Annotated in this window: 206 protein-coding genes, 1 tRNA gene, 2 other RNA genes and 1 pseudogene (1 of these 210 cut by a window edge); 101 read left to right on the plus strand and 109 right to left on the minus strand. The window is 62.3% G+C overall.

The genetic code is table 11. The features are described 5' to 3' along the window. Together E2A64_RS16065 and E2A64_RS16070 are read left to right on the plus strand one after the other, a co-directional pair. Positions 1–1,579, plus strand: a 1,579-nt coding sequence (locus tag E2A64_RS16065) for an autotransporter family protein (protein WP_133285542.1), incomplete at its 5' end; no start/stop codon positions are given. 389 nt (positions 1,580–1,968) lie between these two features. Beyond that, complete coding sequence (locus E2A64_RS16070; protein WP_133285543.1) at positions 1,969–2,778, plus strand: PIG-L family deacetylase; 810 nt, start codon at positions 1,969–1,971, stop codon at positions 2,776–2,778. Positions 2,779–2,904: 126 nt separating this feature from the next. Here E2A64_RS16070 and E2A64_RS16075 read toward each other — a convergent pair whose 3' ends face one another. After that, positions 2,905–5,331, minus strand: coding sequence for an EAL domain-containing protein (locus E2A64_RS16075; protein WP_133285544.1), 2,427 nt, complete (start codon positions 5,329–5,331; stop codon positions 2,905–2,907). Between the two features lie 204 nt (positions 5,332–5,535). Here E2A64_RS16075 and E2A64_RS16080 point away from each other — a divergent pair, with 204 nt between their 5' ends. Next, complete coding sequence (locus E2A64_RS16080) at positions 5,536–6,090, plus strand: dihydrofolate reductase family protein (protein WP_133285545.1); 555 nt, start codon at positions 5,536–5,538, stop codon at positions 6,088–6,090. A 447-nt stretch (positions 6,091–6,537) separates the two neighbouring features. After that, complete coding sequence (locus E2A64_RS16085) at positions 6,538–10,212, plus strand: DUF7933 domain-containing protein (protein ID WP_158285777.1); 3,675 nt, start codon at positions 6,538–6,540, stop codon at positions 10,210–10,212. A 191-nt stretch (positions 10,213–10,403) separates the two neighbouring features. On the opposite strand, the gene E2A64_RS16090 is transcribed toward E2A64_RS16085, so the two are convergent. From E2A64_RS16090 to E2A64_RS16100, 3 genes are all read right to left on the minus strand, one after another. Further along, on the minus strand, positions 10,404–10,883 hold the full coding sequence (locus tag E2A64_RS16090) for an SRPBCC domain-containing protein (protein WP_133285835.1): 480 nt from the start codon (positions 10,881–10,883) through the stop codon (positions 10,404–10,406). Next, positions 10,867–11,217, minus strand: a complete 351-nt coding sequence (locus tag E2A64_RS16095; protein ID WP_133285547.1) for an ArsR/SmtB family transcription factor — start codon at positions 11,215–11,217, stop codon at positions 10,867–10,869. The genes E2A64_RS16090 and E2A64_RS16095 overlap by 17 nt, the downstream gene beginning before the upstream one ends. Positions 11,218–11,435: 218 nt before the next feature. Then, a complete protein-coding gene (locus E2A64_RS16100) occupies positions 11,436–14,075 on the minus strand; it encodes an HYR domain-containing protein (RefSeq protein WP_158285778.1) in 2,640 nt (879 codons plus the stop codon). Positions 14,076–14,473: 398 nt separating this feature from the next. Between E2A64_RS16100 and E2A64_RS16105 the strand changes: the two genes are divergently transcribed. Further along, on the plus strand, positions 14,474–15,319 hold the full coding sequence (locus E2A64_RS16105; RefSeq protein WP_133285549.1) for an aldo/keto reductase: 846 nt from the start codon (positions 14,474–14,476) through the stop codon (positions 15,317–15,319). Positions 15,320–15,359: 40 nt separating this feature from the next. Here E2A64_RS16105 and ilvN read toward each other — a convergent pair whose 3' ends face one another. Then, the gene (gene ilvN, locus E2A64_RS16110) at positions 15,360–15,932 is read right to left on the minus strand and encodes an acetolactate synthase small subunit (protein WP_133285550.1); all 573 of its coding nucleotides are present in this window, start codon (positions 15,930–15,932) and stop codon (positions 15,360–15,362) included. Between the two features lie 25 nt (positions 15,933–15,957). After that, entirely contained in the window at positions 15,958–17,718 is a 1,761-nt protein-coding gene (locus E2A64_RS16115) for an acetolactate synthase 3 large subunit (RefSeq protein ID WP_428977504.1), read from the minus strand. 364 nt (positions 17,719–18,082) lie between these two features. Between E2A64_RS16115 and E2A64_RS16125 the strand changes: the two genes are divergently transcribed. Continuing rightward, positions 18,083–20,086 carry an ATP-binding protein gene (locus tag E2A64_RS16125; RefSeq protein WP_133285552.1) on the plus strand — a complete coding sequence of 668 codons (2,004 nt, stop codon included), beginning with the start codon at positions 18,083–18,085 and terminating at the stop codon, positions 20,084–20,086. Between the two features lie 46 nt (positions 20,087–20,132). Here E2A64_RS16125 and E2A64_RS16130 read toward each other — a convergent pair whose 3' ends face one another. Together E2A64_RS16130 and miaA are read right to left on the minus strand one after the other, a co-directional pair. Beyond that, on the minus strand, positions 20,133–20,912 hold the full coding sequence (locus E2A64_RS16130) for a GGDEF domain-containing protein (RefSeq protein ID WP_133285553.1): 780 nt from the start codon (positions 20,910–20,912) through the stop codon (positions 20,133–20,135). A gap of 103 nt (positions 20,913–21,015) precedes the next feature. Then, positions 21,016–21,912 (minus strand): tRNA (adenosine(37)-N6)-dimethylallyltransferase MiaA, encoded by an 897-nt coding sequence (gene miaA / locus E2A64_RS16135; RefSeq protein ID WP_133285554.1) that lies wholly within the window; start codon positions 21,910–21,912, stop codon positions 21,016–21,018. Here miaA and serB point away from each other — a divergent pair. Next, positions 21,911–22,801 carry a phosphoserine phosphatase SerB gene (gene serB, locus E2A64_RS16140; protein ID WP_133285555.1) on the plus strand — a complete coding sequence of 297 codons (891 nt, stop codon included), beginning with the start codon at positions 21,911–21,913 and terminating at the stop codon, positions 22,799–22,801. The two genes, miaA and serB, sit on opposite strands and share 2 nt — an antisense overlap. 40 nt (positions 22,802–22,841) lie before the next feature. Here serB and E2A64_RS16145 read toward each other — a convergent pair whose 3' ends face one another. The 7 genes from E2A64_RS16145 to E2A64_RS16175 all read right to left on the minus strand — a co-directional run bounded on the left by E2A64_RS16145 (position 22,842) and on the right by E2A64_RS16175 (position 28,658). Beyond that, positions 22,842–24,248 carry a Do family serine endopeptidase gene (locus E2A64_RS16145; protein ID WP_133285836.1) on the minus strand — a complete coding sequence of 469 codons (1,407 nt, stop codon included), beginning with the start codon at positions 24,246–24,248 and terminating at the stop codon, positions 22,842–22,844. A gap of 195 nt (positions 24,249–24,443) precedes the next feature. Next, positions 24,444–24,635, minus strand: a complete 192-nt coding sequence (locus tag E2A64_RS16150) for a DUF2065 domain-containing protein (protein WP_244598335.1) — start codon at positions 24,633–24,635, stop codon at positions 24,444–24,446. Positions 24,636–24,647: 12 nt separating this feature from the next. Further along, on the minus strand, positions 24,648–25,604 hold the full coding sequence (gene hflC, locus E2A64_RS16155) for a protease modulator HflC (RefSeq protein WP_133285556.1): 957 nt from the start codon (positions 25,602–25,604) through the stop codon (positions 24,648–24,650). Next, positions 25,604–26,716: an FtsH protease activity modulator HflK gene (gene hflK / locus E2A64_RS16160; RefSeq protein ID WP_133285557.1), complete on the minus strand. Its 1,113-nt coding sequence runs from the start codon at positions 26,714–26,716 to the stop codon at positions 25,604–25,606. The genes hflC and hflK overlap by 1 nt, the downstream gene beginning before the upstream one ends. Before the next feature lie 148 nt (positions 26,717–26,864). After that, positions 26,865–27,353: a dihydrofolate reductase gene (locus E2A64_RS16165; protein WP_280177548.1), complete on the minus strand. Its 489-nt coding sequence runs from the start codon at positions 27,351–27,353 to the stop codon at positions 26,865–26,867. A gap of 55 nt (positions 27,354–27,408) precedes the next feature. Beyond that, positions 27,409–28,203 (minus strand): thymidylate synthase, encoded by a 795-nt coding sequence (locus tag E2A64_RS16170; protein WP_133285559.1) that lies wholly within the window; start codon positions 28,201–28,203, stop codon positions 27,409–27,411. Positions 28,204–28,349: 146 nt separating this feature from the next. Continuing rightward, the gene (locus tag E2A64_RS16175) at positions 28,350–28,658 is read right to left on the minus strand and encodes a DUF2853 family protein (RefSeq protein ID WP_133285560.1); all 309 of its coding nucleotides are present in this window, start codon (positions 28,656–28,658) and stop codon (positions 28,350–28,352) included. 122 nt (positions 28,659–28,780) lie between these two features. On the opposite strand from E2A64_RS16175, the gene ssrA reads away from it, so the two are divergent. From ssrA to E2A64_RS16195, 4 genes are all read left to right on the plus strand, one after another. Continuing rightward, positions 28,781–29,162, plus strand: a transfer-messenger RNA (tmRNA) gene (ssrA, locus tag E2A64_RS16180). 204 nt (positions 29,163–29,366) lie between these two features. Next, positions 29,367–29,900 carry an SspB family protein gene (locus E2A64_RS16185; protein WP_133285561.1) on the plus strand — a complete coding sequence of 178 codons (534 nt, stop codon included), beginning with the start codon at positions 29,367–29,369 and terminating at the stop codon, positions 29,898–29,900. 8 nt (positions 29,901–29,908) lie between these two features. Next, on the plus strand, positions 29,909–30,109 hold the full coding sequence (locus tag E2A64_RS16190) for a DUF4169 family protein (protein WP_133285562.1): 201 nt from the start codon (positions 29,909–29,911) through the stop codon (positions 30,107–30,109). 12 nt (positions 30,110–30,121) lie between these two features. Next, on the plus strand, positions 30,122–30,382 hold the full coding sequence (locus E2A64_RS16195) for a ribbon-helix-helix domain-containing protein (RefSeq protein ID WP_133285563.1): 261 nt from the start codon (positions 30,122–30,124) through the stop codon (positions 30,380–30,382). On the opposite strand, the gene E2A64_RS16200 is transcribed toward E2A64_RS16195, so the two are convergent. Both E2A64_RS16200 and E2A64_RS16205 read right to left on the minus strand, forming a co-directional pair. Beyond that, entirely contained in the window at positions 30,357–34,235 is a 3,879-nt protein-coding gene (locus E2A64_RS16200) for an AsmA family protein (protein WP_133285564.1), read from the minus strand. The two genes, E2A64_RS16195 and E2A64_RS16200, sit on opposite strands and share 26 nt — an antisense overlap. Positions 34,236–34,301: 66 nt before the next feature. Further along, a complete protein-coding gene (locus tag E2A64_RS16205; protein WP_133285565.1) occupies positions 34,302–35,717 on the minus strand; it encodes an FAD-binding oxidoreductase in 1,416 nt (471 codons plus the stop codon). A gap of 124 nt (positions 35,718–35,841) precedes the next feature. Here E2A64_RS16205 and E2A64_RS16210 point away from each other — a divergent pair, with 124 nt between their 5' ends. Then, on the plus strand, positions 35,842–36,318 hold the full coding sequence (locus E2A64_RS16210) for a thioesterase family protein (protein WP_133285566.1): 477 nt from the start codon (positions 35,842–35,844) through the stop codon (positions 36,316–36,318). 3 nt (positions 36,319–36,321) lie between these two features. Here the strand turns inward: E2A64_RS16210 and E2A64_RS16215 are convergent, their stop codons facing one another. Next, complete coding sequence (locus E2A64_RS16215) at positions 36,322–38,136, minus strand: chloride channel protein (protein ID WP_133285567.1); 1,815 nt, start codon at positions 38,134–38,136, stop codon at positions 36,322–36,324. Positions 38,137–38,408: 272 nt separating this feature from the next. Here E2A64_RS16215 and E2A64_RS16220 point away from each other — a divergent pair. Further along, positions 38,409–38,801 (plus strand): annotated as a pseudogene (locus E2A64_RS16220) (carboxymuconolactone decarboxylase family protein); the annotation flags it as partial. Positions 38,802–38,829: 28 nt separating this feature from the next. Next, positions 38,830–39,804: a magnesium transporter CorA family protein gene (locus E2A64_RS18075; protein ID WP_158285780.1), complete on the plus strand. Its 975-nt coding sequence runs from the start codon at positions 38,830–38,832 to the stop codon at positions 39,802–39,804. 13 nt (positions 39,805–39,817) lie between these two features. Here the strand turns inward: E2A64_RS18075 and E2A64_RS16230 are convergent, their stop codons facing one another. Further along, a complete protein-coding gene (locus E2A64_RS16230; protein WP_158285781.1) occupies positions 39,818–40,594 on the minus strand; it encodes a GGDEF domain-containing protein in 777 nt (258 codons plus the stop codon). Positions 40,595–40,923: 329 nt separating this feature from the next. Between E2A64_RS16230 and E2A64_RS16235 the strand changes: the two genes are divergently transcribed. The 4 genes from E2A64_RS16235 (at position 40,924) to E2A64_RS17845 (ending at position 45,831) form a co-directional block, all read left to right on the plus strand. Further along, a complete protein-coding gene (locus tag E2A64_RS16235) occupies positions 40,924–43,383 on the plus strand; it encodes an ATP-dependent helicase (RefSeq protein ID WP_133285570.1) in 2,460 nt (819 codons plus the stop codon). A gap of 136 nt (positions 43,384–43,519) precedes the next feature. Continuing rightward, positions 43,520–44,734, plus strand: coding sequence for a GGDEF domain-containing protein (locus E2A64_RS16240; RefSeq protein ID WP_158285782.1), 1,215 nt, complete (start codon positions 43,520–43,522; stop codon positions 44,732–44,734). A gap of 119 nt (positions 44,735–44,853) precedes the next feature. Beyond that, positions 44,854–45,276, plus strand: a complete 423-nt coding sequence (locus tag E2A64_RS16245) for a Kazal-type serine protease inhibitor family protein (protein WP_133285572.1) — start codon at positions 44,854–44,856, stop codon at positions 45,274–45,276. A gap of 87 nt (positions 45,277–45,363) precedes the next feature. Further along, a complete protein-coding gene (locus E2A64_RS17845) occupies positions 45,364–45,831 on the plus strand; it encodes a Kazal-type serine protease inhibitor family protein (RefSeq protein WP_158285783.1) in 468 nt (155 codons plus the stop codon). 76 nt (positions 45,832–45,907) lie between these two features. Here E2A64_RS17845 and E2A64_RS16255 read toward each other — a convergent pair whose 3' ends face one another. Continuing rightward, on the minus strand, positions 45,908–46,510 hold the full coding sequence (locus tag E2A64_RS16255) for a DUF922 domain-containing Zn-dependent protease (protein ID WP_133285573.1): 603 nt from the start codon (positions 46,508–46,510) through the stop codon (positions 45,908–45,910). 147 nt (positions 46,511–46,657) lie between these two features. Further along, entirely contained in the window at positions 46,658–47,122 is a 465-nt protein-coding gene (locus tag E2A64_RS16260; RefSeq protein ID WP_133285574.1) for a hypothetical protein, read from the minus strand. A gap of 146 nt (positions 47,123–47,268) precedes the next feature. Between E2A64_RS16260 and E2A64_RS16265 the strand changes: the two genes are divergently transcribed. Continuing rightward, positions 47,269–48,174 carry an oxygenase MpaB family protein gene (locus tag E2A64_RS16265; protein ID WP_133285575.1) on the plus strand — a complete coding sequence of 302 codons (906 nt, stop codon included), beginning with the start codon at positions 47,269–47,271 and terminating at the stop codon, positions 48,172–48,174. A gap of 305 nt (positions 48,175–48,479) precedes the next feature. On the opposite strand, the gene E2A64_RS16270 is transcribed toward E2A64_RS16265, so the two are convergent. After that, positions 48,480–48,809, minus strand: coding sequence for a flagellar basal body rod protein FlgC (locus E2A64_RS16270; protein WP_133285576.1), 330 nt, complete (start codon positions 48,807–48,809; stop codon positions 48,480–48,482). 359 nt (positions 48,810–49,168) lie between these two features. Here E2A64_RS16270 and E2A64_RS16275 point away from each other — a divergent pair, with 359 nt between their 5' ends. Further along, positions 49,169–50,644 (plus strand): TIR domain-containing anti-phage reverse transcriptase, encoded by a 1,476-nt coding sequence (locus tag E2A64_RS16275; protein ID WP_158285784.1) that lies wholly within the window; start codon positions 49,169–49,171, stop codon positions 50,642–50,644. Between the two features lie 211 nt (positions 50,645–50,855). Here E2A64_RS16275 and uvrB read toward each other — a convergent pair whose 3' ends face one another. Further along, positions 50,856–53,846 carry an excinuclease ABC subunit UvrB gene (gene uvrB / locus E2A64_RS16280; protein ID WP_133285578.1) on the minus strand — a complete coding sequence of 997 codons (2,991 nt, stop codon included), beginning with the start codon at positions 53,844–53,846 and terminating at the stop codon, positions 50,856–50,858. Positions 53,847–54,155: 309 nt separating this feature from the next. On the opposite strand from uvrB, the gene E2A64_RS16285 reads away from it, so the two are divergent. Continuing rightward, positions 54,156–54,509 (plus strand): DMT family protein, encoded by a 354-nt coding sequence (locus tag E2A64_RS16285; RefSeq protein ID WP_133285579.1) that lies wholly within the window; start codon positions 54,156–54,158, stop codon positions 54,507–54,509. A 41-nt stretch (positions 54,510–54,550) separates the two neighbouring features. Here the strand turns inward: E2A64_RS16285 and E2A64_RS16290 are convergent, their stop codons facing one another. Continuing rightward, positions 54,551–55,072: a CreA family protein gene (locus E2A64_RS16290; protein ID WP_174235812.1), complete on the minus strand. Its 522-nt coding sequence runs from the start codon at positions 55,070–55,072 to the stop codon at positions 54,551–54,553. Between the two features lie 132 nt (positions 55,073–55,204). On the opposite strand from E2A64_RS16290, the gene E2A64_RS17935 reads away from it, so the two are divergent. The 4 genes from E2A64_RS17935 to E2A64_RS16305 are packed head-to-tail and all read left to right on the plus strand — an operon-like array spanning position 55,205 to position 58,870. Further along, positions 55,205–55,378, plus strand: coding sequence for a hypothetical protein (locus tag E2A64_RS17935; RefSeq protein ID WP_174235813.1), 174 nt, complete (start codon positions 55,205–55,207; stop codon positions 55,376–55,378). A 54-nt stretch (positions 55,379–55,432) separates the two neighbouring features. Further along, positions 55,433–56,029: an SCO family protein gene (locus E2A64_RS16295; protein ID WP_133285580.1), complete on the plus strand. Its 597-nt coding sequence runs from the start codon at positions 55,433–55,435 to the stop codon at positions 56,027–56,029. 39 nt (positions 56,030–56,068) lie between these two features. Then, positions 56,069–57,976, plus strand: coding sequence for a cation:proton antiporter (locus E2A64_RS16300; protein ID WP_133285581.1), 1,908 nt, complete (start codon positions 56,069–56,071; stop codon positions 57,974–57,976). 6 nt (positions 57,977–57,982) lie between these two features. Next, a complete protein-coding gene (locus tag E2A64_RS16305) occupies positions 57,983–58,870 on the plus strand; it encodes a 50S ribosomal protein L11 methyltransferase (protein ID WP_133285582.1) in 888 nt (295 codons plus the stop codon). 110 nt (positions 58,871–58,980) lie between these two features. Here the strand turns inward: E2A64_RS16305 and E2A64_RS17940 are convergent, their stop codons facing one another. Further along, positions 58,981–59,154, minus strand: a complete 174-nt coding sequence (locus E2A64_RS17940; protein WP_174235814.1) for a hypothetical protein — start codon at positions 59,152–59,154, stop codon at positions 58,981–58,983. A 348-nt stretch (positions 59,155–59,502) separates the two neighbouring features. On the opposite strand from E2A64_RS17940, the gene E2A64_RS16310 reads away from it, so the two are divergent. After that, a complete protein-coding gene (locus E2A64_RS16310) occupies positions 59,503–61,335 on the plus strand; it encodes an aminopeptidase P family protein (RefSeq protein ID WP_133285583.1) in 1,833 nt (610 codons plus the stop codon). 7 nt (positions 61,336–61,342) lie between these two features. On the opposite strand, the gene E2A64_RS16315 is transcribed toward E2A64_RS16310, so the two are convergent. Both E2A64_RS16315 and E2A64_RS16320 read right to left on the minus strand, forming a co-directional pair. Continuing rightward, on the minus strand, positions 61,343–61,660 hold the full coding sequence (locus E2A64_RS16315) for an AzlD family protein (protein ID WP_244598336.1): 318 nt from the start codon (positions 61,658–61,660) through the stop codon (positions 61,343–61,345). Then, the gene (locus E2A64_RS16320; protein ID WP_133285584.1) at positions 61,657–62,391 is read right to left on the minus strand and encodes an AzlC family ABC transporter permease; all 735 of its coding nucleotides are present in this window, start codon (positions 62,389–62,391) and stop codon (positions 61,657–61,659) included. Before E2A64_RS16320 ends, E2A64_RS16315 begins: the two co-directional genes overlap by 4 nt. Before the next feature lie 387 nt (positions 62,392–62,778). On the opposite strand from E2A64_RS16320, the gene E2A64_RS16325 reads away from it, so the two are divergent. Beyond that, a complete protein-coding gene (locus tag E2A64_RS16325) occupies positions 62,779–64,290 on the plus strand; it encodes an inorganic phosphate transporter (RefSeq protein WP_133285585.1) in 1,512 nt (503 codons plus the stop codon). Positions 64,291–64,312: 22 nt separating this feature from the next. On the opposite strand, the gene E2A64_RS16330 is transcribed toward E2A64_RS16325, so the two are convergent. The 3 genes from E2A64_RS16330 to E2A64_RS16340 form a co-directional block, all read right to left on the minus strand. Beyond that, positions 64,313–64,924 (minus strand): Crp/Fnr family transcriptional regulator, encoded by a 612-nt coding sequence (locus E2A64_RS16330; protein ID WP_158285785.1) that lies wholly within the window; start codon positions 64,922–64,924, stop codon positions 64,313–64,315. Positions 64,925–65,161: 237 nt separating this feature from the next. Continuing rightward, on the minus strand, positions 65,162–67,327 hold the full coding sequence (ligA, locus tag E2A64_RS16335) for an NAD-dependent DNA ligase LigA (protein WP_133285587.1): 2,166 nt from the start codon (positions 67,325–67,327) through the stop codon (positions 65,162–65,164). 122 nt (positions 67,328–67,449) lie between these two features. Further along, on the minus strand, positions 67,450–68,061 hold the full coding sequence (locus tag E2A64_RS16340; RefSeq protein WP_133285588.1) for an FMN-dependent NADH-azoreductase: 612 nt from the start codon (positions 68,059–68,061) through the stop codon (positions 67,450–67,452). A 110-nt stretch (positions 68,062–68,171) separates the two neighbouring features. Between E2A64_RS16340 and E2A64_RS16345 the strand changes: the two genes are divergently transcribed. Continuing rightward, a complete protein-coding gene (locus E2A64_RS16345; protein ID WP_133285589.1) occupies positions 68,172–69,089 on the plus strand; it encodes a LysR family transcriptional regulator in 918 nt (305 codons plus the stop codon). Between the two features lie 62 nt (positions 69,090–69,151). Then, the gene (locus tag E2A64_RS16350) at positions 69,152–69,733 is read left to right on the plus strand and encodes a hypothetical protein (protein ID WP_133285590.1); all 582 of its coding nucleotides are present in this window, start codon (positions 69,152–69,154) and stop codon (positions 69,731–69,733) included. Between the two features lie 56 nt (positions 69,734–69,789). On the opposite strand, the gene E2A64_RS16355 is transcribed toward E2A64_RS16350, so the two are convergent. The 9 genes from E2A64_RS16355 to E2A64_RS16400 all read right to left on the minus strand — a co-directional run bounded on the left by E2A64_RS16355 (position 69,790) and on the right by E2A64_RS16400 (position 80,478). Continuing rightward, the gene (locus tag E2A64_RS16355; RefSeq protein WP_133285591.1) at positions 69,790–70,383 is read right to left on the minus strand and encodes a YdeI/OmpD-associated family protein; all 594 of its coding nucleotides are present in this window, start codon (positions 70,381–70,383) and stop codon (positions 69,790–69,792) included. A 28-nt stretch (positions 70,384–70,411) separates the two neighbouring features. Further along, on the minus strand, positions 70,412–72,088 hold the full coding sequence (gene recN, locus E2A64_RS16360; RefSeq protein ID WP_133285592.1) for a DNA repair protein RecN: 1,677 nt from the start codon (positions 72,086–72,088) through the stop codon (positions 70,412–70,414). A 37-nt stretch (positions 72,089–72,125) separates the two neighbouring features. Beyond that, positions 72,126–72,992 carry an outer membrane protein assembly factor BamD gene (locus tag E2A64_RS16365; protein WP_133285593.1) on the minus strand — a complete coding sequence of 289 codons (867 nt, stop codon included), beginning with the start codon at positions 72,990–72,992 and terminating at the stop codon, positions 72,126–72,128. Between the two features lie 181 nt (positions 72,993–73,173). Next, complete coding sequence (lpxC, locus tag E2A64_RS16370) at positions 73,174–74,127, minus strand: UDP-3-O-acyl-N-acetylglucosamine deacetylase (RefSeq protein ID WP_133285594.1); 954 nt, start codon at positions 74,125–74,127, stop codon at positions 73,174–73,176. A 324-nt stretch (positions 74,128–74,451) separates the two neighbouring features. Next, positions 74,452–76,170: a cell division protein FtsZ gene (ftsZ, locus tag E2A64_RS16380; protein ID WP_133285596.1), complete on the minus strand. Its 1,719-nt coding sequence runs from the start codon at positions 76,168–76,170 to the stop codon at positions 74,452–74,454. A gap of 58 nt (positions 76,171–76,228) precedes the next feature. Further along, the gene (ftsA, locus tag E2A64_RS16385; RefSeq protein ID WP_133285597.1) at positions 76,229–77,554 is read right to left on the minus strand and encodes a cell division protein FtsA; all 1,326 of its coding nucleotides are present in this window, start codon (positions 77,552–77,554) and stop codon (positions 76,229–76,231) included. Further along, positions 77,551–78,375 carry a cell division protein FtsQ/DivIB gene (locus E2A64_RS16390; protein ID WP_133285598.1) on the minus strand — a complete coding sequence of 275 codons (825 nt, stop codon included), beginning with the start codon at positions 78,373–78,375 and terminating at the stop codon, positions 77,551–77,553. The genes ftsA and E2A64_RS16390 overlap by 4 nt, the downstream gene beginning before the upstream one ends. Before the next feature lie 89 nt (positions 78,376–78,464). Continuing rightward, complete coding sequence (locus E2A64_RS16395) at positions 78,465–79,391, minus strand: D-alanine--D-alanine ligase (protein ID WP_133285599.1); 927 nt, start codon at positions 79,389–79,391, stop codon at positions 78,465–78,467. 214 nt (positions 79,392–79,605) lie between these two features. Continuing rightward, positions 79,606–80,478, minus strand: a complete 873-nt coding sequence (locus tag E2A64_RS16400) for a GGDEF domain-containing protein (RefSeq protein WP_158285786.1) — start codon at positions 80,476–80,478, stop codon at positions 79,606–79,608. 575 nt (positions 80,479–81,053) lie between these two features. Here E2A64_RS16400 and rpsU point away from each other — a divergent pair. Continuing rightward, positions 81,054–81,281 (plus strand): 30S ribosomal protein S21, encoded by a 228-nt coding sequence (rpsU, locus tag E2A64_RS16405; protein WP_133285601.1) that lies wholly within the window; start codon positions 81,054–81,056, stop codon positions 81,279–81,281. 96 nt (positions 81,282–81,377) lie between these two features. Next, positions 81,378–81,650: a hypothetical protein gene (locus E2A64_RS16410; protein WP_133285602.1), complete on the plus strand. Its 273-nt coding sequence runs from the start codon at positions 81,378–81,380 to the stop codon at positions 81,648–81,650. Positions 81,651–81,734: 84 nt separating this feature from the next. Here E2A64_RS16410 and E2A64_RS18080 read toward each other — a convergent pair whose 3' ends face one another. From E2A64_RS18080 to mraZ, 12 genes are read right to left on the minus strand one after another with little or no spacing between them, the layout of a single operon-like run. Further along, positions 81,735–82,073 carry an SGNH hydrolase domain-containing protein gene (locus tag E2A64_RS18080; protein ID WP_244598337.1) on the minus strand — a complete coding sequence of 113 codons (339 nt, stop codon included), beginning with the start codon at positions 82,071–82,073 and terminating at the stop codon, positions 81,735–81,737. Then, positions 82,039–83,016 carry a UDP-N-acetylmuramate dehydrogenase gene (murB, locus tag E2A64_RS16415; protein WP_133285603.1) on the minus strand — a complete coding sequence of 326 codons (978 nt, stop codon included), beginning with the start codon at positions 83,014–83,016 and terminating at the stop codon, positions 82,039–82,041. The genes E2A64_RS18080 and murB overlap by 35 nt, the downstream gene beginning before the upstream one ends. Then, entirely contained in the window at positions 83,016–84,422 is a 1,407-nt protein-coding gene (murC, locus tag E2A64_RS16420; RefSeq protein WP_133285604.1) for a UDP-N-acetylmuramate--L-alanine ligase, read from the minus strand. The genes murB and murC overlap by 1 nt, the downstream gene beginning before the upstream one ends. Before the next feature lie 15 nt (positions 84,423–84,437). Continuing rightward, positions 84,438–85,535 carry an undecaprenyldiphospho-muramoylpentapeptide beta-N-acetylglucosaminyltransferase gene (gene murG, locus E2A64_RS16425; RefSeq protein ID WP_133285605.1) on the minus strand — a complete coding sequence of 366 codons (1,098 nt, stop codon included), beginning with the start codon at positions 85,533–85,535 and terminating at the stop codon, positions 84,438–84,440. Further along, positions 85,535–86,695: a putative lipid II flippase FtsW gene (ftsW, locus tag E2A64_RS16430; RefSeq protein WP_133285606.1), complete on the minus strand. Its 1,161-nt coding sequence runs from the start codon at positions 86,693–86,695 to the stop codon at positions 85,535–85,537. The genes murG and ftsW overlap by 1 nt, the downstream gene beginning before the upstream one ends. A 1-nt stretch (position 86,696) precedes the next feature. Then, positions 86,697–88,121, minus strand: coding sequence for a UDP-N-acetylmuramoyl-L-alanine--D-glutamate ligase (gene murD / locus E2A64_RS16435; protein ID WP_133285607.1), 1,425 nt, complete (start codon positions 88,119–88,121; stop codon positions 86,697–86,699). After that, the gene (locus tag E2A64_RS16440; protein WP_133285608.1) at positions 88,118–89,662 is read right to left on the minus strand and encodes a UDP-N-acetylmuramoylalanyl-D-glutamyl-2,6-diaminopimelate--D-alanyl-D-alanine ligase; all 1,545 of its coding nucleotides are present in this window, start codon (positions 89,660–89,662) and stop codon (positions 88,118–88,120) included. The genes murD and E2A64_RS16440 overlap by 4 nt, the downstream gene beginning before the upstream one ends. Next, on the minus strand, positions 89,659–91,128 hold the full coding sequence (locus E2A64_RS16445; protein ID WP_133285609.1) for a UDP-N-acetylmuramoyl-L-alanyl-D-glutamate--2,6-diaminopimelate ligase: 1,470 nt from the start codon (positions 91,126–91,128) through the stop codon (positions 89,659–89,661). Before E2A64_RS16445 ends, E2A64_RS16440 begins: the two co-directional genes overlap by 4 nt. 57 nt (positions 91,129–91,185) lie before the next feature. After that, a complete protein-coding gene (locus tag E2A64_RS16450; RefSeq protein WP_133285610.1) occupies positions 91,186–92,922 on the minus strand; it encodes a peptidoglycan D,D-transpeptidase FtsI family protein in 1,737 nt (578 codons plus the stop codon). Beyond that, positions 92,919–93,281: a cell division protein FtsL gene (gene ftsL, locus E2A64_RS16455; protein WP_133285611.1), complete on the minus strand. Its 363-nt coding sequence runs from the start codon at positions 93,279–93,281 to the stop codon at positions 92,919–92,921. The genes E2A64_RS16450 and ftsL overlap by 4 nt, the downstream gene beginning before the upstream one ends. Positions 93,282–93,286: 5 nt before the next feature. Then, a complete protein-coding gene (rsmH, locus tag E2A64_RS16460) occupies positions 93,287–94,309 on the minus strand; it encodes a 16S rRNA (cytosine(1402)-N(4))-methyltransferase RsmH (RefSeq protein WP_244598338.1) in 1,023 nt (340 codons plus the stop codon). A 14-nt stretch (positions 94,310–94,323) separates the two neighbouring features. After that, complete coding sequence (mraZ, locus tag E2A64_RS18085) at positions 94,324–94,764, minus strand: division/cell wall cluster transcriptional repressor MraZ (protein ID WP_244598339.1); 441 nt, start codon at positions 94,762–94,764, stop codon at positions 94,324–94,326. 520 nt (positions 94,765–95,284) lie between these two features. Here mraZ and E2A64_RS16465 point away from each other — a divergent pair. Then, complete coding sequence (locus E2A64_RS16465; protein ID WP_133285613.1) at positions 95,285–95,536, plus strand: LysR substrate-binding domain-containing protein; 252 nt, start codon at positions 95,285–95,287, stop codon at positions 95,534–95,536. Position 95,537: 1 nt separating this feature from the next. Here the strand turns inward: E2A64_RS16465 and rnpB are convergent. After that, positions 95,538–95,957: RNase P RNA component class A (rnpB, locus tag E2A64_RS16470), an RNA gene on the minus strand. A 191-nt stretch (positions 95,958–96,148) separates the two neighbouring features. Here rnpB and E2A64_RS16475 point away from each other — a divergent pair. Continuing rightward, the gene (locus E2A64_RS16475; protein WP_158285788.1) at positions 96,149–98,740 is read left to right on the plus strand and encodes a membrane-bound PQQ-dependent dehydrogenase, glucose/quinate/shikimate family; all 2,592 of its coding nucleotides are present in this window, start codon (positions 96,149–96,151) and stop codon (positions 98,738–98,740) included. Positions 98,741–98,845: 105 nt separating this feature from the next. Here the strand turns inward: E2A64_RS16475 and E2A64_RS16480 are convergent, their stop codons facing one another. The 3 genes from E2A64_RS16480 to E2A64_RS16490 all read right to left on the minus strand — a co-directional run bounded on the left by E2A64_RS16480 (position 98,846) and on the right by E2A64_RS16490 (position 101,115). After that, complete coding sequence (locus E2A64_RS16480; RefSeq protein WP_133285615.1) at positions 98,846–99,358, minus strand: lytic transglycosylase domain-containing protein; 513 nt, start codon at positions 99,356–99,358, stop codon at positions 98,846–98,848. A 273-nt stretch (positions 99,359–99,631) separates the two neighbouring features. Then, on the minus strand, positions 99,632–100,405 hold the full coding sequence (locus E2A64_RS16485; protein WP_133285616.1) for a peptidoglycan recognition protein family protein: 774 nt from the start codon (positions 100,403–100,405) through the stop codon (positions 99,632–99,634). Next, complete coding sequence (locus E2A64_RS16490; RefSeq protein ID WP_133285617.1) at positions 100,402–101,115, minus strand: J domain-containing protein; 714 nt, start codon at positions 101,113–101,115, stop codon at positions 100,402–100,404. Before E2A64_RS16490 ends, E2A64_RS16485 begins: the two co-directional genes overlap by 4 nt. A 127-nt stretch (positions 101,116–101,242) precedes the next feature. Here E2A64_RS16490 and E2A64_RS16495 point away from each other — a divergent pair, with 127 nt between their 5' ends. Further along, complete coding sequence (locus tag E2A64_RS16495) at positions 101,243–102,133, plus strand: DMT family transporter (protein WP_133285618.1); 891 nt, start codon at positions 101,243–101,245, stop codon at positions 102,131–102,133. Positions 102,134–102,137: 4 nt separating this feature from the next. Here the strand turns inward: E2A64_RS16495 and E2A64_RS16500 are convergent, their stop codons facing one another. From E2A64_RS16500 to E2A64_RS16515, 4 genes are all read right to left on the minus strand, one after another. Then, positions 102,138–102,665, minus strand: coding sequence for a winged helix DNA-binding protein (locus E2A64_RS16500; RefSeq protein ID WP_133285619.1), 528 nt, complete (start codon positions 102,663–102,665; stop codon positions 102,138–102,140). A gap of 2 nt (positions 102,666–102,667) precedes the next feature. Further along, positions 102,668–103,972: a TRAP transporter large permease gene (locus E2A64_RS16505; protein ID WP_133285620.1), complete on the minus strand. Its 1,305-nt coding sequence runs from the start codon at positions 103,970–103,972 to the stop codon at positions 102,668–102,670. After that, the gene (locus E2A64_RS16510; RefSeq protein ID WP_133285621.1) at positions 103,972–104,526 is read right to left on the minus strand and encodes a TRAP transporter small permease; all 555 of its coding nucleotides are present in this window, start codon (positions 104,524–104,526) and stop codon (positions 103,972–103,974) included. Before E2A64_RS16510 ends, E2A64_RS16505 begins: the two co-directional genes overlap by 1 nt. A gap of 96 nt (positions 104,527–104,622) precedes the next feature. Beyond that, positions 104,623–105,612: a TRAP transporter substrate-binding protein gene (locus E2A64_RS16515; protein ID WP_133285622.1), complete on the minus strand. Its 990-nt coding sequence runs from the start codon at positions 105,610–105,612 to the stop codon at positions 104,623–104,625. A 158-nt stretch (positions 105,613–105,770) separates the two neighbouring features. Here E2A64_RS16515 and E2A64_RS16520 point away from each other — a divergent pair, with 158 nt between their 5' ends. After that, positions 105,771–109,403, plus strand: a complete 3,633-nt coding sequence (locus E2A64_RS16520; protein WP_133285623.1) for a hydantoinase B/oxoprolinase family protein — start codon at positions 105,771–105,773, stop codon at positions 109,401–109,403. Here E2A64_RS16520 and E2A64_RS16525 read toward each other — a convergent pair. Then, positions 109,400–110,965 (minus strand): GGDEF domain-containing protein, encoded by a 1,566-nt coding sequence (locus E2A64_RS16525; protein WP_133285624.1) that lies wholly within the window; start codon positions 110,963–110,965, stop codon positions 109,400–109,402. The two genes, E2A64_RS16520 and E2A64_RS16525, sit on opposite strands and share 4 nt — an antisense overlap. 251 nt (positions 110,966–111,216) lie before the next feature. On the opposite strand from E2A64_RS16525, the gene E2A64_RS16530 reads away from it, so the two are divergent. Both E2A64_RS16530 and E2A64_RS16535 read left to right on the plus strand, forming a co-directional pair. Beyond that, on the plus strand, positions 111,217–111,990 hold the full coding sequence (locus tag E2A64_RS16530; RefSeq protein WP_133285841.1) for a glycoside hydrolase family 25 protein: 774 nt from the start codon (positions 111,217–111,219) through the stop codon (positions 111,988–111,990). A 105-nt stretch (positions 111,991–112,095) separates the two neighbouring features. Further along, positions 112,096–113,244 carry a lytic murein transglycosylase gene (locus tag E2A64_RS16535; RefSeq protein WP_244598364.1) on the plus strand — a complete coding sequence of 383 codons (1,149 nt, stop codon included), beginning with the start codon at positions 112,096–112,098 and terminating at the stop codon, positions 113,242–113,244. Positions 113,245–113,251: 7 nt separating this feature from the next. Here E2A64_RS16535 and E2A64_RS16540 read toward each other — a convergent pair whose 3' ends face one another. After that, positions 113,252–114,805: a cation:proton antiporter gene (locus E2A64_RS16540; RefSeq protein ID WP_133285626.1), complete on the minus strand. Its 1,554-nt coding sequence runs from the start codon at positions 114,803–114,805 to the stop codon at positions 113,252–113,254. A gap of 275 nt (positions 114,806–115,080) precedes the next feature. On the opposite strand from E2A64_RS16540, the gene E2A64_RS16545 reads away from it, so the two are divergent. The 3 genes from E2A64_RS16545 to E2A64_RS16555 all read left to right on the plus strand — a co-directional run bounded on the left by E2A64_RS16545 (position 115,081) and on the right by E2A64_RS16555 (position 117,993). After that, on the plus strand, positions 115,081–116,061 hold the full coding sequence (locus tag E2A64_RS16545; protein WP_133285627.1) for a sialic acid TRAP transporter substrate-binding protein SiaP: 981 nt from the start codon (positions 115,081–115,083) through the stop codon (positions 116,059–116,061). Between the two features lie 71 nt (positions 116,062–116,132). Further along, the gene (locus tag E2A64_RS16550) at positions 116,133–116,699 is read left to right on the plus strand and encodes a TRAP transporter small permease (RefSeq protein WP_133285628.1); all 567 of its coding nucleotides are present in this window, start codon (positions 116,133–116,135) and stop codon (positions 116,697–116,699) included. 13 nt (positions 116,700–116,712) lie between these two features. Continuing rightward, positions 116,713–117,993, plus strand: coding sequence for a TRAP transporter large permease (locus tag E2A64_RS16555; RefSeq protein WP_133285629.1), 1,281 nt, complete (start codon positions 116,713–116,715; stop codon positions 117,991–117,993). Between the two features lie 19 nt (positions 117,994–118,012). On the opposite strand, the gene E2A64_RS16560 is transcribed toward E2A64_RS16555, so the two are convergent. After that, positions 118,013–118,258, minus strand: coding sequence for a hypothetical protein (locus E2A64_RS16560; RefSeq protein WP_133285630.1), 246 nt, complete (start codon positions 118,256–118,258; stop codon positions 118,013–118,015). 97 nt (positions 118,259–118,355) lie between these two features. Further along, positions 118,356–119,576: an alanine racemase gene (locus E2A64_RS16565; protein WP_133285631.1), complete on the minus strand. Its 1,221-nt coding sequence runs from the start codon at positions 119,574–119,576 to the stop codon at positions 118,356–118,358. A 203-nt stretch (positions 119,577–119,779) separates the two neighbouring features. Between E2A64_RS16565 and E2A64_RS16570 the strand changes: the two genes are divergently transcribed. The 3 genes from E2A64_RS16570 to E2A64_RS16580 all read left to right on the plus strand — a co-directional run bounded on the left by E2A64_RS16570 (position 119,780) and on the right by E2A64_RS16580 (position 122,738). Beyond that, a complete protein-coding gene (locus tag E2A64_RS16570) occupies positions 119,780–120,406 on the plus strand; it encodes a glutathione S-transferase family protein (RefSeq protein ID WP_206662467.1) in 627 nt (208 codons plus the stop codon). 88 nt (positions 120,407–120,494) lie between these two features. Continuing rightward, positions 120,495–121,439, plus strand: coding sequence for a DMT family transporter (locus E2A64_RS16575; protein ID WP_244598341.1), 945 nt, complete (start codon positions 120,495–120,497; stop codon positions 121,437–121,439). Between the two features lie 57 nt (positions 121,440–121,496). After that, positions 121,497–122,738 (plus strand): amidase, encoded by a 1,242-nt coding sequence (locus tag E2A64_RS16580; protein ID WP_158285789.1) that lies wholly within the window; start codon positions 121,497–121,499, stop codon positions 122,736–122,738. Positions 122,739–123,153: 415 nt separating this feature from the next. Here the strand turns inward: E2A64_RS16580 and metF are convergent, their stop codons facing one another. The 5 genes from metF to ettA form a co-directional block, all read right to left on the minus strand. Further along, positions 123,154–124,071 carry a methylenetetrahydrofolate reductase [NAD(P)H] gene (metF, locus tag E2A64_RS16585; protein ID WP_133285633.1) on the minus strand — a complete coding sequence of 306 codons (918 nt, stop codon included), beginning with the start codon at positions 124,069–124,071 and terminating at the stop codon, positions 123,154–123,156. A 1-nt stretch (position 124,072) separates the two neighbouring features. Next, on the minus strand, positions 124,073–125,083 hold the full coding sequence (locus E2A64_RS16590; protein WP_133285634.1) for an ArsR/SmtB family transcription factor: 1,011 nt from the start codon (positions 125,081–125,083) through the stop codon (positions 124,073–124,075). A 153-nt stretch (positions 125,084–125,236) separates the two neighbouring features. After that, positions 125,237–125,875, minus strand: coding sequence for an MOSC domain-containing protein (locus E2A64_RS16595; protein ID WP_133285635.1), 639 nt, complete (start codon positions 125,873–125,875; stop codon positions 125,237–125,239). A gap of 146 nt (positions 125,876–126,021) precedes the next feature. Then, a complete protein-coding gene (locus E2A64_RS16600; protein ID WP_133285636.1) occupies positions 126,022–126,696 on the minus strand; it encodes an SDR family oxidoreductase in 675 nt (224 codons plus the stop codon). A gap of 105 nt (positions 126,697–126,801) precedes the next feature. Then, positions 126,802–128,451: an energy-dependent translational throttle protein EttA gene (gene ettA, locus E2A64_RS16605; RefSeq protein ID WP_133285637.1), complete on the minus strand. Its 1,650-nt coding sequence runs from the start codon at positions 128,449–128,451 to the stop codon at positions 126,802–126,804. Positions 128,452–128,764: 313 nt separating this feature from the next. Here ettA and E2A64_RS16610 point away from each other — a divergent pair, with 313 nt between their 5' ends. From E2A64_RS16610 to yghU, 5 genes are all read left to right on the plus strand, one after another. Continuing rightward, positions 128,765–129,643, plus strand: a complete 879-nt coding sequence (locus E2A64_RS16610; RefSeq protein WP_244598342.1) for an alpha/beta fold hydrolase — start codon at positions 128,765–128,767, stop codon at positions 129,641–129,643. Between the two features lie 219 nt (positions 129,644–129,862). Beyond that, on the plus strand, positions 129,863–130,072 hold the full coding sequence (locus E2A64_RS16615) for a cold-shock protein (RefSeq protein ID WP_133285639.1): 210 nt from the start codon (positions 129,863–129,865) through the stop codon (positions 130,070–130,072). A 228-nt stretch (positions 130,073–130,300) separates the two neighbouring features. Beyond that, positions 130,301–131,119 (plus strand): TerC family protein, encoded by an 819-nt coding sequence (locus E2A64_RS16620; protein ID WP_133285640.1) that lies wholly within the window; start codon positions 130,301–130,303, stop codon positions 131,117–131,119. Continuing rightward, a complete protein-coding gene (locus tag E2A64_RS16625; RefSeq protein ID WP_133285641.1) occupies positions 131,112–132,290 on the plus strand; it encodes a CaiB/BaiF CoA transferase family protein in 1,179 nt (392 codons plus the stop codon). The genes E2A64_RS16620 and E2A64_RS16625 overlap by 8 nt, the downstream gene beginning before the upstream one ends. Positions 132,291–132,427: 137 nt before the next feature. Further along, positions 132,428–133,276 (plus strand): glutathione-dependent disulfide-bond oxidoreductase, encoded by an 849-nt coding sequence (yghU, locus tag E2A64_RS16630; protein ID WP_133285642.1) that lies wholly within the window; start codon positions 132,428–132,430, stop codon positions 133,274–133,276. Between the two features lie 76 nt (positions 133,277–133,352). On the opposite strand, the gene E2A64_RS16635 is transcribed toward yghU, so the two are convergent. Then, positions 133,353–133,697 carry a protein tyrosine phosphatase family protein gene (locus tag E2A64_RS16635; protein WP_133285643.1) on the minus strand — a complete coding sequence of 115 codons (345 nt, stop codon included), beginning with the start codon at positions 133,695–133,697 and terminating at the stop codon, positions 133,353–133,355. 198 nt (positions 133,698–133,895) lie between these two features. Between E2A64_RS16635 and E2A64_RS16640 the strand changes: the two genes are divergently transcribed. Further along, entirely contained in the window at positions 133,896–135,566 is a 1,671-nt protein-coding gene (locus E2A64_RS16640; RefSeq protein WP_133285644.1) for an ABC transporter permease, read from the plus strand. 112 nt (positions 135,567–135,678) lie between these two features. On the opposite strand, the gene E2A64_RS16645 is transcribed toward E2A64_RS16640, so the two are convergent. Together E2A64_RS16645 and E2A64_RS16650 are read right to left on the minus strand one after the other, a co-directional pair. Continuing rightward, on the minus strand, positions 135,679–136,707 hold the full coding sequence (locus E2A64_RS16645; RefSeq protein WP_133285645.1) for a Fe(3+) ABC transporter substrate-binding protein: 1,029 nt from the start codon (positions 136,705–136,707) through the stop codon (positions 135,679–135,681). Between the two features lie 157 nt (positions 136,708–136,864). Further along, positions 136,865–137,812 carry a 1-phosphofructokinase family hexose kinase gene (locus tag E2A64_RS16650; RefSeq protein WP_133285646.1) on the minus strand — a complete coding sequence of 316 codons (948 nt, stop codon included), beginning with the start codon at positions 137,810–137,812 and terminating at the stop codon, positions 136,865–136,867. Positions 137,813–138,109: 297 nt separating this feature from the next. On the opposite strand from E2A64_RS16650, the gene E2A64_RS16655 reads away from it, so the two are divergent. The 3 genes from E2A64_RS16655 to E2A64_RS16665 all read left to right on the plus strand — a co-directional run bounded on the left by E2A64_RS16655 (position 138,110) and on the right by E2A64_RS16665 (position 141,103). Continuing rightward, entirely contained in the window at positions 138,110–138,628 is a 519-nt protein-coding gene (locus tag E2A64_RS16655; RefSeq protein WP_244598343.1) for a DsbA family protein, read from the plus strand. Between the two features lie 160 nt (positions 138,629–138,788). Continuing rightward, a complete protein-coding gene (locus E2A64_RS16660; protein WP_133285647.1) occupies positions 138,789–139,649 on the plus strand; it encodes a mechanosensitive ion channel family protein in 861 nt (286 codons plus the stop codon). Between the two features lie 182 nt (positions 139,650–139,831). Then, positions 139,832–141,103, plus strand: coding sequence for an OpgC family protein (locus E2A64_RS16665; protein WP_133285648.1), 1,272 nt, complete (start codon positions 139,832–139,834; stop codon positions 141,101–141,103). A 4-nt stretch (positions 141,104–141,107) separates the two neighbouring features. Here E2A64_RS16665 and E2A64_RS16670 read toward each other — a convergent pair whose 3' ends face one another. Together E2A64_RS16670 and E2A64_RS16675 are read right to left on the minus strand one after the other, a co-directional pair. Then, positions 141,108–141,668 (minus strand): thermonuclease family protein, encoded by a 561-nt coding sequence (locus tag E2A64_RS16670; RefSeq protein WP_133285649.1) that lies wholly within the window; start codon positions 141,666–141,668, stop codon positions 141,108–141,110. 87 nt (positions 141,669–141,755) lie between these two features. Next, complete coding sequence (locus tag E2A64_RS16675; RefSeq protein ID WP_133285650.1) at positions 141,756–142,646, minus strand: AraC family transcriptional regulator; 891 nt, start codon at positions 142,644–142,646, stop codon at positions 141,756–141,758. Between the two features lie 167 nt (positions 142,647–142,813). Here E2A64_RS16675 and E2A64_RS16680 point away from each other — a divergent pair, with 167 nt between their 5' ends. Further along, positions 142,814–143,557, plus strand: a complete 744-nt coding sequence (locus tag E2A64_RS16680; protein WP_133285651.1) for an SDR family oxidoreductase — start codon at positions 142,814–142,816, stop codon at positions 143,555–143,557. 48 nt (positions 143,558–143,605) lie between these two features. Here E2A64_RS16680 and E2A64_RS16685 read toward each other — a convergent pair whose 3' ends face one another. Next, positions 143,606–143,959 (minus strand): DUF423 domain-containing protein, encoded by a 354-nt coding sequence (locus E2A64_RS16685; protein ID WP_133285652.1) that lies wholly within the window; start codon positions 143,957–143,959, stop codon positions 143,606–143,608. Between the two features lie 198 nt (positions 143,960–144,157). Here E2A64_RS16685 and recQ point away from each other — a divergent pair, with 198 nt between their 5' ends. The 3 genes from recQ to E2A64_RS16700 all read left to right on the plus strand — a co-directional run bounded on the left by recQ (position 144,158) and on the right by E2A64_RS16700 (position 148,168). Beyond that, positions 144,158–145,954 carry a DNA helicase RecQ gene (recQ, locus tag E2A64_RS16690; RefSeq protein WP_133285653.1) on the plus strand — a complete coding sequence of 599 codons (1,797 nt, stop codon included), beginning with the start codon at positions 144,158–144,160 and terminating at the stop codon, positions 145,952–145,954. A 193-nt stretch (positions 145,955–146,147) separates the two neighbouring features. Next, positions 146,148–147,266 carry an ATP-grasp domain-containing protein gene (locus tag E2A64_RS16695; RefSeq protein WP_133285654.1) on the plus strand — a complete coding sequence of 373 codons (1,119 nt, stop codon included), beginning with the start codon at positions 146,148–146,150 and terminating at the stop codon, positions 147,264–147,266. After that, positions 147,263–148,168, plus strand: coding sequence for an amidohydrolase family protein (locus E2A64_RS16700; RefSeq protein ID WP_133285655.1), 906 nt, complete (start codon positions 147,263–147,265; stop codon positions 148,166–148,168). The genes E2A64_RS16695 and E2A64_RS16700 overlap by 4 nt, the downstream gene beginning before the upstream one ends. A 41-nt stretch (positions 148,169–148,209) precedes the next feature. Here the strand turns inward: E2A64_RS16700 and E2A64_RS16705 are convergent, their stop codons facing one another. Beyond that, positions 148,210–149,199 carry a hypothetical protein gene (locus E2A64_RS16705; protein WP_133285656.1) on the minus strand — a complete coding sequence of 330 codons (990 nt, stop codon included), beginning with the start codon at positions 149,197–149,199 and terminating at the stop codon, positions 148,210–148,212. Positions 149,200–149,226: 27 nt separating this feature from the next. Here E2A64_RS16705 and E2A64_RS16710 point away from each other — a divergent pair, with 27 nt between their 5' ends. Then, positions 149,227–150,279 (plus strand): DegT/DnrJ/EryC1/StrS family aminotransferase, encoded by a 1,053-nt coding sequence (locus E2A64_RS16710; RefSeq protein WP_133285657.1) that lies wholly within the window; start codon positions 149,227–149,229, stop codon positions 150,277–150,279. Between the two features lie 98 nt (positions 150,280–150,377). Next, positions 150,378–151,610: a GGDEF domain-containing protein gene (locus E2A64_RS16715; RefSeq protein ID WP_133285658.1), complete on the plus strand. Its 1,233-nt coding sequence runs from the start codon at positions 150,378–150,380 to the stop codon at positions 151,608–151,610. A gap of 24 nt (positions 151,611–151,634) precedes the next feature. Here E2A64_RS16715 and E2A64_RS16720 read toward each other — a convergent pair. Further along, a tRNA-Ile gene (locus E2A64_RS16720) sits at positions 151,635–151,711 on the minus strand. A gap of 226 nt (positions 151,712–151,937) precedes the next feature. On the opposite strand from E2A64_RS16720, the gene E2A64_RS16725 reads away from it, so the two are divergent. Continuing rightward, on the plus strand, positions 151,938–152,705 hold the full coding sequence (locus E2A64_RS16725; protein ID WP_206662468.1) for an SIMPL domain-containing protein: 768 nt from the start codon (positions 151,938–151,940) through the stop codon (positions 152,703–152,705). 78 nt (positions 152,706–152,783) lie between these two features. On the opposite strand, the gene E2A64_RS16730 is transcribed toward E2A64_RS16725, so the two are convergent. After that, positions 152,784–153,113 (minus strand): hypothetical protein, encoded by a 330-nt coding sequence (locus tag E2A64_RS16730; RefSeq protein WP_133285659.1) that lies wholly within the window; start codon positions 153,111–153,113, stop codon positions 152,784–152,786. A gap of 302 nt (positions 153,114–153,415) precedes the next feature. On the opposite strand from E2A64_RS16730, the gene E2A64_RS16735 reads away from it, so the two are divergent. After that, on the plus strand, positions 153,416–154,027 hold the full coding sequence (locus tag E2A64_RS16735) for a hypothetical protein (RefSeq protein WP_133285660.1): 612 nt from the start codon (positions 153,416–153,418) through the stop codon (positions 154,025–154,027). Between the two features lie 269 nt (positions 154,028–154,296). Here the strand turns inward: E2A64_RS16735 and E2A64_RS16740 are convergent, their stop codons facing one another. The 3 genes from E2A64_RS16740 to dnaG form a co-directional block, all read right to left on the minus strand. Continuing rightward, positions 154,297–155,517 carry a DUF930 domain-containing protein gene (locus E2A64_RS16740; protein ID WP_133285661.1) on the minus strand — a complete coding sequence of 407 codons (1,221 nt, stop codon included), beginning with the start codon at positions 155,515–155,517 and terminating at the stop codon, positions 154,297–154,299. Between the two features lie 101 nt (positions 155,518–155,618). Then, positions 155,619–157,664, minus strand: coding sequence for an RNA polymerase sigma factor RpoD (gene rpoD, locus E2A64_RS16745; protein WP_133285662.1), 2,046 nt, complete (start codon positions 157,662–157,664; stop codon positions 155,619–155,621). Positions 157,665–158,110: 446 nt separating this feature from the next. Next, positions 158,111–160,072: a DNA primase gene (gene dnaG / locus E2A64_RS16750; protein ID WP_133285663.1), complete on the minus strand. Its 1,962-nt coding sequence runs from the start codon at positions 160,070–160,072 to the stop codon at positions 158,111–158,113. Between the two features lie 322 nt (positions 160,073–160,394). Between dnaG and E2A64_RS16755 the strand changes: the two genes are divergently transcribed. Beyond that, positions 160,395–162,233, plus strand: a complete 1,839-nt coding sequence (locus E2A64_RS16755; RefSeq protein WP_133285664.1) for a putative bifunctional diguanylate cyclase/phosphodiesterase — start codon at positions 160,395–160,397, stop codon at positions 162,231–162,233. A gap of 76 nt (positions 162,234–162,309) precedes the next feature. Here E2A64_RS16755 and E2A64_RS16760 read toward each other — a convergent pair whose 3' ends face one another. Then, positions 162,310–162,759, minus strand: coding sequence for a GatB/YqeY domain-containing protein (locus tag E2A64_RS16760; RefSeq protein WP_244598365.1), 450 nt, complete (start codon positions 162,757–162,759; stop codon positions 162,310–162,312). 340 nt (positions 162,760–163,099) lie between these two features. Between E2A64_RS16760 and carA the strand changes: the two genes are divergently transcribed. The 3 genes from carA (at position 163,100) to E2A64_RS16775 (ending at position 166,530) form a co-directional block, all read left to right on the plus strand. Continuing rightward, positions 163,100–164,293 (plus strand): glutamine-hydrolyzing carbamoyl-phosphate synthase small subunit, encoded by a 1,194-nt coding sequence (gene carA / locus E2A64_RS16765; protein ID WP_133285666.1) that lies wholly within the window; start codon positions 163,100–163,102, stop codon positions 164,291–164,293. An 85-nt stretch (positions 164,294–164,378) separates the two neighbouring features. Beyond that, a complete protein-coding gene (locus E2A64_RS16770; protein WP_133285667.1) occupies positions 164,379–165,107 on the plus strand; it encodes an SPOR domain-containing protein in 729 nt (242 codons plus the stop codon). 82 nt (positions 165,108–165,189) lie between these two features. Continuing rightward, on the plus strand, positions 165,190–166,530 hold the full coding sequence (locus tag E2A64_RS16775) for a mechanosensitive ion channel family protein (RefSeq protein WP_133285668.1): 1,341 nt from the start codon (positions 165,190–165,192) through the stop codon (positions 166,528–166,530). On the opposite strand, the gene E2A64_RS16780 is transcribed toward E2A64_RS16775, so the two are convergent. Next, a complete protein-coding gene (locus E2A64_RS16780; RefSeq protein ID WP_428977498.1) occupies positions 166,523–167,929 on the minus strand; it encodes an MATE family efflux transporter in 1,407 nt (468 codons plus the stop codon). The two genes, E2A64_RS16775 and E2A64_RS16780, sit on opposite strands and share 8 nt — an antisense overlap. Before the next feature lie 228 nt (positions 167,930–168,157). Here E2A64_RS16780 and E2A64_RS16785 point away from each other — a divergent pair, with 228 nt between their 5' ends. Together E2A64_RS16785 and E2A64_RS16790 are read left to right on the plus strand one after the other, a co-directional pair. Next, the gene (locus tag E2A64_RS16785) at positions 168,158–168,829 is read left to right on the plus strand and encodes an outer membrane protein (protein ID WP_133285669.1); all 672 of its coding nucleotides are present in this window, start codon (positions 168,158–168,160) and stop codon (positions 168,827–168,829) included. Between the two features lie 78 nt (positions 168,830–168,907). Next, positions 168,908–169,588, plus strand: coding sequence for an outer membrane protein (locus E2A64_RS16790; protein ID WP_133285670.1), 681 nt, complete (start codon positions 168,908–168,910; stop codon positions 169,586–169,588). A 15-nt stretch (positions 169,589–169,603) separates the two neighbouring features. Here E2A64_RS16790 and E2A64_RS16795 read toward each other — a convergent pair whose 3' ends face one another. From E2A64_RS16795 to E2A64_RS16805, 3 genes are all read right to left on the minus strand, one after another. Then, positions 169,604–170,281 carry a DUF2161 domain-containing phosphodiesterase gene (locus tag E2A64_RS16795; protein ID WP_244598345.1) on the minus strand — a complete coding sequence of 226 codons (678 nt, stop codon included), beginning with the start codon at positions 170,279–170,281 and terminating at the stop codon, positions 169,604–169,606. Positions 170,282–170,297: 16 nt separating this feature from the next. Beyond that, positions 170,298–171,197, minus strand: coding sequence for a KPN_02809 family neutral zinc metallopeptidase (gene ypfJ / locus E2A64_RS16800; RefSeq protein WP_133285672.1), 900 nt, complete (start codon positions 171,195–171,197; stop codon positions 170,298–170,300). A gap of 93 nt (positions 171,198–171,290) precedes the next feature. Continuing rightward, positions 171,291–172,469: an MFS transporter gene (locus E2A64_RS16805; protein ID WP_133285673.1), complete on the minus strand. Its 1,179-nt coding sequence runs from the start codon at positions 172,467–172,469 to the stop codon at positions 171,291–171,293. Positions 172,470–172,640: 171 nt separating this feature from the next. Between E2A64_RS16805 and E2A64_RS16810 the strand changes: the two genes are divergently transcribed. Continuing rightward, on the plus strand, positions 172,641–173,024 hold the full coding sequence (locus E2A64_RS16810) for an ArsR/SmtB family transcription factor (RefSeq protein WP_428977499.1): 384 nt from the start codon (positions 172,641–172,643) through the stop codon (positions 173,022–173,024). A gap of 176 nt (positions 173,025–173,200) precedes the next feature. Then, positions 173,201–176,683 (plus strand): carbamoyl-phosphate synthase large subunit, encoded by a 3,483-nt coding sequence (gene carB, locus E2A64_RS16815; protein ID WP_133285674.1) that lies wholly within the window; start codon positions 173,201–173,203, stop codon positions 176,681–176,683. A 10-nt stretch (positions 176,684–176,693) separates the two neighbouring features. On the opposite strand, the gene E2A64_RS16820 is transcribed toward carB, so the two are convergent. Next, positions 176,694–178,148, minus strand: coding sequence for a UdgX family uracil-DNA binding protein (locus tag E2A64_RS16820; RefSeq protein ID WP_133285675.1), 1,455 nt, complete (start codon positions 178,146–178,148; stop codon positions 176,694–176,696). After that, positions 178,148–179,392, minus strand: coding sequence for a putative DNA modification/repair radical SAM protein (locus E2A64_RS16825; protein ID WP_133285676.1), 1,245 nt, complete (start codon positions 179,390–179,392; stop codon positions 178,148–178,150). The genes E2A64_RS16820 and E2A64_RS16825 overlap by 1 nt, the downstream gene beginning before the upstream one ends. A gap of 93 nt (positions 179,393–179,485) precedes the next feature. Here E2A64_RS16825 and E2A64_RS16830 point away from each other — a divergent pair, with 93 nt between their 5' ends. The 3 genes from E2A64_RS16830 to E2A64_RS16840 all read left to right on the plus strand — a co-directional run bounded on the left by E2A64_RS16830 (position 179,486) and on the right by E2A64_RS16840 (position 181,915). Continuing rightward, entirely contained in the window at positions 179,486–179,944 is a 459-nt protein-coding gene (locus tag E2A64_RS16830; RefSeq protein ID WP_133285677.1) for an SRPBCC domain-containing protein, read from the plus strand. Between the two features lie 210 nt (positions 179,945–180,154). Next, positions 180,155–181,033 (plus strand): glycosyltransferase family 17 protein, encoded by an 879-nt coding sequence (locus tag E2A64_RS16835; protein ID WP_158285790.1) that lies wholly within the window; start codon positions 180,155–180,157, stop codon positions 181,031–181,033. Positions 181,034–181,267: 234 nt separating this feature from the next. Further along, complete coding sequence (locus E2A64_RS16840) at positions 181,268–181,915, plus strand: DUF1236 domain-containing protein (RefSeq protein WP_133285679.1); 648 nt, start codon at positions 181,268–181,270, stop codon at positions 181,913–181,915. A 75-nt stretch (positions 181,916–181,990) separates the two neighbouring features. On the opposite strand, the gene E2A64_RS16845 is transcribed toward E2A64_RS16840, so the two are convergent. Then, a complete protein-coding gene (locus E2A64_RS16845; protein ID WP_133285680.1) occupies positions 181,991–182,536 on the minus strand; it encodes an NADPH-dependent FMN reductase in 546 nt (181 codons plus the stop codon). Positions 182,537–182,878: 342 nt separating this feature from the next. Here E2A64_RS16845 and greA point away from each other — a divergent pair, with 342 nt between their 5' ends. The 4 genes from greA (at position 182,879) to E2A64_RS16865 (ending at position 186,487) form a co-directional block, all read left to right on the plus strand. Beyond that, positions 182,879–183,355, plus strand: a complete 477-nt coding sequence (gene greA, locus E2A64_RS16850) for a transcription elongation factor GreA (RefSeq protein WP_133285681.1) — start codon at positions 182,879–182,881, stop codon at positions 183,353–183,355. Between the two features lie 72 nt (positions 183,356–183,427). After that, positions 183,428–184,489 carry a glycosyltransferase family 4 protein gene (locus E2A64_RS16855; RefSeq protein WP_244598346.1) on the plus strand — a complete coding sequence of 354 codons (1,062 nt, stop codon included), beginning with the start codon at positions 183,428–183,430 and terminating at the stop codon, positions 184,487–184,489. Next, a complete protein-coding gene (locus E2A64_RS16860) occupies positions 184,474–185,430 on the plus strand; it encodes a glycosyltransferase (RefSeq protein ID WP_133285682.1) in 957 nt (318 codons plus the stop codon). The genes E2A64_RS16855 and E2A64_RS16860 overlap by 16 nt, the downstream gene beginning before the upstream one ends. Before the next feature lies 1 nt (position 185,431). Further along, on the plus strand, positions 185,432–186,487 hold the full coding sequence (locus tag E2A64_RS16865) for a glycosyltransferase family 4 protein (RefSeq protein WP_158285791.1): 1,056 nt from the start codon (positions 185,432–185,434) through the stop codon (positions 186,485–186,487). Positions 186,488–186,500: 13 nt separating this feature from the next. On the opposite strand, the gene E2A64_RS16870 is transcribed toward E2A64_RS16865, so the two are convergent. Beyond that, a complete protein-coding gene (locus E2A64_RS16870; RefSeq protein WP_158285792.1) occupies positions 186,501–187,292 on the minus strand; it encodes a glycosyltransferase family 2 protein in 792 nt (263 codons plus the stop codon). Next, on the minus strand, positions 187,289–188,104 hold the full coding sequence (locus E2A64_RS16875) for a glycosyltransferase family 2 protein (protein WP_158285793.1): 816 nt from the start codon (positions 188,102–188,104) through the stop codon (positions 187,289–187,291). Before E2A64_RS16875 ends, E2A64_RS16870 begins: the two co-directional genes overlap by 4 nt. Positions 188,105–188,220: 116 nt before the next feature. Here E2A64_RS16875 and E2A64_RS17855 point away from each other — a divergent pair, with 116 nt between their 5' ends. Then, positions 188,221–188,376: a hypothetical protein gene (locus E2A64_RS17855; RefSeq protein WP_158285794.1), complete on the plus strand. Its 156-nt coding sequence runs from the start codon at positions 188,221–188,223 to the stop codon at positions 188,374–188,376. Between the two features lie 160 nt (positions 188,377–188,536). Here E2A64_RS17855 and E2A64_RS16880 read toward each other — a convergent pair whose 3' ends face one another. Continuing rightward, positions 188,537–189,007, minus strand: a complete 471-nt coding sequence (locus tag E2A64_RS16880; RefSeq protein WP_133285686.1) for an Lrp/AsnC family transcriptional regulator — start codon at positions 189,005–189,007, stop codon at positions 188,537–188,539. Positions 189,008–189,266: 259 nt separating this feature from the next. Here E2A64_RS16880 and trxB point away from each other — a divergent pair, with 259 nt between their 5' ends. Both trxB and E2A64_RS16890 read left to right on the plus strand, forming a co-directional pair. Then, entirely contained in the window at positions 189,267–190,241 is a 975-nt protein-coding gene (trxB, locus tag E2A64_RS16885; protein WP_133285687.1) for a thioredoxin-disulfide reductase, read from the plus strand. Positions 190,242–190,300: 59 nt separating this feature from the next. Next, a complete protein-coding gene (locus tag E2A64_RS16890) occupies positions 190,301–191,197 on the plus strand; it encodes a LysR family transcriptional regulator (RefSeq protein WP_133285688.1) in 897 nt (298 codons plus the stop codon). A 412-nt stretch (positions 191,198–191,609) separates the two neighbouring features. On the opposite strand, the gene E2A64_RS16895 is transcribed toward E2A64_RS16890, so the two are convergent. Continuing rightward, positions 191,610–192,812, minus strand: coding sequence for a pyridoxal phosphate-dependent aminotransferase (locus tag E2A64_RS16895; protein ID WP_133285689.1), 1,203 nt, complete (start codon positions 192,810–192,812; stop codon positions 191,610–191,612). Positions 192,813–193,022: 210 nt separating this feature from the next. On the opposite strand from E2A64_RS16895, the gene E2A64_RS16900 reads away from it, so the two are divergent. The 7 genes from E2A64_RS16900 (at position 193,023) to E2A64_RS16930 (ending at position 200,646) form a co-directional block, all read left to right on the plus strand. Then, positions 193,023–193,976, plus strand: a complete 954-nt coding sequence (locus E2A64_RS16900; protein ID WP_133285690.1) for an EAL domain-containing protein — start codon at positions 193,023–193,025, stop codon at positions 193,974–193,976. Between the two features lie 132 nt (positions 193,977–194,108). Continuing rightward, on the plus strand, positions 194,109–196,472 hold the full coding sequence (locus E2A64_RS16905) for a marine proteobacterial sortase target protein (protein ID WP_133285691.1): 2,364 nt from the start codon (positions 194,109–194,111) through the stop codon (positions 196,470–196,472). Beyond that, positions 196,472–197,140, plus strand: a complete 669-nt coding sequence (locus tag E2A64_RS16910) for a class GN sortase (RefSeq protein ID WP_133285692.1) — start codon at positions 196,472–196,474, stop codon at positions 197,138–197,140. The genes E2A64_RS16905 and E2A64_RS16910 overlap by 1 nt, the downstream gene beginning before the upstream one ends. A gap of 83 nt (positions 197,141–197,223) precedes the next feature. Beyond that, on the plus strand, positions 197,224–198,390 hold the full coding sequence (locus tag E2A64_RS16915; protein WP_133285693.1) for a PQQ-dependent sugar dehydrogenase: 1,167 nt from the start codon (positions 197,224–197,226) through the stop codon (positions 198,388–198,390). A gap of 101 nt (positions 198,391–198,491) precedes the next feature. Continuing rightward, positions 198,492–199,394 (plus strand): DMT family transporter, encoded by a 903-nt coding sequence (locus tag E2A64_RS16920; RefSeq protein ID WP_133285694.1) that lies wholly within the window; start codon positions 198,492–198,494, stop codon positions 199,392–199,394. 317 nt (positions 199,395–199,711) lie between these two features. Further along, positions 199,712–199,927: a cold-shock protein gene (locus E2A64_RS16925; protein WP_133285695.1), complete on the plus strand. Its 216-nt coding sequence runs from the start codon at positions 199,712–199,714 to the stop codon at positions 199,925–199,927. A gap of 281 nt (positions 199,928–200,208) precedes the next feature. Then, complete coding sequence (locus E2A64_RS16930) at positions 200,209–200,646, plus strand: BA14K family protein (protein WP_133285696.1); 438 nt, start codon at positions 200,209–200,211, stop codon at positions 200,644–200,646. Positions 200,647–200,704: 58 nt separating this feature from the next. Here E2A64_RS16930 and E2A64_RS16935 read toward each other — a convergent pair whose 3' ends face one another. Beyond that, on the minus strand, positions 200,705–201,355 hold the full coding sequence (locus E2A64_RS16935; RefSeq protein ID WP_133285697.1) for an MBL fold metallo-hydrolase: 651 nt from the start codon (positions 201,353–201,355) through the stop codon (positions 200,705–200,707). Positions 201,356–201,484: 129 nt separating this feature from the next. Further along, complete coding sequence (locus tag E2A64_RS16940; RefSeq protein ID WP_133285698.1) at positions 201,485–202,375, minus strand: branched-chain amino acid aminotransferase; 891 nt, start codon at positions 202,373–202,375, stop codon at positions 201,485–201,487. Positions 202,376–202,602: 227 nt separating this feature from the next. Here E2A64_RS16940 and E2A64_RS16945 point away from each other — a divergent pair, with 227 nt between their 5' ends. The 4 genes from E2A64_RS16945 (at position 202,603) to E2A64_RS16960 (ending at position 207,408) form a co-directional block, all read left to right on the plus strand. Next, entirely contained in the window at positions 202,603–203,142 is a 540-nt protein-coding gene (locus E2A64_RS16945; protein ID WP_133285699.1) for a MarR family winged helix-turn-helix transcriptional regulator, read from the plus strand. A 30-nt stretch (positions 203,143–203,172) separates the two neighbouring features. Further along, entirely contained in the window at positions 203,173–203,895 is a 723-nt protein-coding gene (locus E2A64_RS16950; RefSeq protein WP_133285700.1) for a response regulator, read from the plus strand. A 114-nt stretch (positions 203,896–204,009) separates the two neighbouring features. Continuing rightward, the gene (locus E2A64_RS16955; protein WP_133285701.1) at positions 204,010–205,866 is read left to right on the plus strand and encodes a methyl-accepting chemotaxis protein; all 1,857 of its coding nucleotides are present in this window, start codon (positions 204,010–204,012) and stop codon (positions 205,864–205,866) included. Between the two features lie 156 nt (positions 205,867–206,022). Further along, on the plus strand, positions 206,023–207,408 hold the full coding sequence (locus tag E2A64_RS16960) for an ATP-binding protein (RefSeq protein WP_133285702.1): 1,386 nt from the start codon (positions 206,023–206,025) through the stop codon (positions 207,406–207,408). Between the two features lie 16 nt (positions 207,409–207,424). Here E2A64_RS16960 and E2A64_RS16965 read toward each other — a convergent pair whose 3' ends face one another. The 4 genes from E2A64_RS16965 to E2A64_RS16980 all read right to left on the minus strand — a co-directional run bounded on the left by E2A64_RS16965 (position 207,425) and on the right by E2A64_RS16980 (position 209,707). Next, positions 207,425–207,766 carry a tRNA-binding protein gene (locus E2A64_RS16965; protein ID WP_133285703.1) on the minus strand — a complete coding sequence of 114 codons (342 nt, stop codon included), beginning with the start codon at positions 207,764–207,766 and terminating at the stop codon, positions 207,425–207,427. 15 nt (positions 207,767–207,781) lie between these two features. After that, positions 207,782–208,594, minus strand: a complete 813-nt coding sequence (gene proC, locus E2A64_RS16970) for a pyrroline-5-carboxylate reductase (RefSeq protein ID WP_133285704.1) — start codon at positions 208,592–208,594, stop codon at positions 207,782–207,784. 1 nt (position 208,595) lies between these two features. Next, on the minus strand, positions 208,596–209,096 hold the full coding sequence (locus E2A64_RS16975) for a type III secretion system chaperone family protein (protein ID WP_133285705.1): 501 nt from the start codon (positions 209,094–209,096) through the stop codon (positions 208,596–208,598). Positions 209,097–209,446: 350 nt separating this feature from the next. Continuing rightward, on the minus strand, positions 209,447–209,707 hold the full coding sequence (locus tag E2A64_RS16980; RefSeq protein WP_133285706.1) for an accessory factor UbiK family protein: 261 nt from the start codon (positions 209,705–209,707) through the stop codon (positions 209,447–209,449). Between the two features lie 231 nt (positions 209,708–209,938). Between E2A64_RS16980 and lgt the strand changes: the two genes are divergently transcribed. The 6 genes from lgt (at position 209,939) to E2A64_RS17010 (ending at position 215,816) form a co-directional block, all read left to right on the plus strand. Continuing rightward, the gene (gene lgt / locus E2A64_RS16985) at positions 209,939–210,817 is read left to right on the plus strand and encodes a prolipoprotein diacylglyceryl transferase (RefSeq protein ID WP_244598347.1); all 879 of its coding nucleotides are present in this window, start codon (positions 209,939–209,941) and stop codon (positions 210,815–210,817) included. A gap of 13 nt (positions 210,818–210,830) precedes the next feature. Next, positions 210,831–211,934 carry a class I SAM-dependent methyltransferase gene (locus E2A64_RS16990; protein ID WP_133285708.1) on the plus strand — a complete coding sequence of 368 codons (1,104 nt, stop codon included), beginning with the start codon at positions 210,831–210,833 and terminating at the stop codon, positions 211,932–211,934. A gap of 179 nt (positions 211,935–212,113) precedes the next feature. Beyond that, complete coding sequence (pgeF, locus tag E2A64_RS16995; protein WP_133285709.1) at positions 212,114–212,911, plus strand: peptidoglycan editing factor PgeF; 798 nt, start codon at positions 212,114–212,116, stop codon at positions 212,909–212,911. A gap of 59 nt (positions 212,912–212,970) precedes the next feature. Continuing rightward, positions 212,971–214,125, plus strand: a complete 1,155-nt coding sequence (locus E2A64_RS17000) for a M24 family metallopeptidase (protein WP_133285710.1) — start codon at positions 212,971–212,973, stop codon at positions 214,123–214,125. 86 nt (positions 214,126–214,211) lie between these two features. After that, entirely contained in the window at positions 214,212–214,721 is a 510-nt protein-coding gene (locus tag E2A64_RS17005) for a hypothetical protein (protein WP_133285711.1), read from the plus strand. Positions 214,722–214,883: 162 nt separating this feature from the next. Continuing rightward, on the plus strand, positions 214,884–215,816 hold the full coding sequence (locus tag E2A64_RS17010; protein WP_133285712.1) for a ribose-phosphate pyrophosphokinase: 933 nt from the start codon (positions 214,884–214,886) through the stop codon (positions 215,814–215,816). Between the two features lie 9 nt (positions 215,817–215,825). Here E2A64_RS17010 and chrA read toward each other — a convergent pair whose 3' ends face one another. Then, positions 215,826–217,109, minus strand: coding sequence for a chromate efflux transporter (gene chrA / locus E2A64_RS17015; protein ID WP_133285713.1), 1,284 nt, complete (start codon positions 217,107–217,109; stop codon positions 215,826–215,828). 61 nt (positions 217,110–217,170) lie between these two features. Then, positions 217,171–218,064 carry a LysR substrate-binding domain-containing protein gene (locus E2A64_RS17020; protein ID WP_133285714.1) on the minus strand — a complete coding sequence of 298 codons (894 nt, stop codon included), beginning with the start codon at positions 218,062–218,064 and terminating at the stop codon, positions 217,171–217,173. Positions 218,065–218,575: 511 nt separating this feature from the next. Between E2A64_RS17020 and E2A64_RS17025 the strand changes: the two genes are divergently transcribed. Continuing rightward, positions 218,576–219,232, plus strand: coding sequence for a 50S ribosomal protein L25/general stress protein Ctc (locus E2A64_RS17025; protein WP_133285715.1), 657 nt, complete (start codon positions 218,576–218,578; stop codon positions 219,230–219,232). Positions 219,233–219,262: 30 nt separating this feature from the next. After that, positions 219,263–219,991, plus strand: coding sequence for an aminoacyl-tRNA hydrolase (gene pth, locus E2A64_RS17030; RefSeq protein WP_133285716.1), 729 nt, complete (start codon positions 219,263–219,265; stop codon positions 219,989–219,991). Between the two features lie 17 nt (positions 219,992–220,008). On the opposite strand, the gene clpS is transcribed toward pth, so the two are convergent. Both clpS and E2A64_RS17040 read right to left on the minus strand, forming a co-directional pair. Continuing rightward, the gene (gene clpS / locus E2A64_RS17035; RefSeq protein ID WP_133285717.1) at positions 220,009–220,320 is read right to left on the minus strand and encodes an ATP-dependent Clp protease adapter ClpS; all 312 of its coding nucleotides are present in this window, start codon (positions 220,318–220,320) and stop codon (positions 220,009–220,011) included. 66 nt (positions 220,321–220,386) lie between these two features. Beyond that, entirely contained in the window at positions 220,387–220,779 is a 393-nt protein-coding gene (locus E2A64_RS17040; protein ID WP_133285718.1) for a hypothetical protein, read from the minus strand. A 142-nt stretch (positions 220,780–220,921) separates the two neighbouring features. On the opposite strand from E2A64_RS17040, the gene ychF reads away from it, so the two are divergent. After that, positions 220,922–222,025 (plus strand): redox-regulated ATPase YchF, encoded by a 1,104-nt coding sequence (ychF, locus tag E2A64_RS17045; RefSeq protein ID WP_133285719.1) that lies wholly within the window; start codon positions 220,922–220,924, stop codon positions 222,023–222,025. A 33-nt stretch (positions 222,026–222,058) separates the two neighbouring features. Further along, positions 222,059–222,394 (plus strand): SMR family transporter, encoded by a 336-nt coding sequence (locus tag E2A64_RS17050; RefSeq protein ID WP_428977505.1) that lies wholly within the window; start codon positions 222,059–222,061, stop codon positions 222,392–222,394. 9 nt (positions 222,395–222,403) lie between these two features. Here E2A64_RS17050 and E2A64_RS17055 read toward each other — a convergent pair whose 3' ends face one another. Further along, positions 222,404–222,610 (minus strand): YgaP family membrane protein, encoded by a 207-nt coding sequence (locus E2A64_RS17055; RefSeq protein ID WP_133285721.1) that lies wholly within the window; start codon positions 222,608–222,610, stop codon positions 222,404–222,406. A 129-nt stretch (positions 222,611–222,739) separates the two neighbouring features. Between E2A64_RS17055 and E2A64_RS17060 the strand changes: the two genes are divergently transcribed. Together E2A64_RS17060 and E2A64_RS17065 are read left to right on the plus strand one after the other, a co-directional pair. Next, entirely contained in the window at positions 222,740–223,204 is a 465-nt protein-coding gene (locus tag E2A64_RS17060) for a MaoC family dehydratase (protein WP_133285722.1), read from the plus strand. Further along, a complete protein-coding gene (locus tag E2A64_RS17065; RefSeq protein WP_133285723.1) occupies positions 223,201–223,692 on the plus strand; it encodes a MaoC family dehydratase in 492 nt (163 codons plus the stop codon). Before E2A64_RS17060 ends, E2A64_RS17065 begins: the two co-directional genes overlap by 4 nt. A gap of 51 nt (positions 223,693–223,743) precedes the next feature. Here the strand turns inward: E2A64_RS17065 and E2A64_RS17070 are convergent, their stop codons facing one another. The 6 genes from E2A64_RS17070 to E2A64_RS17095 form a co-directional block, all read right to left on the minus strand. Continuing rightward, positions 223,744–224,286 (minus strand): adenine phosphoribosyltransferase, encoded by a 543-nt coding sequence (locus E2A64_RS17070; protein WP_133285724.1) that lies wholly within the window; start codon positions 224,284–224,286, stop codon positions 223,744–223,746. Between the two features lie 120 nt (positions 224,287–224,406). After that, the gene (locus E2A64_RS17075; protein WP_133285725.1) at positions 224,407–225,288 is read right to left on the minus strand and encodes a cytochrome c1; all 882 of its coding nucleotides are present in this window, start codon (positions 225,286–225,288) and stop codon (positions 224,407–224,409) included. Between the two features lie 24 nt (positions 225,289–225,312). Next, positions 225,313–226,569, minus strand: coding sequence for a cytochrome b (locus tag E2A64_RS17080; protein WP_133285726.1), 1,257 nt, complete (start codon positions 226,567–226,569; stop codon positions 225,313–225,315). Between the two features lie 15 nt (positions 226,570–226,584). Beyond that, on the minus strand, positions 226,585–227,142 hold the full coding sequence (petA, locus tag E2A64_RS17085) for a ubiquinol-cytochrome c reductase iron-sulfur subunit (protein ID WP_206662471.1): 558 nt from the start codon (positions 227,140–227,142) through the stop codon (positions 226,585–226,587). Between the two features lie 215 nt (positions 227,143–227,357). After that, positions 227,358–229,862 carry an MBOAT family O-acyltransferase gene (locus E2A64_RS17090; protein WP_133285728.1) on the minus strand — a complete coding sequence of 835 codons (2,505 nt, stop codon included), beginning with the start codon at positions 229,860–229,862 and terminating at the stop codon, positions 227,358–227,360. Between the two features lie 76 nt (positions 229,863–229,938). Continuing rightward, positions 229,939–230,686 carry the 3' portion of an ABC transporter ATP-binding protein gene (locus tag E2A64_RS17095; protein ID WP_133285729.1) on the minus strand. Its footprint extends 1,121 nt past the window's final position, so only the last 748 of its 1,869 coding nucleotides appear in the window; the start codon falls outside the window, past its right edge; its stop codon occupies positions 229,939–229,941.

Here is a 230,686-nt window from a genome sequence, read left to right on the forward strand (position 1 = left end):
CGGGATGCTCTCCATCGACACGGATTTCCGCGGCTCGCTCTCCGTGCTTTCCGGCGGCACGCTGGCGGGCGAAGGAACCATCGACGGCGATGCCGATTTCGACGCGGGCTCCACCTTGCTGGTCGATCTCGACGCCGACGCCGCTCTCGACGTCTCCGGGACCTTCACGATCGACGAGGACGCCCGTCTTGTCCTCGTTGGCGGTCTTCCTGTCGACTTGAGACCGGGTAACAGCACCACCATCGTCTCCGCCGGAGAGATCGACGGCCAATTCGGCACCGTCGAGTCAGAGAACATTTTCAACAGTTCGCTCTTCCTCGACATCGCGCTCGCCTATACGCCCACGACCATCGATCTGACCCTGGAGCGCAACGGCCTCGCCTTTTCCGACGTCACCGATACCAGGACCCAGGCCGCCATTGCCGACGCCGTCGAAAGCCTCGACTGGGGCAATCCCCTCTATGACGAGTTCCTCTTCATGAACAACAGGGACCAGGTGATCGAGGGGACTATCTGGCTGTCCGGCGAGGCCCATGCCTCGATCCAGACATCGGCCATCCAGAGCGCCGGAATGGTCCGCGACATCATCACCTGGCGCCTGCGCTCCTCCCTCGCCGTCGACGGCGCGGATGTCGTCTCCACGGACTCCATGACCGGCAATCTCGCGCAGCTCGCCTATGCCGGGGACGAAGGCACGCCGGCAGGCGTCGACGGCACGACCACCGGGTCGATCGGGACCGCCAGCGGCCACGCCGTCTGGAGCAAGGCCTATGGCGCGATGGGAAAGACGCTCGGGAGCGGCGAAAGCCACACCACCGAGCGCTCCACCGGCGGCCTGCTGACCGGCGTCGAGATCGGCTACGGCAGCGACTGGCGCCTCGGCGGCTTCCTCGGCTACAGCCACACCCAGACCAATGTGGGCGAGCTTGAGTCCAAGTCGGGCATGGACAGCTTTACCGCCGGCCTCTACGCCGCCCGCCGCTATGAGGCGCTTCGCCTGATGTACGGGGCAGCGGTAAGCGTCAACGAAATCGGCACCGAGCGGAATGTGCGCTTCTCCAGCATCGACGAGACGCTGACGAGCTATTATCGCTCCGCAACCGTCCAGGCCTTCGGCGAGGTCGGCTATGCGTTGACGAACCAGAACGGCTTCCTGATCGAGCCCTTCGCCGGTGCGGCGCTGGTCTACCAGTATACCAGCGGCTTTACCGAAACCGGCGGCGCCTCGGCCCTGACCGGCGCCTGGGCTTCCCGCATGCTTCCGGTGACCACCCTCGGCGTGCGCAGCGCCTTCGATCTCGGCCGGCTTTACGGCGGCACAGGCGTATCGCTGGAGAGTTCCATTGCCTGGAACCACACCTTCGGCGACATCACGCCGGCAACGACCATGACCTTCGGCTCGACGAATACGTCGTTCACCGTTCCCGGCAATGCCGCGGCACGCGATGTCGGCATCGTCGGCGTCGGCCTCAACTTCGCCGTCACGCCCGACATGCCGTTCACCATCGACTATACCGGCGCCTTCGCCCAGAACCAGGAAGACCACGCGCTGTCGGCTGGTCTGGCCGCGAGGTTCTGAGCCCGGAGCAGGAGGGCCGGCCTGTCGGGCCGGTCCGAGTTCTTTCCAGGGCAAGTATCCGCGGTTTCAGGTTGCGCCCTGGCCGCGATCCGAAGAACCGGACTGGAGATGCGCCCCTCCCCCGCCAATCCGCCTGTCCCCTGACTGCTTCGCGGAAAATGATAGTTCTACAATAATTTACCCTAGCTCGAATTTTCGCGGCGCGATTAACCCGAAGTCCATTCGAAATCGCTAATGATGCCTTATGTCGACCGCACCAGATTCAAGCCTCGAAAATTGACCTTACGATACAGAGCGACAGCCCGCTTCAACTGGCTGTCGACCCCGCCTCTGAGCAGAAGGCGCTGCGTATTCGCGGCTTTACCAAAACTCCCGGAAAGTACTGAAGCATGACTGCTCGCCCCGAATTTCTGAACAATTCGCTGATCATCGGCGCCCATCCGGACGATGAACTGCTCTGGTTCAACGCCATCCTCCATCTCGTCGATGAAGTCGCTATCGTCTACCGCTCGTTCTGGGCACAGCCGGACCTCGCCGAAAAGCGCGCGAAAGCCATTGCGGCCTTTCCACGTGACGGGGTCTTCTGTCTGGATATCGAGGAATCCGGTGCTTATGGCTGCGCCAACTGGGCCAGTCCGGAGGAAAACGACGTCGGTCTCGCCTTCACCCTCGAATGGCGGAAGCGGGAGGTGAAACGGGCCGCGAAACGGGCGCTCGGCAGCGTCGGCCTGCCGAACCTTCTGGTGGCGCGCCGCAGTGTCCTTGATGCCTATCGGGAGAATTTCGAACTGATCCGCACCCGGCTGCGACCGCGGCTTCGTGCGGACATGAACGTCTTCACCCATAATCCGTGGGGCGAATACGGACACGAAGAACATGTTCAGGTCTTCCGGGCGCTGCAAAGCCTGCAGCGTGAAATCGGCTTCAAGCTGTGGATGTCGAACTATTGCAGCGAACGGACTTTGCCACTGGCGATGCGCTACTTCCAGACGTCGCCCGGAGGCTATATCCGGCTGCCGACGAACAAGCAGTTCGCCGAACAGGTGGCGCAGGTCTACAAGGACCATCAGTGCTGGACATGGTCCGACGACTGGGCCTGGTTCGACGAGGAGTGCTATATCCTCGCACCTGATCAGGGCAAGGAGCCCGAACCCCAGCAGCACCTGCTTCCGCTCAACATGTTCACCATAGCCCCCTGACATCCCCGCGCATCGCACGGATGACCGGCCGGGACCGCACCCCCCTGACGTCACCGTTGTCGATGCCGGCCGGTCGATGACGTCGCGCGCAGTACAGGCCGGTTTCGTCGGGGAGAGAAGGCTCTCTCAGGCGCGGTTCTGCCTGACCTCTCCGGAGAATGCCGGCCAGAGCGAAACGGGATCGCCATCGTTCCTCTCCTCCAGCCTTGCTCTCAGCAGGGCGCTGGCCTTCTCCGCGCTCAAGGGCTTGCTGAAAAGGAAGCCTTGCGCCGTTTCGCATCCGACCGCGATGAGGCCGTCAAGCTGGTCTTCGTTCTCGACCCCCTCGCCGGTCGTTGCGATCGAGAGATCGCGGGCAAGCCCGGTCACCGCGCGCACCACCGCCGCGGCGCTGACATCCTCACGCGAGACGTCGATGAAGCTGCGGTCGATCTTGATGCGATCAAGCTCGAACGTGCGCAGATGGGCGAGTGAGGAATAACCGGTCCCGAAGTCATCCATGGCAATGCGCACACCGAAAGCGCGCAGCCCGGACAGGACCGAGGCGATCTGATCGCTGTTCTCGACCATGGCGGTTTCGGTGAGTTCGACTTCAATGCGCCGCGGCAATATGTTGTGCCGCTCGATGGCGCCGCAAATCTGATTGAGGATACTTGCGGAGCGAAGCTGGACCGGAGAGACGTTCACCGACATGTAGATGTCCTCCGGCCACCCGGCGAGTTGCCGGCATGCTTCGTCGAACACCCATTCGCCGATCGGCAGGATGGCGCCGGTCTGTTCGGCGACCGGGATGAAGTCAGCCGGAGAGACCATGCCCAGTTCCGGGTGCCGCCAGCGTATCAGTGCTTCGAAACCCGCAAGCTCCCTGCCGGGCAACACGTAAAGCGGCTGGAAGTGCAGTTCGAACTGCTGCTCCAACAGCGCCACTTCGATCTCGCGCTCGAAGGTCCGCTTCCGGGCCGCCTCCTCCAGCATGCCGGTCTCGTAGAGTTCGACGCGGCCACGCCCATTCTCCTTGGCCTTGTACAGGGCGAAATCCGCCATCTGCTGCACCAGGGCCGTATCGTCTTCGCCATCGGATGCGGCAATGCCGATGCTGCAGCCGACGCAGAGCGTCTCGCCGTCGATGTCGTAGGGCCTCGAGAGTGCGGAGACGATTTCGGCGGCAAGCAGCCGGGCGTTTTCGGTATCGCGCGACGACAGAATTGCGATTTCGTCGCCCCCGAGCCGGAAGATCTTCTCGCTGGGCTCGCACCTGTCCTGCAGGCGTTGGGTCACCATGACGAGCAACCTGTCGCCGGTGGCATGACCGAACGTGTCGTTGACCTGCTTGAACCGATCGAGGTCGAGCATCAGCATGACCCAGTTCCGCTCTGTCGCGAGCACTTCGAGATCGTTCCTGAAGCTTCGGCGATTGGGCAGCCCTGTCAGCGCATCGTGGAAAGCCATATGGGCAACCTCGGCCTGGCTCGAGCGCGCTTCGGTGACATCGTCATAGGTTATGATCGCGCTGCCGCCGCCCACCGGCTGGCAACAGACGTGAATGACCCGTCCGCTGTCGAAATGATGGTCCACCCTCACCGTCTCGGCGGCCGAGAACCAGGCATGATGATTGTCGATCACGCGGCTGAGGCGCTCGGCGTCCCAGCCGGCCATGTGCCCGACATTGGCCAGGAAATCATCGATCGGCATGCCGGCGGTTATGCCGCCCGGCTCAAGGTTCAGGAGTTCGGCCACGCGATGGTTGAACAGCCGTATCGTGCGGTCCGGAGCAACCATCAGCAGACCGTTCGACATGTTCTTCAGCGCATCGGATGCATCCGCCCGTGCCTTGGTATCGATGTAGGTGCTGGCAAACCCGGCGCCGAGAATGACGGCCGCCACGCCGGCCACGGCAAACGCCATGGCGCGCAGGGCCGCGGAATCGCCGTTGACCACCGGGTCGATCAGCATCGGCTCGACCTGGAAGGCCGTCATTCCGGTGAAGTGCAGAATGACGATGCCGATCGTCAGCAGGCCAGCGGCGTAAAACCGCCTGGCGGCTCCATCGCGGTCACAGGCGACATGAAGCGCGGCTCCGCCCAGCGCCATCGACAGCACGATCGAGGCGCCGATATAGGTCCGGTCCCAGGAGACGATGCCCTGGACGCGGTAGGCCTGCATTCCCGTGTAGTGCATGAGAGCGATCGCCAGCCCGATGATCACGCCTCCCGTGATCGAGAAAACCGGACCGGAGCCCACCGCCGCGACGCGAAAGCCGGCCGCAACGCCGACGATCGCCAGCAGGAAGGAGACGATTGTCAGGACCGGATCGAAACTGATGGGCAGATCCGCCCTGTAGCCGAGCATGGCGATGAAATGGGTGCACCATATGCCCGCGCCGGCAACCACCGAGGTGAGGATGAGCCAGGCTTCCCGCTCGAACCTTGTCGACAGGCGCGCGCGGGCGAAGAGCTGAAACGTGGCCCAGGAACCCGCGGCACAGATGACGGCTGCGATGCCGACCAGCCACAGATCATGATCCCGGATGATGCAGCCAGCCACTGCGAACATTCATGCACTCCCGCATTTTTGTTCCGAATTGACACGGCGCCGGTTACCCCGAAATTAACAAATCGAACTTTATATCTATTTTTCATGATTTACCGACAGCAAACAGAATTCCCTCCCCGGGAAGCTCCATTTCGTCCCGCCGGGGAACCTCCTTTCGCATCGAACCGTTGAGTTGAGACCGGACATCGATGCGAAAAGACAGCCATGAGCGTGACTGCCCAGCTCAACGTGACACCCGACGGTTTCTGCAATCACGACGATGTCGTCATCGACGACGACTTCATGAGATTTGCGGTTGATTGCGTGGAGGCGTGCCAGACGCTCGTCCTCGGCCGGAAGACCTATGAACTGTTCGTCGCCCACTGGCCCGATGCCGCGAACGACACGTCGCTTCCCGAATGGGAACAGAGACTTGGACGCGCCATCGACGGCACTCCGAGAACGGTCGTTTCGAACAGCCTGAGCGGCAGCGACTGGAAAGGAACATCGATCCTCCGGGATCTCAATCCCGCAAGCGCGGAGCACGTGCGCCGCAGCGGCGCCGTTCTCGTCCTCGGCAGTCCTTCCATCATCGCCCAGTTCGCCGGTTGGGGCCTGTTGGATAATGTGTTGCTGAGCGTCCACCCGGTCATGGGCCGGACAGGAACGAGGCCGTTCGCGAAATTCGCCCCCGAGGAAATGCATTTCGCACGATCATATCCCACAGGCCCAAAGGTGATGACGTTCGAATTCACGCGCGAGACCTCGCTGCGGCGATGAGCGAGGCAATGCTCCCACAGGGCAAGATCGACGTCACGAAAAGGATCGTTTTCCTGAGAGGCGAGCGCCCCCGGACCGAGCAAGGAGAGGCGCCTTAAATCCCAGGTAGCAAGTACACAGTTACGATAGCCCTTCGATCAATTCAGGCTTGATTTCGCCCGCCAAGTGTCAGCAGGGTTTCTTCATGAAGTATTGATTCGACTGAGTAGGCGCTCTGGTTCGAATAGAAAAAAATACTGCGCGAATTCAGGAAATGCAGACTGAAACGAGCTTTAAAGCATTTACTTAATTTCGCTGATTGGACTTGGGGGCGAGTCGATGCGGTCGGTCATCTTGTTTGCGAGCTTCGTGCTCGCCTTGGTAAGCAGTTGCTTTCTCTTATCTTCGAATAGTCATGCCGCGCCTTTTCCGTGCGAGGGGAACACCATATCCTCCGGCAATGAAATTGTGGTCCAGCTGGATGGCGCGATCACCTGCGGCACGGCCTACAACAGCACCGACGAGATAGAGATCCTCAACAACGGTATCGTGTCCGGCTCGACCATCCAGGTGCTTATCGCGTTCTACAATGGCGCAACCGGGTCCGTCACGGGCGGCACGACTTCGGATGACTCCGGGACTTTTTTGTCGCCCGAATGTAATGTGACCGTCGGATGTACACTGTCCGTCACGGGAACGTATTCCGGTACGCCCTTCGCATTCAGCGTGGTCTTCCCCGGTGCAAACAGCACGACTGCGACCCTCTCCAACACCAATTATGGCGCGGCCACTGCTCCCGAAATTTCGGTATCCGAAACCGGCCAGAACCAGGGCGCAGTTGCCGACGAAGGCACGCTCGCACAGGGAACTCAGGCGGCAGGCAGCCCGGTCAACCTGACCTTCACAGTCACCAATTCCGGCACGGGTGATTTGACCATCGCGACGGCAACGTCCAGCTTGCTGTCCAACGTGACCGTCAATTCGATCTCGGCGCCGACGAACACCACCGTCGCCTCCGGCGGCGGGACCGAGACCTTTACGGTTCAATACACGCCGACTTCGGCGGGCAACTTCTCGTTCAATCTGAGCTTTGCGAATGATGATGCGAACGAGGGCCCCTATAATTTCATCGTGAGCGGCACCGCCTCCGGCGCGCCGGAAATCTCTGTCGCCGAAACCGGCCAGAGCCAGGGCGCAGTTGCCGACGAAGGCACGCTCGCACAGGGAACCCAGGCGGCAGGCAGCCCGGTCAACCTGACCTTCACTGTCACCAATTCCGGCACGGGTGATTTGACCATCGCGACGGCAACGTCCAGCTTGCTGTCCAACGTGACCGTCAATTCGATCTCGGCGCCGACGAACAGCACCGTCGCCTCCGGCGGCGGGACCGAGACCTTTACGGTTCAATACACGCCGACTTCGGCGGGCAATTTCTCGTTCAATCTGAGCTTTGTAAATGATGATGCGAATGAGAGCCCGTACAACTTCACGATCAGCGGCACGGGGACGGCGGCGCCGACGTTCAGCCAGTCATTTTCCCCGACCACGATCGAGATCGGCGGCGCCTCGACGATTACCTTCACGATCGACAACTCGACAAACGCGCTCGACGCGACGTCTCTCGATTTCACCGACAATCTGCCGGCCGGAATGAACGTGAGTTCGCCGTCGAATGCCGCGACCACATGTACCGGGGGAACTCTTACTGCTTCGAGCGGCGCCGGCACGGTTTCCTATTCCGGCGGAACTGTGGGCGCGGGCGCCAGCTGTACGGTCAGCGTCGATGTCGGCGCAACGAGCGACGGTTCGTTCGTCAACACCACCGGCAACCTGACCTCCAGCCTGGGCAACTCGGGACCATCCTCGGCCTCGCTCACCGTGTCCTCGCCGGACATCGACGTTCAGCGCCCGGTTTCGACCTCGATCGCCGACGACGACATCGACAGCCAGGGCGTCGTGACCCTTGGCGTCCAGCAGACCCTGACCTTCACGATAGAAAACAAGGGCACCGCCACCTTGTCTCTCAGTGGAACTCCGACCAGCGACTCGCCAATAAACGTCAGCGTCGACAGCATTTCCGCACCCGGATCGAACACTCTTGCCGGTGGTGCGACCACCACCTTCACCGTCCAGTACACGCCGATCGCAATCGGGCCCTTCTCGTTCCAGGTCGACATCGTCAGCAACGATGCAGACGAAGCCAATTACGATATCCTGGTCAGCGGTACAGCTTCCGGGGCGGCGGAGATCGAAGTATCCTCTTCCGCAAGCGGCCCGATCTCGGACGGCGGAACGGACACGATTTCAGGGACCGTCACCGCGGGCTCGTCGGCGACGATAACCTACACGATCACCAATAGCGGCACCGCACCCCTCAGCCTGACACAGCCAACGGTCGGCGGCAACGTGACCAGCACGACCAATGTGACGGTCGACAGCTTTACCTTGAGTTCCCTCTCCGTGGTCAGTGGCGGAGGAACCGCGACATTGCAGGTGTCCTATACTCCCACCTCCTCCGGGTCGTTCGATTTCGATTTCAACTTCGCCAATAATGATGCGGACGAGAACCCGTTCAACATATCCGTCAGCGGCACCGGCGGGGGAATTCCTGCCGGCCTCTCGGCCACATCCGGCTCGGGACAAAGCACGGAGGCCGGCACGCAGTTCGGCAGCGTGCTGGTGGCAACCGTCACGGATTCATCCAATGCCGGGGTTGCCGGTGTCAGTGTCACATTCACGGCCCCCTCGAGCGGCGCCTCGCTGACTTTCGCCGGCAGCGGCTCCAACACCGAAACCGTGATCACGGCTTCTGACGGCACGGCTACGAGTTCGGCCATGACCGCCAATGCCATCGCTTCCGGCTACAGCGGCGGCTCACTCCAGTCCTATGCTGTAACGGCAAGCGCGGCGGGCCTGACGAGCGTCGACTTCTTTCTGACCAACAGCCGGGATTCCGCTGCAGATATCCAGAGAACCGAGGACGTCATCGCATCCTTCGTGACGAGCCGCGCCAATGTGATCGTGGCAGGCCAGCCGGATCTCGTCTCACGCCTGACGAACGGCCCGTTCGGGCGACAGTCGGGACTTAACGGCTTCAACTTCAATGCCTCCCGCTTTTCGCAGACCGGCAGCTTCCAGTTCTCGCTGAGGGCCTTTTCCGACGCTGTCCGCAACGGCGTTTCGGGCAGCCCCGTTCACCAGCCGGTCACCGCAGCGGGCCATGCGGCAGGCTTTGACAGCTTCACTTCGGAAACCACATCAGGCTATGCGAGTGCCGCACCGCAGGCTGCCGAAGCCGAAACGCTCGCGATCCTCGGGATCGCCGCAGGCCAAGCCCCGGCTGCCGGCGAGGAGAGCGCCGAGGTGCAATCCGGCTGGGATTTCTGGGCGGAAGGCACCTATGCGAGGACGCAGGACAAGGCCAGCGACAGTGTGTCGGGCCTGTTCTTCGCGGGCCTCGACTACCGTTTCGCGGACCGGGCAGTGGTAGGCGTCCTGGGCCAGCTCGACATCACTGACGAGCATAATGGCAGCGCCAATACCTCGGCCGACGGCATCGGCTGGATGGTCGGCCCCTATGCGGTTCTGAAGGTACATCAGAACTTCTATATCGACGGCGCTGTGACCTACGGCCAGTCCAATAACAGCGTCAATGCATTGGGCCTGTTCGAGGACGACTTCCGCACCCAGCGTTTCCTGATGCAGGGCGGACTGACCGGCGACTTCGAGATCGACGAACACGCCCGGATCAGTCCATTTGTCCGTCTCACCTACTATTACGAGGAACAGGAAAGCTACACGGACTCGCTCGGCAATCAGATACCGTCGCAGGATTTCGACCTGGGCCGGGTCGAGTTCGGCCCGAAAATCTCCTGGGAGCTGATACTCGACGACAGCCTGCTGTTCTCGCCTTTCGTGTCGCTGTCGGGGATCTACGATTTCAACAAGCTGCACGAGACAGTGCCGACCGACCCGCGTCTGGCCTCATCCGACGAGGATCTGCGGGCGCGGTTGGAGATGGGCGCCGGGATCGTGATCCCGAACCGGAAAATCCGCATCTCCGGCAAAGGCTTTTACGACGGCATAGGAGCGGCAGACTTCTCCTCCTACGGCGGCACACTCAACTTCACCGTCCCCTTCTGAGGCGGCGGTTCCGGCTGCGGTCTTTTTGCGAAAGAATGCAGCCGGCCGCCCGAGATCGGGGGAATGCCTGGCCGAATGGCGCTGCCGCTGCACGATTTCCACCTGGCCGGAAGCGCGCCGGACGGCTCGCCACACATTGCCGAACGGGTTTCGCGACGAATGCCCCGAACAGCGTCGCGTGACGGGGAGCTTCAGGCGTCCAGCCAGGCCGCCAATCCGTCCAGCGTCTGCAGCCCATACTCCACTGCGCCGAAGCCGATGACGGTCTGGCGACGTTCGCGGCTCGGGTGAAGCTGGCGCAAGGTCAAGACGGTCTTTCCGTCGCTCTGCTCATCGAACGTGATCGTCATGTGGAAACGCTCGGGATCGTCCGGCTCGGGAGTGCCGTAGTCCACCACGATCAGCTCGTTCGGCACGATCTTCAGAAAGCGCATCTGGTTGGCGAAACGCTGCGTTTTCCCTTCGAACACCCCCACCATGTCGAAGCACCATTCGCCGCCTTCGCGGATATCGACCTTTCGGTTCTCGATGGAGAGGCCTGCGGGACCATACCACTGCGCGAGTGCCTCCCCATCCATCCAGGCGGCAAAGACCTTGTGACGTGGGTGCTTGAGCACTTTCACGAGCACGATCTCACGGTCGAGCGACCAGGTATCAAACAGCTTGTCCATCATCGTCCTCTCTTGTGTTGTCCAGATAGGCTTCCAGCCGGTCGAGCCGTTCGCCCCAGCATCTGCGCTCCGCTTCCATCCAGCTTGCCGCCTCCTCGAACCGCGCTCGTTCAAGACGGCACCAGCGGCTGCGCCCGCGCTTCTCGCTGGCGATCAACCCACAATCCTCCAGCACTTTGAGGTGCTGGGTGAACGAGGGAAGCGCCATGTCGAAAGGTTCAGCCAGCACGCTGACGGGCATCTCCCCCTCGGCCAGACGCGATATCACCGCCCGGCGTGTCGGGTCGCTGAGAGCATGGAATGCGAGGTCAAGCGGATTTGAATGAAAAGGCATGAAGCCGTGTAGACCGACCGCTCAAGCCAGTCAACAACAAAAAGGTAGTTGCCTTAGTATTGAACCATCATTCCAGAGACAGTTGCCTGCCCCGACGAACGCGATACCCGAAGGGTTTCGGGCCGCGTTCGATCCCGGCGTGATGCTGACCGGCACGGCGGAAACCTGTGCTGCGGGCGGCAAAGGCCTTGTCGGGAAGCCATGACTGGCCGGACAGGTCAGAAGGCGATGCCGAGCGTCGCCCGCGCGCCGAATGCATCATATCCGTCATCGCCCAGGCCGTCATAGGTGATGCTTCCGCCGATGCGTCCGCCATTCGCCATCTCGTAGCGAAAGCCGAATTCGGTCTGTGCAGCCGTGCTTTCGACCTTTTCGAAACCGTTGTCGGAGGACGATGCCGTGATGCCGACCCCCCCGATGAGCTCCAGGTAACCGGTGCCGACATCCACCGGCACCACAAAATTCAGGCCGACGGTGGCGTCCGTGGTCGTGACGGTCAGCGAGCGTACCGGCAAACCGTTTCCTCCGACATAGGCCTCATTCCGTTCGGATGCATGGGCGAGATCGAACAGCGGGATGATCGTCAGCCGCGGCAGTTCGATCTCCCCGGCAATGCCGAACGTTGCCAGGACCCTGTCGGCGCCGTAGCTGTCCTCGTATGTCCCGAGCGGCGAGATCCTGTTCTCGGATTGCCCCCTGAGATACGACGCCGAGAAAACGAGAGGCTGGTTGGGCAGGCGGGCGACGGCATAGGGGCCGACAAGCCAGCCCCGGCTCTTGACCCGCGAGGAGATCTCCTCGGAAACCGACTTGTCGAATATGCCCATCACACCCAGGAGCAGGTTCTCGCTGGGGGCATAGTGCCAGCCCGTGGCCACGTTGCCATAGGAGGTTTCGAGACCATCCAGATTGCTCCAGTTCCCCTGGACACTGATCCAGAACGGGCGATCGGATGAGGTTGCAAAGCGCAGATTGCCCGTGCCTTGATCGATGCTGCCCGTGAAAAAATCGGACTGGCCTCCAAGCAGGAAGCGCGAGATTTTCGGACGGCTGCGGATGAGTGCCCTGTTCCGCGCCAGCGCGGCGTCGGCGATCAGCTGCTCCGTTTCCGTCAGCGTGGCGTTGTAGATAACGAGGACGTTGGAGGCGACGTTGGGATTTGCGGCGCTGTCCTGTGCACCGCCTGCAGCCACGCTCACGACCAAATCCTGTGTCAGGTCCGGCCTGATCTGAACCATGTAGACCGGGTTGGCATCGCTGAACTGGACGATCGTGCCGCCGGCCACCGACACATCCGACTGATCGAAACCGCTTACCGTCTCCGAAAAGGTGATGGTGACGAGAATAGGATCAGTCGTCTCAACAACGGCGGGTCCGGTGATCGTGACCGTAGGCCCATCATAGTCGGGGAAGAGATCGACTGTCGCGGGCGCGGATGTGTAACCGCGGTCGTCGGTGGCCGTCACCCGGACAGTTCCTCCCTGCATGTCGGCAGCCGAGGTGACCGAGAACGCACCGCCCGCGGCGTTCACCTCCACGAAAGAATTGTCGGGAAACGTCACGCGGACGATCGAATCGATCTCCGCCGTTCCCCTGATCGTCATCGAACGGTTCGGATTGATTTCGGCCGTCGTGATGATCGGGCTCACAGGTGTCGCGCCGGGCGTGATGGTAAGGACGAAGATCACCTCGTCCGCCGCGTTCCCCGCTGAATCGACCGCGTTGATCGTTACATTGTTGACACCGATGGGAAAGTCGTAGGTGGTGGGGATGGTCGTCCCGTTCAGAGCGAATACGGGCTGGAGCCCCGTGTCGACATTGTCATCCACCAGGGTTGAGATGCCCACCCGGCGGGTTCCGGATGGATCGGCCTCCAGCGTCAAGGGCGCAATCGGCTGGATGACCGGCTTCTCCTTGTCCTCGACGGTGACGGTGAAACTGGCGCTGCCGACATTGCCCGCGGCGTCCTCGGCCTCGTAGGTCACAGTGGTCTCACCCACGGGAAACGCTGCCCCCGAGGCCAGCCCCGCCGTCAATGTGGGTCCGGAAACAACTCCCACATCGTCGGTCGCGGTGGGGTTGGCATAGGTCACGACAGCGGTCGCCTGGCCCGGATCGGTTTCGACGGCGATGTTGGAAGGAACGACCACCACCGGATCCTCGCTGTCGGTGCCGGCCGTCAAAGACAGCGTGTTGGAGGCCAATGTCGGGTTGCCCACGCCATCGGCCGCGGCACCCGCGGGCAGCGTCGCGGTTATCGCGCCGGGTCCATCCGGGGTCAGATGGAATGTCAGGGTGCTGCCAACGAAGCTGGTGGTCCCCGTGCGAGTGGCATTTGTCAGCTGCAGCGCACCGAGAATGGCTGACGACCCCGGATTGACCGAATTGGGGGCCGGCGAGGCTCCGTTCGCCGTAAAGGTCATCGTGACCTGAAACTCGCTCGAGACAATTCCGGACGGCCCGGAAAGTGACACCGAATCGCTGGCATTGTCGAGGATGTAGGTGCTTTGATTGGTCGTAGGCGCGCCACCGGAAAATGCGTTGTCGGCCAAGTCCGCAATATCCTGCCCGGCGGAAAATCCTATCGCGACCGCACCGGTGAGGCTGGCGAGATCACCGCCGCTGAGGGTCAGGTCGTAGACCGCACCGCTCCCCACAACGCCGAGCGCGGCCGTCGTCCCGCTGAACGAGAAATCGGAGGCATCGACATTCTTGACGTCCTCGTCAAATGTGAGCCGCCAGATCAGTGCGTCCGCATTTGTGATCGTGGTCGAGGGACTTAGCCTGACCAGCGCAAGCGCTTCCGGCGCGGTGGTGTCGCCCGCACTCTGCGCGTGGCCCGGACAGACGAGTGCCATCCAAATTCCCAGCGCCGCCCAAAGAAAGAGTGAATACTTGCGCCGCATGCGTTTCCCCCCAAACGAATCCGAACCCCAGGACAGTCAGGGCAGAAATAAAAGCGACATCAGGCGGTATTCCATGATGTATTGATATACAATCGGATAAATTACCAATATTCAAGAGAGCTTAGCTCGAAAACTGCGATACTGATGCTGTTTTATATGAGCGTCGGATTATGGCTTTGCCCGTGGCGACGCTACTTCATCTGGCATGAACGGGCCCGGTTCCGGGCGGTTGCAGATGGTCGGTCCGGTTGATCTACCGCCCGTTGGACCGGTCGCTTCCCCGCCCCACCTTCCCCCCTCCCCGCATCCTCTGTTAGCTTCAGGCCTCCAACTCATCCCGGAGCCGTCTCATGCCCAAAAACCTGCCCATTGCCACCTTTCCCGACGGACGCCGTGTTCCCGCGCTCGGCATCGGCACCTGGCACATGGGCGAGGATGCAGCGCGCGCGACTGACGAGATCCGGTCCCTGCGGGCAGGCATCGATCTCGGCATGACGCTGATCGACACCGCCGAGATGTACGGTTCGGGCGGGGCGGAGCGGATCGTCGGCGAGGCGATCTCGGGTCGGCGCGACGAGGTGTTTCTCGTCTCCAAGGTGCTGCCCTCGAACGCCTCCCGCGAGGGAACCGTCGCGGCCTGCGAGCGCAGCCTTCAGCGCATGGGTACCGACCGGATGGATCTCTATCTCCTGCACTGGCCCGGCCATCATGCGCTGGAGGATACGTTTGCCGCCTTTGAAAAACTCAAGGCCGACGGCAAGATTCTCGGCTGGGGCGTGTCGAATTTCGATACCGAAGGCATGCAGGTCGTCGCGAACACACCGGGCGGCGGGAACTGCGCGACCAACCAGGTGCTCTACAATCTCGACGATCGCGGCGTCGAATATGATCTCATGCCCTCCATGGCCCGGCGCGCCATGCCGCTGATGGCCTATTGCCCGCTCGGTGAGGGGCGGCTCCTCAACGATCCCGTGCTCAACAGGATCGCCGCCGGTCTCGATGCGACCGCCGCGCAGGTGGCGCTGGCCTTTCTTCTCGACCGCGAGAATGTCATAGCGATTCCGAAAACCGCCTCCCCTGCCCGCATTGCCGAAAACCGCGCCGCCGCCGATCTCGTCCTGCCCGAGGATGTGCGCGCCGAACTCGACCGCGCCTTCCCTGCCCCGGATACGAAAACGCCGCTCAGCATCGTGTGATGCCAGGCGGCGTCTTCAAGCCCGGAGCGTCGGCTTCGGATTACATTCCCTGGGGACCGCGGTTCATGGCGGCCACGCCGGTACGGCAGATTTCCACCAGGCCGAGCGGGCGCATGATGGCGATGAACTGCTCGATCTTGGAGACGCGCCCGGTGATCTCGAAAATGAAATGCTCGGTATTCGCGTCGATCACCTGGGCCCGGAACGCGTCCGCCAGGCGCAGCGCCTCGACACGGTCGTCGCCGGTGCCTGCGACCTTGACGATCGCCAGTTCCCGCTCGATCGGCTTGTCCTGACCGAGATCGCGGGCGCGGACCGTCAGGTCCACCACGCTTCTCACCGGCACGATGCGCTCGAGCTGCGCCTTGATCTGCTGAAGCACCTGTGGCGTGCCCTTGGTCACGATGGTGATGCGGGAGAGATGCTTTTCATGCTCGGTCTCGGAGACCGTCAGGCTTTCAATGTTGTAGCCGCGGCCCGAAAACAGGCCGATCACGCGGGCAAGCACGCCGGGCTCGTTGTTGACGAGCACAGATAGCGTGTGAAGTTCCGGCACTTGCGTGTTCTGGGCGATGAAATAGGCCGATCCGGTCGGCTGATGCTGGGCGTTCATATCCTCAGTCCTTCCTGATGGGCGCTCAGACGAGCGCCCGGCCTTTCGCGTCGATGGCATTGGCGACCGCTTCGTCGGTCGCCTCGTCCGGCAACAGCATCTCGTTATGCGCCTTGCCCGACGGGATCATCGGGAAGCAGTTGGCAAGCGTGGCGACACGACAGTCGAAGATCACCGGGCCCTTGGTGTCGATCATGGTCCGGATCGCCTCGTCGAGGTCCGCGGGCTTGTCGCAGCGGATCCCGGTGGCGCCGTAGGCTTCCGCCAGCTTGACGAAATCGGGCATGGATTCCGTATAGGAATGCGACAGCCGGTTGCCGTGCAGAAGCTGCTGCCACTGGCGCACCATGCCCATATACTGGTTGTTCATGATGAAGATCTTCACCGGCAGCTCGTACTGAACCGCGCAGGAGAGCTCCTGGATGCACATCTGGATCGAGGCGTCGCCGGCAATGTCGATGACCAGGCTGTCGCGATGGGCGACCTGCACTCCGATTGCCGCCGGGAAGCCGTATCCCATGGTTCCCAGACCACCCGACGTCATCCACCGGTTGGGCTTTTCGAAGCCGTAGAACTGGGCCGCCCACATCTGGTGCTGGCCCACTTCCGTGGTGATGTAGGTGTCGCGGTCCTTGGTCAGCTCATAGAGACGTTCGAGCGCATATTGCGGCATGATCACGTCGGCGTTCTTGGCATAGGCGAGCGAATTGCGCGCGCGCCACTTCTCGATCTGCGCCCACCAGTCCTTGAGCTTCGACCTGTCGGTCTTGGCCGAGGCGCGCCAGAGGCGAACCATGTCCTCCAGAACGTGACCGACATCGCCGATGATCGGGATATCGACGGGCACGTTCTTGTTGATCGAGGACGGATCGATGTCGATGTGGATCTTTTTCGAGTTCGGCGAGAAGGCATCGAGGCGGCCGGTGATGCGGTCGTCGAAACGCGCGCCGATGCAGACCATGACGTCGCAGTCATGCATCGTCATGTTGGCCTCATAGGTGCCGTGCATGCCCAGCATGCCGAGCCAGGCCTCTCCCGATGCCGGATAGGCGCCGAGGCCCATCAGGGTCGAGGTGATGGGAAAGCCGCTCAGTTCCACCAGTTCGCGCAGGAGCTGGCTCGCCTCGGGACCGGAATTGATGACCCCGCCGCCCGAATAGATGACCGGTTTCTTCGCAGCGGCCATCAGTTCGATCGCGGCACGGATCTGCTCCATGTCGCCCTGCACTTTCGGCTGATAGGCGGCAGTTGCGGCGCCCGAGCTCGGCGGCGGCGGAGTATAGGTGCCGGTGGCGAACTGGATGTCCTTCGGAATGTCGACGACCACCGGACCGGGACGCCCGGAGGTTGCGATCTTGAAGGCCTGGTGGATGATCGAGGAGAGCTCGTTGACGTCCTTGACCAGCCAGTTGTGCTTGGTGCAGGGCCGCGTGATCCCGACGGTATCGCATTCCTGGAATGCGTCCGACCCGATCAGCGAGGTCGGCACCTGGCCGGAGATGCAGACGAGCGGGATGGAATCCATCAGCGCATCCTGCAGCGTGGTCACCGCGTTGGTGGCGCCGGGACCCGACGTCACCAGCATCACGCCGCACTTTCCTGTCGACCGCGCATAGCCTTCGGCCATGTGGCCCGCGCCCTGTTCGTGGCGAACCAGAATGTGCTCGATAGCCTCCTGCTGGTGCAGCTCGTCATAGATCGGCAGCACCGCTCCTCCCGGATAGCCGAAGATGTGCTCGACCCCGTTATCCTCCAACGCGCGCAGGACCATCTCCGCACCCGTCATCTCCAAGTTCTTACCGGCCATTTTTCCGTTTCCGTCTGTTTCCTCCAGCCTCCCGGCTGGTCTAGTGCCATTCGAGCCATAAAAAAAGGCCCCTTACGGAGCCTGTTTTCGCGCATGGGAGCTTTCGCCGGGTGGCTACACCACCCCGCCCATGCGCGGTCCTACTACGAGAATGCTTGCAATTTTCATCATGCATCCTTCCTACCGCCTCCCCGCCATCCGGTCAATCGGCTTTTTGCGCAGCGCGAAGCAGCCGGCCCGATGATCCGCGCAAGCCAAAATCTTCGATCCCCGGTTTGGTGGCAAAGAAACTGTTAACTCGGCCAAGAGTAGAGTAACCGACTGAAACAGCAGAGGTCGGAGAATGACTTCCGATAATATTCAGAACGACGACACCGGGGCCGACACCGGGGGTGAAGACCGTCGCGACACACTCAAACCCGGCAATCGCTTTCTCGGACGCGTCGTCGCCTGCTCCGGGGCACGCGCCACCGTGAGCGCCATCGCCGAAAGCGGTTCGACCGAACTCTCGGAACTCTGGTCCGTGGGCCGGCTGATCTCGATCAGCGTCGGCGACAACCGCGTCGTGGCCCTCGTCTGCTCGATGAACACCAATGTTCAAGGCTGGCGCGAGGGTGAAGACAACATCATGCATATCGAGGTGGAGCTGGTCGGCGAAATCCGCACCGGCGAGAACGGCAAGTCGGAATTTTCCGCCGGCATCAGCCAGTATCCCTATCTCGGCGCCATCGTCCACCGCATGCGCTCTTCCGATCTCGAACGCATCTACGATATCGGCTCGACCGATACCGCGAAGATCGGCGTGCTGACCCAGGACCGCTCGCTGGCCGCGCAGATACATGTCCCCTCCCTGCTGTCGCGCCACTTCGCAGTGGTGGGAACGACCGGTGTCGGCAAGACCACCGCGGTCACCCTGCTGCTTCACAAGGCGCTCCAGGCCGATCCGGCGCTGCGCGTTCTCATTCTCGACCCGCACAACGAATTTGCAGCAGCCTTCCCGCACCACGCCGTCGTCATCGATACGGATAATCTGGATCTGCCGTTCTGGCTCTTCCGGCTCGAGGAATTCGCCGAGGTGCTGTTCCGCGGACGGCCGCCGATCGCCGAGGAAGTCGACACGCTTCGCGATCTCATCCCGGAAGCCAAGCGTGCCTTCCGCGGATCCGCCGATACCGCGGTTTTGCGCCGGGCGAATGAGAAGTCGTCGCTGACGGCGGACACGCCGGTGCCCTATCGCATCGCCGACCTACTGGCGCTCGTCGACGAACGCATCGGCCGCCTAGAAGGCCGAGCCGAGAAGCCGCATCTGAGATCGCTCAAGGTGCGCATCCAGGCCGCGATCAACGATCCGCGCTACGAGTTCATGTTCTCCTCGAACACGATTCACGACACCATCGCGCAGACCATCAGCCGGATTTTCCGCATTCCGGGCGAAGGCCGCCCGGTGACGACATTTCAGCTTTCCGGCATCCCCTCGGAAGTGGTCAACTCGGTCGCCTCGATCCTTTGCCGCATGGCCTTCGAAATCGCGCTCTGGAGTTCCGGCGCCATCCGCCTGCTCGTCGTTTGCGAGGAAGCGCACCGCTACGTGCCGGCCGATCCCACGCTCGGCTTCTTCCCGACGCGTCAGGCCATTTCGCGCATCGCCAAGGAAGGGCGAAAATATGGTGTCAGCCTCGGCGTGATAACCCAGCGTCCCGGCGAACTTGACCCGACGATCCTGTCGCAGTGCTCGACCGTCTTTGCCATGCGGCTCGGCAACGACCACGACCAGGAAATCATTCGCTCCGCAATTCCGGATTCCTCGTCGTCGACGATTTCCTTCCTGTCGTCGATCGGCAATGGAGAGGCAATCGCCTTCGGTGAAGCCGTTGCCGTGCCGATGCGCATGGTGTTCGAACGCGTCCGCCAGGAAGTGCTGCCGCGGGCGAATTCGGGCCTCGAGCCCACAATCACCGGCGACGCCACCGGCGTCGACCTGAAGGCGATCGTGCAGCGCATGCGCCACATAAATCCCGACGAGGTCCAGTCATCGTCCCCGCCCTCGGATATCGAAAGCTACGAGGACGAGGAGGGGCTGGAGCCTTATCATTCGGAGTTCGCCGCGCAGCATAACAGTGCCCCTCACTACGGCGAACGGCCGATTGTCGACAGAAGCCCCGTACCTCCCGAGCTTCCATCGGAGAACAACTGGACAGCCGAGCCTGCCGGCGTTTCGCGCGCAGACCTTCCCGTTCGCCCGCCTTCCCCGCGCTTCGGCAGCTTTGCGGATGACAAGCGTCGAGAGGCCTCGTCCATCCGCTCGAGCCTGCTCAAGCGGCCGCTGAGTTCACTCATCGACAAATAGCCGGGACGCAACCCGCTCTGTCCTTTCGTGTTGCGACACAGGCGCCTCATGCCGCGGTACACACTTGATTGCGGCCGTTGCGTTTGGCGGCGTAGAGCTGCTTGTCTGCACGGCTGTAGAGCTCTTCGCCCGTCTCCTTGCCGTCCCATATGGCAATTCCAGCGCTGACCGTGACGTTGATCGAAACGGCGCCGGCTTCGACGGCGATCTGCGCGATCGCCCGCCGGATGCGTTCGGCCAGCTCGAAAATCTGGCGCTCGGTGATATTGGGAGACAGCACGGCGAATTCTTCACCGCCGAGCCGCGCCACCACATCGTGGTAACGGGTGAAGTCCTGCATGCAGAGCGCAACCTCGCGCAGGACCTCGTCACCGATGTTATGTCCATATGTATCGTTGACCGACTTGAAGTGATCGAGATCGAGAAGGATCATCCCGACAGGCGTCTCGATGAGGGCGAAGGCCTCGAGATACTCCCGTAGCGCATCATCGAAATAGCGTCGGTTGTGCAGCCCGGTCAGCGCATCTGTGACGGCTGCCTGCTCAAGCGTTTCGGACCGAATGGACAGCGAGGCCGTCATGTCGCGCAGGCGGCTGCGTTCCGCGACACCGACCTTGATCGTCGGATAGATGAGAAGAACGCTGCAGGCGATGCTCAGGCCTGTCAGCACCATGGACATATAATTATATTTCAATACTGGAATAATATTATCGTCGACGGTCTGGAGCTCGGAAGCAGTCGACCACGCCATGAACGACGAGATCCCCGCAAATCCGATCAGGAACAGCAGGACAAAGAAAAATATCTCAGCCTTGTGTAATCCCATTTTCCTCGACCGAAGTTCTTCTTGACGCTCGAATTTACGTGGCTGCAGGTTATGTTAGGATTAACGCGAGGCACATTTCGTGATATTAAGATATTCATGAATTTCAATTATTTCGGATCCAGCTGTTGTCCAGCTGGTTGCGCATCCACGTCATCTGGCGCTTCGCATATTGCCGGCTGGCGGTCTGAGCCAGGTGCACCGCGGTCTGCATATCCGACCGGCCGGCAAGGAAGTCCGTCAGTTCACCGACACCGATAGCCTTCATCACGGGAGTGGCCGGTGGCAATTCGAGCGCCAGCAACCGCTCGACCTCTTCCAGAGCGCCCTTCTCCATCATCAGCTCGAAACGGGCATTGATCCGCGCGTACAGGGCCGCACGCTCCGGCATCAGAACCAGCTTCACTGCATTTTCCGGCTTCAGCACCACCTTGTCCGGCGGCGTCTGGAAATCGGCGATGGACCGCCCGTGCGCATCGACGACCTCGACCGCCCGCAAGACACGCTGCCGGTCGCCGGTATCGAGTTTTGCCGCGACGGACGGATCGCGCCTGGCAAGCTCCGCATGGATGGCTTCGACACCATCCGCATCCAGCTTCTCGCGCCAATACCGGCGGATCCCGTCCGGCACCGGGGGGATGTCGGACAGCCCGCCCGTCAGCGCCCGGAAATACAGGCCGGTTCCACCCACGACGATCGCAATCTTGCCCCGTTCGCGGATGTCGGCGATCGCCCGCTCGGCATCGGCCAGCCAGCGCCCGGTCGAATAGACGTCGGCGGACGGAACATGGCCGTAGAGGTGGTGCGGAATTCCCTCCATCTCCTCTTCCGAGGGACGCGCGGTCAACAGCCGCAGCCCGTCATAGACCTGCATCGAATCCGCGTTCACCACCTCGCCGTCGAAGCGGCGGGCGAGATCGAGCGCCAGGCCGGACTTGCCGCTGGCGGTCGGCCCGGCTATCAGGATGGCCTCTTTGCCCTCAAGGGAGATATTCGTATCCATGGCTCTCGTTGCCACGCTGATCGCCAATCCGTCAAACCCCGTACTCACGCCATCCCTCGGAGAAGCCGCTTCCGACGCGGTCAATGCCGCCGGTCTCTATTGGCTTGCCGATGGTATCGCCTGCGACATCGCGCTGCGCGACGGGACCGATCCGGAAGCCGCGCACAGGACCCTCAGGGATATCGTCGGCGATGCTGCCGTGGATATTGCGGTTCAGACGGCGGAGAACCGCCGCAAGAAATTGCTGCTGGCCGATATGGATTCGACCATGATCGGGCAGGAATGCATCGATGAACTGGCCGCCGAAGTTGGACTGAAGCCCAAGGTCGCCGCCATTACCGCCCGCGCCATGAACGGCGAGATAGAATTCGAGCCGGCGCTCCGCGAACGCGTCGCGCTGCTCAAGGGGCTACCGCTTTCCGTCATCGGCGACGTGATCGAGAAACGCATCACCCTTGCCGCCGGCGGACCCGAGCTTGTTGCCACGATGCGGGCGAATGGTGCCTATACCGCGCTCGTTTCCGGCGGTTTCACCCTGTTCACCGGACCTGTCGCCGAAATGATCGGCTTCGACGAACATCGTTCCAATATTCTCGAGACCGATGGCGACGTGCTCTCGGGCACCGTCAGCGAACCCATTCTCGGAAAGCAGGCCAAGGTCGATGCGCTCGTCGAGATCAGCGAGCGGCTCGCCATTTCCACCGACGAGGCGATCGCAGTCGGCGACGGCGCCAATGATCTCGGCATGCTGGAACTGGCTGGCTCGGGTGTCGCCGTTCACGCCAAGCCATCGGTCGCCGCGCAGGCCCGCTTCCGCATCGACCATGGCGACCTGACCGCGCTTCTCTACCTCCAGGGCTATCGCAAGGCGGACTTCATAACGCGATGAAGCCGCGTCTCGCTGAACCCCCGATCGCCGGTCGTTTCCGCTAGTCCATCCGGATCGTCACGAAGCGCAGCTCTCCATCGGGACTGGCGATCATCAGAAGCGCATTGCGGCGTCCATCGTCCTTCAGTTCCTCGAGACGGGCGATGACATCGTCGGGCGTATCGACGGCGCTCTGGGCGATCTCGACGATCACGTTTCCTGCAACGATACCTTTCTCGGCCGCCATCGAGCCTTCCTCGACGTCCGAGATCAGAACGCCCTCGACATCGTCGGCAATGGAAAATTCCGCCCGGGCATCCTCGGTCAGTTCCCCATAGGTCATGCCGAGCGCATTCTGCTCCGGCGCCTCATCGGTCTGGTCGGCGTCATCGACCTGCGCCTGGGCCAGCTGCTCGCCATCCTCGAGACGGCCGAGCGTGACCTTGACGGTGATCTCCTTGCCATCGCGCACCACCTTCACGTCGACGGCCTTTCCGACAGGGCTCTCGGCGACGATACGCGGCAGGTCGCGCATTTCGGCGACCACGTGACCGTCGAACTCGGTTATCACGTCACCGGCCTTGATCGATCCGTCATCGACAGGGCCGTCCTTGATCACGCCGGCCACGAGCGCCCCGATCGACGTCGTCATGCCGAGGCTTTCGGCGATCTCGTCAGTCACGGGCTGGATACGAACCCCGAGCCAGCCGCGGCGGGTTTCGCCGAATTCGCGAAGCTGCTCGATGACGCTCACGGCCATTTCGGTCGGGACCGAAAAGCCGATGCCGATCGAGCCGCCCGACGGCGAAATGATGGCCGTGTTGATGCCGATGACCTCGCCCTTCATGTTGAAGAGCGGGCCGCCGGAATTGCCGCGGTTGATGGCCGCATCCGTCTGGATGAAATTGTCATAGGGGCCGGACTGGATATCACGGCCGCGCGCCGAAATGATGCCGATGCTCACCGAACCGCCGAGGCCGAACGGATTGCCGATCGCCATCACCCAGTCACCGATACGCATGGCTTCGGAATCGCCGAACGGCACGGCTTTCAGCGGCTTGGGCGGATTGACCTTGAGGACAGCGAGGTCGGTCTTGGTATCCGCGCCCACCAGCTCGGCCTTGAGCTTCGAGCCGTCGGCGAAAATCACCTCGATATCGTCGGCTCCCTCGATGACGTGATTATTGGTCACCACCGTGCCGTCGGGATCGATGACGAAGCCGGAACCGAGCGAGGACACCCGCCGCGCGCGCGGTGCCTGCTTGTCGCCGTCGAAGAACTCGTCGAAGAAGTCCTGGAAGGGCGAGCCTTCCGGCGCCTTCATGCGCGGGCCCTTGCTGTCGTCGTCGACATTCTGCCGGGTGGAAATGTTGACCACGGCATCGAGCAGGCCTTCGGCGATATCGGCCACCGAGGACGGCCCCGGCTCGATCATCTGCGCGGAAGCGGGCAGCGGCGCCGCCACCATGCCGATGAGCGCAAGGCCCAGCGTCGCGCTCTTCAATCCGTTGCAGGCTTGTTCGAAAATGGCTTGCGGCTTCAACCCTTGTCTCCCCGGTCTCTCGAATTCGATGTCCGATTGAAGCCAAGAGATAAGGCGAAATCAGGTCCGGTCCAATCATCTTTTTGCGAGAACGGCGAGGAATGTCCGGGCCGATCGCTTTTATCCGAGATGTTTGGAGAGAAAGACGAGACCGGTGCCGGCTGCGAGCACGACAACACCGATGATGCGCAACGTCTGGTCGTCAATCTTGGGGAGCTCCTCCGCCATCCGGCGAAGCAGGCGGGGCATGAGAGCCCAGATCAGGCCCTCGACCACGCAAACGAGGCCGAGGGCGAGAAGTATCGTGGTCACCGGGAGCCCGCCTTAATTGGCGGGCTCGGTCACAGCCGGTTCCTGCGTGCCGCTTCCGGCATTCGCCGCGCTGCTGCTGGAGCCCGAATTCGCAGGCAGTGCCGACTGGCCTGCATTGCCGAAGAACTGGAAGAACTCCGAATCCGGCGAGAGCACCATCGTCGTGCCGGTATCGGCAAACGACTTCGCGTAAGCTGCCATCGAGCGGTAGAACTCGAAGAACCCTTCATCCTTGCCGAAGGCTTCGGCGAAGATCCGGTTACGCTCGGCGTCGCCTTCACCGCGGATGATTTCCGAATCCCGGCGTGCTTCGGATTCGATCTCGACGACCTGACGGTCGGCGATGGCGCGGATGCGCTGACCGGCCTCGTTACCGCGGGCGCGGATGAGTTCGGCTTCCGCCAGACGTTCGGCCTTCATGCGTTCGAAGGTCTGCTGGGAGACTTCCTGCGTCAGATCCGTACGGCGGATGCGGACGTCATCGATCTGGATGCCGAGATTCTCCGCTTCCGGACGCAGCTGGTCGCGAACCTCGTTCATCATCGAGGTGCGCTCGTCGGAGAGAGCGGCCTCGAAACCGCGCAGACCGTAAACGGTACGAAGAGCGGAGTTGAGACGGGTTCTCAGGCGCGATTCCGCGGCCACCAGGTCGGCGGAGACCGTCTGACGGAATTTCAGCGGATCGGTGATGTTGTAGAGGACGAAAGCATCGACCTCGTAGAACTTGCCGCCCGAAACCTGAACGCGGATGTCCTCGAGGTCGAAGCGCAGCGCGCGCTTCTCGATGAACTGCACGGTATCGATGAACGGAACCTTGAAGTACAGGCCCGGGGTTTCGCGCACGTCCTGGATCTCACCGAAGCGGATGGTGAGCGCCTGTTCGCGTGCGTTGACCACGTAGGCAGACTGGTAGACGACGAAAAGGATGATGGCGGCAATGATTGCGCCGATTGCGAACCGGTTACCCATTACTGGTTACCTCCGGCGTTCTTGCGGACTTCAGGAAGCGGCAGGTAGGGCACGACGCCGGTTCCCCCGTCCTGGCCCATGATCACCTTGTCGGATCCCCTGAGCACGTTTTCCATTGTTTCGAGATAGAGCCTCTTGCGGGTCACTTCCGGGGCCTTGGCGTATTCGTCGTAGATCGACTCGAAGCGCTGGGCCTCACCGGTCGCCTCGTTGACGACGCGATCCTTGTAGGCGGCTGCCTCTTCGCGGATCTGCGCGGCCTGACCTCGGGCCTGACCGAGTTTCTGGTTGGAATACTGGTTGGCTTCCTCGACGAAGCGGTCCTCGTCCTGCTCGGCACGCTGCACTTCATCGAAGGCGTCGGCCACTTCGCGCGGCGGGGCTGCATCCTCGATCGACACGGCAGTCACGAGAACGCCGGCCGGGAAGGAATCCATCACCCGCTGGATGATGTCGCGAACTTCCTGCGAGATGGCTTCACGATTGTCGCGGAAGATGTCCTGTGCGGGACGACGGCCGACGACTTCGCGCATGGCGCTTTCGGACACCATCCGCAGCGTGTCTTCCGGACGCGCCACGTTGAAGAGGAAATTCTTCGGCTCGTTGACGGTGTAGAGAACCTTGAACTCCACATCTACGATGTTCTGGTCGCCCGAAAGCATCAGGCCGCTGGTGCTGCCCGAGCGCGAATTGCCGCCGGAATCCAGCTGGCGCTCGACGATGGATACGGTCTCCACGGTCTCGAACGGCCAGAAGATGACGTGCAGGCCCGGCATCGAGACTTCGCTCTTCGGCTGACCGAAGCGCAGTTCCACGCCCCGCTGATCCGGCTGGACCGTGTAGATGGCCTGGGTTGCCCAGATCGCGATCAGGCCGAGAACGACGACGATGGCAATCAGCTTGCCGGAACCGCCGGGACCGCCGGCACCACCGGGCATGACCCGGCGCAGGCTGTCCTGACCACGGCGAATAAGGTCTTCGAGATCGGGCGGAGTATTCCCGCCGCCACCTCCGCGGGGTCCTTGCGGGCCCTTGCCCCAGGGACCCTGGTTATTTCCTCCGCCGCCGCCGCCCCATGGGCCGCCGCCGCCATTCTGATTGCTCCAGGGCATCAAAACCTCTTTGTTAGCGTTCAGGGCAGGCGGATGCCTCCCCTCAATCCGTTTGAAACGTTATAGGTACCGCGAGGAGCGCTTTCAACGCAAACAGGTTGAAAATCAGGCAATTCCGCCCTTATCGACCGCCAATTCGGCGATTGTGTCAGGCGGTGCGGCGATAGACCGCAAATCGCATGTCGTGGCTGTCGCGTTCGCCCGCACAAACGCGCTCCTCGGATTCGAGGGTCCAGACATCCGGATCGATGGCCGGGAAAACCGTATCGCCATCCACCCTGCCCTCGACATGGGTGATCTCCAGCCGGTCGGCACGCTCCAGCGCCTGGCGATAGATCTCGCCGCCGCCAATCACGCAGATCTCGGTAGTGTCGCCTTCGATAAGCGAGGCGGCCTTCTCGAGCGCGGCGTCCAGCCCAGGCGTCACGATCGCGCCGTCGATCGCCGCCGCAGAGCGCGAGATCACGATGTTAGGCCGGCCCGGAAGCGGCTTGCCGATGGAATCGAAGGTCTTGCGGCCCATCACCACCGGCTTGCCCATGGTGATCGCCTTGAAACGCCGGAGATCACTCGACAGCTGCCACGGCATGTCACCATCGCGCCCGATCACGCCGTTGTCCGCAACGGCAGCCACGATGACGATTTCCGGCGTTTTTGGCGACAACGTTTTCAGATCCGGTTCGGTCACGCGATCAAACCGCGATCGGCGCGGCGATATGCGGATGGGATTCATAGCCCTCCAGCCGGAAATCATCGAAGGTGAACGCAAACAGATCGGTCACCCCCTTGTTGATATGCATGACCGGCAAAGGCAGCGGCTCGCGAGAAATCTGGATACGCGCCTGTTCGAAATGGTTCATGTAGAGATGTGCGTCGCCGAAGGTGTGGATGAACTCGCCGGGCTTGAGCCCGGTCACCTGCGCCACCATCATCGTCAGCAAGGCATAGGAGGCGATGTTGAACGGCACGCCGAGGAAGATGTCGGCGGAACGCTGGTAGAGCTGGCACGACAGCTTGCCGTCCGAAACATAGAACTGGAACAGGCAGTGGCATGGCGGCAGCGCCATCTCGTCGACTTCCGCCGGGTTCCAGGCGCTCACGATATGGCGGCGCGAGGACGGGTTCTTGCGGATCTGCTCGACGACGTTTGCAATCTGGTCGATATGGCGGCCGTCGTGTGCGGGCCAGGAGCGCCATTGCGCGCCATAGACGGGACCAAGGTCGCCGTTCTCGTCGGCCCAGTCGTCCCAGATCTTCACGCCGTTGGTCTTGAGATAGGCGATGTTCGTGTCGCCCTTCAGGAACCACAGCAGCTCATGAATGATCGACTTGAGATGCAGCTTCTTGGTCGTGGTGACGGGAAAGCCTTCCGACAGGTCGAAGCGCATCTGGTGACCGAATACCGAACGCGTGCCCGTGCCGGTTCTGTCGCCCCTGTCTGAACCGGTTTCGAGCACCCGTTCCAGAAGATCCAGGTATTGCCTCATCAGGCTCTCCCATGTGTCGTTTCGCGCCGCATGATTCTCCGCTGCCCGACATTACACGTGCCTGACGTAAAAATCGCCCGGACGAGCCGGGCGATTCACAGCTTGTCGTTTGCTTTCTGAAAAGCGCTTCAGCGGCGGCCGGGCAGTCAGATGGCGCCGAGCTTGCCGAGTTCCTTGGCGCACAGATAGTAGAAGGTGACGCGCGACTTGGAATTGTCGCCCTTCATCGTCGCGCAGACGCTTTCAACAGCCTTCTCGCCTTCCGTTTCCGAGACGCCGAGCTTGTTGACGCACCATTTTTCGACAACACGCGCCGTTTCGGAAGCGTCCGAACAGGACACCAGCGAGGAATCGCGGTTTCGCAGCGCAATTCCGAGGTATTTGACAATCTTGTTGATGATCTCGTCCGATGCGCCTGCATCGTATTTCTTCACGTCCGCAGCGTAGTCTGCCATGTTACTCCCCTGTTCATGAACCCTCCCTCCAAAAACCTTTGGCGGGACACGCGACGGATCGATTGTCCGTCGCCGGTTGTCCTCAAGTCAATAGGCCAATTGACCACCGACCGAGACACGGGGTCCTTTTCAAGCGCGCCTCAGCTCCCTATATTGGGGGTGCCGCTTCGCGCGGCTATGGCAATAAACGGCGTTGTAATAAGCCATTCGGACCCGGGGGCGGTACCCGGCGCCTCCACCAAGATCCGGCGAAGCCGGGCCACACCCGCTCAGGGCGCGGCCGGATGTTGATGGGGGCGAAACAGGATCGACGAGGGTGTAAAGAACGACTTTTTGCTCGGCATGATACCACCGTTATCGGGTCACAAGTGTAGTTGCAAACGACAACAACGCTAAGGGTTACGCTGTCGCTGCCTAATGGCGGTGCCAGAAACCCGAATTAAGTCCTTGCGGGTAGCACTGTAAGGCGGGGTTCGGAGGCACCTGGCAACAGAAGCCTCCACTTTCCTCCCCTTCTGTCATCTTTCCGAAACCGCCCGGCGCCGCTGTGCAGGCTCAAAGCCGCGGCGATTAGCTGTGCACTTTTCAACGCATATTGAGCCGCATCTTTTCGCTTGGCGGCAATGGTATATATATAGCTTGAATGACGACTCGGCTCGCGCCGGCCCGATGACGAGGTCAGGCGCTCCAACGGAGAAAGTAGAACGCATGCCGCAAGACCATATCCGCTACGACATTCTCGCCCAGGATGCGTTGCGCGGCGTCATCCGCAAGGTTCTCACCGAGGTTGCCGCGACGGGGTATCTGCCGGGCGATCACCACTTCTTCATCACCTTCATGACCGAAGCGCCGGGCGTTCGCATCTCGACCGCGCTCAAGGACCGCTATCCGGAGCAGATGACCATCGTCGTCCAGCACCAGTTCTGGGACCTCAAGGTGACCGAGAGCCTGTTCGAGATCGGCCTGTCCTTCTCCGACAAGCCCGAAAAGCTGGTCGTGCCCTTCGCTGCGATCCGCGGTTTCTACGATCCTTCCGTCAATTTCGAACTGGAGTTCGACACGGTGATGGAAGAAGCCGCCAACGACATGGACGACGATATCACCTCCGACGAGGAAATCGCCCAGGTCGTGGAAGAGCTGATCGACAAGGGAAATTCCAGATCGGAAGAGGATGAGGGCAAGGAAGACAACGGCAAGAGCGCCGAGGTCGTCTCGCTCGATTCCTTCCGCAAGAAGAACTGAATGCGGCCATGGCCGGCGACGTCGTCAACCTTCGCATGGCGCGCAAGCGCAAGGATCGCAAGGACCGCGAGACGAAGGCCGAGCAGAACCGTATTTCCTTCGGCCGCACCAAGGCCGAGCGCCAGCATACGAGCGCCGAGAACGAGCGCATCGCCCGGCTTCACGATGCCGGCAGGCGCGAAGCGGATGACAGCCCCGCCGGCGACTAGGCGGATGTTCCCATGACAGCCAACCGCAAACGCTCGGTGACCATTCGCGGTCACCGCACGTCGTTCTCGGTGGAAGATGCCTTCTGGACCTGTCTCAGGCAGATGGCGCGCCAGCGCGGTATCTCACTCTCGGCGCTGATCGCGGATATCGACAAGGATCGCGACGAAAGCGACAACCTCTCCTCACGGCTGAGACTGGCGGTGCTCGACTGGGCGCTCGCCGGCAGGAACGGCGAGACCGACCCTTTCAATTCCCCAGATCGAACGGCCTGACCCCGGGCAGTTCCTCGAAGTCCAGCGACTGTCCAGGCAGCACGGGATCCGGCACGACCGGGTTCGTGATCGCCGGCTGAGCGGCTCGGCTCGGCGCGGCCAGCGGCGCGCGCTCGATTGCACGGTCCTCGTTCCCAATCTCGTTCCGTGGCTCGCTCTGTGTCTCATTCGGTGGCTCAGGCGCGCTTTGCTCGAGGAGCTGTCGCGCCTCCTCCTCGGCAGCCTGACGGGCGGCGTCTTCTTCTGCCGCGCGCCGTGCGGCTTCGGCGGCCTGCCGCTCGCGCTCTGCCCTCGCCTCTTCCGCGCGGCGTTGCCGTTCTTCGGCTTCGCGGCGCAGGCGTTCCTCTTCCGCCGCCTCGGCGGCTGCACGGTCCACATCGTTCTGCTCGACCAGCGCGAGGATGCGGCGCAGTCTGAGCTTTTCCAGAACGCCCGCCTGCAGCAGCTCCACCCGTCGCCGCTCGATCTCGTAGGCGCGGACGGACAGGAAATTGGCAAGCTGGGTCACGTCCAGCGAGCGCTCGGGAGCGTCGAGCGGGCCTTCCACCCGGATACCGATACGCGGCTCGGCGCCGGCCTGGGCCTCCTCGCCGGGATCGAAGGCGAGCGAGAATTCGGTATCGAGCGTAGCCGCTGCGAGATTGAGCCGGCCTTCGCCGGAGAGCGTGGCCGCACCGCTCGTGACGGCAGGCAGTGAGAAACGCGCCACGCCGCTGGTGATCGAGAATGGCAGGGATACCTGTTCCGCCGTCAGTTCACCGTTGGAAATCGACAGTCTCGCCAGTTCCTCGACCTGCGCCGTTCCCGTCTCGAACCCGTCGCGGTCGGCACCATTGACGATGCGCTCGAAGGCATGCGGATCGAGCCCTGAAAGCGTGAAGCCGGAAATCGAAAGCTCGCCGCCGCCGGTGATAGCCCTGACGAGCGACCGGCTATCCGCGCCCGTCCCTTCGACGCGAGCGCGAAAATCACCCCGACCGGTCACCGGTGCGCTGCCGGATATGGCGTTCTCGATCGTGGCGACGTCGACGCCCTTGGCTTCGATGGTCGCGGACAGAAAGGCCGTACCATCCGGATTGTCGAGATTGAAGCTACCGCTCATCGTGCCGCCGCGCCAACTTGCCGTGCCGTCGGTCAGCTGCAACCGCCCGTCCCGATAGGCGACCGCGCCGGAGAAATCCCGCGCCTCCCCCGCCGGTCCGAGACCGAAGCTTTCCGCCTGCAGAAGAATGTCGAATTGCGGCGCACCCTCGATCGGCGGCGTATAGGCGCTGTCGCTCCACTGCCCACCGTCAAGCGCGTCGAGCCGGGGGCCGAGCACAAGCTCGGTCAGCCAGTCGAGATCGGCGCTGCCGAGCGCAAGATCACCGGAAACGGAAATTTCGGGGGCAGTCCGGTCGAATGTCAGCGCGCCGTTGACGGCATTCCCGGCAATGCTGCCGGCCAGATTGGAAAGCACGATGGCTTCGGGCAAAAACTCGCCCCTGGCCTCGAGTTCCACCGGCAGTCCCATGCCGGTCTGGGGAAGCGCCTGACCGAAGAGGATGAGTACCGGATCCGCATCCGGCGAGGACAGCGCCACGTCGAACGTGCCGGTCAGCGGGCCGTCGGCTGGCAGCGCGCCCTTTCCTTCAAGGGACAGCGACGTATCGCCGGCAGACGCCAGAAGCGTGATGTCCCCACCCGCCGTGCCTTCACCTTCCAGTGAAACTTCAAGATGCGCAGCCCCCGTATCGGAAAGCGGCAAGACCGCGAACCCGGCCTGCCCGGCAAGCACGGCTGCTTCATCGTTGTCGGCCGTGACGCGTATCGAACGCGCGCCCTCTCCGGTTCCGGCCAGCCCGGCGCCGGAGGCCGACAGGGCGAACTCGGTGCCGTTGACCGTGCCGGAAGCAGACAGCGCGGGACCGTTTCCGGGCGACAATTCGAGTGAGAAGCTTGCATCGAGATCGTCGTAGGCGCCTGGGATGGAGCGGATGCGCGAAAGCGTACTGTTGGCCCCGGCCAGCCGGTTGGCGAGTGCCAGGAGATTATCGCCGGTCCCGGCACGGATCGTGCCGGTCAGCGATCCTTCGGGAGCGGCGACGGACCCCGCGAAACTGCCGCTCAGGCGTCCCTCCGCTCCGGCGAGATTGCCGAAGGAGAAATTGCCGATCGTCAGTTCACCGTCCCGATAGACAAGCGTTGCATCGGCCTCCCCGATGTCGAGATCACCGACCGTCAGCACCTCGGCGGCGACATGAGCCGAGAGATTGCTGACGCCGATCTGGTCGATATCCCCGCTTCTCGGCTCTATGCCTGCCAGGGTCGAGAGCGCGCGGACGGCATCGATGTCGAAACGGTCACCGGAAAGATCCATCGACAGCGAAGGCGCACGGCCTTCCAGTTCCTGACGCTCCAGCGCCCCCTTGAGCACCGCCGGACCGATGGCGACCTCAAGCCCCTCGAAGCGCTGCAGCTGCTCGGTCAGCGAGACCTTGGCCGAGAAACCCGCCTGTTCGATCCGCCGCATCACCGGATCGACCTGGCCGGTCAGCCAGTTGGCAAGGCCCGACGGCTGACTGGAGGCGACGACCAGATCGCCGGCAAAGGACGCCCGCTCGCCGACATTGAGAACACCGCTCGCCTCCACCTTGGTGCGGCCGGGGAGGCTTGCGGCGAAGCTGTCCACCTGCCAGCTCCCACCTTCAGGCCGGGCGGCTATGCGGACATCGCGAATGGTGGTGTCGCTTGCGATGATGGCCGGAAGCGACATTTCCACGCGGCCCGGCAGCGGCGGCGGCGGAAGGCGCGACAGGAAACTGTTGAGCGCGGAAAGGCGATCGCGTGCCGAGATTGGCGCGGCACTCTCATCCGCGTCTTCTCCCTCCGCCGTGACGTCGACCTGCTGACCATCGGCAATCAGGAGAAATTCCGGGTCGGGGCCTGTATCGACCGTCGCCTCGCCGGTTACGATGTACGGATCCACGGAACCGCCGAGTTCCATCCGGTATTCGCCGATGCGCAGCCGCTCGTTATCAACCTCGAAATCGCCTCGGGTGACCATCGCGGCAGCAGCCGGCTCACTCGCCTCGGCGGAGTTCATGTATTGCAGCGTGAAAGTGCCGTCATAATGGGGCTTGGCGTCGGCGATCTCGGCCGTGCCCTCGGTTTCGAGCAGCACCGGCGCGTCATCGGGCAGGATGCGGGTCCGCAACCGCACCGAGCCGTTCTCGGCGGCTCCGGTGGAAATGTCGAAGGATCCATGCCGCCCCCTGAGCTCCCCGGTACCTTCGACCCGCCATGGACCGCTCAGCGAACGCGCGGAAAGGGTGGCATCTATATCGCTTGCGACATGCTCACGGCGGTTTTGCGTATCGACGATGCGGATCGTCGCGCCGGTGACCGCGACCTTCTCGAGCACCACCGTCTCCCCCGAAGCCGAAGGACGCGCGCTGAGCGCCCATTCGAGCTCGCCATCCGGCAGAAGCCGCATGGTGACCGTCGGGTTCTCGAGCCGCATGTCGAAAATGCGCACTTCGCCGGAAAGAAACGGGGCGAGTTCGACATCCATCGAGAAGTTCTCGACGGTCATCATCGAATCGCCGTTGATATCGTTGCCGATCGCGACGTCGGAAAATGTGACGGAGGGGAACGGCAACAGCCGGGCGTCGGCAGCACCACGCACCTCGACCGGCTGGCCCAGCACGCGGGAGGCCTCTTTCTCGAAGGCCGTCCGGTAGCTGGTCCAGTCGATGAAGTAGGGGCCGATAAGCGCGGCGAAGAGCGCCACAACCAACAGACCGCCAAAAATGACAAACAGCCGGGCCAGCTGATTACCTCCATAGTCAACGGTCTTATGCTGCACCGTCACATCGGCACAAACAAGGCCGTTTCAATGGTTTCCCGGACTTACGTCATTGAACGCGCGAACAGCCGCTCAGCCGATGAACGGAAACAGCTTGCCCGGGTTCATGATGTTGTTCGGGTCGAGCGCCCGTTTGATCTGCTGCATCATCTCGACGCTGCCGCCGAGTTCGGCCGGCAGATAGGACGCCTTGCCCTGCCCGATGCCGTGCTCTCCGGTGCAGGTACCGTCATAGCGCAGCGCCCTCTCGTTGAGACGCGCGACGAATTCCTCGGCGCCCGCGATTTCCTTGGGATCCGTCTCGTCGAGCAGCACGAGAACATGGAAATTGCCGTCGCCCGCATGGCCGACGATCGGCGCGAAGAGCTTGTGCTGGGCAATGTCCTCCTGGGTCTCCGTGACGCACTCCGCCAGTCGCGAGATCGGCACGCAGACATCGGTCGAGATGCCCTTGGCGCCCGGCCGCAGCTGGAGCGCGGCCCAGTAGGCGCTGTGACGCGCCTTCCACAGCTGCGTGCGCTTTTCCGGATTGGTGGTCCAGAGAAACTCGCCGCCGCCGCACTCGGCGGCAATCTCGGCAAAGGTTTCGGCCTGCTCGGCAACACCGGCCTCGGTGCCGTGGAATTCCAGGAACAGGGCCGGGCTTTCCGGATAGTCGAGCTTGGAATAGGCGTTGCAGGCCTTCATCTGCAGCGCGTCGAGAAGCTCGATACGCGCAACCGGGATGCCCATCTGGATCGTCATGATCACCGCGTTGCAGGCAGCTTCCACGCTCGGGAACGGGCAGACACCGCCCGAAACCGCCTGCGGGATGCCCTGCAGCTGCAGCGTCACAGAAGTCAGAACGCCGAGCGTGCCTTCCGAACCGACGAAAAGCCGGGTCAGGTCGTAGCCCGCGGACGACTTGCGCGCCCGCCTTGCGGTCCGGATCTCCTCGCCACGCGCGGTCACCGCGGTGACAGCCAGGACGTTCTCGCGCATGGTGCCGTAGCGCACAGCATTGGTGCCCGAAGCGCGCGTTGCGGTCATGCCGCCGATCGAGGCGTTGGCGCCCGGATCGATCGGGAAGAACAGCCCGGTGTCACGCAGCGCGGTATTCAGCTCCTCGCGGGTAATGCCCGGTTCGACTGTGCAGTCGAGGTCTTCCGCGTTGATCTCGATCACCCTGTTCATCTTCATCACGTCGATCGAGATGCCGCCGAACGGGGCGTTGACGTGGCCTTCCAGCGACGATCCCGCGCCGAAGGGAATGACCGGCACCTTGTGCTCGGCGCAGATCTGGACGACCGTCTTGACCTCCTCGGCACTTTCAGGGAACACCACCGCATCCGGCAATTGCGACGGGATATAGGTGGTCGTGTGCGAATGCTGCTCGCGAATGGAATTGTTGGTCGATACCCTGTCACCGAAGCGTTGCGTCAGAATGTCGACGACGGTCTTGATGCCCTGTTCGTTACGGGCTCCGGTGATGAATTGTTCAAGTCCCATGGCGTATCCTCTCTTTGTCCCGTTCTCTGCGGCCTTGGCGCCGCTTGCGGGCTGTCCGAGGTTATGAGCAAATGCTGACGAGCTTGTCCAGTGGCGAGAGGAAGGTTCAAGAGGACAACACAACATGACGCATCCCCATCCCACACCGTTTCAAGAGCTCGAGCCAGGCTGGTTCGACTATAACGGCCATCTCAACATGGCCTATTACAACGTTCTCTTTGATCGCGCTGTCGATTACTTCTTTGACGATATGGGTTGCGGCCGGACCTATCGGGAAAGCGAGAACCACAGCTTTTTCACTGCCGAGGCCCATGTCTGTTACGTGCGGGAACTCAAGGCAGGCTCCACGGTACAGGCGACCATCCGCCTGGTTGACGTGGATGCCAAGCGGATCCACGTCTTCGAGGAGCTGTTTCACAGGGACGGCTGGCTGGCCGCGACCTCGGAAACCCTGCTTCTTCACATCGACATGGCCGGTCCGAAGGTTGCCGCCATGCCGGAGGCGTTGCGCGAACGGTTCGAAATCCTCGCCCGCCGGCACGCCGCCCTCCCCCTCGACGAACGGATCGGCCGGTCGATCCGCATCCACCGCAAGGGCTGACGCCTAGGAATAATGGTTGCGCACGATCGCCTGGGCCAGTTCCTCGCGGTCAATGACGCCGACCACATCCTCGGCGCGCGGCACACCGGATTCATTTGCCACGACGATGGCATAGGAGCGGTCGCGCCGGCTCATGCGGGTGATCACCGAGTTCAGGTTACCCTTGGGCACCGCGACCACGAAATCGGTCTTCATGATTTCGCCCAGCGACTGCCGCGTGAAACGGTCCGCCTGATAGGGAATGGCCGAGAAGCGGACATAGCCTACGATCCTGGTTCCGTCGGTCACGACCACGCGATTTGTTTCCACATCCACCCGCGAGAGCGCTTCGGTGACCGACATTTCCATCGGCAGCACGATGAAATCCGTGCTCATCACCTCGCGTGCCGGCTGGACCAGGAACATGTTGGTCGTCCGGTCGGTGGGAATGGCGCGACCGCGCTTGCGCAGCTTGATCGTGTAGATGTCGTTGACGACCAGCGCACGCCGGATACCCAGGGCAATCGCAACCGCGAGCACCAGCGGCAGGATGATGTTGTAATCGCGTGTCATCTCGAAGATCATGACGATCGCCGTCATGGCGGCACTGGTGCCGGCCCCGACCATCGCGCCCATGCCGATCATTGCGAAGACGGCGACCGAAAGCCCTGAATTCGGGAAGAGCCAGACACCGGCGGTGCCGATGGCGGCTCCCAGCGCCGCGCCCATGAAGAGCGACGGCGAGAAGATGCCGCCAGAAGCCCCTGCACCCAGGCTGACGGTGGTTGCCAGAAGCTTCATCACGAAGAGGACGAGCAGCAGGATGACCGTCATGTCGTTGCCGATGAGGATATCCTGGATCGTCGCATAGCCCACGCTCAGCACGTGGTAGTGGCCTACGGTGAGCATGAAGACGTAGCCGGTGAGGCCGACGAAGAGCATGCCGATGACGTTCTTGACGTAATCGTTGAGCTTCATGTCGTCGAACCAGTCTTCCATGAACTCGAGAACCAGCACGAAGGCCCATGCGGCAAGCCCCATCGCCACGCCGGTAAAGGCGGCCAGGCCGATTTCGACGAAGTTGACCGCTTCATGGGTGGGGAGCGTGGTCCAGACCGGAATCTGGAATGTGGCTTCCGCGCCGATGACCTGACGATAGGCATAGGTGGACGTCGCGGTGGCCGCGACCACCGGCAGGAAGCTGCGCGGGGAGATTTCGGGCAACAACACTTCCACGGCAAACAGCACGCCGCCGAGGGGCGTATTGAAGGTTGCCGCGATGCCCGCGCCCGCGCCCGCCGCAAGCAGGATGATCTTCTGCGACCGGATGAGCCCGAGCCAGCGCCCGAGGGTCGAACCGAAGGACGAGCCGATCTGGATGATCGGTCCTTCGCGACCGACCGATGCGCCCGTTCCGATGGAGATGGCCGAGGCCAGGGATTTGACCACCGCGACAATGCCGCGAATGTTGCCGCCCCGGTGGTAGATCGCAAACATCACCTCGGGCACGCCGTGTCCCTTGGCTTCAGGCGCCCATGTCTTGACCAGGAAAACGACGATCAGGCCGCCGATGACGGGGACCAGGACGATGAACGGTCCCCATACGCTCGGTTCGCCGTAGACATTGGGGTCGAGGACGAAGGAGAACTGTCCGTAGAAGGCGAGATTGTAGATGCCCGCGATCAGGAACTTGAAGACGATCGCGCCGGCCGCCGCGACGAGACCGACGATGAATGCGAAGAACACCAGAACCGGAAGTGAGAGCTCCCTGTCCGGACGCTTCACCTCCTCGTCTTTCGGTGCAGACGGCTGGGCGGCAGTGGAATCAGGAAGTGTCATGACATTTTCAGCGTGTTTGGCGGCTCGCGGAAAGTCGCTGTTGCGGGGAATTGGGCCCGCTCTAACGCCTTTACCTCCGGGATATCAAGGGCGAATTCCGTTGCGTCACCGGTATTTCTGACGGTTTCTTCCCGCATGGTGGCGCGATGCGTGACCTCGATGCAGCAGAATTTCGGTCGCCGCGCCGTCAGGAAACGCGTTTGCGCTTTCTTCGGGAGCGGTGCAAAGCTTGGGGCAGTAGCCGCGTGCATGACCGGACCGGAGGAGTGACCATGTCGACCATCGTACCGCCCGCAAATCCCGAGGACGATCCCCGCGTCAAAGCGGTATTCGACGATATCCGCGCCACGCGGAAATCCGATTTCATCAACAATATGTGGTTGTGGCTCGCCGTCGACCCGGCCCTGCTGGAGCGCACCTGGGGCGAAGTCAAGGCTGTCATGGCGACACCTTCCGGACTGGATCCGATGACGAAGGAATTGATCTACATCGCCGTTTCGATCGCCAATAATTGCGCCTATTGCATCCATTCGCATACCGCTGCCGCGCGTGCGAAGGGCATGACCGACAGCCAGTATGCCGAGCTTGTCACAATCGTCGCACTGGCGGCCAGGACCAATCATCTCGCCACCGCGTTGCAGGTGCCGACGGACAATGCCTTCGACCCGATGCGGGCGACAGAGGATAACCAGCATGCTCTTCATCTACGACAAGACCGGTGCCGCGATCGACCTGCCGGGCGACGGCCAGCTTCACCGGATTGCCGACATCGGCTGGTACGACCTGTTCAATCCGACCGACGAGGAAAGCGCCGCCGTGGAGGCCGCAACCGGCATTGATCTGCCGAGCCGCGACGAACTGAGCGATATCGAGCCTTCGAGCCGCCTCTATATCGAAAACGACGCGCTGTTTCTGACCGCGAGCCTCGTCTACCGCGTCGACAGCCAGATTGCTGGACTGGCGGATACCGGTTTCATTCTCTCCAGGGACAGCCTCATCACCGTGCGCCATGCAGAGCCCCGCGCCTTCAAGATCTTCACCACCAATATGCGCCGCACATGCGACTTCAAGGGTGGCGGAGACATTCTCGCAAGCCTTCTGGAAACGATCGTCGACCGTACGGCCGAAGTCCTCGAGAACGCTTCCCGTGCCGTCGACGACATGACCACCAGCGTCTTTCTTGTCGAGACGCAGAACCGTCCGGACCGTGCCACCCGCGACCTCGAGGCCCAGCTGGTCGAGATCGCCGCGTTGCAGCGGCTTGTGGCGAAGGCCCGCGAAAGCCTCAATTCGCTCTCACGCGTGACCGCCTACATGGCCAGTCAGCCGCAATTCGCCTCGGTGCGGGCGAACAAGGAAAAGTGCAAGTCCGTCAATCGCGACATCAAGTCACTCTCTGAACATGCGGGCTTCATCGCGGGCAACATCACGTTCCTGCTCGATGCCTGCCTCGGCCTGATTTCGGTGCAGCAGAACAATGTGATGAAGATCTTTTCCGTGATGGCAGTGCTGATCATGCCGGCGACATTGATCGGGTCGATCTACGGCATGAATTTCGCCCGCATCCCGGAACTGCACTGGGCCTACGGCTATCCGATGGCGCTCGGTGCGATGCTGCTCTCCGGCATCGTCCCTTACCTCTGGTTCCGCCGCAAGGGCTGGTGGTAGCACCCGGCCGCGTTCAGCCCGCTTTCGACTGCGGCAGCCGCGCCGGCACGTCCTGAGCGGATCCAGAGAGAATGAAGCGATCCCTGCCGGCGTTCTTGGCCTGATAAAGGGCCACGTCGGCACGTTTCATCGTCTGCTCCAGGCGGTCGCCCGCCGCGTGGACGGCGACACCGATGCTTACTGTGACGGCGCTTTCGCAGCCCGGAATTTTCTGTGCCTTGAGGCGGATGGCCGACCCAACTGCGGCGGCGAAAAGAGCGGCCTGTTCTTCGTTCGCCTTCTCCAGGAAGACCCCGAACTCCTCACCGCCCAGCCGGCCGATCAATGCGCGCCCCGGCGCGTGATCCATGCTCAGCGACATGATCTCGGCGATACGTCTGAGAACCGCGTCGCCGACATCATGGCCGTCGGTATCATTGATCGACTTGAAGTGATCCGCATCGATCATCAGAAAGGCGCCGCCATTGGCGAGATGCTCGCGAACCTGCTCGAGAAAGAAGGCGCGGGTGGAAACGCCCGTCAGAGGATCGCGGCGAACGACGGCATCCACCTTTTCGATCGTTTCGGAGATCATGCGAAGCAGCGACAAGGCTATCAACGCGATCGGCGGCGCAATCAGAAGCGGTATTGCGGCGGATATTCCGATGATCAGCCAATAGGCCGCGCTCTCCATGTTGAAGAAGGAAAGAACCACCATGAAGACGCTCACGGGGGATGCGACCGAGATGAGGGTGATCAGCAAAGTGCCAGTCAAAACCTGACGTTGAGACGTCAGTTTCATGCGCTTCATCAAAAAATCCATATCGCGGCCCGCACTCGGAATTGTCCGTGGAACGATCAGGTGTCGGCAATCGGAAAGCGCCGACCGGTAACGCTCAATCTGGCATTCGGGCCGCCACCATACGGTTAATTTTCAAGGGATAGATTTTGCCATCCACGGGACAGCCGCGGCGAGCCGGGCCGATTGCGGGACATCGACCCGATCCGACGTTCCCTAAGGTCGATGTCACGCACAAAGCGCCGAACTGTTGCAGGGGAGAACGAACCTGCGAGGGTTTAATATCGCCGACATTTCATGCCAATGGTGGTTTTTCCCTCCCGAATCACTAGATTCACGCGATGACCGGCTTTGATGACGACATTCCCTTCTTCGGCGACGAGCCGGCGCCCCCGCGGCCTGCCGGCGGCATTGCCGCGCGTGCAATGGCAGCCAGGCGCCAGCCGGAGACGCCGGACTATGTGAGCGGGCTGAACCCCGAGCAATCACTGGCCGTGCAATCGGTCGACGGCCCGGTGCTGGTACTTGCGGGCGCGGGCACCGGCAAGACACGCGTCCTGACCACCCGCATCGCCCATATTCTCAATCTCGGCCTTGCCTATCCCTCGCAGATCTTCGCGGTGACCTTCACCAACAAGGCCGCGCGCGAGATGAAGGAACGTATCGGCCTTCTGGTCGGCGGTGCGGTCGAGGGCATGCCCTGGCTCGGCACCTTTCACTCGATCGGCGTGAAGATCATCCGCCGCCATGCCGAACTGGCGGGGCTGAAATCCGATTTCACCATTCTCGACACCGACGATGTGATCAGGCTGCTCAAGCAGCTGATCCAGGCCGAAGGCATCGACGACAAGCGCTGGCCCGCGCGCCAGTTCGCCCAGCTCATCGACGGCTGGAAGAACAAGGGGCTTGCGCCTGCGGAGATCCCGGAAGGCGATTCCCGCGCGTTTGCCAACGGCAAGGGCCGTGCGCTCTACACCGCCTACCAGAACCGGCTGCAGACGCTGAACGCCTGCGATTTCGGCGATCTCCTGTGCCACCCCATCCGCATTTTCCGCAACAACTCGGATATTTTGCGGACCTACCAGGAAAAGTTCCGCTACATCCTCGTCGACGAGTATCAGGACACCAATACCGCGCAGTACATGCTTCTCAGGCTGCTGGCGCAACGGCCGGACAAATCGACACCGAACATCTGCTGCGTGGGCGACGACGACCAGTCCATTTATGGCTGGCGTGGCGCCGAAGTGGAAAACATTCTCCGCTTCGAAAAGGATTTTCCCGGCGCGCTCGTGGTGCGGCTGGAGCGGAACTACCGCTCGACACAGCATATTCTGGGCACCGCAGCACATCTGATCACGTTCAACGAGGGACGGCTGGGCAAGACCCTTTTTACCGAAAGCGCCGACCCTGACGCCGAAAAGGTTCAGGTTCACGCAGCCTGGGATTCGGAAGAGGAAGCCCGCGCCATCGGCGAGGAGATCGAGCAGCTCCAGCACAAGGGCGCCAATCTCAACGATATCGCCATTCTGGTGCGCGCCTCCTTCCAGATGCGCGAGTTCGAAGAGCGCTTCGTGACCCTCGGCCTCAACTACCGTGTCATCGGCGGCCCGCGCTTCTACGAGCGGCAGGAAATCCGTGACGCGATGGCCTTCTTCCGCGTCGTTTGCCAGCCAGCCGACGACCTGGCTTTCGAACGCATCGTCAACGTGCCCAAGCGCGGCCTCGGCGAAGCCAGCGTGCGGCTGGTTCACGACTATGCCCGCGCCCGTGATATCCCGATGCTCTCGGCCGCCGGCGACCTCGTGCAGACCGACGAGCTGAAGCCCAAGGCGCGGAAATCGCTGACCGACGTGGTGGAAATGTTCGCCCGCTGGCAGAACCTGCTCGAAACCATGCCCGGCCACGAACTGGCAGAGGTCATTCTCGAGGAATCCGGCTACACCGAGATGTGGCAGAACGACCGTTCCGCCGACGCTCCGTCACGGCTCGAAAACCTCAAGGAACTGGTCGAGACCATTTCCGGCTTCGAATCCATTCGGGCGTTTCTCGAACACGTCTCGCTGGTGATGGACACCGACAACAATGCGGATCTCGACGCCGTCTCGCTGATGACGCTGCACTCCGCCAAGGGCCTCGAATTCGAAAACGTCTTCCTGCCCGGCTGGGAGGAAGGCCTGTTCCCGCACCAGCGCGCGCTTGACGAAGGCGGCCGCTCGGCGCTCGAGGAAGAACGGCGCCTCGCCTATGTCGGCGTCACCCGGGCCAAGAAACGCTGCCATATCTGGTTCGTCTCCAATCGCAGGATTCACGGCCTCTGGCAGTCGACAATCCCTTCGCGGTTCCTGGACGAGCTGCCGGAAGAACACGTGGAAGTTTCCGAATCCGACAGCTCCTATGGCGGCTACAACCAGTACGGTCGCGGTCAGTCCGGCGGCCCCTACGGCGCCTCGCGTTTCGACAAGGCCGAACCGTTTGGCGGCAACTACAATTCGCCGGGCTGGCGCCGCGCACAGGCCAACCAGACGTCGGCCACCCGCGACAACTGGGGCAACCGTTCAGGTCATGCGGTCGAACGCATCGCCTATGGCGAATCCGGCCCTCGCGGCAAGACCATCGAGGGTGAACTGGTCGCCAAGTCGGCAACCGACACGCCGTCGGCCTTCCGGGTCGGCGACCGGGTGTTCCACATGAAGTTCGGGAACGGCAACATCGCCGCCGTCGACGGGAACAAGCTGACCATCGATTTCGACAAGGCCGGCCAGAAACGCGTGCTCGACGGCTTCATCCAGCGCGTCGGATGATTCTGGATCTAACACCACAAATACCTGGAAATCCGGGCATTTAAGCATCAGATTAGGTGTCTGTTCAGACATCGCTGCTAGTCAGGTCATCCCCGGCGTATGCGCGCGCAGTTTCATGGCATTGTGGGATGCAGACTTGCTCGATGTAGCAACCATATTCTTTTGCACATTCGTATGCCTGCTCGTCGCCGGCATGGTGATGACGGTGGTCTGGTGGAACAACAAGCATGAACCAGGCGCCGGCCTGTGGGCGCTTTCCTCCTACATCGGTGCACTTGCCGGACTGGCCACCGCCCTGCGTTCGGTCATTCCCGGCCATTTCGAATTTCAGGTGGCCGTCTGCAATCTTCTCGAGCTGGCAGCCTACGGTATCGTCTGGGCGGGAATTCGTTCGTTCAATCGGCAGAAGATACACTGGCACTATCCCGGCGCGGTCCTCGTGGCCTGGACTGCCGGCTTCATCCTCTGGGAGCCGTTCCGCACCGACATCAACATCGTCGTCATCATCCAGACCGCCCTTACGGTGAGCTTTGCCTTTCTCCTGGCCTGGGAAATCCACAACGGCCCGGGCAACCGGCAGCTGCCCATGGTCCCTATCGTCATCTGCCTTCTGATCACCCACGCTCTGGCGCGGGCGACGATCATTCCATGCGCGATCCTGTGGCCGGCCACCTTGGTCAACGGCCAGGCCGATGCCTTCTGGTTCGGCCCCTACATGATCGAATTGCTGGTTCATACCGTGGCGACCGCCATTTCCTTCGTGGTCCTGATCAAGGACAGGTCCGAGCAGCGCCATCGCATCGCCGCTGAAACCGACGTGCTGACCGGAATCCAGAACCGGCGCGCCTTCATAGAGGTCACGCAGCTGGCGCTGGCCAACAAGATGCATGACTGGTCGCTTGCCATTCTCGACCTCGACAATTTCAAGGCCATCAACGATCGGCACGGGCATCAGACCGGCGACCGCATGCTGGTGCGCTTCAGCGATGTCGTGAAGACGACGATCCCCGAAAATGCCAGATTTGCCCGCATTGGGGGCGAGGAATTCGCAATCCTGATGAAGACCGGCGACGAGCGCCTGGTCCGCAGCCTTCTGGAAAGCGTGCGCAGGGCGGTCGAGGCGCTGCCGGTCAATCATCACGGCCGGCGCGTTCCCTTGACAACCAGCATCGGCGTGGCCGCGACACCGGTCGTCGGACGCAACTTCGACACACTGATGGGTGCCGCCGACGAAGCCGTCTACCGGGCCAAGAATGCGGGCCGCAACCGCGTCGAATTCTTCGAGCCTCCGGAAGCCGCCAACGAGATGGCCGGCACGGAGAAGCACCGCCTCCGGGCCAGGGCCGGCTGACGAAGTTTCAGCGAAACTGTGGAACTTCCCGCCTTTTTGCTCCGTTATTGGCATAAGTGGGTGTGCAGCGTCGGCAGAACGATGTCTGATATCCCGACAGAAACCGGATTCTTATCGACGTGTCATACGAGCGAAAACCTCTTTCCTTCTGCCCTGTCCTGCCGCTGTTGATCGCAGGCGCCGCCGTGGTGACGCTGACATTTGCCGTCTCCGCCATGGCGCAGGGCGGATTGCCCTCCAACAGCTACACGACCCCCGGACTGCCGGCCTATCGCCTGCCCTCCAACACGCCACAGCCGGATTTCCGGCCATCGGACCTGCAGACCGAGAAATATACGCCGCACCTCCAGCCGAGCGCGCCGTCCGGCGTCAGGGTGCCGAAACGCCCCGCGCTTCCCGAATTCGGCGCCGCTGGCTGCCCGAAAATCTTCACCCCCGTCTGCGGTCGCATCGGCAATTCCGCGCGCACCTTCACCAACTCCTGCACCCTGCAGGCTTCCGGCGCCGTTCCGGTTCCGGCTTCGCAGTGCCGGGGTGGCTGAGCGACCCGAAGAGCCGTTTTCACAACCCGTTTGACCGCCCGCACCTGCCGTGGTCTTCTGTGTGTCCAGTTCTAGGAGGAGAGCCCGATGGTCCGATTAATATCCGGAAATGGCCTGCGAGTGGCGGGGATCGCGATTGCCGGTCTCTTCCTGGCTGCCTGCGAACCGACGGCTCCCGGCTATGGCGGCCCTGGATATGGAGGGCCTGGTTACGGGCCTCCACCGGCTCCTCCGGGCGGCGGGCGCATCTGCACCCGCATCTACGACCCCGTCTGCGCCACCCGCGGCCGTCAATCGCAGACCTTCCCCAATGCCTGCGAAGCGCAGTCCGCGGGCTGGGATATCCGCCATGGCGGCCAGTGCCGGAGTTCTGGCCGTCCGGGTCACGGCGGCCCCGGCCCGGGCTCGCGTCCGCAAAGGCCGGAATTCTGCACCTCCATCTACCAGCCCGTCTGCGGCTCGAACGGGGGGCGCGCGCGCACCTACGAGAACGAGTGCATGATGCGGCAGGACGGCGCGCGGGAAGTGCCGAACCGCTACTGCCGCCGCGGCTGAGATCTCGCGCGACACGAACCCTCCCCGCCTTGCGGCGGGGTGGATCTGCCAGCTCCCCCTGCGGCGGTGTCGGAGCCTACGGTCCCTTTATCAGCGCCAGGATCAGTCGCTGGATATTGCCGCCCTGCCCCATTTCCTCGCGATCGAAGGCGCGGCCGCGTGCCCGCTGCTCGTCCGAGAGTTCCTTGAGATGACCCTGCAGCCTGGCCCGTACCTTCTGGCAGCCGGGATCGGCTTCCGCTTTCAGCCCCACCGACATGGCCTCGATCATCCGGACCATCTCGACGATATGCGTGCCGTGCACCTTCTCGTGGGTCAGCAGGCCGTCGCGGAACGTCTGCCAGCTCGCCTTCAGCGCCGGCGAGCGCAAGCCCTTCGCCTCGGGCAGCGTATAGGTGATGACGAGGCGCGGGACGGCGGAGGCGAGCACGCAGGACCCGTCGTCGCGCGGCTGGTAGCCGCGCCGCCAGGTGAGCTTGAACGTGGTGTGGGCGACAGTGCGCCGTCCGTCGCCGATCACCGGCCCCTTGCGGCCGATCTCGTCATAGAGTTCGGCGCCGGAACTGCCGCTGACGGCATAGGTGGCGATCGTCTCCTGCGGCTCCCAGGCATGGGCGGCGCCCGAAAGGGCGAAAAGGGCGGCGGGGAGGACGGATATGAGGCGGGTGGGGACGGACATCATCGGCTCCTGGATCGAGCCGGACGGTAATGGGCGCCGTTGCCCGCGACAAGGTCTTGCGGAACTTTGGTCCGTCGGAACAGCGTTCTAGCGCGTCCGGCCGCCTGCGGCGGGTCGCAAGTTCGGCTTTCCGCCTGCGCCGAGGCTCTAGGGATCGCGGCGCGGATGGCCCTGATCGGCGGCGACCTCCAGCATGTCCCAGAATTCGGCGCCGGTATCGAACTCGGCGACGCTGGCCCGGAACGCTTCCTGGGTCTCCATCAGGTCGAGAACCACGGGCGGCAGCTGGATGATCATCGGATTGGGCCAGGAGGCCTTGATCGGCAATTCGGTCTTGGGAAGCTCGTCGCCTGCTTCATCGGGCTCGGGCAGATCGGGCTTCTGCGGGGTACGCAGCTTCTGCCCGGCCGCGACCGCGGAGGCTGCGGCTTCCGGTGGCGGCAACTGCTGCGTGCTGGCGGTGATGGTGCCGCCGGCGCGGCTGAACGAGACCACATCCTTGGAGGTGGTGTCGGGTCTTGTATAATTGGCCACCGTGTCTGCCTGCGCGGCGGCGCGATCCTGCTGTGCCTTCATTCCCGAGAGCGCAGTACTCATGACAGCGGAAATCATGACGCATACTCCTTTCCAGGGAGCTATTTAGCGCTCGCCGATTTACCCACCGATGAAGGCGGGCGTGTGCATTTGATTCAAAGGCCGCAGAAAGTCCGCCTGCAAGGCGGGCGGAACCGCCGCCATGGCGCGGGCGTTCTTCTTCCATGACAGCCATCGCCCTGCCCAGCTTCCTGCAGCGGCGGATCGAGAGCGAGGCGCGCAGCCTCATCCGCCCGCCCGGAAACATTAAACTCGACTTCCGCCACCCGGCGGGGGCGCCGGCACTTGCCGGGCCGGATTCGGTATCCTGGCGCGTCTTCAAGAACCCGGTGACGCTGTTCGTCGGCGGCGTGGCGGCGGTGCTGATGGAATTCGCCGAACCGCGCGTGCGCGCCGGCGTCTGGCGGCATTCGAGCTTCCGCACCGATCCCGTCGCCCGGCTGCGCCGCACCGGTTTTGCCGCCATGGTGACCGTCTATGCTCCCTCTGAATCGGCCGAGAAGATGATCGCCGGCGTGACGGCGGCCCATGCCCGCGTGAGCGGCGTGACCGAAACCGGACAGCTCTATTCCGCGCTCGATACCGACCTTCTGAACTGGGTGCAGGTGACGGCGGCCTACGGTTTCCTCGAGGCCTATCACCGCCATGCCGCCCCTCTCACACCGGTCGAACGCGACACATTCTTCGCCGAGGGCGAACCGGCGGCCCGCCTCTACGGGGCGACCGGCGCGCCCACTTCGGAAGCCGGCTGGCAGTCGCTTCTGGAGGAGATGGACCCGCGGTTCGGCCCCTCGCGGATCATCGACGAGTTCCTGGCGCTCATCCGCGAGGCACCCGTCCTTCCGGCCGCCGCCCGCCCCCTGCAGACCGTGATGGTGAAGGCGGCGATCGACCTGCTGCCCGACCGCCTGCGCGACCGGCTGGAAATCTCCGCCCGGCTGCGGCCGCTGGAACGGCTGATGCTGCGCACCGCCGCCCGCACCGCTGACCGGCTGCCGCTGCACTCCGCCCCGCCTGCCCAGGCGAGCCTGCGCATGGGCCGGCCGGCGGATTTCCTGTACCGCGGGTGAGGTCGGCTTCGATCAGAAGCGGCTTTGGCCCCGCGCGGGATTCCGCTGGGGATTGAGGGGTGGCTTCGGAGGGAGCGAATAGGCAATAGCGAGTAGCGAATAGGGCAAATGGAAAATAGTGAATGGTGAGCCGGCGGCACACCCGCCTCTCCCCCCTTGCGGCGGGGTCCGAAGGACGGGCGAGACCCAAAGCCACCAGAGGTGACAGAGAGGGGTGAGCGCCTGGGTTCAAACTCGCGGAGGGTTACCCCGCTCTGTCGGCTGACGCCGACATCTCCCCCACAAGGGGGGAGAGGGGTGAAAGCCTACCGCCAGCGCTCGTCGCGGTCCTCGGGGGCGAGCGCGCTCATCAGCGCGTCCCACATGTCCATGCCGGTTTCCATCACCGCGACATTGGCCTCATAGGCCATTTTCGTTTCGATCATGTCGACGATCTCGGTGGCGAGATCCACGCCCTGCCCTGCCGGCCCCTCGCTGACCACCGCGCGCACGCCGGACCCGGTCGAGACCATGTCCACCTCCTTGCGGCGGTAATCGGGCGTATCGACATTGGCAACATTGGACGCAATCGCCTCCATCCGCTTCTGCTGCGCCGACAGCCCGGAGGCCGCCGTGGAAAAGACACTCGACAACATGACGCAATACTCCTGTCGAGTGGCAGGGTAGCGTCAGGGTGTGAGCAAGGGGTTATTAAGAAGGGTTAAGGAAGGGTTGAGGGGGGATGAGGGATTAGAGGGGGCGGAAAGAGCATTGACTGACTTACAACGGGCTCCTTATCGCAAGGCCCAAATGCGATTGTCCACTATTGATCTAAGCGATAGCCCGTACAGCCCTTGACTTTCTATGTAGGTAGAACTTCATTTACGACGCTTGCTCCTCTACTTGGTGCCGTTGAATCCACGGCATATGGCTGAACGTTCAGTACACAACCGCGCGCGCCGGCGTTATGGCCAACCGGGGTGCTCGAATCGAGGTAAAGAACGAGGAGCAAGCTTTGCTACTTCCCTCAGAAGAAGAAAAAGCACTATTTTCACTTCAGTATGCACATTCAATTCAAGATGTGGCGTTTGCACTCGGATTAGATCCAGCAAAGTTTTTCTACGTTGTTAAAAACTGCGATTCTGGGGAGTATTACAAATCCTTCACCATACCCAAAAAGAATGGCGGAGAGAGAAAAATCTCTAAGCCGCTACGCGGACTCGCTCTTGCTCAAGTCCGTCTTCTTATTATTTTAAAACATGTATACAAGCCAAAAGGATACGTAAAATCTTATGTAGAAGGAGAATCATTCTTAACAAACGCGAATTATCATTCAAACCAAAAATGGGTTTTGAACTTTGATATCGAAGATTTCTTCGGCACCATAACCTTCCCTAGAGTTAGGGGCTTGTTCATGTCGAAATTCTTCGGCTTCAACCCCAGAGTTTCAACAATCTTAGCTCGCATATGCACTCATGAGGGATCACTCCCACAAGGAGCGCCGACATCCCCAATTCTCTCAAACATAATCGGCAATGCACTAGACAAGAATCTAGTCGCTCTCGCCCGCGAATATAAGTTAAAATACACACGATACGCTGACGACATTACCTTTTCCTCCAGCCAAAAACTCCCACCTGGGGCCGTGATAAGTCTCTGGGAGCCAAAATTCGGCAAGAGAGAAATAACCTTGGGAAAAGATATTCGGGAAGCAGTAAAAAACGCGGGCTTCCGGATCAATCCGGAAAAAACAAGAATACAATTTCCTTACGAACGCCAAGTTGTTACAGGATTAGTTGTAAACAAAAAAGCCAACATTCGACGCGCAGACATTGCCAGATTGCGTATGAAAATTCATTCGGCACAGCGATTTGGCGCAGAAAGCGCAGCGAAAGTTTGGCTCGGGCCAAATGCAACCGCGAGCTCTCTTCAATCCCATATCGAAGGACACCTCTCTTACGTGAGACAAGTTCGCGGTAAGGACGACGTTGTACTCGCCAAATTATGCAAGTCTGCCATTATCGCCGGCTTAGCTAACGCAACATGGATGAAGGCACAGGCAGATATGGTACGCGAATTCGATGTATTCTTATCACATGCAAGTGAAGATAAGGAGAAGTACGGGAAACTAAATAAGGCGCTAAAAGCCGTTGGCGTGAAAACATTTTTCGATGTTGACGTCATCCAGTGGGGAGACAGTATACCTGAGAAGGTAAACTTTGGATTGCTTAAATCTGATTATTTTATCCCCTTTCTGTCTAATAACTTCACCCGAAAAGGCTGGACAAACAAGGAATTAAATTCAGCAATCTCTATAAATATAAACAGAAAAGGCAGAATACTTCCAATAATTGACAGCGATTTTAGTGTAGATGATAACTACCCAATACTTGCAGAAAATCTTTACAAAAAATGGCCAGAAAAAGAATCCGAAGAGGATGATTTTATAGAAGAAATATGCGCTGAAATCACAAAGCGAATCGTAAGATAAACTAAGACAAGCAGAATAATTCACTGATTTAGATGCTTTAATGTTACAAGATATGTGACTGCTGCGGACGTGAAAGATGATAAGGTCACCATCCAAGTTCGAGCTTTAACATCACTACATGGATGCCCGGATCAAGTCCGGGCATGACGAAGGTTGGGGGATCACTATTTTCAAACGACGGATCGCGCGCCGTTTGTGAGAGAAAGCCCCCCTACCGCCCCGGCCGGCCCGTCTTGCTCGGACGCTTCTTGCGCCGCTCTTCGCCCTCGCCCTCGTAGCTGCCCGCGCCGACCTTGTTGCGGCGGATGGGGCCGTCCACGTCTGAATTGTTTTGGCTCACGGCCGAGCGGGCTTCGCCCTGGCCTCCGCCGGGGCCTCGCATAGGCTCGGACGCGCGGTCGCGCTTGCCGCCTGCGGCGGTACTCGCCTTCGGAGCCAGCGGTTTTTCCGTCCGCCCGACGGTCATTTCGTCGAGCGTGTTCTTGCGGAAATAGGAGGCGGGCTTGCCCGTCGCCGCAGCTTTGCGGGACGCCTTGGTGTTCTCGATGCCGGCGTCGCGGGACATCGGGTCGTCCATCAGTTCCAGTTCGACGGATTTCAGGCGCTTGACCTCGTCGCGCAGGCGGGCGGCGGTCTCGAAGTCGAGATCGGCGGCGGCGTCGCGCATCTGTTTTTCCAGCGCTTCCAGATGGGCGGCGAGATTGCCACCGACCATGGCTTCCTCGCCCTTGCCGGTCTTGCCGCCGGGGCCGGGAATGGCGGCGCGGACATGGTCGCGCTCGTAGACCGAGTCGAGAATGTCGTTGATGCGCGCCTTGACCGATTGCGGGGTGATGCCCTGCTCCTCGTTCCAGGCGAGCTGTTTTTCGCGGCGGCGGCTGGTTTCCTCCATGGCGCGCTCCATCGAGCCGGTGATCTTGTCGGCATAGAGGATGACGCGGCCATCGACGTTGCGCGCGGCGCGGCCGATGGTCTGGATGAGCGAGGTTTCCGAGCGCAGAAACCCTTCCTTGTCGGCGTCGAGAATGGCGACGAGGCCGCATTCGGGGATGTCGAGGCCCTCGCGCAACAGGTTGATGCCGACGAGCACGTCGAAAGCGCCGAGGCGGAGATCGCGGATGATCTCGATGCGCTCGAGCGTGTCGATGTCGGAGTGCATGTAGCGCACCCGCACGCCCTGCTCGTGGAGATATTCGGTGAGATCCTCGGCCATGCGCTTGGTCAGAACCGTGCAGAGCGTGCGGTAGCCGGCGTCCGCCGTGGCGCGGATTTCGCCCAGCACGTCGTCGACCTGGGTCTTGGCGCCGCGCACCTCGACCGGGGGATCGATGAGGCCGGTGGGGCGGATGACCTGTTCGGCAAACACGCCGCCCGACTGGTCCATCTCCCACTGGCCGGGCGTGGCGGAGACGGCCACGGTGCCGGGGCGCATGGCGTCCCATTCCTCGAAGCGGAGCGGCCGGTTGTCCATGCAGGAGGGCAGGCGGAAGCCGTATTCGGCCAGCGTCGCCTTGCGCCGGAAGTCGCCGCGATACATGCCGCCGATCTGCGGGATGGTGACATGGCTCTCGTCGATGAAGAGAAGCGCGTTGTCGGGCACGTATTCGAACAGGGTGGGTGGCGGCTCACCCGGCGCGCGGCCGGTAAGATAGCGCGAATAGTTCTCGATGCCCTGGCAGACGCCGGTGGCTTCGAGCATCTCCAGATCGAACCGCGTGCGCTGCTCGAGCCGCTGGGCCTCGAGCAGGCGGCCCGCCTGTTCGAGCTCGATCAGCCGGTGCTTGAGCTCTTCCTTGATCGACTTGATCGCCTGGTTGAGCGTCGGGCGCGGGGTGACGTAGTGCGAGTTGGCGTAGATCTTGACGCTCTTGAGGTCGCCCGTCTTCTTGCCGGTGAGCGGATCGAATTCGGTGATCGCGTCGATCTCATCGCCGAACATGGAGATGCGCCAGGCGGCATCCTCCAAGTGGGCAGGGAAGATCTCGATCGTATCGCCCCGCACCCGGAACGAGCCGCGCTGGAAATCCATGTCGCGGCGCTTGTACTGCTGGGCCACGAGGTCGGCGAGCAGCTGGCGCTGGTCGATGCGGTCGCCGACCTCCATCTGGAAGGTCATGGCGGTGTAGGTTTCCACCGAGCCGATACCGTAGATGCAGGAGACGGAGGCCACGATGATGACGTCGTCGCGCTCCATCAGGGCGCGGGTGGCGGCGTGGCGCATCCGGTCGATCTGCTCGTTGATCGTCGACTCCTTCTCGATAAAGGTGTCGGTGCGCGGCACATAGGCCTCGGGCTGGTAGTAGTCGTAATAGGAGACGAAATACTCGACCGCGTTTTCCGGGAAGAACCCCTTGAACTCGGAATAGAGCTGCGCGGCGAGCGTCTTGTTGGGCGCCAGGATGAGCGCGGGGCGCTGGGTCTCCTCGATCACCTTGGCCATGGTGAAGGTCTTGCCCGAACCGGTGACGCCGAGCAGCACCTGGCTGCGCTCATGCGCGTTCGCCCCCTCCACGAGATCGGCGATCGCCTGCGGCTGGTCGCCGGCGGGGGTGAGGTCGGTCGCCATCCTGATCTGGATGCCGCCCTCGGATTTCTCCGGGCGGGCGGGCCGGTGCGGCGTCCACAATTTGCCGTTCTTGTGCAGCGGATTTCCGCTCTCGATGAGGTCGGACAGCGCCTGAACCGTCTTGGTGTTAGCGGTGCCGGCGAGCGACTTTTCCGCTTCCTCCATCGACATGTCGAGACCGGCCACGGCATTGAGCCCGGCAGCCGCGCGGGCGCGCGGATCGGTGGTGCCGCCGATGGACGTGCCGCGGGATGTTTTCGTGTTCTTGTCGCTCACGGCCGCGCGATCGCGCTTGCCGGCCTTCCTTGCTTGCGCGCCTTCGGCGTCGCGGTCGGCGGTGTCGTCATTGTCCAGCGCAGCCGCCTTCTTGCGGTGCTTGCCCGCGGCGGAGCGGATGGCGCGGTTTTCTTCCTTGCGGCGCGCGCGAACGGCGTCCTCTTCCGCCTGCTTGGCGATGTCGGACGCCCAGTCGGCGATGGAGCCGGACGTCGGCGCGGATTGCTTGCCCGCCGGGACTCGCTGATCCCCCTCGCTTCGCTCGAAGGGTGTCCCGGTGTCGAACGACGCTTGCGGCGCCTCGCCGAAACCGGTGTTTTCGTCGTCGCGGGAGGAGGATTTTCGGGGTGATCTGGCCATGGCCGGAATATGGGACGGAGACGGGACGAAAGGAAGCCCCCACCCCCGACAAAGCTGTGCCGGCGCAAGCTCGCATGCGGATTGCTGACGGAAAGTGTCAGTAGCGCGCGATTGCTGAGGGACATGGGCCCCGAGCGCGTCTTCGCCCCTTCAATTTGACAGCGGGAAATTTCAACGGGCGAAGGGCTTAACGACCTGATGGGACATCATTTCGGCGACGTGCGCGGCGCCGCTCGAAATTCCCGTTGCCGTGCGCGGTGGAACGGATATGTATCCGGCATTGACAGCATTGCCTGAAAGTTGCCGCCCATGACCATGTCCCCGACGCTCGCCAAATGGCTGCCCGTGGTACTGCTTTCCCTCTCCAACATCTTCATGACATTCGCCTGGTACGGGCATCTGCGTTTCAAGTCGGCGTCGCTGATCCTGGTGATCGTGATATCCTGGGGTATCGCCTTCTTCGAGTACTGCCTTGCGGTGCCCGCCAACCGGATCGGCAGCGACTACTGGACGGCCGCCGAACTCAAGACGATGCAGGAGGTGATCACGCTGGTGGTCTTTGCCGGCTTCGCGGTCACCTATCTCAAGGAACCGCTGGGCTGGAACCACGCCATCGGCTTCGCCCTGATCGCCATCGGCGCATCGTTCGTCTTCAGGGGGTGAGAAGGACTTTTCAGGCGATTGAGAAGGACCAGGCGGCAGCCTTACGGCTTGCCGCTCTCCCATTCCACCTCCTGGCCGTAGAGCGGCACGGTGGAGATCGCCATCTTGGCCGAGCCGTCCTGCACCTGGCGTGAATTGACGAGATAGATCAGCGTGTCGTTGGCCTTGTCGTAGATGCGGTTGACGACCAGCTTCTTGAAGACCAGCGAGCGGGATTCCTTGAAGATTTCCTCGCCACCTTCGCCGAGTTCGATATCGCCGATCTTCACCGGTCCGGTCTGCCGGCAGGCAATCGAAGCATTTGACGGGTCTTCAAACCAGTTGCCGTTCTTGAGCCGGTCCAGCACGCCACGGTCGAAATAGGCGACATGGCATGTCACCCCGGACACTTTCGGATCGGCGACGGCGTCGATGACGATGTCGTTGCCGATCCAGTCCACACCGACCTCCCCCACCTGCTCGGCCTGCGCCGGCATGGCAAATGCTGCGGGTAAGGCAACGGCAAGCGCCGTCGCGAGCTTGCGAATATGCGGGTGGCGGCCAAAGGCCGTTTCTGTCGGCATTCCAATCTCCTCGTCTGGCGGCAGGCTGCGTCGCCATGCCGCTGGGGTTCACGCCTGATATGGGGCTGGCAGGGCGCTGATGGAAGCCTGACCGCCTTGGCATATGAGGACTTGCGGAGTAGATAGGGCCTGATGACGAAGGCGCAACGACACCCACTGTCCGCGGATTATCGACGGCTGACGATTGCCGGGCTGGCGTTTGCCTTGATGGCGATCCTGACCGGCCTCGCCTTTGGCGGCTGGATGGAAAACGGCGCGCGCATTCTCGCCGTCATGGCGGAAAGCGGTTTGTCCTGGTGCCTCTAGCACGGCTGCTCCGATCATCCGTCGCAGTCTGAATTTCATGGAGACCTTCGAGCAATGAATACCGTCCGCACCCTGCTTTGGGTTTTCATCGCGATCTTCGCCGGCCTTCTCGGCTGGCTGTCCTATGAATGGTACCGTTCAGCCGGCGGTCCGGGCGAAGCCGCCTATGGCGTTCCGTTCGAACTCACCGACCAGAACGGCGAGCCGATCACCGAACAGGCTTTTCGCGACAAGCCTACGGCGCTCTTCTTCGGCTTTACCCATTGCCCCGAAGTCTGTCCCACCACGCTGTTCGAACTCGATGGCTGGCTCAAGCAGGTGGACCCCGACGGGAACCAGATCGACGCCTATTTCATTACTGTCGACCCCGAGCGTGACACGCCCGAGGTATTGAAGAATTACATTTCCGCCGTCTCCGACCGCATCACCGGCATTGCGGGGGATCCTGACAAGATTGCCGAGGTCATCAAGGGTTTTCATATTTACGCCAAGAAGGTGCCGCTCGAATCCGGCGACCCTGATGATTACACGATGGACCACACGGCAAACGTCTTTCTTCTCGATGACAAGGGCCGTTTCAAGAGCACCATCGCCTGGGGCGAAAATCCCGACATCGCGGTCAAAAAGCTGGAAAACCTTCTCAAAGGCTGACAATAGGATTGTTGCCCGAAGAAAAGGAATGTTTCCCGCTTGGACGACATAGCGCTAAAGATCGCCTTTATCGGCGCCGCCGGCATGACCGCGCAATGGCTTGCATGGCGTCTTCATCTGCCCGCCATCGTATTGCTGCTCGCAGCCGGCTTTCTGGCCGGCCCGGTCACCGGTTTTCTCGATCCCGCTGAAGATTTCGGCGATATCTACCGCCCCATCATCTCGATCGCGGTGGCAGTCATCCTGTTTGAAGGCGGCCTGACGCTCAATCTGCGCGAGATCCGCGAAACCTCGCGCGCCGTGCAGCGCATCATCATGATCGCCGGACCGCTGACATGGCTCGGCACCGCGCTCTCGGCGCATTACATCGGCGGGCTGAGCTGGCCGACAGCGGTGGTTCTCGGCGCGATCCTGATCGTCACCGGGCCGACCGTGATCATGCCGCTTCTGAGACAGTCCCAGCTCGGTGCCCGCCCCGCATCGCTTCTCAGATGGGAGGCCATCGTCAACGATCCGATCGGGGCGCTCTGCGCGGTGATCGCCTTCGAAACGGTACTCGTCGTCATCGGCGACCACGACGCGGGCAGAGTTGCCCTCGAACTCGTTCTCGGCGGCGGCGGTTCCATCGTTCTCGGCTTCATCGGCGCAAGATTGATCGAATGGACCTTCATCCGCGGACATGTGCCGGAATATCTCAAGGCTCCGGTCCTGTTCGCCGTCGTGATCGGCGTGTATGCGCTTGCCGATCTGGCGCTCGAGGAAGCGGGCCTCCTGGCGGTCACCATCATGGGGATCTTCATCGCCAACACCCGTATTGCGTCGCTGACCGACATGCGCCGTTTCAAGGAAACGATCACCACGCTCCTTGTTTCGGGCCTCTTCATCCTGCTCACCGCGTCACTGACATACGATGACATTCTCGGCCTGAACCTCCAGGCGCTCCTGTTCGTTCTGTCGCTGCTCTTCGTCATCCGTCCGATTGCGGTCATGGTCGCGACCATCGGTTCCGGCGCCACCATCCAGGAACGCATCCTGACATCATGGATCGCCCCGCGCGGTGTGGTCGCCGTCGCGGTGTCCGGCCTCTTCGGCGCGCTGCTGATCGATACCGGCATCGAAGACGCCAACAGGATGATCGCCTTCAGCTTTGCCGTCGTGGTCACGACAATCGTGCTGCACGGCTTCACGCTCGGCCCGCTTGCCAAGCTTCTCAACCTCACCAAGATGAGCAGGCCCGGCCTGCTGATCGTCGGCGGCTCACGCTGGTCGACTGCGCTGGCCGCCAAGCTGCAGGAGCACGAGGTGCCGGTGACGCTCGCGGACCCGAACTGGAACCACCTGTCGCATGCGCGGCTTTCGGACATTCCGGTCTATTTCGGCGAGGTGCTGAGCGAGAACGCCCACCACACGATCGAGCCCAAACGCTACGCGAACCTCATCGCCACCACGGATAACGACGCCTACAACGCGCTCGTCTGCACCGACTTCGGCCCGGAACTCGGGCGCAGCCATGTCTTCCAGATCGGTCGCGACGAGGAGGCCAATCATCGCGCCCTGTCATTCACGCTCGGCGGGCGTCCGCTCACCAAGCCGGGCATGAGTTTCCATATGTTCCGGGAGCGCTTCCGCGACGGCTGGACTTTCCACGTGACGGGTCTGACCGAGGAATATACCTGGGACGCCTACACCGCTGACCGGCCCGAGGACAATGTGGTTCTTCTCTGGATCAAGCCGTCCGGCTCGATGGTTTTCTCCTCGATCGCCAGCAACAATCCCGCGCCCGGCGACAAGGTGCTATCCTTCGGAATCCCGAATGGCGGCCCACCCAAGGCGGCCAACGAGATCGAGCAGCGGAAGCTTCAGGAAAAGGAAGCGCAGGCCGAGGCCGAGGGGGAACCCGAGTCGGAGCCCGACGTCATTACGACCGACACCAAACTGGACGACTGAAACCGAATGCCCACCCATCGCCTTTTCATCACCACCGACGAGGCCGGTGCCTCGACCGCACTGGATATCCTCGGCACGGCCTTCGAGGACGAGGGCCACGCGGTGGCCACGACCGAAATCGACGAGGATGCAGGCATCTGGCAGGCATCTGTCTATGTCGAGGATGAAAGCCCGGACGAGATGAAGGCGGCAATCGCCGGATATCTGGCGGACGCCTTGCCCGGATGCGAGATCGAGACCGAGGAACTGCCCGAAATCGACTGGGTCACCCATTCGCTGGAAGGCCTCAAACCGGTCCGCGCGGGCCGTTTCCTCGTTCATGGCTCGCACGACAAGGATGCCGCCCGCATCGGCGATATCGGCATCCTGATCGATGCCGCCCAGGCCTTCGGCACCGGCCACCACGGCACCACCGCCGGCTGCCTCGAAATGCTCGACAGCGTGATCCGCGGCTGGCCGGCGGCAAAGGGATACCCCTCCCCGGTCCTCGATCTCGGGACCGGTTCGGGCGTGCTCGCGATCGCTGCCGCCAGGCTTACGCCGACTTCCGTCCTCGCCACCGACATCGACCCCGTCGCAACGCGGGTCGCGCTCGAAAACATGAAGATCAACAAGGTGGGCAATCAGGTTCGGGCGATCACGGCTGCCGGATTTCATTCCCCCGAAATTGCCAATGCGGCGCCCTTCGAGCTCATCGTTGCCAACATCCTTGCCCGCCCGCTGATGAAGATGGCGCCCGAAATCAGGAATGCGCTCGCGCCCGGCGGGTCTGTGATCCTGTCAGGCATTCTCGCCGAACAGCGCTGGAAGGTGCTCGCCGCCTTCAACGCGCAGGGCATGGCGCATGTGCGCACGATCTGGCGCAATGGCTGGGTAACGATCCATCTGCGCTGACGGCAGCATCGACGCCTGAAGGCCGGATACGAAAACGGCCTGCCGCGGGACGACAGGCCGTTTCGTTTGGGAGGATATCCGCGATCCGCAGGGACCGCGCAAGTCAGAGATCAGAAGAAGTAGGTCTGGTAGCCTTCACGGTTGATCTCTTCTCGGGTGCGACCGAGAATCTTCAGCGATTCGTCATCGAGCTGCAGGAGCGCGCCGTTGACGTAGCGGCGGACCTGGCGTTCCCGTGCGGTCACCATGCGGTCGTAGGCGGTGTGGAGGAAGTTCCGAGCCATGGTTTGTTTCCTTGGGTTGACGGCAGGCTTCAAAGCTTGCGGCCGTTGTTTGTACTGCAATGCAACATAAGAAGATTCACGGCGCTGTTGAAGATTCTATGTTGCAGTGCAGCTATGCGTGAATTGCATGCCGCATTAATAAGAATTGCAAATTTGTTAATCGTTCATCGAAGCGCAATCGACCCTTCTGCCCAATAATCATGCAGCCCGGCCAAAATGGGCCGGGCAGACGTCTGCGCTCGCACCCTTTGCCCCCGGTTGCCCCCGGTTGCCCCCGGTTGGCTATGTGGATAAGGATTCCGCCACGCAGGTCATCGCGTGAAATCAATGCCGTACAGAGGCCGACCCATGTTCCAGAAATTCGACGTTCTCTCCACGCCCGACCTCGCAGCGGCACGCATCGCACGGCTGCGCGAGCAGTTCGACAGGCTGGGCGTGGACGCGGTCGTGGTGCCACGTGCCGATGAATATCTCGGCGAATACGTGCCCGAATGCGCGGAGCGGCTCGCCTGGCTCACCGGTTTTACCGGATCCGCAGGTCAGGCGATGATCTTCCGCGATTCCGCCCACCTCTTCGTCGACGGTCGCTATACCGCCCAGGCAAGGAGCCAGACGGACCCGCAGGTTTTCGACGTGGAAGACCTTGTCGAAAACCCGCCGCACACATTCATCCGCAAGGCAGGCCGCGAGAATTTCCGCCTCGGCATCGATCCGTGGACTTTCACCTCGTCCGAGACCCGCAGGCTGGAAGCGGCGATGGAGGCTGTCGGCGGCGAACTCGTGACGCTCGAGGACAATCCCGTCGACATGGTCTGGGACGACCGCCCCGCCGAGCCGCTGGAACCGGTCGCGATCCAGCCGCTCGACTATGCGGGCCGCAAGGTCGACGACAAGCTCGAAGAAATGCGCAAAGCGATTGCCGGGAAGAAGGCCGGCGCAGCGGTGCTCAGCGATCCGTCCTCCGTTGCCTGGACGTTCAATATTCGCGGTTCCGACCTTCCTTCCACGCCGCACCCCCTGTCGCGCGCGATCCTGCCGGTCGCCGGCCGTCCGACGCTTTACATCGACGAACGCAAGCTCGGCATCGAGGCGCGGGCCTACCTCACGCAACTTGCCGACATCATGCCGCCGGAAAGCTTCGATGAGGCGCTGGCCAATCTGGGGCGCGACAAGGCCGCAGTCATGATCGATCCCGCGGTCGCCCCCCATGCGATCGCCCTCCGCGTGGTCAGGGCCGGCGGATCGATCGTCGAAGCCCCCGATCCCGCGCGCCTGCCGCGGGCGATCAAGAACGACGCTGAAATCAATGCGAGCGCCTCCGTTCACAAGCAGGACGGCGCTGCCATGGTGCGCTTTTTATGCTGGTTCGACAGCGAGGCTCCCAAGGGCGGCCTCGACGAAATAACGGCGACATCAAAACTCGAAGACTTCCGCGCAACCACCGGCGCGGAAATGCAGATGCCGCTCAAGGCACTGTCCTTCGACACGATCGCCGGAGCCGGCCCCAACGCCGCGATCATCCATTACCGCGTCAACACCCGGACCAATCGCCCCATCAAGCCCGGCGAGATGTTTCTGGTGGATTCAGGCGGCCAGTACGTCTCCGGCACGACCGACATTACCCGCACCATCGCCGTGGGCGAGGTGCCCGGCGAGCAGAAGCGCTTCTTCACGCTGGTGCTCAAGGGCATGATCGCAGTCAGCCGCCTGCGTTTCCCCAAGGGGACCCGTGGCCTGGAAATCGACCCCTTTGCCCGCCATGCGCTGTGGCAGGCCGGCGCAGATTACGGCCACGGCACCGGTCATGGCGTCGGCAGCTTCCTGGCCGTCCACGAAGGCCCGCAATCCATCTCGCGGCGGGGCGAGCAGGCGCTTTTCCCCGGCATGATCGTCTCCAACGAGCCCGGTTATTACCGCGACGGCGGCTTCGGCATCCGTATCGAGAACCTCATCTATGTCACGCAACAGGAAGAGATCGAGGGCGGCGACCGCCCGATGCTCGGTTTCGAGACCTTGACCCTCTGCCCGATAGACCGGCGACTGATCGTGCGGGATCTGATGGCGGAGGACGAGATCGCTTGGCTCGACGCTTACCACGCCCGTGTCCGCGACGAGATCTCGCCCCTGCTGATGCATCAGGACGACAGGGCGTGGCTGGAAACGGCGACCGCGCCGCTGTGACGGGCTATCAGAGCCCCGCCGCCCTCAAAGCGACCACCAGGCCCCAGCCGATCAGGAACATCACCATCATCGGCAGGCGGAAACCAAGGACAATGGCGGCAAGCAAGGTGAGAATCTCGGCCAGACCGTTCTGAACGAAGCCCGGCGCCACGAGCGTCGTGATCACGGCGGCGGGAACGGCATTGAGCGCGACATTTACCTTGGGCGGAATGCGCTTCATGCGTGAGATCACGAGATGTCCGCCGAAGCGGGTGGCGTAGGTCACGAGTGCGCCGGCGAGAATGATCCAGACATTGGCCGGAATGGTCATCAAACCGTCGGTCATCCCATGTCCTCCGGACCATCGCTTTGCGGAACAGGATCCATCGGCACCTCGTGGTCGAGCGGCATGAGGACCGCGACGAGGATGCCTGCCATCGACCCCAGACCGACGTGCCACGGCGAACCGACCGTCAGATAGGCGATGATCGAGCCCACGCCGCTGGCGAGCACCACCGGCAACCAGTTCTGCCGCTTGCGGAAACCGAGCAGCAGACCGAGGAAGTAGATCGGCAGAAGGAAGTCGATGCCGAGCGCTTCGGGATTGCTGATAAGCCGTCCGAATTCGTAGCCGACGACTGTCCCTGCCACCCAGACGACATACATGAACAGGCCGTAGGCCGCATACCACGCAAAGGTGAGCGGCATCTTCCGTTCGACCCGCAATTCGCTCGCCGCATAAAGCGGATCGACCAGCAGAAAAAAGGACAGCGCCTTCTGCAGGAACGAGAATTCGGAAAAATGCCGCCCGACCGATGCGGAGTAGAGGATGTGGCGGAAATTGACGGCAAAGATGGAGAACACGATCAGCCATGCCGCCACGCCGCCCTTGAAGAGCTCGATCCCCACCATCTGGCTTGCTCCGCCGAATATTGTGGCGCTCATCAGGACCGCCTCGAACAGCGTCATTCCCTTGTCGTATGCCAGCGTTCCGAACAGAAGGCCGAAGGGCGTCGCCGACAAGACGGGGACGAGAGCGTCACGGACACCCGCAATTGGTGATGTGGTGGAAGGCATGTTGGAAGAACTCCTGAGCGAAGAGCGTTAGGTCAGCATTCCTGACCTGTCAATTGAATGTGCTTGATGCTTCACTCAACAAAGTTGAGGCTTCCGCTGCGCCTGTGCGTCCATCCTGCCTCAAGTCCAGGCTGGACGCCGGGCAATTTCGCGCCGTAGGATCCGGCCTCAGAACCCCAGCTTCCTGAAGCAGGAACGTCGCCCCCTCCCCGATTCCGCAATCTCCGGCCGGTCCGAGCGTGGAAAAACGCGACCATCGGGGGAAAACCATGCCGCCTGTCACAAAACTGTCATACACCGGTTACTGCAAGGGCGTTTCTGCCATATACCGCATCCGCATGACGGAGCGGCAGAGCCGACTGTACAATTTTCGAAGAGGACAACGGGATGCCGGAATCTCTGCGCAAGCCAACGCTCGACAAGGACCTGGACAAGCTCACGACGATGGAGATGGCGGCCGAGAGCGTCAGCCAGCGCGTCGTCGCTCCGGGTCTTGCCATCCTCTTCGTCGTTATCTGCGCAATCGTTTCAGGCGCCCTGGTGACCGGTCATCAAGGCGCGGTGGTCATCGTGGCCGCCGCAGTGGTGGGTGCCTATATGGCGCTCAACATCGGCGCCAACGACGTCGCCAACAATGTCGGCCCCGCGGTCGGCGCACGCGCCATGAAGCTCGGCACAGCGCTTGTGATCGCGGCAATCTTCGAGAGCGCCGGCGCCCTGATTGCCGGTGGCGACGTGATCGGCACCATTTCGAAGGGCATCATCTCGCCCGAAGCGGTCAACACGCCGGAAGTCTTCATTTCCGCCATGCTCGCGGCTCTCGTTTCGTCAGCGCTCTGGATCCACCTCGCCACCTGGCTGAAGGCGCCGGTTTCGACAACGCACTCCATCGTCGGCGGCGTCATGGGATCGGGCATCGCCGCAGCCGGCATCAGCGCGGTCCAGTGGACGACGATGGGTTCGATTGCCCTGAGCTGGGTCATTTCCCCGCTTCTGGGTGGCGTCATCGCCGCAGCCTTCCTCGCCTTCATCAAGACCGCGATCATCTATCGCGAAGACAAGATCTCGGCCGCGGTGCGCTGGGTCCCGGTTCTCATTGCCGTCATGACCGGCGCCTTTTCGGCCTATCTCGCCATCAAGGGCCTCAAGAGCCTCGTCGAGATCACGCTCACGCTGGCCCTCGTCATCGGTCTCGGCACGGGGGTCCTTGCCTGGATCATCTCGCGTCCGCTCATCCGCAGACAGGCCAGAGGGCTCGAGAACCGCAACCAGTCGCTGCGCAAACTCTTCGCGCTGCCGCTCGTCTTTTCGGCGGCCCTTCTCTCCTTTGCCCACGGGGCCAATGACGTGGCGAATGCCGTGGGCCCTCTGGCAGCCATCGTCCATACCGCAGAACTCGGAGAAGTCGCCTCCAAGGTGTCGATCCCGCTCTGGGTGATGGCCGTGGGCGCGTTCGGCATCTCGCTCGGCCTGGTGCTCTTCGGCCCGCGCCTGATCAAGCTCGTGGGCAACGAAATCACCAAGCTGAACCCGATGCGCGCCTATTGCGTGGCTCTCTCAGCCGCGTTGACGGTGATCGCGGCCTCGGCACTCGGATTGCCGGTGAGCTCGACCCACATCGCAGTGGGAGCCGTCTTCGGTGTCGGCTTCTTCCGCGAATGGTACACGGCTCGCTCGCAACGCCGCGCCGATTACGTCGCCATGCGCAGCGAAACCAACGGCAATGGCAGCACGCCCAAGACGACCTCCAAACGGGCATCCGCGGATGACCAGCGCCGCCGTTTCCTGGTGCGCCGGGCGCACTTCCTGACCATCGTGGCTGCCTGGCTGATCACCGTACCCGCTGCGGCCATTCTCTCCGGCGTGCTGTTCGCAGTCTTCCGGGCTGTTTTTTCCTGATCGGGAGAATTGTCCGGGTGGCTTAGTTGCCCCTGACGATGACTTCGAAACTATTGCCGGTAATCTTGAGCACGCCCTCGGCCTGAAGGCGGCTGATGCGTTCGTTCAAATAGGGACGGCTGACATTGACGAGTTCGGCAAGCAACTGCTGGCTGAGCGCCCAATCGACGCAAAAGGAGCCCGTCGGACGGCTACCGGTCTGCAGGAAGGCCATGACGCGGAGAAACTCCATCAACCTCAGATCCGCGTTGCGGATTCCGCGCACCGACGAGAATTCGGAAAGGAACATGATGTTGCGGCTCATGATCCACATGCACCAGCGCAGGAATTGCGGATCCTTGCATTGCTCCAGGAATTCTTCGCTGTAGAGCTCATAGATGATGCATTTGGTCGTCGCGCGGAAAATGTGCGTGTTCACCCCGCTGATCATCTCCGAAATGTTCACGGTCATCCCCTTGAAGACCGCACCCATCAGGACTTCGCCGCCTCCCGGCGTGGGCAGCAGCACCGAGGCGGTCCCGCTGGACATGTAGCGCAGGGCGAGTGTCCCCGAACCCGGTCCGCAGATTGTGTCGCCCCGTTCATACTCGACGACCTTGGCACGCCGCATGACGCGTTCGCGCATGGTGTCCATGCCATCGAACAACTCGCGCCTGCCGTCTGCAGCCGACCCCACAATTGCGGAACAGGGACTCAGTCCGTCAGAATTATCTACTCGCGCCATTTGAATAATCCTACTAATTACGCAAAGTCATAGCACCTTTGGTGGCAATGCGCGCCCCAAAGCTAAAAAGTCGTCTTGAAATGATCAAAGCTTCGCCGTGAAAGGCCGGCGAAGTCAAATGTAAAATGACAGCAGAACGGAAAGTTCTCAGGCGCCTTCGCCGATCAGCTCAAACCACTGATCCTCTGTTATCACCTCAACGCCGAGTTCTTCGGCCTTGGTGAGCTTGGAACCCGCGCCGGGTCCGGCCACCAGCAGATCCGTCTTCTTCGACACCGAGCCCGAGGTCTTGGCGCCGAGGCGGTCGGCCATCGCCTTCGCCTCGTCACGGGTCATGCGTTCGAGCGAACCGGTGAACACGATCGTCTTGCCGCTGACGGGGCTGGACGCCGAGACGGAGGGTATTTCTGCATCCTCCGGCGTGACTTCAACCAGAAGCTTCTCGATAACCCCGATATTGCGGGGCTCGTTGAAGAATTCGACAATGGCACGCGCCATCACCTCGCCGATGCCGTCGATATTGTTGAGATCGGCCCAGGCCTCGCCCGTATGTCCATCCGCGGCCTTCATCGCTTCGGAGAAGGCTTCGTAGGTGCCGTAGGAACGCGCCAGCAGCTTGGCGGTGGTTTCGCCGACATGGCGGATCCCGAGCGCATAGATGAAGCGGTTGAGCGCAATCGTCCGCCGCGCATCGATGGCTTCGAACAGCTTGCGCACACTCACCCGCCCGAAACCGTCGATATTCTCGAGCTTCGTCATCGATTTTTCCTGCCGCTTCTGCAGCGTGAAAATGTCGGGCGCCGTGCGGATCTGCATGGACGGGTCTTCGGTGCGGAAGAAGAAATCGACCTGTTTGGAACCGAAGCCCTCGATGTCATAGGCGTTGCGCGAAACGAAATGCTTGAGATGCTCGATAGCCTGCGCCTCGCAGACGAAACCGCCGGTGCAGCGTGTCACACTGTCGAGCTTGCCGGTCTTCTCGTTTTTCTCGCGCACGGCATGACTGCCGCACACCGGGCACTTTTCCGGAAACGCATAGGGCCTGGCGTCTGCGGGACGCTTGTCGAGCACCACGTCGAGCACCTGAGGGATGACGTCACCGGCGCGCTGCACGATCACCGTGTCGCCGATGCGCAAATCGTGGCCCTCTTCCCGGATCGGTTCGCCGTTATTGCCGAGCCCGACGATGTAATCGGCATTGTGCAGGGTGGCGTTGGTCACCACCACACCGCCTACCGTCACCGGCGTCAGACGCGCCACCGGCGTCAGCGCTCCGGTGCGGCCGACCTGGATGTCGATATTCTCGATGGTGGTGAAAGCCTGCTCGGCGGGAAACTTGTGGGCTGTCGCCCAGCGCGGACTGCGCGAGCGGAAGCCCAGGCGTGCCTGCAGGTCCAGCCGGTCGACCTTGTAGACGACGCCGTCGATATCGTATTCGAGTTCGCCCCGTTCGAGACCGATTGCATTGTAATGGGCGATGAGATCCTCGACGCTCGTCAGCCTCCGGGTCAGCGGATTGGTCGGGAACCCCCAACGCGCGAATGCTTCGATCATGCCCGACTGCGTCTCCGCGGGCATCTCCGACATCTCGCCCCAGGCATAGGCGAAGAATTTCAGCTTGCGCTTCTCGGTCACCCGCGGATCGAGCTGACGCAGCGAACCGGCAGCGGTGTTGCGCGGGTTGACGTAGGTCGGCTTGCCCTCCTCCTCCATGCGCGCGTTGAGCGCCAGGAAGTCGGGCTTCGCCATGTAGATCTCGCCACGGATCTCTACGATCTCGGGTGCATCCTTCGGCAATTCGTTGGGGATCTCGGAAATGGTGCGTACATTGGCCGTCACATTCTCGCCCGTGGTACCGTCGCCGCGGGTGGCGGCATTGACGAGCATCCCGTTCTCATAACGCAGCGAGATCGACAGGCCGTCGATCTTGGGCTCGGCGGTAAAGGCGATGGAGCCATCGGGCATCTGGCCGAGAAAACGGTAGACCGATCCGACGAACCCTTGCACTTCCTCATCCGAAAAGACGTTGTCGAGCGACAGCATCGGCCGCGCATGGGTGATCTGCGCGAAGGTCGGCAACGGCGTCGCGCCGACTTTCTTCGACGGGCTGTCGTCGCGGACGAGTTCGGGGAAGCGGGCTTCGATGGCGAGATTGCGCTGCTTGAGCGCATCATAGGCCGCGTCGGAAATCTCCGGTGCGTCCTTGCCGTGATAGAGATCGTCGTTGCGCGCAATCTCTGCGGCGAGCCGTTCGAGTTCAGCCCTGGCTTCGGCTTTGGTGAGGGACTCGATCGGCTTGGTGTCGTCTGACATGAAATTCTACTCCGGCGGGACCGGATCTTTCTAGCCGACGCTCACCGGATTCGAAAGCGGCAGACGGCGCCCTGATGCCGCCAATCGACAGCATTCGGGGCGCCGCTTTTCTCGGACTGCCCTCAGGCGGCAGCAACCTTGCTTGCCACGGCGTGGACCTCGGTCTGGGCATTGGCGATCGAGGCTTCACGGTCTTCCGGGCTGAAGGCGAGCTTTTCTGCACGCACATAGGTCACGTCGGTGATGCCGACGAAGCCGAGAAGCGCGTTAAGATGCGGTTCCTGTGCGTCGAGCACCTGCAGCGGGCCTTCCGAATAAAGGCCGCCACGCGACAGCACGACAATGGCGCGCTTGCCCTTGAGCAGGCCTTCCGGACCGGCTTCGGTATAGCGGAACGTCACGCCGGCGCGCAGCAGGTGGTCGAACCAGGCCTTGAGCGTGGAAGGGATACCGAAATTGTACATCGGCGCGCCGATGACGATGATGTCGGCATCCTGAACTTCGCCGATCACATCGTCGGAAAGCTTGCGGGCAGCCTTCTGGCCCTCGGTTTCCGGCTCCGGAACGACATTGTCGGCGGTCATGTGCGGGATCGGGCTGGCGCCGACGTCGCGGACCACGATCTTCGCGTCCGGGCTGGAGACCTTCAGTTTTTCTACGGTGCTGTCGACGAGCGCCTTGGAGACAGAATGCGGGCCGAGAGCGCTGGAATTGACGACGAGAATGTTTGTCATTGGAATATATCCCTTAATTAGAATGCGATCTTGCCTCTAAAATGATGTTGCAATAGGCGGATCGGAATACCTATTTTCAGAACAGATCTGTTGCATAGATAGGAACAGGCATGGATGAGATCGAAGACATGACCACCTTCGTGGAGGTGGTGCGCGGGCTGTCCTTCAGCCGTGCGGCCCAGTCTCTCAATATCTCGAAATCGATGGTCAGCCGGCGGTTGGCGCGGCTCGAGGAAGGTTTTGGGGCGCGACTTCTCGACCGGACCACACGTGGCGTGCGGCCGACGGATGCCGGTATCGAACTGCTCGAACGCGCCGAGAAGATCCTCGACGAGATGCGCCAGGCCCGCGAGGCGGTCGCCGCCCATTCGGGCAAGGTTCTCGGTACGCTGCGGGTAACGGTGCCGCAATCGCTTGGTGCGCGCCGGATGGGACGCATGTTCGCCGACTTCGCCCGGCTCTACCCGGAGATCGTTCTCGACGTCGATTTCGACGACCGGGTGAAGGACCTGATCGAAAGCAAGTACGATGCCGCCATCCGGATCGGCCACATGCCCGATTCCAGTTTCATCATCCGCCAGCTCCAACCCGTCCGCGCGGTCTGCGCGGCCAGTCCGGACTATCTGGAACGGCATGGCACGCCCGACGAGCCGCGCGACCTCTACGGCCACGAATGCCTGCGCTATCTCAATGCCCGGACGGGTGAATGGGAGTTCCAGTCCGGCGGCAGGCAGGTCCGCATTCGCCCCCATGGCCGCATGGCTTCCGGCAATGGCGAGGCACTTCTGCAATGGGCAATTCTGGGATTCGGCGTCCTCTACGCCCCGAGTTTCATCATCGAGGACGCGCTCAAGGACGGTCGTCTGGTGCGCATCCTCGCCGACTATCCCTCCCCCGAATTGTCGATGTGCGTGATGCGGCCGCCAGGCGGGCTCGTGCCGGCCAAGGTTCGCGCGCTGACCGACTTCCTGGTGACACGGATGGGTGTCTATTGCAGCGAGGAGTCTCGGCGCGAAAGCACTGATTAACGCATAGCGACTAGCATCGGCAGCCAGATCGCCGCCAACCGCCCGCGAGTGTCCCGACCGCCATGCAGGTTTCCGCCCCGTCCTTTGCAGCAACGCTCAAGATCGTCGAGCGCGAGGCTGCGCGCCGGGAAGCCACGGACGAACCCGCGATCTCGGCGCAGGATTTTCTCCGCTCGGCTGCGGAAAGCCGCAAGGAATTCTCCCGCGAAAGACTGAAAGCGCTCCGCCAACAGGTGACCACGCTGTCGCTGTTCGCGATGAAGCCTTCGGCCATGGCGCAATTCTCCTCGCAAATGGCGAAGGAACTCGAGGGAGCAGCCAGCGACTTCGCCCGCTCAGTGCGCACGCTCGGCGAAGACCGCCGGAGTTTCATGCCGGAGACGCCCGCGGAGGCCTATCAGGAGATTGCCGATACCGGCAGCGCGCTCGAACGCCATGTGCTGACCGACGAGGACCGCGAGACGGCCGCCAGCTTCTCGGCCGCCGCCCGCCAGATCGAATTGCTGACCGACAATGCCCTCGAACGCAGCAGCGAGCCCGGCGTGACAGACAAGGCGAAGAGGGCGCGGTCGGATGCGCTTGGCGTGGTCGAATTGATGAACCGGCTCGACGGCAAGGGCCTGCTCGAACCGGTCGTGCGCTAGGCCTGACCACCGAACCGCGCTCCGTATTCACACAGATGCGAGATCCGTCCGACGATTCATGGACGGTCGTGGAGGCCCTTGCCTTCAAGGATGCGGGACGCGTGCTTTTCGATCCGCGCAGTCCTGGTTTCCGGTTTCCTGGCCTGGAGGAAGGTGAGCAGATAGCCCCTCCGGCGCCCGGGCGTGAGGGCCTCGAAGGCGCGTTGCAACTTCGGGTCGGCCTCGAACGCGGCTGTGAGTTCGGCCGGATAGTCCAGTTCGCCGTCACCAAGATCGACCTTCAGGCCGGCCTTCTCGTTTTCCATCGCTTCCAGAATGAACGATCGCAGCGCATCCTCCCGCTCGACGACCTCCTTGAGGCTGACGAACCGCGCCATCCGAACCGAGCGTGAATTGTCGCCCGGCGCGACCAGCATCTTGTTCCTGTCTGTCAGCAGGACGCCCTTGAAAAACGAGAGGGCGAAATCCTCCTTGAAGCCCCAGAGGGTCGCGACATTGCCGTCATTGACGGTGTAGCAGGGCGAACGCCACTTGAAATCTTCGCTCAGCCCGCAGTCGAGAAGGATCGCGCGCAGCGCCTCGAGTTCCTTGCGCCAGTTCGTGGCTGCAAAGAAGGTCTCGATCCGCTCTCTTGCTTCGGGTCCGGACATCTTTTCTCCATTCGCTGCTGAAACAGGCTTACCCCTCGCCGGACAGAAGCCTTGCGGCGGCGGCACGCGCCTCCTCGGTGACGGATGCGCCGGCGAGCATCCTGGCAATCTCCTCGCGGCGCGCCGCTTCGTCCATGGTTTCGACCCTGGTCGAGACGATATCGCTGGCCTGATCGGCGCCCGGCCCCTTGGCGATGAGGAAATGGCGCTTGGCCCGCGCCGCAACCTGCGGCGCGTGGGTGACGGAGAGGACCTGAACGGTCTCGGAAAGGCGTTTCAATCGCTTGCCTATGGCATCGGCTACCGCTCCGCCCACGCCAGTATCGATCTCGTCGAAGACGAGCGTCGGCGCCGAGCCGCGATCGGCGAGAGCCACCTTGAGAGCGAGCAGGAAGCGCGAAAGCTCACCGCCCGACGCCACCTTCATCATGGGTCCGGCACGGGTCCCTGGATTGGTGCGCACGTGGAACTCGACCTGATCGATACCCGCTGCACCCGCCCTTTCGGGATCCGTGGTGACCTGGACGATGAAGGCGGCACGTTCGAGCTTGAGCGCCGGCAATTCCGCCATGACGGCGGCTTCGAGCGCCTGGGCGGTATTGTGCCGACGTTCGGAGAGCGCGCGCGCCGCATGGTAGAAAGCAGCCTCGGTTTCCTTGACCCTATCCTCGAACTGGCGAAGACGTTCCTCGCCGGCATCGAGATCCGCGAGATCGGCCACCATGGCAGCTGCGAGTTCGGCGAGTCCGTCGACCTGAACGTTGAATTTCCGTGCGGCGGCACGCAGGGCAAAGAGCCGCTCCTCGGTGAGTTCCAGCTCGCGATGATCGAAATCGGCTGCGCGCAGCGTTTCTTCGGCCCTCGTCTGCGCGTCGGCCAGCGCATTGAGCGCCCGGTCGAGCGCGGCGACGAGATCGCCCATCAGTTCGGGCGCCTCCTCGGCCTTGCGCTCGAGCCGGCGCATAAGCGAGGAAATGACCGGCATGGGCGACGCCTGCCCGTTGAGAATTTCATTGGCCTCGTTGATGTCGGCAGCGGTCTTCTCCGCCTTCATCATCGTGGCGCGGCGACTGGCGAGTTCTTCTTCTTCGCCATCCTGCGGCGAGAGCTTTTCCAGTTCCTCGACCGAGGCGCGGAGATAGTCGGCTTCGCGGGCGGCCGTTTCCACCTTCTCGCGCTGCTTCTTGAGCGCTCGCTCCGCCTCGCGCCAGGCTGCATACAACCCGCCGAGTTCGCCTGCAGCGCCGTCGAGCCCCCCGAAAGCGTCGAGCAGCGTGCGGTGCGCCTCGGCATCGACGAGCGCGCGATCGTCGTGCTGGCCGTGGATTTCGACGAGAAGGCGCCCGGCCTCGCGCATCAGCGCAACGGATGCGGGCTGGTCGTTGATGAAGACGCGGGTACGTCCGTCGCCGTTCTGGATACGACGGAACACGACGTCGCCGTCGTCGTCCAGTCCGTTGTCGCGGATCATCTTGCGGACGGGGTGATCGGCACTGACGTCAAAGGCGGCCGTCACCTGCCCCTTGTCCGCCCCGTGCCGGACGAGCGAACCGTCGCCCCGCCCGCCAAGGGCGAGCGAGAGGGAATCGAGCAGGATGGATTTGCCCGCGCCGGTTTCACCGGTGAGCACGGAAAGGCCTGTATCGAACTCAAGGTCGAGCCGTTCAATCAGAACGATGTCGCGGATCGACAATTGGACGAGCATTGAAGAGAAGCCTTTCTTCCGGCGCGGTGCCGTCTGGTCAGGCTCCGATCAGCGTCTTGCCGGCGCGCGAAATCCACGAACCCGTGTTTTCCCGGGGCTCGAGGCCGCCGGTCTGCAGGAGCTTGTAGGAATCGGCGTACCACTGGCTGTCCGGGAAGTTGTGTCCCAGAACCGCAGCCGCCGTCTGCGCCTCGCTGGTCAGGCCCATGGCGTAATAGGATTCCACGAGCCTGGCGAGTGCTTCCTCGACCTGGCGCGTGTTCGGATAGGTCTCGACCACGGAGCGGAACCGGTTGACCGCGGCCACATATTCCTTCCGCTCGAGATAGTAACGGCCAATCTGCATTTCCTTGCCGGCGATCTGGTCGCGGGCGGCACGGATCTTGGCTTCCGCGTCCTCGACATATTCGGAATCTGGATAGCGGTCGACGACCTCCTGCATGGCCCGCATGGCGCGGACTGCGGGGCTCTGGTCGCGCGTCACCGACGGGATCTGCTTGAAATATGCGAGACCAATAATGTATTGCGCGTAGGCCGCATCGGGGTCGTTCGGATAGAGGTTGATGAACCGGCGCGCGGCGTTGATCGCTTCCTGGTTCTGTCCCTGGCGATATTGAACGAAGGCGTTCATCACCATCGCCTTGCGGGAATATTCCGAATAGGGATGCTGCTTGTCGATCGCCTCGAACTTGCGAGAGGCTTCAGTAAGGTTGCCCGCCTGGATGTTGGCAAGACCCTCGTTATACAGCTGGTCGGCCGGATCGATCGAAGCCGCATAGGCGGTGATATCAATGTCCGGATCGGACTGGCACGCGCTCAGCCCCACTGCCATGGTGGAGATGCCCGCTGCCAACAGCGCAATGCGCAGCACAGATGTGCGGCCGTTGCTTCCGGTACCTGCCATTACTAATCCTTTCTGAGCCCCCGCATGCGCGATCGCCCCCGGAGGGGGAAATGCCGAACCGCGTTCTAGCCGTAAAACCGGCGTTTCCGCAATCACATGATGGCCCTTTGCCGCAAATTTGTGGCGGAGCCGGGGCAAAACGCCCTGCGGATATCGGAGGATGTGAATAGTGCGCCCGGGCTTAATTGAGCCAGGGCGCGAAAGCCGGTGCGCTGACCGCGACCAGTTCGCCGTGACGGCTGGCGCTGCGGCGAGCCGGCTTCTCGACGATCTCGTAGGCCGACGAATCAGCCAGGAGGGCGCGAAGGGCAAGCGCATTGAGCTTGTGGCCGCCGCGATAGCTGCGATAGCAGCCGATGAACTGTGCACCGGCAAGCGCCAGGTCGCCAACCGCGTCGAGCGCCTTGTGACGGACGAACTCGTCGGTATAGCGCAGACCTTCGATGTTGATGACGGTGTGGTCATCCGCGATGACGACCGAATTTTCCAGCGACGAGCCGAGTGCGTGGCCCGAGGCCCAGAGATGCTCGACATCGCGCATGAAGCCGAAGGTGCGCGCGCGGGCAAGTTCCTTGCCGAAAGTCTCCGGCGTGATCTCGCCCTTCCAGGACTGGCGTCCGATCAGCGGCGTGTTGAAATCGATGTCGATCTCGAAGCGGGTTCCGTCATGCGGGATGAACTCGGCCCAGGAACCGCCCATTTCCATCCGCACCGGCTTGACCACGCGGATGTAGCGGCGCTTCTCGGCCAGCGCGACGATACCGACGCTTTCGAAGGCATCGATGAAAGGCATGGCCGAACCGTCCATGATCGGCACTTCACCGGCGTCGATGTCGATGGAGACGTTGTCGATGCCCACGCCCGACAGCGCGGCCATCAGGTGCTCGACAGTACCGACCGAACGATCGGGCGCCTTGCCGAGCAGGGTGCAGAGATCGGTCGAGCCGACCTGCGATGACACCGCGCGCACGGACATGACGAGCTCTTCGCCGTCATAACGATTGAAGACGATACCGGTATCGGCCTCGGCAGGATTGAACGTAATGGAAACATTGTCGCCGGAATGGACGCCCACGCCAGTCAAGCTTACCGACCGCGCAATGGTGGCCTGATAGCCGTTCACATCAATACCCATAAGGCAAACCAATTCCCGTAACAGATGGGCCTAAGCGGCCCGATCCCATTTCCCCAATTCCTTCCGGGAAAATCCGTCCTTTGATGGAAGTGTTTTTTCCCGGCCCCGTCGACCCTTCGGCCGGATTGCAAGATAGGCTGAGGCTTGTCACAATCCAAATCACGCTTTCTTTCGTTCTGTTACGATACATACGCGACAGGACATTAGAATTCATTCAGCCTTTACAAAGCATTAACGAAAGGACCGGCGGCAGGCAAAAGCCCGGCGCCGGTCCTTTTGTAACAAATGGCACGCCGGATCAACCGGCGTGCCCGAATCGTCGGTTTACTTGACCTGGCGACGCAGGAATGCCGGGATCTCCAGCTGGTCGTCATCGGCCATGCTGCGGCCCTGCGGCGCCACCCGGCCCTGATCGTCGAGCTGGCCGCGACGCGGCGCGTAGACGCTGGCTTCCGGCGAGAGCTGGCGACGGGCCTGGGCGGCCGGAGCTGCCTGATGGTCTGCGACATGCTCGTCGTCCTCACGCTTTCCCAGCGATGCGGACAGACGCTTGAGGAGGCCCATCGGACCACGCTCGTCATGTTCGGCCGGAGCGGCCTGACGGCTTTCCATCTCGGCCTTCACCACCGGCGGGAAGTCTTCAACCTGCGGCATGCGCACGGGCTCGGGCTGCGGCGCCGGTGCGGCCATCTGCGGGGCCGGGGCCGGTACGGGCTGCGGAGCCGGCTGGGGAGCCGGACGCGGCGCTGCGGCAACGGGTGCAGGCTGCGGACGGGCCGGCTGCTCCGGAGCAAAGATGCGGCTCTGCGGACGGAACTCGTCGGCCTGCGCCTTCGGCTGGGCTGCGGCAACGGGCGTATCGGCGATACTGAGTTCGCGCTCGAGTTCGCTTTCCGCGGCACGGATGGTTTCGGCGACCGGATCGGCAGCCGGCTGGACCGGAGCCGGAGCAGCCGGTGCGGCCATCTGCGACTGCGGCTGTGCCGGACGGACCGGAGCGGCAGGCGCTGCGGCGGCCGGGCGCGGTGCCGGGCGCTGGGTCATGGCCGGACGGCCTTCGTCCGGATTGGCGGCCAGGGCGCGGTCGATGCCGGTGGCGACGACCGAGACGCGGATCAGGCCTTCCAGCTCCTCGTCGAAGGTGGCGCCGAGGATGATGTTGGCGTCCGGATCGACTTCCTCGCGGATACGGGTTGCGGCTTCATCGACCTCGAAGAGGGTCATGTCGCGGCCACCGGTGATGGAGATCAGGAGGCCCTGAGCGCCCTTCATGGTGGTTTCGTCGAGCAGCGGGTTGGCGATTGCCGCTTCGGCGGCAGCCATTGCACGGCCCTCGCCCGAAGCCTCGCCGGTACCCATCATCGCACGGCCCATCTCGCGCATCACCGAACGGACGTCGGCGAAGTCGAGGTTGATGAGGCCTTCCTTGACCATCAGGTCGGTGATGCAGGCCACGCCCGAGTAAAGGACCTGGTCGGCCATCGCGAAAGCGTCGGCGAAGGTGGTCTTGTCGTTGGCGATGCGGAAAAGGTTCTGGTTCGGAATGACGATCAGCGTATCGACGTTCTTCTGCAATTCGTCGATGCCGGCTTCGGCCAGACGCATGCGGCGCGCACCCTCGAAGTGGAACGGCTTGGTGACGACGCCGACGGTCAGGATGCCCTTTTCGCGCGCGGCACCCGCCACGATCGGCGCTGCACCGGTGCCGGTGCCGCCGCCCATGCCGGCGGTGACGAAGCACATGTGGGTGCCGTTGAGGTGATCCAGGATCTCGTCGATGCACTCTTCGGCGGCTGCGCGACCGACTTCCGGCTGCGAGCCCGCACCCAGACCTTCGGTGACATTGGCGCCGAGCTGGATGAGGCGCTCCGCCTTGGTCATGGTAAGAGCCTGAGCGTCGGTGTTTGCCACGACGAACTCGACGCCCTGAAGACCGGCGTTGATCATGTTGTTGACAGCATTGCCGCCGCCGCCGCCGACACCGAACACCGTGATGCGGGGCTTCAGCTCGGTGATGTCCGGCTTCTGCAGATTGATGGTCATGGCAACCGTTCCTTCTTCCTTGCTATGGCCGCATCGCCTGCAGGCCAATTCCTTGATTTTAAAAGCTTTCCTTGAGCCAACGGCCGACTGTCGCCAGTCGTCCCTTGCCGTCGATCATGGAAAGTCCGCCCTCGACGCCGGCATGGCTTTCCAGCCCGGCGACCTGCGGATAGATCATCAACCCCACGGCGGTCGAAAACGCCGGCCCCTTGGCAGCCGCCGGAAGTCCGGAGACTCCGAGCGGACGGCCGACGCGTACGTTTCGCGCCAGTATCCGGCGGGCGGTGTCGGTCAGCCCTGTCAGCTGGCTCGCTCCACCCGTCAGAACGATGCGCTTGCCGACAACCGAGGCGTAGCCCGATTGCTGGATGCGCTCGCGGATCATTTCGAGCGTCTCTTCGACGCGGGCCCTGACGATGCGCGCGACGAGACCGCGCGGCACCTGGACGGGCATGTCGTGGTCGTCGTCACCGATCGGCGGCACCGAGACGATATCGCGATCTTCTGCGGCCTGCGGCGCGGCCGAGCCGTGCACGACCTTGATGCGCTCGGCATCCTCGAAACGGGTCGAAAGACCGCGCGCCAGATCCATCGTCACATGCTGGCCGCCGATGGCGATCGCATCGGCATGAACCATCTTGCCGTCGGCAAAGACGGAAATCGTGGTGGTGCCACCGCCCATGTCGATGGCTGCGCATCCCATTTCCGCTTCATCGGAAACGAGCGCGGCCAGACCGGAGGCGTAAGGCGTCGCAACCATGGCATCGACCGTGAGGTGAGCGCGGTTGATCGACAGCTCGAGATTCTTGAGCGGGGCGCGTTCGGCCGTCAGCACATGCATCTCGACGCCCAGAACGTCGCCATACATGCCGAGCGGATCGGAGATGCCGCGCTCGCCGTCGAGAATATAGCCGGCAGGCAGCGAGTGAAGGACGGCCCGCTCATGCAGGTCGGTCTGGCGGGTGGCCGCGGAAACCACCTTGCGCAGGTCCGACGAGGTGATTTCGTGACCGCCGAGATTGACGATCGCCGAATGGGTTTCGCTGGTCAGACGACCGGCGGAAACGTTCACGATCAGCGATTCCACCGTCATGTTTGCCATGCGCTCGGCGGCATCAACTGCCAGGCGCACCGAGTTCTCGACGGCTTCCATGTCGGAGATCACGCCGGCCTTGAGACCGCGCGACTTCTGGTGCCCGATACCGAGGATCTCGATCTTGTGACTGCGGCCCGAAAGGATTTCGGCGCCATCGAGCGGCGTCAGCCGGCCGATCATGCACACGACCTTCGACGAACCGATATCGAGAACGGTGACGACGCTGGTGCGCTTGCCCGAAAGCGGCTTCAAGCGCGGAAGGACGGATGAGGGACGGAAGAATGTCATGTGCGCCGCTCCGCCGCCTTGATCGCCTTGGCCCGTTCCTTGATGGCATCCTCGCGACGTTCATAGGCCGCATCGGTGAGCTTGACGGTCACCCGGTCGTCGAGACGCAGGTCGATCGCGGCGATGTCGCGATCGAGAATGTTTCGGCCGGCATCGAAATCGGCCAGGCGCTGGATCGCGCCATCGATGTCTTTTTCCGGCAGCCGGATGGTCACGCCATTGTCGAGACGCAGGTCCCAGCGGCGATCGGCGACGCGGATCGCGGCCTTGACGCGCTCACGCAGTTCCGGATGAAAGATGAGCCGGGCTTCGAGCTCGTCGGCATTGCGATCGGCACCGAGACCCACATAGAGAGGCAGTTCGGAGTGACGTGCGCCGTCGAACGGAGCGATGATGTCGCCCTTGGCATCGATGAGGGAGAGATCGAGCCCGTGCTGCCAGATGGCGACGGGAACGCGCTCGACCAGCTTCACGGACAGGGAGCCGGGGTAGACCTTGGTGACCTGCGCATCGACGACCCACGGCAGCTCGATCAGGCGGCTGCGCGCTTCCTCGACCGAGATCGAGAGAACCGAAGTCGCGCCGTTGAGGCCGATCTGCTCGAGGACGGTGATGTCCGAGGTTTCCGAATTGCCGGAAATGTAGATGTCTTCGAGCGCAAAACCTGCGGAGGAGCTCAGCGCTTCGGCCACGACCGGGCCATGACCGCCGAGTTGCATGCCGTAGACGCCGGTCGCCGAAAGGAAGGCGACGGTGGCGAGCGTACCGGCGTGGCGGGGAATGGTGACGCGACCGCTCATGAGGGCATGGGCGAAACGCATCGGCCGCCTCAAGACGCGCGGCAGCGCACGGCCGGCGGCCTGAAGGCCATCCTTGCCGGCCCTCCCGGGCCCCTGCCGGAGCGAATCCCCTACCTGCAACACGTGGCGTCCTCCACCATCCAGCTGACGAATTCTTCAAATGAGTGGCCCGCATGGGCGGCCATTTCCGGCGCAAGCGATGTGGGAGTCATACCGGGCTGGGTATTGATTTCGAGCCAGACGAGCTCTCCGTTTTCGGAGAAACTGTCGTCGTAGCGGAAATCCGATCGTGACACCCCGCGACACCCGATTGCTTGATGGGCCGTTAACGCAAGTGTTCGTACTTTTTGGTAAATAAATGGTGAAATTTCTGCCGGCAGGATGTGATTCGATCCGCCTTCGGCATACTTCGCGTCATAATCGTAGAAGTCGTGTCCCTGCGGCACCACATCCGTGACGGCAAGCGCGACATCGCCCATGACGGTGCAGGTCAGGTCGCGCCCCGGAACGTAGCGTTCCACCATCACCTTCTCCCCGTAAGTCCATTCGGGAGATGAGAATATCTGCGGCGGATGAGGTTGATTTTCCTTCACGATCACCACACCGAAGGATGACCCCTCGGCGACGGGCTTGACCACATAGGGCGGCTTCATCGGATGCGCCGACGTGAAGTCACGCCGATCCATGACCCGTGATTCGGCGACCGGGATTCCGGCGGCCTTCGCGACGATCTTGGCGAGCTTCTTGTCCATCGCCAGGGCGGAGGCAAGCACGCCGGAGTGGGTGTAGGGAATGGACAGGAATTCGAGAACGCCCTGGATGGTCCCGTCTTCGCCATAGGGACCGTGAAGCGCATTGAAGGCCACGTCGGGCTTCAACTCCCTCAGCGTGTTGGCAACGTCGCGATCCACGTCGACACGGGTCACCCGGTAGCCGGCACGCTCCAGCGCGTCGGCGCATTCCTTGCCCGAGGCAAGGCTGACCGGCCGCTCCGATGAAAACCCGCCCATAAGGACGGCGACGTGTTTCTGGCTCATAGGTAAAGTCCTGTTCGATCGCACACGTTAAAAGTGCTTGCTTGTTTCAGCCTGACGTCCGAGCTGAATGGTTCATTTTTCTGTCCGAAAAACGACAGCGATTCCACGACCGTTATGGTCAATGAAGCGTTAACGTTTGGTTCTTGGCTGACAGAAAAAGTCATCGCGCGGACGAAGGCCGCCGGGCCGATCCGCGATGAAACCGGAAGAAAGGCTAGCGCGCGGCCTTCCTGGCAGCGCCCGGGGCTTCATCACGAAACCCGGTATGTCGGGCATCCTCGGCGAGATCGAAAGCTTCGTCGGCGACCGGTAATGCCGGAACGATGCGATTGCGTCCGTTTCTCTTGGCGGCATAAAGCGCCCGGTCGGCACGCGAGAAGGCGCAGGTAAAGCCGTCGCCCTCGATCAGGTCGGTGACCCCACCGGATATGGTGAAGTTTATCTGGCCTCCGGGAAGCTCAAGCTTCAAAGCCTCGATGCGCATCCGGGCGAGCTCGGCGAGCGCCATCCCCTCGGCAAGCGAGCGATTGGCAAGAAGCACCGCAAACTCCTCGCCGCCGATACGCGCCTTGATCGCATCCCTGGTGAAAACGGCCCGCAGCACATCCGCCACGACGATGATGGCGGCATCCCCAGCCGGGTGTCCGTAGGTATCGTTGATGACCTTGAAGTGATCGACATCGAACAGGATGAGCACCTTGTCCTGGCGATCACACTCCTCAACCGCATCCAGAAAGGCCCGCCGGTTGGCAAGCCCCGAGAGCTCGTCGGTGAAGCTCATCTGTTCATAGGCGGCACGCTCACGCGACAGATCGTAGATCGCGAAACCGACGACCATGTAGGCGGTCGTTCCGATAATGAACGAGATCGTCGGCGACAGGATGAAGATCGTCTTCAACGCATCGGCAAAGGCATAGGGAAGCAGGCCCATCTCCGCCATGAATGCTTCCAGCACGACGTTCAGGCAAAGCGCCAGCAAACTGATCTTGGCCGCCAGTATGACGGACCTGCGCACGACATCCTTGCGCGTGGCGAAATGGCCAAGCGTCAACTGCCGAACGATCCAGCCGCGCACTTTCGCGATCATGCAGACATACTCCAGGTCTGGTCCGCATAATCGACCCAGAAAGTTTACGCCCTCGCCCCCGGGCTCCCCCAAAATCCCGGGGTAAGGCGGCCAAATAGCGCCGCCACCCATGATTGCAGAACATCCCGCCACACCCTATCCGTCATCCGGGGCATTGCTTTTTCGATCCCCCTTCCCCATATAGAGACAACCAACCGGTGCCTGCGGCATTCTCGCGCCTCCACGAATGGCTGCGTCATGCCTTGTGCTCGATATGAGCGCTTTCCGCATTTTATGATCTTGCGGCAGGCATTGACGGCGGCAGCCGTCCCCGTTTTTCACGGGATCGACCGGATATGTCACGCCCTCGGCGCTGACCACGGATGTACTGGCAGCCTGCCAGCAGCGTGACATCGCGCGGACCGGGTTCTCCGGCCCGCGCAAGAGACCTTCCGGTCCCGTGCCTTTCACGCATGTCTCGCGTGTTTTTGGCGGAGATGAAACTGCACGTCGTCACGGTTGGCCCCAACCGGGGCGTTTCGGCGCTCCCGATACCGGACCGAGGTTCGGTAAACCGCTCGGAAAGGAGACAGGATTTGCAGGTAATCGTCAGGGACAACAATGTCGAACAGGCCATTCGCGTACTGAAGAAGAAGATGCAGCGCGAGGGTGTGTTCCGCGAAATGAGGGCGCGCCGCGCCTACGAGAAGCCCTCGGAAAAGCGTAACCGCCAGGCAGCGGAAGGCGTACGCCGCCAGCGCAAGCTCGCGCGCAAGCAGGCCCAGCGCGAAGGCCTTCTGCCGCGCAAGGGTCGCGGGCGTTAAGGTCAACGATTTGGATGGCGGGGCGGAGCGCAGGCCCCGCCATTACCGCTTCGTGTGCAGCCGGTGGGCAGCCGGCGATAAGTGAAGGAGGCGGCCATGACCGCAGCAGTCGAGAAGATTTCCACTCCCCCCAAGCTTACTCCCCGCGAAAAGGCCGCAGCCACTGACGAGGCTGCTCGCGCCATCATCGACGCGGAAGCCACCAGGCGCGAAAAGAAGACCGAGCGCCTTCGCCAGATGCGCCTCGAGCGCGAGGCCGCCGAAGCCAAACGGCAGGCCATGGCCGAGAAGATCGCCGCGGCAGCATCTGCAAAGGCCAAAAAGGCGCCCGCCAGGAAGAAGACTGCCGCCAAGGCCCTGGCCGAGTAGCCAAGCCAGCTTCCTCTTCCATCCATATTTTGAAAATCCCACGGCGCTCCGCTCGCTTTCGAAAAGGCGGAGCGCCGTATTCGTTCAGCGGGCGAAAACCCAGCGAAATTCCTCGGGGAATGTCTCGATCAGACGGTGCGTTCCTCCGCCGTTGAGATGGTCGTCATCCGAATAGAAGAGCCGGTTTCCGTCGTTCGGCCGGCACAGTGTATCGTCGCAAAATGCGATGAACGGATCCACATAGCGAACCATCGGATCCTTCGCGGCCGCGGCTTCCAGTCGCCTCGCCCTTTCCGAAAACTCATCCTGCAGCTTTTCGCGGTTCGCGCCGCAAATATCGGCAGCTTCTGCCTCGAGAGGACAAGGCGCCGGCGGATTACCCCCGGCCTTAAACCAGCAGCCCGAGGAATTCCTGTACGACATGCCCGTCTGCGAACAGGCCGATGCGCTTGATTTCCCAATGCAGGCGGATGCCGGAATGTTCCAGCACACGCGCACGCACGGTCTCGCCCAGATATTCGAGCTCGTAGCCCGACGCCTGGCCGGTATTGATCATGAAATTGCAGTGCATGGGCGACATCTGCGCGCCCCCGACGGTGAGCCCGCGGCAGCCGGCGGCGTCGATCACCTTCCAGGCCGACGTCCCATCAGGGTTCTTGAACGTGGACCCACCGGTCTTCTCGCGCACCGGCTGAACCGTCTCGCGGTGATGCTGGACGTCGTCCATCGCCTTGCGGATCTCGTCCTTGCCCTTCGCCTCGCCTTCGAAGATCGCGCGCGTGAAGATCAGTTCCGCGGGAGCCGACGAGTGCCGGTAGGCATAGCCCATATCGGCATTGGAGAGGACATGCTTCTCGCCCCGCCTGTCGAGCGCGTGGATTTCCACCACCCGATCCTTCGTCTCCGTACCGTTGGCGCCCGCATTCATGCGCAACGCCCCCCCGACAGCTCCCGGGATGCCGTGGTAGAATTCGAAACCGCCAATGCCGCTCTCGAGTGCCAGCGCCGCCAGATGCTTGTCCGGACAGACTGCGCCGGCGGCGAGCCGGGTTTGCGAGACCTGCTCCGCCTTTCCGAAACCCTTGGCCGACAGCCTGATAACGACGCCGGGAATACCGCCATCGCGCACGAGAAGGTTGGAGCCGATGCCCACGGGCAGGACGGGTATTTCTTCGGGCAGCACTTTCAGGAAAGCTGCCAGATCGTCTTCATCGGCGGGCTGGAAGAGGATTTCCGCCGGACCACCGGTACGAAACCACGTGACCTTCGACATGTCGGCGTCAGGCGTGATGCGCCCGCGAATCTCGGCGAGGCGGTCACCAAGCGAGGCGAGAAGCTTTTCTCCGTCGACCTTCGACCGTCTCATCAGGCATCTCCGTCGGCGAGCTCACCCGGAAGTGCCGCCGCCCACTGGGTGATCGAACCCGCCCCCAGAAGCACGACGAAATCGCCCGGCCTGGCGATGTCGCGCACGATCGGTGCAATGGCTGCCGGTCCTTCTATGAAGCGCGCATCGCGGTGACCGCCCGACTTGATGCGCGAAACCAGCGTCTCGGAATCATACCCCTCGATGGGGTCCTCACCGGCTGCGTAAACGGGTGCGAGCAGGATGGAATCCGCGTCGTTGAAGCAACCGGCGAAATCATCGAACAGGCTGTGAAGCCGCGAAAAGCGATGCGGCTGATGAACCGCGATGATGCGGCCCTGGCAGGATTCGCGCGCAGCCCTCAGGACGGCGCGGATTTCCACCGGATGGTGGCCATAATCGTCGAAGACCTGCACGCCGTTCCATTCACCCGTGAGGGTAAAGCGCCGCTTGACGCCGCCGAAGGAGGCAAGACCCTTGCGAATGGCTTCGTCACCGAGACCCAGACGGTTGGCAACCGCGATCGCCGCACAGGCATTGGCGATGTTGTGGCGGCCCGGCATCGGCAGCATCAGATCCTTGAGGTCCGTCACGTCGCCCGTGCGGCGGCGGCGGATCTGCACGTCGAAGATCGAACGGGTGCCGTCGAGCCGGATATTCGAGTAACGCAGATCGGCTTGCGGGTTCTCGCCATAGGTGATGACCTTGCGGTCCTCGATGCGGCCGGCCAGCGCCTGAACTTCCGGATGGTCGAGACACAGCACCCCGAAACCGTAGAAGGGCACGTTCTCGACGAACTGACGGAAGGCGGCGCGAACGGCGTCGAAACTGCCGTAATGGTCGAGATGCTCGGGATCGATATTGGTGATGACGGCGATTTCGGCCGGAAGCTTGAGGAAGGTGCCGTCGCTCTCGTCGGCCTCGACCACCATCCATTCGCCCTCACCCATGCGGGCATTGGTGCCGTAGGCGTTGATGATGCCGCCATTGATGACGGTCGGGTCGAGACCGCCGGCATCCAGCAGCGCCGAAACCATGGATGTCGTCGTTGTCTTGCCGTGCGTGCCACCAATGGCAATGGCGTTACGGAAGCGCATCAGCTCGGCCAGCATTTCGGCACGGCGAACGATCGGCAGGTGTTTCTCGCGCGCCGCGATCAGTTCCGGATTGTTCTTCTTGATGGCCGTGGAAACGACGACCACTTCGGCATCGCCGAGATTGGCGGCGTCATGGCCGACATGAACCTCGATCCCCTTTTCGCGCAGGCGCAGGACATTGGGATTTTCGGCCTGGTCAGATCCCTGAACCTTGTAGCCGAGATTGTTGAGCACCTCGGCAATGCCGCTCATGCCGATGCCGCCGATGCCGATAAAATGCACCAGCCCGATTGTTTGAGGCATCTTCATGTCCGCTTGCTCCTATCAGTTGCTGCCGGCTGCAATAGCCTCTACCAGATCGGCAAGCAACTGCGTGGCGTTGGTTCTCCCGACGCTCTTTGCACCGGCGGCCATGGCTTGGAGCCGGGCGGGGTCGGACAGAAGCGTTTCGAGATCCGCAGCCAGCGACTGCGTGGTGATGTCGGGCTGGCGGCGCATCAGTGCGCCACCGGCCTCGACGAGGATCCTGGCATTGTGGCCCTGGTCATCGTCGAGCGCATGCGGCAGCGGCACGAGGATCGACGGACGGCCGATGATCGAGAGCTCGTTGACGGTGGACGCGCCCGAGCGCGAGAGCACAAGATGGGCTTTCGCCATCCGCGCCGGCAGGTCGGAGAAGAAGGAATTGACCTCGGCACTCACGCCCATTTCGGCATAGCGGCCCCTGAGGCGCTCCTCGTCTTCGGGCCGGGCCTGCTGGACGAGTTTCAGACGGGACCGCAGTCCTTCGGGCAATAGCGCGATCGCCTCGGGAACGCTGTCGGAGAAATAGCGCGCGCCCTGGCTGCCGCCGAAGACGAGAACGCGCAATTCGCCATCCGGCGCGGGCTTGTCATAAGGCATGCCGGCGACGTCGAGCACCGATTGCCGCGCGGGATTTCCGACTTCGACGATCTTGGCCGCATGGCTTCCGGAAGCCTTCAGAAATCCGCCGGCGATGCGATTCACACGCCCCGCCAACAGGCGGTTGGCGCGGCCCATCACGCCGTTCTGCTCGTGAATGATGCTCGGAACATCGGCGCCGACCGCGGCCATGAGCGGGGGCACGGTCGGATATCCGCCGAAGCCCACCACGGCGGCCGGCCTGACAGAGCGGACAACCATTCCCGCGGTCCGATAGCCTGACCAGAGCTTCAGAAGCGCCCTGGCGATTGCGAGCGGGTTCTTCGACCCGATCGTCGCCGAGGGGACCACATGGATCTTGTCGGCCGGGAAGTGGCCTGCGAATTTCTCCGCCCGGACATCGGTAACCAGATGGACGCTGTGCCCCCGGGCTTTCAGCTCGAGCGCAAGTGCCTCGGCGGGAAACAGGTGGCCACCCGTCCCCCCCGCCGACAACAGAACCGGTCCGGATAGACCCATCAGGCCTGCTCCGGGCGCATCGGGATGAGGCTGCGCCGGCTGGTGGTGCGGCGTGCACGCGTTTCCGGGCTCTGCCGTGTCAGCGCGAGCAGGAAGCCGGCGGTCAGCGCGACCGCGATCATCGACGAACCGCCATAGGAGATCATCGGCAGGGTCATGCCCTTGGCCGGCAGCAGTTCGAGGTTCACGCCGATATTGATAAAGGACTGGAAGCCGATCAGCAGTGACAGGCCGGCAACGGCAAGCCGCGAGAACTCGTCCTGCAGCTTGCCCGCCTTGTTGAGACCGCGAATGACGATGAAGGCGAAGAGGAGCGTGAGCACCATGCAGAACAGAATGCCGAATTCCTCGGCGGCCACCGAGAAGACGAAGTCGGTGTGGCTGTCGGGCAGGATGCGCTTGATGGTGCCCTCGCCCGGACCCTGACCGAACCAGTCGCCCCGGATGATGGCTTCGCGCGCCGTATCCACCTGGAACGTGTCGCCGCCCTTCATCAGGAACCCGTTGATACGCTCGGCGACGTGCGAGAAGACGAAATAGGCACTGATGAAACCGGCGATAGCCAGGCCGCCCAGAAGCATGATCCAGAACCAGCTCATGCCGGCCATGAAGAACATGCCGCCCCAGATGGCGGTCGTCAGCATCGTCTGCCCGAGGTCGGGCTGGGCGACGAGCAGGGCCGCCACGATGCAGAAAAGGATGATGGCGAAGAGATTGCCCGGAATTTCAGGGTGGCGCGAGCGTTCCGAAAACAGCCAGGCACAGATGATGACGAAGGCCGGCTTCATGAACTCCGACGGCTGGATGGACAAGCCCGCAACCGAGATCCAGCGCCGCGACCCCTTTACCTCGACGCCGAAGAAGAGCGCCATGACCATCGCGACGATGGAGACGGCGAGAATGACGATCGCGAGCCGCCTCACCTGGCGCGGCGCCAGGAACGACACCGCGAACATGGTCACCAGAGCCGGCGCCAGAAAGAATGCGTGTCGCTTGACGAAGTGGAAGCTGTCGAGACCGAGACGCTCCGCCACCGGAGGGCTGGCGGCAAACGAGAGCATGAACCCGATGCCTATCAGCGCCAGGAAGGCGGCCAGAAACAATCTGTCGATGGTCCAGAACCAGTCTGCGACCGGCCCGCGTTCAACACGGCTCAACATGTTATGCGACCCCCTTGGCTGTCGTTTCGACAAGCATCTCGATCCCCTCGAGCTTCGCCACTTCAGCAACGAAGGCATCGCCCCGCACCTCGAAATTGCGGAACTGGTCGAAGCTGGCGCAGGCGGGTGACAGTAGCACCACCGGGCTTGCGCCGGCATTGCCGGACGATTGGCCCGCATCGCGCGCGGCGTGGGCCACGGCATTGGCAAGCGTTCCGGAAATCTCGAATTCGCCATGGGCGCCGAACACCGAGGCGAAGGCGGACGCCGCCTCACCGATCAGATAGGCCTTGGCGATACGCGGAAACAACGGCTCCAGCGCGTCGATCCCGCCCTGCTTGGGCAGACCACCGGCGATCCAGTAAATGTTCTCGTAGGACGACAAGGCGGGTGCTGCGGCTTCCGCATTGGTGGCCTTGGAATCGTTGACGAAGGTGACATTGTCGCGCCGCGCGATCGGTTGCATGCGATGCTTGAGACCGGGAAAGCTCTTCAGCCCTGCACGTATCTCGTCGTCCGACAGCCCGACCACCCGGCAGGCGGCGATGGCGGCGGCGGCATTCTGCGCATTGTGGCGGCCTCGCAAGGTCGGAATGTCTGCGAGATCGGCGAAATCGGTCGCATTGCCGCGAACGGCCTGCCTGATGACGGAGCCCTGGGCGAAGAAGCCGTCATCGAGCACGCCCTCTTTGGAAACCTGAACCACGGTGACGCCGATGCGCCCGAGGCGCTCGGATATGGCCTGGGTCCAACCGTCATCGACGGCGACGATCGCCACCTCGGAGCGGGCCACGAGCCGCTCCTTGATTTCCGCGTAGTGCTCCATCGAGCCGTGCCGGTCGAGATGATCCGGCGTCAGGTTCAGAAGAAGGCCCGCGGTCGGACCGAGCGAGGGCGCCAGATCGATCTGGTAGGAGGAGCACTCGACAACATGGAAACGATCTTTGGCAGGCGCTTCGAGTTGCAGGACGGGCGTGCCGATATTGCCGCCGAGCTGGGCATCGCGCCCGCTTGCCGAAATGATGTGGGCAATCAGCGCGGTGGTTGTCGACTTGCCGTTGGTGCCGGTAATCGCGATCAGCGGGCTGCCGGGTGCGGTGACCGCGCGTTCGCGGACGAAAATTTCGACATCACCGATGATCTCGGCATTCGCAGCTTCGGCGAGTTCCACAGTCCAATGCGGCTTGGGATGGGTCAGCGGCACGCCCGGGGAAAGAACGAGCGTATCGATCCCGGACCAGTCGATTTCGCGCAGGTCGGCTGTGACGATCCCCTTGTCCATGGCCTTCGCCACCTGATCCGGATTGTCGTCCCAGGCTGTAACGTCAGCGCCGCCCTCTTTCAGCGACAAGGCAGTCACGAGCCCCGAACCGCCGAGACCGAAAAGTGCGACCCGGCGCCCTGCAAAGCTCGTGGCCGAAATCATTCCTTGATCTCCGGCAGGTCGTCGGAGGGATGATCGACCGGCTCCTCGACAGGCGACGGCTCGGCGGATGCCTCTTCAGAGACGGGTTCCTGAGCAGGCTGAACCCGGGGCTCGCCGCGATAGGGTATCGGCGGCCAGGCTTCCACGAGCGCCGTGATGATCTTGCCGAACCCGATCCCGAAGGAGGATTTCACCATCACCACGTCGCCGGCCCGGACATTCTGCTTGAGCCAGACGGCGAGTTCCTCGGCGGTCTCGCGATAAATCACATTGAGATCCGTGCCGATCTCATCGGTGAGATGCCGCATTTCCGGCCCTGCGAGGCAGACGACGTCCACGCCCGCATCGACGATCGGCTCCTTCAGGTCGCGGTGGACCCGCTCGGAGAACTTGCCCATTTCGAGCATGTCGCCCAGCACGGCGATCCTGCGGCCGCCTTCTCCGGTCCGGGCGGTATTCAACAGGGAAAGCGCCGCACGCATCGAAGCCGGATTGGCGTTGTAGCTCTCGTCGATCAGGGTGACCGTGCCGTCGCCATGGCTCAGTTCGTGCCGCGCGCCACGGCCTTTTTCGGCTGAGAAGGTCGCAAAGGACTGGGCAACCCGGCCCATATCGGCGCCGGCGAACCACGCGGCGCCAAGGGCGGCGAGCGCGTTCTGGACGATATGGCGGCCAGGGGCGCCGATCGACAGTGCGATGTCGCGGGCATTGAGCCGCGCGGTAATTTCCGAGTGGTCGCTTTCCAGCCGCGCCGACATCAGGCGGATGGTCGACTGCTTGTGCTCGCCGAACGAGCGGACATGACCGATCTTGAGTTCGTCGGCACGCTTCTTGAGAGCGGCGAACTTCTCGTTGTCGCGGTTGAGCAGCACATAGCCGCCCTCGACCACGCCTTCCATGATTTCGGCCTTGGCTGCCGCGATCTCGCCGAGATTCTTGAAATTGCCGAGATGCGCCGCCGCCACCGTGGTGATGATGGCCACATGCGGCCGCACCATGTTGACGAGCGGGCGGATCTCGTCCGGGTGGTTCATCCCGATCTCGAAGACGCCGTAATCGGCGGTTGCCGGAAGACGCGCGAGCGTCAGCGGGACGCCCCAGTGATTGTTGAGCGAAGCCTTGGCCGCATGCACCTCACCGCAGGAAGAAAGCACATGGCGCAGCATTTCCTTGGTGGTGGTCTTGCCCACCGAACCGGTGACGGCGATGATCTTGCCGGACGAGCGCGCGCGCGCCGCGCGGCCGAGGTCGCCCAGCGCTTTCAGCACATCGTCCACGACGATCATCGGCACCAGAAGCGCAAGACGCCCCATGGCAGGCAGCTTGGCCTCTGCCACGACCAGAAGGCCGGCGCCGTTGGCCATGGCCGCCGATGCGAAATTGTGGCCGTCGAACTTGTCGCCCTTGATGGCGAAGAAGGCGTCGCCCTTGTTGAGCGTCCGCGTGTCGATGGAGATGCCGGTCACCCCCTTCGGCATGTTGCCGACAGGGCGTCCGTTCATCGCGTCGACGAGTTCATCGGCGGTCCAGAGCATGCTCATGCGCCGATCTCCGCGAGCGCCTTGCGCAATTCCGCATGATCGGAAAACGGCAGCACGGTCGAGCCGACGGTCTGGCCCTCTTCGTGTCCCTTGCCTGCGACGATCAGCGTATCGCCATGATCGAGCATCGCGACCGCCGCGCGGATGGCTTCTGCGCGATCGCCGATTTCCATGGCGCCGGTCGCCGCAGCCATGATCTCGGCACGGATCGCAGCGGGGTCTTCGGACCGCGGGTTGTCGTCGGTGACGATGGCGACATCCGCCAGGCGGGATGCGATCTCGCCCATGATCGGGCGCTTGCCGCGATCGCGGTCGCCACCGCAGCCGAACACGACGACGACGCGGCCGGTCGTGAAGGGCCGCACGGCAGCCAGCACGTTTTCCAGCGCTTCCGGCTTGTGGGCATAATCGACGTAACAGGGCGACCCGTCGGGCGTCGAGCCGACGAGATCCAGACGGCCCGACGCACCCTTCAGGGTTTCGAGCGCTTCGAGAGCCGCATCGGCGGATACGCCGGTCGCCATCGCCATGCCGGCGGCAACCAGGGCGTTGGCGAACTGGAAATCGCCCGCCAGCGGCAGATGCACCTCGAAGATGCGGCCGTCGTGATGAATTTCGCCGATCTGCTTGTGACGCAGATGCTCGACGCGCTTGAGCTGGAGGAAACCGCCCTTGCGGCCGACCGAGAGCACCTGCGCCCCGGCCCGTTCGGCAGCACTGACGGCGCGTTCGGACCAGGCATCATCGGCAAAGATGACCGCTGGATCGCCCTTCGGCAGCAGCGTATCGAAGAGCCGCATCTTGGCTGCGAAATAGCCGTCCATGTCCGGATGGTAATCGAGATGGTCGCGACCGAGATTGGTAAACGCCGCTACCGAAAGCGCCACGCCGTCGAGACGGCGCTGGACGAGACCGTGGCTCGAGGCTTCCATTGCCGCATGGGTGACACCGGCGCTCGCGAGTCCGGCCAGCAGCTTGTGCAACGCGACCGGGTCGGGCGTGGTCAGCGAACCATATTCCTCACGGCCCGGCGCGACGACGCCGGTGGTGCCGATCGAGGCCGCCCGCTCGCCGGCGGACGTCCAGATCTGGCGCAGGAAAGAAGCCACCGAGGTCTTGCCGGCGGTTCCGGTCACCGCCCCCATGACGCGCGGCTGCAGACCGTAGAAAGCGGCGGCGGAGCGGGCGAGCGCCTGACGCGCATCCTTGGCGATGAGAACCGGAAGACCGCAGTCGTCGAGGCCCTCGTCGGAATCCGAGATGATGGCCACGGCCCCCTTGAGAGCGGCATCGGCCGCGTATTTCGCGCCGTCCGTCCTGGTGCCGTGAAGGGCAAAGAAGAGGTTGCCCGGCTCGACAGTACGACTGTCGGCGGTCAGACCGGAGATTTCGATCTCGCCCGCACTCCCCTCCGCGAGATCGATCGCGCGTTCGGGGAGGCCCTGGATCAGCTCGTTTAATTTCATGTCTGCCTGAATTCTTCGGTTACTGGAATACGCTTCGATTCGCTGACAAAGCAGGCTTCAATATGACAGTCGTGCGATAGAGGCGTCATTGCCGAACTTCGGCTCTACACCGAGAAATGCAGCCGAGCGGCGAATGATGCCGTTGACCATCGGTGCGGCGTTGAGGCCGGCGGTGGCGCTGTACTTTCCTTCTTCCGGCTTCGGCTCGTCGATGATGACGAGAACGATGTATTGCGGGTCGTCTACCGGGAAAGTGGCGAGGAAGGCATTGAAGCGCACCGAGTTGGAATAGCGGCCGTTCACGACCTTTTCCGCGGTGCCGGTCTTGCCGCCGACACGGAAGCCGTCGACTTCGGCGCGACGCCCCGATCCCTGGACGACATTGTCGCGCATGAGAATTCGCATCTCGTCGCTGGTCTTCTTGCTGATGACCTGTATGGCCGTCTTTTCCGCCTCCTCCCGCGTCCGAGGCAGGAATGTCGGCTCGATCAGCTTGCCGCCGTTCATCAGGGCGGCGCCGGCCACAGCGGTCTGGAGCGGGGTGGTGGCGACGCCGTGGCCGAAGGATGCGGTCATGGAATGGATCTTCTTCCATTCATGCGGCTGGCTCGGCATCGCAATTTCGGGCAACTCGGTCTGCATTCTGGAAAGAAGGCCGATGCGGGTGAGAAACTCCCGGTGACCTTCGATACCCACGGCATCCGCCATCTTGGCCGAACCGATATTGGAGGAATGGGTGAAGACTTCCGGGATCGTCAAGATGCGGCGCGTGGCATGGAAGTCGCGGATCGTGCGGCCGCCGATGACCAGCGGATACCTGGCATCGATCCGGTCGTTGATGTTGAACAGGCCCGAATCCAGCCCCATCGCAATGGTGAAGGTCTTGAACGTCGACCCCATTTCATAGGTACCGGCGGACATGCGATTGAGACGGTTCTTGTCGAGCGCCTCCACCGGATTGTTCGGATCGTAATCGGGCAGCGACGTCATGGCGATCACTTCGCCGGTATGGATGTCGAGCACGACGCCACCCGCGGCGATCGCGCTGTAGCGCTGCATGGCGGCGGCCAGTTCGTCGCGGACCACGCTCTGCACACGGAGGTCGATCGAGAGCCGGACGGGTTCCATGCTCTCATTGACCGTCAGGCCGGCCGCCGCGAGATCGCCGAGGCCCTGCCCCTCGATATACTTCTCCATGCCGGCGATGCCCTTGTTGTCGATATTGACGTGACCGACGACATAGGCGGCTGTCGAGCCTCCGGGATAGAAACGACGCTTCTCGGGCCGGAACCCGATCCCGGGAATGCCGAGTGCGAGAATCTGGCTCTGCTGTTTCGGCGTGAGCTGCCGACGCAGCCACTGGAAGCGGGAGGATGACGAGAGCTTGCGATAGGTCGTGCGCACATCCAGATCGGGCAGCACCGTGACCAGACGTTCCACCGCCTCGTCCGGATCGACGATCTTGTTCGGCTCGGCATAGAGCGAGACCGTGCGAATATCGGTGGCCAGAACTTCGCCGTTCCGGTCGATGAGGTCCGGGCGCGAGGCCATCAGCTTGTCGGCGGGACCGATGGAGGAGACGGTCTCTTCGCTTTCCATGCCGTATTGGACAAGACGCGCGCCGATGACGGAGTAGAACACGCCGAAACAGAGAATGGTGATCAGGATTCGGCTGCGCGACTGCTGACCGTAGGTCGCGCGCTCGCCCTTGAGTTCGATATGGCCGCTTGCCTTGGGCTTGCTGCGGAAGGAGAACAGGCCCAGTCCCGAAGAGAGTGCAGGCATCCGCATCATGGCTTCACCGATCCGGTCGTGAGATTTGCATCAGGGGTCCCTTCGCCTTCGGTCACTTCAGGGGCGAATTCGGAGGCATAGCCCGGAATTTCATCGGGCTTTGCCATCTGCAGGGGGGTAATGACGTCGAGCTGGAGCTGCTCGTTGAATTCCTTTGTCAGCCGTTCGAGCCGGGCCGGCTGGTTGAGCAGGCTCCAGTCCGCTTCCAGAAGATCGATCGTGTCCTTCTGCAGCTTGATGGCCGTCTGGAGACGATGAACCTCGTCAAGCTTGTCTTCGGCACGGTGCTTGATCTGATAGGTCACGGTTGCCGCAGCGATCATCGCGGCAATCAGGACAATATCGAGGGTACGCAACATCTGGCTCAACCTCCGGCAGCCGCGGATGCGGCCAGTTGGGGAACGGGAAGAATGGACATGTCGGCGGATCCGGCGGCTGCATGGGTGCGCACACCGGCGCGCAATTTCGCCGAGCGGGCACGCGGATTGATTTCGCTTTCGGCCTCGCTGGCCGAGACGGGCTGCTTGCCGAGCGGCTCGAAGGTGGCGGCATCGACATTGACCTGCGGCAGATGCCGCGATCCGGACGCCTTGCCGGAGCGCTCCTGGAAGAAGCGCTTGACGATACGATCCTCGAGCGAATGGAAGCTCACGATCACGAGGCGACCGCCAGGCTTGAGCGCCTTTTCCGCGGCAAACAGCGCCTGGGCCAGTTCACCGAGCTCGTCGTTGACATAGGTGCGGAGCGCCTGGAACACGCGCGTCGCGGGATGGATCTTGTCCTGAGCGCGGCGCGGCGAGACCTTTTCGATGACGCCGACCAGCTGCCTGGTGGTCTCGAAAGGAGCTTCCTTGCGCTGGGCTTCGATGGCGCGGGCGATGCGGCCGGCGTGGCGCTCCTCGCCCAGAAGCCCGAAGATGCGGGTGAGATCGGCCACCTTCATCCTGTTGACGACATCCGCCGCACTCGGTCCGCTTTGCCCCATGCGCATGTCGAGCGGGCCGTCGCGCATGAATGAAAAGCCCCGGGCGGCCTCGTCGATCTGCATGGAGGAGACGCCGATATCGAGCACCACGCCGTCGAGGCTTTGCGCCTCGACATGATCGAGAAGCTGCGAGAAGCGGGAAAGAACGAGCGAAAGCCGTGAACCGAAACGCGCCTGCAGCGCCTTCCCGCCGGCGATTGCATCGGGATCGCGATCGAGCGCGACAACCTCCGCGCCCTTGTCCAGAATGGCTGTGGTGTAACCGCCGGCGCCGAAAGTTCCGTCGAGAATGCGCTTGCCCGGTGCCGGATCGAGTGCTGCGAGAACTTCCGCGAGCATGACGGGGATGTGGCGAGCCTCACCGGAGTGTCCACTGGTGGAGCTGCCCCCCTCATTCGTCATGCGTCGCGTCTCCCCTATGTCGGCCGCTCGGCCGCTCGAAAGTCCTGGCTGCGGGATCGCGCCTGCATGGCTTCGAATGCCCCCGGCTCCCACAATTGAAAGTGATCCCCGCGCCCCGCGAAAGTCACCCTGTCGGTAATCCCGGTGAACTCGCGGATGAAATCCGTCACCAGAACTCGCCCCTCGGCGTCGAGCTTCATGAACACGCCCCCGCCGTGAATGACGAGCGACATGCGGTTTGCCTTTTCGGAAAAAGGATCGAGGGTCGAAATCATCTTCTCGAAGCGATCGAGCATTTCCGGCCCCGCCATCGAGATGGCGGGAAACACGAAGTCCTGACAGGCATAGAGCTCCTCCGTACCATTCCGCGCCAGCACAGCCCGGAAGGCCGAGGGAACAGAAACCCGTCCCTTCGCATCTATCTTGTTCGTCGCGTTCGAGAGGAACCGGTTCATTACGCGTTACAGCCGCTTCCGCCCTCTGGCCGCATCTCATGAGCCCCCCGGAATGATTCCGGAATGCACAGGACCGTGCCGCATCGCCGCAAGCACCGATCCAACCGGTGAACACACCGTCCGATCCGTCTGCTCCGGCGGCCGAAACCCGCCTCGCGATCCTGTGCTTTTGGGATACCATGGGCTCATATGGGCGTCAATGGGACAAGACCCATCAAGGAGCCTTGAATCAATCCATTTTAATACCTCGTCAACCTTAACGAACCGTTAGTATTCAGTAGCTTGGAGCAGGAATTTGACAGGAGTTCGAGAACCGGCTCCAGCCCTGTCCGAAAGGTCAAATCATTGAAAGCCAAAGGCAAAAAAAATCTTGCCTGTTTCGCCCCCTTCGCCGCCGGCGACCTCGCTGCAAATGTCTCGCCAGGTGCATTCCGACGGAAAGGCTCGTACCCGGCGCAGGCGGCAGCATGGAGCTGCGCACCTGCCCCCGTAACTCAGGCGGAACTCGGGCGGCCAGGAAATCCGCCAGCAGGTAACCGGCCCCCTGATCCGCAACTCTTACGAACTGGCGCTCGCCGTCATCCGCTCCGGCCGCGGCATCGGCTGGCACATGGAAGCCGATGTCAAGGAGGATGTCGGCTCCGGTCGGCTCGTAGCGGTTCTGGAAGACTGGACCCGGCCCTATGAAGGCGCGCATCTCTACCACCCGAGCCGGCGACAGGTGCCGCCAGCGCTGCGGGCGCTGATCCACTTCCTCAAGTCTCGATCATAAAAGTGCCAGCCGGCCTGTAAGCCGGGTTCTGTATGGCTTCCGCCCGAAGACGGAAACGTGGCAGCCATTCCTCTGGGCCACGCCTCGCGGCGCACCTCAAGCAACCTACCCGGATGACTGGCCTGGAACAGGCCGGCTTGCGCCGCGTCATCCCTATTCGGTTTTGCTCCCGGTGGGGTTTACCGTGCCGTCGCCGTTACCGGAGACGCGGTGGGCTCTTACCCCACCCTTTCACCCTTACCCCGCCGCCTCAACGCCCATTCACGGGCGTTCAGGTGGCGGGGCGGTTTGCTTTCTGTGGCACTTTCCCTGGGGTCGCCCCCGCCGGACGTTATCCGGCACCGTTGTTCCATGGAGCCCGGACTTTCCTCGAACCGCCACCTTTCGGTGAAATGCGGCGCGCGGCTGCCCGGCCGACTGGCCCGGCCCTCATATCCGAGCCCGCTTCCGAATGCCAGCCGTAAACCGGTTTATGCGGAGATCCCGGCACCGGCACCGGCCCCATCCGGTTCCATGAAATTTTGCATCCTCACGCAACAAAACGTTGTCGCGGTGCATTTGGAACGTAGCGGCACTCGCCGCTGCAACGTGGTTCAACATGGAGAAGCAGACATGGCTTCCGTTTCAGAACCCGAGAGCGCATCGAACACTCCCGGAACATCGCATTCTTATCGCCCGCACGGCGCCGGCGGATGGTGGCTGGCCATCCTTGGAGCCGTCTTCCTTCTGCTCGGACTGACGCTTGGTGGCGGCGGGCTCTGGCTGGCCTGGCTGGGCGGGTCGGCCTATTACGCCATCGCCGGTCTGGGCCTGATCGTTTCAGGCATTTTCCTCTACCGCCGCTCGATGGCGGGCTTCTGGATCTACACCGCAATCTGGCTCTTCACGCTCGCCTGGGCGGTCTGGGAAGTCGGCCTCGATCCATGGCCTCTCGTGCCGCGGGTCGTCGCGCCGACGGTTCTGATGATCGTCCTCCTTGCCTCGCTGCCGGCATTCTCCAGGACGAGAGACGAGCGCACCGTCATGCGCGGACGTCCCGCCTATACGGTGTTACTGGGAGCCGCCCTCGCCGCACCGCTGGCAATTCACCTCGCCCCGATCGCAATGCCTGCCTTTGCGCAGGATCAGGGCACGGAAACCGCCGACCCGGCCGTCCTGCCCTCGGCGGACAACGACACGCCCGACAGCGGCATCATGCCGTCGGATCCACGGCAGACAACCGGTGACGCGACCGAAAAGAAGACGATCGCAGCGACCGGTGTCGCGGTTGCGTCGAAACCTGCGAAGCTTCTGAAGGCAGGCAAGGACTGGCCGCAATATGGCGGCACCTTCGCCGCGCAGCGCTACTCGCCGCTCGACCAGATCACCTCCGCCAATGTTGCTGACCTCCAACAGGTCTGGCTCGCCCATACCGGCGACATGCCGACGGGCGAGACGAAGGGAAAATATTCGCCTGAAAACACGCCGCTGGAAGTCGGCGGGCATCTGTATGTCTGCTCCGCCATGGACATCCTGATCTCCTATGATGCCGGGACCGGCAAGGAGGAATGGAGACACGATCCGAAGGTATCTCCCGACGCCATCCCTTATGGAGCGACCTGTCGCGGCGTTGCCTATTACAAGGCGCCCGAAGCTGCAGCCAGCAGCGGCACGTGTGCGCAGCGCATTGTCGCCGGCACGCTCGACGCCCGCCTGATAGCGGTCGACGCCCTGACAGGCGAGAGCTGCGACGGTTTCGGCCAGAACGGCCAGGTCGACATGAACGAAGGGATCGGCAAGACCGTGCCCGGCTGGTACGCGGTCACCGCGCCCCCCGCCATCGTGCGCGGGATCATCGTGACCGGCGCGCAGGTCAAGGACGGTCAGGCCGAGGACGCCCCATCAGGTGTGATCCGCGGCTATGATGCGATGACCGGCAAACTCGCCTGGGCATGGGACATGGGCCACCCGGACCGGGTCGGCGCGCCGGCCGGCGACGAGGTCTATACACGCGGCACCCCCAACATGTGGACCGCCGCCGCCGCCGATGAGGAACTCGGCTATGTCTACCTGCCCCTCGGCAATTCGTCGGTCGACTATTACGGCGGCAACCGCAAGGACTTCGAGAACGAATATTCGTCCTCCCTGGTCGCCATCGACGTGACCACCGGCAAGCCGGCCTGGAAGTTCCAGACGGTGCACTACGATCTGTGGGACTACGATCTCGGCTCCCAGCCGACGCTGGTGGACTTCCCGTCAGACCGCGGTTCCGTGCCGGCGATCATCCTGCCCTCCAAGCAGGGCGAGATCTACGTGCTCGACCGCCGGACCGGTGAATCGCTGTTTCCGGTTGAAAGCAAGGCCGTGCCGCAAAACGGCGTGGAACCCGAGAACCTTTCGAAAACCCAGCCCTTTTCGGGCTATGCCTCGCTCGCCAAGCCGCCCCTCGAGGAAAGCGACATGTGGGGCGCCACGCCGCTCGATCAGCTGCTCTGCCGCATCGAGTATCGCAGCGCCGTCTATGACGGCGAGTACACCGCGCCCGAGGTCGACAAGCCCTATATCGAATATCCGGGCTACAATGGCGGCTCCGACTGGGGCAGCGTCGCGGTCGATCCGGTCAACGGGATACTGGTCGCCAACTACAATGACGTGCCGAACTACAACAAGCTGATCCCCCGCGAAAAGGCCGATGAAATGGGCATCGAGCCAATCACGAAGGGCGGCAACGAAGCCAAGGCCGAGGGTGCCGGTGACGCGCAGGCCGGATCGCCCTATGCGATCGATGTCAATGCCGGCTGGCGCAACCCGGTCACGGGCATTCCGTGCTCCGCGCCGCCCTATGGCTGGATCCGCGCGATCGACCTGAAGAGCGGCAAGACGCTCTGGGACGAACCCTTCGGCTCGGCGGTGAACAACGGCCCCTTCGGCCTTCACTCGCACCTTCCGGTCACGATCGGCACGCCGAACAATGGCGGACCTCTCGTCACCGCCGGCGGACTGATATTCGTGGCGGCGACGACGGACGACAAGTTCCGCGCCATCGACATCAAGAGCGGGAAGACCGTGTGGGAGACGGATCTGCCCGCCGGCGGCCAGGCCAACCCGATGACCTATGAGGCGGACGGCAGGCAGTATGTTGTTCTCGTGCCCGGCGGGCATCACTTCATGGAAACGAAGGTCGGCGACGAGGTGATCGCCTATGCCCTGCCCGGCCATTCATGAGGGCGCAACAAAAAGGGCCGCGCTGGTAGCCAGCGCGGCCCTCGTTCCGGTCGGGGAAGCGGCGAACTCCTTGGACCGGAACATCTCGAAAACCGGGCGACCGGTTCAGTTCATGATCGCCTGCACCTTGCCGCAATAGGCCTTGGAGATCGGGTTCATGCGCTTGGCGCCATGACCGGCATTGTATTTCAGGATCGTGCCGCAGGTCGAGCCGCCGCCGAGTTTGTGGGCGGCAGCGAGATACTTCATCCCGTATTTGATGTTGGTATCGGGATCGTAAAGACCCTTGGCCGAGCCGCGATATCCCATCATCCGGGCCGTCGCCGGCTTGATCTGCATGAGGCCGATCTCGCCATGCGAACCACGGACGTTCGGACGGTAATTGCTCTCGACGCGAACCACCGCATGGGCAAGCGATTCAGGAACGCCGTATGTCTTGGCATAGGACGAAATGATCTTGCCGTAGGGACGCGTGGCGTAGCCCGAGACGGTGGTCTTGCCCTTCAGTTCCGATTTGGAGATCGATCCGGTCGTCGTCTTGTCGACCCCTGCCGTCTGGCACCCGGCCAAGGCAACGCAAAGCAAGGCCGCTGCCGCGACCGCAAAACCATTCTGCATATTGTAAAACCCACTCTTGCGCCCCGCCGATCCCTTGGACCAGCCACCCCGGGCGTCATCTCGATCTGGGGCGGCCCGCGAAAGCGCGTGGTCTCCGGCCCCGGTGATGGCAAGCCTGATAGAGGGTCGGGTTGGCGGAAAATGTGGCAGGAATGAAAGAGAAATGCGGCGGGTGATAAACTTGTGTTACGAAAGGTTACGTTAGAACTACCTGAAATATCGAGATTTTTTACGACCGGCGCCGCTCGTGGCGCGAACCGGTCAACATAATCTTCATGCGAGTGTCGGCAGTTCGGACAGAAGCTTGTGCAAGGTTGAAATCGTCGAGGCGTCCGCGACGCCATCGACGCGCGCAGGCCGGAAGTGACGCTGAAACGCCATCACCGCTCCCTGGGTCCGGGCGCCGAATATGCCATGGGTCTCGGTCTCATAGCCGTAAAGCGACAACATCGTCTGCAGCGCCTCGACGGGCGGCCCGCTGTCGCCTTGCTGGAAAAACCGCCCGCCGCCGATCGGCTGCGGCTCGACCCAGTGCCCGACCCCTTCGCCTGCCAGCCACGCCCAGTCGAACCACTCGCCCGGATCGATCTTGCGCCCGATGGCGACATCGGAATGACCGAGGATCCGGTCGGGCGCGATCCCGCGTCGCGCGATGATGTCCCGGCACAGGCGCGCGACGGCCCGCATCTGGACCACCGGATAGGCCGGACAGCCCGCCTCATGTCCCTTGTTGGCGATCTCGATGCCGATGGAAGCGGAATTCACATCCGCCTCGCCCTTCCAGTAGCTCTTGCCGGCATGCCAGGCACGATGACTTTCGGGCACCATCTGGGTGACGATGCCGCCCTCGTCGACAAGATAATGGGCGGAAACCTCGGCATTCGCATCGCAGAGCCGTTCCAGCGCGCCCTTTGCGGTGTCCATGCCCGTATAGTGCAGAAGCACCATGTCCGGCTGTCGCGGCTCGCTCGATCCACCGCGGCGGGGTCCGAAATTGGGGGAAGCGCGAACCAGTGCGGGCGGATAATCCGGGTCGAACCCGGTCATGCGGGAACCCGCTGCTGTTTCTGGATCGTCGCAAAGGCGGCGTTGATCGCCGCCATCCGGTCGTTTGCGATCGCAAGGAACTCCTGCGGCACGCCGCGCGCCAGAAGCGCATCCGGGTGACTGTCGGCGGCAAGCTTGCGGTAACGGCGGCGAACCTCGTCGAACGGCGCATGCGGCTCGACGCCGAGAACCTGGTAGGGATCGATCCCTTCCGGATGGACATGGCGCGCCATGATGCGATCGAAATGCTCTTCATCAAAGCCGAAAATGTCGGCCACATGGGCGATAAATTCGAGCTCCTTCTGGTGGATCAGCGAGTCGGCCTTGGCGATATGGAAGAGACCGTCGAGAATATCCTCCAGCATGGCGCAGTTGGAATGACCCGAACCACAAAGACCGGCAATCCGCTCGGCGTAGATGTCGTAGCCCGCGACGTCCTGCTTGGCGATATTGTAGAGCCGTGCGACGTTCGCGGCTTCCTCGTCGGGGATCGCGAAAATGTCCTGGAACGCCGCGACCTCTTCCTTCGACACGACGCCGTCCGCCTTGGCCATCTTGGCCGAAAGCGCGATCATGGCGACGGAGAACGCCACCTTGCGGCGGGTTTCCGGATCGCCGGCGAACACCGTCCGCACCGTTTCCACCACATTGGCGAAAGCGTGGGAGGCGGTACCGCCGACGGCATCGAATAGGCGTTTGAGCAGCGACATGATTTCCGTTTAATCGAACAACGCGGCAAAAGCGAGAACCCGTCGTTCACGCTGCCATCAACTTATTGAATGAGTAAAGCGGCAATTATCATTGGACGCGCATGGCTGCCATGCGGCTTGTAGGCGCATGACGCCTATCTCGCCCACCGCCCCGACGCCTCCCCTGACCGGTTATCTCCTCGGCCTGGTGGGCGTGATGATCTTCGCCGCCACCTTGCCGATGACGCATATCGCGCTCGGAGGCTTCTCGCCTTCCTTCATCACGTTCGGGCGCGCGTTCGGCGCCGCCCTCATCACCGGCCTCGCGCTCCTGGGGCTTCGGCGTTCAGTGCCCGTTGCCAACCGGCGGCAGCTTTTCGCGGCCGGTCTGCTTCTCGCCTATGGCTTCCCCGGCTTCTCCTCCATCGCCATGCAAACGGTTCCGGCGTCCCATGGCGGGATCGTGCTCGGCATACTGCCGCTGATGACGGCGTCGTTTGCGGCACTCTTCGGTGGCGAGAAGCCGGGCCTTCTTTTCTGGGGCTTCGGGATTGCGGGTGCCGCGCTCGTTGTCTCGTTCTCGCTCTCCGGCGCCGACATCACGCCCGGGATCGGCGACCTGTGGCTGGCACTGGCGGCCCTTTCCGCCTCATGCGGCTACGTCATTTCAGGCAAGATCTCGCGCAGCATGCCGGGCTGGGAAGTCATCGCCTGGTCGCTGGTCTTCGTTGCCCCGATCTCGCTGGTGGGCACGATCTGGTCTCTTCTGCAAGGTGGCGTCTCGGCGCCCGACGCGGCTGAATATGCGGGATTCGGATATCTGACCGGTTTCTCGATGGTGCTGGGCTTCGTATTCTGGAACAGGGGACTGGCGCTCGGCGGCATTGCCCGCGTGGGACAGGTGCAGCTTCTGCAGTCCTTTTTCACCATCGCATTCTCGGCCGCATTGCTCGGCGAGGCGGTCACACCGGTGAAGCTCGCCTACGCGTTTGCCGTCGGCCTTGTCGTCTGGTTGGGCCGCAAGGCCAAAGTCGGCTGATCCCTCAGATGCTCGAGGCCGAACGCATCGCCTGATCGTACTGGCCCGACATCACCCGCATCAGCGCCGAAATTTCGCTCACATGCTTCTCGTCGAGACCGAGCGCTAGGATCGGTTCGATGAGCACCTTCTCGCGCAGACGGCGATATTCGAGGCAATGCGCGGCTCCCTTGTCGGTGATGCAGACGATCTTCTCCTTGCCGCGCCGCCCGCTCTCGACGAAGCCCAGCGCTTCGAGCTTCTTGAGCGCGTAGGAAACCACATGCGTGTCCTCGATATTGAACATCATGCAGAGTTCCGCCTGGCTTTTCGGCCGCTCGCGGTGGTTGACCGCATGCACGATCTGAACCTCCATGCTCGACAGGCCGGCTCCGTCGGCGGCGTTCGAACAGGCGGCGATCCAGCGATTATAGGCATTGCCGAGGATGACCAGCGCGAATTCGAATTCCGAGAGCGCCGGCATGGCGCCATCGGCGAGATGCGAGGCGGAGACGATTGGCCCAGGCAGTCCGGCCGTCCCGGATTTGTCCATGATTACCTCGCAAGCATTGTCTGTGGCAGCCAGAGCGCCAGCTCCGGGAAAACGACGATCAGCACGACCGCGACGATCATCAGGCAGAAGAACGGCAGGGTCATCCGCGCGACCTTGAGGATGTCGTAGCCCGTGAGCCCCTGGATGACGAAGAGGTTGAAACCAACGGGCGGCGTGATCTGGCTCATCTCCACGACGAGCACCAGATAGATACCGAACCAGATGATGTCCAACCCGGCGGCTTCCACCATCGGCAGGATGATCGAGGCGGTCAGCACGACGATGGAAATGCCATCGAGGAAACAGCCCAGGACGATGAAGAAGACGGTGAGCGCGGCGAGAAGCGCATAGGGCGAGAACTGCTGTTCGGCAATGAAGCCGGCCAGCGCGCGCGGGATGCCGGTATAGCCCATCGCTGCCGTCAGCACCGCCGCCCCCGCCAGAATGAGGATGATCATCGCCGAGGTGCGCGAGGCGCCTCGCAGCGCTTCGAGAAAGGTCCGGCGAGTGAGCGTGCCGGTCGCGAACGCAAGTCCGAGCGCCAGTACCACGCCGACGACCGCCGCCTCGGTGGGTGAGGCGAAACCCGCATAGATCGAGCCGATGACGCCGGCAATCAGCGCGATCACCGGGAACAGACGCCGCGTCTGCCACAGGCGTTCCAGATAGGGAACGCGCTCGTCGGCTTCCGGCATCTTGTCCCGGTTCAGAAGCGCCCAGACGATGGTATAGCCCATGAAAAGTCCGGCAAGCATGATCCCGGGAACCACGCCGGCGATGAACAGCCGCGCGATCGACTGCTCCGTGGCCGCGCCATAGACGATCAGGATCAGCGATGGCGGGATCAGCAGCCCCAGCGTGCCCGATCCGGCGAGCGAACCGATCGCCATGCGCTCGTCATAGCCGCGCTTTTCAAGTTCGGGCAGCGACATGCGCCCGATCGTGGCGGTGGTCGCTGCCGATGACCCCGAGACGGCGGCAAAAATGGCGCAGCCGAGAATATTGACGTGAACCAGCCGACCGGGAAGCCTCCGCATCCAAGGGGCGAGGCCCGCGAACATGTCTTCGGCCAGCCGGGTGCGAAACAGGATCTCGCCCATCCAGATGAACATCGGAAGAGCGGCGAGATCCCAGGAATTGATCGCTCCCCACACGGTGGTGGCCATGACGGCCCCCGCAGGCACCGAGACCTTGATGAGGATCGCGGCGATGCCGACGGCCATGAGCCCCAGCGCGACCCAGAGACCGGTGGCGAGAAGCATCAGAAGTCCGAGACCCAGGCAGAGGGCAAGCACGAGAAGATCCATCACAGATGCTCCTCGGCATGGCCGTCGCCGGTGGCCATGTAGGAGGCGCTTCCGCCTCTCAGAATTGTGACGAGATCGTCGAGAAGAGCCAGTGCGAATACCCCGACCCCGGTCGCCATGGCGGCCTGGGGAATCCAGAGCTGGATCGGGATGATGCCGTAGGAGACCTCGTTGAACCGATGGCTGTCGAGCACCATGCGGACGCAATAGGCGAAGAAGAAGACGGCGAGCGCCGCCGCCAGCACCAGCACGATCGTTTCGATCACCCGCCGCGCGCTGTCGGGCAGACGGGCCAGTACCAAACTGACCCGGATCTGCTCCCCTGCCCGCAACGATCCGGCAAGCGCCAAAAAGGAGGCCGCGACCAAGAGATAGCCGGCGATCTCCGCCAGCGAGGGAACGAGAAAGCCGTAGGGCGCGATCCCGAACAAGCCGATCACCCTGTCGACCACCCGCCCCGCCACCTGGGCGAAAACGAGCGCGGCGATGGCGCAGAGTGACGCCATGGCCAGCCACTCGGATAGATCATAAACCCGGTCGAGAATTCGTCGCATGCCGGTTGCCCTGTCGGTTTGCAGCTGCCGTCGTGAAAAATTCGGAAAGAAGCCAAGCGGCCGGGTCGCCTGACGGCACCCGGCCCGCATGCGGTCCTACTGCTTGTAGGCGTCGAGAATGGCCTGACCGGATTCGCCGGCACTGGCGGCCCATTCCTCGGTCATGGTCTCGCCGAACGCGGCAAGCCCGTCCCTCAGCTCCGGCGACGGAGCGGTCACGGTGATGCCGTTATCTTTCAGCTCCTGCGTCTTGTCCTCGGTTTCCTTTTTCGAGGCCTCCCAGCCGCGGGCTTCAGCCGCTGCCGCAGCATCCCTCACGGCCTGCTGCTGCTCTTCCGGCAGCGCCTCGAAGGCAGCCTTGTTGACGAACACCATGTTGCGCGGCAGCCAGGCCTGGGCGTCGGAATAGTGCGACAGGTAATCCCAGACCTGCGAATTGGCGCCGGTCGAGGGCGATGTGATCATCGCCTCGACGCGACCGGTGCTGAACGCTGTCGGAAGATCCGGCACCTCGACCTGGGTGGGGATGGCGCCCGCGAGCTGGGCGAGCTTTTCCGTCGCCGCGTTGTAGGCCCGCATCTTCAGACCCTTGAGGTCGTCGACCGTCTTGATTTCCTTCTTGGTGTAGATGCCCTGCGGCGGCCATGGCACGGAATAGAGGAGCACCAGCCCCTGCGCGTCGAGCTTGGCTGCGATCTCGTCCCTGGACGCGTCATACAGCTTCTTCGCATCATCATAGCTTGTGGCCAGGAACGGGATCGAATCCAGACCGAAGACCGGATCCTCGTTCGACAGGCGCGAGCCGAGAACCTCGCCTATCTGGGCGAGCCCGTTGCGGACGGCGTTCTTGATGTCCGGATGCTTGAAGAGCGAACCGTTGGAGTGGACGGTGATCGCCAGTTCGCCACCGGTCGCCGATTTGATGTCGTCGGCGAACTGAACCACGTTCTGAGTGTGGAAATTGGTGTCCCCGTAAGGCACCGGCATGTCCCAGGTGGTTTCGGCGGCTGCGACGGCTGTGCCCAACCCGGTCGAAAGCGCAATGATGCCGGCGGCCGCGAATGCGGATGTCATGAAGTGCTGCATGAGGTAGCTCCCAGTTTGACCAAAACCGCGACGGCGTTCCCTTTTTCTCGTCGCAGTGCCGACAGACTTGCACACACTGAGAAATTGTCAACAAATTATTGACGTTTTCTCCGGGGCGTGTTTCTCATGGTGAAAATCCATATCACGAGGAACAGAACATGGCTGATGGCAAGTGGGATTTCTGGATCGATCGTGGCGGCACATTCACCGATATCGTCGGCCGTGCGCCTGATGGCGAACTGCATCAGCGCAAGCTGCTGTCGGAAAACCCGGAAGGCTACAAGGATGCCGCCATTCAGGGCATTCGTGACCTGCTCGGCGTCGGCCAGCAAGAGGCCATCCCTGCCAACCGCGTCGGCCATGTGAAGATGGGCACCACCGTTGCCACCAATGCGCTGCTCGAGCGCAAGGGCGACAGAACCCTTCTCGTCATCACGAAGGGTTTCCGCGACGCATTGAAGATTGCCTATCAGGCCCGGCCCGAGATCTTTGCCAAGGAAATTCTTCTTCCCGAGCAGCTCTACGAACGCGTCATCGAGATCGACGAGCGCATGTCGGCCAAGGGCGAAGTCCGCCGCGAGCCCGACATCGCATCGCTCGAGACCGCCCTCGCGGCAGCGCGTGAGACGGGCATCGAATCCGTCGCGGTCGTGCTCATGCACGCATGGCGCAATCCCGATCACGAGATCGCGGTGGAAGAGGCTTGCGAGAAGGCCGGTTTCCCGCAGATTTCCGTCAGCCACAGGATATCGCCGCTGATCAAGCTCGTCGGCCGCGGCGACACGACCGTGGTCGACGCCTATCTCTCGCCCATTCTCAAGCGCTATGTCGACCGTGTTGCGGGTGAACTCGGCGCCACACCGGCCGGCGAAGACGGTCCGACACTCCAGTTCATGATGTCGTCCGGCGGCCTGACCGCGGCCGACAAGTTCCGCGGCAAGGATGCCATCCTCTCAGGCCCCGCCGGCGGCGTTGTCGGCATGGTCGAGACGGCCGAACTCGCCGGCTACTCCAACGTCATCGGCTTCGACATGGGCGGCACCTCGACAGACGTGGCCCATTATGACGGAGACTATGAGCGCGTCTTCGACACCGAAGTCGCCGGCGTGCGCATTCGCGCGCCGATGATGCGCATCCACACGGTCGCAGCCGGCGGAGGCTCGATCCTGCATGCCGACGAAGGCCGTTTCCGGGCAGGCCCGGATTCCGCCGGCGCCAATCCCGGACCCGCCTGCTACCGGCGGGGCGGCCCGCTGACGGTGACCGACGCCAACGTCATGCTTGGCAAGTTGCAGCCCGACTTCTTCCCGGCGATCTTCGGCCCCGACCAGGATCAGCCGCTCGACCGAACGGCGGTGGCGAAACACTTCGAGGAGTTGGCGCGGGCCAATCCCGGCAAGTCGGCCGAGGAGATCGCAGAGGGGTTCATCACCATCGCTGTCGAAAACATGGCAAACGCCATCAAGAAGATCTCCGTGCAGCGCGGCTATGACGTGACGAAATACCTGCTCAACTGCTTCGGCGGCGCCGGCGGACAGCACGCCTGTCTGGTCGCCGATGCGCTCGGCATGGAGGCGATCCTCATCCATCCCTTTTCGGGTCTTCTCTCCGCCTACGGCATCGGCCTCGCCCGCGTCTTCGCCTCGCGGCAGCAGGCCCTGATCGCACCGCTCGGCGCCTCAAGTCGCGAGCTCGTCGAAAATGTCATCGGCGAACTCGAAGCCGGTGTCATCGCGGAAATGGCGGAACAGGGGATTGCGGCCCACATGATCGCATCGCGCCCCGTGCTCCAGCTGCGCTATGACGGCACCGACACCACGCTTCCCATCGCGATGGAAACCCTCGATCTCGACCGCGCCAAGGCCGATTTCGAAACCGCGCACAAGGCGCAGTTCGGCTTCATCTACGACGACAAGGGCATCGTCATCGAAGCCGTTTCGGTCGAGGGTACCGACATCTCCGGCGGCAAGCGCGAGGAACGGGAACATGCCCTCGATGAGCGCCAGATCGCCGGCGACGAAACACGGCAGATCCATTCCGGTGGCGCCTGGCACGATGCAAGGGTGATCCGGCGCGAGAGCCTGAAGCCGGGCAATCGCGTGAAGGGGCCCGCGCTGGTGATCGAGGCCAACCAGACCATCGTGGTCGAGCCGGGCTGGACGGCCGAGATCAACGCGCGCGACCACGTGATCCTGACCCGGCACGAAAAGCTCGACCGGGCGATGGCGATCGGTACCGATCACGCCGATCCCATCCTGCTCGAGGTCTTCAACAACCTCTTCATGTCGATCGCCGAGCAGATGGGCGTGACGCTGCAGAACACCGCCTATTCGGTCAACATCAAGGAGCGGCTCGACTTTTCCTGCGCCGTCTTCGATCGCAATGGAGCGCTCGTGGCCAACGCGCCGCACATGCCGGTGCATCTGGGCTCGATGGACCGTTCCGTGGAAACGGTCATCCGCCTGAACGAGGGCAAGATCAGACCCGGCGACGTTTTCGCGCTCAACGCCCCCTACAATGGCGGCACCCACCTGCCGGACATCACGGTCGTCACCCCGGTCTTCGCCGACAATTCCGACACCGAGATCCTGTTCTGGGCCGCCTCGCGCGGTCACCATGCCGATGTGGGCGGAACGGCGCCCGGCTCGATGACGCCGCTTGCGACCACCGTCGACGAGGAAGGCGTGCTGATCGACAATTTCAAGCTCGTCGATCAGGGGCGCTTCCGGGAAAAGGCACTCGAAGACCTGTTGACGGACCATCCCTACCCCGTCCGCAACGTCACCCAGAACGTCGCCGACCTGAAGGCGCAGATAGCGGCCAACGAGAAGGGCGTTGCGAACCTCAGGAAGATGGTCGCGGACTTCGGTCTCGACGTCGTCGAAGCCTATATGGGCCACGTTCAGGACAATGCGGCCGAGAGCGTGGCGCGTGTTCTGGAGAAGCTCACCGATTCCGAATATGCCTATGAAACGGATACCGGCCAGACGATCCGCGTCAAGATAACCGTCGACCGCGAAAAGCGCGAGGCGACCGTCGACTTCACCGGCACGTCGGAAGCGCGCGAGAACAATTTCAACGCGCCGGAACCGGTGGCCCGGGCTGCCGTGCTTTACGTCTTCCGGGTGATGGTTGAAAAGCCGATTCCGATGAATGCCGGCTGCCTGCGGCCGATCAACATCATCATCCCCGAGGGCTCGATGCTGAAACCGGCCTATCCGCGCGCCGTGGTGGCCGGCAATGTCGAGACGTCGCAGCATGTCACCAACGCGCTTTTCGGCGCCTTGGGTGCGCTCGCCAATGCCCAGGGCACGATGAACAACCTGACCTTCGGAAACGACACCTACCAGTATTACGAAACGATCTGCTCCGGCTCGCCGGCCGGCTACCACAATGACGGGAGCGGCTTTGCCGGCACGTCGGGCGTCCATACGCACATGACCAACTCCCGGCTCACGGACCCGGAAATTCTGGAGATGCGCTTCCCGGTGGAGCTCGAGGACTTCCATATCCGGAAAGGATCAGGCGGCAAGGGCAGATTCAATGCCGGCGACGGCACCAGGCGCACGATCCGCTTCCTCGAGCCGATGGAAATGGCGATCCTGTCCTCGCACCGGAACCGTCCGCCCGAAGGCATCGACGGCGGCAGCGCCGGACAGGTCGGCAAGACGGAGATCCGCCGCAAGGACGGAACCATCGAGGTTCTGAAAGCCTGCGACCAGACGATGCTCGATGCCGGCGAAGCAGTGATCCTGACAACGCCGACGGCGGGCGGAGCCGGTCGAGGCTAGCCGACGACCTTGCGCAGATGGCGCGGGTCGGATTCGAAGCGCGCGGCGTGGAGACCGGCCTGCGCTGCACTCATCCCGGGTCTGTGCGAGGTTTCCACCACGCAGGCGCCGGGGAAATGCGCCGCGAAGCTGAAATCCTCCGCATCGTGAAGGTTTTCGAGCCGAACCTTGAGCCCCATCGCATCGGCAAAGAGGTTGACCGCTTCCGCCATGTCGCGGTCGGACCGCGCCGCGGCCGCATGGCGCAAGCGGCCCGCATCGATGCGCCAATGGTCGGCCGGCGAATTCGCGGCACGCGGAATGTCGAAGCGGCCTGCGACCAGATCGGCCGTGGCAATGCTCACGCCGATCGCCCGCAATGCCATGAGATTTTCCTTCGCGCGGCTGTCTGGCTCGTGCCCCAGATGGCGCAGGTCGACTTCGAGAATGAAACGCTCCGGGCGTTGCCCCACCCTTGTGATCCTGTCCGCGAATTCTCCGGCGAAACCGGACTTCCGGATCGATTTCGGAGAGAGGGACAGCGTCACCGTCAGATGATCCGGCCAATGGTCGATGTCGCGCAGAACCGTTTGGATCAGCCACTCGTCGAGGGCAAACTCGAAGCCGGCGATCTGCGAGACCGAGCTCCAGTCGCCGATCCAGCGAACCGAGGCGGCGAAGCCGGACGGCTTGAGCGTACTGGTCTCGACAACCGGCTGATAGCTCACGGTGAAACGATCTTCTGCAAGCGCCTGTTCGAGCGCCTGCTCCGCACAGGATAGCAAGGCCAGCCCGTCGTCGAGCTCCCCCTTGTGGATGGCATGGCGCGCAAAACCGCCGGCCTTCGCGCGATAGAGCGCCAGATCTGCGCGCTTGAGAGCCGCCGCCAGCGTATCGTCGCTTCCCTGCAGGAAGGAAATGCCGATGCTGCCCGACGTCTCGATCATGTTGCCGGCATGGCTGATCGGCCTGAACAGCTTCTTGCTCAGCACCTGCACATAGGCCTCGAGTTCCTCCTCGCCCCGCGCACCTTCCGCCAGCACCACCAGTTCGTCCCCGCCGAGCCGATAGGCGCGGCTTTCTAAATCGCAGGCCGATTTGAGGCGCCTGGCGAGCGTGCGGAGAACCTCGTCGCCGGCATCGTGACCGAGCGTGTCGTTGATTTCCTTGAACCGGTCGAGGTCGATGAGGATGACGGCGGCCAGCGTTTCGTCAGCGTCACCCGTGCCGGCGAGGGTCGTGGTATCGCGCCGCAACGCATGGCGGTTGGACAAACCGGTCAGCGCATCGTGATAGGCCAGGTGATACAGCTCGACGACACCGGCCCGCTCGGCCGCAAGCAGCCGCTCGCTCTCGTCCAGTCGGCGACCGGCACGTGCGGCCACGTAGCCGAACCCCAGAGCAAAGGAAAGGGCTGCGCAATTGACCAGCGGACTGTCGGCAAGCGAATTGAAATAACCATAGATCGGGTGCCCGCTGGTCAAACCGACCGACAGGCATACCAGGGACGTCAAGGCCCCTATCGCCGAGCCCGCGATTGCATATCGCGCTTCCATGCTCGACGGAAAAATATTCAACTTCATGTCAAATACTCCCTCAAGGCCTACAAACTTACAGGGAAGAGTTTTAACAAAAGCTGAGAGTTAACCCGGCGCGATGGATGTGGTTAACATCCGGTGTAACGCCTGCACCGCAAGGCTTTGCGGGCCATCACGTCCGGATGGTGGAACACCTCGAATCCGTGTATCAGGATCCAATGTACAAACTCACCGACACGATCATCGCGAAACTTTCACGTGCCCTGCCCGCTCTGGCCGCGGGAGGGCTTGCGACGATGATGCTCAGCGCCTGCAGTCCGTCGACCGGCCCGGCAGACATCCTGTCGCCCGTTTCGCTGACCTCCACGACATCGACGGTGCGCGCGCTGCCCTACGGCGATTCCGATCCGGTCGATTTCGGCCCGCTCACCCCGGCCCGCCATCCTGTTCACGGCATCGACGTGTCGAAATACCAGGGCGCGATCGACTGGCCGGAGGTCCGGAAGGCCGGTGTCGCCTTTGCCTTCATCAAGGCGACCGAGGGCGGCGACCGCGTCGACAGCCGTTTTGACCACTACTGGCGCGGCGCGAATGCAGCCGGCATTCCGCATGCACCCTACCACTTCTATTATTTCTGCACGCCCGCGGAGGTTCAGGCGCGCTGGTTCATCCGCAACGTGCCGAAATCCGCGGTGAAGATGCCGCCTGTTCTCGACATGGAATGGAACCCGGCATCTCCCAGCTGCAAGCTGCGGCCGGACGCAGCCACCGTGCGCAAGGAGATGCGGACGTGGCTCGACATCGTCGAACGCCACTTCGGCAAGAAGGCGATCATCTATACCACCGTCGACTTCCATCGCGAGAACATCGACGGACATTTCCGCGACCACCAGTTCTGGCTGCGGTCGGTCGCCGCTCATCCCGGCGACATCTATCCGAACCACCCCTGGAGCTTCTGGCAATATACCGGAACCGGAAAGATGCCCGGCATCGAGGGTGACGTCGACATCAACGCCTTCGCCGGAACCCGGGCGGAATGGCGCGAATGGCTGGGCAAGCACGGTAGCTGACCGGACGTCGCAATGACGCCACGAAATAGGCTAGGCTTCTGCGCACCAACAGATCGGGAGACCTTCATGAAACACACGTCCTTCGCCCTCGCCCTGCCGCTCGCCATGCTCATGGCGGGAACGGCCTCTGCCCAGACCGCCGCTTGCGGCGGCGACTTCGGACAGTTTCTGCAAGGTGTGAAGGCGGAAGCGGTGACCACAGGTGTGCCCGCCAACGTGGCTGACAGCGCATTGTCGGGCCTGTCCCCAAACCGCAAGGTTCTTTCGATGGACCGCTCTCAGGGCGTGTTCAAGCAAACCTTTCTGGAATTCTCGAAACGCACCGTCTCCGGCTCGCGCATGCAGATAGGCCAGAAGAAGATGCAGCAATATGCCGACACATTCGCCCGCGCCGAAGCGCAGTACGGCGTGCCGCCGGCAGTCATCACCGCATTCTGGGCACTGGAAACGGACTTCGGTGTCGTACAGGGAGACTTCAACACGCTGCAGGCACTTGCCACGCTCGCCCATGATTGCCGCCGGCCGGAACTCTTCCGCCCCCAGCTGATCGCAGCCCTGAAGATGGTCCAGCACGGCGACCTCGACCCGCGCGGGACCACCGGCGCATGGGCCGGCGAGATCGGTCAGGTGCAGATGCTGCCCGAGGACATCATCGCCCATGGCATCGACGGCAATGGCGACGACCATGTGAAGCTGAAGGAAACGCCCGAGGACGTGATCATGACGGCGGCGAACTTCATCCAGTCGCTCGGCTGGCGCGCCGGCGAACCTTGGCTCAAGGAAGTCACTCTTCCCGCCGGGATGCCGCTCGACAAGTCGGGTCTCGATCAGGGCATGACCACGGCCGACTGGCTCGACATGGGTGTGAAATTGCGCGACGGCTCGAACCCGTCCGGCTCGCTGCGCGCCGACCTTCTCCTGCCGCAGGGCAAGGACGGTCCCGCGTTTCTCGCGTTCCCGAATTTCAACGTCTATCTCGAATGGAACAAGAGCTTCATCTACACCACCTCCGCGGCCTATTTCGCGACCCGCCTCGCCGGTGCCGAACGCTATGAAGCCGGCAGCGCGGACAATGGATTGAGCGATGGCGAAATGAAGTCGCTCCAGCAGAAGCTGGCGGCCAAGGGCTACGATGTCGGCGAGATCGACGGGATTCTGGGCGGCGGCACACGTTCTGCCGTCCGCACCGAACAGATCCGTCTCGGCATGCCGGCCGACGGCTGGCCGACCCGACAATTGCTCAACGCGCTCTGAGAAGAGCTTACCCGTTCCGGCGCGGCTGGCTGGGCGACGGATTTTCCGTCTTCTCGCCTTCCGCCGGCCCCGGATCGGCGTCCGACACTTCGGCGGCGGCAGCCACCGTCGCCGCCTGCCTCGCCCGCGCCGCTTCCACCTGCTCCCGCAGCTTGCGGCTGCGCTTCTGGTAGACGGCAAATCGCGCGGCGCGGTATCTCAGCCGCCCCCACCAGAAGGCGTCGCTCAACGATTCCCGTCGGCGCGAAACCTCGCCCAGCTCCCCCTCATAGGCAAGCCTGAGCGCCTCGCGATAGGTCCCCAGTCCGCTGGCTGCGATCCGCTCGACGCGTTCCATCAGGTTGAACCAGATCGGCGAGAAGAGAAGCGATACCGCGGTGATCGCGATCGCAAGGCGGTAGATGTCGTAGCCCAGCGCGCGCGTCGACCAGCCCGCGGCCGCCAGCACGAAGGAAAACTCCCCGATCTGCGCCATGGAAAGGCCCGCCACCAGCGCGGTTTTCGGCTCGGATCCGGTGGCACGCAGAAGTGCAATGTTGAAGACCGTCTTCACCGAGATCACCAGGAACGAGGCCGCGAGCACCAGAACGATATTGGCCGTGATGAAATCGAGATCGATCAGGAGGCCTATCGACAGGAAGAACACCACCACCAGCACGGACTGGATCGGCTCGATGACGGGAATGACGCGCGAGCGCAGGGTCGAATTGCCCACGATGATGCCGGCAAGAAAGGCGCCATAGACAGGCGAGAGGCCGGCCAGACCGGAGAGCGCGGCCGCCAGAAAGCACAGCGCCAGCGAACCGAGCGCCAGGAGATCGACATTCTCGGCCACCTTCGAGGCGAAGGGGACCTTGAGCTTGGGGTGACTGCCGAACCACCAGAGAATTCCGCCAAGCAGGGCGACGGCGACGACCACCTTGAGCGTCACGTCACCGAGATCGAAAGTGCCGCCGCCGAGACTCGAGACCAGAATGAGCATCGGCACGACCGCAAGGTCCTGCGCAATCAGCACCCCGACGGCCACACGCCCGGGTTCGGCGCGCAGTTCGCCCATGCCGTCGAGCATCTTCATCGCCACGACCGTGGAGGACAGCGCGATGATGAAGCCGAGGATGATGCCTTCGGCGAAATTTGCGCCCAGCCAGAGCGTGAAGATCGCAGCAAGCAGCATGGAGACGATGAGCTGTCCGCCGGCGACAAGCGTTGCCTGCCTGAGACTGGTAATGAAGGCCTTGATCGACAATTCCATGCCGATGAAGAACAGCAGCACGACAACGCCCATTTCGGCGAGCAGCGAGACGTTCTCCGACGTGTGGATCACGCCCATTCCCGTCGGACCGAGAGCCAGCCCGGCGAGGATGAAGCCGACCAGCGGCGGCTGGCGCAGATACATGAAGCCCAGTCCGAGGAAAGCGGCGACCGCCACGGCAATGGCAATGCCGACGAGCGGGTCGCCACCATGGGCGGCGTGGCCCACGGCCTGGCCGACCACGTCCACGACCGTTTGTTCGACGGCACCGCCCGCCGCTTTGACCGAGCCAGAGATGTGTTCTTGCATGCATCGCTCCTTGTTCAGGAAACCTAATACATGCCTGACGAGATTGGGAGCGTTTCAACAGCTTTCGATCAAGGACAAGGCTGGAAGCCCCGCGAACGCGGGCATTTCCGGGAGGCGCGCTATGGTTGCCATGCACAAGACTGCGCCTGCGCCTTGTGATTATTCTAGAATGTCAGTATGAAATTCGAACCACGTCGTGCAGTTTCCGCGTGATACCGAGGAGAAATGGAAACCGGCATTGATGAGGGTCAACATAGTTTTGGGAGGAACTATCAATGAAATTTCAGGATCTTACACTGGCGGCGCTGGCCTCGACCATGCTGGTTGCCGCGTCGGGGCCGGCACTTTCCGCACCGCAGACGCTGAAATGGGCGCATGTCTATGAAGCCAGCGAACCGTATCACACCTGCGCGGTCGCCGCGTCGGATCTGCTCTCCAAGGCCACCGACGGGCGCTACAATATCGAAGTGTTCCCGGCATCGTCGCTCGGCAAGGAAGTCGACATCAACGAGGGCCTCGGCCTCGGCACGGTCGACATCATTTACACCGGGCAGCTGTTCGCAGGCCGGTCCTACGGCCCGATCGCCATCGGCGGCGCACCCTACATGTTCCGCGACTACGATCACTGGGACAAGTACCGCAACTCGGACCTCTTCAACGAAATGGCAAAGGGCTATGAGGATGCGTCGGGCAACCACATCACCTCGATGACCTATTACGGCCAGCGCCATGTCACCTCCAATGTCGAGATCAAGACACCGGAGGACATGAAGGGGCTGAAGATCCGCGTCCCGAACGCGCCCCTCTACATGATGTTCCCGCAGGCCGTGGGCGCCAACCCCACCCCGATCGCCTTCGCCGAGGTCTATCTGGCGCTCCAGCAGGGTACGGTCGACGCGCAGGAAAACCCGCTGCCGACCATCCAGGCCAAGAAGTTCTACGAGGTGCAGAAATACATCACGCTGACCGGCCATATCAGCGATGCGCTGATGACCATCGTCGGCGGCCCCACCTGGGGCTCGATGAGCGAAGACGACCAGAAAGCGCTCGACGGCGTGCTCGACGAGACGGCCGAATGCGCGACCTCCCAGATCATCGAGAAGGAGAAGGAGCTGGTGCAGTGGTTCAAGGATAACGGCGTGACCGTCAACGAGGTTGACCGCACGCCGTTCCGCGAGGCCACGATGAAATTGCACAACGGCCCCGACGCCACCTGGGATCAGGCCACCTACGACAAGCTGCAGGCGATCGAGTAACCGAAGCCGAAATCACGCGTTGCGCGGCGGCCTTCGGGCCGTTGCGTATCAGTTGCTTCGGAGGTTCCCTGATGTCGCCCGATGACAAGACCGATGACCAGACCTCGTTTGCCGATCTGATCCACGAGGAAGACGAAGACCTGACCGGTTTCCAGTGGGACGACGGTTTGGTCCTGATCGTCTTCTGGGCTCTGGCCTTCGTGGTCTTTCTGCAGTTCTTCACCCGCTACGTGCTCAACGATTCGCTTGGCTGGACCGAGGAGATCGCGCGCTTCCTCCTGGTGACGGTGACCTTTCTGGGCGTCGTCATGGCAGTCCGGCGCGAAAGCCAGATTGCCGTGGAACTCGCCTTCCGCTGGCTTTCCAGGCCGCTCCGCAAGGCGCTGCAATATTTCATAGATGTCGTCTCGATCGGTTTCTACGGCTTCATGGGCTATCTCTGCGCCCAGGTGGCTGCGCGGACACAGCAGAAAATGGTGTCCATCGATTTCCCCAAATCATCGATCTACTGGTTCATCTGCGCCTGTTTCGCGGTCATGACCCTTTATGCGCTCATCAACTTCTGGCGCCATTTCCGCACCGGCAGCTCTCGGCTGATCGATCCCGAAACCGCCAAGGCCATGGGCCCGTCGCTGTGACTGAAGGCATGCCATGCTTCTGACCCTTCTCTTCGTTCTGGTCTTCGCACTGATCGCACTCGGCATTCCCGTTGCGATCGCGCTCGCCGGCTCCTCGCTGGTCTTCATCCTCATCGACGGCCATGTCCCCGGCCTCGTCGTCGCCCACCGGATGATCAACGGCGTGGATTCCTTTCCCTTGCTCGCCGTTCCCTTCTTCATCCTCGCCGGCAACCTGATGAATACGTCGGGCATTACCGAGCGCATCTTCGACTTCGCCAAGGCCCTTATCGGCTGGCTGCCCGGCGGACTGGGGCACGTCAATATCGGCGCTTCGGTGATCTTTGCCGGCATGTCGGGCGCAGCCGTGGCCGATGCCGGCGGACTTGGCGCCATCGAGATCAAGGCGATGCGCGACGCCAAATACGATCCGGGCTTCGCCGTGGGGATCACCGCCGCCTCCTCGACCATCGGCCCGATCATCCCGCCCTCCCTGCCGATCGTCATCTACGGCGTGGTCGCCGGGGCCTCGATCGGGCAGCTGTTTGCAGCCGGGCTCATTCCGGGCCTGCTGATGGCAGCCGCGCTGATGATCATGGTGGCCTTCTACGCCCACCGATACCGCTATCCGCGCGACCAGGCCTTCCGGTTCGCCATCCTCGGCCGCGCCTTCATGCGCGCCTTCCTGTCGCTGCTGACGCCGGTCATCATCGTCGGCGGCATTCTGACGGGCGCCTTCACACCCACCGAAGCCGCCATCGCCGCCTGCGTCTGGGCGCTGTTTCTTGGCCTCATCGTCTACCGCACACTGACACTGCGCCGCTTCCTCAAGGTCTCGATGGACACCATCGAGACCACCGCGGTGGTTCTCTTCATCGTCGCCGCCGCCTCGATCTTCGCCTGGATCCTGACCTCGAACCGCGTGCCCGAGCATTTTGCGGCACTGCTGCTGAGCGTGTCGGAAAACCCGATCATCATCCTGCTGCTGATCAACCTGATCCTTCTGGTGGTCGGCTGCTTCATGGAAACGGTCGCGGCGATCACCATCCTGGTACCCGTCCTTCTGCCGATCGCCATGCATGTCGGCGTCGATCCGGTCCATTTCGGCGTGATCCTGGTGCTCAACCTGATGATCGGGCTGCTGACACCGCCGGTCGGCATGGTGCTCTACGTGCTCTCGCGCGTCGCCAAGGTACCGTTCGAACGCTGCGTCAGCGCCACGGCCCCTTTCCTCATTCCGCTGTTTGCGGTGCTGTTGCTGGTGACCTTCTTCCCGATCTTCACCATGTGGCTGCCGACGCTCATCTACCGCTAGGCCGTGGACCGGTGGCGGTTCACAGCTTGTCGAACTCGTCCTTGTCGCGCGGAATGAGCATGACTGCCGAGGCCATCACCGCGAAGCCGAAGGTGACGCCGAAAGAGTTGAAGAGGATGAAATAGGCCACGATCCGGCTCTGCGAATGATTGACCAGATCGCCGAAGCCATTGATGTTGAAGTAGAGAACCGACGCCGCGATCAGCCATCCGACGAGGATGCCGAAGGCGGTATTGATGAGCAAGAAGCGGATCAGTTTGGGCATTGTCCCGATCCCGTGAGCGCGGAACCCGAATGTGCCGCGAGGCACGATCCTAGCATGACGGCAGCCGCCGACCAATACATCTCGCCAATCACATATATCAATCGCCCATCGTTTCGAGGCTGGCGTAGCTCTCGGGTTCTCCCTCGCCTTCGAACGGCGTCGACACCTCGACGAAATCATCCGGGTAGAACCCGTTGAAGCGGGTTCGGAGCGACAGCGAATAGGCGCCGATATGCCCGATCTCGATCCAGTCACCGGTATCGATCGTTTCAGGCAACCAGAACGGTCGCGACAGGATATCCACGGAATCGCAGGTCGCACCGCAGACACGGAACGGCACGACCTTTTTCGGATCGCCGTTGCGTATCTTGCGCGCCGGGTCAGGGATGAAGCGTGCCGGCAGCGTGATCTTGCCGGTCCAGCTGTCCGAGAGGGACGCCCATATGCCGTCATTGATGTAGAGCCGGCGCCCCTTCCGCAACATCACGCGGACGATGAGGGAGAAGGCCCGCGCGACGATCACCCGACCGGGTTCGGCGGTCAGCGGCATCTCATCGAACTCCCACTCCTTGATGTCGGAGCGAAGCCGCGACATCAGCTCCTCGAGCGAGGGCATGGGCTTTTGCTTGCGGGCCGGATCCTCGCCATAGGTCGCCGGAAATCCACCACCGACGTCGAGACCGGCGAGTTTGACGCCGGCACGGTTGCGGACCCAATCTGCCGAGCGCAATGCGGATTCATAGCTTTCCGCCTCCTCCACCTGGCTGCCGACATGGAAGCAGAGCCCCACCTTGAAGCCGATCCGGTCGAGCCGCTGGACCAGTTCGACCGCATGGCCCGGAGCGGCGCCGAACTTCTTCGACAATTCATAGGTCGCATGCGCCTTGGTCTGCAGCCGCACATAGATGGTGATCGAGCCGGGATCCAGGTCGAGCGCCCGCACGATGCGCAGCACCTTGGCGATCTCGTCCTCGTGATCGAGCGACATGACGCGGATGCCGTAGGTCTCCAGCGCCAGGCGAATATCGGACTGCGCCTTGACCGGATGCATGTAAAGCATCTCGGCGTCGGGCGAGGCTTCGCGCACGGCGGCGAACTCGCCCGGGGAGGCCACGTCGAAGATCTTCACCCCCGCCTCGACGAGATGCGAGAGCACCATCGGCTCGCCATTGGTCTTGACCGCGTAAGCCGTGTCGCCGGGAAACAGCGACATGAACTCTCTCGCGTCGGCCTTGAGGATCCCGGGACGGAAACAGTAAAGCGGATGATCGGGGCGGAGTTCGAGTGCGGCTTCCGTTCCGGTCGAGAATTTACGCATGAAGTCTCCCTGATCTGCAGCCCGCTCGAGGCCTGCCATGTACCACATAGAGCATCGGACCGAGGCGTCGAGGCGCTTTTGAGCAACCTCTGATCAACCTATCAGCGGAATTGATTCCACCTTGCCTTTCAACGGCCATAGGATCGCGCAACAATCGCTCATGCAAGCCACCATTTCCGGTGCTTCGGGCAGGGAGAATTGGAATGCTGAAAATACTTGGGCGGACAACGTCCATCAACGTGCGCAAGGTATTGTGGGCCTGCGACTATCTCGGGCTTCAATACGAGCGCGAGGACTGGGGGCGCGGCGTGCGACCGACGTCAGAACCCGAATTCCTGGCCCTCAACCCCAATGCCCAGATCCCGGTTCTCATCGAAGGCGATTTCGTGCTCTGGGAAAGCCAGGCGATCCTGCGCTATCTCGCCACGACCGAAGGCGACAGCGCCCTGCTCCCACAGGAGATCCGGCCGCGCGCCATCGTCAACCAGTGGCTCGACTGGTACGCCACCGGGATGGGGCCGGCAATGACCTATGGCTTTCATGCCCTCGGGCGGCAAACGGCAGGCTACGACGACCGTGCCCGGGTCGAAGATTCCGTGAAGTCGACGCGAAAATACCTCGACATCCTCGAACAGACCTTCGAGGACCATCGGGCTTTCGTCGCCGGCGACACCTTCACTCTTGCCGATATTCCGGTGGCGCTCGGTCTCAACCGCTGGCGTGGCCTGCAGATCAAGGGAGAAACCGCCCGCCCCCGGCTCGAGCGCTATATGGAACGGATATCCGGCGTGCCGGGCTCGGTCCCCTGGTGCACCTCGAAGTTCGACTGAAACCGGCAAGCCATCCGATTCCGGGTGGCGCTTCCGACGGAGTTCGGTCAATGCTGCCGCCACATTCCTCGCAAGGCATTGACCGTTCATGACACGTCCCATCACATCGCCCTCACCATCAACCGCAACGCCTGCATCGATGGATCTCGCCACCTGGGCGATGCTGATTGCACTCGGCCTGATCTGGGGCGGCTCGTTCTTCTTCGCCCGTATTGCGGTTCAGCACATTCCGCCCCTCACGCTCGTGCTCTGCCGCGTCCTGCTTGCGGCCGCGGCGCTGCATCTCGCCTTCGGCCGCATGACCGGCTTCTACGCGACGCTGAAAGCCCGCGCGCCGGAACTCCTTCTTCTCGGCATCATCAACAATGCCATCCCCTTCACCCTGATATTTGCGGGCCAGACCGTGATCGGTGCCGGTCTCGCCTCGATCCTGAACGCCACCACACCCTTGTGGACCGTGCTGGTGGCGCAGGTTTTCACGGATGACGAGAAGATCACGATCACCAAGCTTTTCGGTTGCGCGCTGGGGCTTGCGGGCGTGGTTCTGCTGATCGGCCCCGCCGCGCTCGATCATACCGATACGCCCGTCTGGCCGCTGCTCGCCATTCTCGGAGCGGCGCTCTCCTACGGTTTCGCCGCCACCTGGGGCAAGCGCTTCCGGGGCGTTCCGCCACGCATGGTCGCCGCGGGGCAATTGACTGCATCGAGCCTTGTCATGTTGCCGCTGGCGCTGATCATAGACCGACCCTGGACGCTGCCGGCCCCGCCCCTCGATACCGTCCTGGCAACGATCGCGCTTGCGCTTCTGTCGACCGCCTTCGCCTATATTCTCTTCTTCCGCATTCTCGCCCGCGCGGGTGCGACCGGCACCTCCCTGGTCACGCTGCTGGTTCCGCCGGCGGCAATCCTGCTTGGCGTCCTGTTTCTGGGCGAGAACCTGTCGATAACCGAACTTGCCGGCCTCGCCCTGATTGCCGTCGGGCTTCTGACACTCGACAATCGGTTGAGACGGCGCGGCCGACACGCCGCGTGACAGCGGCTCTGCGGAGCCGCGATCTTTTCGGGGGGAAGACCGGTGGCAGGACAGATGATGTCACTCGCCGCACTCGTGGCAGCGCGTGAGAGCGGCAGGCAGGAACCAGATCAGATGGTGGAACTGGCGCGGGACGCAGCCCGCCGCCACGACAGTGAGATCAAGGCATTCAGCCATCTGGCCGAGAACCCGGCAATACCGCGCGAAGGCCCCCTTGCCGGCGTGGCGATCGGGGTGAAGGACATTCTCGATACATTCGACATGCCCACCACCTACGGATCGGACATCTACGCCGGGTACCGGCCGAAAACCGATGCGGCGATCGTTGCGCTCGCACGCCGACGGGGCGCAACCATTCTCGGCAAGACCGTGACCACCGAATTCGCCTATTTCGACGCCGGCCCAACCGTCAACCCGCATGACCACGCGCACACGCCGGGAGGCTCCTCGTCCGGATCCGCGGCAGCCATCGCAGCCGGGATGATCCCCGCCGCAATCGGCGCCCAGACCGGCGGCTCGGTCATTCGTCCGGCATCCTTCTGCGGGGTGGCCGGCTACAAGCCGAGCTATCGGCTTCTGCCTTCGACGGGCATGAAGCACTTCGCGCCGTCCCTCGACACGGTGGGGCTGTTTGCGGCGAGCATCGCCGATGTCGCGCTGTTCGCCCATCTGCTCACCGGCCGGCCGCTCAATCCGGAACCGGTGGAGCCGGCGACGACCCGCGTCGGCATTTATTTCTGTGCGGAGCTGGAAAGCGCGGATCCGGAGATGCAGCAAGCGCTGGAGCGCGCGGCCGAGGCCGCCACGGCGGCAGGCTTCCTGCTGATGGCCGTCAGCGAACCGGAGGAGAATGCCCGCGCCCGCCAGGCCCACACGACGCTCCAGAACTATGAGGCCGGCATGAGCTGCGGGCCGGATCTCGCTCTCTACGAAGAGCGGATGGGCAAGAAGCTCGTCGCGACGGTGAAGGAGGGCATCGCTATTCCGCCCTCGGTCTATGACGATGCGCGACGGGCGGCCAAGCGCGGACGCGGTGCGACCCGCAAGCTCTTCGACGAGGTGGACATCCTGCTCACCCCGTCCGCACCGGGTGCTGCGCCCGAAGGCCTGTCGTTCACCGGCGATCCGCGCTTCAACAAGCTGTGGACGCTGATGGGCACGCCGACGGTTAACATCCCGTGTTTCAAGACGAAATCGGGGCTGCCCCTCGGCATTCAGGCGGTCGCCCGCTTCGGGAAGGATCGCGAGCTTCTCTCGGTGGCAATGGCCCTCGAGCAGGCTTTCGCGGAGCGCGGCTGAAGGTTAATGCCCGAGGCGCCCCGTGCGTAAGCCTCCGCCGACTGATTTTAACTCCTAATAAATTATTAAGCTGGCTGTTTCCCGCGGACTTTCATGAGCTTAGGTATTTTTGCTGAGCGAATTTTCCACGTTATCACTGCATTGCAGCATAATTTTCGCTTTCCTCGCGCCCGCCTCACACCTTAATATGTTCTTACCAACGCAAGGAGGACCGCGATGGGGTTTACACAATCTGTCAATGCCCTAGTGATCTGTGCTGCGTTCATCTTCGTCGGAGCCATGCTCTTTATCTGAGGCTCACCCCGTCCCCCCAAAAGTGACGAAGAAGAGAAACGACAAAAAAATGCAGGGAGGCAGGAGCGCGATGCTCCTGCCTTTTTGTTTGCCCTGAATTGCGGTGCGCATTCGGCGCGGGTCAGGCCGCTGCGTGAATACCGTTATTGCCATTGCTGCCGTTGCCGCGCAGCCCGAGAAGATGGCAGATTGCGTAGACGAGCTTGGCCCGGTTCATCGTGTAGAAGTGGAACTCGTCGACGCCACGCTCGACCAGATCATAGACCTGTTCGGCTGCAACCGCCGTTGCCACCATGGCGCGGGTCTCCGGATCGTTCTCCAGCCCCTCGAAACGCCGTGCCAGCAGTTCCGGCACCGAAGCGCCGCACATGTCGGCGAAACGGGCAACCTGCGCGAAATTGTGGATCGGCATGATGCCCGGCACGATCGGGATGAAGATGCCAGCCTTGCGAACGCGTTCCACGTAACGCTCGTAAGCGTCGTTGTCGTAGAAGAACTGGGTCAAGGCGCGCGTTGCCCCGGCATCGACCTTGCGCTTGAGGAGATCGATATCGAGCGCGAAGTCGGGGCTTTCCGGGTGCTTTTCCGGATAGGCCGCGACGGAGATTTCGAAATCGCCGAGTTCCCGCAGCCCTCCGACAAGCGCTGCCGAGTTCTCGTACCCGCCGGGATGCGGACGGTATTTGGCCCCGACACCTTCGCTCGGGTCGCCGCGCAGCGCCACGAAATGCTTGACGCCCGCCCCGGCAAACTCGCGAGCCACCTCGTCCACCTCGTCGCGGCTTGCCTCCACGCATGTCAGATGCGCGGCGGGCGCGAGATCGGTTTCCTTGATGATGCGCGAAACCGTGTTCAGCGTCGGCTGCTTGGTGGAACCACCCGCGCCGTAGGTCACCGACACGAAATCCGGATTGAACGGCGCGAGCCGCGAAATGCTCTCCCAGAGCTGGCCTTCCATGTCGCCGTTCTTCGGCGGAAAGAACTCGAAGGACACCTTGATGCGACCGGCAAGCGTGGGGGAATCGAAACGGGTTGGCATATCAGGCGGTCCCTGTGGAGAGTATCGAAGGCCTGGCTATCAGCAGACGGGGATCGCGTGCCAACCAGAGCGTGACTGTCAGCGCGCCGTCATTTTGCGGATCGGGCGGCAGATCGGTGATTTCCTCGAGCGCAAGGCCGGCCTGCACCAGCCATTCGGCCACGCTCTCGTGGCTGAAGCCGAGGCGCGCATGCGCATGTTCCGAGCGCAGTTCCTCGTGCGCGTGAGGTGCGAAGTCGATCACCATCAGCCGGCCGCCGGGCGCCAGCATGCGCGCGGCTTCGGTGATCGCCGGCGCCGGGTCCTGCAGGAAATGCAGCACCTGATGGATGGTGATGACGTCGAACTCGTCATTGTCGAGCGGCAGGTTGTAGATGTCGCCTTGCCGGACGGAGGCGTGGTTGATGCCCGCTTCGTCGAGCTGGGTCCGCGCGATCGACAGCATGTCGCGGCTGGCATCCACGCCGATGGCCCGGCGATACTTGTCCGACAGCAATTCCAGCATCCGGCCGGTGCCGGTGCCCAGATCAAGAAGCGCGTTGAAGGGATTGCGGCCGAGAAGCCTGAGAATTTCCGCTTCCACCTGATCCTCGGGCACATGCAGCTTGCGCAGCTCGTTCCAGCCTTCCGCATTGGCTGAGAAATAGGCCTGCGCGCGATCGGCCCGCACCTGCTTGATGGCCTTCAGCCGTTCGGCGTCACGATTGAGAACGGTGTCGGAATTCGCAGTAGCCTCGAGCACGTGATTGACGAGCTTTGCGCGCAATCCGTCTTCCATGAGCCGGAAATAGGCCCAGGCGCCTTCCTGATAGCGCTCGACCAGGCGCGCCTCGCCCAGAAGCTTCAGATGGCGCGAGATGCGCGGCTGGGACTGGCCGAGAATTTCCGTCATTTCCGAAACCGTGAGGTCTCCCGCAGCCAGAAGCGCGATCAGGCGAAGCCGCGTCGGTTCGCCGGCCGCCTTGAGCACTTCCACGCTTTCGTCCAGACTGAGAGGTGACTGAGACAGCATGCTTACTCCACAAACGATATAAACATATCTTTATATCATTTGAAAAAAGCTCGCAAGTCTCGCGTCGCGACGGGGCCATTTTTTGCCGCACGACACCTGAGCGCGCAGCTGCGCTGGCGCCGAACTCAGAACATATCCGTGTTAGGGACGGACTTAAGGACGATAGATCCACTGGTCGGGGATCGCGGCAGTGATCTCTTCGCCCCTCTCGATCACGCCGGGCTTTTCGACACGCACCACCAGCCCGCGCCGCTTCCTCGCATTGGCGGGGAAGGCCAGCGCCAGTTCCGTCTGGTCGCGATCCGGATAATGGGAGGCGATGGACGCGCCGGAGAACTTGCACGGCACATTGGCGCCGTCGACCCGGAGGGTGACCCCGCCCTCGAAGAAGAGCTGCGTGCGCGGCGGCAGGAGCGACAGAAGCCGCAAGCCTTCGATCACCATATTGGCGCCGATCCATTCGGGCTCGATGCGCTCGATCCCCATCAGCCCGGCGACATGCGCCATCTCGTCCTCGGCGACAAGCGTCAGCTGCCGCTCGTTGCACATTTCGGTGCCGCGCGGATACCAGGGCTCGCGGCTGCCGGACTTGCGCGAGTGACCGTAATGATAGTCCCCGACGATGCCGGCAATCTCGACCTCGAGCCGATCCACCTCCACCGTCTGCATCTCGTTTCCGGGCGCGGCGAGCAGCTTGACAGCCCGCGCCTTGAGCCGACGACCGGGCACGATCTCCGGATGCTCCATGTCGAGTTCGGGAAAGAGGGAAGACCTCTCGGTTTGAATGCTCATGGCGCGGCTCCGGCAGCGGTAAAACTCACAACCGCAAGGCTATAGGTGGAAGTCCGCTGATGGAATAGCGCGATTTTTTGATGTGTGGATCGGGAGCCGGTTGAGAGGAAAGCGACATGACCTCAGACGCCCCCGCCCCGCCTCGCCTACCAGGATGCCCGTTCCGAGCCGTCCCAGTTCCAGAAGCGCCCGGTGGTTTCGATCGTCAGGCCTTCCGCGAGGTCGATGATGCCTTTGGCACTTTCCTCGACCGAGATATCGGCCGAAGCCCCGCCCATATCGGTGCGAACCCAGCCCGGATGCAGATTGGCGACCGCGATGCCGTCGTCGCGCAGCTCGGTGGCGAGCGCCCGCCCGATCTTGTTCACCGCCGTCTTCGATGTGCGATAGGCGATACTGTTCGCACTCTCGTCCAAATCGCCCATCTGCGACGACACGATCAGCACCTTGCCCTCGCTGCTCTTGCGGATGGCCGGCATGAAGGCCTGGGTCACCATGAGCGGGCCGAGCGCATTGACCTGCAGCGTTTGCAGGAAACCGTCCATGTCGTCGACCGAGAGTGGAGTACCGGAGGGGCCCTTGACCCCGGCATTGTTGATAAGAATGTCGACGGGCCGGCCGAGCTCGCTCGCAGCCCTCGCCAGATCGTCGCGATTTGTCACGTCCAGGACCAGCGGGGTGAAGCCGTCGCGTCCCGCCAGATCGCCGAAATCACTCTCCCGCCGTGCCGTGCCGATGACCTCATGGCCGCGCGACAAGGCTTCTTCCGCAAGCGCGCGACCGACGCCGCGCGACACCCCGGTGATGAGAATGGTCGTCATGATCCGTCCTTTGATTGATTGGTATTCCGGAAAGTCAAAGAACTAGGGGGCGCGACCTTCACGGCAACGCCCCCTGTGCGATCTTCCGAGGAAAGGACGTCTCGCTTAGCGCGTCAGCCGCTTGTAGGTGACCCGCTTCGGATTGACCGATTCCGGGCCGAGGCGGCGGATCTTGTCCTGCTCGTAGTCTTCGAAATTGCCTTCAAACCATTCGACGTGGCTGTCACCCTCGAAGGCGAGGATATGCGTGGCCAGGCGGTCGAGGAACATGCGATCGTGGCTGATGATGACGGCGCAGCCGGCGAAATTCTCGAGCGCTTCCTCGAGCGCGCCGAGCGTCTCGGTATCGAGATCGTTGGTCGGTTCGTCGAGGAGCAGAACGTTGCCGCTTTCCTTAAGCAGGCGCGCCATGTGCACGCGGTTGCGCTGGCCGCCCGACAGGTTGCCGACCTTCTGCTGCTGGTCGCCGCCCTTGAAGTTGAAGGCGCCGCAATAGGCGCGGGAGTTCATCTCGTGCTTGCCGAGCTTGATGACGTCGTTGCCGCCGGAAATGACTTCCCAGACCGTCTTGTCGGCGGGCAGCGCGTCGCGGCTCTGGTCGACATAGGAAAGGTCGACCGTCTCGCCCACGGTGATCTTGCCGGAATCGGGCTCTTCCTGCCCGGTGATCATCCGGAACAGCGTGGTCTTGCCGGCGCCGTTCGGGCCGATGACGCCGACGATGCCGCCCGGAGGCAGTTTGAAGGTCAGGTTGTCGATGAGCAGACGATCGCCATAGGACTTGGAGATGCCCTCGACGTCGATGACCGTGTTGCCGAGCCGTTCGCCAACCGGAATGACGATCTGCGCTTCTCCGGGACGACGGTCCTCGGCCGACTTGACCAGTTCGTCATAGGCGCGGATACGGGCTTTCGACTTGGTCTGGCGGGCTTTGGGCGACGAGGCGATCCACTCCTGCTCGCGCGCCAGCGTCTTCTGGCGGGCGGCTTCCTCGCGGCCTTCCTGCGCCATGCGCTTGGCCTTGGCCTGCAGGTAGGCGGTGTAGTTGCCCTCGTAGGGAATGCCGCGACCACGGTCGAGTTCGAGGATCCAGCCGGTGACGTTGTCCAGGAAGTAGCGATCGTGGGTGATCATCAGCACCGAGCCGGGATATTCCCGCAGGTGCTTTTCGAGCCAGGCGATGGTCTCGGCGTCGAGGTGGTTGGTGGGCTCGTCGAGAAGCAACAGGTCGGGCTGGCGCAGCAGAAGCTGGCAGAGCGCCACGCGGCGCTTCTCACCGCCCGAGAGGTTGTCGACATTGGCGTCGCCCGGCGGGCAGCGCAGCGCTTCCATCGCCATCTCGACCTGGCTCTCCAGATCCCACAGGTTCTGCGCGTCGATGATGTCCTGAAGCTTGGCACCTTCCTCGGCGGTCTCGTCCGAGTAGTTCATCATCAATTCGTTGTAGCGGTCGACGATGGCCTTCTTGTCGGCCACACCTTCCATGACGTTCTCGAAAACGGTCTTCGAACTGTCGAGCTGCGGCTCCTGCGGCAGGTATCCGCAGGTGGCCCCCTCGGCGAGCCAGGCTTCGCCGGTATATTCCTTGTCGAGGCCGGCCATGATCCGGAGAACGGTCGATTTACCGGCACCGTTGGGACCGAGAATACCGATCTTGGCGTCCGGGTAGAACGAAAGGTGGATGTTTTCCAGCACCTTCTTGGCGCCGTAGGCCTTGTTGAGGCCGGACATGTGATAGATGAACTGGCGTGCCATGCTGCGCGCGTGCTCCGTCTTGCGATGGAAGGAAAAATCTGCCCGGTCATGTAGGCGATTTGCAGTCCGGGAGCAATGGCACCCGCCCAAAAGCGCGCGGAGGTTGAATAAAAACTTGTTCAATTCCGAGCACGGGAGATCCGCAACTTAAATGATAAATTCCTTATTTAAATTGTGTTAAAAAGGTTTGTGTTGAAGCCGGCTATGCTTGACGCGGCAAAGCTTTGCCCCTCAATTGCACGCTATGGGTGATGGTAAACCAGATATTAATTTTCTTGCTAGCCCGACGGGCGCACAACTGGCCGTTCGTCGGATGAAGGCCAAGGGTGAGCCGCGCGGGGTGGTTCAGATCAACCACGGACTGGCCGAACATGGCGGCCGCTACGCGCCATTCCAGCAATTCCTGTCGGCACGCGGCTATCACAGCGTTGTCCACGATACCCGAGGCCATGGCGACACTCACGCCGCAGACGCCCTGCCGCGCGAATTTGCCCGTGAGCACGGCGACCGAAAGGTGATCCGGGACATAGACGCGGTCCACGATCTGATCACCACGCTCTATCGCGGCCTGCCCGTCATCTGTTTCGGCCATTCTCTTGGCGGCGTGCTCGCTCTCAATTATGCGGAAACCCGCCCGGAACGCATTTCCGGGCTGGCCATTTGGAACTCCAATCTCGAAGCCGGCGCGATGGGTCGGGTGGCGCAATGGATTCTCGCGGCAGAAACCATGCTCATCGGCTCCGACGTTCCGAGCATCATGCTTCCCAGGCTTACCTTCCAGAGCTGGGGCAGGTCGGTTCGCAATGCCCGCACCCATTTCGACTGGTTGAGCCGCGATGCCGCCGAGGTCGATGCCTATATCGCCGATCCCGAGTGCGGCTGGGACGCCAATGTCAGCATGTGGAAGGACATTTTTACACTGATCTATGCGGGCGGCGAGAATATCGGCCGGCTGCCGAAGGATCTGCCCGTTCACCTGCTTGGCGGCGAAGCCGATCCGGCGACGGAAAACGGAAAGGCCGTCAAGGCGCTCGAAAAAAGGATGACGGGCGTCGGCATGACCAACGTCGCCCTGACATTGCTGCCGGACACACGCCACGAGACGCTGCAGGAACTGAACCGGAACGAAACAATTGCCACCTTCGCCGACTGGGCCGACCGGATTACGGTGTTCATAAAACAACCAGCCTGAAACTCTTAACTTACTGCGCCCCGCAAATAATTGCCCGTGTGTCTTGTTTCGGACATAGTTTCGCGTCATGAAGGGGTATCGAACTTACGGCCCAAGCGACTGCGGTCCGCGCGCATAGCGCATACTGACGTTTCTACCCGATTTCGACACCACCGATCCCGCCATCGCTTTCGGGCGATCGGGAACACAACGCCAGATATGCACTAAAGGAAAATCGCAATGGCTTCAGGTACTGTAAAGTGGTTCAACACCACCAAGGGTTATGGTTTCATTCAGCCGGATGACGGCGGCAACGACGTTTTCGTCCACATCTCCGCTGTTGAGCGCGCTGGTCTTCGTTCGCTGAACGACGGTCAGAAGGTCAACTACGAGATCGTCCAGGACAAGCGTTCGGGCAAGTCCTCGGCTGACAATCTCTCGGCTGCCTAAGCTTCCGATCGAGATAAAGAATTCCGGTTAGCCTCGGCTCACCGGCGAAAAGGCGGGGAACCATCCCCGCCTTTTTTTGATTCAGGTCTTGTGTCCGCCACCCCGGGGTCTGCCGCGGGCACGCCGGACCTTGCCGCTCTCGAGCCGCTGGTGTAGCCAAGTCGGCACATGTCGAAGTTCCGTTCCGACCGGCAACGACCCCATGCTTGAGAGGACTGCCCCTTGGAGATGATCGCCGAAATCTTTTCCGTCGAACACCTGATGACGTTCCTGGTGCTGACGGCACTCGAAACCGTTCTCGGCTTCGACAACCTTCTCTACATCTCCATTGAGGCGCAGCGCGTTCCCGAAGCCGCCCGTTCGATGGTTCGCCGCTGGGGGATCATTCTCGCCATCGGCCTGCGCATCGTGCTTCTCTTCGTCGTCCTGCAGCTCATCGAAGCCTTTCAGGATCCGCTCTTCCACATCAGCCTGCCCCCTGTCGTCGAAGGTGACGTTTCGGGCCATGCGCTGATCGTTCTGGCGGGCGGGATCTTCCTGATCTACACGGCGCTCAAGGAAATCGCCCACATGATGACGCTGGAAGAGCACGAGGATGGCGACAAGCGCGTGGCCACACGTTCGGTCGGCACGGCGCTGTTCTGGATCGTTGCGATGAACCTTGTCTTCTCGTTCGACACGGTTCTTTCGGCCGTCGCCCTGACCCACAATTTCATCGTCATGACCGCCGCGATCATCGTCTCCGGCGCCCTCATGGTTCTCATGGCGGATGCCGTGGCCAACTTCCTCAAGCGCAACCGCATGTACGAGGTGCTGGGCCTGTTCGTGCTCCTGCTCGTCGGCATCATGCTGATGAGCGAGGGCGGGCATCTGGGGCACCTCACCTTCTTCGGCTACGAGATCATCGCCATGTCGAAGGCGACCTTCTACTTCGTCCTCGTCACCATGGTTCTGGTCGAGATCGTCCAGGGCCGTTACCAGCGCAAGCTGATGCGCGAGAAGGAACGGCTGGCGCGCCACAAGAGGGAAATGGCGCAGAATGCCTGAGGCGCCCCTTCACGGGATCAGGGTGATCGAACTCGCCCGCATTCTGGCCGGCCCCTGGGCCGGTCAGATCCTCGCCGATCTCGGCGCCGACGTCATCAAGATAGAGAAACCCGGCGAGGGGGACGACACCCGCCGCTGGGGCCCACCCTTCGTGCAAGGTGCGGACGGCGAGGACCTGTCAGCCGCCTATTATCATGCCGCCAATCGCGGCAAGCGCTCGGTGGCAGTCGATATTGCCCGCGAGGACGGCGCGGCGACGGTCCGCCGGCTGATTGCCGGCGCCGACGTCGTCATCGAGAACTTCAAGGTCGGCGGCTTGGCCAAATACGGCCTCGACTACGAGAGCGTGCGCAAGATCAATCCGCGCATCGTCTACTGCTCGATCACCGGTTTCGGGCAGACCGGCCCCTATGCGCCGCGCGCGGGCTACGACTTCATCATCCAGGCCATGGCCGGCATGATGTCGGTCACCGGCCCGACGGATGGCGAGCCCCAGAAGGCCGGCGTGGCGATCACCGACATCTTCACCGGGCTCTACAGCGTCATTGCCATTCAGGCCGCACTTCGCCACGCGGAAAAGACCGGCGAAGGCCAGTGGATCGACATGGCGCTGATGGATACCCAGGCCGGCGTCATGGCCAACCAGAACCTCAATTATCTGGTTTCGGGCAAGGCGCCCACGCGGATGGGCAACGCCCACCCGAACATCGCGCCCTATGAGGTATTCCCAGTCGCCGACGGTCACGTCATCATAGCCGTCGGCAATGACGGCCAGTTTCAGCGGCTCTGCGGCCTTCTGGGCGCCGGTGACATGGCGACGGATCCGGATTTACAGACAAACCCCGGACGTGTGGCCGCGCGCGAGACATTGCGCGAGGGTCTGGTTGCCCTGCTTTCCGGCTGGAGCAAGGCGGATTTTCTGGGCGCCTGCGAAGCCGCCAATGTGCCTGCGGGGCCGATCAACACGATCGAGGAGATGTTCGCCGACCCGCAGATGGTCGCCCGCGGCATGAAGCAGGAGCTGACCGACGCGGCGGGCACGGCAATCCCCGGCGTGCGCACGCCCATCATCCTGCCCGCCTCGCCGCTGGTCTACGACCGCCCGAGCCCGCGTCTTGGCGAACATACCGACGAAGTGCTTGCCGAACTCGATCGCCCGACAGGAAAATGAGGCTGGACGTGCCCCGCCTCGCAATATGTGATTGAACAAGTATTGAACTTTGAGCCGCGCCGCACGACATCACACGGTGCAAGCAATTTTCACAAGACCGCATCTTTTCCCTGCGGCCGACGACAAAGGAAGTTTCAATGTCCGACAGCGAATACACGCCCCCCAAGGTCTGGGAATGGAAAAAGGGAAACGGCGGCCGGTTCGCCAATACAAATCGCCCGATCGCCGGCCCGACCCATGACAAGGACCTGCCGGTGGGCAAGCACCCCTTCCAGCTTTACTCGCTGGGTACGCCCAATGGCGTGAAGGTCACGATCATGCTCGAGGAGCTCCTCGCCAAGGGCCACAAGGGTGCGGAATACGACGCCTGGCTCATCGATATCGGCGAAGGCGATCAGTTCGGCTCCGGCTTTGTCGACGTCAATCCGAACTCCAAGATCCCCGCGCTGATGGACCACTCCACGCCCACGCCGACGCGGGTTTTCGAATCCGGCTCTATCCTGCTCTATCTGGCGGAAAAATTCGGCGAGTTCCTGCCCGAAGATCCCGCCAGGCGCACCGAGGCTCTCAACTGGCTGTTCTGGCAGATGGGTTCCGCCCCCTATCTCGGAGGCGGTTTCGGCCATTTCTACGCCTATGCCCCGGTTAAGATCGAATACGCGATCGATCGCTTCGCCATGGAAGTCAAGCGCCAGCTGGACGTGCTCGACCGTCGCCTGGCCGAAACCCGCTTTCTGGGCGGCGACGACTACACCATCGCCGACATTGCAACCTGGCCCTGGTACGGTCGCCTCGTGACCGGCGGCGCCTACGGGGATTCGGCCGAGTTCCTGCAGACCCAGGAGTACAAGAACGTACTGCGCTGGCAGAAGGAGATCGCCCAACGCCCCGCCGTCAAGCGTGGCGACGTGGTCAACAAGAAGAGCGACGACGCGATCCGCGAACGCCACGACGCCTCCGACATCGACGCCGTGCTGAAGTCGTAGGCCGCAGCGAAAAACCGAAACGAAAACGCCCGGGATCATCTCCCGGGCGTTTTCAATCTGGCGGCCGACCGGAGGCTCAGCCGCCGCGCAAGCGTTCCGACTGCTGATAGATGACGGTCGAGCGTGCACCCGAGCGGCAATAGCCGAGCAACGGCTTTTCCATTTCCTCGACCGCATCGACCATCGCCGTGACGGTTTCGGGCGTCACGCCCATCTGGCCGATCGGGATGTGGCGCATCTCGATCCCGAGTTCAGCCGCGGCATGGCGAACGCTTTCGAATGTCGGCTGACCGGGCTGTTCGAAATCCGGGCGGTTGCAGACGATCGAGCGAAAGCCGGCTTCCTTGATCTTCGGAAGATCCTCGGCGCTGATCTGGCCGGTGACGGCGTAATCGTCGTTGATCGGGCGGATATCATCCATGGAAAGCGTCCATCGTTGAATTGGCGGAGGATAAGGATGTACGGCGCGAATGCGGCCGGGTCAATCGGCCGGATCCAGCCACAGCCCGTCGACCCGTCACGAGTTGACGCTAAAACCTGCATCGAATAGTCAAGATTTCGCGTTCGCGTCGCGAACGACGCGCCATTTCTCTATCCGGCATTCCCAAGGACCCGCATTTTGGGCGAACGCGCACTCAAGACCGCTGCCTGGTTCATTTCGCTGGCATGCCTCGCACCGATCATCGCGGTGGCGATCGCGGCCGCCTCCGGCACCGCCGTCACCTGGAACGGGCTGATGGATACCGTGCTGCCGCGCTACACGCTCACCACGATACAGCTCGTCGTGCTTGTCGGCATCGGCACCGGGCTCGTGGGCACCGGCGGCGCATGGCTGGTGACAGCATGCGATTTCCCGTTCCGTCGCACCTTCGAAGTGGCACTCGCCCTGCCCCTCGCCTTCCCCGCCTATGTGCTCGCCTATGCCTACACGGATCTGCTCGACCATCCCGGTCCGGTGCAGACATGGCTGCGGGCCGTGACCGGCTGGGGACCGCGCGATTACTGGTTCCCGGAAATCCGCTCGCTCGGCGGGGCGGCAGCAATGCTGACCTTCGTTCTCTATCCCTATGTCTATCTGCTGGCCCGCGCGGCATTCCTCAAACAATCTCCAACGGCCTATTTCGCCGCCCGTACGCTCGGTCACGGACCCTGGAGCGCCTTCTTCCGCGTCAGCCTGCCGATGGCACGGCCGGCGATTGCCGGCGGCGTGATCCTGGCCCTGATGGAAACCATCGCCGATTTCGGCACCGTTGCCCATTTCGGCGTCCAGACCTTCGCGACCGGCATCTACAGCGCCTGGTTTTCCATGGGCGACAGGCTTGCGGCCTCGCAGCTTGCCCTCTGCCTTCTTGTCGTAGCCCTCGTTTTCGCTCTTCTCGAACGCGCCCAGCGCGGCCTTGCCAAGCGCTATCCGGCCGGCTCGCGTTTCGAGGCTACCGTGCGGCATGACCTGACCGGCTGGCGGGGCACGGTCGCCGTCCTCGTGTGCCTGATTCCGGTTCTCGTCGGCTTCATCGTTCCGATCTTCGTTCTTCTTCAGATGGCTGTCGATTCCGGTCACTCGCCGTTCTCGCGCCGTTACATGGGCTATATCGAAAACTCGCTCACACTCGCCACGATCACCTCTTTCGTCACCGTGTGCGCGGCAATCATCATCGGCTTCTGCGCCCGCATCGCCCCGAGCCTCGCGGCCCGCTTCTCGGCGACCACCGCCGGCATCGGCTACGCGGTGCCGGGCGGCGTGATCGCAGTCGGCCTGCTGGTTCCCTTTGCCGCGCTCGACAACATGATCGACGGCCTTGCCCGCGCTCATTTCGGCGTTTCGACCGGCCTGTTCTTCACCGGCACGATCGGCGTGCTGGTCATGGCCTACATGGTCCGCTTCATCGCGGCTGCCCTTGGCGCCTTCGATACCGGCATCTCGGTGATCAAGCCGAACATCGATGCGGCGGCCCGCACGCTCGGACGCTCGGCCGGCAAGATGCTCTGGCAGATCCATATCCCGCTGCTGACGCCCAGCCTGCTGACGGCCATGCTGATCGTCTTCGTCGATGTCATGAAGGAACTGCCGGCAACGCTCATCATGCGCCCCTTCAACTTCGACACGCTCGCAGTCCAGGCCTATCGCCTCGCCTCCGATGAGCGGTTGAACCAGGCAGCGATCCCCTCGCTGATGATCTTCGCCTTCGGCCTCCTGCCGGTCATCGTGCTGTGCTACTCGATCGGCCGGACGGGCCGCCCCAAGGCGGGCGACCTGCCGTCCGAAAACATGGGCCTCCCCGCAGCCTGAGACTTCTCCCGTCTCCAGACGCGGAAAGGCCGGCGGTCTTCCCAAACCACCGGCCCTTCCCGATAAGTGCGCCGGCCCGCGTGGCCTGCGCGCTGGCGCACTTTGCTTTGGCTTACTTGAAGCCGACTTCGTTGAAGATTTCCTGCGCGCGCGTCTGGTTTTCACCCAGCGCCGACAGGTTGAGCTCGTCATGCTTGAAGTCGCCGAGGCTCTCGACCGCGGAAGAAGCCTCGATGCCCTCGACAGCCGGATACTCGTTGTTGCCATTGGCGAAGAACGACTGAGCCTCGTCGGAGGTCAGGTACTCCATGAATTTCAGCGCGTTTTCCGGATTGGGAGCATGGGCGGTCATCCCGACGCCGGAAATGTTGACGTGGGTACCGTCGCCGTCCTGATCCGGGAACACGATGCCGATCTTTTCGATGCCTTCCGACAGCCCCTCGACAGTGCCGGCTATGCCGCGCGCGAAGTAGTAGGTGTTGGCCACCGCGATCTTGCATTCGCCCGAGACGATGCCCTTGAGCTGGTCGGTGTCGCCACCCTGCGGATCACGGGCGAGATTGTCCTTGAGACCCTGCGCCCATTCCTTCGCGGCCTCTTCGCCGTGATGGGCGATATAGGCACCCATGAGCGAGAGGTTGTAGATATTGGATGAGGTACGGATGCAGACCATGCCCTTGTACTGGGGATCTGCCAGCGCGGCGTAGGTCTGGGGCGGATTGTCGACACTGTCCTTGTCGTAGAAGATCACGCGGGCACGGGTCGACATGCCGAACCAGTGACCGTCCGGGTGCCGCAGATGCGCCGGCAGACGCTCGTTGAGCACGTCCGAATCCACGCCTTGGAGGAGGCCCGCATCGTCGGCGCGCCAGAGGCGTCCGGCATCCGCGGTGATGAAGAGATCCGCCGGGCTGTTCTGCCCCTCGGCCTTCATGCGCTCGATAAGCTCGTCTTCCTTGCCCTCGATCAGATTGACGGTGATCCCCGTCTCGTCCTCGAACTTGGAATAGAGCTGCTCGTCGACATCGTAGTGACGGCCTGAATAGATATTGACCTCCCCGTCGGCGAATGCCGGCGCGGCCCCGAAAAGGCCGATCAACGCGGTCGAAAGGACCAGACTGCGTAGCGTGGAATTGGTCATGCGGCGAAACTCCCTGAGAAATGCTTTTAAACTTGACTATTTTGGTCGCCTTTTGGAGCCCGCGTCAAGCCCGGTTCTCGAGGCTTGTCGGTTCAGGCCCCGTGACCGCCTGAAAACGATGGATTGTCACCGGCGTGACAAAGCGACGCGGAAATTCCTACCGGTCGTCCGGGCTGTTGAAAATCTCGAATACGTCATCGGCATGGCACAGCTCGGTTCCAGGCGTACGCGCCGCGGCCGCTCCTGCCGCCACGCCGAAACGGAACGCCTCGTCTATCGAATGGCCTTGCGCCAAGTACCAGACGAGCGCGCCGACAAAACTGTCGCCGGCACCAACCGCGGACTTGACCACCACATGGCGAGCCGGAACACGGAGAACCCGATCACGGCTGATCAGGAGCGCGCCTTCGCGACCGAGCGTCACGGTGACGTGCTCGGTCTTCCCGTCCTCGACCAGCGCCCGCGCGGTCCGGATCACGCCGGCCTCATCGAGTTTCCGCCCTGCCAGCGTCTCGAGTTCGCCGAGACTGGGCTTGAAAAGAAAGACGCGAGCATTGTCGAGCGTGGCCTTGAGCGCCGGCCCCGACGTATCGAGCACGAAGCGCGCTCCGTTGGAATTGGCGATATCGGCCATCCGCGCATAGGTATCGAGCGGCGCATGGCGCGGCAGGGAACCGCTTGCGATCACATAGTCGCCCGAAAACCCTCTGACTACCTCCATCGCCTGCGCGAATTCGTCTTCCGAAACTTCCGGGCCTTCGGGCACGAAACGATATTCGAAGCCGCTTTCCTCCTCGTAGACCATGAACGCGATACGGGTCTGCTCGGCGATGGAGATCGGATGAAGGTCGATCGAAAGATCAGACAGCATGCCCTCGAGCAGGGTCCCCGTCTGCCCGCCGGAGAACATCATCAGGTGCGGCTTGTCTCCTGTCCCGCCCTGCGAGGCCGACAGCATGGCGATGACCCGCGCGACATTCACCCCTCCTCCGCCGGGATGCCAGCGCTGATTGCTCGTGCGGATCTTCCGGGTGGCATGGATACGAGCGGTGTCGCTGGAAATATCGATCGTCGGATTGAGCGCAATGGACAATGTCCTGGACATGATAAGACCTACACGAAACGAGATTGGATGGCGGAACAGGCGGCGATGCATTCAACCGTAAGCCACACGAGAACAGCAAGCCTTGACCGGGGTCAATTTCAGCGAGCTGTGAAATTCGCGTCCCGTCACCGGAATATGATCGCTCCGCCCTTTGACTTGGAGCGGCTTAAGAGGGAGAGAAGAGGCAAAGGAGCACGACCATATGACCGCAGACACTTCCTCGGCCTGAGCAGCGGCGCTGCAGCCCTCGCCCTTCTGCCGCAGGCGGCCCGCGCCAAGACGTTGACGCCGGAGGAAGTGTTCGAAGACGCCCATGCACCGATACTCGGCAATCCGGAGGGGGACGTCACCATTGCGGAATTCTTCGATTACCAGTGCTCCTGGTGCAAGAAGATCCATCCCGACATGATGGATGTGGTTGCAGAGGACGGCAATGTCCGCCTGATGATGAAGGACTGGCCGGTCTTCGGCGAGGTGTCAGTTTTCGCCGCACAGGTCGCACTCGGTGCGGCGCAGCTCGGCCGGTATCCCACGATCGTCGATACGCTGATGGGCATGAGTGGCCGGCTGTCGCTCGAAAGCGTGAGTGAGGCGGTGGAGAAGAAGGGCATCGCAATGGACGACATTGCCGTTGCAGTGCGCGCAAACAACCAGACGATCTCGGATTTGCTCACCCGAAACTGGCATCAGGCCGAAGCTTTCGGCTTCACCGGCACACCGTCTTTCGTCATCGGCACCACCACCTACCGTGGTGCCTTGACCAGGACGGCCCTGCGCGAGGCCATTGACAAGGCGCGTGACGAGGCGCGCGGATAGACTGGACCGAAAATGATCGGCAGGAATGCGGAACAAAATGCCGCCTTGCGAGTTGGCACAATGAGCCCGCGCCTGCACCGGGCTTCGGGGAAGCTGCGCGGCGACAGCATTCGTGAGGTGTGCAGGTGTTGAATATTGAACCTCAAGGATTTGATTACCAATGGATTTAGGCAGTTTAGACCCGGCCCAGCTCGGCGCCGCGACTTCGAACATCTTCGCGCTCATGGCCGGGCTGATTACCGCCTATGCCTTCTCCGTGGTGGGCGCGATCATCATTCTGGTCATCGGCTTCTGGATCGCCAAGAAGGCGAAGACCGGCGTCTTTCACCTCGTCAACCGAAAGGGCGAAACCACCCTTGCGCATTTCCTGGCGGGCGTGGCGCGCTATGCCGTGCTCACCATCGTCATGGTCATGGTCCTGCAGCAGTTCGGGGTCCAGACGGCCTCGATCATCGCCGCCCTCGGTGCCGCCGGCCTGGCGATCGGTCTGGCGCTTCAGGGCACGCTGCAGAATATCGCAGCAGGCGTGATGCTGCTCTTCCTGCGTCCCTTCAAGATCGGTGACTTCATCGACACGGGTTCCGCTACGGGTACCGTGCAGGAGATCGGCCTGTTTGCGACCGAACTCAAGACGCTCGACGGTCTCTATCTTCTTGCCCCGAACTCTTCGGTCTGGGGCAGCGAGATCACCAACTTCTCCTACCATCCCCAGCGCCGTTTCGACCTGACCGTCGGCATCGGCTATGACGACGATATCGACCTGGCGATGAACACGCTCGAGGAAATCGTGCGTGGCGATTCCCGCGTTCTCGACGACCCGGCGCCTTTCCTCTTCGTCAGCAATCTCGGCGACAGTGCCGTGGAAGTGGTGGCCCGCGTCTGGATTCCCACGTCAGACTGGTGGCCCGCAAGCCGGGAACTGACAAAGAAGGCGAAACAGACCTTCGACGAAAAGGGGCTGTCCATCCCCTTCCCGCAGCGCGACCTTCACATCTACAAGACCGACGTTCCGGTCGACTGACGCCGTCACGGGCGCGCCGGCGCGAGGGGCAGATCACCCCGCTCGCGCCGGCTCCAGGCAACCAAAACGGGCGTCCGGCGTTTGAATCGTCGAGACGATTTTTTTGTCCTTGGCTTTGCCGCAATGCGATGGCATGAGCGCGAAACTCGCCGACCGAAGCGGTCGCCCCTGGAGCGTTTTGCATGTATCAGTATTTCCGCCGTGATGACGCGGGCAAAGCCCCGCATCGGTCATCCGGCCAGAGCGGTGTGCCGGCCTCCACCCGCGACACGCGGCTCGATGTGTTGCGCACCATCTGCCTGATGATGATCTTCATCAATCATGTGCCGGGGAACCCGCTCGAAATCGTCACCTCGAAGAATTACGGCTTGTCCGATGCCGCCGAGGCCTTCGTTCTGATCTCGGGCATTGCGGCGGGCTTTGCCTATGGCCGCAAGTTCGGCGCCGGGGAAAAGCTGCTCACGACGTTGCGGGCCTGGCGCCGCGCCGGCGTCCTCTACGTCGCGCAGATCATGACGACGATCGCCTCCATCGCGATTTTCGCCCTCTTCGCCCTCGGCTGGTCCGACCCACGCCTTTTCGATACCATCAACATGGGACGCGTGTTGGAGGACCCCGCACGCGGCATCCTCGGCATCGTCACGCTCGGTCACCAGCTCGGCTACAACAATATCCTGTCGATGTATGCCGGCATTCTCCTGATGCTGCCCTTCTTCCTGCTGATCTCCCGCTGGCGTCTCTGGGCGATGGTCCTCGTTTCCGTCGCCATCTGGCTCGGCGCCGGTCTGTGGTCCATCGGTCCCCGCACCTATCCCGGCGAAGGCTTCTGGTTCCTCAGCCCCTTGTCCTGGCAGGTGATCTTCATCCTCGGCATCGCCTGCAACCTGCACATTGCGCGCGGCGGGACCATTCCACGCAACAAATGGCTCATTCTCGCCGCCATTGCTTATCTTGTGGGCTCATGTGTCTGGGTATGGGTGCCATTGTGGGGATGGGAACGGGTGCTCCACCTGCCACGCATTCTCTCCGGCTTCGACAAGACGTTTCTGTCGCTGCCGCGGGTGCTGCACATTTTCGCCATCGCATATCTGATTGCCGTTCTGCCGTGGCTGTCGGCCATCTTCAGGTTGCGCAGCAACAACCCGCTGGCCGTCATCGGCCGGCATGGCCTGCCGATATTCATCTTCGGCACCCTGATGGCGATCACAGCGCAAGCCTTCATCAAGGTCACCTTCGTCGGTCCCGTGACCTCGGCGATGATCGTGATCGCCGGGCTCCTGCTGCACATCGTCTATGCCTATTATCTGGAATGGCTGGGCCGGCTGAAGCGGCAGGCTTCAAACGGCAGACGGGCAGCGGCAGGCCCCGCGCTGCCGGGCCAGGTCGCAGCCCCGAAGGATATCGCGGCCAAGGCACCCAATGCCGGGGCCTCGCCGCGCGGCATCGCCTCCTAGGATTTCAGCACCAGGGCTGGCGACGGCCCGTCCAGGTTCTCGCCAGGCCTTCCGAGACGAGCACGTCGCCCAGCGATCGGCCGTCTCGTACGAGCACGCGCAACTTCCGCCCGTACCGGTCCGTATCGCGATCCGGCCAGGCGCGGAGCTCGAACGGCCCCGCATTGACGAGCTGGATCAGCCGGCGGGTCGCCTTTTCTCCCAGTGCCTTTTCGGCCTGACACCCCGGCTTGCTGATCTCCGGCGTATCGATGTCGGCCACCCGGATCTTCGTTCCGCTCATCCAGAGCGTGTCGCCATCGACCACGCAATTGACCCGCACCGCGCCATGACAGCGACCGAAGGTCGGGCTCGCGCCGGACCGGTTCGAAGCGGGGCCGGACGAAACCTGGGGTACACGCAGCGAAGAGGTTGAAAGCGGATCGACGACGTCGTCGCCCCAATGCGAGAGGGTGGCTCCGATACCGAAACCGGCGACAAGCAAGGCGGACAGGCCGAACGGCAATCGCCGCCGTTTCCTGCGATAGGCAATGACCTTGCCCTTGTGCTGGCGTTTGACTGACATATGGGCGGCACCTCCGGCAAAAGAGGTACCCGTCATATGCTTAAGGCAACGCTAACATTCCAGGTCAAAACCTGCTGGACGGAAGCTTCAGACCGCGGGCGAGACGGCCTGGCGGTAGCTGCGCGGAGACATGCCGAACAGGCGGGAAAATTCACGGCTGAACTGGGTCGGACTTTCATATCCCACCGCAAGGGCTGCAGTCGACACAGGCTCCCCCTGCGCCGTTATCAGACGCTGGGCCTCCATGAGCCGCATGTGCTTCTGATACTGGAGCGGCGTGGTCCCGCAGACATTTCGAAAATGCTGATGGAACGTCGTTTCGCTCATGCCGGCCTGACGCGCCAGTTCAGGCACCCGGAGCGGCTCGGTGAAATGCTGCCGAATGAACCGCGCAGCATCGGAAATCCGCGCGGTATGGCTGCCGCCCGAGGCGACGCGCCGCAGCACGTCGCCATGATCCGCCGTCAGCAGCCAGAAGTGGATTTCGCGGATGATACCCGCCTGAAGGAACGACGCCGCGGCGGGTTTCTCCAGAAGCGCGAATAGCCGCGCCATCGCATCGATCAACGCCTCGCTGGCTTCCCCCGACGCAATCGCCGGGATGCTTCCCTCGTCCGTGGCCGCCGCCTGCATCTCGCTGGCAAGCTCCCGTATGAGCGCCACGTCGAGACGCAGAGCCAGGGCGACATAGGGCGCTTCCGGAGACGCCTCGATCACCTGTGCGAATGTCGGAAGGTCCATGCCGACGACAACCGAGCGACCGGCGGCAAAGGTCACTTCCCTTTCATGCAACCAGGCCTGTTTGGCGCCTTGCAGCACCAGGCAGAAAAGCGGCTCGTAGACCACGGGAAACGGGTCCGAGGGACCGAGATGACGCGACACGTTAAGATGTGCGATCGCCGTCGGATACGGCAGCCCTTCCACCGCATTTTTCTCCGCATAGGCAAGGACACTGTCTTTCAGGCGCTCAAGCGACATGGCTTCATCTCCAAAGGATCGCACAGGTTTCTAACCATTTGCGGCATCAATTCCCAGCGCCAAATGCGCAACACCGGAGGAATAGGCAGATCATGCGGCGAATACGGCAGGCAAACAATGCCGCTGCGCTCTATCTCGATGACCATCCACTGAAAGGAGACCTGCTTATGAAAATGACCGGCAACACCATCCTGATCACCGGCGGCAATGGCGGCATCGGCCGCGCGCTCGCCGAAGCCTTCCTTGCGAAGGGCAACGAGGTGATCGTCACCGGCCGCGACAAGGCCAAACTCGAGGATGTGGTCTCAGCCAATCCGGGCATCCACGCGATGGAACTCGACGTCGCCGACCCGAAGGCAATCGAGGCCTTCGCGCAAAAGCTGACGGCCGATTTTCCGGCCCTCAACGTCGTCATCAACAATGCCGGCATCATGCGCCCGGAAGAGGCAAGCGAGGCCGCGATCGAGACCGCGGAGGCGACGGTCGCCACCAACCTTCTCGGCCCCATCCGGCTGACCACGGCCCTCCTTCCGCATCTTCTCGGCAAGGATGACGCGGCCGTGCTCACCGTGTCTTCGGGTCTGGCATTCGTGCCGCGTGCCACGTTCCCGACCTATTGCGCGACGAAGGCTGCGATTCATTCCTGGTCGATGTCGCTGAACCATCAGCTGGCCGGCACGTCCGTGCAGGTGATCGAGCTTGCGCCGCCCTATGTGCAGACCCAGTTGACCGGCGCCCACCAGGCGAGCGATCCGAACGCGATGCCGCTCGCGGACTATATCTCCGAGACCATGCAGATCCTCGAAAGCGAGCCCGATGCGCGCGAAATCCTCGTCAGCCGGGTACAGCCCCTGCGATGGGCCGAACGCGACAGAAACTTCCAACAGGTTTTCGGCCGGCTCAACGGCTGACCGGAACGGGGTCGGCGGAACTCTTCCGCCGTATCCCTCCTCCACCCCTCAGGCCTTGCGGGAAAACAGCCCCGCAAGGCCGGCCACAAGCCAGCCTGCCATCATGGTCACGCCGCCTGCGGGTGCAGCCATGGGAAACAGCCGGGCCTCGCCGAATTCACGCAACGCGAGGTCCGAGCCGAAGAGCGCTGCGCCGATGAAGAGCAGAAGCCCCGCAAGACGCAGGACCGGCTGGGCCTTCCCGAACAAGCCGATCGCCAGCAATGCGGGTGCGTGGGTGAGGCAGACGAGAGCCACTGCCCCCATCAGCCGCGGATCGGCACCGGCATGGGCGCTGACGGCAGCCGCGGCGACGCCGGAAATACCCAGAAGTCCGGCGGCGAAGGTTTCAGCCCTGTTCATGATGGAGCCCTCTCGATGCAATTCTGATCGAGGACATAACGCCCATCGGGCCATTTAGACACCTGAAAGATTGCCGCATCCGGCTTGTCCACCTTGCAATGCCCGCTGCGGATTGCGTGTCACTTCCCGCACGCTTACACCTTGGAGATACCCGCCCCGATTCGAAAACCGTAGCGCCGTTCCGGCAGTCGAGTAGCGATGTCCTCCAAACATGCCGTCCTCAAGGAAGTCTTCGGGTTCGACGGTTTCCGCCCCGGCCAGGAACGCATCGTCGACTGCCTGCTCGACGGCCGCCATGTGCTGGCCGTCATGCCCACGGGGGCCGGCAAGTCCCTCACCTATCAGGTCCCGGCGCTGTGCAAGGGCGGCCTGACCGTCGTCGTCTCCCCGCTGGTCGCTCTGATGCAGGATCAGGTGGCAGCCCTCAAGCTGGCCGGCGTGGCGGCCGAGAGCATCAATTCCGCCGCCAGCCGCGATGACAATATTGCGATCTGGAAACGGGTCGCGGCCGGCGAGGTTCGCATTCTCTATCTCGCGCCGGAACGGTTGATGACCGAGCGGATGATCGGCGCGCTGCAGCGCATCGGCATCAGCCTGATCGCGATCGACGAGGCGCACTGCATCTCGCAATGGGGGGCATCCTTCCGCCCCGAATACGACATGCTGCAGAACCTGCGCTCGGCCTTTCCCGGCGTTCCGATCGGCGCGGTGACGGCGACAGCCGACGAAGCCACCCGCCAGGACATCATGGGCAAGCTCTTCGGCGGCGATTCGGATCTCTACGTGGCCGGCTTCGACCGCCCCAATATCAGCCTGACCGTGCAGCCCAAATCGAGCACCCGGAAACAGCTCCTCGCCTTCTTGCAGAACAGGCCCGAGGAAAGCGGAATCGTCTATGCCCTGTCGCGCAAGTCGAGCGAGGAACTGGCGAAATTCCTTTCCGACAACGGGTATCGCTCGGTCCCCTATCACGCCGGCCTCTCGCCCGAGCAGCGCGCCGAGGCGCAGAACCTGTTCATGACCGAGCCCGGCGTGATCGTCTGCGCGACCATCGCCTTCGGCATGGGCATCGACAAGCCCGACGTGCGCTTCGTCTTCCATGCCGACATGCCCGGATCGCTCGATGCCTATTATCAGGAGATCGGCCGCGCCGGCCGCGACGGCGCGCCGGCGGACGCCCACATGGTCTTCGGGCTTCAGGACATCACCATGCGCCGCCGCTTCATCGACCAGGAGCATACCGACGACGAGCGTCGCCGCCGCGAGCACAAGCGGCTGGATTCGCTCGTTGCCTATTGCGAGGCGCCCGAATGCCGCCGTCAGGCCCTCCTGTCCTATTTCGGCGAGACATCCAAACCCTGCGGCAATTGCGATGCCTGCCTGAGCCCCGTCCCCACGGTCGACGGCACGGAGGACGCCAGGAAGATCCTGCTGACCGCCGAGATGACCGGCGAGCGCTTCGGCGCCACCCACCTCGCCGACCTTTTGCTCGGCAAGGCCAATGCCAAGGGGCAATCGCTCGGCCACAACCAGTTGCCGGTCTATGCGACGGGTCGCAACCAGCCCCGCCATGTCTGGCAGTCCCTGATCCGGCAGATGGTGGGCGGCGGCTATCTCACGCTCGATGTGGCCGGTTACGGGGGTCTGTCGATCGCACCGAAGGGCCGCGCGCTGATAAGGGGTGACGGCACGTTCCGCTATCGCGCCGACATGATCCGCGCCGCCCGCCCGTCGGAAAAGAAGGCTGCCCCGGTGATCGACGCGAGCGTGCCGCAGGAGCTGCTCAGCCGCCTGAAAACACGCCGTAGCGAACTCGCCCGCGAGGGAGGCGTGCCCGCCTATGTGATCTTCTCGGACCGCACGCTCATCGAGATGGCCAGGGAACAGCCGCGCAATCTCAGGGAATTCGAAATGCTCCACGGCGTCGGCGCAGCCAAGCTCGAACGTTTCGGCGAGGTGTTTCTGCAGGAGATCAGCACGTTTCAGCAACAATAATACCCAGGCCGGACCTCAACGGCAGAAGCGTGACCGTGTTTTCGCTTGAAGTTGCCGATCACGCTCCGGATTTCGCTTGGCCATTGCTGCACGATATGCTCATAAACAAACCATATCAGTGCGGACCGCAGCATCTCGGCAAGGATTGCAATGCTGAATACGTCTTCGGATGGGGTCCGCTGCGAGGGGGAAATTGTCGATGGCAGGATCTGAAAAAGCTACGCTGCTGCTTCTGAGCGGCGGCTCCCTCGTCGGGCAGAATGTGGTTCAAGCCATTGCCGACCGGCGAGACGACGTGCATTTGATTGCCACCAACAGCACTGCCCGTGCGCCCTCGCTGCTTGATTTCGATGAGGTCCATCTTCTTCCCACGACACGCGATCATGAAAACGCGGTGCTTGACCGCATCATCGATATCGTCAGGTCGACACGGATCGATCTCATCGTTCCCTGCCGGGATGACGACGTGCTGGCATGTGCAAGGCTCGTCGAGCGAGCCCCGGAGCTTCGATCGAAGACCCTTGCGGGCAGCGTGGAAACTGCCGAGGCCATGCTGGACAAACATGAGAGCTGGGCCTTTTCCCAAAAATACCGCCTGCCCTTTGCGGCGTCGGTTCTGCTCGATGCACCCGATCTGGCGGAACGATTGAATGGCCCCGCCTCCTTTCCGCTCATCGTGAAGCCGCGCTCCGGTTTCGCCTCGCACAGCGCCACAATCGTCAACGACATGTCACAACTCCTCGGGATGGCTCCGAACAGCGAGCTTGTGGCCCAGGAGTTCCTCGGCGATCCCGCCAGGGTGACTGCCTACATGTCGAGCGTTGCTGGTGGCGCCGTGCCGTTGTTTCATTCGTTCGAAGGCGACAAGGTTTCGATACAGACGGTCATAGGACCTGACGGCGAGCACAACGACATCATCGTGACCAGGCACGTGATGCGGTCCGGCGTTTCCCTCAACGTTGAGATTGACGATGCCGAAGATGCCCATTCGCTTGGCAGGACCTGCACGGCAGCTTTCGCCGATGCCGGGTGGCGTGGCCCGCTGAACATCCAGTGCCTGCGGCGCCCGGACGGCTCCCTTGCGATCCATGAATATAACGGACGCTTCACCGGCGCCACGGCGTCGAGGCTTCATCTCGGTTTCGACGAAGTCGGAACGGCGCTGCGTGTGTTCGCGGGTATCGACCTGGCTCCTTCCCAGATTGGGCTTCCACGTCTGGCTATCGGCAAGCAGATGGTGACACGCTCGGTCCCGCAATCATTCGAGACCGAACTGAAGGCGAGCGGACACTGGCGGAGGACCAAACCATGATAATCGACGTGCGATGCAGATATACCGCCGGTGCAGCTGCAAGCTACTACCGTGCGGCGCTTGCCAAGAGCGGGCGGCTTCCTCTGATCCGGTCTGTCAATGAAGGCACGGAGGAAGCCTTTTTTTCCGAGATCGCCGAGGCCGGCATCACGACAGCCGTATCAGCATCCGGCTTCAATCCCGGAGCACGCCTGGGAAAGTACGACTTTCCCGATCGGTTGGCCTCCAATGACGTTCTTGCCGACGTGCAGGCGCGAAACCCGGCCCGCTTCGTCGCCGTCGGCGGCATTGATGTCAGCAACCAGTTCCACGACGGGCTTGCCGAGATCCAGCGCTGCAAGGAGGAACTCAGCGTCAATATTTTCAACGTCGAACCCGGACGGGCGCCCGGCTGCAATCCCGATGATGAAAGACTATTCCCCTTCTATCGACAGATGGAGAAGCAGGAAGGCGTTCTCATTCTCCAGACGTCCGGCCTCAAGGGGGGCCAGTATCTCAACTATGCGCATCCCGATCGGGTCGAGCGCATTGCGGAGCATTTTCCGGGACTGAACATCGTCTGCGCTCATGGCTGTTACCCCTATGTACGGGAAGCGATCGTGATTGCCATGCGCCGCAGCAATGTATGGCTCTCTCCCGAGGGCTATCTTTGGCATCTCGGTCATGAGGACTGGCTGAGGGCGATCAACAAGAATTTCGAGAACTTCTCCAGCAGGTTCCTGTTCGGCACGGCCTATCCGCTGACGCCCATAAAACCGTTCGTCGAGAACTTCCTCGCCCTTGACTGGAAAACGGAATTTCTGCCGAGAATGCTCTACATGAACGCCCTTGAGGCGCTCCGGTTGAAAGGCACCGGGACGTTCGACAGTTTCTACGGCACGGCTGACGAGAACCGACCCTAGCGTCTGTCGAACAGACGCCGTTTTCACTCGTGCACGGCAGGCTATCCCTGCCGGTCACGTGCATCGAAAAAGGCGTTCATCTCCGCCACGCATTCGAGGACATTGGCCTCCTGACGGGCCATGTCCTCGGAAATCTGCAACGGCAGGAGATGCCGCGTCGAGCGTGCCCAGTCCAGCCGGTCCAAACCGTAGGCGACGCCATAACGCAGGGCCGGATCAGGCTTCCATTGCTCCTCCGTCAGGCCTTCCTGAGGCTCGACAACGGCGTCGCAACCACAGAGGGCCGCGAACTTGAGATAGGCAGTTCGCGTATCATAGGAAACAAAACGCTCGACGGACTTGAAGATGGCGGACACTTCCTCGTGCGACTTTCCATCGATGAGTATCCAGTCCGCCGCCTCGGCCGGAAGATCGCGCCCGCCACCCTTGCGCCGGCAATAGGCCGTGCCTGTCCGCCTCACCGCCTGCCCCTGATCATTGTACAGATGAAGCGGATAGTCATTGACGGCCAGCTTGCGCGTCGACAGGCGGGACCCTTCCGCAAGCCGGTTGACGACGGGCTGCACCTTGAAGCGGAAATATAACTCCCCCGGCCCGAAATGCCCCCACGGGTCGAGCTCTCTGGGAGCGTTGAGATGCCACCGCACGACGTTCATTGCCTTCAGCGGATTACCCGCGATCGTTCCCGGATAGACGACGATCCAGGTGTCATCGAGATCCGGGACGCGGAACAAGGTTTGCGAGCGATATGCGGGATTGGTCCGAAACCGTCTCAGATAACGCGTTTTCGCGGCTTGCCACATATCGCTTTCCGGCAGCAGCCGGTCGGGAAGAAGAAAAGCCGCAATTCCCTGCCGATGCATGACGTCCGCAAGCTTGTGCAGCGCGATGATCCCGCCTGACAGATTTGAATACTGAGGCGTCACGACAGCGATTTTCCGTGCGACCTTCAACGAAACCTCCCAAAACGCAATAGACACTCTTGTGCTTGAAGCAAATCCAGATACATCAATAACATCAGCAAATGCCAATTAATCTTAGTATCCAGATACTTGAACATGACGATACGCTTCATAGAGAACAAGCAGCCTGACCTCGACCGGGTTCGGGAATTGTTGTCCCAGTGCTCTGACCGGAACCACTGGGCCAATGAAGGCCCTCTTTTCGGACAGATGGCGGATGAATTCGCACGGCATGCAAGCCTTCCAGACGGCCGAAAGCTTTTTCCGTGCTCGAATGGCGGGGTGGCGCTTGAGGCGATGGCGCGGCTCCACGATCTGAAAGCGGGCAAAAAGCTTCGCTGGGTCGCCAGCGCCTTCAGTTTTTCCAATCTCGGTCGGGGATATTTCTCCGACGTCGTTTTCCTGGACTGCGACGAATGCGGGCTGCTCGACCAGAATGCGCTGGCGGCAGAGCCACTCGACAGTTTTGACGGCATCGTTCTAACCAACCCCCACGGACTTTACCGAGATTTTTCCGCCTATGCCAATTTCGCGGTGAAGCATGGAAAGGCGTTGATCATAGACAACGCGGCCGGGATGCGGGAGCAGTTGCCTGACTGGCCATGGCAGAGTTTCAGCCTCCACCAGACCAAGCCCTATGGCGCAGGGGAAGGCGGACTTGCCCTTGTTCCCGAGGAGGCGGTCGAGGACATCCGCATGTTGCTGAGCTATGGAACGATGCCCGAGCCTGCGGAGGCATGGCTCGGCAATGGCAAGATCTCGGACATTTCCTGCGCCTTTCTGCTCGATCGATTGCAGCGGGCCCACGAATGGAAACCGGCCTATCACCGTCAGGAGGCGCGTGTCAGGAAAATTGCGGCGCGGCTCGGCTTCTCGGTTCTTTCCGACCCCTCGGATGATCTGCCCGTCAATAGCCTTCCGCTTCTGGCGCCCCATCCCATCTCACGCGAACACATGAAGTCCCCGATATGCCTGCCCGTCGGCAAGTTCTACAAACCGCTTGCCGAACTGCCGACAGTCACGTCGTTTTTCGCTCGGCTCGTCAATGTGGCCTGCCATCCCGATATTGCCCAACTCAGCGATTGTGACATCGAGGCCGACCTGCGCCGGTTGATGGGGGAAGTGCCGGAAAGCGTCTCTACCCTATAAAAAACCCATTACAATTTATTGTTTACCACTGCGTTCTACAGTGTGGCGCATGGAGCGTCCCGAAGCGTATCCGCCACACGCGAAGAACAAGAGTACCCATGCCCCGATCCTCCGCGACAGGTAAGCACGCGTTGTGGAACCCGTTCACCTTCGTCGGCCATGGCCTGGCCTCGAAGGAGCGTGTCGACGAGGCGCTGAACGAACTCTTCAGCATCAAGCCGCATCTGTCCGCCGCGCTGGGAATGGGTCTCGCAGCGCTCAGTGCCGCACTGGCCGGGTCGGTTCCCGCCGCTGTCGCCGGCGCCTCGATCGCGATGATCGGCCTCGTGATCCGCTTCATGCTCAAGCGCCGGTTCAAGTCACGGAACGAACAGGCATCGCATCGCGAGATCATACGCCTCTTCGTCCTCGCATCGTCGGTGACGGCACTGACATGGAGCCTCAGCGCTGGCCTTCTGTTCTACGCCGGCTCGACGGCAACCAGGATGCTCGTCATCGGTGTCGCCACCGCCTTCGTCCAGGGCGCCGCGGGCCGCGCCTACATGATGCCCGGCATGGCCCTGATCAACATCCTCGCCGTCATCGGCGTGGTCAGCATTGCGGGATATGCAAGCGGAAACGTCTATCTGCTTCCCGCAGGCGTGGTCTATTTCTGCTTTCTCAAGGGCTATCTCGCGCAGGTGGTCGGCCACCGGCTGCGGCAGCTGGAAGCCGAACAGACCGCGGACAGGCTGTTCGCCGAAATTCTCGAGAAGAACGAACTCCTGCGCGTCGCCAATGAATCCCTGGCCGCCAAGGCCTACAAGGACCCGCTCACGGGTCTGGCGAACAGGCGGGAATTCGACCGCGAGATGCGTAGCGGTCTCGAAAAGTCCGAACGCTGCGGACAGGCCCTTTCCCTGCTGATGATCGACGTCGACCACTTCAAGTCGTTCAACGACACCTATGGCCACCAGGCCGGCGACGAATGCCTGCAGATGCTGGCCAGATCGATCGCGCAGACCGTCACCGTGCCCGGCAGCCTCGTCGCGCGATATGGCGGCGAGGAATTCGTCGTGATCCTGCCCGCCACCGACGGGGCGGCGGCACGGGTGATCGCCGAACAGATCCGCATGCAAGTCCGGATGAACGACATGGACAGCCTCCACGGATCGCCGCAGCGCCAGACCGTCAGCATCGGCGTGGCGTCATGCCCGGCGGGCGCCACCCATAGCAGCGAGATCATGCTCGCAGCCGCCGACGCGGCGCTCTACCAGGCCAAGAAGACCGGCCGCAACCGCGTCTGCGCAAAAGGCCACGACACGCCCCCGCCCGCCACCCTGGCAGGCTGAACAAAAGGTTTACGGGGAAATTTTTGGTGGGCCTGGAGGGACTCGAACCCCCAACCAAGCGGTTATGAGCCGCCGGCTCTGACCAATTGAGCTACAGGCCCGAAAACGGTGCGGAACCGTTCGGGAATTCGCGGTTGAGGTGAGGCTTCGGCCAGCATCGTGCCGGTGATAGTACCGGTGCCGGATGCGCCTCGTGCCTGCCCCGCGAAGGCCGCTTGCGGATGTAGACGAAAAGAACGCGCCGGACAAGGCTGCGGGCGCCGCATTCCGTCCACAATCACAAGCCATGACTGATATACACTTTTATCCATTATCGAGGAGCTTTTCATGTTGTCATCCCGTCTGGCCGGCCGGCCGCTGATGCTTGCGCTGGCGCTGTCCACCGCCAGCCTCGTTCCACTTGGGACTCCCGCCTTCGTCTCTTCCGCACTGGCGCAGGAAGAGGCCGCGAAGGCTTCGGTCATCACCGTCTTCGCCGAAGGCACGGCCTCCGTCGTTCCGGACATGGCCGTCATCAACCTCACGGTCCTGCGCGAGGCCGATACGGCACGCGAGGCGCTGGACGCCAATACGGCCGCGATGAACGAGGTTCTCGCCGCGCTCAAGGAAGACGGCATCGAGGATCGCGACATACAGACCTCGAATTTCTCGATCCAGCCGCGCTGGGTCTACCCGAAGAAGGACGACGGCAACCAGACGCCGACGATTTCCGGCTATCAGGTGACCAACGGGCTGACCGTGCGCATCCGGAACCTCGAGCGCGTCGGCGATATTCTGGATACCTCGATCACGCTCGGCGTGAACCAGGGCGGCCAGATCGACTTCACCAACGACAAACCCGACGAGACGATCGGTCAGGCGCGCAAGAATGCGGTGATGAATGCCCGGAAGAAGGCCGAGGAAATGGCCGAGGCGGCAGGCGTCACGCTTGGCCGCATCACCTCGATGTCGGAACAGTCTTACGCCCAGCCGATCCGGATGGCGCGCAGCAGCATGTTGAAGATGGCCGCAGACGAATCGGCGCCCGTTCCTGTCGCCGCCGGCGAAAACGAATACAGCGTCTCCGTCTCCATGAGCTTCGAGATCGTGCAGTAAGCTCCCCCCTCCGGTCCACGACAAGAAAAACCCCGGTGTCGCGAGACACCGGGGTTTTTGTTTGCGCTCTCAGCAAGACTAGAGGCGGGCGATGACCGGGCAGCCGCGATCATTTGCGAAGACCGCGCCGCTGCGGAAACCGTTGCGGAAGCCGCGCACCTTGACCGTGCGGCGGTCGGCATCGACGATGCGGGCGTTGCGGATGCCGAGGTGCCGGGCCTTCTTCAGGGCAAGACCGGGCGCGCAGACATAGCCATAGCGGTTGGCGTGGCCGACATAGACGCCGTTATTGCCGGCGATCACGACGGAGAAACTTGCACTGGCTGCCGATGCGGCAGGCGCGGTTGCTGCGAGACCGGCAGCTGCGAGAGAGACGGCGAGAACGGCGGATTTGAAAAAGGTCTTCATGGGTATTCTCCTTGGAGGCTGTCGAAAACTGTCGTTGTCTTTGTTGGCTCCCGACGGACACTCCCGATCGGTTGATTTGAGATTAGTCCTGCGAAGCTGAACCCGATCAGAAGGGTCCGTTCATCATCCGTTCAGCCAAATCCGGGCTCTCGGTCCATGCAGTCCCGCACAGACATGGCGCGTGAAAAAACAGACAAGGCGCTCGGGAAAACAGATACGGCGCTCGGGAAGACGGACACGGCGCCTGAAAAAGAAGTGACCCCGGAGCGGGCAGGCTCCGGGGTCGTCGCGGCTCCACACACATGACGTGGGGCCTCGAAGAGCGGGTGATTTTACCGAACCGCGATGACCGGGCAGCTGCGGGCATTGGCGAAGACGACGCTTACGCGGTGGCCATTCTTGTTGCCCACGACGCGAACCACGCGGCGGTTGGACTCGACGATACGGGGATATCTGATGCCCAGGTGGCGAGCCGACCGGGTAGCCTCGTTCGCGGCGCAGAAGCCGTTGAGGTTGACGCGATCAAAGCGGTAAAAGTTCTTGCGTCCCTTGTGGCCGTCGTTATGGCCGTTGTGGCCGCCGGCGTGACCACCGTTGTGGCCGCCGTTGTGACCACCGTTGTGGCCGCCGTTGTGACCGCCATTGTGGCCGCCATTGTGGCCGCCGTGGTGACCACCATTGTGACCACCATTGTGGCCGCCATTGTGGCCGCCGTGGTGACCACCATTGTGACCACCATTGTGGCCGCCATTGTGGCCGCCGTGGTGACCACCATTGTGGCCGCCATTGTGACCACCATTGTGGCCGCCGTGGTGACCACCATTGTGGCCGCCGTGGTGACCGCCGCCATGGTGACCGCCGAGGGGTCCACCAGAAATGAGGGGGCGGCCCTTGGAGGCAGCGGACGCGCTTGAAGCCGTAAAGGCCGTGGTGGTCAGGCCAGCGGCAGCAAGCGTAATGGCGAAAAATGCAGTCTTGGCGGTTTTGGCGATGATGGTCATGTTCTCTCCTTGCATGGGGCTTTACCGCCCCGGTCAATGCGCCGGTCCCGAACGGCGGTGGCTGGAGGTCCGTGCCGATCGATTGAACCGAAGATAGACAGCGCCGTCTGAACCGAACCCGACAGGTCCGTTCATTTGGCGTTCAGGAAGAGGACGACGTGTGGAAAAGGTAGCTAAAGCCTTCAGAACGCAGGGAAACCGCGTTCCCGCCATTGGTTCTTCGGGATCGGATCGCCGACTTTGATCGCGAAGGAGATGACGCGGCGGACGTCGGAATCGACCTCGCAGCGGAAGGCCAGATCGTACCAGGCTCCCCGGGCGCGGAAGGCACCATTGTCGATATCGATGACGGTGACGTTGTCGGGGAGTTCATAGGCAGGCAGGAGTTCCGGCCAATAGGCGGGCGTGCCGTTGCGGAGCTGCTCGCGCAGTTCGGTGGCGCAGAGATCGGCGCCGCGATTGGCGCGCGGCATGTTGCGCATCGCCGTAACGGCAGCCTGTGACCCCGTCGCCTCGGTGGAGAACAGCCGTTCGGCCTGCGGCAGGGTGGCATTGGGCGAAACCGAAATGCGCGGCGCATCGCCGGGCCGCGCCGAGGGCGTCGGAACATCCGCCGTCAGTTCCTCGAAGGGACTTGATATCTCGGCGGGCGCGTCCTCGACCAATCCGCCATCCTCCGACGAATTGCCGTCCAGCTGTTCGCGCGGACCCGAATCCTCCTCGCCGAACTCGAAAACGGGACGCAGTGTTTCGATCCCGCCTTGTCCTGGCGCGTCACGGGCGGGATCCTGCACGGCTTCCGCGCTCCGGTCCGCCTCTTCCGCCTGCTCGGGTTCCGGCTCCGCAGGTTGCGCCAGTTCTTCCGTCTCGACCTCTTCAGGCTCAGGTTCCGGTTCAGGCTCCGGTTCTGGCGCGGCCTCTTCCACAGCCTCCGGCTCATCGGCAGCCGGTTCTTCGGGAGCCGGTTCCTGCATTCCCGGCTCTTCTGCGGCGGGAGGCTCCTGCGCTTCGGATTGACCGGCGTCTTCCTCGACCGCCTCCTCTTCCTGCTCCGGGGCCTCTTCGGGCTCCTCGGCCTGCTGCTGCGGCTCCGACGTCTCGGGCGCGGTCTGCTCCCGGTCGGCCGTCTCCTCTTCCGGCGGCGGCACGATCTCGACATCGACCACCGGCTCGCCGGGAGCGGAATTTTCAGGGACCGGCATGGTGACGAGCAGGATCGCACCCAGCACAAGGTGCACGGCGAGAGAAGCCGGCAGTCCCCAGCGAACGAAGCGGCTGCGGCTCCCGTCCGACCGCGGCGCCCTCTCCTCCGGCGCCGGGCCGTCCGGCCTCAGGCCCGCGCCCGCATCGGCCCCGGGTTTCGCTGCGACATCAATATCTGACAGATCGGGCGCTTCGGGCACGGCAGACATCATCCGGAGGCGTTGAAACGAAAAACCCGGACAATTCTGCCCGGGTTTCTATCTTGCACATTTTCTGGCGCCATGCGCCCGGGCACCGCCGGTCAGCTGTCCAGGAACGACCGCAGCTTGCGCGAACGGCTCGGGTGCTTGAGCTTGCGGAGCGCCTTGGCCTCGATCTGGCGGATACGTTCGCGTGTCACCGAGAACTGCTGGCCGACCTCTTCGAGCGTGTGGTCGGTGTTCATGCCGATGCCGAAGCGCATGCGCAGCACGCGTTCCTCGCGCGGGGTCAGCGACGCAAGAACGCGCGTCGTGGTTTCGCGCAGATTCGCCTGGATAGCAGCATCGATCGGCAGGATGGCGTTCTTGTCCTCGATGAAGTCGCCCAGGTGCGAATCTTCCTCGTCGCCGACCGGCGTTTCGAGCGAGATCGGCTCCTTGGCGATCTTGAGCACCTTGCGCACCTTCTCGAGCGGCATGGCGAGCTTCTCCGCCAGTTCCTCCGGCGTCGGCTCGCGGCCGATTTCGTGCAGCATCTGGCGCGAGGTACGAACGATCTTGTTGATCGTCTCGATCATGTGCACCGGGATGCGGATGGTGCGGGCCTGGTCGGCGATCGAACGGGTGATCGCCTGCCGGATCCACCATGTGGCATAGGTCGAGAACTTGTAGCCGCGACGGTACTCGAACTTGTCGACCGCCTTCATCAGGCCGATATTGCCTTCCTGAATGAGGTCCAGGAACTGCAGGCCGCGATTGGTGTATTTCTTGGCGATCGAGATCACCAGACGAAGGTTGGCTTCCACCATCTCCTTCTTGGCGATACGGGCTTCGCGCTCGCCCTTCTGCACCATCTGCACGATGCGGCGGAATTCGCCGATGGCAATGCCGGTTTCCTGGGCGAGGTTCTGGATCTCGGTGCGGATCTCGCGAATGGTCGCGGTTTCCGACTTGGAGAATTCCTTCCAGCCCTTGGCCGACAGGTTGGCGATCGACTTCATCCAGTTCGGATCGAGTTCGGCGCCGTAATACTGCTGCAGGAAGTCGTCGCGCTTCACGCCATAGCTTTCGGCCAGACGCAGGAGCTTGCCTTCGTTCTGCACCAGACGCTTGTTGATGTCGTAGAGCTGTTCGACCAGGTCGTCGATACGGTTCTGATTGAGCGACAGCGACTTCACCGCCGTGATCAGCGCATCCTTGAGCTCCTTGTAGCGGCGCTCCTGCGCCGGCGACAGGGTGCCCGAAGCGGCCAGGCGGGCCTCCACCTGCTGCTCCTGCAGCTTGCGAAGCTTCTTGTAGGTATCGGCGATCAGATCGAGGGTTTCCATCACCTGCGGGCGCAGTTCCGCTTCCATTGCGGCCAGCGACAGGTTGGATTCGTCCTCGTCATCCTCATCGTCGTCGACCGAGATGCCCTCGCCGCCGACATTGGTGACGTCGTCGCCGGAGGAACGCTCGCGGCGAGCCTTTTCCTTTTCCTCGGCAGCCTTGCGGTCGGCCTCGATCTTCTCGGGGCTCTGGAACTGCGGGGCAGCCTTGGCTTCGGGGCCGGAATAGGTGGTTTCGAGGTCGATGATCTCACGCAGCAGCGTGGCGCCCTCGTTGAGTTCCTCGCGCCAGATGATGATGGCCTGGAAGGTCAGCGGGCTTTCGCACAGCCCTGCGATCATCGTCTCGCGGCCGGCCTCGATCCGCTTGGCGATCGCGATCTCGCCCTCGCGGGACAGAAGTTCGACCGAGCCCATTTCGCGCAGATACATGCGCACCGGGTCGTCGGTGCGGTCTGTCGGCTCTTTCTTCTTCGTGGTCGCGACGGCGGTACCGGAGGCGGTCGCCACCTCGTTGCCGTTGTCGTCGTCGTCATTGTCGTTGTCGGCGTTGTTCTGCTCTTCGCCGGCTTCGTCATCCTCGACGACGTTTATCCCCATGTCCGAAAGCATGGCGAGGATGTCCTCGATCTGCTCGGAGGTGACTTCCTCGGAAGGCAGGACGGAATTCAGCTCGTCCATGGTGACGTAACCTCGTTTCTTCGAGGTCTTGATCATCTTCTTGACAGCGTCATCCGAAAGGTCGAGCAACGGGCTGTCGGCACCGCCCTCGCGTTCGGTTTCGTTGTCTTCCGCTGCTTCCTTAACTTTGCTTGCCATGGGCAGTAACTTCCCGATATGTCTGGCCAGTCCGGTCGGCAGATTCTGGCGTCATTCTAGCGATTGAACGGTCAGCCCCGGCGCTGGTCCCCAGCCGCATCTCGCGGTAAACCGAATCGCTGCGATTCCTTATTGTGCCGCCTATCCCTAATTCCCTGTTAAGCCTGCCTGCAAAAACAGCCCGGCCGGCACGACGGATACCGTGCCGCGGGTCAGAGGCAGTGAAACCGGAATAGACGTAATTCCACCCGAAAGGTGATTCCCACAAAAAGACCATCCGTCAAGTTTTATCGGCCATTCGCCCCTTGATTCAGGTTGATTCGACCATTTCGGGTGCTCGCGAGCGGCTTTCGTCAGGAGAGACATGTAGGAGCGGTTTCGGCAACTGCAAGAGGTGCGTGCAAAACAGATGCCGATTCTCGCGGCGGGCCGAGCGACCCGCCGTCTTATTTCCCGCCACGCACGCGGCCGGAAAGCACACCGAAACCATCGATGATCGCTTCCTGCTGCTCAAGTCGCGTGAGCTCGCTCTGAACTTCCGAGAGCGCACGCAACAGATATGTGATCCCGTCGCCGTCGTCACCGTCGATCGCCTCTGCGATATCGCGCTCGAGCTCCATCTTCTGCCATTTCAGCGCCCGCGTTCTCAGATGCAGGGCAAGCGCCTGACGGAAGGCTTCCCGCGCATCTTCGGCTGCTGCGGCATCTGTCGCCGTCCATACCCGCGCATTGCGGATCTGGGCCTCCAGCCGCGCAATCTGCTCGGACAGGCCTTCGGCGGCAAAGGCCTCCATCAGCTTTTCCCGCTCCGGCGCCCTGCCCTCGGAGGTGAGATCGAGAAGAACGCGCCAGATACGGGTGACGATCTTGTCGTCGAATTCGAGCGATGCGAGTTCGTCGAAATCGGCAATCAGCATGGCGGGCTGATTGAAGACGGTCATCACCAGAACCGTTTCGCGCAGCGACGGCAGTTCGGACGCCCCGCGCACCACCGCGGATCGGGCGAGCTTGTCGGAAGCGCCAACGAACCGGTCGTTGGCCGCGCCCGGCCTGTTGAAGCCCGAACCGCCCTGCCCGGGACGGAAATTGCCGCCGCCCTTCTGCCGGCCGCCACCGCTTGAACGGCCGCCGAAGAAGGCATTGAGCCGCTCGCGCATAGCCTGCTGGTAATGCCGGCGCACGCTTTCATCGGCGATCAGCCCGGTGATCTGCTTGAGCCGGGCCTCGAGTTCCGCTCGTGCCTCCGGCGTTTCGTAGACACCTGCGCCCGCTTCGCGCGCCCATAGCATGTCGGCAAGCGGCCTGGCGCTTTCGACCAGCCGGTCGAAAGCCTGCCGGCCTTCCTCGCGCACAAGGTCGTCGGGGTCCTTTCCTTCCGGCAAGGTGGCGAAACGGATCGTTCGCCCCGGCCCGATCAGCGGCAGCGCAAGATCCCCTGCCCGGCTTGCAGCCCGCTGCCCCGCCTCGTCGCCGTCAAAGCAGAGAACCGGGCTGGGCGTGATCTTCCACATCAGCTTGAGCTGGTTCTCGGTCAAGGCCGTGCCGAGCGGGGCGACGGCGGTTTCGATGCCCGCCTGGTGAAGGGCGATGACGTCCATATAGCCTTCGACGGCAATCAGCGTGCCGCCCGTACCCAGCGCACGGCGGGCCCGGGCATAATTGAAGAGGACATTCGACTTGTGAAAGAGCTCGGTCTCGTTGGAATTGAGATATTTGGCGGGAACGCCGGGTGACAGGGCGCGGCCGCCGAAAGCAATCACCCTTTCGCGCGACGACAGGATCGGAAACATGATCCGGTCGCGGAAGCGATCGTAGGAAACCGCGATATCCTGTCCGTGGACGACGAGCCCGCAGGCCTCGATCTGACGCTTGTCGACGCCCTTGCCGGCCAGATGTTCCTTGAGCGCATTGCGACTGTCGGCCGAATAGCCCAGCCGAAACGTGGCGATCGTCTTCCCCGACAGACCGCGATCCCGCAGATAGGCGCGCGCCTTGGCGCCGCCGGCCGATTGCAGTCCGTTCTCGAAGAACTGCGCTGCCATCTCCATCACGTCCTCGAGGGTCGCACGCTGACGCTGGCGCTTTTCGGCTTCCGGATCCGGCGCCGGCAGCGGAACGCCGCCCATGTCCGCGATGCGTTCCACGGCTTCGGGAAAGTTCAGGCTCTCGAATTCGGTGAGAAAGCGGAAATGGTCGCCGGTCACCCCGCAACCGAAGCAGTGGTAACGGCCCTTCTTGTCTTCGCAATGGAAGCTCGGCGTGTTCTCGCCGTGAAAGGGACAGCACGCCCAATAGTCGCCGCGTGCGACATTGGTTTTCTTGCGATCCCATGTCACATGGCGGCCGATCACGTCGGAAATCGAGACGCGATCCCTGATCTCGTCGAGAAATGAGGGCGAAAACCGCAATGGCGGACCTTTCCTTTCAGAGGCTTGCGTGCGGAACGGGCATCCCTGCTCCGGCTCCGCGCGCATCTCCTCATATAGGACCTTTGCGCTCGCTCCACAAAGACGAATTTGTCACTTTCCAGCCTCATCTGCCCGGCCGCGGGGCGAATATTTAATAGCTAAAATTGCCCCATTGATCGAAATTAGCCCTTTATTCCCATCTGTTAGGAGAGAGGCTGCGGAATGTGTCCTGTGGCACCGGCATGACGCCATTTTCCGGCTCCGGCACCGCCCGGGATGAGAAAGACAAAAGTGCAACCCGGAACCAACCGAGGAGCTGCCGATGGCGTCCGCATGCCAGACAACGACATCCCCCGACAAGGCGCCCCGGAAACGGGCGCTCGCGTTGGCGGCGGCCGCCGTTCCCGTTCTCGCGCTTGCCGAACTGCCGTTGCTCGTTGTCGCGGCTCCCGCTGAATTACCCGCCTGGGCAACACTCGTTCTCGCGGGTTCGGCTCTCAGCATCGCCGGCCTCTGGTATGCCATCAATCGGGCCAGCCACCGGATTGCGCAACTCGAACAGGCCGTTGAAGCCGTCATCGAGGGACAGGAAGAAATCGACATTCCCCGCATCGGCCTTCCGCCCCTTCGCCCGCTGGCAGAACGCATCGCACGCCTGCCGGGCATGATCGCCGAGGCCCGGCTGCGCCAGCGTCGCCGCCATGAAATCAATCCGGAAACGGAGCTGCCGCGCCGCGCCTTCTTCAAGAACTGTGTGGAACAGCTGATTACAGCCCCGAGCGCTCAGGGCTGCCTTATCCACATCGACATCGCCAATCTCAAGGTTCTGTGCGAGCGTTACGGCCAGACCATCGCCGGCCCGGTCCTCTCCAGGGTTGCAATGCGGATTGCGGCGGCCACGCCGATCATGACGCTCGGCAACAACATCGCAAATCTCCGCAGCGAACAGGCCGCCCGGCTACCGGTTCTTGCACATACCGCACATACCCAGTTCGTCCTTCATGTCCCCGACTATTCGAGCATCGAGGATATCGAACGCCAGACGACACAGATCATCTCCGCCTTCACCGAGCCCGTACGCGTCGGCGACCGGCAGATCCCGGTCGAGATAGCGCTCGGCGTCGCGCGCTATCCGGATGACGGCGAGAGTTTCGAGGACATCGCCAACAAGGCCGCCCTTGCTGCCATGCGTGCGGCTTCACCGGCATTCCCAGATTGCCTGATCATCTACGATTCCGGCCTCATGCAGGACATCAAGAATCGCGACGGCCTGGAACAGGATCTCCATCAGGCCATCGCCGACCGCTCGCTGCAGATCGTCTATCAACCGAAGGTGCATAGTTCGGACTGGTCGAACGCCGGTGTCGAAGCCCTGGTACGCTGGCGCCATCCGACGCGCGGCGAAGTGAGCCCTGGCGATTTCATCCCCATTGCCGAAGCCTCCGGCCTCATCGTCGATCTTGGGATGTTCGTCATGGCGGAAGCTGCGCGCCAGTGCGCCGAGTGGTCCCGTCAGGGACGATTGATCGGCGTGTCCATCAACGTCGCTGCCGGCCAGGTCGCCCGCCCGGATTTCGCGGACAAGGTTCTCGAGATCATAGAGCTCAACGACTGTCCGCCGACGCTCGTGACCATCGAGATCACGGAGACGATGGCCCACAGCAACAACAATCGCTTTGTCGAGCAGCTTCATCGCCTGCGCGCCGCGGGCCTCAAACTCGCCATCGATGATTTCGGGATCGGATACTCGAACCTCGCCCACCTCGCCGAACTCGACTTCGACGCCTTGAAGATGGATCGGTCTCTCATCTCCAAGCTCGAGACCAGCAGCCGTACGGTCGAAGTCTGCCGGGCTATCGTCAACCTGGGCAAGGCGCTCGGCTGCAAGGTTGTCGCGGAAGGGGTGGAAACGGCAGGACAGGCGGCAGCCGCCAGCAAACTCGGCTGCGACGAAATCCAGGGTTATTACGTTTCGGCCGAACTCAATGCAGCAGATTATATCGACTGGCAGGACCGCGTGGAGGCCACCAGCCTGATACGGACGGTCCGCGACATTTTCGGCGAGGGTATCGTGCCGAAATTCGCCCATGACGAATTGGACCCCGACCGGCAGTCGGTCGAGAACATGTTGCGCATATTTTCAAAGGTAGCGGGAGACTAGCGGGCGCGGCGGCGGGAGTGCGGCACCGACACGGGAGACGCCGGGGCCGTTAGCGGTCCCGGCGCGAGAACGCCGACTACTGCAGCAGTCCCTTGACCACGCAGGATGCCTTTCCGAAATCCATCTGTCCCGGATAGCGTTCCTTGAGCGCGGACATGCACTTGCCCATGTCGCGCAGACCGTTGGAACCGGTTTCGCTGACGACGGTGGCGCAGAGTTCGCGCATCTGGTCCTCGGAGAGCTGTTCGGGCATGAACTCCTGGATGATCGCGATTTCCTCACGTTCCTGCTGAGCCAGCTCCAGACGGGCATTCTCTTCGTAGATCTTTGCCGATTCTTCGCGCTGCTTGACCATCTTGGTCAGGATTCCGAGAATCTCCTCGTCGCTGACCGGGTCCTTGCCCTGGCCGCGATTGGCGATGTCACGATCCTTCACCGCCGCCTGGATCAGGCGCAGCGTCGCCATTCTGAGGGTTTTCTTGTTCCGAATCGCTTCCTTGAGCTTTTCGGAGAACTGCTCGCGCAACATGTATTGGCTCCGGATGTTGGAGTGTGGAGGATCAGCCTTCCCGCCGATCCGATCGCGGCCCGCTTTTCCATGGCGAAACACACAAAGCTCGCTGTTTCGTCATGTCCGGCTCATTGACCGCGCATATCGCATTGATTATGTCTCGGGCCTGCAAGACGAAGTCGAACGGCTACGCCTGATGGACCGGGTTCCCCTTATCTGTCCGGGACCGCAGGTTACCCCGTTCCCGAACCCGCCAATAGATGGCATGCGTCCCCATGCAATTCAAGGCCCCTGCGAAGGTGCCCGGATTGACCAGGGGAACGCGCCCGCGCGGCAGACATGAAGGACATTCGAAATGACCGAACCCTGGAGCCGGAGCAAACCGACCGCCGTGCTGGTGCTTGCCGACGGAACCGTTATCGAGGGCACCGGTGCGGGCGCCGCCGGGGCGATCGAGGCGGAAGTCTGTTTCAACACCGCACTGACCGGATATCAGGAAATCCTCACGGATCCCTCCTATCTCGGCCAGATCGTGACATTCACCTTCCCCCACATCGGCAATATCGGCGCCAATGACGAGGATATCGAGGACCTGACCCCCGCAGCCCGCCGCGGCGCGGTCGGTGCGATCTTCAAGGCCGACATCACCAACCCGTCGAACTATCGCTCGGCCAAGCATCTCGACGAATGGCTGAAGGCACGCGGCATCATCGCCATGACCGGCATCGACACTCGCGCGCTCACCGCCTGGATCCGCGAAAACGGCATGCCGAACGCGGTGATCGCGCACGATCCCGAAGGCAATTTCGACATCGACGCCCTGAAGGATCGGGCGAAGGCCTGGAGCGGCCTCGAAGGTCTCGACCTCGCGATCGAAGCGACGTCCGGCCAGTCCTCCAGCTGGACGGAGAAGCCCTGGGTCTGGAATGAAGGCTATCACGGCAGCTCCGACGACAAGGCCCATGTGGTCGCCATCGACTTCGGCGTGAAGCGCAACATCCTGCGCCTTTTCACCGGTCTCGGCTGCAAGGTGACGGTCGTTCCGGCCAAGACGCCGGCGGAAGACATCATCGCGATGAACCCGGACGGCATCTTCCTGTCCAATGGCCCGGGCGACCCGGCCGAAACCGGCAAATACGCCGTGCCGCAGATCAGGAAACTGATCGAGACCGGTATTCCGCTCTTCGGTATCTGCCTGGGTCACCAGATCCTGGCCCTCGCGCTGGGCGGCACCACGGAAAAGATGCACCAGGGCCATCACGGCGCCAATCACCCGGTCAAGGATCACACCACCGGCAAGGTCGAGATCGTGTCGATGAACCACGGCTTCGCGGTTGCCGGCAAGAGCCTGCCGGCGGGTGTCGAGGAAACCCATGTGTCACTCTTCGACGGCACCAATTGCGGCCTGCGCCTCGTCGGAAAGCCGGTCTTCTCCGTCCAGCACCACCCGGAGGCATCCCCCGGGCCGCAGGACAGCCACTACCTGTTCAAGCGCTTCATGAACATGGTCAATGAGCACAGGGGCGAGGCAGTCCTGCCCGAGCGGTAAACCGGTCGGGCTGCAATCGAATTTAAGACTGTTGCAACCGGAATGAAGTGTGGCAGAATGCTCTCGCCCTAAGAGGGAGGGAGCGATGACACTCTTACAGCGCTTCGGATGGGGGATCGTTGCCGGGTTCGCGATCGTCTGCGTCAAGTTCCTGGGCCCGGACGCAGAATATGTCCAACAGATCATCTCCGACCTGAATATCGGTCACGTGACGTTCTACGTCATATTTTCGCTCGTTACGGTGTTCCTGGGAGGCATTTCAGGTCTCTTCTCCCAGGACAGGGAACCGCTGCGCATTCTGGTTTTCTGTGCGGCTTTCCCGGCAACGGTATCCGCCGCACTTCCGGGGTCGGGAAAACCTCCGGTCTCGAAAACCGAAAACGGCAGCGCGGCAGACCTGGCCGGACGGACGGAGTTCCCGCTTAGCCTCATTGTTACGAGCGCCTTGGCAGAAGACGCGACAGACGGCGTCTGCAACGAGGGCGGCTTCACCGCTCAGTTCACCCAGGCAGCCAGGGAGTATTTCTCCGGCCCGGTCGTTCAGGACACCTACAGCGTGATCGTCGGCTCGGCAACCGAACTGGCCGAAGCCCAACGGCTCGCCGACGAGTTCGCACGCCGCTCCGAAGGCCTGTCGGTGACGGTCGGCTGCAGAAGGCCGGGAAATCCATACTATCCGATCGTCGTGGGCGAAGTCTCGGATCTGGAAACCGCAGCGGAGATCAAGGGCCGGGTGATCGGCGAGGGATGGGCCAGGGAAGATAGCTATTTGTCGGACTATCCCTTCCGCAAGCCGATCTACCAGGCAGAATAAGGAAGCGGCGGCGACCGCAGCCGAGCCTCGATAGCCAACGGCGGATATTTCCTTTTCCGTTTCGTCCTCTATGCTTCCCTATATGGGAGCGATCGATCTGAAGGACATCATAACCGAGTGGCGCCAGGCCGGGTTCTCGATCTGGCAATATCTCTCCCAGCCCTGGACGCTGTATCAGCTTCTCATCATCTTCGGCTGCTTTCTGATCGGCTGGCTGTTGTCGCGCAAGATCGAGCCTGCGCTCGAGGAACGGGCCAGGCAGATCAAGGGAAATCCCGGGCTGCTGCGCGTCATCATCGCCTTCATGAGGCGGACCGAGTGGGTGCTGTTCATTCTTTTCGTCGGCTTTGCCCGCGAGGTCCTGCTCAGGGCCACCTGGCCGAGCCGAACCTATCTTCTTTCACTGGCACTGGTGCTGGCGGTCACCTGGCTTGCGGCCTCCGTGCTGACCCGCATCGTGCGAAATCGTTTCCTTGCGAAGTTCATTTCCGTATGCCTGTTCGTCTACGTCGCCTCCGGCGTCCTGGGAATCCGCGACGAACTCCAGTCGACGCTTGACGATCTCGCCATTAATCTCGGGGAGTTCCGGCTTTCGGTGCTCTTTGTCCTCAAGGCGATCGTGCTTCTGGTGCTTCTGCTCTGGGCGGCGCATCTTGCCGGACGGTTCGTCGAAAGCAGGCTGTCGAACTCGACGGATCTCTCGCCCTCCTTCAAGGCGCTCGCCGGAAAAGTGGTCAATATCACGCTGGCCGTGGCTGCCGGGCTCATCGCCCTCAATCTCGTCGGCGTCGACCTGACCACGCTCACAGTCCTCTCCGGTGCGATCGGCGTGGGGCTCGGCTTCGGGCTTCAGAAGGTCGTCTCGAACTTCATCTCCGGCGTCATCATCCTGGCCGACCGGTCGATCAAGCCGGGTGACACGATCACGCTCGGCGATACATTCGGCTGGATCAGGGAATTGCGGGCGCGTTTCGTCTCCGTGATCACCCGCGACGGCCGTGAATATCTGATCCCGAACGAGGACTTCATCACGCAGCAGGTGGTCAACTGGTCGTTTTCGGACAAGAACATCCGCCTGGATGTCGATTTCGGCGTCTCCTACGACAGCGATCCGCACGAGGTGATGCGCATCGCCATCGAAGCCACCGCTGCGGTCGACCGCGTGCTCACGACACCCAAACCCGTGTGCTGGATGACCGCCTTCGGCGCTTCGTCGCTGGACTTCAAGCTCAGGTTCTGGATTCAGGACCCACAGGCAGGGCTCACGAACATTCGTGGCAAGGTGCTGCTTGCGCTCTGGGATGCCTTCAGGGAGGCAGGCATCAACATTCCCTTCCCGCATCGCGAGGTGCTCATGCGCACCCCCGTCGAGATCGTCCGGAAGACGCCCGACAGCGACAGCGACCAGGCGAAGATCAAGTAAACGACAGGCGCTTCGTCAGAAGATAGTAGCGACCGTTGAGAAGGATCGCCGCGCCCCCGAGGCCGATGGCGAGCCCCATCCAGATGCCCACTCCGTTCCATCCCGCGACGAAGCCGAGCAGATAAGCCGTGGGCACTCCGAAGAACCAGTAGCTGATGATCGCCATGATCATCGGCGTACGGGTATCCTTCAAACCGCGCAGAAGCGCCACGCCGGTAACCTGGAGGCCATCGACGAACTGAAAACACGCGCCGACGAACAACAGCGGCACGGCAGTGGCGAGAACCAGCGACGCATGGGCCTTGGCGTTGCTCTTGTCGAGGAACAGGCTGACGAGCGTTTCGGGCGCGAGGAAGATGATGAGTGCGGCGCCGGCTGCAATGAGCGCCGAAAGCGTCAGCGAAGCAATCGCGGCCCGCCGCATCCCCTCGCCGTCCCGCCGCGCATAGGCTTGGCCGACGCGCACGGTGGCAGCCGTCGACAGGCCGAGCGGGATCATGAAGGACAGGGATATGATCTGCAGCGCGATGCCGTGGGCGGCAAGCGGCACGATCCCGAGCCAGCCGAACATCAGGGACGCCGCCGCGAACAGGCCGACTTCGGCGATGATGGTAAGGGCGATGGGGAAGCCCAAACGGAGGATATCGAAGAAATCCGGCCAGTCCGGCCGCCAGAACCCGCGAAACAGAGCGTAGTCCGAGAACACCTGCCGGCTCAGGACCCAGCCCAGCATGACCAGAAAGATGGCCGTGGCCGAGATCAGCGAGGCGACGGCCGCGCCCTGGAGCCCCATTTCCGGCGCGCCGAGATTGCCGAAGATGAAGGCGTAGTTGAGAAGCCCGTTCGAGAGGGTACCCGCTAGCGTCGCCCAGAGAATGATCTGCGTGCGCGACACGGCCGACAGGAAGGATCGCAGCGCAAGCGTGCCGAGTGCGGGAAACATGCCCCACTGGGCAATGTGCATGTAGGATCCGGTCATCCGAGCGATGGCCGGATTCTGACCGAGAAAGACGAGAATCGATTCGATGTTCCACAACAGCGGCATGACGACGGCGGCATAGATCGCAACAATCCACAGCCCCATGCGGACAGAGCGACGCACGTGACGGGTGTCGCCGCAGCCTTCCGCCTGCGATGCGATGGGCACCACCGCATGGGCAAAGCCACCGCCAAACATGAAGGGGAGAAAGAAAGCCTGGGTGGCAAGCACGCCGGCTGCCAGTTCCTCGGTACCGTACCAGCCCAGCATGACGACGTCTGTCGTGTTGATGAGCATCTGCGCCAATTGCGCTCCGACAAGCGGCAGCCCGAGGACAAGAGTCGCACGGAAATGCCCCAGCCATGTCATCGGTGCGATCATCGCGCGGTCGGATTGGAATGTCGGTTCGCTCGTCATCATCTCACCCGGAAAGCCGAGGCGCTCACCCCGTCATGAGGTCAAGCGCCATCTTGCCTGACTAGCCGACGCTGAACGCCAAGACCACCCGGCAGGCTGATCGGTCAGGCAGAATCATGTGGTTATTGGATGCTTGACAAGAATAAGCTTAAATGAAAATTAAACCGGCAGTTGGCACTCCGAGGAGTCGGCACAACTGCACGTGAAAACGAATCCGACCACGAAAGAAGAATGACAATGCGCCTTCACCATGTGGCTGCAGCAGCCCTCCTCGCGCTCTGCGCCAATCCGGCCAGCGCCGCAGACATCGACACCGCGCCGATCGCCAGTTCCGGCTGGTCCGGCCTTTTCGTCGGCCTGCATGCCGGCCATAGCTGGGGCATCGGACCTGACAGCGACATCATCAACGGCATGGAGACCGACGGCTTCTCCGGCGGTGCACTGGCAGGGTACAATTTCCAGTTCGACAGGATCGTGTTCGGCGTCGAGGCAGACATCTCCGAAGGCGACATGGAACAGGAGCCGCAGAATTTTGTCGGCGGCCTTCAGAGTGCCGAAATCAACTATACCGCGAGCCTGCGTGGCCGCCTCGGATACGACATGGGCAACTGGATGCCTTTCGTGACCGCCGGCCTGGCAATTGCCGATGTCGAGTTTACAGACGACTTATTCGGGTTCGTGAACAGTGATCGCCAGATGTTCACCGGTTACGTGCTTGGTGGTGGCGCCGAGTTCAAGCTCGACAGCCTGTTGCCGACCGGAACCGACGGCAAGCTGCTTGGTCGGGTCGAGTATCTGTACGCCGACTATGGCGATGAGGTTTTCAACGTGAGCGTCAACCCCGCTCCCGCCGACCTTGAAACCCACACTGTGCGCGCGGCGCTGATCTGGCGCTTCAACTAAACGGATTGACCGGCCAATACGGGGCCCGGCCTTGCCGGCCGGGCTTCCGCTTTCACCGCACTGAACCGGATAAGCAGAATGAAAACTCCACTTCAGCATGTGGCTGCAGCAGCCCTCCTCGCGCTCTGCGCCAATGCGGCCAGCGCCGCAGACATCGACACCGCGCCGATCGCCAGTTCCGGCTGGTCCGGCCTTTTCGTCGGCCTGCATGCCGGCCATAGCTGGGGCATCGGACCTGACAGCGACGAGTTCATCGACAAGATGGACACCGACGGCTTCTCCGGCGGCGCCCTCGTGGGGTACAATTTTCAGTTCGACCGGGTCGTGTTCGGCTTCGAGGCGGACGTCTCCGGCGGAGACATGCGGCAGGAGCCTCTCGAGTTTCTCGACGATGGCAGCGTGCAGAGTGCCGAAATCGACTATACGGCAAGCCTGCGCGGCCGCCTCGGCTACGACATGGGCGACTGGATGCCCTTCGTGACCGCCGGTCTGGGAATTGCCGACGTCAAGTTTAAGGACGATTTTTTCGGTTTCGTGAACAATGATCGCCAGACGTTCATCGGTTACGTGCTCGGTGGCGGCGCCGAGTTCAAGCTCGACAGCCTCTTGTCAACCGGAACCGACGGGAAGCTGCTTGGTCGGGTCGAGTATCTGTATACCGACTACGACGATGAGGTTTTCGACATTCCCTTCGACCTGGGTCCCTCCGACCTCGAAACCCACACTGTGCGCGCGGCGCTGATCTGGCGTTTCAACTAGTCGAGCCGGTCGAGTTCACCGCGGCCCGGCATCCCGGGCCGCCGCTTCCCCTTTTGGCGTCAGCCGATAGATCCCCCGCTCCACCTTTTCGAACCAGCCATAATGGTCGTCGGCCATGATGACCCGTGCTCTCGCGACCTTCGTCGCGACGGCCACATGCGCAGCCTTGCCGGGCCCCGTTTCGAGAAGATGGAGGGCGACCCGTGTCGCATCCTGCCGGTAGGCTGTGATGATGGTGGTGCGATTGGTGCCGCCGAGATTGGGATCGCCCTCGCGGCGCGCGAATTCCCTCAGCATACGCCCGGTACGGGCCTTCGATTTTCGCGGCGCATAGGGCCCGGGATCGACATGGATCTCGGCGAAACCGTCCTCCATCCGTACGGTGATCAGGCCCAGCCCCAGCCTTCGGCATAGCTTGGTATTGGATTTCAGCGCGGACAGGAATGGCCGCCCCTTGCCGCGCGGCACCGCGACATAGACCGCATCGGTGATCGACAGGCGCTCGATTGCCTGATGGAACAGCGACAGCGAGAACGCAGCCTTCAATTCCACGATCAAAGGCGGCTCTTCGCCACGCACGGCAAACACATCGGCCGCGCCGATCTCGGATTTCACGTCATAGCCCTGCCCTTCGAGCAGCGCCTTGACCGGGCCGTAAAGCTCGGTTTCCTTCGGTCTGGCAGTCCCCGTCACGATCTCGACAAAGCCCTCAAACCGGATTGTTGAACGTGTCGCAGGCACTGAGCCGGCCGGAATCATAGCCCTTCCTGAACCAGTTCATGCGCTGCGCCGACGTCCCGTGATTGAAGGAATCGGGCACGACGTAACCCTGGGTGCGCTTCTGCAGCGTGTCGTCGCCGATCTGACGGGCCGCATTCAGCGCCTCCTCTAGGTCTCCGGCTTCAAGCAGGCCCTTCTGCTCAGTGAAATGCGCCCAAATCCCCGCAAAGCAGTCCGCTTGCAGTTCGACCCGCACGGACATCTGGTTGGCCTCGACCTCGCTCATCTGCTGGCGCATCCGGTTGAACTCGGGCAGCACGCCGATGATGTTCTGGACGTGGTGGCCGACTTCGTGGGCCAGCACATAGGCCTGCGCGAAATCACCCGAGGCGCCGAAGCGTTGGGCGAGCTCGTCATAGAAGTCGAGATCGATGTAGACCTTCTCGTCGCCCGGACAGTAGAAGGGTCCGGTGGCCGAACTCGCCGACCCGCAGGCCGAGCGAACGGCGCCGGAGAACAGAACCAGCGTCGGCTCGGGGTAAGTCTTGCCCTGGCTCTGCATGATGCCGTTCCAGACGTCCTCCGTCTCGGCGAGAACGGTGGAAACGAATTGCTTCATCTCGTCATTGCGCTCGGCCGTGACCTGGCCCGAGCCACCCGGGGCGACCATGGAGCCTCCCCCGCCGCCCAGAAGCACGAGCGGATTGATGCCGAGGAACCAGAGAACGATGCCGGCGATGATCAGGAAGAGGATGCTTCCTCCGCCGCCGCGACCGACACGAATACCGCGTGAGGGAAGCCGCATGCCGCCTCGTCCGAAGGGGCTGCCTCCCCGAGACCCGCGGCGATCCTCCACATTGCGGCTTTGCCGCCGGCCTCTCCATTCCATCGCATCCGCTCCGCATGCTGATCCTGTTTTGCCGGCACCTTACCCGCGGGACAGGAAACCGTCAGCAAGAAGATTGGGCGACCGGCGGGGAAATCAAGCTGCGGTCGGGCCCGGCACCGCGCGCGGACTGCGTTCGCCGAGCACCATGAGAAGCGGGACTGCCGCGATGATGCAGGCCGCCGGACCGAGGGCAAAGGGAGGCGCAAGTTCCAGCACCCGCCCGCCGATGAAGGTCCCGGCGGCGATGCCGAGATAGATCGCGGAGGCATGAAGCGCCAGCGACAGGTGCGCCGCGCCCGGCGCCTGGGCGACAAGCCGGCTGATCTGCGCGGGCGGATAGACCCAGCCGACGAAGGCCCACAGGAAAAGGGTGATCATCAGCACCGGTCCGGCGATCGCGGACGGCAGCCAGAGAAGGATTGCCGCAAGCAACAATGAGCATACCACGCTGGTCAGGAGCGACGCGATCACCATGCGCCGCGCGCCGATCCGGTCCGTAAGCCGGCCACTGCAATAGTTCCCGAGGATCGCTCCGATGCCGTAGACGACGAGAACGACCGGCAGCATGTCGGGCGCCATGCCCGCCCCCTCGGTCACGATGGGGCCGAGATAGCCGACCACCAGGAAGGCGGAAGCCATGAAGATGAACGTCATCAGGATCAGCCGCGCCACACCGGGTTCGCGTACGACGGACAATCGTTCCGACAGGCTGAGCCGCGCACCTGGCAGATTGCGCGGCAACAGTGAGAGAAGCGCTATCAGGCAGATGAAGGCGACCGCCCCCACCGCGCCGAACCCTGCACGCCAGCCGGCATAGTGGGCGAGGAAGGAGCCGAGCGGAGCCCCCAGGGCCACGGCGAAAGTCGTGCCGCTCACCACCATCGAGATGGCCTTGGCGCGCTGGGCGGGCTCGGACAGGGTCACCGCGATCCCCTGCCCGGTTGCCGCGAACAGGCCTGCCGCCATGCCGGTGATCACCTGCGCCAGCACGAGTATCCCGATGGACTGGCTGAAGGCCGTCAGCATCATGCCCCCGACGAATGCCGCCAGTGCACCCCCCACCACGTAGCGACGGTCGAACCGGCCCGTCACCGCGGCGAGAACAGGCGTGAAGAGCGCATAGGACATGGAATAGGCCGTCACCAGATAACCGGCCTGGGCGACGCTCACACCGATATCGTCCGCGATCAGCGGAAGGAGCCCTGAAAACAGAAATGCGACGGTGCTGACGGCAAACGCGCCGAGCCCGAGAAGATAGATGCGACGGTCCAAGGCGAGATCCTTAAAGTTCAAAAAACTTTTAACAATGTAGGTCGGACCAAGTGAATGGTCAATGAGGCCGCAGGGCCAATTTTGCAACGCAGCAATCACGAAGGGCGTTTCATTCCGGCGATAGGCTAGATTTGAGGGGAACGCTCCGTTCACGCCGTTAGAGCTTGAAACATGGGAAAAGCAACGTACATTCAGGCCATGACATATCATCCGTCCGCTGAAGAGATCGATCTCGCCGCCGTCATGGCGACGCTTGGCGATTCCACACGCCTTGCCATCCTCGGTCATCTCGACCGACAGGACGGCAGACCGCTGATGTGTTCCGATTTCACCGCGCTCGCGTCGAAATCGAACCTGACCTACCATTTGGGCCGCATGCGCGAATCCGGCATTATCCGCCTGGAGAAAAGCGGCACCTGCAAGATGATCACCATCCGCCGCGACGATCTCGACGCCCGTTTCCCGGGCTTTCTCGACAGCGTGCTGAAGGCAGCGGAAAATATGGACCTCCCCGCGCTCGAGTGCGAGGACGAGGACGAAACCGTCGAGGCCTGAGCTTCAACCGCCTGTCTCTGTTGATACATTGCCACAGTGTCATTTACGGGGTTCCATCTGATCGATCTCTCCCCTATAAGGCCCGCCTAGCCTGACATTTTTCCCGGCCGCCCTGTCGCATGGAGCGAATTCCGTGTCGGCACACACGCGGCCGCATGACCGATGGATCCGCTCCCATGCCCAAACGTACAGATATCAAGTCGATCCTGATCATCGGAGCCGGCCCCATTGTCATCGGTCAAGCCTGCGAGTTCGACTATTCGGGAACCCAGGCCTGCAAGGCGCTGAAGGAGGAAGGATACCGGGTCATCCTGGTCAACTCCAACCCTGCGACCATCATGACCGATCCGGGACTGGCCGACGCCACCTATATCGAGCCGATCACGCCTGAAGTGGTCGCCAAGATCATCGCCAAGGAGCGCCCGGATGCGCTTCTGCCGACCATGGGTGGCCAGACCGCGCTCAATACCGCCCTGTCGCTCCGCCGCATGGGCGTGCTCGAGCGCTACAATGTCGAGATGATCGGCGCCCAGCCGGATGCCATCGACAAGGCCGAGGACCGCGCCCTGTTCCGCGAAGCCATGGCGACCATCGGTCTCGAAACCCCGAAATCATTCCTCGCCAACGCCACCGAGATCAAGGAAGTCGACCGCAAGAAGCACGAGGCCGAACGCGCCCGTCTGCGCGGCGAACTCTCGGGTGACGCCCTCGACGCCGCTCTCGACGAGCTGGAAAACCAGTGGAACCTCGGCGAGGTCGACCGCAAGCAGCGCTATATGGATCACGCCATGGCGCTCGCGGCGCGCGCGATCGACGAAGTTGGTCTGCCCGCCATCATCCGCCCCTCCTTCACGCTCGGCGGCACCGGCGGCGGCATCGCCTATAACCGCTCCGAATTCTTCGACATCATCGAGCGCGGCCTCGACGCCTCGCCCACCACCGAGGTCCTGATCGAGGAAAGCGTTCTCGGCTGGAAGGAATACGAGATGGAAGTCGTCCGCGACCGCGCGGACAACTGCATCATCATCTGCTCGATCGAGAACGTCGATCCGATGGGCGTGCACACCGGCGATTCGATCACCGTCGCACCGGCGCTGACGCTCACCGACAAGGAATACCAGATCATGCGCAACGCCTCGATCGCGGTTCTCCGCGAGATCGGCGTCGAGACCGGCGGCTCGAACGTGCAGTTCGCCGTCAATCCGGAAAACGGTCGTCTGGTCGTCATCGAGATGAACCCGCGCGTGTCGCGCTCTTCTGCGCTCGCATCCAAGGCGACCGGCTTCCCGATCGCCAAGGTCGCCGCCAAGCTTGCCGTCGGCTACACGCTCGACGAGCTGGAAAACGACATCACCGGCGGCGCCACGCCTGCCTCGTTCGAGCCGTCGATCGACTATGTGGTCACCAAGATCCCGCGCTTCGCCTTCGAGAAATTCCCGGGCGCAGAGAACACGCTGACAACGGCGATGAAATCCGTCGGTGAGGTCATGGCCATCGGCCGTACCTTTGCCGAGAGCTTCCAGAAGGCACTGCGCGGTCTGGAGACCGGGCTGACGGGCTTCGACGAGATCGAGATCCCGGGCCTGGGCGAAGGCGACGACGAGAACGCCATCAAGGCCGCCATTGCCACGCCGACGCCCGATCGTCTGCGCATGGTCTTCCAGGCCATGCGGCTCGGCATGTCGGTCGCCGACGTCCATGCGATCTGCAAGATCGATCCGTGGTTCCTCGAGCAGTTTGCCGAGATCCTCGAACTCGAGGCACGGGTTCGCGAGCACGGTCTGCCGACCGATGCCGAGAACATGCGCATGCTCAAGGCCCGCGGCTTTTCCGACTCGCGCCTGGGCAGCCTGACCGGCAAGTCGGCTGCCGACATTGCCAGGGTCCGCGCCGAGCTCGACGTCCATCCGGTCTTCAAGCGCATCGACACCTGCGCGGCCGAATTCGCTTCGCCCACCGCCTACATGTATTCGAGCTACGAAGTGCCCTTCCTCGGCCAGCTCGCCGACGAGGCCTTCGTTTCGGACAAGAAGAAGGTCGTCATCCTCGGCGGCGGCCCGAACCGGATCGGCCAGGGTATCGAGTTCGACTATTGCTGCTGCCATGCCGCCTTCGCGCTCAAGGATGCGGGCTTCGAAGCGATCATGATCAACTGCAACCCGGAAACGGTTTCGACCGACTACGACACCTCCGACCGCCTCTATTTCGAACCGCTGACGGCCGAAGACGTGCTGGAAATCCTGCGCGCCGAGCAGGCGAGCGGCGAACTGGTCGGCGTCATCGTCCAGTTCGGCGGCCAGACGCCGCTGAAGCTCGCAGAAGCGCTCGAAAAGGCAGGCATCCCGATCCTCGGCACCGCGCCGGACGCGATCGACCTCGCCGAAGACCGTGACCGCTTCCAGAAGCTTCTGACCAAGCTGGGCCTGATGCAGCCGAAGAACGGCATCGCCCACTCGGTCGAGCAGGCGCGCCTGGTCGCGGCCCAGATCGGCTTCCCGCTGGTCGTCCGCCCCTCCTACGTGCTCGGCGGCCGTGCCATGCAGATCATCCGCGACGATCAGAGCCTGTCGAACTACCTGCTCGGCACCGTGCCGGAACTCGTCCCGGAAGAAATCAAGGCACGCTACCCGAACGACAAGACCGGCCAGATCAACACACTCCTGGGCAGCAATCCGCTGCTCTTCGACAGCTACCTGACCAACGCCATCGAGGTGGACGTCGACTGCCTGTGCGACGGCGAAAGCGTCCACATCGCCGGCATCATGGAACATATCGAGGAAGCCGGCATCCACTCGGGCGATTCAGCCTGCTCGCTGCCGGTGCACACTCTCACGGACGATGTGGTTGCCGAACTCGAAGAGCAGACCCGGGCAATGGCCAGGGCGCTCAATGTCGGCGGCCTGATGAACGTCCAGTTCGCCATCAAGGACGGCACCATCTACGTGCTCGAAGTCAATCCGCGCGCCTCGCGTACCGTGCCGTTCGTCGCCAAGACGGTCGGCGCGCCGATCGCCAAGGTCGCAGCCCGCGTCATGGCCGGCGAGAAGCTCGCATCCGCCTTCGCCGCTTACGGCGACGTTCCGGACCACAAGGCGCTCAAGCATATCGCGGTCAAGGAAGCGGTCTTCCCCTTTGCCCGCTTCCCCGGCGTCGACACCCTGCTCGGACCGGAAATGCGCTCGACCGGCGAGGTCATGGGCCTCGACACCGATTATGCGCTCGCCTTCGCCAAGAGCCAGCTCGGCGCCGGCGTGGACCTGCCCCGCTCGGGTACGGTCTTCGTCTCCGTCAAGGACGACGACAAGGAAATGGTGGTCGAGACCGTCCGCATCCTCGCCGAGAACGGCTTCGCGCTGATGGCGACGCGCGGCACCGCCCGCTTCCTCATCGAGAAGGGTTTCGAGGTCGAGAGCGTCAACAAGGTGCTCGAAGGCCGTCCGCACATCGAGGACGCGATCCGCAACCGTCAGGTTCAGCTGGTGATCAACACCACGGAAGGCGCCAAGACGATCTCGGATTCCAAATCGCTCCGCCGCGCCGCCCTGATGCAGAAGGTGCCCTACTACACCACCATGGCCGGCTCGCTTTCGGCGGCCCGCGCCATTGCCGCCCTTCGCGCCGGCAATCTCGAAGTCAAGCCGCTCCAGGCTTACTTCTGAGACCAATCAGTCAGGCTGCCTGCGCCGCATGCAGCCTGACAACCGCCTGCAAGTCCTCGTGAAAGCGCTGTCTCTCCCGCGCCTGTTTGTCGGGCTCGGGAATGCGCAGGATATAGGCCGGGTGAACGGTAACGAAGAGCATGCGGCCTTCGTCGACGGGGATCGGCATGGAGCGGATTTCCTCCATCGGCTTGGTCTCGCCGGTCAGTGCCTGATAGGCGGTCCCGCCGAGCGCGACGACGATCTTCGGGCGGATGAGCTCGAATTCCTTTTCCAGCCACCAGCGGCAATGCCGCACTTCGCCGGCATCGGGCCGCTTGTGCAGCCTCCGCTTGCCGCGCGGCTCGTATTTGAAATGCTTGACCGCATTGGTGAGATAGAGCCGGTCACGAGCCAGACCTGCCTGTGACAGCCCCTCATCGAGAACCTGCCCCGCCGGCCCGATGAAGGGGCGACCGGCCAGATCTTCGCGGTCGCCGGGCTGCTCGCCGATCAGCATGATCTCGGCATCGAGCGGCCCTTCCCCGCAGACGGCCTGGGTGGCCGGGCCGTGAAGCGGGCACCGCCTGCAGGCGGAAATTTCCTGCGCGAGTGCCGCGCCCGCATCCGCCGGCGTGACGAGCGTGCGGGATTTCTCCTCCTCCCATTCGGCCTGCAGCCGCTCGTGGAATACGGGCGGCAGGGTCGGCTGGGCTGCCGCCATGGCGCGCACGCGTTCCTCCGCGCCGGCGATCAGTTGGGGAATGAGCTGCGCCTCCGGCAGGTTCTTCCAGTATTTCTTCGGCATCTCCGCCTGCATCGCCTTCACCTTGAGGCGGGCCGGATTGAAGATGTTGGAGAAATAGATCCGCCATAACTCGTCGGCCTCGTCGGTATGGCGGAGCTTGCTCGCCGGCGTCGGGTCGATGGCCAGGTTCTGGCCGTCCCACGATGCCGTTCCCTTGGGCGTGGCGATCAGCCAGTCCATGTCGGCAAAGCGCCGCGCGAAGAACGGCGCCGTGCGGGCGACGATAAAATGATCCGGCTCGAACCAGGCGGCAAATCGCCTGCGCCCGTTCATGCCGGTATCGAGCTCCTTGAAGCGCACGAAAGCCTTCATCTTGTGGCTGTCGCGGCGCACCGATTTGACGAACCGGCTCAGCTCCGCGACGTCGCGGTCGGCGCGGTCCTGCATCAGACCGCGGCTGGATTGCAGCCGCCAGAGAAGGCGATAGAGCAGCGGAAAGCGGTTCTCGTCGGAATGGCAGATCGCCGCCTCGGCGGCCTCGGCGAAACTGCGCGGCACGGTGATCCGCGCCCCGTCCTCCGGCATCACCGGAACCTCGCCCTCCCCGAAGAGGCCGGGATCTTCCCAGGCGCTCAGCCAGGCGACATCGTCGGGCCAGACCCCCTGGGCGAGGAGAGCGCGGGCGGCATTGCGCCACTCGTCGAAATCGCCCTGCCCTTCGATCTGGATCCGGCGCATCAGAACAGAGCCAGTTGCTCGGGCTGCGGCGCGAACATGTCGCGCAGGTCGCTGCGATCGACGAGACGGATCGGGCTCCAGCCGCCTGCCGTCACGAAGGGTTTGACCTTTCTGAGCGAGGCGCCAAGACGCTTGAGATCCTCGAGTGTCAGCTTGCGCTGGCGCCGGGCGGACAGGATGGACTTCACCACCTTCTGGCCGAGCCCCGGCACCCGCAGCAACATCTCGCGGTCGGCGGTATTGATATCGACGGGAAAGCGGTCGCGGTTGCCTAGCGCCCAGGCGAGCTTCGGGTCGAGGTCGAGATCGAGCATGCCATCCTCGCGACCTTCCGTTATCTCGTCGACCGAGAAGCCATAGAACCGGTAAAGCCAGTCGGCCTGGTAAAGCCGGTGCTCGCGGATCAGCGGCGGCTTGACCAGCGGCAGCGATTTCGACGCATCGGGAATGGGGCTGAAGGCGGAATAGTAGACACGCTTCAGGCTGTAGCTTGAATAGAGCCGGGCCGACGAGCCGAGAATGGTGGCGTCATTAGCACCGTCCGCGCCGACGATCATCTGCGTGCTCTGGCCTGCCGGCGCGAATTTCTTGCGCCGTCTGGTCTGCAGCGTCGGCTCGCGCGCCTCCTCGATCTTCAGCCGCAGGTCGCCCATGGCGCGGCGGATGCCGAGTGGCTTCTTTTCGGGCGCGTATCGCGACAATCCCTGATCGGTCGGCAGCTCTATGTTGAGCGACAGCCGGTCAGCGAAGAGACCGGCCTTCTCGATGAGATGCGGCGAAGCTTCGGGAATGGTCTTCAGATGAATATAACCGCGGAAATCGTGCTTGACCCTCAGATCCTCGGCGACCTTCACCATCTCGGCCATCGTATCGTCGGACGAACGAATGATGCCAGAGGAGAGAAACAGACCCTCGATATAATTGCGCCGGTAAAATTCCGTCGTCAGCCAGACGATCTCGTCGGGTGTGAAACGGGCACGTTCCACATTGCTCGATGACCGGTTGATGCAATAGGCGCAGTCATAGATGCAGAAATTGGTCATCAGGATCTTGAGCAGCGAAATGCAGCGTCCGTCAGGCGCATAGGCGTGACAGATCCCTGAACCCTCGGTGGAGCCGAGACCTCCTCCTGGTCCGGCCCCCGGACCGGAATGACGCTTTTGCGTTCCGGACGAGGCACAGGAGGCATCGTATTTTGCGGCATCCGAGAGAATGGCCAGGCGGCGGGCAAGCGATTTTCTCATACAATGTTCACTATATGTTCCGGAGCATTTGTCAAGTCGCCTTCACTTCTGGCATGAGGTTGCCGACGAACCGGCACAAACAGGATGGTGAGAATGACCGAGGCAGAAAATTGGATCGAAATCCGCAACGAGAGGACCTTTTCGGTCAACCGCCAGACGTTGTACTCAGCCTATGCCGATCCGGCCAAGCTTGCGGAATGGTGGGGACCGCACGGCTTCACCAATCGGATCAGCGTTTTCGACCTCAAGCCGGGCGGCATGTGGCTGATCACCATGACAGCCTCGAACGGCACCGATTTCGAGAACCATTGGACATTCGAGGAGATCGACGACGGCCGGCGCATTGTCGCCAGGCATCATGAACCCGTGCACGTCTTCACGCTCGACATGACCTTCTCCGACCACCCCGACGGCTCGCGCATCGAATGGCTGATGATCTTCGATCGCACCGAGGAGAACGAGGAGATGGAAAAATTCCTCCACGCCGCCAACGAGCAGAATCTCGACCGGCTGGCAATGATCGTTCACCCTGCTGCGAAGAGGCCGGCCTGACTTCCGGGAGCGATCACGCCGATCAGGTCGAAGGTTTGGCTACGTCGATCCTCAGAAGAGACCAAATCCAACATATCCACATTTCATGACTCTCCGATGCATTGTGCAGCCCCACGTCGCCAGCTAAGGCAACAGGCAGAACGGTAAGGCGGCGGGCCTGTCGACCTCGACCTTTCCCACCCCTCTTACACCGGGATGTGGGGAGGTCGCATGTCGAGACTTTTCGACTGTTTCATCTATGACGACGAGGATCTGGTCTATCAGCGAATTGCCATGCTGGCGCCTGTCGTCGACACCTTCTTCATCATGGAAGGCTCGCACACCTTTCAAGGTGCCTTGCGCAATCCGACATTCGATCTGCTACGGGTCCCCGAAACGATCCGGCACAAGATCCGCCATTCGGTCTGTGACCTGTCGGAGGCAGTGGCAAGCGGCGATAGCTGGAAAGTGGAATATGCCCAACGCAATGCGCTGATGGCTGTCCTGGACGAAGCTGAAAATGACGACTTCATCCTCCTCTCGGACATCGACGAGATTCCGTTTCCGAGCGTTCTCTCCCCGCGGAAGCTGAGACCTGCCCTGCTTTGTCTGCTGATGTGCTATTTCTACGTCGATTACATCAGCGAAACGCGTCCTGTCTGGAAACGTCCGGTTCTGTTTCGCAAAAGCCAGATCGGACAATATGGGCTCACGTTCCAGGATATCCGCGACGGAAAGATGAACGAGCATATCGGCTTGATGCCTGATGCGGGACTGCACCTGAGCTATCTCGGCGGTGTGGAACGGATTTATGCGAAGCTCGCGAAATTCTCCCATACCGAGCTTCATTCCTATCAGGGCGTAGACCGCGCGAGCTTCGAAGCCAAGATCAAGGAAGGTCGCGATATCTTTGACCGTCGCGACGTCTGGGGGCGTCTCGACCGTTTGCCTTCGGGCTATGCCGAGTTCGACGCCGATTTCATCGCCGCTCACCGCGCCCCCGCAGATGTGCGGCTGCTCGACATGGCGTCGGTCGAAGCTTCGTTGAGGAAGGTTCGGCGAAAGGCGGCGCCCAAGCGGTTGCGCACCTGGCTGAGAAAACATTTCTGAGAAGCCATGAAAACCGGCGGCAGGCGCGATCTCCGCTGTGGCCCTTCGCTCGACGGCTCAGCCGTGCGCGCAGGATCGCCGGCGCTTGCAGGACGGAGGCGATTGCCGCGAGCTCCGTGCGGAAGCGCAGGCGAAATATGGCAACATAGTGATATTTCGATACTTAGGGCAACGAAATGCCGGGAACTCCGTTCTCCTTCCCGTCAACCAACGATAACAAACGGAGACACGCTCATGACCCTCGCCAAAACGCTTCTCGGCGCCTCGGCTCTCACGCTTTTCGCAGTTCCGGCATTCGCAGCCATGTCGGTAACAGCCACCACCGACCTCAACGTCCGCGCCGGTCCCGGCCCCGACTATCCCGTCACTTCGGTGATCGGCAACAACCAGGCCGCAACGCTCGATGGCTGCATCGAGAACTCGAAGTGGTGCCAGGTGACCATCAACGGCACCAGCGGCTGGGCCTACTCCGAATATCTGGTGGCCGACTATTCCGGCCAGCCGACCGTCGTCTACCAGAACTATCAGACCATCGGCGCCCCTGTCGTGACCTATGATGGCCCCGACGGCGCGCTCGCCGGCGGTGCGACCGGTGCCGTTGCCGGTGCCCTCGTGGCAGGTCCGGTCGGCGCTGCAGTGGGTGGCGCGGCTGGTGCCGCAATCGGCGGCGCGGTCGATCCGACGCCGGAAACCCGCACCTATATCCAGGCCAACCCGGTCGATCAGGTCTATCTCGACGGTGAAGTCGTGGTCGGCAGCACGGTCCCGCAGGATGTTCGCCTGTACGACGTGCCCGATGCCCAGTACCGCTATGTCTATGTCAACGGCCAGGAAGTGCTCGTGGCCCCGGACACACGCCAGATCGTCTACGTCTACCGCTAAGAGCGTAGCGAACCGTCAAGGAAAACCCCGTGCCGATGGCGCGGGGTTTTCTGTTTCGGGAATGTTACAGACTGCCTATTTGTGCTTGTCGATGAAGTCGGCGAAGGCGTTGATCCAGCCGGAAGCGAACTTCTCCGTGCCCTCGTTGGTGATCGTGTGGTCGTCGGCAATCAGGCCTTCCTTCACCTGAAGGTAAAGTTCCGGCTGACCCATGACGACCGAATCGAGGTGCAGCACCACACTGCGTAGCAGCGCCTGTGCCGCAGCGGTGCCGATTGCTCCCGGCGAGGCACCGGTGATCGCGGCGGGTTTGCCCGACCACGAATTCTTTCCATAGGGGCGTGAGCCCCAGTGCAGCGCATTCGCAATGATCGAGCTGTAGGTCCGGTTATATTCCGGCGTCACGAAGAGAACCGCATCCGCGGCCTCGATATCGGCCTTCAGCTTCGTTACCGCGGCGGGCGGATCATTCCACAATTCATCATTGTAGAGCGGCAGATCCCCGAGTTTCGCATAGGTAAAGGCCAACCGGTCGGAGGACAGTTTTTCCAGCGCGCCGGCGAGCTTGCGATTGATCGAGCCACTTCGCAGCGACCCGACGAGAACGAGAACCTTGTGCATTGCATTACCTTGGTTGGATTTTCGATATCCGCTAAAATAGTGGCGGATTGCTGCGCTGCAAGATGATGGGCGGCAACTGTCATCCGCTGCCTTGAATGGGGCGGCATGCAATCCTATCTGCCGATGGCCGGCCTATAGAGCCCCGGTTCAGCCCGACGACGAAAATGGTTTGGTTCGGACTGATTGCTGAATTTTTGAGTGAATTCCGTCTGCGAACTTGCTAGGATGGGATCAGGAAACATGGAACGGCTCCGAAGTGACCGCTTCGCGAGCCGTTCATTTTTGTGTCCGCGCGCCGGGGGAAACCGCGCAGCAGGACCAGAGGCAAAGAGGAAAGACCAAATGGTTGAAAAGGTACCCATGACGCAGGGTGGCTACACGAAGCTGCAGGAGGAACTGCGCTGGCGTCAGCAGGAAGAACGCCCGCGGATCATCGAGGCCATCTCCGAGGCTCGCGCCCATGGCGACCTGTCGGAAAATGCCGAGTATCACGCTGCCAAGGAAGCCCAGAGCCTCAATGAGGGCCGTATCGGCGAACTGGAGGATTATGTCTCCCGCGCCGAGGTCATCGACCCGTCGAAGATGTCCGGCACTACCGTGAAGTTCGGCGCCCGGGTCCGCCTCGTCGACGAGGATACCGAGGAAGAAAAGACCTACCAGATCGTCGGCGACCAGGAAGCCGACGTGAAGCAGGGCAAGATCTCGATCTCCTCGCCGATCTCGCGCGCGCTGATCGGCAAGGAAGTGGGCGATTCGGTCGAAGTGGTTGCCCCCGGCGGCTCCAAGGCGTACGAAATTCTCGACGTGAAGTGGTCCTGAGCGAAAGCTCGGGACCTTTGAATGACCGGGGAAGCGGCAATCTCCGTATGACAGACGCTGAATGAGAGCGCCATGACCGACTTCATGGACATTCGAGACGTCGAAGTGGTGGCGCCAAACTTCAAGCGGCGCCTCTCCGGGGTGACATCGACCATCATCCAGGTCGTTCCCGAGCAGCGTACGGCCGGAACCCGGGTCGCCACCATCGGCCCCGGCCTCCCCGCCTCCCTGCCATCGATCAGCCTGTCGCAGATCCCCGATCTGTTGAAGCCCCCGCGCGACAAGCCCTTCCGCATCTGGCACGCGCGGCGCAACACCGAGATGCTGGCCGGCCTGTTCCTGAGGAACATCCTGCGCGCCCCGCTCAAACTGGTTTTCACGTCAGCCGCGCAACGCAGACACACCCGTTACACCAGATGGCTGATCCGCCAGATGGATGCGGTCGTGACCACGTCGAGCCGGTCGGCGGCCTTTCTGAAAGTGCCGCATACGATCATCCCGCACGGGATCGATCTCGAAGCCTTCCATCCGCCGTCCGATGAAGAGCGCGACTGGTCGCGCACCGAACTTCCGGGCAAATACGGAATCGGCTGCTTCGGCCGGGTGCGCCATCAGAAAGGCACCGATCTCTACGTTTCTGCCCTGATCGATCTCCTGCCGAAATATCCAGACTGGACCGGCCTCGTCTTCGGACGCGTGACCTCCGACAATCGCGGCTTCTGCGACGAACTACAGGAAAAAGTGGATGCGGCGGGCCTGCACGAACGCATTCTCTTCATGGGCGAAGTGCCGGACGTCAAACCCTGGATGAGACGCGTGAGCCTCTGCGTGGCGCCTTCGCGCAACGAGGGCTTCGGCCTCACCCCGCTTGAGGCCATGGCCTCGGAAACCGCTGTCGCCGCTTCCGATGCCGGCGCCTATTGCGATATCGTGGACGAGGGGGAAACCGGTTTCATCGTTCCCGCCGGCGACCAGGCCGCCCTCGCCCGCACGATCGAGACCTATCTCGCCGATCCGGAACTGGCTGCAGCGCATGCAAAGGCCGGCCATCGGCGGGTGCACCAGAATTTCGCGCTCCGGCGGGAAGCGGAAGGACTTGCAAAGGTCTATGAGGCGCTATGGGCGCAGTCGTGACAACAGCGCTGATCGTCGCCCGTGACAATGCCTACGGCTTGACCCAGGACACCGCGATACTCAAATCGGCGCTCGAAGCCAACGGAGTTTCCGTCGGCGTTTCAACCCGCAATCGCAGCCTCTTCGACCGCGTTCTGGGCACGAAGCGCTTCGATCTGGTCTTTCATCTGGAACGCGTGGCCCCGGTCTGGCTTTCCGCCGGCCGAACCAATATTCTCATTCCGAACCAGGAGCGCTATCCGAGACGGCTGGTCGGGCAGCTCGGACGCATAGACTTCGTGCTGGCCAAGAGCCGGCACGCTGCGGAAATCTTCTCCAATCTCGGCAAACAATCGGCCTTCTGCGGCTTCGCGTCCCCCGACCGTCACGAAGCGGCGGTCGAGAAAAACTGGCGTCGGTTTTTTCACCTCGCTGGCGGCTCGACGCTCAAGGGCACGGAGGACATTCTGGATCTCTGGACAAGGCATCCGGAATGGCCTGAACTGGTTCTGGTGCAGAAGAAGGACAATGCGCCGAAGGTGGTGCCCGACAATGTCACCCTCTATTCCGGCTATCTCGACGACGGCGAGCTCAAACGCTTGCAGAACACCTGCGGCATTCACCTCTGCCCGTCGCGCTCGGAAGGCTGGGGGCATTACATCATCGAGGCGATGTCCACCGCCGCGGTGACAGTGACGACGGACGCCCCGCCCATGAACGAACTGGTGACCTGCGAAACCGGCATCCTGGTTCCCTACGCGCGCACCGAACCCAGACATCTGGGCACCAATTTCTTCGTCGATTCCGATGCGCTGGAGCGAGCGATTTCAGACATCCTGGATACACCGGAAACGAATTTGGAGGCCCTGGGGGAAAGGGCACGTGCGGCCGCGAACAGGATTTGCTCCGAATTTCCGGAACGACTCATCAGCGCGCTCGGACCGTATCTCGAGGCCCGCTGACATGACGCTCCTGCATCTTTCGGCAGAGATGGGATGGCGTGGCGGCGAAAACCAGCTTGCCCTCATCTATACCGGGCTCCAGACGGAATCTGACCAGATGTTGATGGTGCGCCGGGGCTCGGAACTCGAAAGGCGGATGCGAGACGAAAGACCGGTCACCGCATCGCGTTTCGGACTCACCGCCCCGCGCGCAGCATGGTCGCTGCGTCGGAAGATGCTGACCTCGCCGGGCAAGCATCTCATTCACGCGCATTGCGGCAAGAGCGCGGAAACCGCCTTGCTGGCGCGCTTCGGCACGCAGGTTCCTCTCGTCATCTCACGCCGATCCGCCTATCCGATCCGCTCACACTGGAAGTTTCGCGCCGCCGATGCCGTCATAGCCGTATCGCGCGCAGCGAGCGAGGAACTGTTGAAGGCAGGGGTCGATCCGAGCCGCATCCACATCATTCCAGATGCCGTCGATGCGCCGCGGTTTGCCGGCGCAATCGCGGACCGGCGTGACGTCGCGCCGGATGAAGTGATGGTATTGTGCGCAGCTGCACTATCCCCCGAGAAGGATCATGAAGTTCTCCTCAAGGCATGGAAGCAGGTGGAAGAGGCAGGCCTGAAAGCGCGTTTGCTGATGGCAGGCACCGGAAGCATGGACGGCAGATTGAAGTCGTTGGCTGGCAGTCTCGACCTCAGGCATGTTTCTTTTCTCGGCTGGGTGGAGAATATCTCCGGCACGATGGCGGCCGCCGATATTGCGGTTCTGTCCTCGCGGGTCGAAGGTCTCGCCTCCTTCCTGTGCGAAGCTCAATTCTGTGGGATACCTGTCGTCTCGACTGCGGCCGGAGGAACGGTCGACGCCGTTCGCGACGGTGAGACTGGCTTCCTGTCCCCGACCGGTGATGAAAATGCTTTTGCGGAAAATCTGACGCGGCTGATCCGCAATTCCGAACTCAGGGCCGGAATGGGAGCGGCAGCACGAACATGGGCCCGACGTAAATTCGCTCTAGAGCCCGTTCTGGAGGCGCACCGCGCTCTTTACCGCCAGGTCCTCGACGGAGACAGGTGACCGGGAGGCGTGCCTAGCGCGGGTCCAGACCGGCACGCCAACTCTTGTATTCGGTCTGGTAGGCATAGGACGCGGCGCCGGCAGCCATGGCAAACCCGCCCCATCCACACAGAAAATACCGCTTGAGCAGATAGAATTTCACGAAATAGCCGATCGGCGCAGTCAGCATTTTCGACGGAGATGTCCGTCTTCCCCGCGCCGAGCGCTCGCTTGCCTTCAGGGACGTATAGGAGTTCTGTTTCTCGAATTCCAGCGCGGGAGCGATGATGCTGGCATGCAGCAGATATCCGCCCGCGACCCTGCCGGTCGCACCATCGACACGCAGCGATTCATGGATCGTCTGCTTGGTGTCGTAATACGACTTTGCCCGCCTTACCAGCCGCACGATACGGTCATGCTTGACCCACGGATGGGCATAGCCATAGCCGGGCACCCAATGTCGCCGCTCAACCGAGAAACCGGCGTTCTCGCCAGGAGACGCCACGTTTTTCGCGATGGCATCGACCAGCGTCGGCTCCGCAATCTCGTCGGCATCGACATTGAATGCCCATTCGAGGGAACACTGCTCGAGCGCAAATTGTTTCTGCGCACCGAAACCGGTCCAGTCGTGGTGGATCAGCCGAACCGGCAGCCCATCCCTACTCAGTCCCTCGACAATATCGACGGTGCGGTCCGTTGAGCCGGAATCCACTACCAGGATTTCCTGGAAACGCGACAATGCCCGAAGACTTGCCTCGATCACGCGCTCCTCGTTGAAGCAGATGATGAATACCGAGACCGGAATGAAAGCGCCGGAATGGGTCACTCCAGGAGCGCCTTGAGGTGGGCGCGGGCGCGAGAACCTTTCGGCGACGTCTGGGGATAGCGCATCGCACGGTAGCTCAAGGCAAGTACCCGGAACCATCTGAAGAAAGGCCGCCGGTGCTTCTTCATCGCGTACCTCTTCGCGCGCATGGCATGATAGGTACGGAAGGAACTCATTTCCGGGGTAGCCGGCGACGACTTGCCCTGCATGTGGCGCACGACGGAATCGTGAATGTAGTGAAGCCCGTATCCGGCCTTGAGGATACGCACGCTGATATCGTCATCCTCGTAGAACAGGAAAATGGCTTCGTCGAAGCCGCCGATCTCGTCGAAAACCTGCTTGCGGACCGCAAGTGCAGCCCCGCTCAGCATGACGACAGGGCGATCTTTCAGAGGCAGCGCCGGCCGCCTCCAGTAAGGGCGACGCATCAGCATTGTGCGATGTCGAAAGAACTGGGTTCCATCGCTATTAAGCAACCGCGGATTGAAACCGGCCGAATGAGGATATTTGTCGAACGCCGCACCGAGGATGTCGAGCGCTTCCGGCTCGAGATCCGCGTCGGGATTGAGAAACAGAAGTCGCTCATGCCTGGCCAGGTCTGCACCGCGATTGCAGGCGGTCCCGAAGCCGAGATTGGTGTCGAGACGAACGACCGTTACCCCGTATTCGTCCGCGATCTCCGCCGAATTGTCGGAACTCGCATTGTCGACGACAATGACCTGATGGCCGGAAGGAATGGACGACAATGCGGCGCCGATCACGGCGGAACTGTTGAAGGTGACCAGGACGATTGAGAAAGGTGTCGCAGACATCATTTTCGAACCAGAGCCATGCTGTTGTCTTTGATTTCCAATTGCTTCAGGCTGGCCTCATCGGCCAGTGACATGAAATCCTGAAGGGTTCGTCGGGCGCTTTCATATAGGCGCGGATGAAACTCAACAATGGCGAGTTCACAGCGGGACAAAATTTTCTGTTTATTCGCAAGGACATCGTATTCTTTTCACTCGACGCCACGATCCGCGCCCGGGCTTCAAGATCTCTCACCGCCTTCACCCGTCTTTCGAGCGCCGTGATCGCAACGTGATATCACAATAGCCCACCCGTAGCGCCGTGTTTCGGGACGTGGATACCCCGATGCAGCGGAAATGATGCTCCCTGCCCGTGAGCGGGAGTGGCGCGTGAACTCCATGATAGAAGAGGTTTCCGCCAATTTTCTGTCCTGTCCGGATCCCTTCCGCCGCCCGTCACTTCAGGTCCACGAGGCCGTCATCCTTGACCTTTCGAATGGTCAGCATTGTCCTCACGGTATCGACGTTTTCGGTGGCGGTAAGCTGTTCGACGACGAAGTCCTGAAAATGGCCGAGATTGCGCGCGACGCAGTGGAGCAGGAAGTCGGAATCGCCGGAAACCATCCAGCTTTCACGGACGATGGGCCAATCGCGCGAAGCGGCGGCAAAACTCTTGAGGTTGGCATCGGACTGGTGCTTCAGCCCCACCATGCAGAACGCGACGAGATCGTAGCCGAGCGCGGGTGCGTTGATCAGCGCCCGGTAACCGCGGATGATGCCCGCCTGCTCGAGCTTGCGAACGCGCCTCAGACACGGCGGCGCCGAGATGCCGACCCGGTTCGCCAGCTCCACATTCGTCATTCGGCCGTCGGCCTGCAATTCCTTGAGAATGCGAAAATCGATATCGTCGAGCTCGGCCTTGAACATGCATGCGTCCTGTCATCCGCCCGAGCCGGCCTCCGATGGCAGAACTTTCGGGCAATCTGCGAAACTTTATTGCGTCGGCAGCCGCAATTGTCTACCCGCAAGCACCAATGAACGCCCTCACCTGTTGGTAACCCTGCGCTGCGGCTTGAATAGCGGGCTCCGGAATTCCTAAATTGGTGGAAATGCGCCATCCTCTCGGCCACGCGAACCCGTGCCGGCAACATGCGGGCGCTGCCCGTATCCAGACAGGAAGAAAGTCATGACGACCCGTCACGTTCCCGTTCTCATCATCGGCTCCGGCCCCGCCGGCTATACTGCCGCGATCTATGCCGCGCGCGCCATGCTCACCCCTGTGATCATCACCGGAATGGAACAGGGCGGCCAGCTGATGATCACCACGGACGTCGAAAACTACCCGGGTTACGCGGATCCGGTCCAGGGACCGTGGATGATGGAACAGATGCGGCTCCAGGCTGAACATGTCGGCGCCGAGATCGTCACCGATCTGGTGACTGAAGTCGACGTCACCACCCGCCCGTTCACCGCCAGGACGGATTCCGGCGCGACCTGGACATGCGACGCACTCATCATCTCGACCGGTGCGCAGGCCAAATGGCTGGGCATTCCCGGCGAGAAGGACTTCATGGGCTTCGGCGTATCGGCCTGCGCCACCTGCGACGGCTTCTTCTATCGCAACAAGCACGTCATCGTGGTCGGCGGCGGCAATACCGCAGTCGAGGAAGCCCTCTATCTTTCCAACATTGCCGAGAAGGTGACGCTGGTTCACCGCCGCGACACGCTGCGCTCGGAAAAGATCCTTCAGGAGCGCCTCTTCGCCCAGAAGAATGTCGATTTCGTCTGGAATTCCGAAATCGCCGAATTCGTCGGCGGCGAGCCGGTCGGCCCGATGCCGCCCGCGGTCAAGGCCGTGAAGCTGAAGAACCGCAAGACCGGCGAGATATCGCAGATGGATATCGACGGGGTGTTTGTGGCAATCGGCCACGCACCGGCGGTAAAACTGTTCGAAGGCAAGCTCAAGCAGAAGCCGAACGGCTATCTCTGGACGGCGCCGGATTCGACCGCAACCGACATTCCGGGCGTCTTCGCGGCGGGGGACGTCACCGACGATATCTACCGCCAGGCGGTCACCGCTGCCGGAATGGGCTGCATGGCAGCGCTCGAGGCCGAGCGCTATCTGGCAGGTCTGGGAACACACGCAGAAGCCGCAGAATAGGCGGCCAAACACGGTTCGGCACGTGGGGGTGCCGGCCCGGCTCGAGGGGAGCTGGTACAATGCAACTGGACTGGGACAAGCTGCGCATCTTTCATGCGGCCGCTGAGGCGGGTTCGTTTACGCACGCCGCGGAGATCCTCCACCTCTCGCAATCGGCGATCAGCCGGCAGGTGAGCGCGCTGGAGACCGAGGTGAACACCAAGCTGTTCCACCGCCACGCACGCGGCCTCATTCTCACCGAGCAGGGCGAAATTCTCTACAAGACCGCCCACGAGGTTCTGATGAAGCTCGAGATGGTCAAGACCCAGCTCACCGAAACCCGCGAGAAGCCGAGCGGCAAACTCAGGATCACCACGACCGTGGGATTGGGCCAGGGCTGGCTGACCGAGAAGGTTCACGAGTTCCAGGCGCATTATCCCGACATGCAGGTTCAGCTTATCCTCGACAACGAGGAACTGGACGTGAACATGCGTCAGGCCGACTGCGCCATCCGGCTCCGCCAGCCGCAACAGTCCGACCTCATCCAGCGCAAGCTCTTCACGGTGCACCTGCACATTTATGCGTCACCGGCCTATCTTGCACGCTACGGCGAACCGAAGACGATCAAGGATCTGGACGACCATCGGCTGATCACTTTCGGTGAGCCCGCACCGGTCTATCTTCACGAACTTACCTGGCTCGAACGGGCCGGCCGCACGCCGGACAACCCCCGCCCCGCGCATTTGCAGATCAACAATCTGGCCGCCGTGCGCCGCGCCACCATCAACGGCGCGGGCGTTTCGATGCTGCCCGACTACATGATCAACCGCGATGACGACCTCGTCAGACTCGCGATTCCCGCGGATTTTCCGACCTTCGACACCTATTTCTGCTATGCCGAAGAGATGCGGAATGCGGCCAAGCTGAAAGTTTTCCGCGACTTTCTTATCAACAAGGCCCGGAACTGGAACTACTGAAATCCGACCATTTGGTTAAAAAACCCCGTACTTTCAGGGGTCCCATGCATAAAAAGGGTGCGACAAACTCAACCATGCATCAATTGCATATCAGTCATGCTTCACAGGCTATTGTATTATGCACATGAAATCAGCATATCGCACACAGCTGATGCACCTTTGGCGGTCACTCCTCCCAGTGCCGCCGCATGAGCTGTTCCCCTCTGGAGGTTTTGACCTTCACACCTTATAGGCCCGCGCATTTGCGCCGGGCCTTTTTTTTGACCATTAGCAGCCCGGAGCGCGACGGCACATCCTCGCCGGTGCGGCATGGAACAATCCCGCCTCCCGGTTCTCCGTCATAGGTTCGCAGAAACAAGAAGGCCGGCCCGGAGACCCGGACCGGCCCTGATTTCAGCAATTCGCGAGAGGCTTATCTCAGCGAAGCGCAGAAACGCTGGATGCGATTGCAGGCTTCCTCGAGCGCTGCCTCGGAGGTGGCATAGGAGATGCGAAAGTTCGGGCCCAGACCGAAGGCCGAGCCGTGAACGACAGCCACGCCTTCCGCTTCCAGAAGCTCGGTGACGAAATCCTCGTCGGTCTTGATCACCTTGCCTGCCGGCGTCTTCTTGCCGATCACGCCGGCGCAGGACGGATAGACGTAGAACGCACCTTCCGGCGTCGGGCAGTTGATGCCGGTGGCCTGGTTGAGCATCGAAACCACGAGATCGCGGCGCCCCTTGAAGACTTCCTTATTGGCCGGGATGAAGTCCTGCGGACCGTTCAGCGCCTCGACGGCTGCCCACTGCGCGATCGAGCAGGTACCCGAGGTCTGCTGGCCCTGGATGGTGTCCATCGCCTTGATCAATTCGGCCGGACCGCCGGCATAGCCGATACGCCAGCCGGTCATGGCATAGGCTTTCGACACGCCGTTCATCGTCAGCGTACGGTCGTAGAGTGACGGCTCCACCTGTGCCGGGGTGGCGAACTTGAACCCGTCATAGGTCAGGTGCTCGTACATGTCGTCGGTCAGGATCCAGACATGCGGATGCTTGACCAGAACATCGGTCAGCGCCTTCAGCTCGTCATGCGTATAGGCCGCGCCCGAAGGGTTGGACGGCGAGTTGAACATGAACCACTTGGTCTTCGGCGTGATCGCCTTTTCGAGATCCTCGGCGACAACCTTGAAGTTGTTCTCGAGCGTTGTGGGAACCTCGACGACGGTTCCGCCGCAGATGGCGACCATTTCCGGGTAGCTCACCCAGTAGGGCGCGGGAATGATGACTTCGTCACCGGCATTCAGGGTTGCCATGAATGCGTTGAAGAGGATCTGCTTGCCGCCCGTACCGACGATGATCTGCGAGGGCTTGTAGTCGAGATCGTTCTCACGCTTGAACTTCTTCGCGATTGCTTCGCGCAGTTCCGGGATGCCTGCGACCGGGGTATACTTCGTCTCGCCGCGGCGGATGGCTGCAATCGCCGCTTCCTTGACGTTGTCCGGGGTGTCGAAATCGGGCTCCCCTGCTCCCAGACTGATGACATCGCGTCCCTGTGCCTTGAGTTCGCGCGCTTTCTGGGAAACGGCGATGGTGGCGGAGGGCTTCACACGGGAAAGGGCGTCGGCAAGAAGGGCCATTTTTCGCTCCGGTTTGCTGGTGGATTTGTTCGGCTCGCGAAAGCCTGAAACGGCTGCGCTTTTGTATGTCCCAACTCCCGCGGTCGCGCAAGCGGCATCTGGGTCGCTCGACTTCCCACGCAAATTATGTCATGCGCAAATATTCGCACTTACAATAGGTTACAACCGGCATATACAATAATCTGACGTGACTAACCGGGAAGGTCCCGCATGCATTCGCAGTGGCAAGAGCCACAATTCATCGACGACGAGCTGGGTGGCATCACTACCTCGCACGGCCCCTATGTGCTGAAATCCGCCTTCCAGCCGATATTCAGCCAATCCCGGTCCGGCCAGTTGATCATCCAGGCTTTCGAGGGTCTCATCCGCCCCTACAGGCAAGGAAAGCCCGTATCACCGGGACAGTTCTTCCAGTCGGTGGAAGACGATGACGCGCTTCATGTCGACAGATTGTGCCGCGGGCTTCACCTGCGCAACCTGCTCCGGGTCAACCGTCCCAATGCGGGCCTCTTCGTCAACTTCAATCCCTCCTTCTATGCCAGCGCGGCGGATATCGACTACGAGGTATCCGGCTTCGCCTCGCTCTGCGCTGAAACCGGTGTATCCACGCGATCGGTCGTCTGCGAGATCACCGAGCAGGGCAGCGACGAATCGCTGCTGTCGCTCATGGTGGAAAGACTGCGCGACGCGCGCTTCAAGATCGCGGTGGATGACTACGGCGCCCATGAGTCCGATCTCCAGCGGGTCGAGCGCCTTCGTCCCGATATCGTCAAGTTCGATGCCGCCTGGGTTCACCGCTTCGTCGAGACACCTGACGGGAAGATGGTGTTGCAGGAGATGGTGCAGACCTTCAGGGAGAAGGGAATGGCGAGCCTGTTCGAAGGGCTCGAGGAAGAAAAGCAGGTCAATTTCTGCGAGGAGATCGGCGTCAGCTTCCTGCAGGGCTTTGCTCTGGCCAGGCCTGAACTGACACCGACCAGTTTCAATGTCCGCTTCCCCGAAACCTCGCCGGCGGCACAGCCGGAACTGTCGCCGGATGCCGATGGCGAGGCCGGACGACACATTCACCTCGAGCGATCGGCTGTATCCCGCCTTCCCGAAGAACCATCCGCGGCGGCGGGGCCGAAGCGCCGCAACGCCCCGTTCGGCCGCCGCTCGCGCTGATCTTCACGAAGGTTAACAGGCCGACACAATCCGGCCACGATAAAAGACCTGAGCAGCCATAATCCGGTCCGATTGAGGTCCCGTTTTCCGCTTTCTCTGTTCCCCGGGGCCAAACTGGATGGGAATGGACACATGCTGGAAGACGACGATTTCCTGCTCGCCACGCCGCAACGGGTGATACGGGCACGCATGACACGTTTTGCGGCGCTCGCACTCGCGGCGTGCCTCGCAATGTTTGCGATACTGGTATCGAGCGCAGATGCCGACACATCCGATACCACGGCCTACACCTCGGCAACGGCGGTCCCCCGCCTTGCCGGGCTGGTCCGGCCCAATGACGTCAATTCGGGTTCGCTCCTGTTGCCGTCGAAGGAGCCGGGCTTCTTCGTGGAGGCGCCGCGCCTGAAGACCGATGTCACGATCGACGTCGACGGGCCGATACTGCGTGCGAAAGTCACCCAGCGCTTTATGAACCCGACCGAGGGCTGGGTGGAGGGCACCTATGTCTTCCCGTTGCCGGAAGGCTCCGCCGTCGACCGGTTGAAGATGCAGGTTGGCGAACGCATGATCGAAGGCCGTATCAAGCCGCGCCAGGAAGCCCGCGAGATTTACGAGAAGGCGAAGGCCGAAGGCAAGAAGACCGCCCTTCTCGAACAGCAGCGGCCCAACATCTTCACCAACCAGGTCGCAAATATCGGACCCGGCGAAACGGTGGTGGTGCAGATCGAGTATCAGGAAACCGTCCGCATGAGCGACGGCGCCTTCTCCTTCCGCTTCCCCATGGTGGTTGCGCCCCGCTACAATCCCGATCCGATCGTCCAGACGGTCGACTTCAAGGGGGGCAGCGGTTTCGCCGTCACCGACCCGGTACCGGACCGGGACAAGATCACCGCCCCCGTGCTCGATCCGCGCGAGAACGCCAAGACCAATCCGGTCAGCCTGACGGTCAACCTCGATGCGGGCTTCCCGGTCGGAGAGGTCAGGACGCCCTATCACGCGATGCGCGAGACGGACAATTCCGACGGCAGCCGGACTTACAGCCTCAGTGAAGACAGCGTCCCCGCCGACCGCGATTTCGAGATGGCGTGGAATTCCGCCGCGGGCGCCGTTCCGTCTGCGGGTCTCTTCCGGCAGGTGGTGGACGGCCAGACCTATCTCATGGCGTTCCTCACGCCACCCTCGGTCGACAATGCCGAAAAGCCCGCCCGCGAAGTGATCTTCGTGATCGACAATTCGGGCTCGATGGCGGGCGATTCCATCCGTCAGGCGCGTGAAGCACTGGCGCTTGCGATCTCGCGGCTCGATGCCCGCGACCGCTTCAACATCATCCGTTTCGACGACACCTATGAAAGCTTCTTCCCCGGCCTCGTCGCGGCCACGCCGGACAGACGCGAGACCGCCATCGCCCGCGTTCGCAAGCTCGACGCCGAGGGCGGCACCGAGATGCTCCCCGCTCTCCGTGAAGCGCTTGAGAACCAGGGGCCCGTCGAAAAGGGCGCCTTGCGTCAGGTGATCTTCCTCACCGATGGCGCAATCGGAAACGAGAACCAGCTCTTCGAGACGATCACGAAAGATCGCGGCGAGGCGCGCGTCTTCACCGTCGGCATCGGCTCGGCCCCGAATTCCTTCTTCATGACGCGTGCGGCCGAAGTCGGCCGGGGAACCTTCACTCATGTCGGTTCCGAAGCCGAGATCGGCGAGAAGATGAAGGCTCTCTTCGCCAAGCTGGAAAACCCGGCCATGCGCGATGTCACGGCCAGTTTCGAAGGCGGCATCACGGGCGATATCTCGCCGGATCCGATCCCCGACCTCTATTTCGGCGAGCCGGTCGTGCTGACGGCACGTCTGCCCGAGGAGATCAAGGAAGGCGCGATCCGGCTGACCGGCGAGATCGCCGGCAATCCCTGGCGGGCGGAGCTGCCGCTCGACAAGGCCGCTCCGGCGACGGGTATCGGAAAATTATGGGCGCGGCGAACGATCGCGGATCTCGAGACGGAGCGGCTGACGACGCGCGATAGCGAGGCGCTCGACCGCCGGATCGAGACGATTGCGCTCGACCATCACCTGGTCAGCCGGCTTACCAGTCTGGTTGCGGTCGACGTCACGCCCTCGCGTCCTGACGGAGAGCCACTGGGCTCGGCGAAGGTGCCCCTCAACCTGCCGGCAGGCTGGGACTTCGATGCCGTCTTCGGTGAACAGCCCGCGCTTCCCTCCCCCGCTCCGATGCAGAAGGCACAGGCTGGCGCCAACCGGCTCATGGCCGTGGCGGATACACGGATGATTGCCGCGGCACCGACGGCGGAGGCCGCGCAGGCGGTTGCGGCCAGCGCCAACAGAAACATGGTGGTGCTGCCGCAGACGGCCACACTCGCCAGCCGCGACATCATGATCGGTCTGTTGATGATCCTGTTCGCGGTGATGCTGTTCGTGGCATCCCGCCTGCTCTGGAGCACCTTCGCGCCGGAGACTGTCTCTACCCGGGAGCGCGCTGATTAATGCGTATGCGCGTTTCCGGGAGAAAGCCGGCGAGCCCCGCGCGGGTTCGCCGGCCCTTTCTCATCCTCGTCGCCCTCATCGCGCTCGCCGGCTGCGCGCTGGTCTTCAAGGGGCTCTATATCCATGCCAAGGCGGCGCTTGCGCAAACACTGCTTGAAACCAGTTTCGCACGCGCCATTGGCAAGCCCGAAGCCACCCGCCCCTGGCCATGGGCCGACTTCACCACCGAAGCAAGATTAACCGCGCGCAGGCTGGGCACATCCGACATCGTCCTCTCGGACGCAGGAGGCGAAGCGCTTGCCTTCGGCCCCGCCCTCATCGGTGGCACGGCAAGGCCGGGGGACGAAGGCACCTCGGTCATCGCGGCCCATCGCGACACCCATTTCAACTGGCTCAGGGAAGTCAGACCCGGCGACTTCATCGACGTCACGCGGCGCGATGGAGCGAAGGCGACCTTCATCGTTCGCTCGGCGCGCATCGCCCGCAGCGATGCCAGTGGCATCGACCCACACCGCGACGGCCACTGGATGGCGCTCGCCACCTGCTGGCCGTTCGATGCCGCGCAACGCGGGCCGCTGCGCTATATCGTCGACGCAGAGCGGGTCGACGACGAGACGACGCTGCCGCCTTTGGCCTCGCCGCCGAACGGCCTGATCGCTTCGCGCTGAACCGCGCCCTCCTGACGCAGGTCTCTTTATTCGCCCGGCAGGCGCACTATTTCGCTAAGGGACGAAACGACAGGGAGAACCCCATGCCGGCTACAGCAACCATTCTGCGCACGACCGCTTTCGCGACCCTCTTTCCCGCCGCGGCCCTGGCCCAATCGGATATTCCACAGGCCGATCGCTTCGAGACCGAACGCGGGGCCATCGCGGTGGAAACGCTCGCCACCGGCTTGAGCCATCCGTGGGCGGTAGTGGATATGGGTGATGGCAGTCTTCTCGTCACCGAGCGTCCCGGCCGGCTGCGCATTTTCCGTGACGGCCAGCTCTCCGATCCTGTCGAAGGCGTGCCCGAAGTCGCCGCACGCGGTCAGGGCGGGCTTCTCGACGTGGCGCTGGCAAGGGATTTCGCCGGCAGCCGCATTCTCTTCCTCAGTTACTCCAAACCCGGAGACGGCGGCGCGGGAACCGCGATCATGCGCGCGCGGCTCTCCGACGACGGCACGCGGCTGGAAGAGGCGGAAGACATCTTCCAGATGAACCGCTTCACCAATTCCGGCCACCATTTCGGCTCCCGTATCGTGGTTGCCGATGACGGCACGCTCTTCTTCACCATCGGCGAACGCGGCGAAGGCGAGCGCGCGCAGGACCCCGGCGATCATGCCGGCTCGGTGCTCAGGATCAACGCCGACGGCACGGTGCCCGACGACAATCCGCACGCTGACGGTTCCGGCGGCTGGCGGCCCGAGATCTGGTCGATCGGTCACCGCAACCCGCAAGGGGCCGATATCGACCCCGAAACCGGTACGTTCTACACGGTCGAACACGGTGCCAAGGGTGGCGACGAGGTCAACATTCCGGAAGCCGGGAAGAATTATGGCTGGCCGGTCATTTCCTACGGCGTCCATTATTCCGGCGCCGAGATCGGGCAAGGCACGGCAGCAGAAGGCTACGAGCAGCCTCTCCATTACTGGGACCCCTCGATCGCGCCGGGCGGAATGGCGGTCTATCGCGGTGAGGAATTTCCCGAATGGAATGGCGACCTCCTGGTCACCGCGCTGAAGTTCCAGCTCCTCGTCCGCCTCGACGTCGATCCCGAGACAGGAAATGTGACCGGCGAGGAACGGCTTCTGGAAAACCGGTACGGCCGCATGCGCGACGTCGACATCGCCTCGGACGGCTCGGTGCTGATCGTCACCGACGAGGACGATGGACGCCTCCTGCGACTGACGCGCGACGGCGAGAGGATGGACTGAATATCGCCGTCGTCACGCTTGTGAGCGCTGTTTCCGGCTGGTAGAACCCTCGCCGCCCGGAGCCATCGCGTCGGGTGTTGTTTTGCCTGAGGTTTGCCTGCATGTCGCGTCCGGTCGCCAATCTTGTTCTGCTTCTCGCCGGCGCCATCTGGGGCATGGGGTTCATCGCACAGTCCACCGCGATGGACGCGATCGGGCCGATCCTGTTCATCGGACTTCGGTTTCTCGTCGCCTGTATCTTCATTGCGCCCTTTGCCTGGTTCGAGGCGCGAAGAGCGGCCGAGCCCATCAGGAAGTCCGACCTGCGTGGCTTCGTGTTCATCGGGCTCGCACTCTTTTTCGGCATGGTGCTGCAGCAATTCGGCCTGTTGCTGACCACGGTCACCAATTCCGGGTTTCTGACCGGCCTTTACGTCGTCATGGTTCCGATCCTGTCGCTCCTGCTGCTGCGGCAGGCACCCCATCCGATCGTCTGGCCCGCTGTGGTCCTCGCCTTTACCGGCATCTGGCTACTGTCGGGCGGCGATCTGGTCGCGCTCAATACAGGCGACTTCCTGACCATTGCTTGCGCGCTGGCCTGGTCCGCGCAGGTAATTCTCGTCGGACGTTTCGCCTCGAGCAGCGGCCGCCCCATTGCCCTCTCGCTGGTGCAGTTCGCAATCTGCGCCGCACTCGGCCTTGTCTGCGCGATCGCGCTCGAGGATATCGTGCTCGCCGACATCATGGCCGCCCTGCCGGAAATCCTCTTCGCCGGCATATTCGCCAGCGGCGTGGCCTTTACGCTGCAGGTCGTCGGCCAGCGCTACACGACCGCGCCGCAGGCTGCCATATTCCTGTCGACGGAGGCGCTGTTCGCAGCGGTCTTTGCAGCCATTCTGCTGGCCGAGCGAATTCCACCGATCGGATACCTCGGCGGGGTCTTCATATTTTCGGCGATACTTATAGTCGAAGCAGGACCGGCAATCCTGCGGCGGAACCGCAGTAGCATGGCGAAAGATATCTGACAGCTGAAATTCAAAACGACTGTCAGCGACCAAAGTTTCACTTGCCAACCCGGAACAAAACAATCATCCTCACCTTGTTCGGGCATTTTGCGAACATGGGAAGACCATAATATGCGGACCGGGAACGCATAATATACTCGGGTGGGTGCGGCGAACGAAGATGAACCATCATTTCGTTGCGATGCTCCGCGACAATCAGGCCCTTTCCTCAAAATTCAAGAACTGCCTGCCAAACCCCTGCGCGAATGCAGGACAGAATGGGAATAAATCTGGCTATCCAAACATGACAAGCCGGAAATTTGAGGGAACCTGATCGCATGGCCGACATGGGCACTGTAAAATTTTTCAATTCCGAAAAGGGCTATGGCTTTATCAAGCCCGACACAGGCGGCGCGGACATCTTCGTGCACATCTCGGCCGTACAGGCCTCCGGTCTGGCGGAGCTGACCGAAAACCAGAAAGTCAGCTACGAAACGGAACCGGACCGACGCGGCAAGGGCCCGAAGGCCGTCAACCTGACGGTCGTCAGCTAGACCGGGCTGACTGCGACTGCCATCGGCTGCAGTTGTCCGCATGACTTGGCCGGCCCGGAACCGGGCCGCCGAACCAGATTTTTCGCCCGGCGCAATGCCGGGCTTTGTTTTTCAGGGCAGCGAAGCCGGAACGCTTTCATGCTTTCGAGCGTTTTGAAGCAAGCGCCGGACTGCCCTTTCGAGCACTCGCAACGCCATTCAGGTGAGGTTCATGATAGGGCGAATAACGTCAGGCTCATAGACAGGGATCGATGGACAGGGTCCCGACAGGAGACAGTGACATGAAACGCTTTGGAAAATTTCTCGCTCTGCTGGCCGTCTCGGCTTCGACGGTCGTTGCAATTCCCGCGGCACCTGCATTCGCTGGCGGCGACGGCGCCGGATATTCGCAGAAATATCTGCAAAAGAGGGATTGGCACAAGAATGGCAAACGCTACTACAGCAGCCGTCATTACCGTCACCGCCCCTATTACCACCACCACCACAACAACAATGGTAATGCCGCCGCAGCCCTCGGCCTCGGCCTCGCGATCGGCGCGGTGACCGCCGGCGCAATCGCCTCGAGCCGCGCCCCCGCACCGGCCTATTACGGTGGCGGCTTGGAACCGTGGAGCCCGGGTTGGTACCGCTACTGCGAGGACAAGTATCGCAGCTTCAACGCCCGCACCGGCACCTATCGCGGTTATGACGGCCGTGACCACTTCTGCAACGCCCCGTAAGGGGAGCTGCAAAGCCTGAGGAAAGCCCCGGTTTCGCCGGGGCTTTTCCGTTTCCGGATCAGATATCCCGGAGGAAGGGGTTGGTTCGCCGTTCGTTGCCGATCTTCCCGCCGGGCCCGTGTCCGCAGATGAAACCGATCTCGTCACCAAGCGGAAAAACCTTGTCGCGAATGGAATTCAGCAGCGTCTGGTGGTCGCCACCCGGCAGATCGGTGCGGCCGATGGAACCGGAGAAGAGCACATCGCCCACATGGGCAAAGCCTGCCGCACGATTGAAGAAGATCACATGGCCCGGCGCATGGCCGGGCGTGTGGAACACTTCGAACGTGTGATCGCCGAAGGAGACGTTGTCGCCCTCCTCCAGCCAGAAATCCGGAACCAGATTTCTGAGCGCGCTCGCAGGCAGTCCGAATTTCTGCGCCTGGGTTTCGAGATTGGCGAGCATCAGCGCATCGTCGCGATGAGGGCCGACGACCTTGACCCCGAGCCTCTCGCGCAATTCGTCCGCACCCCCGGCATGGTCCAGATGTCCGTGGGTCAGCCAGATTTCCTTGACCTTGATACCATTCTCTTCGACCGCCTGAACAATCGTGTCGACGTCGCCGCCCGGATCGACGACGACGCCCTCCATCGTTTCGGAATCGTAGAGGATGGTGCAGTTCTGCTGGAACGGGGTGACCGGAATGATGCCGGCCCTGAGCTCACCCATGGGACTTCCTTTCTGCGTTCTTTGCGGAACGAACGGGAACATCTTGGTGATGCTGGCAAGATGTCGACGAACGCCAGCCAGTCAAACTGGCGTTCGGGTGTGACAGCAAGTTGACGAGATCCGCGAGAATTATTCCGCCGCGGCCCGCAGCGGCTGGACCGCCTGCATGTAGTCGTTGACGAGGTTGGCCGAGATTTCGCCCGGTACGAAACTATAAGGACCGATCTCGGAAACCGGGGTCACTTCGGCAGCCGTTCCGGTCAGGAAACATTCCTCGAAACCTTCGAGTTCCTCGGGCATGATCGCCCGTTCGATGATCTCGTAGCCGCGCGCCCTGGCAAGATCGATCACGGTTCGACGGGTGATACCGTCGAGGAAGCAGTCGGGATCCGGCGTGTGGATCGCGCCATCCTTGACGAAGAAGACGTTTGCACCCGTGGCTTCAGCCACCCGGCCGCGCCAATCGAGCATCAGCGCATCGGCATAGCCACGCGTTTCAGCGCGGTGCTTGGAAAGCGTGCAGATCATGTAAAGGCCCGCGGCCTTGGATTTCGACGGCGCGGTTCGCGGGTCCGGACGACGATATTCCGCCATGTCGAGACGGATGCCCTTGAGGCGCTCTTCCGGCTTGAAATAGCTCGGCCACTGCCAGATGGCGATCGCCGTGTTGATGCGATTGTTCTGCGCCGACACGCCCATCATTTCCGAACCGCGCCATGCGATCGGCCGGACATAGGCATCGCTGAATCCCTGCCGCTCGAGCAGCTCTTCGCAAGCCTTGTCGAGTTCGGCCACGGAATAGGGAATCTTGAAGCCCAGGATTTCGGCCGAGTTGTGAAGCCGCTCGGTATGCTCGGTCAGCTTGAAGATCTTGCCACCATAGGCACGCTCGCCTTCGAAGACGGCGCTCGCATAATGCAGGCCGTGCGAGAGCACATGAAGCTTGGCGTCGGCCCACGGCACGAATTCGCCGTTATACCAGATTTCGCCATCCATTTGATCGAAGGGTACGGACGCCATGGCATTTCCTCCGGCGGGTATCCCGCCTGTGTTGATTGTTCTAGCGGCCGAAAGGGAGGCCAACCCATTGCCGGCCCTCGCGATTTCGAAAATGCGAAAACCGGGAGCCAACCCCGCCGTCATACCGGTGGAAACAGCGATTTTAATGGCTGCGGGATGGAAATGAAGGGTAGCAATTGCGACAAAATATGTCAACATAACTGACATATTCGAAAGGAAAGGTCCGGATGAGCAATCCCGGCGCAACAAACCCACCGGTGACGGAGCCGCTTTGCGCCCCGATCGGCGAAGGTAACGAGATCGATTTCGAGATTATCGAATTGCTCTTCTTCGCCTATCGCGATTTCATTTCCGACCCCGACGCCATTCTTGAAACCTATGGCTTTGGCCGCGCCCATCACCGCGTCGTCCACTTCGTCAACCGGGAGCCAGGCCTGACCGTCGCCGCCCTTCTCGACACGTTGAAGATTACCAAGCAGAGCCTTGCCCGCGTGCTCAAGCAACTCGTGGAAGGCGGCTACATTCATCAGGTCGCAGGGCCCGAGGATCGCAGGCAGCGAAAGCTCTATCCCACCCGCAAGGGGCGCGACCTCGCGCTCGCGCTCGCCCGGCCACAGTCTCGCCGCATCGCGGAGGCATTTACCGCGCTCGATACTGCGGATCGACAATCGGTGGTGCGTTTCCTTAAAGGAATGATAGATCATGAAACGCCCGGAACCGTTGATTCCGGGAAGACGGAAGGCGCCGGGGGCGAGGCGGCCATCTGAAAAGAGGTTCCGCCCCGAGGAGCATGAGACTTGGTTCAGGAGCCAGCCGCCGCACCCGCAGATGATGCAGCCCACCTTCTGATCGTCGACGACGACACCCGCATCCGCGAACTTCTCGATCGCTACCTCAAGGATCAGGGCTTTCGCGTCTCGACTGCCGCCGATGCGGCAGAGGCACGCCGCAAGCTCGAAGGCATCGACTTCGACCTCCTGGTACTCGACGTCATGATGCCGGGCGAAAGCGGCCTCGCAATGACCTCGACCCTTCGCCAGATCAAGTCCGTACCCATTCTTCTCCTGACTGCCCTTTCCGAATCGACAGACCGCATCAAGGGGCTGGAAGCAGGCGCGGACGATTATCTTGCCAAGCCCTTCGACCCGCGCGAGCTCGTCCTCAGGATCAACAATATCCTCAAACGCGGCGGCCCGCCGTCAGCGCCCAGGATCGAACAGGTCATCTTCGGCCCCTATACGTTCGTGATCGCCCGCCGCGAACTCAGAAAAGCCGGCGAAACGATGAAGCTGACAGATCGCGAACGCGACATCATGACGATCTTCGCCGAACGTCCCGGTGAAACCATTCCGCGCCACGAACTCGTGCCCAATGCGCAAGAGGTCGGCGAACGCACCATCGACGTCCAGATCAACCGCCTGCGCCGCAAGATCGAGGACGATCCGGCAAATCCGGTCTGGCTGCAGACGGTCCGTGGTATTGGCTATCGTCTTGGCGTCGACGCATCAGCAACCAGCTAAATTCATCTAATTTATATAAATCTAAATTAGATGATTACCAAAATGAACCAGCCATCAACGAATAAGTAACCCTGAAGTGCCTAGATAAGACCTCAATCTTTCAGGGGGTCTGGAATGAACTTCTTTTCGCGCTTCAATCTGGTGCCGACTGTTACGGCGACAACGACATTGGTTCTCTTGCTCGCGCTCGCCGCCGTGTCCTGGGCAATCGCAGCGAGCATCGGCAGCCGTATCGCCGACCAGTCGATCGAACAGCAGGATGCCAGCCTTCGCGTTGCAGCCGAGGTGCTGTCGCGTGACATGAACGGGGTCAGCATCACCTACGACAAGGCCGGCAATGTCGAACGTGTCGTGATGGATTCGATCCCGTCCGAATTCGCGGATCATACGATGATCGACACGATCGGACGCGTCACCAGCGAAACGGCGACCATCTTCGCCTGGGACGACGAGAGCAAGGATTTCTGGCGCAGGACGACCAACATCATCAAGGATGACGGCAAGCGCGCAGTCGGAACCCCGCTCGGCCAGAACGGTGCCGTCTACCCCGTCGTCACCAAAGGCGAGACCTTCCGCGGCGAAGCCGTCATTCTCGGCAAGCCCTATTACACCATCTACCAGCCGATCCTCTCCCCCGAGAACAAGATCATCGGCATCCTTTACGCCGGCGTCGGCAAGGGTGAGATCACGGCCTTCGCCAACCAGATCATCACCAATATCGGCATTGCAGCGGTCATCACCCTGATTGCAGGCACCGTGCTGATGGCTTTCGTCTCCAGGCATGTCCTCGGGCCGATCCCTGCCCTGGCGAACACGGCCTCCCGCCTCGCCGAAGGCCGCTATGACGAGGAAGTGCCCTATGCCAGCCACCGCAACGAGATCGGCACCATGGCCAACGCGCTGGCGATCCTGCGCAATGCTGCAATCGAGAAGCAGGCCATCGAGGGTCACGCGGCAGATCAGCGCGAGGCAGCCGACAAGGAGCGCGATGCGCGCGAAGCCGAAAAGGCCATCGACGAGCGCCAGTTCCGCGATGCCATGGAGCGCGTCGGCGCCGGCCTCGCCCGTCTCTCGGAAGGTGACCTCACCGTCCGTCTGGACACACCGCTTGCGACCCGTTTCGAAAAGCTGCGCGAGGACTTCAACCACGCCGTCGATCGTCTGGGCGCAACTCTGATCGAATTCCGCGCCGAGGCCCGCGAGATCGAGACCTCGTCCGGCGAGATGCGCAACGCCACCGACGAACTCGCGCACCGCACCGAAGGCCAGGCCGCCTCGCTCGAGGAGACCGCTGCTGCACTGACCGAGATCACCGAAACGGTCTCGAGTTCTTCGCAGCGCGCGGACGAAGCCAGCAACATGGCGCAGAAGGCGCAGAAGAGCACCGTGGCATCGCGCGCGGTGGTCGAGGATGCCGTCAACGCCATGGCCCGCATCGAGGGCGCATCCAACGAGATCTCGAACATCATCAACGTGATCGACGAGATCGCCTTCCAGACCAACCTGCTCGCGCTCAATGCGGGCGTGGAAGCGGCGCGCGCCGGCGAGGCCGGCAAGGGCTTTGCCGTTGTCGCCCAGGAAGTGCGTGAACTCGCCCAGCGCTCGGCGAACGCCGCCAAGGACATCAAGCAGCTGATCACCAAATCCGGCGAGGAAGTGGAAAGCGGCGTCAAGCTGGTCAACGCGACCGGCGAGACGCTTGCCGACATCTCCGAGCAGGTGACCATGATCAACGAGCACATCCAGTCGATCGCCATGGCAGCCCGCGAACAGTCGAGCGGAATTGCCGGCATCAACGCCGCGGTCAACCAGATGGACCAGGTCACCCAGCACAACGCGGCGATGGTTCAGGAAGCCACGACGACCATGCAGCATGTCAGCGACAGCTCGCGCAAGCTCGCCCAGCTGATCGGCCAGTTCCGGCTGGAGGCAGGCGGCCAGGCCGCCCAGCCGATGCGCATGGCGAGCTGAGCGTCTCAGCTCATATCGGACACGAAGCGCCGCCGGGTTCGTCCCGGCGGCGTTTTCATGTGTTCGTGCCGCCCGCACGCCCTTTAACAATGCCGCTGCCGCACGTTATAAGGTCGGACCGGCACGTTTCAGCCGGCCGAGCAGTCCGGGGTAGAGATGACCACGATCGACGCCATTCGTCGGGAATATGAGCGCTATCCGCCGCGCGGATTGCGGCGCATGTCACGGTGGTTCAAGAAGCGTCTGCCGACCCGCCTCTATGCGCGAACGCTGCTGATCATCATCATACCGATCGTGCTGCTGCAGTCTGTCGTCGCCTTCGTGTTCATGGAGCGCCACTGGCAGACGGTCACCCAGCGCCTGTCGATGGCCGTCACCCGCGACATCGCCGCCGTCATCGACATGATCGACACCTTTCCCCAGGAGGGAAGCTACGACCAGATCGTGCGCATCGCGCGCGAGCGGCTGGAGCTCAACGTCGCGATCGATCCGGCAGGCGACCTGCCGCCTCCGCGCCCGAAGCCGTTCTTCTCGATCCTCGACCAGATCCTGTCCGAGGAGATCACCCGGCAGATCCAGCGTCCCTTCTGGATCGATACGGTGGGCAATTCACGCATCGTCGAAATCCGCATCCAGCTCGACAACGGCCAGATCCTGCGCGTTTTCGCAAAACGCAGCCAGGCCTACGCATCCAATACCCATATCTTCCTGTTGTGGATGGTCGGCACGTCGCTGGTCCTGCTGGCGATCGCCATTCTCTTCCTGCGCGGCCAGATCCGCCCGATCCTGAAGCTGACTCAGGCCGCCGAGAGCTTCGGCAAGGGCCAGAAGATGCCGGAGGACTTCCGCCCGCGCGGCGCTGACGAGATCCGCCGCGCCGGCCTCGCCTTCATCCAGATGCGCGAACGCATCGAGCGCCAGATGGAACAGCGTACCGCCATGCTGTCGGGCGTGAGCCACGATCTGCGCACCATCCTCACCCGCTTTCGCCTGCAACTCGCCCTCGCTGGCGACAGCCCCGAGATCGAGAGCCTGAACAAGGACGTCGACGACATGCAGTCGATGCTCGACAGCTACCTGTCCTTCGCACGGTCCGACGCGGAAGAGGACGTGGGATCGGTGAGCCTCAACGAAATCATGGAGCGCGTCGCCGCCGACGGCCGCCTGCGCGGCGCCACCGTCTGGGTGGACATCGAGGGCGAGGACATCGTCCAGATCCGGCCCAATGCCTTCAACCGCATGATGACCAATCTCGTCGCCAATGCCTGCCGCCATGCCGACAATGTCGACATCAGCGTCACCCATCGGGGAAAATGGCTGACAGTGCTCATCGATGACGATGGTCCGGGGATTCCCGAGGATGCACGCGAGGACGTCTTCCGTCCCTTCTTCCGCCTCGACGAGGCGCGCAATCAGGATGAGAGCGGCTCGGGCCTGGGACTGTCCATCGTCCGTGACATCGCCCGCAGCCATGGCGGCGACGTCACCCTCTCCGAAAGCCCGAACAAGGGACTGAGAGCGCAGGTGCGGCTGCCGGTTTGAGGAGGCCTCGAAGGCCCTACATCAGCCGGGCGCCGTTCGGCACCTTGTGATCGACATTGGCGAGAACCACGGCATTGCCCTCGTCCATGAAGCCCAGCGTGAGAACTTCCGACATGAAGGGACCGATCTGGCGCGGCGGAAAATTGACCACGGCCATGACCTGACGGCCGACGATGTCTTCCGGCTTGTAGTGGACGGTGATCTGCGCGGAGGATCTTTTCTCGCCGATCTCCGAGCCGAAATCGATTTTCATCTTGATCGCCGGCTTGCGCGCTTCGGGAAAAGGTTCGGCCGAGATGATGGTGCCGATGCGGATATCGACCTTTTCGAAGTCAGCGAAGGAAATCTCGTCGCTCATGCTCTTGAACCCGCCTCAGTTCGCCAATTCCTTGGCCCGCTTGTAGGCGGCAGCGACAGCCTTGTCCATGAGCGGCTGAAGGCCTGCCTCATCCATCAGAACCGAAAGCGCCGCGGCCGTGGTGCCGTTGGGAGAGGTCACATTCCTGCGCAGTGTCGCAGCATCTTCGTCCGCCTGGTGCATGAGTTCGCCTGCGCCGGAGACCGTGGCGCGCGCCAGCTGCATGGCAAGCTCTTCCGGCAGTCCCAGCTTGCGCCCTGCTTCCGCCATGCATTCGGCGAGATAGAAGGCATAGGCCGGCCCGCTTCCGGAAACGGCGGTCACCGCGTCGATGTGATCTTCGTCATCGACCCAGACCACCTCGCCGCAGACCGACAGGAGCTCGGTGACGGACGCACGATGATGCGCTGTGACCGCGGCATTGGGAAAGCAGCCGGTGATGCCGCGCCCGACCATCGAGGGCGTATTGGGCATGGCGCGAATGACCGCGCCGCCGAGTTGCTCCTCGAGATAGGCCATGCTCCGGCCCGCGGCGATGGAGACGCTGACCGTGCCCTCGCCCACGAGCTTCCTCGCGGGCGGCAGCGCCGCGTCGGTGATCTGCGGCTTGACCGCGACCAACAGCACGCCTGCGGTCACGCCGTCGGGCGCTTCGGTCACATGGCGCACACCATATTGGGAGAGCTTTGCCGCCATGGCTTCGGACGGCTTGGGATCGACGATAATGATATGGTCCGGATCGGTGCCCTGCCTGAGCCAGCCATTGAGCATGGCTCCGCCCATATTGCCGGCACCGATCAGTATCAGCGGACGGTCGGCAGAAATCATCTCAGCACTCGCCGTGGGTTTCGAAGAGCACCGCGGTCATCGCGGACCTGGCTTCCATGCCGGACCAGACGACGAACTGGAACGCCTGGAAATAGGCTTCACAGCTGTCGAGCGCGTTGGACAACAGCATTTCAACCTGGCGGCTTGTGGGCTCGGCACCGCCGGACAGAAGCAGCGACTGGCGGAAGATCACGGCGTCCTCCTGCTGCCACAGGTCGAAGTGCCCCATCAGGACCTGGGCATTGACCTGTGCGAGCAGGCGGACCACTTCGGGAACCCGGTGATCGGAAACCTTGAGATTGAAGGCGCAGGCGATGTGCAGGGCTTCCCAGTCTTCCATCCACGAAAAGGAGACGTGGTAGTCGGCCCACTTGCCTTCGACGGTCATGGCCAGCTCGTCGTCGCCCGCACGTTCGAAGGTCCAGTCGTTCGACGCCGCTACAAATTCGATCACGTCGACCGGATTTGATTGCCGTTCCGTTTCAAAATGCGAAAGGTTCATGCCCCACCCTTTTCGATGGCTGCCGCGCGGGCAGCCAGATTCAAGAGATGAGTCGAAACGCAGCCGGTGCAGGATATTTAAGCATCCCCGACGCCGGCCCTCATGACCTCGTTCCGAATCATCATTTAGAATCAGTGTATAAATGCTGAATCGGAGCGCCAGTCCCCCACCTGAAAATTGATTGTATCGAGAGGCCTTGACGTTTCAGGAACAGATTCCGCCGTCGCCATTAACTGACTCACGGATAAGCATTTTTCGGAGTTATCCAGAGGGTGCGATTCTGGGGAAAAAATTTTTGATTTGTTAACCACGGGAGCCGCCGAGGCGGCCCCGGAATGTCGCCGAAGGGCTCAGGAGGTTTTCGAAGCGAGCAATTCTTCGAGTTTTTCGAGTCGAGCGGCCAGCGCCTCGTTCTCGTCGCGCGCCGCGATCGCCATTTCGCGAACGGCCTCGAACTCCTCGCGCTTGACCAGATCCATCGAATTGAGGATCCGTTCCATCTGCGCCCTGGCGGCGGTTTCGAATTCCTTGCGCACGCCCTGCGCGGCACCAGCCGCGTCGGTCATCACTTTGGCGAATTCATCGAACAAACGATTGGGTCCGGTGCTCATGGCAAATCTCGCTGGCTGCGCCCGGACATCGTGGCCGGGCCGTTAACGTCCACATTAGGGATGGAGGTAAGCATTTGCCCGCAGCGATGCAAGCAAAAGCCGCAAGTTCGGCGCAAAGCTCGACTGACAGTATCGGCAAGCCGGCGGGATATCCTGCCAGCTTGACGGCGCATGCCCGCATGGTGGATCAAGCCGGAAGATGTGGGTCGCGGCCCTGAAAGGATCTTGAGTTTGGAATTCGTTGCCACTTATCTCGCGCTGATCACCTACCCGCAGATCGATCCGGTGATCGTTTCGATCGGACCGCTGGCGATCCACTGGTACGGCGTAGCCTATGTGGCCGGCATCCTGCTGGGCTGGCGCTACGGGCGCCTGATCCTTGCGCGCGATCATCTCTGGCCGGCGAACACGCCGCCGATGTCGCTCCCCCGCTTCGATGACTTTCTGGTCTGGGCGGCGATCGGCATCATCGCCGGCGGACGCATCGGCTACATCCTCTTCTACGATTTCGCCGCGATTGCCGCCGACCCGATCCGCGCCATCCAGATCTGGAATGGCGGCATGTCCTTCCACGGCGGTTTTCTCGGCACCTTTGTCGCGATGATGCTGTTTGCGCGCATTCACGAGGTGCCGGCCTTCAGCCTGTTCGACATCGTTTGCGCGGTCGTTCCGCTCGGCCTATTCTTCGGTCGCATCGCCAATTTCATCAATGGCGAATTGTGGGGCCGCCCGACCGACGTGTCATGGGCGATGATCTTCCCGACCGGCGGTCCGATCCCGCGTCATCCCTCCCAGCTCTACGAAGCCGGCCTCGAAGGCATCGTGACACTCCTTGTTCTCGCCTGGCTGATCTTCGCGAAGAAGAAGCTCAAGGCTCCCGGTTTCGTCGCCGGCAGCTTTGTCGTCCTCTATGCGCTGAGCCGCATCTTCGTGGAGTTCTTCCGCGAGCCCGATGCACAGATCGGCTATCTCGCAGGCAATTGGCTGACCATGGGCATGCTCCTGTCCCTGCCGATGATCGCGCTCGGCCTCTGGGCCATCCTGACCGCCCCTCGCCGCGCCGCGCGGGCCGAAGCTGCCGCGCAGGCATCCGCCGCGGTGGCCAAGTGAGCGGGGACCTGCGATGACGACCCCTCTCGCAAGGAAGATCAAATCGATCATCGCCGAGACCGGCCCCATTTCCGTGGCCGACTATTTCGCCATATGCCTCGCCGACCCCGAGCACGGCTACTATCGCTCACGCGAGCCTTTCGGCCGCTCGGGCGATTTCACCACGGCACCGGAAATCAGTCAGCTCTTTGGCGAACTGATCGGAATTTTCGTCGTCCATGCCTGGCAAGGCCACGGCCAGCCCGACAATGTCCGGCTCATCGAGATCGGCCCGGGTCGCGGCACGCTTATGGCGGATGCGTTGCGGACCATCGAGCGCATTGCCCCTCCCCTGTTCCGCGCGCTCTCCGTCCACATGGTCGAAACCAGCGAGCGGCTGCAGGGTGTCCAGCGCCAGACGCTGGTTAAATTCAAGGACAAGCTCGACTGGCACGATGATTTCGCCTCGGTGCCGGAGGGTTTCTCGCTTGTGATGGCCAACGAACTGTTCGATGCCATCCCGATCCACCAGTTCGTCCGAACCGGCGACACGTTCCGGGAACGTGTCGTGACGCTCGACGAGACCGGCAAGCTGGCCTTCTCGATCGGCCCGGCGGGAATCCAGAAAAACCTGTTGCCGGACAAGGGTGCCAATCCGCCCGCTGATGCGCTCTTCGAAGTCGCCCCCGCCCGTACCGCAATCATGCTCTCGATCGCCGAACGGCTGGTCAGGCAGGGCGGCACGGCTCTCATCATCGATTACGGACATCTGAACTCGAACTACGGCGATACGCTGCAGGCGATCTACAGGCATGATTTCGATCCGCCGCTTCATCGCCCCGGTGAGGCCGACCTGACAAGCCACGTCGATTTCGAGGCTCTTGCCGAAGCGTCGCTCGCCGCCGGCGCGCATGTTCACCGCCCCCTGACACAGGGCGAGTTCCTGCTTGGCCTCGGCCTGCTCGAACGCGCCGGACGGCTGGGCGCAGGCAAGGACACGATGACCCAGGCAGCGATCACCGATGCGGTGAACCGCCTTGCCGGTGAAGGCGCGGGCGCCATGGGACAGCTTTTCAAGGTTCTCTGCGTCAGCGGACGGCAATTGGCGCTGAGCCCGTTCGACCGGATCGGCCAGTGAGCACGAGGCGTTTTCCCGGGGCAAACTGACGAATTGACACATGCCGCCTTCCTCGTCACCATCCCGCCGAAATCGATAGGGCGCGAAGGGTTGTCGCGGGAGGTCCGGCTCCCCATCTTGCCGGGACGGGTGAATTTCGTCCGATATCATCAGACCGTAATCGACAGGAGTGTCACGCCATGCCTTCAGACCGAGGACCCGATCCGGTCCGAAGTCCGCTTCTTGATGCGGCCAGCGACGGTACATCGATAAGGCACGGCTTTTTCAGCCGGGTGGGCGGCGTCTCCGAAGGCATCTATGAAGGGCTGAATGTCGGCTTGGGTTCGGATGACGACCAGGACAAGGTGCGGGAAAACCGGAGCCGTGTTGCCGGATGGTTCGGGCTTGAGCCAGGGCGCCTGGCGACGCTCCACCAGGTCCATTCCCCCGACGTTCATGTCGCCACCGCTGAAAATATTGCCGAACGGCCGAAATGCGACGGCGTGGTCACCGCCGATCCCGGCGTCCTCATAGGCATTCTCACTGCCGATTGCGGCCCGATCCTCTTCTGCGATGCGGACAACGGCGTGATCGGCGCGGCCCATGCCGGCTGGCGCGGCGCTTTCGACGGCGTTCTCGAAAACACCGTCGCGAAAATGGAAGAACTCGGCGCCAGTCGCGGAAAGATCGTCGCCTGCCTCGGCCCTTCGATAAGCCAGGACAATTACGAGGTCGGACCCGAATTCATCGGCCGGGCGCTGACCGCCGACACGGCCAATGCGCGCTGGTTCGTGCCCTCCGAGCGTGACGGGCACGCCATGTTCGACCTGCGCGGCATGACGGTTGCCCGGCTCGAGGCGGCGGGCATCCGTGCCGCCATGATCGAGGCGTGCACCTATGCCGACGAGGACAAATGGTTTTCCTACCGCCGCACCACCCATCGCGGCGAAGCCGATTACGGACGACAGATTTCCGCCATCGCGATTTTGGGGTCGTGATGGCTAATGGCCCGGCGGCTACCGGCCGCGCGCAAGACTGAAACGTGGGGAGAGAGACTATGGCGCTTCATTTCGAACGAGAGGAATTCGAGGCCCGGCTCGAACGGCTGCGCTTTCGCATGCAGGAGGAAAAGCTCGACGCCATGCTGCTTTTCTCGCAGGAAAGCATGTACTGGCTGACCGGCTACGACACGTTCGGCTTCTGCTTCTTCCAGTGCCTGGTGGTGACCGCCGAAGGCAAGCTCACCCTTCTCACGCGCTCGGCTGATCTGAGACAGGCGCGCCATACCTCGACCATCGAGGAGATCGTCATCTGGACCGACCGATCCAAGGCAGACCCCGCGGCCGACCTCAAGGATCTGCTCGCCGATATGGATCTGCTTGGCGCACGCGTCGGCGTCGAATACGAGACCCACGGCCTGACAGGCGCCAATGCGCGCCGTCTGGACAACCAGCTGCAGAGCTTCTGCGACCTGATCGACGCCTCCTACCTCGTCAGCCGCCTCCGCCTGATCAAGAGCCCGTCCGAGATCGCCTATGTCCGCCGCGCCGCGGAACTGGCCGATGAAGCGCTCGATGCCGGCCTGGCGCTCATCAGCCCGGACGCGGACGAAGCCCGGATCCTTGCCGCCATGCAGGGCAAGATCTTCGAGGGCGGCGGCGAATATCCGGGCAACGAATTCATCATCGGCTCGGGCGCCGACGCGCTATTGTGCCGCCACAAGGCCGGTCGCCGAAAGCTGTCCGAACAGGACCAGATCACCCTCGAATGGGCCGGCACCTACATGCATTACCATGCCGCCATGATGCGCACAGTCATCGTCGGCAAGCCGACCTCGCGTCATCTCGAACTCTATGACGCCGCCCGTGAGGCGCTGGAGGCGGTCGTCGATGCCATGCGTCCCGGCCACACGTTCGGAGACGTCTTTCAGGCCCATGCGACGGTTCTCGACCAGCGCGGCCTGACCCGCCATCGTCTGAACGCCTGCGGCTATTCGCTCGGCGCGCGCTTCACGCCGTCCTGGATGGAGCATCAGATGTTCCAGGCCGGCAATACGACCGAGATCGCCCCCGACATGACCCTGTTCGCGCACATGATCATCATGGATTCGGAAACCGAGACCGCCATGACGCTCGGCCAGACCTACCTGACGACCGAGGACGCACCGCAGTCGCTGTCGCAAAAATCACTGGAACTTCTCGTGCGCTCTTGAAACCGGACAGAAACGGGGCCATTCAACCGCGGAATTGACAGACCCGCTTTGAACCCGTCTTAATTTCGGTCAGGTGAAAGAGAAAAATGCGAAACCGGACTTCGAGCACGCTCGCGTCGGCCATGCTCGCCCTGCTCGTTGCGGGCTGCAATCAGACCGAACAGGCGATAACACCGACGGCAGCCGATGTGGAGCAGGCGCAGTCCGCAGCCCGCGCAGTCGGCGCCGGCGACGTTTCCGTTCGCTTCACTCCCATCATCGGCGCGCCGATCGAAGCCATCACGCCTCTCTCCCGCCAGTTTGCCAAGGAAGCCCAGGCACGCGGCATTCCGATCCAGGCATCGGGAGAACAGGCCGGCAAGCACGTCTTCAAGGGCTATCTTTCGGCTTTCAACGACGGATCCAAAACCACCCTGGTCTATGTCTGGGATGTGCTCGACCCGGCAGGCGCGCGCCTGCACCGTATTCAGGGGCAGGAAAGCGTCGAGGGAGCCGCGTCCGATGCCTGGTCGATCGTTCCACCCGCGATGATGGAAAAAATCGCAACCGACGTCTTTGACGCGTATCAAAGCTGGCTCGACCGTGTATCGAGTTGAGGCAACGGAATATTTGATCGATTAATTTCGGGAAAATTCACCGCCCGAGGGCTCCCGCGCTTGCAATCGCGGCGCACAAGGATAAAAACCCTCGCGAAAGCCGGGCGGCATTCGCGCAACAGCTCGGAACTGGCGCGGGCAGAAAATCACAGGCAGTCGAACATGAAGATTTTCGCGGGCAACTCCAACCGGCTCCTCGCCGAAGCGATTTGTAACTATCTCAACATTCCGCTCGGCAAGGCCAGCGTCCGGAGATTTGCGGACCAGGAGGTCTTCGTCGAGATTCAGGAGAACGTGCGCGGCGAGGACGTATTCGTCGTCCAGTCCACCTCGTTCCCGGCCAACGACCACCTGATGGAAATGCTGATCATGATCGACGCCCTGCGCCGGTCCTCGGCCCGTCGCATCACCGCCGTCCTGCCCTATTTCGGCTACGCCCGTCAGGATCGCAAGCCGGGCCCCCGCGCGCCGATCTCGGCAAAGCTCGTCGCCAACCTGATCACCGAAGCCGGCGCCGACCGTGTTCTCACGCTCGACCTCCATGCCGGCCAGATCCAGGGCTTCTTCGACATTCCGACCGACAACCTTTTTGCCGTGCCGCTTCTCGCCAGGGACATCAAGGAGCGCTACGCCCAGGGTTCGCTGATGGTGGTATCGCCCGACGTCGGCGGCGTGGTCCGTGCCCGAGCGCTGGCCAAGCGCCTGGACGCCATGCTTGCCATCGTCGACAAGCGGCGCGACCGCCCGGGCGAATCCGAAGTCATGAACGTCATCGGCGACGTGACCGGCAAGGATTGCCTCCTTATCGACGATATCGTCGATTCCGGCGGCACCCTTTGCAACGCGGCGGAAACTTTGCTCAACAAGGGTGCGACCAGCGTCACCGCCTACATCACCCATGGCGTGTTGTCGGGCGGCGCGGTTGCCCGCGTATCGGCTTCGAAGCTGCGCGAGCTCGTCATCACCGATTCGATCCAGCCGACGCCGGCCGTCGAGAGCGCCCACAATATCCGCGTTCTGTCGACCGACACGCTGATCGGGGAAGCGATCAACCGCACAGCCGCCGAGCAGTCGGTCTCCAGCCTCTTCGACTGAAGCCGGTCATCAGGCCGATAGCGTGAAGACAAGGCCCGCGGCAATTGCCGCGGCCAGGACTTTCAGCAATCCGATCCTGAAGCCGATCAGCACAACGCCCGCGCCGGTCGCGATCGCGAGTGCCGGCCAGTTCAGCGACGAGGCCGCAACGACCGGCAGGTGAAACGGTCCTGCGCGCATTTCGCCGATTTCCGCAAACAGCACATGCAGCGCGAACCAGACCGCAAGGTTGGCGATCACGCCGACGACCGCTGCGGTGATGGCGGCAAGCGCATCGGCCAGCCAGCGCACACCGCGCAAGCGTTCGACATGGGGCGCGCCGGCGAAAATCCAGAGAAAACAGGGCGCGAAGGTGAAGAAAAGGGCGACCAGTCCGCCCGCCAGACCGCCGGCGATCGGCAGATGATCGAGCGTACGCGCGCCGCCGAGGAAGCCGACGAAGACAAGCACCAGGATCAGTGGCCCCGGCGTGGTCTCGGCAAGCCCGAGGCCCGCGAGCATCTCGCCCGGCATGAGCCAGCCGTGAACCTCCACGGCTTGCTGACCGGCATAGGCAAGCACCGCATAGGCTCCGCCGAAGGTTAAGACCGCAGCCTTGGAGAAGAACAGCGCCATGTCGGCAAACGGCCCGGGAAAGATCACCAGCATCGCAACGAGCGGCAGAAGCCAGATGCCCCCCCAGATCACCGCCGCACGCACGCTCCGGTCCCGCTTCTTCTCGACCATCACCGGCTTGTCGGGAGACTTTTCTCGCCGGAGCAGGGAGGCGGCGAGCCCGACGATCCCCGCGCCGAGCACGATCGCCGGAAAAGGCAGATGGAGGAGCGCGATGCCGATGAACGCAGTCGGCGCCAGCACCCAGGCGAGCGGCGTCTTGAGAGCCCGGCCCGCAACGCGAACGAGCGCCTGGACCACGATGGCAAGCACGGCCGCCTTCAATCCGAGAAGCACGCCTTCCGCCGCCGGCAGATCACCGTAGAGAAGGAAGGCCGCCGATAGCGCCAGTATCACGGCAAAACCCGGCAGCACGAACAGGAGGCCGGCGATCACCCCGCCGGTGACGCCGCGCTTCAGCCATCCGGCATAGGTCGCGAGCTGCATGGCTTCGGGCCCGGGCAGCAGCATGCAGAAATTGAGCGCATGGAGAAACCTGTCCTCGTCGAGCCATCGGCGCTCCTCGACGAGTTCGCGGTGCATCAGCGCGATCTGCCCGGCGGGTCCGCCAAACGACAACAGCCCGATCCGGCCGAAAACGGAGAAAAGCTCCTTCGTTGAAATGTCCTGTCCGCTCATCCGTTCTCCGATGCCGCGCCTGTCGGTGTCACATGCGCCATGACAGCTTGATGACAAAAGCTCACATCATCTCGAAATACCGGCCCAGTTCCGCCCGCAGCCAGTCGGCGAATTTCGCGACGTCCGCCGCCTTGGGCGAATGCTCCTTGGAAACGAGCCAGTAGCTTGCGCCCGTCTCGAGCCGCCCCTCGAACGGCGCCACCACCTGTCCCCGCGCCATCGCGTCGCTGGCGAGCGTCTCCCAGGCCAGAAAGATCCCCTGCCCGGCAATTGCGGCGTCGAGGCAAAGCGCGGCATCCGAAAAGGACGGACCGTCGGCAAGATCGCCTTCCTGCAAGCCAAGCTTGTCGAGCCAGAGTTCCCAGCCGAACCGCGACAGCGAATCGCGGATCACCGGAACGCCCTTCAAATCGGCTGGCTTGCGAATTTTCTCCGCGATCGCAGGACTGCAGACGGGGAAAATCCGCTGCTTCAGCAAGGGCGAGACATTCCGCCCCGGAGGGGTTCCGAAAAAGACGCGGATACAGAGATCGACGTCGGACATGTTCGGATCGACGATGGTGGTCGTCGCATCCATCCGCACATGCAGGTCGGGATGCGCATCCCCGAAGGCCTTGAGCCGCCATACCAGCCATTTGGAGGCGAAGACCGGGGCGACGGATACCACCAGCGCCTTGTGCTGGCGCTCGAAGCCCCGCTCCACCCCCCGCGCCAGTTCGCTGAAACCGGCCGTCAGATGCACGATCATCGCATCGCCCAGCGGGGTCGGCACCAGTCCGCGTGAACCGCGGGAAAACAGTGGGCGCCCGAATTGCTGTTCGATTTTCTGAATCTGCTGACTCACGGCGCCGACGGTGACGCCAAGCTCGTCTGCAGCGGCCTTCAACCCGCCCAACCTGCCGGTCGCTTCCACGGCGCGAAGGCCGTTGAGATGAACACGATTCAAGAAGCGCATATAGATTTCCTAAAATCAAAGCCAGAAACTATCGATAGCAGAAAGGCATCTTGGATCATATCTCTCCACCATAACTATAACAAAGGAAAAACCTATGATCACGAAACTGCCATCTCTCGCGGCACTTCAAACTTTCGCGGCACGCTTTTTTGTCCGCGCATCCCACACCCCGATTGCCCAGAATTTCGCCGACCCTCTCGCCCATCCCGATCTCGCCGGGATGAGCCAGACGGAACTCGCGGATCTGCCATTCGACGCCTATAGTCTGCCCACCTGCGAAGCGGTTGCCGCAAGGAGGTCGCGCCCGGCAGGAACGAGCCGCGTCTCGTCCTCCGCAAAGCCTTGCATTGCAGGGACCCGTCCGCTATAGACCCCACGTCCGCGCAGACACCCTTGGAGGCAACGCGGATGAAGCGCCGTACCAGACCGGACGGCGCTTGATGTTTTCCGGGCTCCCGTCATCGGAAGCCGGAAGACAGCTCCAAAATTCGAACCTCGAAAGGAATAGTTCATGAGCCACGATAGCTATGAGCTGAAGGCCGAGGCGCGCGATCGGGTTGGTAAGGGGTCCGCCCGCGAACTGCGCCGCAATGGCATGATCCCCGCCGTCATCTACGGCGACAAGAAAGACCCCGTTTCCATCGCGCTCTCGCGGAAGGAAGTGTCCCTCAAGATCCACGGCGGCGGTTTCATGACCACCACCGCAACGATCGACGTCGACGGCACGAAGTACCAGGTGCTGCCGAAGGATTACCAGCTCGACCCGGTGCGTGACTTCGTCATGCATGTCGACTTCCTTCGCGTGTCGGCCAAGACCAAGGTCCAGGTCGCGATCCCGGTTCACTTCGTCAACGAGGAAGCTTCCCCGGGCATCAAGCGCGGCGGCGTTCTCAACGTCGTCCGTCACGAAGTCGAACTCTACTGCTCGGCCGGCTCGATTCCGGAAGCCCTCACCGCAGACCTTACCGGTCTGGAAATCGGTGACGGTGTGCACATCTCCGCGATCGACCTGCCGAAGGGCACCACGCCGGTCATCAACGACCGCGACTTCACCATCGCAACCGTCGCCGCCCCTGCCGGCCTGAAGAGCGACGAAGCTGCAGCTGAAGAAGCGTCGGACGCTGCCGAAGAGGCTGCGGAAGAAGAAGCAGAGGGCGGCGAAGAGTAATCGTCGTCCCGGCGCGCCGGGGAGAATTCCATGCTGCTTATCGTCGGCCTTGGAAATCCCGGCGCGAAATATGAGAACAACCGGCACAATGTCGGTTTCATGGCGGCGGACGCGATTGCCCGCCGCCATTCCTTTTCGCCCTGGAGCAGGAAGTTCAAGGCCGAGATCGCCGATGGCACTCTCGCCGGCGAAAAGGTGCTTCTGATGAAGCCCGCCACTTTCATGAATCTCTCGGGCGAAGCCGTTGGCGAAGCGATGCGCTTCTACAAGCTCACCCCCGCCGATATCGTCGTCATGCATGACGAACTCGACCTGGCGCCAGCCAGGTTGCGCCTCAAGCTGGGCGGCGGCCATGGCGGCCATAACGGCCTGCGATCGATCGACGCCCATTGCGGCAAGGACTACCGGCGGATGCGCATCGGCATCGGTCATCCGGGCGACAAGTCGCGCGTCCACAATCACGTGCTCGGCGATTTCGCCAAGGTCGACGCCGAATGGCTCGATCCGCTGCTCGATGCCATTGCCGACAATGCCGAAATGATTGTCCGCGGCGAGGATTCGCAATTCATGAACAAGGTGGCGCTGGCGACCGGCGGCAAGGCGCCCAAGGCCGAGAGCCCCGCCAAGCCGGCGAAACCTGCCAAGCCCGCGGGCCAGTCGCACATCCGCCAGGCCCGGCCGGCCAAGCCGCAGGGCAAGATGCCTGAAAGCGGCCCCATGGCGGACATGCTCAAGAAGCTGTTCGGCGGCAAGGACTAGCGCCGAACACGCTGCCCCTATTCTTCAGGCTCGGTCGCGAGCATCAGCGGGAACCCGGCCTGTTTCGCCAGATCGTTGGCTTCCTTGGCCTTGGTTTCCGCGACATCGCGCGTACAGACCACGATCACGCAGGAGCCCATCCGGTGCGCGGTCATCATCACTCGCTGGCTGACATCGGCCGACAGCCGGAAGACGGCCTTCAGCACCATCACCACGAATTCGCGCGGCGTGTAATCGTCGTTGAGCAGGATGACCTTGTAGAGCTTGGGCTTCTCGACCTTCGGCTTGCTTTTGAGCCGCGGAGCAAGACCAGTGTCCTTGTCGCTCATGGCGCAATTCTCCGGCGTGTTCGATGTCTGGGACGTCAACCAGCTTCGCACCGCCGGCGCGGCCGTTCAAGCCATCGTCGCGAGGCGGAAATTCTGCATCCGGTAGATCACGAGATCGACGAAGGACTGAAGCCCGAGATCCAGCAGTGCCGCGATTCCCAGCGCAACGTCGGGCAGGAACAGCATCACCGCCATGCCGCAGAACAGGGAATAGCCGACCGCGAGGCGCAGGTTCTTCAGACTGTCGAGGCGGTAATATCCGGCGTCATCATACTCCGTGCCGAAGACATGATCCGCCCAGCTGTAACCGTTCGATACGAAGATGTTCACTGCAGGCGTGTCGGACAGCTTGTCCGGGAAGACGTTGAAGACCGCGCGACAGACATGGAAGAGGATACCGAGCAAGGCGGAGCCCGCTGCGGCCGCGACGAAATGCCAGGTTGCGAGTTCCGTTTCCATATCCTGATGCTACCGGCCAATCCTTTCCCACCCGTTGACACCCCGGGAATGCGCGGGCTGACCGGCCTCCGCCCTTGACCGGAAGCGTCGTTTCGCCCATAGCCTGCCGCAAACGAAATCGACATCCGAAAGCAGAAAAACCATGGGTTTCAAATGCGGAATCGTCGGACTTCCCAATGTCGGCAAGTCCACGCTTTTCAACGCGCTGACCAAGACGGCAGCGGCCCAGGCCGCCAATTATCCGTTCTGCACCATCGAGCCGAACACCGGTGAAGTTGCCGTGCCGGATACCCGCATGCGCGAAATCGCCAAGGTGGCCGGCTCCAAGGAGATCATCCCGACCCGCATTTCCTTCGTGGACATTGCCGGCCTCGTGCGCGGTGCTTCCAAGGGTGAAGGCCTCGGCAACCAGTTTCTCGCCAACATCCGCGAGGTCGATGCGATCGTCCACGTGCTTCGCTGCTTCGAGGATGAGGACATCACCCATGTCGACGGCCGCATCAATCCGGTAGCCGATGCCGAAACCGTCGAAACGGAACTCATGCTCGCCGACCTCGAAAGCCTCGAGCGCCGCACCGAACAGATGCGCAAGCGTGCGACCGGCAAGGACAAGGAAGCCGCGACGCTTCTGCCGGTGATGGACGAGGCGCTCGCCCTCCTGCGCGACGGCAAGCCGGTCCGCGTCATGCTCAAGGGCATTGCGGCGGAAGACCTGCGCATCCTGCGCGGCCTGAACCTGCTCACCTCCAAGCCTGTTCTCTACGTCTGCAACGTCGAGGAAGGCGATGCCGCAACCGGCAACGAGTTCACCAAAGCCGTCGACGCCATGGCCGCAGAACAGAACGCCGAGACGGTCATCATCTCGGCCGCCATCGAGGCTGAAGTCTCGCAGCTCTCAGATGACGAACAGGTCGAGTTCCTGGAAGCCCTGGGCCTGGAAGAAACCGGTCTCGATCGCCTGATCCAGGCCGGCTACAAGCTGCTCGACCTGATCACCTACTTCACCGCGGGTCCGAAGGAAACGCGTGCCTGGACGATCGCCCGCGGCACCAAGGCGCCGCAGGCGGCCGGCGTCATTCACACCGACTTCGAGCGCGGCTTCATCCGCGCCCAGACGATCGCCTATAACGACTACGTCACCCTCGGCGGTGAAGTGGCCGCCAAGGAAGCCGGCAAGGCACGGGATGAAGGCAAGGAATATGTCGTCCAGGACGGCGACGTTCTCCTTTTCCGCTTCAACACCTGATCAGTCAGAAATTACGAGGGCGGCCCGATGAACATGCTTTACGTGTATGGAGCCCTCATTGTCGCAATCATTGCCGAAGTGATTGCGACAACCGCACTGGCGCGTTCGGTCGGCTTCACGAAACTCTGGCCCAGCGCCATTGCCATCATAGGGTATGCCATCGCCATCTGGCTCCTGGCATACGCCCTTCGCTTCATGCCCTCGGGCATCGTCTATGCCGTCTGGTCCGGTGCAGGCATCGTGCTGATCGCCGTCGTCGCCTGGATCTGGTACGGGCAAAGGCTCGACACTGCCGCCACGGCGGGCATCGCGCTGATCATCGCCGGCGTGGCCGTGATCAACCTCTTCTCCGACACCACCCTGCACTGACGGTTGATATCACGCCTTGCGGGCCGGGCAGGTCGACAGGCCGAAAAGCGAATAGAGCGGGCAGGTGGACATCAGGCCCGTCGCCAGCGGCACAAGCCCTATCAGGAAGGCGTAGCGCCAGCCCGAGTCCGGAAAGATGAAGAAGCAGGCGATCAAAGCCAGGCCGATGATGATGCGAAAGGCGCGGTCGAAACCGCCGACATTTGTCTTGAACATGGCAAGCTCCCTGGTTGGTCCGGATGTTTCCGGCACCAGCTTCATATCAAATATATTAAATTCGGAATTTGACAGAGATCATCCCGGTGGTGAATCTGCGCCCCTCCCAACCGACCGGACATTTCCTTCATGACAGACCTGATCCACTTCGAGGATCTCCAGCCGGGGACCACCTTCGCGCTCGGTCCCAAACACGTCACCCGTGACGAGATCATCGAATTCGCGAACGAATACGATCCGCAACCCATGCATATAGACGAGAAGGCCGGCGAAGCCTCCATTCTCGGCGGGCTCGCCGCGTCGGGCTGGCACACCTGCTCGATGATGATGCGGATGATCTACGACGCCTATGTGAGCCGCGCGGCGGGGGAAGGCGCGCCGGGGATCGAGTTCGTTACGTGGAAGCGGCCGGTGCTTGCCGGTGACACGCTGACGGGCAAATCGGAGGTGCTGGAAATGCGCCGTTCCGCATCACGCCCTCAAATCGGCATCGTCCGCTTCCGCACCACATTGGAAAACCAGCGTGGCGAAACCCTCTATGAAAGCGAACACCCTGTCATGATCCGCGTCAGAAACCCGGAGGCCGCGGCATGACCGGCGATCCCGATTTCACCATTGGCAACCGCATCTCGCTCGGCAGCTATCATTTCACCGAGGAAGCGATCGTCGAATTCGCGCGAAAATTCGATCCGCAGCCGTTTCATACCGATCCGGAAGCAGCCCGCGACAGCTTGTTCGGCGGCCTCTGCGCCAGTGGCTGGCATACGACCGCCATATGGATGAAACTCAACGTGGCGACCACGCTGAAGCGGTTTGAAGAGCGGGCGAGGAACGGCTGGCCGGTCTACGAATTCGGACCGTCCCCGGGCTTCCGCAATCTGCGCTGGATCCGGCCGGTCTTTGCCGGGCAGACGATCAGCTATTTCAACACCCTGACCGCCATAAAGCCCTACAGGGGCCGCAAGGACTGGTCGATGCTCCTCGGCAGCGCCGAGGCGCTCGACGAAGACGGCGCCCCCGTCATGACATTCGACAGCGCCGTGCTCAGCGCCTATCCGTCAGAGCACGCTCAAGAGGGCTAGAGAGCGGCGCGGTGGCCCTTCGGGGCCTCCCGACCTGCTGCTCGCCTAAGTTCAATGTCCCTCGTAGGAAATCAGCGTGCGGACCGGCACGTCGAGAGCCTCGATCTTCCTGCGGCCGCCGAGATCCGGCAGATCGATCACGAAACAGGCCGCCACCACCTCGGCTCCCATCTGCTTCAGGAGCTTGACCGCGCCCTCGGCCGTGCCGCCCGTGGCGATCAGGTCGTCGACGAGAAGAACCCGTTCGCCGGGCTGGATGGCGTCCTTGTGCATCTCCATCTCGTCGACACCATATTCGAGGCTGTAGGCAATGCTGACGACTTCGTGCGGCAATTTTCCCTTCTTGCGGATCGGCACGAATCCGGCCGAGAGCTGATGCGCTACGGCGCCGCCCAGGATGAAGCCCCGCGCCTCCATGCCGGCGATCTTGTGGATGCCGTCGCCGGCATAGGGATGGACAAGCTCGTCGACCGCCCGGCGGAAGGCGCGCGGCTGGCCGAGAAGCGTGGTGATGTCGCGGAACAGGATTCCCGGCTTCGGATAATCCTCGATGGTGCGGATGGCGGATTTAAGCGTTTCGACGAGTTCGCTCACCGGCGCCTCCCTGTCATGTTTGTATATCAACGTTTCCGCAAGGCGCGGACATGTTGCAAGAGCCCGACACAAAAAAACACCGCCCGGAGGCGGTGTTTTCAATTCCGTGCATCACGCGAATTAATGCTCGATGCGCGAGAAGATCGACTTCTTCGTCAGATACAGGAGCGCGGTGAAGACCAGCAGGAAGATCATGACCATGAAGCCGGTGCTCTTGCGTTCCTCGAGGTGCGGTTCGGCGGCGTACATCAGGAAAGCCGAGATGTCCTTCGAGTACTGGTCGAGGGTTTCCGGCGAACCGTCGTCATAGGTCACCTGACCGTCGGAGATCGGCTGGGCCATGGCCAGCGAAGCAGCGCTCGTGAAATACGGGTTGAAGTGGGTGCCTTCCGGAACGGCGATACCTTCCGGCGGCTCCTGATAACCCGTCAGCAGCGAGTAGATGTAGTCCGGGCCACCTTCCTGGTATTGCGTGAAGATGTCGAACAGGAACGTCGGGAAGCCGCGCTCCACGCCGCGAGCCTTGGCCAAGAGCGACATGTCGGGCGGAGCCGCGCCGTTGTTGGCATAGGCCGCGGCCTGCTCGTTCGGGAACGGTGCCGGGAAGTGGTCCGAGGGAACCGCCGTGCGGGTAAACATCTCGCCGTCGTCGTTCGGCCCGTCTTCGACCTCGTAATTGGCGGCAAAGGTCTTCACCTGCTCTTCCGAGTAGCCGAGATGCTCGAGCGTGCGGAACGCCACCAGGTTCATCGAGTGGCAGGCGGCGCAGACTTCGGTGTAGACCTTCAGGCCGCGCTGCAGCTGACCCTTGTCGTACTTGCCGAACGGGCCGGCAAAAGACCAGTCAACATGCTTGGGCTTGAGGATCGGATAGTGTCCGACCTTGGCGGCATGTTCGACCTTTTCGGCCAGGCCTTCCCCATGTTCCTGGGAAAGGGCTGCAGTCGAAGCAAAACCCGCGGCGACGCCGGCCAGCAGAAGGCTTGCAAGAAGCTTTTTCATCTTAGTCGTCCTTTCGCCGCTCGATCAGGCCTTGCCGTTCTTTTCAAGAACAGCTTCCGTAATCGAATTCGGTATCCGTTTCGGTGTCTCGAACAATCCGAGCAGCGGCATGATCACCACAAAGAAGCCGAAGTAGTAGAGAGTGCCGAGCTGCGACATCACCACATAGGCACCTTCCGCCGGCTTGGCGCCGAGCCAGCCGAGCATGACGGCATTGGCAATGAAGACCCAGAAGAACAGCTTGTACCAGGGGCGGTACACGGCCGAGCGGACCTTCGAGGTATCGAGCCAAGGCAGGAAGAACAGGATGATGATCGAGCCGAACATCACCAGAACGCCGCCGAGCTTGGAGTCGATCGGGCCGACATTGAAGGTGATGGCGCGCAGCATCGCGTAGAACGGCAGGTAGTACCATTCGGGAACGATGTGGGCCGGGGTCTTCAGCGCATTGGCCGGAATGTAGTTGTCGGGGTGGCCGAGGTAGTTCGGCATGTAGAAGACGAACCACGCGAAGGCGATCAGGAAGACCGATACGCCGAGCGCATCCTTCATCGTCGCATAGGGCGTGAAGGGAAGCGTATCGGTTTTCGACTTCACCTCGACGCCGGTCGGGTTGGTCTGGCCGGTCACGTGCAGCGCCCAGATATGCAGGACGACGACGCCCGCGATCATGAACGGCAGCAGGTAGTGCAGCGAGAAGAAGCGGTTCAGCGTCGGCTGATCGACGGCGAAGCCGCCGAGCAGGAACTGCTGGATCCACTCACCCACGACCGGGAAGGCCGAGAAGAAGCCGGTGATGACGGTCGCGCCCCAGAAGGACATCTGCCCCCAAGGCAGAACGTAGCCCATGAAGCCAGCGGCCATCATGAGGAGGTAGATCACCACGCCGAGGATCCAGAGGATCTCGCGCGGCGCCTTGTAGGAACCGTAATAGAGGCCGCGGGCGATGTGGAGATAGACCGCGATGAAGAAGAAGGATGCCCCGTTGGCGTGCATGTAGCGCAGAAGCCAGCCGTGGTTCACGTCGCGCATGATCTTCTCGACGGACACGAAGGCTTCGCCGGTACCGGCGACATAATGCATGGCGAGCACGACGCCGGTCAGGATCTGAACGATCAGCATCACCGACAGCATGGCGCCGAAGGTATAGGCATAGTTCAGGTTCCGCGGAACCGGATAGGAAATGAAGCTGTCATGGCCCATCCGGAGGATCGGCAGACGCGAATCCAGCCATTTTTCAAGACCGGACGAGGGTTTGTAGGTCGAATGATCGGAGCTCATAATCGTCTTGTCCCCTTAGCCGATCGTGATGACGTCGTCCGACGAGAACGCGTACGGAGGAATGTGAAGGTTTTCCGGAGCCGGACCCTTACGGATGCGGCCTGCGGTGTCGTAGTGCGAACCGTGGCACGGGCAGAACCAGCCGCCGAAATCGCCGGCCTGGCCGAGCGGCACGCAACCCAGATGGGTGCAGGTACCGATCATGACGATCCAGTTTTCCTTGTCGGCGCCGGCGGAACGGTCGACGTCGGTCGCCTGTGCATCGCCGGGCAGGTTCTGGTTGCGTGCGACCGGATCCTTCAGGTCGTCGAGCGAAACAGCCTGGGCTTCCTCGATTTCCTTTTCGGTCCGGTTACGGATGAAGACCGGCTTTCCGCGCCACTTGACCGTCAGCGACTGGCCCTGCTCGAGAGCGGAGACATTCACCTCGATCGAGGCCTGCGCCAGCGTCGAGGCATCCGGGCGCATCTGGTCGATGAAGGGCCATGCAACGGCACCTGCGCCGACGACGGCAGTCATGCCAGTGGCAAGGTAGAGAAAATCGCGGCGGGTCGGCTCTTCGTGGCCACCCATGTCCCCGGTGTTTGCTGTGTTATCGCTCACGGCGTGTCATCCTCTCCAGGCTGTATACCGGTTCAGCATTCTGCCATCCCGAACGTGCATACACACGCGCTTTCGCATTGTGGCAAAATCCTGTCAATTGCGCGGTTTCTAAGCGGGAAGCGACAAGAAGTCCAGACCGGTAAAACGATAGAGGCGCTTTGTCGCAAATTATCCCGGAGGTCTGCTCACTCGAGAAGACGCTCGACAAATTCAAGCACCACGATATCGGGCGCAAGTTCGTTCATAAGGGCTGCGTCCAATCGCTCGTTGGAGTGATGAAGCCAGATCACGCGATCGAAATTGCGGGCAAACAGGGGCGTCAGAAAACTGTTGGAAAAAGAATCTCCGATGATGAGAACAGAGACGCTATCCCCGCCGGATCCGGCACTTCCCGGATTGATCAACCCATAGGCTCCCTGCGGCAAAGGCAGCCCGGCGATCGCCTCGGTGCGCACGAATCGCTCGGTTCCGAAAAGTCCGCCGGTGAATTCCGGAACGTCGGCTTCCTGAGCGCCCCGCTGCAGCATCCGTGTCAGATCGCCCTCGATCAGTGCGCGCCTGTAGCCCTTGAAATGGTTTGTTGGCGGAATGAGGGCGTCCCCCTCCCCAAGACGATCCACAATCGCATTGTAGGCGAGCAACGCGGCACGCTGGTTCCAGTGCGTATCCACCGGGCCGTAGAGTGCTCCCCGCTCACGCTGGTCCAGAAGGACGGGGCGAAGATCGAGAGCCGGGATACCGCGATCCGCCATCGCGCGGAGGAAGACATCGAGCGATTCGGACGCGTCCGCACGGATGCTGTAGGGCGCCATTTCCGGATAGATCGTCGCCTTGTCGGGAGCCGGCACGACGATCAGTCGCCCACCCCTCGCCTGTTGCTCGGCGTAAAGCGCCTCGGCTCGGCGTTCCCAGTCCTTAACCTTGGCGTCGCCGACGAGAATTCCCGCTGCTCTGTTCCTCAGCTTCTTCGAATTGAAAAAGAGCCAGCCGTTCTTGCCCTCGACAGCCGGCAAATCTGATTTCGTATCCGACAGAAAGCGAACATGTTTTGCCGCCTCGAGGAGAAACCCTTCACCACCGACATGAGTGGCAGCCAACTTATCGACCGACTCGGTGAAGGCAGGGAAGCTGTGCGGCGGATCTGAAAGGAGGCTCGGCAAGGCATGCGGCGACAGGAAGACGGGCAAAGCGGGGCCGAGGATCAATATTGCGCCGATGAGTATGAAAAGCCATCGCTGGATACGCAGGATCATCGATCTAGAACCGGAAATAGAGGAAGGATTGTAGTCGCTCGCCTGCAACAGGACGACGGCGAGAGCGAAGAAGAACAAGGCAGTCGTACCCTCGAAAAAGTGACGCACATTCGCTTCGCCTGCCCAGCCGCCGGGAACCGCCCTTGCAAGCCTGGTCGAAATCGACGCGACCATACGACGCCCGGCCGTTGCAGGCACCAGGGCGAACCAGCTCCCCGCCGCTGCCGCCAGATACCAGAACGGCATGACGGCTCGTGTCATCTCCTCGTCGAAACCTCCGTCGCCCGGAGCGCCCGCAAGGGCGGCAAAATACTCACCGGCCTGCCCGAGATCGCTGGATCGGAAGAACACCCATCCTGCCATGACGACAAGCAGCGTATATGCCTGCGCGACGAACACCGGCATACCCGCCAGCGCGCGCTTGGCGAGAAAGCGCTCGAAGAGAAGAAACAGGCCGAAATATCCGCCCCAGACGATGAAATTCCATGCCGCCCCGTGCCAGAACCCGCAGAGCAGGAACACGGTCATCAGGTTGAAGACGGTGCGGGCATCCCCGCGCCGGTTTCCGCCCAGCGGGATGTAGAGATAGTCCCTGAACCAGCGCGACAGCGACATGTGCCATCGGCGCCAGAACTCGGTGATCGATCGCGACGTATAGGGCTGCCGGAAATTGCGCGGAAAGGTGAAGCCGCAGATAAGGCCGAGGCCGATCGCCATGTTCGAATAGCCGGCGAAATCGTAGTAGATCTGCAGCGTATAGCTGCCCAGTCCCAGCCACGCCTCCGCGGCATCGAGGCGTGGACCGAGCGCGAAGGCGACATCGGCGGCCCGCCCGATCTCGTTGGCCAGCACGACTTTTTGCGCCAGGCCGATCATGAAGATGCGAAATCCTGTCGAGCCTCGCGCCAGCGTATGGAAGCGGCGTGTGAGCTGGTTTGCCACCGTGGCATAGCGCACGATAGGCCCCGCAACGAGCTGCGGGAACATGGTGATATAGAGCGCCACCCGCATGAGGCTGGTTTCCGCCCGCGCGTCGCCGCGAAAGACATCAACGGCGAACGATACGGCCTGGAAGCAGAAGAACGACACACCGAGCGGCAATGCCACCCCCGTCTCGGCTATCGAGGTCCCCGCAAGCCCGTTGAAGCTGCTGATGAGAAAGTCCGTATATTTCGCCAGAACCAGAACGCCGAGGTTCCAGGTCACCGCAGCGGTGAGCGCAAGCCGGTTCTGGCGGGCAATCGCCGGCGTCAGAAGCCAGTTGACGACGATCGTCAGGGCAAGAACCAGGATGAAGGTCGGCTCACCCCACGCATAGAAGAGCAGACTGAAGACGAGCAGGACGACATTTCGGACCTGTATCGATCGGCCGATAAAATAGACAGCCAGAAACAGCGGCAGAAAGACGAGCAGGAAGCTGTTAGAACTGAAAAGCATGCATGAAGGTATATCCGATTTCGGTCCGGGCGGAACGCCCGGGCCCGCCCTTGCGGCATCCCCTTATGCGTGAGCCCTACTCGGCGGCCATGTCTCCGCCGATGAAGCCACCGGACTGGCGGGCCCACAATTCGGCGTAAAGACCTCCTTTTGCGACGAGTTCGGCATGCGTGCCGGCCTCGATGATGCGGCCCCTGTCGATGACGACGAGCCGGTCCATGCGGGCAATCGTGGACAGGCGGTGGGCAATGGCGATCACCGTTTTTCCCTGCATCAGATGTTCGAGATTGTCCTGGATCGCCGCCTCGACCTCCGAATCGAGTGCGGACGTCGCTTCGTCGAGAACGAGGATCGGCGCGTCCTTCAACATGACGCGCGCAATGGCGATCCGCTGGCGCTGACCGCCCGAGAGCTTCACTCCGCGTTCGCCGACATGGGCATCGAGCCCCCGCCTGCCCTTCTGGTCGACGAGTCCGGAGATGAAGGTCGCGGCTTCGGCGCGCCGGGCGGCCGTGAGGATATCCGCGTCGTCCGCATCGGGACGCCCGAAGGCAATATTGTCGCGGATCGAACGATGCAGAAGCGCGGTATCCTGAGTGACCATGCCGATATGACGTCGCAGCGAGCCCTGGGTGACATGGGCGATATCCTGCCCGTCTATGAGGATCTTTCCCGTATCGACGTCGTAGAAGCGCAAGAGAAGATTGACGAGCGTCGACTTGCCCGCCCCGGACCGGCCGACGAGGCCGACCTTTTCACCCGGCTTCACCTTGAGCGAGAGCTTGTCGAGAACCGGCAGTTCCCGGTCGTAACCGAAGCTCACC

The organism is Pseudohoeflea suaedae (genome assembly GCF_004354915.1).
In the GTDB taxonomy this organism is placed as follows: domain Bacteria; phylum Pseudomonadota; class Alphaproteobacteria; order Rhizobiales; family Rhizobiaceae; genus Pseudohoeflea; species Pseudohoeflea suaedae.

Coding starts and splice junctions, on each gene's coding strand:
- E2A64_RS16070 (WP_133285543.1), top strand. CDS start 1,969: ATGACTGCTCGCCCCGAATTTCTGAACAATTCGCTGATCATCGGCGCC.
- E2A64_RS16075 (WP_133285544.1), bottom strand. CDS start 5,331: ATGTTCGCAGTGGCTGGCTGCATCATCCGGGATCATGATCTGTGGCTG.
- E2A64_RS16080 (WP_133285545.1), top strand. CDS start 5,536: ATGAGCGTGACTGCCCAGCTCAACGTGACACCCGACGGTTTCTGCAAT.
- E2A64_RS16090 (WP_133285835.1), bottom strand. CDS start 10,883: ATGGACAAGCTGTTTGATACCTGGTCGCTCGACCGTGAGATCGTGCTC.
- E2A64_RS16095 (WP_133285547.1), bottom strand. CDS start 11,217: ATGCCTTTTCATTCAAATCCGCTTGACCTCGCATTCCATGCTCTCAGC.
- E2A64_RS16100 (WP_158285778.1), bottom strand. CDS start 14,075: ATGGCACTCGTCTGTCCGGGCCACGCGCAGAGTGCGGGCGACACCACC.
- E2A64_RS16105 (WP_133285549.1), top strand. CDS start 14,474: ATGCCCAAAAACCTGCCCATTGCCACCTTTCCCGACGGACGCCGTGTT.
- ilvN (WP_133285550.1), bottom strand. CDS start 15,932: ATGAACGCCCAGCATCAGCCGACCGGATCGGCCTATTTCATCGCCCAG.
- E2A64_RS16115 (WP_428977504.1), bottom strand. CDS start 17,718: ATGACGGGTGCGGAGATGGTCCTGCGCGCGTTGGAGGATAACGGGGTC.
- E2A64_RS16125 (WP_133285552.1), top strand. CDS start 18,083: ATGACTTCCGATAATATTCAGAACGACGACACCGGGGCCGACACCGGG.
- E2A64_RS16130 (WP_133285553.1), bottom strand. CDS start 20,912: ATGGGATTACACAAGGCTGAGATATTTTTCTTTGTCCTGCTGTTCCTG.
- serB (WP_133285555.1), top strand. CDS start 21,911: ATGGCTCTCGTTGCCACGCTGATCGCCAATCCGTCAAACCCCGTACTC.
- miaA (WP_133285554.1), bottom strand. CDS start 21,912: ATGGATACGAATATCTCCCTTGAGGGCAAAGAGGCCATCCTGATAGCC.
- E2A64_RS16145 (WP_133285836.1), bottom strand. CDS start 24,248: ATGGTGGCGGCGCCGCTGCCCGCTTCCGCGCAGATGATCGAGCCGGGG.
- hflC (WP_133285556.1), bottom strand. CDS start 25,604: ATGGGTAACCGGTTCGCAATCGGCGCAATCATTGCCGCCATCATCCTT.
- hflK (WP_133285557.1), bottom strand. CDS start 26,716: ATGCCCTGGAGCAATCAGAATGGCGGCGGCGGCCCATGGGGCGGCGGC.
- E2A64_RS16170 (WP_133285559.1), bottom strand. CDS start 28,203: ATGAGGCAATACCTGGATCTTCTGGAACGGGTGCTCGAAACCGGTTCA.
- E2A64_RS16175 (WP_133285560.1), bottom strand. CDS start 28,658: ATGGCAGACTACGCTGCGGACGTGAAGAAATACGATGCAGGCGCATCG.
- E2A64_RS16185 (WP_133285561.1), top strand. CDS start 29,367: ATGCCGCAAGACCATATCCGCTACGACATTCTCGCCCAGGATGCGTTG.
- E2A64_RS16190 (WP_133285562.1), top strand. CDS start 29,909: ATGGCCGGCGACGTCGTCAACCTTCGCATGGCGCGCAAGCGCAAGGAT.
- E2A64_RS16195 (WP_133285563.1), top strand. CDS start 30,122: ATGACAGCCAACCGCAAACGCTCGGTGACCATTCGCGGTCACCGCACG.
- E2A64_RS16205 (WP_133285565.1), bottom strand. CDS start 35,717: ATGGGACTTGAACAATTCATCACCGGAGCCCGTAACGAACAGGGCATC.
- E2A64_RS16210 (WP_133285566.1), top strand. CDS start 35,842: ATGACGCATCCCCATCCCACACCGTTTCAAGAGCTCGAGCCAGGCTGG.
- E2A64_RS16215 (WP_133285567.1), bottom strand. CDS start 38,136: ATGACACTTCCTGATTCCACTGCCGCCCAGCCGTCTGCACCGAAAGAC.
- E2A64_RS18075 (WP_158285780.1), top strand. CDS start 38,830: ATGCTCTTCATCTACGACAAGACCGGTGCCGCGATCGACCTGCCGGGC.
- E2A64_RS16230 (WP_158285781.1), bottom strand. CDS start 40,594: ATGAAGCGCATGAAACTGACGTCTCAACGTCAGGTTTTGACTGGCACT.
- E2A64_RS16235 (WP_133285570.1), top strand. CDS start 40,924: ATGACCGGCTTTGATGACGACATTCCCTTCTTCGGCGACGAGCCGGCG.
- E2A64_RS17845 (WP_158285783.1), top strand. CDS start 45,364: ATGGTCCGATTAATATCCGGAAATGGCCTGCGAGTGGCGGGGATCGCG.
- E2A64_RS16255 (WP_133285573.1), bottom strand. CDS start 46,510: ATGTCCGTCCCCACCCGCCTCATATCCGTCCTCCCCGCCGCCCTTTTC.
- E2A64_RS16260 (WP_133285574.1), bottom strand. CDS start 47,122: ATGATTTCCGCTGTCATGAGTACTGCGCTCTCGGGAATGAAGGCACAG.
- E2A64_RS16265 (WP_133285575.1), top strand. CDS start 47,269: ATGACAGCCATCGCCCTGCCCAGCTTCCTGCAGCGGCGGATCGAGAGC.
- E2A64_RS16270 (WP_133285576.1), bottom strand. CDS start 48,809: ATGTTGTCGAGTGTCTTTTCCACGGCGGCCTCCGGGCTGTCGGCGCAG.
- uvrB (WP_133285578.1), bottom strand. CDS start 53,846: ATGGCCAGATCACCCCGAAAATCCTCCTCCCGCGACGACGAAAACACC.
- E2A64_RS16285 (WP_133285579.1), top strand. CDS start 54,156: ATGACCATGTCCCCGACGCTCGCCAAATGGCTGCCCGTGGTACTGCTT.
- E2A64_RS16290 (WP_174235812.1), bottom strand. CDS start 55,072: ATGCCGACAGAAACGGCCTTTGGCCGCCACCCGCATATTCGCAAGCTC.
- E2A64_RS17935 (WP_174235813.1), top strand. CDS start 55,205: ATGACGAAGGCGCAACGACACCCACTGTCCGCGGATTATCGACGGCTG.
- E2A64_RS16295 (WP_133285580.1), top strand. CDS start 55,433: ATGAATACCGTCCGCACCCTGCTTTGGGTTTTCATCGCGATCTTCGCC.
- E2A64_RS16305 (WP_133285582.1), top strand. CDS start 57,983: ATGCCCACCCATCGCCTTTTCATCACCACCGACGAGGCCGGTGCCTCG.
- E2A64_RS17940 (WP_174235814.1), bottom strand. CDS start 59,154: ATGGCTCGGAACTTCCTCCACACCGCCTACGACCGCATGGTGACCGCA.
- E2A64_RS16310 (WP_133285583.1), top strand. CDS start 59,503: ATGTTCCAGAAATTCGACGTTCTCTCCACGCCCGACCTCGCAGCGGCA.
- E2A64_RS16315 (WP_244598336.1), bottom strand. CDS start 61,660: ATGACCGACGGTTTGATGACCATTCCGGCCAATGTCTGGATCATTCTC.
- E2A64_RS16320 (WP_133285584.1), bottom strand. CDS start 62,391: ATGCCTTCCACCACATCACCAATTGCGGGTGTCCGTGACGCTCTCGTC.
- E2A64_RS16325 (WP_133285585.1), top strand. CDS start 62,779: ATGCCGGAATCTCTGCGCAAGCCAACGCTCGACAAGGACCTGGACAAG.
- E2A64_RS16330 (WP_158285785.1), bottom strand. CDS start 64,924: ATGGACACCATGCGCGAACGCGTCATGCGGCGTGCCAAGGTCGTCGAG.
- ligA (WP_133285587.1), bottom strand. CDS start 67,327: ATGTCAGACGACACCAAGCCGATCGAGTCCCTCACCAAAGCCGAAGCC.
- E2A64_RS16340 (WP_133285588.1), bottom strand. CDS start 68,061: ATGACAAACATTCTCGTCGTCAATTCCAGCGCTCTCGGCCCGCATTCT.
- E2A64_RS16345 (WP_133285589.1), top strand. CDS start 68,172: ATGGATGAGATCGAAGACATGACCACCTTCGTGGAGGTGGTGCGCGGG.
- E2A64_RS16350 (WP_133285590.1), top strand. CDS start 69,152: ATGCAGGTTTCCGCCCCGTCCTTTGCAGCAACGCTCAAGATCGTCGAG.
- E2A64_RS16355 (WP_133285591.1), bottom strand. CDS start 70,383: ATGTCCGGACCCGAAGCAAGAGAGCGGATCGAGACCTTCTTTGCAGCC.
- recN (WP_133285592.1), bottom strand. CDS start 72,088: ATGCTCGTCCAATTGTCGATCCGCGACATCGTTCTGATTGAACGGCTC.
- E2A64_RS16365 (WP_133285593.1), bottom strand. CDS start 72,992: ATGGCAGGTACCGGAAGCAACGGCCGCACATCTGTGCTGCGCATTGCG.
- lpxC (WP_133285594.1), bottom strand. CDS start 74,127: ATGGGTATTGATGTGAACGGCTATCAGGCCACCATTGCGCGGTCGGTA.
- ftsZ (WP_133285596.1), bottom strand. CDS start 76,170: ATGACCATCAATCTGCAGAAGCCGGACATCACCGAGCTGAAGCCCCGC.
- ftsA (WP_133285597.1), bottom strand. CDS start 77,554: ATGACATTCTTCCGTCCCTCATCCGTCCTTCCGCGCTTGAAGCCGCTT.
- E2A64_RS16390 (WP_133285598.1), bottom strand. CDS start 78,375: ATGCGTTTCGCCCATGCCCTCATGAGCGGTCGCGTCACCATTCCCCGC.
- E2A64_RS16395 (WP_133285599.1), bottom strand. CDS start 79,391: ATGAGCCAGAAACACGTCGCCGTCCTTATGGGCGGGTTTTCATCGGAG.
- E2A64_RS16400 (WP_158285786.1), bottom strand. CDS start 80,478: ATGATCGCGAAAGTGCGCGGCTGGATCGTTCGGCAGTTGACGCTTGGC.
- E2A64_RS16410 (WP_133285602.1), top strand. CDS start 81,378: ATGACCGCAGCAGTCGAGAAGATTTCCACTCCCCCCAAGCTTACTCCC.
- E2A64_RS18080 (WP_244598337.1), bottom strand. CDS start 82,073: ATGTCGTACAGGAATTCCTCGGGCTGCTGGTTTAAGGCCGGGGGTAAT.
- murB (WP_133285603.1), bottom strand. CDS start 83,016: ATGAGACGGTCGAAGGTCGACGGAGAAAAGCTTCTCGCCTCGCTTGGT.
- murC (WP_133285604.1), bottom strand. CDS start 84,422: ATGAAGATGCCTCAAACAATCGGGCTGGTGCATTTTATCGGCATCGGC.
- murG (WP_133285605.1), bottom strand. CDS start 85,535: ATGGGTCTATCCGGACCGGTTCTGTTGTCGGCGGGGGGGACGGGTGGC.
- ftsW (WP_133285606.1), bottom strand. CDS start 86,695: ATGTTGAGCCGTGTTGAACGCGGGCCGGTCGCAGACTGGTTCTGGACC.
- murD (WP_133285607.1), bottom strand. CDS start 88,121: ATGATTTCGGCCACGAGCTTTGCAGGGCGCCGGGTCGCACTTTTCGGT.
- E2A64_RS16440 (WP_133285608.1), bottom strand. CDS start 89,662: ATGAGCATGCTCTGGACCGCCGATGAACTCGTCGACGCGATGAACGGA.
- E2A64_RS16445 (WP_133285609.1), bottom strand. CDS start 91,128: ATGAAATTAAACGAGCTGATCCAGGGCCTCCCCGAACGCGCGATCGAT.
- E2A64_RS16450 (WP_133285610.1), bottom strand. CDS start 92,922: ATGATGCGGATGCCTGCACTCTCTTCGGGACTGGGCCTGTTCTCCTTC.
- ftsL (WP_133285611.1), bottom strand. CDS start 93,281: ATGTTGCGTACCCTCGATATTGTCCTGATTGCCGCGATGATCGCTGCG.
- rsmH (WP_244598338.1), bottom strand. CDS start 94,309: ATGACGAATGAGGGGGGCAGCTCCACCAGTGGACACTCCGGTGAGGCT.
- mraZ (WP_244598339.1), bottom strand. CDS start 94,764: ATGAACCGGTTCCTCTCGAACGCGACGAACAAGATAGATGCGAAGGGA.
- E2A64_RS16475 (WP_158285788.1), top strand. CDS start 96,149: ATGGCTTCCGTTTCAGAACCCGAGAGCGCATCGAACACTCCCGGAACA.
- E2A64_RS16480 (WP_133285615.1), bottom strand. CDS start 99,358: ATGCAGAATGGTTTTGCGGTCGCGGCAGCGGCCTTGCTTTGCGTTGCC.
- E2A64_RS16485 (WP_133285616.1), bottom strand. CDS start 100,405: ATGACCGGGTTCGACCCGGATTATCCGCCCGCACTGGTTCGCGCTTCC.
- E2A64_RS16490 (WP_133285617.1), bottom strand. CDS start 101,115: ATGTCGCTGCTCAAACGCCTATTCGATGCCGTCGGCGGTACCGCCTCC.
- E2A64_RS16495 (WP_133285618.1), top strand. CDS start 101,243: ATGACGCCTATCTCGCCCACCGCCCCGACGCCTCCCCTGACCGGTTAT.
- E2A64_RS16500 (WP_133285619.1), bottom strand. CDS start 102,665: ATGGACAAATCCGGGACGGCCGGACTGCCTGGGCCAATCGTCTCCGCC.
- E2A64_RS16505 (WP_133285620.1), bottom strand. CDS start 103,972: ATGGATCTTCTCGTGCTTGCCCTCTGCCTGGGTCTCGGACTTCTGATG.
- E2A64_RS16510 (WP_133285621.1), bottom strand. CDS start 104,526: ATGCGACGAATTCTCGACCGGGTTTATGATCTATCCGAGTGGCTGGCC.
- E2A64_RS16515 (WP_133285622.1), bottom strand. CDS start 105,612: ATGCAGCACTTCATGACATCCGCATTCGCGGCCGCCGGCATCATTGCG.
- E2A64_RS16520 (WP_133285623.1), top strand. CDS start 105,771: ATGGCTGATGGCAAGTGGGATTTCTGGATCGATCGTGGCGGCACATTC.
- E2A64_RS16525 (WP_133285624.1), bottom strand. CDS start 110,965: ATGAAGTTGAATATTTTTCCGTCGAGCATGGAAGCGCGATATGCAATC.
- E2A64_RS16530 (WP_133285841.1), top strand. CDS start 111,217: ATGATGCTCAGCGCCTGCAGTCCGTCGACCGGCCCGGCAGACATCCTG.
- E2A64_RS16535 (WP_244598364.1), top strand. CDS start 112,096: ATGCTCATGGCGGGAACGGCCTCTGCCCAGACCGCCGCTTGCGGCGGC.
- E2A64_RS16540 (WP_133285626.1), bottom strand. CDS start 114,805: ATGCAAGAACACATCTCTGGCTCGGTCAAAGCGGCGGGCGGTGCCGTC.
- E2A64_RS16545 (WP_133285627.1), top strand. CDS start 115,081: ATGAAATTTCAGGATCTTACACTGGCGGCGCTGGCCTCGACCATGCTG.
- E2A64_RS16550 (WP_133285628.1), top strand. CDS start 116,133: ATGTCGCCCGATGACAAGACCGATGACCAGACCTCGTTTGCCGATCTG.
- E2A64_RS16555 (WP_133285629.1), top strand. CDS start 116,713: ATGCTTCTGACCCTTCTCTTCGTTCTGGTCTTCGCACTGATCGCACTC.
- E2A64_RS16560 (WP_133285630.1), bottom strand. CDS start 118,258: ATGCCCAAACTGATCCGCTTCTTGCTCATCAATACCGCCTTCGGCATC.
- E2A64_RS16565 (WP_133285631.1), bottom strand. CDS start 119,576: ATGCGTAAATTCTCGACCGGAACGGAAGCCGCACTCGAACTCCGCCCC.
- E2A64_RS16570 (WP_206662467.1), top strand. CDS start 119,780: ATGCTGAAAATACTTGGGCGGACAACGTCCATCAACGTGCGCAAGGTA.
- E2A64_RS16575 (WP_244598341.1), top strand. CDS start 120,495: ATGACACGTCCCATCACATCGCCCTCACCATCAACCGCAACGCCTGCA.
- E2A64_RS16580 (WP_158285789.1), top strand. CDS start 121,497: ATGTCACTCGCCGCACTCGTGGCAGCGCGTGAGAGCGGCAGGCAGGAA.
- metF (WP_133285633.1), bottom strand. CDS start 124,071: ATGCCAACCCGTTTCGATTCCCCCACGCTTGCCGGTCGCATCAAGGTG.
- E2A64_RS16590 (WP_133285634.1), bottom strand. CDS start 125,083: ATGCTGTCTCAGTCACCTCTCAGTCTGGACGAAAGCGTGGAAGTGCTC.
- E2A64_RS16595 (WP_133285635.1), bottom strand. CDS start 125,875: ATGAGCATTCAAACCGAGAGGTCTTCCCTCTTTCCCGAACTCGACATG.
- E2A64_RS16600 (WP_133285636.1), bottom strand. CDS start 126,696: ATGACGACCATTCTCATCACCGGGGTGTCGCGCGGCGTCGGTCGCGCG.
- ettA (WP_133285637.1), bottom strand. CDS start 128,451: ATGGCACGCCAGTTCATCTATCACATGTCCGGCCTCAACAAGGCCTAC.
- E2A64_RS16610 (WP_244598342.1), top strand. CDS start 128,765: ATGAAGGCCAAGGGTGAGCCGCGCGGGGTGGTTCAGATCAACCACGGA.
- E2A64_RS16615 (WP_133285639.1), top strand. CDS start 129,863: ATGGCTTCAGGTACTGTAAAGTGGTTCAACACCACCAAGGGTTATGGT.
- E2A64_RS16620 (WP_133285640.1), top strand. CDS start 130,301: ATGATCGCCGAAATCTTTTCCGTCGAACACCTGATGACGTTCCTGGTG.
- E2A64_RS16625 (WP_133285641.1), top strand. CDS start 131,112: ATGCCTGAGGCGCCCCTTCACGGGATCAGGGTGATCGAACTCGCCCGC.
- yghU (WP_133285642.1), top strand. CDS start 132,428: ATGTCCGACAGCGAATACACGCCCCCCAAGGTCTGGGAATGGAAAAAG.
- E2A64_RS16635 (WP_133285643.1), bottom strand. CDS start 133,697: ATGGATGATATCCGCCCGATCAACGACGATTACGCCGTCACCGGCCAG.
- E2A64_RS16645 (WP_133285645.1), bottom strand. CDS start 136,707: ATGACCAATTCCACGCTACGCAGTCTGGTCCTTTCGACCGCGTTGATC.
- E2A64_RS16650 (WP_133285646.1), bottom strand. CDS start 137,812: ATGTCCAGGACATTGTCCATTGCGCTCAATCCGACGATCGATATTTCC.
- E2A64_RS16660 (WP_133285647.1), top strand. CDS start 138,789: ATGGATTTAGGCAGTTTAGACCCGGCCCAGCTCGGCGCCGCGACTTCG.
- E2A64_RS16665 (WP_133285648.1), top strand. CDS start 139,832: ATGTATCAGTATTTCCGCCGTGATGACGCGGGCAAAGCCCCGCATCGG.
- E2A64_RS16670 (WP_133285649.1), bottom strand. CDS start 141,668: ATGTCAGTCAAACGCCAGCACAAGGGCAAGGTCATTGCCTATCGCAGG.
- E2A64_RS16675 (WP_133285650.1), bottom strand. CDS start 142,646: ATGTCGCTTGAGCGCCTGAAAGACAGTGTCCTTGCCTATGCGGAGAAA.
- E2A64_RS16680 (WP_133285651.1), top strand. CDS start 142,814: ATGAAAATGACCGGCAACACCATCCTGATCACCGGCGGCAATGGCGGC.
- E2A64_RS16685 (WP_133285652.1), bottom strand. CDS start 143,959: ATGAACAGGGCTGAAACCTTCGCCGCCGGACTTCTGGGTATTTCCGGC.
- recQ (WP_133285653.1), top strand. CDS start 144,158: ATGTCCTCCAAACATGCCGTCCTCAAGGAAGTCTTCGGGTTCGACGGT.
- E2A64_RS16700 (WP_133285655.1), top strand. CDS start 147,263: ATGATAATCGACGTGCGATGCAGATATACCGCCGGTGCAGCTGCAAGC.
- E2A64_RS16710 (WP_133285657.1), top strand. CDS start 149,227: ATGACGATACGCTTCATAGAGAACAAGCAGCCTGACCTCGACCGGGTT.
- E2A64_RS16715 (WP_133285658.1), top strand. CDS start 150,378: ATGCCCCGATCCTCCGCGACAGGTAAGCACGCGTTGTGGAACCCGTTC.
- E2A64_RS16725 (WP_206662468.1), top strand. CDS start 151,938: ATGTTGTCATCCCGTCTGGCCGGCCGGCCGCTGATGCTTGCGCTGGCG.
- E2A64_RS16730 (WP_133285659.1), bottom strand. CDS start 153,113: ATGAAGACCTTTTTCAAATCCGCCGTTCTCGCCGTCTCTCTCGCAGCT.
- E2A64_RS16735 (WP_133285660.1), top strand. CDS start 153,416: ATGACGTGGGGCCTCGAAGAGCGGGTGATTTTACCGAACCGCGATGAC.
- rpoD (WP_133285662.1), bottom strand. CDS start 157,664: ATGGCAAGCAAAGTTAAGGAAGCAGCGGAAGACAACGAAACCGAACGC.
- E2A64_RS16755 (WP_133285664.1), top strand. CDS start 160,395: ATGGCGTCCGCATGCCAGACAACGACATCCCCCGACAAGGCGCCCCGG.
- carA (WP_133285666.1), top strand. CDS start 163,100: ATGACCGAACCCTGGAGCCGGAGCAAACCGACCGCCGTGCTGGTGCTT.
- E2A64_RS16770 (WP_133285667.1), top strand. CDS start 164,379: ATGACACTCTTACAGCGCTTCGGATGGGGGATCGTTGCCGGGTTCGCG.
- E2A64_RS16775 (WP_133285668.1), top strand. CDS start 165,190: ATGGGAGCGATCGATCTGAAGGACATCATAACCGAGTGGCGCCAGGCC.
- E2A64_RS16780 (WP_428977498.1), bottom strand. CDS start 167,929: ATGATGACGAGCGAACCGACATTCCAATCCGACCGCGCGATGATCGCA.
- E2A64_RS16785 (WP_133285669.1), top strand. CDS start 168,158: ATGACAATGCGCCTTCACCATGTGGCTGCAGCAGCCCTCCTCGCGCTC.
- E2A64_RS16790 (WP_133285670.1), top strand. CDS start 168,908: ATGAAAACTCCACTTCAGCATGTGGCTGCAGCAGCCCTCCTCGCGCTC.
- ypfJ (WP_133285672.1), bottom strand. CDS start 171,197: ATGGAATGGAGAGGCCGGCGGCAAAGCCGCAATGTGGAGGATCGCCGC.
- E2A64_RS16810 (WP_428977499.1), top strand. CDS start 172,641: ATGGGAAAAGCAACGTACATTCAGGCCATGACATATCATCCGTCCGCT.
- carB (WP_133285674.1), top strand. CDS start 173,201: ATGCCCAAACGTACAGATATCAAGTCGATCCTGATCATCGGAGCCGGC.
- E2A64_RS16820 (WP_133285675.1), bottom strand. CDS start 178,148: ATGCGCCGGATCCAGATCGAAGGGCAGGGCGATTTCGACGAGTGGCGC.
- E2A64_RS16825 (WP_133285676.1), bottom strand. CDS start 179,392: ATGAGAAAATCGCTTGCCCGCCGCCTGGCCATTCTCTCGGATGCCGCA.
- E2A64_RS16830 (WP_133285677.1), top strand. CDS start 179,486: ATGACCGAGGCAGAAAATTGGATCGAAATCCGCAACGAGAGGACCTTT.
- E2A64_RS16835 (WP_158285790.1), top strand. CDS start 180,155: ATGTCGAGACTTTTCGACTGTTTCATCTATGACGACGAGGATCTGGTC.
- E2A64_RS16840 (WP_133285679.1), top strand. CDS start 181,268: ATGACCCTCGCCAAAACGCTTCTCGGCGCCTCGGCTCTCACGCTTTTC.
- E2A64_RS16845 (WP_133285680.1), bottom strand. CDS start 182,536: ATGCACAAGGTTCTCGTTCTCGTCGGGTCGCTGCGAAGTGGCTCGATC.
- greA (WP_133285681.1), top strand. CDS start 182,879: ATGGTTGAAAAGGTACCCATGACGCAGGGTGGCTACACGAAGCTGCAG.
- E2A64_RS16855 (WP_244598346.1), top strand. CDS start 183,428: ATGACCGACTTCATGGACATTCGAGACGTCGAAGTGGTGGCGCCAAAC.
- E2A64_RS16860 (WP_133285682.1), top strand. CDS start 184,474: ATGGGCGCAGTCGTGACAACAGCGCTGATCGTCGCCCGTGACAATGCC.
- E2A64_RS16865 (WP_158285791.1), top strand. CDS start 185,432: ATGACGCTCCTGCATCTTTCGGCAGAGATGGGATGGCGTGGCGGCGAA.
- E2A64_RS16875 (WP_158285793.1), bottom strand. CDS start 188,104: ATGTCTGCGACACCTTTCTCAATCGTCCTGGTCACCTTCAACAGTTCC.
- E2A64_RS17855 (WP_158285794.1), top strand. CDS start 188,221: ATGAAACTCAACAATGGCGAGTTCACAGCGGGACAAAATTTTCTGTTT.
- E2A64_RS16880 (WP_133285686.1), bottom strand. CDS start 189,007: ATGTTCAAGGCCGAGCTCGACGATATCGATTTTCGCATTCTCAAGGAA.
- trxB (WP_133285687.1), top strand. CDS start 189,267: ATGACGACCCGTCACGTTCCCGTTCTCATCATCGGCTCCGGCCCCGCC.
- E2A64_RS16890 (WP_133285688.1), top strand. CDS start 190,301: ATGCAACTGGACTGGGACAAGCTGCGCATCTTTCATGCGGCCGCTGAG.
- E2A64_RS16895 (WP_133285689.1), bottom strand. CDS start 192,812: ATGGCCCTTCTTGCCGACGCCCTTTCCCGTGTGAAGCCCTCCGCCACC.
- E2A64_RS16900 (WP_133285690.1), top strand. CDS start 193,023: ATGCATTCGCAGTGGCAAGAGCCACAATTCATCGACGACGAGCTGGGT.
- E2A64_RS16905 (WP_133285691.1), top strand. CDS start 194,109: ATGCTGGAAGACGACGATTTCCTGCTCGCCACGCCGCAACGGGTGATA.
- E2A64_RS16910 (WP_133285692.1), top strand. CDS start 196,472: ATGCGTATGCGCGTTTCCGGGAGAAAGCCGGCGAGCCCCGCGCGGGTT.
- E2A64_RS16915 (WP_133285693.1), top strand. CDS start 197,224: ATGCCGGCTACAGCAACCATTCTGCGCACGACCGCTTTCGCGACCCTC.
- E2A64_RS16920 (WP_133285694.1), top strand. CDS start 198,492: ATGTCGCGTCCGGTCGCCAATCTTGTTCTGCTTCTCGCCGGCGCCATC.
- E2A64_RS16925 (WP_133285695.1), top strand. CDS start 199,712: ATGGCCGACATGGGCACTGTAAAATTTTTCAATTCCGAAAAGGGCTAT.
- E2A64_RS16930 (WP_133285696.1), top strand. CDS start 200,209: ATGAAACGCTTTGGAAAATTTCTCGCTCTGCTGGCCGTCTCGGCTTCG.
- E2A64_RS16935 (WP_133285697.1), bottom strand. CDS start 201,355: ATGGGTGAGCTCAGGGCCGGCATCATTCCGGTCACCCCGTTCCAGCAG.
- E2A64_RS16940 (WP_133285698.1), bottom strand. CDS start 202,375: ATGGCGTCCGTACCCTTCGATCAAATGGATGGCGAAATCTGGTATAAC.
- E2A64_RS16945 (WP_133285699.1), top strand. CDS start 202,603: ATGAGCAATCCCGGCGCAACAAACCCACCGGTGACGGAGCCGCTTTGC.
- E2A64_RS16955 (WP_133285701.1), top strand. CDS start 204,010: ATGAACTTCTTTTCGCGCTTCAATCTGGTGCCGACTGTTACGGCGACA.
- E2A64_RS16960 (WP_133285702.1), top strand. CDS start 206,023: ATGACCACGATCGACGCCATTCGTCGGGAATATGAGCGCTATCCGCCG.
- E2A64_RS16965 (WP_133285703.1), bottom strand. CDS start 207,766: ATGAGCGACGAGATTTCCTTCGCTGACTTCGAAAAGGTCGATATCCGC.
- proC (WP_133285704.1), bottom strand. CDS start 208,594: ATGATTTCTGCCGACCGTCCGCTGATACTGATCGGTGCCGGCAATATG.
- E2A64_RS16975 (WP_133285705.1), bottom strand. CDS start 209,096: ATGAACCTTTCGCATTTTGAAACGGAACGGCAATCAAATCCGGTCGAC.
- E2A64_RS16980 (WP_133285706.1), bottom strand. CDS start 209,707: ATGAGCACCGGACCCAATCGTTTGTTCGATGAATTCGCCAAAGTGATG.
- E2A64_RS16990 (WP_133285708.1), top strand. CDS start 210,831: ATGACGACCCCTCTCGCAAGGAAGATCAAATCGATCATCGCCGAGACC.
- pgeF (WP_133285709.1), top strand. CDS start 212,114: ATGCCTTCAGACCGAGGACCCGATCCGGTCCGAAGTCCGCTTCTTGAT.
- E2A64_RS17000 (WP_133285710.1), top strand. CDS start 212,971: ATGGCGCTTCATTTCGAACGAGAGGAATTCGAGGCCCGGCTCGAACGG.
- E2A64_RS17005 (WP_133285711.1), top strand. CDS start 214,212: ATGCGAAACCGGACTTCGAGCACGCTCGCGTCGGCCATGCTCGCCCTG.
- E2A64_RS17010 (WP_133285712.1), top strand. CDS start 214,884: ATGAAGATTTTCGCGGGCAACTCCAACCGGCTCCTCGCCGAAGCGATT.
- chrA (WP_133285713.1), bottom strand. CDS start 217,109: ATGAGCGGACAGGACATTTCAACGAAGGAGCTTTTCTCCGTTTTCGGC.
- E2A64_RS17020 (WP_133285714.1), bottom strand. CDS start 218,064: ATGCGCTTCTTGAATCGTGTTCATCTCAACGGCCTTCGCGCCGTGGAA.
- E2A64_RS17025 (WP_133285715.1), top strand. CDS start 218,576: ATGAGCCACGATAGCTATGAGCTGAAGGCCGAGGCGCGCGATCGGGTT.
- pth (WP_133285716.1), top strand. CDS start 219,263: ATGCTGCTTATCGTCGGCCTTGGAAATCCCGGCGCGAAATATGAGAAC.
- clpS (WP_133285717.1), bottom strand. CDS start 220,320: ATGAGCGACAAGGACACTGGTCTTGCTCCGCGGCTCAAAAGCAAGCCG.
- E2A64_RS17040 (WP_133285718.1), bottom strand. CDS start 220,779: ATGGAAACGGAACTCGCAACCTGGCATTTCGTCGCGGCCGCAGCGGGC.
- ychF (WP_133285719.1), top strand. CDS start 220,922: ATGGGTTTCAAATGCGGAATCGTCGGACTTCCCAATGTCGGCAAGTCC.
- E2A64_RS17050 (WP_428977505.1), top strand. CDS start 222,059: ATGCTTTACGTGTATGGAGCCCTCATTGTCGCAATCATTGCCGAAGTG.
- E2A64_RS17055 (WP_133285721.1), bottom strand. CDS start 222,610: ATGTTCAAGACAAATGTCGGCGGTTTCGACCGCGCCTTTCGCATCATC.
- E2A64_RS17060 (WP_133285722.1), top strand. CDS start 222,740: ATGACAGACCTGATCCACTTCGAGGATCTCCAGCCGGGGACCACCTTC.
- E2A64_RS17065 (WP_133285723.1), top strand. CDS start 223,201: ATGACCGGCGATCCCGATTTCACCATTGGCAACCGCATCTCGCTCGGC.
- E2A64_RS17075 (WP_133285725.1), bottom strand. CDS start 225,288: ATGAAAAAGCTTCTTGCAAGCCTTCTGCTGGCCGGCGTCGCCGCGGGT.
- E2A64_RS17080 (WP_133285726.1), bottom strand. CDS start 226,569: ATGAGCTCCGATCATTCGACCTACAAACCCTCGTCCGGTCTTGAAAAA.
- petA (WP_206662471.1), bottom strand. CDS start 227,142: ATGGGTGGCCACGAAGAGCCGACCCGCCGCGATTTTCTCTACCTTGCC.
- E2A64_RS17090 (WP_133285728.1), bottom strand. CDS start 229,862: ATGCTTTTCAGTTCTAACAGCTTCCTGCTCGTCTTTCTGCCGCTGTTT.